Genomic DNA, 230,686 nt, shown 5'->3' on the forward strand with positions numbered 1-230,686 from the left:
TGATCAATAACGTCCATAGGGTCTACACCATTGCCAAGTGATTTACTCATCTTACGTCCTTCACCATCACGTACTAAACCGTGAATTAATACATCTTTGAATGGACGTTGACCTGTAAATTCAAGACCTTGGAAAATCATTCGAGAAACCCAGAAGAAAATAATATCATAACCCGTTACAAGTGTGCTTGTTGGATAGTAACGTTTATATTCTTCATTTGTCTCATCTGGCCAACCCATTGTAGAAAATGGCCATAGTGCTGACGAGAACCATGTATCTAAAACGTCTTCATCTTGTGTCCAATTCTCTGCATCTGCTGGTGCTTCTTTTCCTACGTAAATTTCACCTGTTTCATTGTGATACCAAGCTGGGATTTGGTGACCCCACCATAACTGACGAGAGATACACCAGTCACGAATGTTATCCATCCAACGAGAATATGTGTTTTCGAAACGAGATGGTACGAAGTTCACTTTTCCTTCTTCATCTTTTTGAAGGGCAAGTGAAGCATCAGCGAGTGGTTGCATTTTTACGAACCATTGTGCTGAAAGATATGGCTCTACAACAGCACCAGAACGTTCAGAGTGACCTACTGAATGTTTATGCTCTTCAATACGGATAAGCACACCCGAATCTTGTAAATCAGCTACGATTTGCTTACGGCATTCAAAGCGATCCATACCGTTATACTTGCCAGCAAGCTCGTTCATTGTACCATCTTCATTCATAACAAGAATGCGTTCTAGGTTGTGGCGGTTACCAACCTCAAAGTCATTAGGATCATGTGCTGGTGTCATTTTTACAACCCCAGTACCAAATTCCATATCTACGTAGTCATCTGCTACGATAGGAATTTCACGACCTACGATTGGTAAAATAACTGTTTTACCGATTAAGTGTTGATAGCGCTCATCTTTCGGGTGAACAGCTACCCCAGAGTCACCTAGCATTGTTTCAGGACGTGTAGTCGCAACTTCCACATATCCTGAGCCATCAGCTAATGGGTATTTCATATGATAGAATGCACCTTGAACATCTTGATAAATAACTTCAATATCTGATAATGCTGTTTTTGCAGCAGGGTCCCAGTTAATAATGCGTTCGCCACGATAAATTAAGCCTTTTTCATATAATTGAACGAAAACAGTTTTAACTGCATCGGAAAGACCTTGATCAAGTGTGAAACGCTCACGAGAATAATCTAACCCAAGACCAAGCTTCGCCCATTGATCGCGAATATGCCCAGCATACTCTTCTTTCCATTCCCATGTTTTTTCGAGGAATTTTTCACGTCCTAAATCATAACGTGTAATATTATCTTCTCGTAGTTTGGCTTCTACTTTTGCTTGTGTCGCAATACCTGCATGGTCCATTCCCGGTAACCAAAGTGCATCATAACCTTGCATGCGCTTCATACGAATTAAAATATCTTGTAATGTTGTATCCCAAGCATGGCCAAGATGTAGTCTACCGGTTACATTCGGTGGTGGAATAACGATAGAATAGGGCTCCTTTTCACTTGTAGGCTGTGCCTCAAAAAATTTCCCTTGTAACCACCATTCATAACGACCCGCTTCAATGGACTGCGGATCATATTTTGTAGGCATTGAAATGTTTTCTGTCATTTTGACTCCTCCTGTTGACTTAATAATTTTACATGTGTGAGATTGTACCAATCATTCTGTTTTTATGTCTCAGTTAGAGGCATATGTACCAGAAGATTAATGAAAATAAAAAAAACTCCTAACGTCTAAAAGGACGAAGGAGTTTAAGTTCGCGGTACCACCTTTAATTCCAGCAGAGGCGTGTTAAGCTGTCACACATTTCATTAGAAAAAAATGTACTACTACTTAAGCCTTTTACTACTGGCTCTTAATTCGGTAACGGTGTTTAACCGGCTTTAACTACTGTTAGTTCACTAAAGCTGCTCGAGGGCTACATTCAATTAGGTACATATAGAAACTTTTCAGCTACCGTTTCCTCTCTTAAAATGTACTAATAATTTACTCTTCCCTGTCATAGCATCTATATTCGACTTTTTCACATTGTACCGCAGAATCGTAGAATTTTTCAAGTGATTTAGTCATTTTTTAGGAAGCACTACTAGAAAAGGAAGTGAAAATTCAAATGCGTCGACGTAAGTATAATCCTTGGCATTTACCACCATGGCTACGACAATTTCGTTTTTACTGCAAAACGATAATTGTGCCAATTTGTGTTTTTCAGTTTATACGTGTCATCATCATTCCAACATCTGGAGATTTTGTCATCCTATTGCTCCTGCTTCTTCTATGCTATTTACTTTTGAATGAAGTCATTTGAAACACGAACCTTTAGCGGCGTATAATCTTCCGTTAAATCCCAAATCATCGATGGAACTTCATGCCAGGAGCTGGATTCACGGACTACAATATGACTTGAGGATTCCCTCAACATTGTTTTTTGCACAGCTGGTGCAGCCTTTTCTTTTTTGTCTGAAGCTACTATTGCTTCAGACTTTTCCTTTTTTACTGCAAATGTTACAAACTTTGATTTTTCCTCTTGTTCTGATGTTGTTACAACTGTAGAATTTTCTTCTTGTGCCGAAGCCGCTTCAGCTGCAGGTTTTTCTTCTTGTGCCGAAGCCATTACAGCTATAGTTTTTTCTTCTTGTGCCGAAGCCGCTTCAGCTATAGTTTTTTCTTCTTGTGCCGGAGCCACTACAGCTATAGTTTTTTCTTCTTGTGCCGAAGCCACTACAGCCGCAGGTTTTTCTTCTTGAATCGAAGCTACTACTGCTGCCGTTTCTTTTATAAGAAATCCCTTCTCTATTTGAGCTGAGGCATTGACAGTGACAGGCTGTTTTTCTAAAGCATGCGCTTTTTCGAATGCTGGCTCAAGCTCATTAAAAATACTTGTAACCGTCCATTCGAGCTGACACAACTGATTCGTCAATTTAGGTCGAACATCCTTTACCATTAAATCTTCAATAGCTGCTTCCTTTGGTAAATCCACATTTAAAGGAACTGCATATTCAAAATAACCAGTATCCCCTTGAATATCGAGAGCATCAATTTGTACTAATTCTTCATCATCTAAGAAAGCTTGCATGTCTTGAAAATCAAAACGAACATGTGCTGTGATATGATAGATACCCATTAATCGTAGAGAATCTTCTAACTGCATCGTCTGCCACCGTGGCATAATTTGTACATCTGCTATTTCTGTTGGACTGCCATAGCCAGGAAAACAAAAAGTTTCACTCATATTCCAAGTTTTCTGTTCGATAATAATCCCTCCCCTTGCATCATATGAAGCTCCGAAGGATAGTATGCTATAGGATGATTAATCAATTTCGTCTTGGCTTAATAATGTAGCTGTCACTTTGCTTTCGCGGAGGATAAACATTGCGTTCGAATTTCGAACTGCACCTTGGAAAGTGACACATAGAAAGCCCCAGGAAAGAACTAGAGCGGAACAGTTAAATCACCGTTGATAAGCCTAAAAAAGGCATACTAGAAAACTTCTAGCATGCCTCTTTACTGTTGGTTCAACAGCGAATTATACATTCACCAATTTAATTCTATTCGCTACACGATCTGTTAACATTTGTGTTGCTTTTGGTACAATCGGCTTAAAGATTGGATTTAAAACAGGACCAGCTAATCCTCCTGCTGTTACTTCTAAGAAGCCTGTCATTTTTGTATTTTCTGCATCAATACTTTCTGCTAAGAAATAACCGTTTCCTGAAAAGTTATCAGAAAGTCCTTTTAACTCGAATGTTACTTTTGTAGGCGCTGCCCATTCTAAAATAGTAATCTCTACTTTTACTGTTTTTTTCAGAACACCAACATTGCCTTTAAACGTCCAATTTGAATGTTTTTCATCAATCATTTCATGTGCATTATAACCTGGGACAAGCTTTGCCCATTTTTCCATATCACTGACGAAATCCCATACATTTTCAATTCCTACGGGTACTTCGACCATATGTGTGCCAGTTGCCATATCAATTCACTACTTTCTTTTACGAATAGCTCTATTATATACGATTTCGCCTACAATTTGGCTATGCTGAAAGTTATAATTTTAATAAATTTTTTTCAAGCGGTAACGATCATACATTCATTATCATTTAACGGGTAAAAATGGATCATCACCAAAACGTGTGGTTGATTTCCGTTCCGACTTGGCGCTTTGTTGCTGACGCTTCGCTTTCGCACAGATAAAACAATTGTTGCTGACGCTTCGCTTTCGCACAGATAAAACAATTGTTGCTGACGCTTCGCTTTCGCACAGAGCAAAGCTTCCTGGGGGCGTCCGATGAGCCGCTTCGCTTCGCTGCAGGGTCTCGGGCCAACAGATGTTTTTTGCGCGAAACCCTTTTGCTAACGCAGCGTCAGCAAAAGGGTTTCATTCTGTGCGAAAACGTAGTGCAACGAAGTGACGGCAACAGCACCGATGTTGGTCACGAAGGCGTTATCACAGGACGTGATGGTTTTAGCCTTCGTTCCTCTTAATCGCTAATCCCCAAGGAGTCGCCCAGCCGGAACGAAGATCAACTTATTTACATAGTAGACATTTTACCAAAATTCATCCACAACTTTTTGTGATGAACCGTAAAAATATAACCATTGCAGACAAAAGTAAATTACATTACTAAACAACAAAAAATAGCATGCCAGAAAATACTCCTAGCATGCTATTTTGTAACTACCTATTATCTTGCTAATTGTGCAAATACTTTATGGAAAGCATCAACCGTTTTTGCGATATGCTCTTCCGTATGTGCAGTAGAAATAAATAAACCTTCAAATTGAGATGGCGGTAAGAAAATACCTTCTTCTGCCATTAGACGGAAGTATTCAGCAAATAATTGTAAATCAGACGTTTTTGCTGAATCAAAATCAATAACATCTTCGTTCGTAAAGAAGAAACCTATCATTGAGCCAGCACGATTCACAGTATGTGGAATATTGTATTTCGTTGCTGCTTCACGGAAACCAGCCTCTAATTGATCTCCTAGCTTTTTGAAGTATTCATAAGAACTATTATCAAGGCGAGATAATGTTTCATAGCCTGCTGTCATTGCTAATGGATTCCCTGACAATGTTCCAGCTTGATAGATTGGACCAGCTGGTGCTACTTGCTCCATAATTTCTTTTTTCCCTGCAAATGCACCGACAGGAAGTCCACCACCAATTACTTTTCCTAACGTTGTCATATCTGGTGTTACATCAAAATAACCTTGTGCACAGCCATAGTCAACACGGAAGCCTGTCATAACTTCATCAAAAATTAACAATGTTCCATGTTCCTTTGTTAATTCACGTAAGCCTTGTAGGAAGCCTGGTTGTGGAGGGACAACGCCCATATTCCCTGCGACTGGCTCAACAATTACTGCCGCAAGCTCTGAACCAAACTTTTCGAAAATTAGTTTTGCCCCTTCTAAGTCATTGTACGCTACTGTTAACGTATTACGTGCAATATCCGCTGGGACACCAGGACTGTCAGGTAAGCCTAATGTAGCTACCCCTGAGCCTGCTTTAATAAGTAAGGAATCTCCATGACCATGATAAGAACCCTCAAATTTCAAAATTTTATCGCGTCCTGTAACACCACGAGCTACGCGTAAAGCAGACATCGTAGCCTCTGTCCCAGAAGACACGAAGCGAATCATTTCCATACCAGGAAGACGATCTAATACTAATTTAGCTAATCGATTTTCTGTATAGCTCGGTGCTCCAAACGAAGAGCCTTTCGCTGCTGTTTCTGCAATTGCTTGTACAACTTCAGGATGTGTATGACCTAAAATAAGAGGTCCCCATGATAATACATAATCAATATATTCATTGCCATCAATGTCTTTAATAATAGCACCTTGACCAGATTCCATGAATATTGGATCCATATTTACGGATTTGAATGCACGTACTGGGCTACTAACGCCACCTGGCATTAAGTTAATTGCTTCAGCATAAGCTTGTTTTGATTTTTCGTAAGAACGCGTCATTTATTTCTCCTCCAACCAACGTGCAACATCTTTAGCATGATACGTAATGATTAAATCTGAGCCTGCACGTTTCATGCTAAGTAACGTTTCAAGCACTACTTTTTTCTCTTCAATCCAGCCATTAATAGCCGCTGCTTTAATCATTGCATATTCACCAGAAACGTTGTATGCAACAATCGGTAATGTAAAGTTATTTTTTACATCACGAATAATATCTAAATAACTTAGAGCTGGCTTAACGATTAAGAAATCTGCACCTTCTGCAATATCCGACTCTGCTTCACGGAATGCCTCCATACGATTCGATGGATCCATTTGGTATGATTTACGATCACCAAATTGAGGCGCACCATCAGCCGCTTCTCGGAATGGACCATAGTAGCTAGATGCATATTTTACGGCATATGACATAATCGGAACATTTTCAAAGCCTGCTTCATCTAGTCCTGCACGAATCGCTGCCACAAAACCATCCATCATATTGGAAGGAGCGATGATATCCGCACCGGCTTTTGCTTGTGATACTGCTGTACGTGCTAAAACATCTAATGAAGGATCATTTAAAATTTGATCGCCTTCAATTAAGCCACAATGACCATGATCTGTAAATTCACATAAGCATGTATCTGCAATAACTAAAAGCTCTGGGTAGCGAGCTTTAATAAGTCGTGTTGCTTCTTGCACAATACCATGATCATGGAATGCACCAGTTCCGACTGCATCTTTTTCTGCAGGTAAGCCAAATAAAATAACCGCAGGAATACCTAAAGCAACAACTTCATCAATCTCAGCTTCAAGTTTATCTAATGAAAATTGAAAAACTCCCGGCATAGAAGATACTTCGTTTTTAATATTTTCGCCTTCCATAACGAAGATTGGATAAATTAAGTCTTCTTTGTGTAAGTATGTTTCTTTTACCATTGATCGTATTGCAGCATTTGCACGCAAACGACGATGTCTTTGAAATTGTGATTTTGTCATTTTCTTTCTCCTACTTTCGTTATTTCCTCGATGACTGCGTGCATTGTATATACGCTCGGCATAACATCCACAATAGCACCGTGATTCAAAATAGCTGCTTCTGTAATATGACCGATTACGGCTACACTTACTGCCTCCCAACCAATTACCGAAGCTACATCCTTCGCGTAAACATCAACAGCGGAAGGGCTAGCAAAAATCACTGTGACATCGCTATTCGCACGGATACATTCAATCATTAATTGTTTTTGGTCGTGTCGCTCAATCGTTTCATAAACTGTCCATTCCTTCAATTTAAAGGGTAGCCCTTCTTTTAATGTCTTTTTCGCTTTTTCTCCACGAATAAATAGACATGTAGGATTGCTTTCTGCAACACTAGGAAATTCTTGAACAAAAACATCTGCACTAAATATAGAAGGCATAAAGCTCACGTGGAATCCTAGCTGTTCTAAGGCTGTAGTAGTTTTAGTACCAATAGAAGCAATTTTCCCAGGAAAATGCGCTGCCTTTACATTAAATCGGCGCATCTTACTAGCAAAAGCTTCTACAGCATTTTGACTCGTAAAAATGAGCCATTCAAATTGACGTGCAAACTCTAACTGCACATCGTCGTTACTATCGATCAGCTCACAAGTTTCAATCAATGGGGCAATTACTGCTTGGCCACCTAAAGCTGTAATATCATCTATTATTGTTGTCGTTTTAGATGTACCTGTCAAAATAATAGTTTTACCTTCTAAAGGTAAATTATTTTGCATCTTGCTCTGCCTTTACTCGTTGAATTAATTCAAAAGCACCTTGCTTCGTTAAAATCTCAGCAAGCTCTTTCCCAACTGCTTCCGCATCAGTGCCCACAACAGTTTCCTTATAAACAACTGAAGCATCTGGTGCAGCAACAAGGCCAGTTAATGTAATTTCTTCCCCATTAGACTTTGCGTATCCTGCGATAGGTACTTGACAGCCACCATCCATAGCCGCTAGGAAAGCACGCTCTGCATGTGCTTCTTTCCATGTTAGGCTATCTGTTAACTTGCCTAATTCCGTTAATAGCTCCGTATCGTCTCCACGGCATTCAATGCCTAAAGAACCCTGTGCTACTGCTGGTAGACAATCCTCTACAGATAAAAACTCAGTCACTACATCATCGCTCCAGCCAAGGCGTTTTAGTCCAGCTGCTGCTAAAATAATTGCATCGTATTCATCCGTTTCAAGTTTAGCTAAACGTGTATCTACATTTCCACGAATCCATTTAATTTCTATATCTGGACGGACTGTTAAAAGTTGAGCACTGCGACGAAGAGAACTTGTCCCAACTGCAGCTCCTGCTGGAAGATCGGCAAATTTCACATGTCCTTTTGAAATAAATGCATCACGCGCATCTTCACGTGGTGGAATACAGCCAATTACTAATCCTTCAGGCAGTACTGCAGGCATATCCTTCATAGAATGAACAGCAAAGTCAATTTCTTTGTCGTAAAGTGCTTGTTCTATTTCTTTTACAAAAAGCCCTTTACCACCTACTTTAGATAGCTGTACATCTAAAATTTGATCACCTTTCGTGACAATTTCTTTCACTTCAAATTCAAATGGTACACCAGCTGCTTTTAACTCATTGATAAACCAATTTGTTTGTGTTAAAGCTAGCTTACTTCTCCTAGAACCTACAATAATTTTTCTCAACAGTCTCCAACCTCTCTTCTAATACCATAAATGGAATCGTGATAAACTACTTCCTAAAAAGAAGTTAACTACAACTAATAGGTAAGCGTATATATGTACCCACGCATAAGTTGTCCCTGTCAGTTTACCTTTACGATTCACATACAATATAAAGCAATACAAAATTAAAATAATAAAGGACCCAATAATCTTCGCATCAAAAATCGAAAAACTCTCTAGCGTTAGTAGTGCCCATTCAAACCCTAAAACTAAACTTACAAATAGCACTGGAATAGCAATGAAAAATGAAACATTCATCCAGTTACTCGTCTGCTGTAGTGATGGTAACCTTGTCCATAAATGTGACCATTTTTTCTTTTTTAGCAAACGATATAATACTAAATACAATATCGCAAAAACAAATGTTAACGAAAACACTGCATACGATAATATTGCAAATGATATATGAATAAACAGCAATTCCGAAATTAAAGTATCGCTAACTACTCCTGTTGACCGTTTTGGCATAAAAGTAAAGATACTAGCGAATAAAAATCCTAGTATATTAATAACAAACACCGGTAGATCAACCCGTGCAATACAGTGCAAAATAATTGATAATGTCACGAGCAGCCAGGAATAAAAGAGAATCCCTTCTGACAAAGATAAAATCGGAAAACGCTTCGTTTCCACAAAAGTTAAAATAATAATGGCACTTTGAATTACCCATACGAATGAAACAAGCCAAAAAGCAATTCGCCTTGCTCGTATTTGCTTATAAAAGTAATCAGTAAAGTAAAATACTAGACTGATCCCATACAAGACGATCATTACTTCATAGAGCCTTGTCATTGTCAAATCAGCCAATAGACATCCCTTCTTTATTTTGAAAGTGCTAAAGTAGTGTACTTTAGCCTAGAAAAAAAAACGTTTTCGTATCCTTAGTTTACCATACAGATACGAAAACGCCTCATTTAAAAATCAGTAGAAAATCTCGTTCGCGGGATAAAGCTCGTAGGACAACTTTTCTAAAGTTGCACCGCGAACACATAGACATCTTTAGAAAGAATACTTTGGTTCAGTGGAAGATTGTGACGACTGTAAGCGCTCTTTGCGTTCAAGCTCTTGTTCTGTCATCGCAGTAACTTCAGCTTCCACAGCATCCTCAATACCGAAAATTTGTTGGAATAAACGTAACTGTTCATTTGCTTTTGGTGAATTTGCCATTTCCTTAGCTTGCAAAATTGGTTCTTTTAACAATTGATTAATAATAGACTTTGTATGCTTACTTAAAATTTTACGTTCTCGATCCGTTAAATCCGGCATTTTATTTTCGATACTAATCATTGTCTCTTCTTGAATATGATTCGCTTTTTTACGTAAAGCCGAGATGACAGGGACAACGCCAAGAGTCGCAACCCAATCTTTAAATTGCACAACCTCTTTGCCAATCATTACAGAAATATCAGCCGCAGCACGTTCACGTTCAGCTAAGTTTGCCTCGACGATGCCTTGTAAATCATCTATATCATATAAGAAAACATTTGGTAAATCTCCAACACGTGGATCAATATCACGCGGCACTGCAATATCTACCATAAATAATGGTTTACCTTTACGCAAACGTTCAACAAATTGCATCAATTCATAGTCAATAACATAATCTGTTGCACCTGTAGACGTAATTAAAATATCCGCTTCTAATAACGAACATTGTAGTTCCTTCATAGATTTTGCTTCACCGTCAAATTTAGCTGCCAGACTTTCTGCTTTTTCGAACGTACGGTTAATTACGGTTACTTTTCCTACACCGCTACCGTAAAGGTTCTCAATAGCAAGTTCCCCCATTTTTCCTGCACCTAAAATTGCTACATGTTTACGTTGTAAAGATCCGAATATTTTTTTCGCTAATTCAACTGCTGCATAAGAGACAGATACCGCGTTTTCACCGATAGCCGTTTCATTATGTGCACGCTTCGCAAATGTCACCGCTTGTTTAAATAGTTGATTGTATACCGTACCTGTTGTTCCAATCTCTTGTCCATTTAAGAAGCTTTTTCGTACTTGTCCTAAAATTTGAGTTTCGCCAAGTACCATCGAATCAATTCCAGCCGTCACTTTAAATAAATGTTCGATTGCCGCATCTTCTTCACGAATTGTTAAATACGAAGAAAATGTCTCCACAGGTAGGTCGAACCAATTTGCTAAAAATTGTTTCACAAAATGACGTCCAGTATGCACTTGATCAACTACTGCATATATTTCTGTGCGGTTACATGTCGAAACAATAACATTTTCTAATATACTTTTTTGCTTCTGCAGCGCTTCCATTGCCTGTGGTAGTTCACTCTCTATGAATGATAACTTTTCACGAATCTCAACTGGCGCCGTTTTATAATTCAAGCCTACTACGATGGTATGCATGAATAACACCTCTCACGTTCTAATTAACAAATCTCATTATAGCACAGTTCGACAAGAGTTCATCAATAATTTGTGAACATGTCATGAAGAACTGAAATTCATCTACATTAGAATTATTATAATCTAAGTTTAGCAAATTATACGTTCGGTTTCAAATTTATTGTTTGTCCAGAAATTTTATAAAGAATCAGGATATATTGTTTAACCATCTTCATCTACTTCTATTAATTAGAAGACAATGATTTCCGCTACAGGCTACTCGTTTCCTACGGGCGAGCGTCGAGCTGCTTCCTCCGCTTCGCTCTGTGCGAAAGCGAAGCGGCAGCAACAACAAAGCGCCCAGCCGGAACGGAAATCAACCCCACTTTTTAGTAAATGCTATAGTTTCTTAAATCACAAAAAAAGCTGAACTAATTGTTAGAATTAGTCCAGCTTAAAATAACTTTTATCTATTAATCTGTGATTGTCACGGTTTTTGTAGCTATAATTTTACCGTCTTTATCATATGCTACAAATTCAATCTCATTATTAACTTTGAAGTCCTGCATTGTTTGAACTGTTTTTGTTAGCATGTAGACACTATCACTACGCTTATTCAATTCAAATTGCACATCTCCACTTAAAGAAGGGAATCGTACATTTACCTTTGCAACATTTGAACAATTACCATCAATTCTTGCATTCATTGTAATATTGCCTTTGCGTAGAGTAACTGTCGCTTCTTCAAATAGATTTTCAGGAGTCACACAACTTGACGACGAAGTTTTACATAAAATTGAATCAATAATTTTTTGGAAAACTTGATGTAATTGTAAGTTATCATTTGCGTGGTAATAAGTACCGCCAGTTTCAGTAGCCAGTTGCATTAAAACTGCATCATTGACTTGTGATTTTTTACCCATACTTACAGTGTAAACCTTAACCCCTTTATTTTTCGCTTCGTTCAGCACTTTTGTCATTTTAGATTTACTTGTTTTACCGTCTGATACGACAATTATAGCTTTTGAAGTTTTCGAGTCATTGGAGAATTTAGACAGAGCGAGATCTATACCTGCAAAAATATCTGTAGCACCCTTCTCTTTCGATGCTTTATATAGATCTTTTTTCAAGACATTGTCTGTACTGCCCTCTCCAAGAACAGTAGCTTTTGTATTTGTTTCAATAACAATATTATTTTTAGCCTTAATTTGATTGATTACTTCCATCATCTTCTTACCACGATAATTTGTTTGGTCAGAAGCTTTCATGGAAGCAGAGTAATCAACTACGTAAGCGACTTCTGTTGCTAAAGAACAAGAATTTTTACTAAAGTAAGGATTTGTGAAAATTTCCTTTGTAATTGTTTTATCTTTTAAATCCTTCAATATTGTTGCATAACGAGGATCTATTTTATTAACTAATGTTGCTTCAGCTTTTGATTTTCCATAAATAATTGAGTCAAAGTACGCTACAGCTGTACCTGGGCTACCTGTATTATTTAAATAATCCGAAGTATTTGTCACAAATGAAGCTGTTTTCTCAACACCATCAAATTTAATTTTTACTGTTCCTTGGTAGTCAGTAATAATTTCTCCACCAGGTCTTACTAATGTAACCATTACCTTAGTATAACGATCTTTACCCGATGGTCTTGATGCCGCATCCGCACTTTCCTTTAATGCTTCCACTCGTTTTTTATAAGCTTCTACTTGACCGAGTAATTTACCACCTTGGTATTTTAATAATACTGTTCGATCATAATTACTCAAGTTCGTGAGAATAGCATAAATTTTCATGACACTATCATAATGCTCTAGCGTTAATTTCTTTTCATCAGGCATATGGTTCATAAGTTGAATAATAGAACCGACTGGGTTTATGTTCTCTACCTGTGAGGCAATCGCATCATCAATTCCTTGAATACGATAAATTGGACGCCCATCATCTGAAATCATATACATAATTTCTGTTTTAGCAGGTGTTGTCACAGAGTCCTTCAAACGTCGATTTAATAGTTCCTCAAATAAGAAAACGGAAATATCATAGTTTTCAAACTGTAAAATGGCATGCTCATAGCCTAATGCTGGATATTTTGGATCCGAGCCACCGTATCTTAAATACATATTTTGCACATTGCCAAGAGCATCCGTTACATTTGTTTGTTGCCCAATACTAAATAGCTTTTTATCTGCATCTTTATCTAAAGGGACTGGATCGTAAACATCAATAATGTTTTCAGTAAAGAACTCAGGTAACTTTTCATACGGTACATATGGAGGTGTTACATTGCCATTTTCATCATCAGTATTTGCTGGATCGTACACTTGATAATCAATGCGCATTTCTGGCTGAGGTGAGTAACGTACATGTGCATTCAATTTCTCACCTACAAGACATTTCATACCAGGATCTGTGTTGTTAATAAGTTCAAATGTAATTGTATCGCGTACAGATTTTGTTAATTTTGGTGCTATTACAATCACAGAGACAGTAGAGCCATCTGATTGTACATTTCGAACAGCTTCACCAGATGTGTCAACGATTTTTGCACCATATGACGAAGTTACACGGAATGTATAAGATTTATCATCAGGTATTGGATCGCCATTACAAGCTTTTAAAGATACAGTAATTAGCGTTGAATCTTGATCATTTGCAATTAAATCTGGTTTTTCAACATCAATACTTTGAAGAGCATTATTCACATACTCTGGTCCAGTAAAATCATTAGAATTATCCTTTGGCTCTTCAAATTCTGCGTTGTTTGAGCCCATAAAGCCTGACGGTAATGTGATTTTATCGTTATCACGACCTGCTGCTGCACGTTTTAATCCTAGTACAGCAAAGTTACCGTTTTGTACACTGCGATATAAAAATTCAGCAACATCTCCACGAGTTAGCTTTGTAGAAGGATTGAAATCGGCAAATGTCTTTTTACCAGTGCTTCCTGTTGAAATATCATTTGTGTATAAATATTGAACCGCTTGAGGCTCATCTAAATCTAAACCTTTAAAGGCAGCATATATACGCGCAAATTGTCCACGTGTAACAGCTTTCGAACGATTTGCTGTCGTGTAAGTACCGTTAAATGGTAAATAAAAATCACTATAGAAGTTATAAGCGACACTTTCGTTATATGTTAATGCATAGTTCTTATCGAGCTTCGCAAACATTACAACAAGCTCTCGTTCAGTTATTTGCTCATTAGGTAAAAAGTTGTTAGCGCTATTCAATGAGAGTAGATCATTATCGACTGCCCACGAAATAGCTTTGTATTTACCGTTATTGGTTGGGACATCATTAATTGTCGTAGCGGCTTGAGTCACAGCTGGAGTAGCTGTCATCAAAATTAGTACGAAACAAAGCAGAGATAGAAATGCCTTTTTAGCATATGTCATTTATTTTTCAGCCCTTTCATTAATTAAAGAACAATATATCATCTCGATAGTTTTGTTTTAAATCGCTTTCTAAATAATTCAAGAAACGTTCTAACACTACGGATGCTTGTGCTCGCGTTAATGGCTGATCTGGATTAAATCGACCTGTTGTAGGGTCACCAGTCATTAAGCCTAACTCATTCGCAATGTATATTCCGTCTTTTGAATAGTTTGGAATTTGCGCATCATCCTTAAACTTTGTCACATAGCCTGGATCTGGCGCCTTATTTTCTAGCCCTAATGCACGTACAAAAATCGTAGCGGCTTGAGCTCGAGTAATTTGATTATCAGGTTTGAAGTACTCTGGCGTTACACCTTTAATAATTCCTTTTTTATACGCAGACTCAATATAGGCATAATCTTTCACCGTACGTTTAACATCTTTAAAAACACTAGTAGCTGATGTCGATTTTTTCGTTTTCGGTTCTTCCATAACACGTAAGTCAACTGCCTTACCAATCGCCGTTGTAAAGTCAATACGCTTCATCGGGGTATTTGGTGAGAAGAAGTTACTCGCATCAGAATAAATACCTAAAGAGTATAATTTTTCAATAGCTCCTTTTGCATAATGATTTGATAAATCACGGAACTTAGGAATGATTAAACGTTCAATTGTCGGCATATATTCTTTATCTAAATCAAGAGTACCTTTTTGCCCAGAGGATAAATCATACGTATATTCTGAAATAACATCTTTTTCACTTACTACCGCATATCCACCATCAAAGCTCCCTAAACTTCCTAGGTTTTCTTCATAGTTTAGTACACGTGATTTGCTTGTCGATAAGCGATTTTTCACATGGCTAGTCTTACCGTCGCTATATTTATAAACAGCTTCTGTAATTTGTGTTTCTGTTGCTCCCCAGAAGTTTTCATAGCCAGCATGACGACTATCAGTATCAATCGTTACTGTATTTTGGACTGCATTTTTTCCAGTCCCTGTTTGATAGGCATATGTTTTTCTTGAAATCACATTACCTGAGTAATAATCAGAGGCTGCACGATTGTCCGTTACAGTCCCTTGTGAAAATTGGTAATCTACCAATGTATATGTTATTTTCCCAACAACAATTTTCTCAGTATACTTTTTCACTACACCATTCGATGTTTTTTGACCAATCGTAGCATAATCTACAACATCAGATTCGTAGGTCATATTTCGTGTTAATGTAGCACCATTACTTGCTGTTAGCTTTAGATTATATGTTTCGGTTAACTTTCCTTTAGATTCTTTTTGTGTAATTTTAATGTCTTTACTAGTACCTTTAAATATAATAGGTGTTCCTGTAATGAAAACAGCTTCCTCATATGTATATTCATTTTTTACAGCACCTGTTGTTTCTAATGAAACAGCTAATGCATTTTCTGGGATAGTAACTCCAATAACAAATACAGCAAGAACCACTAACATTATTTTAGATAAATGTTTTCGCATTCTTTTTTTGTCCCTCACTTTCATTCCATACATATCCGCATCTGGAGCTGTCAATAATTTTCTTCAACTTTACAAAATAATCAGGTGAGTTGATTAACCATTATTATCTGCTTTTATCAACACACCTGAAAAATTCAAGGATCAATTATACCTCGGCATAATTCGGTGACATCCGCCGGAGGATTTAGGCCAACACGATATTGGTCACTCAGTCGTTGCCGCAAGACGTGCGTCTATTTCAGCAGATGTTTGGACACTGCTGAAAAGTGACTTAAAACCGCATTCATCTCACCATCTATAGAGGTGTGAACTTCCGTAGCGCTGAAAGAAGTTAACATCTGCTCGTCTTCTACGCAGGGCGACAAAGTTTCCCACCACAAGCGAATATATTTGTCGTAAAAATACTCGCAGAAGACTCACAGACTTCTAAATTGATTAATCAACTAATATTAAATGAGCTTTGACAAAACGATCTGATAATACTACTAAACGATCAGAAGGTTTTAAATCAGATGCTTGAATAACTTTACCAGCTTTAATAATTGTAGCTTGATCAATATTCATATCAATCATTTCACCAGCTTCATACCAGCGACCATTTTGCCATTGACTAACGCTCTTCACATTAATTACAGCTGGGTATTTCGATTTAACTGACTGTAGTTTACCAGTTAACATTAATGGTGCAACAGGCTTCGCTTTATTTAGAATATGAAGGGCTTGTACATGACCATCCTTCACATAGAAGTATCCATATTCTCCTTCATATAGATGAAGCTCAATATCAGGAATAACACTATAAATTTTGTTACCATCATCTACTATGGCCTTTGTTGAATTACTAACAGATAGTACAGTACGCTCTGTTTTCTTGAAGACATTTGACTCGATCTTCATCGCATCATCAATTTCGATTAAATAGCCATCTGCTTGTGATAAACGTCCATAATATAACTCATGACCTGATAAGTTTGGTGACATAAAGCTATCACTTGTTACTTCCACAACTTGGGCATAATGATCACGTGCAGCACCGTCCGAAATAACAAAAGCTGTACCATAAGCTAATAAGCCAGTAGGTTCAATTAAACGACCATTTCTAATTAAAATCGTTCCATCGTGGAAGTATAATGTACCGGCAGATTTAAGTTTTAATAATTGATATTTAGTATCTACAGAAAGCATTGGCTCATAGTAAGTTCGCTCATTGTTTTTCAATACAACAATCTTTTCAATCACTTCTTTGCCAAATTGTTTAACTGTTGCATAATATGCTTGACTGCCAATGTAATTTTTCAACTGACCTTTATCAATTTTTGTATTTCCAACATATATCGGAACCTTCGATGAAAAATTCATCGTTGATAAAGCTGTTGTTGTGTCAGAGCCAAATTGCCAATTTATAAAAGCATGTTGGTTTTTGACAGTTAATTTATTTGTATTGGCATTAACTGTCTGTATCTCACCTTTATACAGGTTTTCAACTAATGTACCCGTCTCACTAATGTCTATTTTTGTGACAATGGATGTGTTTCGATTTTTAAGGCTAAGCTTCACACGATCCCCCACATATAAAGCGCTAATATCGACAGCTGAGGAGTTTTTTTGATATTCTGTATCTTTATTTATATAGTAAGTTGTTTCCTCCCCAATATCTGGCTTCAGCATAATGAATAGTCCATTTGGATCAATACTTGTCACTACTCCAGTAAGTATTTTTGTATTTTGCGCAACTGTTGGAGATTCTGTTTCATTTGTAGAATTAGAAGTACCTCGCAGCTCAACAACACTGCGAAGGGAAATTTCCGCTTCTACTTTCATTCCCATCTTAAAGCCTTCGATTGTTGTCACTGTATTATTAATATATAGGCGGGCACTATCATTGATATTGTATGTAGCTTGATGACCGCTTTCATTTTGCAAAGTAATTTTACTAAGCTTTTTTTCTATTACTCCGTTAGAATTTGCATATTCTGAAAATGTTACATCAACAAAGGTCCCAGTCACCATTTGGGCAGCATGAGCTGTTTTATTTGATGAAAATCCGAGAACCGCTAGTAACACAATCATTAGTATGTATGGAATCTTCTTCAACAAATCCCGCCTCCTAAAAAATTGTTATAATAAATAGTATATCGTACTATTGGTAGTTTTTCCTATTCAAAAAGTTACATTTTAGTGCTTTTACTTACTTTTTAAATCTACCATTAGACACAAAGATAGAGGTAGCTTCCATTTTCAAGCTACCTTTGCTTCATCATACTTGAACGTCAATTGTATGTCCGGCTGTCGGATGTGGAGCATCTAACATTTCAACTAATTGTTCTGTATTTTGCTGTTGCATCTCCATTGCCTGCTTCGTTACAGCTAGAGATACATTTTGCATTAAAGTTGCTTGATTCATTGCCATTGATAAAGCTGCGATATCCATTTAGTCCACCTCCTATTTAATTTATCGGTCAGTTGTCCCATTCATCAAGCGATTCCCCAAATTTTTAATAAAAAAACATCTACTGTCCTAAATAATAGACTCAATAGATGTTTTTTTATTACATTTTATTTTCGATTGTACGCCAAGCTTCTTCAAAGCCAATTCCTTTTTCTGAAGAAAAGACAATAAGGGGATCATTTTTTTCCATGTCTAGCGTTTCTTTCACGATTTTTTTATGCTTATCCCATTTACCTTTTGGAATTTTATCTGCTTTTGTTGCAATAACAATACAAGGAATATTGTAATGCTTTAAAAAATCATACATCATGCGATCATCAGCTGTAGGGGGATGACGTAAGTCAACAATTTGTACGACTGCCTTTAATTCATTGCGCCCTGTGATGTAACGCTCAATCATTTTTCCCCATGCTTCACGCTCAGTTTTTGAAACCTTTGCATAACCATAGCCCGGAACATCTACAAAAAATAATTGTTCTTCAATTTTGTAAAAATTAAGCGTTTGTGTTTTTCCGGGCTTTGAAGAAATACGTGCTAAAGCCTTACGACCGATCATTCGATTAATAAATGAGGATTTCCCCACATTTGAACGACCGGCTAGTGCAAATTCTGGCAGTCCATCTTCTGGATATTGGTCTGGTCTTACAGCACTTATGACCATTTCTACGTTATGGACTTTCATTTTCTTAAAAACCTCCGTCCAGTGCATGGGCTAATACTTCATCAGCCGATGACACTAGTTTAAATGTTAGTTGTTCGCGTACACTTTCAGGAATATCCTCAATATCTCGCTCATTATCTTTCGGACAAATAATTGTCGTTAAGCCCGCTCGATGCGCACTGAGTGTTTTTTCCTTTAAGCCACCAATTGGCAGTACACGTCCACGTAATGTAATTTCACCTGTCATGCCGACTTCACGGCGTATTGGACGATGTAAAATTGCGGAAACAATTGCGGTTGCCATAGTAATACCTGCGGAAGGTCCATCTTTCGGAACAGCTCCTTCAGGAACATGAATATGAATATCATGTGTTTCAAAATATTCTGCATCCACTTTTAGATCTCCCATTTTTGTACGGACATACGATAAAGCTGTTTGAGCAGATTCCTTCATGACATCGCCAAGCTTACCAGTTAACTGCAATTTTCCTTTACCAGGTGTTAATGATACCTCAATTTGTAATGTATCACCACCTACAGTTGTATAAGCAAGCCCAGTAGCTACACCGATTTGATTTTCCTCTTCTGCTTGTCCATATCGGAAACGATGTTTACCGAGTAATTCCTCTAACGTTTTCGAGTTCACTGTTACTCGTTTTTTCTCACCAGAAACGATGATCTTAGCGATTTTACGACATAGGGTTGCGATTTGACGCTCTAGTCCGCGAACACCTGCTTCACGAGTATAATAACGGATAATATCAACTACGGCTTCGTCTTTAATAATAACTTGTGTTTTTTTCAAGCCATGCTCTTTTAACTGTTTCGGTATTAAGTGATTTTTCGTAATTTGCTCTTTTTCAATTTCTGTATAACCAGCAATTGAGATTACTTCCATACGATCTAGTAACGGCCCAGGAATTGTACTTAAATCATTCGCAGTTGCTATAAATAATACATTTGATAAATCATAAGGTTCTTCGATGTAATGATCACTAAATGTATTATTTTGAGCCGGATCTAAAACTTCAAGCATTGCTGCTGCAGGATCTCCCCTAAAGTCATTAGACATTTTATCAATTTCATCTAGAAGGAACACAGGATTAATTGTTCCTGCCTTTTTCATCCCTTGGATAATACGACCTGGCATTGCCCCAACATACGTACGACGATGACCACGAATTTCCGATTCGTCTCGTACCCCACCTAATGAAATTCGGATAAATTTGCGATCCAAGCTTTCTGCAACAGATCGAGCTAATGATGTTTTACCTACACCTGGAGGGCCAGCTAAACATAATATTGGTCCACGTAACGATTTTTTCAACTGACGTACAGCTAAATATTCTAATATACGTTCTTTTACTTTTTCTAAACCGTCATGGTCACGATTTAAAATGTCCTCTGCATGTTCGATATTCATGCGATCTTCAGTCGAATTTGTCCATGGTAATGAAACAATCCAATCAATATAGTTTCGGATGACGCCACTCTCTGCACTAGCTGCTGGTAGCTTCTCATAGCGATCCAACTCTTTAAGCACTACTTCTTTCGTTGATTCAGGCATCCCTGTTTCGTCGATACGTTTACGTAATTCAGCTACTTCACCAGTTTTTCCTTCACGATCTCCTAGCTCTGTTTGAATAGCTTTCATTTGTTCACGTAAATAATACTCCTTTTGCGTACGCTCCATGGATTGCTTAACTTTTGTATTAATTTTCTTTTCAAGATCAAGTACTTCTTGCTCGTCATGTAAACGAATAATTAAATGATCTAATCGCTTCTTTACATTGAGCATCTCTAATACTTCTTGTTTATCTGCAATCTTAAATGGTAAATGCGATGCAATGATGTCTGCTAAACGACCTGGCTCTTCAATGTCTGCCACAGTACTGATGGTTTCAGATGTAATTTTATTGGAGCCTTTCGCGTATCTTTCGAAATACGTTAACAACGTACGCATTAAAGCCTGTGTTTCAACATCCTTACCGATTGTTTCCTCCTTAACATCGATGTCAACAATCGTATATTTTTCTAGCGCCCGATAGTTAGACCATGTTGCACGCGCTACACCTTCCACTAAAATACGCAGTGTTCCATTTGGTAATTTTAACATCTGTTTGACATATGCCATCGTACCAACTGTATATAAATCTTGCTCATCAGGCTGTTCATCATGCACTTCTTTTTGTGTTACCAATAATATCAATTGGTCCTCTAGCATCGCTTGTTCTAGCGCCGCTACAGAACGATTTCTACCCACATCAATATGTAACACCATCGACGGGTATACTAAAAGTCCACGTAAAGGCAATAATGGTACACTTGTTGTTTTTTGTATTGTCACCATGCGGGTATTCACCTCCGTCAAAATTTTCTTATTCACTCCCACGCTACTAGTATGTGTCTAAAAAGCTGATTCACACTAGTTAATCAATTGAGCCAAAAATTTCATCTAATTACAGTTGGCTTTATGTATGAATGAATAAAAAGCTGACTGTCGATATGTGCGAATATTGCACAATCGAAGTCAGCTAAATTACTCTTTATCTCATAACAATAGACATTAGTATCTGTTCGTTATGCTGAAGTTTTTGTGTCGCTACCTTCATCGAGTTCAGTGCCATCTTCAAGAAGCAATTTCGGTTTTTCTTTATCCGTAATTGTTTTTGCCGTAATGATACATTTTTTCACGTCTTCGCGTGAAGGTAGTTCGTACATTACATCAAGCATTGTTGACTCAATAATTGAACGAAGACCACGTGCACCCGTTTTCCGTTCTATTGCTTCTTTTGCAATTTCAGAAAGAGCACCTTCATCAAACTCAAGCTCAACACCATCTAGTTCAAGCATTTTTTGATATTGCTTAGCTAGTGCATTTTTAGGCTCCGTTAAAATTTGTACAAGCGCAGCCTCGTTTAATTGTTCTAGACTTGCAAGTACTGGTAATCGACCGATGAATTCTGGAATTAGACCAAATTTTAATAAATCCTCTGGAATCAACTTTGCCATAATTGAGCCTTCATCCATATCAATTTTGTTTGGATCTGAACCGAAGCCAATTACTTTTTCACCTTGACGACGTTTAATAATGGATTCTATTCCATCAAATGCTCCACCCACAATAAATAAGATGTTTGTAGTATCGATTTGTAAAAACTCTTGGTGTGGATGCTTACGACCACCTTGTGGTGGGACACTTGCAACTGTACCTTCTAAAATTTTTAGAAGGGCTTGTTGTACACCTTCACCAGAAACATCACGTGTAATGGATGGATTTTCGGATTTACGTGCAACTTTATCGATTTCATCAATATAGATGATTCCTTTTTCAGCACGCTCGATATCGTAATCTGCGGATTGAATTAATTTTAATAAAATATTTTCAACGTCCTCACCAACATAGCCAGCTTCTGTTAGAGAAGTAGCATCTGCAATAGCAAAAGGAACGTTTAATATACGTGCCAATGTTTGGGCCAATAAAGTTTTACCGCTACCAGTTGGGCCGATTAACACAATGTTCGATTTCGCTAATTCTACATCATCAATCTTACTATTTGTATTAATGCGCTTGTAGTGATTGTAAACCGCAACTGCTAAAGCTTTTTTAGCACGATCTTGTCCTATTACATACTCATCTAAAATCGTTAAGATTTCTTTCGGTTTTGGAATATCTTGGAATTCAATTTCTTCTTCAACACCCAGTTCCTCTACAACGATTTCTGAACAAAGTTCGATACATTCATCACAAATATAAACACCAGGACCTGCAACTAGTTTACGTACCTGTTCTTGTGGCTTTCCACAGAATGAGCATTTTAAATTGCCTTTTTCATCATTAAATTTGAACAATATGTTTCACCCCTATTCAAGCAACAATCTTACAAGATTATTGAATCTTTATCAAATAAATTGTCTGCATCTATTTACACCACGGCGTTTATGTTTCAAGATTTTAAAAAGATTTCGACATTCATTGCACGAAAAACATTAACATTTATCGCCAATAATGCCCATTCATTAACTTGATGAATTCCAGCTCATCACCATAGCGTGTGGTTGATTTCCGTCCGGCTGGGCGCTTTGTAGCTGACGCTTTGCTTTCGCTACAGAAAACATTTGCCGCTGTCGCTTCGCTTTCGCACAGAGCAAAGCTTTCTGGGGGCGTCCAGCCTTCACTCCAATCAACTTATATAAATGAAGTGGCATACGTTTTAACAAATCTCATCCACAACTTTTGGTGATGAACTTGAATTCCGCTAATTATACCGTTGAATTCCATGTGTTGTTACTGACTGATTCTTCAGAAACCTCTAGCGACGAAAGACCTTTCTTTTCGTCAAGATTTCTGACACTAGACTGATATTTGGCTTGTGACCCTCACTATATACCGGTAATACAAGTTAAAAATACTCAAATGAGTAACTTACATTTCTATTAATTATGCCTCGGCATAATTGCTGCTGTCGCTTTGCTTTCGCGCAGAAAACATTTGTAGCTGTCGCTACAGAAAATAATGGCTGAAAGAAGTTAAAATCTATTACATTCGCCAGAGGCTTAACTTCATTCAGAAGAGGATGTATTTCGTTATTCCTCATTCGGAAGGATTGAGACATCAATATGATCTCAACTGAATAAAGTCAAATTTTAGCATCGTGTGAAAAGTCAAACAATACTATGTATTAGAGAAGTATAAGGCCTTTTGCCTATCCCCTTTTCAAAAAAGTATTTCCTTTTGGAGGATGCTTTTTGCGGTGAAAATAGTCGTAATATTAATAATATAATTAATTGAACTAATTCTAAAGGGGAATCTAGCTAAACCTAAATAAAAAATATGTGATAAAACAAGGCACGGTTTAATGCCGTACCTTGTTTTCATTTTTCTATCCAGTTACAAAAAATCCTATTCAGTAATTTTAGCGTTTTCTACTAAAAATTCAACTGTTTTTTGAATTTTAATGTCGTTTTCAAGAACTGCTGTGCCACCTAAAGCTCCAGTAATTTGCTCTTTAGTCATGTTAAATTGAGCAGCCATTTTTTCTAATTCAGCTGCGATATCAGCTTCAGTTGCTTCAATTTTTTCAGCTTCAGCAATTGCTTCAAGTGTTAAAGATACACGTACGCGGCTTTGTGCTTCTTCTTTCATTTGTCCACGTAAATCTTCTTCTGATTGACCTGAGAATTGATAGTAAAGGTCTAAGTTCATACCTTGCGTTTGTAAACGTTGACCAAATTCTTGTAACATACGATCAGTTTCAGAGTTAATCATACCAGCAGGTACTTCAAATTCTGCACTCTCAGCAGCTTTTTCTACTAATTCATCACGAAGTGCTGCATCTGATTCTGCTTGTTTTTGTTCAGCAGTTTGCTCTTTGATTTTAGCGCGTAAAGCTTCAACACCCTCAACTTCTGGGTCTAATTCTTTAGCGAATTCGTCGTTTAATTCTGGAAGAACTTTTGTTTTAACTTCTTTTACAGTTACTTTGAAAGTAGCTTCTTTACCAGCTAATTCAGCTGCATGGTATTCTTCTGGGAAAGTAACAACTACGTCTTTAGATTCACCATTTTTAATACCTACAAGTTGCTCTTCAAAGCCTGGGATGAATGAGCCTGAACCGATTTCTAGTGGGTAGTCTTCACCTTTACCACCTTCAAATGCTTCTTCACCTACGAAACCTTCAAAGTCGATAGTAGCTGTATCGCCTTCTACGATAGCTTCGTCTTCTTTAATTTCAAGCTCTGCTTTACGAGCTAATTGGTCTTGAATTTGTGTTTCTACTTCTTCATCAGTAACTTCTACTGGAAGTTTCGTAACTTCTAAACCTTTGTACTCACCAAGTTTTGGCTCTGGTTTCACTGTTACTTGAGCAGTAAATGTGAAATCTTTACCATGTGTGAAGTTTTCTGTACCAGAAATTTCTGGGTAATCAACTGGCATAATACCAGCTTCATCGATCGCTTTCGAATAAGATTCAGGAACGATGATTTCTAATGCATCTTGGTATAAAGATTCGATACCAAAGCGTTGTTCAAACATATTACGAGGCATTTTTCCTTTACGGAAACCTGGTACGTTAATTTGTTTTACAACTTTTTTGAACGCTTGGTCCATTGCTGCGTCTACTTCTGCAGCAGGTACTTCGATTGTAAGAGTACCGATATTACCTTCTTGTTTTTCCCATTTTGCTGACATGTATAAATACCTCCAAATAAATAATCAAGTTTATTGTTAGACAATTCATTCGTAACTACGATTTTGACAACCATTTTAGTATAACATAGATGCGTATAGTTTCAACTTATTTCATACTTCATGTAGTTCCGTTAACTTTTCTAACATTTGTAAAAAGTCAATGATTTCATAGTCCATTTCCTGTACTTTTCCGAGCATAGATTGTACAAAGTCTATATAACTATAAGCAATATCATCGGCTTCATACGGGTGCCATTCAAACGGATACGTCACAATGGCATGCTTCGCCATTAAATATTGTACCATTTCTAACGTCGATGGGTCTTGCTCTAATTTATTTTCGATTATATTTTTTACTTCCCTATACTGAGGCAACTGATTTGGTAAGACTAAATTGTTAGGGTTAATAATCTTTGTTCCATTAAATTTTGAAACAGTAATGTCTATTGACACTTCTTGTTCCACTAAAAGGATTAATGCTAAGCTCTGAACAAATGGATGGATTGTTGGATATTCAATAATAGCTTTCAATGCTGTCTTTAATTGTCGTACATTCGTATCCATTAAGCGATGCAGCCGAATTGATTGTTCGTTCGGCGTTAATGCACTAAATTTCGAAAGTTCATATTCTTGCTCTTCTAACAATCGTTTAGCATCCTCTTTTTTTTGAAGATTCTTAGCAACTTCTTGATTCAAGCTTCTTAAGCGTTCAAATTTCTCAAGCTGATCTTCTGGAAGTACGTTTTCTTCAATTAATGTCGTAATTAACGACTCTACTTGATGGTATTCCTTTAACTGCATACATACTGTAACATACAGTTCCATTATTTCTACATACAATGTCGTCCCCATAGCAAATAATTGCTCACAAACATTTTTAACTTTATCGTATTCTTTTAATTCATATAAAGCATACGCGTAGGTACTTAATGCAATTTCGTCTCCAGCTTCATATGAAAATGCTTTTTCAAAGCTTGCCACAGCCTCTTCATATTGATAATTTTCCGCATACATATGTCCTTCACGTATTAATGTCTGAACAGCACCAGGAAAAACAACAATATTGTCATGTTTGATAACATGCCGTTTTCGCTTTGTCATTTTTCTCACCTCTTTAGCTCTATTTTACTCATTAGTTAGTTCTTATTGAATGACCATCATAACATGGAGTTGATTTCCGTATTCGCTGAACGCTTTACCAGTAAGCTACTTTTATTTGGTCACGAAGGTTTATCCATATCTAGGACGCCCACCTTCACTCCAATCAATCTCATTAGTTGATCTACGTTTTAATAAATGTCACTTTCAACTCTTTAGGTAAATGACAACACTTATATACCAATAAATCAATCCACTGCTTATTTGCAACAAAAATCTTCACTTATGCATTTCATATTTTGTAATAAATTGTATTATAATTAATACTATATTTTATTTATTGTTATTACAGGCATCCTACTTTGTAATTTAAAGTTCTTCACAAGGAGTGGAATACATGCAATTAATAGATACAGTTAGTGAATTTGGTAGTAGCATCTCTCCTATGTATGAGGCACTATCAATTAAAGTTGTTTCGTTATCTACAGCGGACGGTCCCCATCTGAAGGATTATCCGATTGAATTTGAAATACTCACAAGAACTAAGATTGATGTATACACACAAGAAGCGATTACACATATTATAGGTATCCAAGGTCACATCCCTGGCTCCATTTCACTTGGACACCCACATGAGTCACTTTATATTATTCCCCAAAATGTACACATTGAATGCAACTATAAACTTCTAAGTATCGACAAAAAAGATATGCAACGAATCTTACTGCACTCTCAACCGAATCTTCATTATAGTGAATGGCTAATTGATGCCATTAAAAATGCAAATATTCTCGTAGAATTAAAAACTAATCAAAACACCTTTACTGAATGGCCGCTCGGTATAAAATCGGCCGTTATATCATAACTGGGATGAGACATACTTTAATAGGTATGTCTTTTATTATTGGAAACTATCGCGTCAATGCAAGATGTCCTTAAAAAACATGACTCTTCTGCAAAGCAAGGGGGGGGTGATTTTCGTTCCGACTGAGCGCTTTCCTGGGGGCGTCCGTTGAGCCGCTTGGGGCAACAGATGTTTTTTTGCGCGAAAGCGTAGTGCTAACGTAGCGGCAGCAGCAGGATGTTGGTCACGAAGGCGTTATCACAAGACGTGATGGTTTTAGCCTTCGTTCCTCTATTGCTGATCCCAAGGAGTCGCTCAGTCTCCACTCCAATCAACCAATTCACATAGCAAATACCTTCTGGCATGTCACTCTAATTAATAGTAAAAAAAGATATTAAACAAGAGTGGGAGGCTACAGCAACAATTACGCCAAGGCGAAAAACGCTCTTTAATAAATCTTTCCCTTTTTGTTGCTTGTCTATCATAACAACTTTCTCTTGATTCTGGAATTCCCATTGTGAATATACTCCTAGACAACTTCACAAATCAACAAATTTATCGTTGAAACGCTATAATAAAAATGCATAGCTCTAAAAGCATTTTTACTATATCTGCGCATTGTTATATAAGTAACTACAAAGACTAGTGATTATAAAGGAATACATTTAACAAAATGCTCTTATAGAGAATTAACTTAACTTCGGGGGAATTACATATGGATATCAAAAATACGTTACAATCATTTTCCACTATGACACACTCAGCACAACAAGAATTTATGTTGCAGAAAGGTGACTGGTTGTTACAAGAAATGTTAACGCACATTGGTTCACCAGATGCAGAATTACGAGACAAATTAATATATCGTACTTTTATTGAAATACTTAGCGATAATTTACTGAGCACCGAACAGTTACAATATTTATTTGATACTGTTATAGGCGACGATTTTTTATATTTAAAGTTAGGCGAAGAATTGACAGATAGTGTTTTTACACGTTCGTTTTCTGCTTTACTTGCAGCAAGTATTCTTGCAAAAGATGCTGAACAACTGGTTTTAAATGATGATCGTCTACAAATTTTCTTTCAAAAGATTGGCCGCTATTTATTATTGGAAAAAGATACACGAGGTCATGTTCATGATAAAGGCTGGGCGCATAGCATTGCACATGGCGCAGATTTAGCAGCAATGACGATTAAACACCCTAAATTCGATTTACAGCATGCGCCTTTCATCTTGCATGCATTGAAACTTGTTACATGGAAAGATACTGTCTTTGTCAACGATGAGGAAGAACGCTTAATTAATATAATTGAAGCGTTACTAGCTCGTAACTATTCCGAGGAAGCTTTAATAGAATTTGTCGAACAGGTATTTGATAAATTTGAAATGCATTTAGTGACGCAGGGCTATAACGAAGCCTTTTTTAGCGGACGTACATGCACATTAAATTTAATGAAAACATTGTACTTCGCCTTAAAGATGAATAACCTAGCCCCAAAACTTCAAAATACTATCTATGGACAAGTAGCAAAATGGCTAAAGCTTGGAGCTTAAAATTTATCTTCATTCACCTCGGCGTAATTGTGCTGAATAAAGATAAATCACTTTCTTTCTACTTAGAACATTTATTTTCGTCTTCATAACCAAAAATAGCAAACCAAGGATATCCTTAGTTTGCTATTTTTACTTTTTGGATAAAATATTCAAAATACACTATATGGAAGTCCATAATTATATTAACATAATTAATATTATACCCCTTTCCATTCATCCCTTACATTTAAAGTTTATCCTGATATATCCATAATCCCTCTTTTCATGTACTCATCTTTTTTAAAAACGCAACAAAAAAGCATTCAAAACCTTAACGTAACGGCGACTTTATTACAAAATGAAGTCTAAAATGTGAACTGATATTTTCACAAAAAAAACTATTTACATGGTTAAACACTAGAAACTCAGTGTTTTCAACGTTTCAACAGTGTTTATTTAATTAAATGCAAAAATACTAATATTGAAATAACGATTTTTGTTCAAAAAATGTTCATATTCATCCCCAGTTTACTATTAAAAATATAAAAAAATAATTTTTTTCTTTAAAACAGGGCGTATAATCCTATATGCAAACAATGACATTTGTGTCGATCGATTATGACACATTGTTTAAAAATCGATTACACAGATTAGTAACTTTGCGAACGCTTGCACTAGACCAGTCAAATACTAGATTCAATGTTTCATAATGAACCATGTCATTGTAAGTATTTCTGATAATTTGATTGGTACAACAATTAAAAGAGGTGACCGTATTACCCACTATTTATAATTTCGAATCTATATAAAACAAATGAAATTTATGAATAGCCGTTTTATAGAAAGGAGTCAAACATGAAGAAAAAGTTAAGTTTAATGTTTATTGCATTTGGTGCGCTTGCAGTTCTTTCTGGCTGTGAACCCCTAACAATCTTTGATCCAAAAGGGCCGAATGCCAAAACATTATCAGACACAATTATTTTATCCATTATCACAATGGCCTTTATATTACTAGTCGTGTACGTGCTTTTAGCATTTATGTTAACAAAATACCGTGCTTCAAAAACACCTGCCGATTATGAGCCTCCTCACGAAGAGGGTAGTCATCTACTTGAAATTACATGGACAGTTATCCCTATTATCATAGTGGCATTCTTAGCAATTGTTACTGTAAGAACAACAAGTACAGTAGAGGCAACACCAGAAGGTTATGACAATAAAGAGCCACTTGTTATTTACGCATCATCTTCTAACTGGAAATGGCATTTTAGCTATCCAGAGCAAGGTATTGAAACTGTAAACTATGTAAATATTCCAACTGATCGTCCAATTGAGTTCAAACTTTACTCATTCGGACCAATCACAAGTTTCTGGATTCCGCAATTAGCTGGTCAAAAATATGCGATGAGTGACATGTTAACAACTATTCACCTTGCCGCAGATGAGGTTGGTTCATTCATGGGCCGTAACTCTAACTTTAGCGGTCGCGGATTTGCTGAAATGGAATTTGAAGCGCAATCTATGACACAAGAAGACTTCGACAAATGGGCTTCTGATGTAAAAGCAAACGAAAAACCATTAACAAAAGAAAAATTTGATGAACTATTAAAAGCAGAACACGTTGGTCGTTCAAGCTATTCATCTACACACTTAGAATTTAGTCCAGCTCCAATGGAACACAGTGAACACATGAAAATGGGAGACATGGATCATAGTGATATGGACCATGGGGATCATTCTGATTCACAAGAAAATTCTGAAGCAACACATTCACATTAATTTTTAAACCCGAAAGGAGCGCATCCAATGAGTATGGAAGAAGTATTCCATCCTATGCAAGAACCGATGATTTTAGCGGCAGCTATTAGTATCGTAGTTGGAGCAGTGGTAATTGTAGCAGGCCTTACGTATTTCAAAAAATGGGGCTATTTCTACAAAAACTGGCTATCAACTGTTGACCATAAAAAAATCGGTATTATGTATATCGCTACAGCACTTTTGATGCTATTCCGCGGCGGTATCGATGCATTGTTAATGCGTGCACAAACGGCAGTTCCTGATAACGGACTTCTTGATGCACAACACTATAATGAGATTTTCACAACACACGGTTTATTAATGATTTTATTCATGGCTATGCCATTCGTAATTGGTTTAATGAACATTGTTATCCCACTGCAAATTGGTGCACGTGACGTTGCCTTCCCACGTCTAAATGCAGTCAGCTTCTGGTTATTTGCAGCTGGTTGTGGTTTATTAAACCTATCATTTATCATCGGTGGTTCACCTGATGCTGGTTGGACAGCTTACTTCCCACTATCTGGGACAGAATTTAGTCCAACTGTTGGGAACAACTACTATTCTTTAGCTTTACAATTATCAGGGATTGGTACGTTAATGACTGGTGTTAACTTCATCGCAACAATCATTAAAATGCGTGCACCTGGTATGACATTAATGAAAATGCCCATGTTCACTTGGTCAATTTTAATTACAAACGTTATTATCGTATTTGCATTCCCAGTATTAACTGTAGCACTTGCATTAATGATGTTAGACCGTCAATTCGGTACACAATTCTTTGCAATGCAAAATGGCGGTATGGATATGCTTTGGGCCAACCTATTCTGGGTTTGGGGACATCCTGAGGTTTATATCGTTATCCTACCTGCTTTCGGTATTTTCTCTGAAATCATTGCGACATTTGCACGTAAAAACTTATACGGCTATAAATCAATGGTTATGAGTATGGTCGTTATTTCGTTACTATCATTCTTAGTATGGGCCCACCACTTCTATACAATGGGTCACGGTGTAATGGTAAACAGCGTATTCTCTATTACAACAATGGCAATCGCTGTTCCGACAGGGGTTAAAATATTTAACTGGTTGCTCACAATGAGACACGGTAAAATTCAATTTACAACTCCTATGCTTTATGCTCTTGGCTTTATTCCTATCTTCACAATTGGTGGGGTTACAGGGGTAATGCTTGCAATGGCAAGTGCTGACTATCAATATCATAATACGATGTTCTTAGTTGCCCACTTCCACTATGTATTAATTCCAGGTACAGTATTTGGTGTACTTGCAGGTTACCACTACTGGTGGCCAAAAATGTTCGGTTTCCGTTTAAATGAAAAACTAGGTAAAACTGCTTTCTGGTTTATCGCAATTTGCTTTAACGTAACATTCTTCCCTCTATTCATTTTAGGTTTAGATGGTTACGCTCGTCGTATGTACACTTACTCTGAGTCTACTGGCTACGGTCCATTGAACATGCTATCGTTCATCGGTGGTCTTGGTCTTGCTGTCGGCTTTGCGTTAATCGTATATAACATTTATTACAGCTGGAAACATATGCCTCGTAATGAAAAAGCAGATGTTTGGGATGGCCGTACATTAGAATGGGCTACTCATTCTCCAGTACCAGAATATAACTTTGCAGTAGTTCCAACTGTTACACGTTTAGATGAATTCTGGTTCGCGAAAAAAGAAGGTCGCGATATTACAGCAGGTAAAATTGAAAAAATTCACATGCCTAACAACACTGGCACACCATTCTGGATGAGTGGATTCTTCTTCCTTGCAGCATTCTTCGCTGTATTTAATCTATGGATTCCTGCCATCATTAGTATGATTGGTGTATTCGGCTTTATGATTCACCGTTCATTTGAAAAAGATCATGGTCGATACATTTCAGTTGAAGAAGTTATGGCAACTGAGAAAAGCTTGAGAGGTGATAAATAATATGAAAATCGATTCTTCACTTCCATTAGAATATAGTACAGAAGAAAATCGCCTGAAAATTTTCGGTTTCTGGATTTTCCTTGGCGCCGAAATCGTATTATTCGCCACACTATTTACAGTGTATTTCACACTTCAAACACGTACTGGTAGTGGCCCAAATGGCGCTGAGATTTTCGAATTAACACCAGTATTATGGGAAACATTCTTATTATTAACAAGTAGTTTCACAATTGGTCTTGGTGTTCATGCAATGCGTATTGGCAATAAAAAAGCGATGATGGCATTTTTCATCATCACACTTCTATTAGGTCTTGGCTTCTTAGGCATTGAGATTGATGAATTTATCACATATGTTGATGAAGGTGCAACAATTACAACAAGTGCATTCTTATCGGCATTAATGACTTTACTTGGTACGCACGGTGCCCACGTAACATTCGGTTTCTTCTGGGGCGTTGCAATTTTAATCCAAGTAGCTAGCCGTGGTTTAAACCCACAAACGGCTAACAAAGCGTTTATCTTCTCACTGTACTGGCACTTCCTAGACGTTGTTTGGATTTTCATCTTCAGCTTCGTCTACTTGAAAGGACTGATTAGCTGATGAAGGAATTATTCCCAAAACAACATGTGATGGGCTTCGGCTTCTCACTATTACTAACAGTTGTAGCTTTATCTGTCGTAAAATTTGATATGTCATTTAACATGGCATTTGGTGTTTTACTAGTGACTGCTCTTGCACAAGCAACTGTACAATTAGTATTATTCATGCACATCGGTGAATCTGAAGATAAGAAAACGTTATATACAACGATTTTATATTCAGTATTCGTAGGTGTTGTTACAATCCTAGGTACATTATTCGCAATGATCTGGGGCTATAATTGATAAACAGAGCCGAGAAAATGAAATCATTTTCTCGGCTTTTTCTTTTTGTAAATATATTTATTTCAATATCGAAAGTAGACTCAACCCGAAATCGAAATCGTACAACACTCCCCCTACTCTTCTTATGTACAAACATAGCAATAACTGATCTTTTTAAAATTTATATAGACAATCAACAGTACGCTTTTCGAGCCTCCTATAAATAGCTACTAACTGTAATACCCCCAAGCTACAATGCAAATTCATTAGAATACGCTACAAAAAAATAATCTCCTAGTGATAGTCCTTGTCTTAACACCATTGGCTCATTACCAAAATTTATGGATGACATTTGTTAATGCCATTTATCTTCATTCAGTAGAAGAATCCTACCTCTGAAGGTGGGGAGACGAATGCGGATGTGGTTCCTTTTCAGTGGGTGTCCAAACACCTACTGAAAAAGAGGAACTCAGTCTAAGAACGCCACGTCCTGTGGCAATTTATCTGTGCGAAAGCGAAGCGACATCTACAAATGTTTTATGTAGCGAAAGCAAAGCGACAGCTACAATTACGCCAAGTCAAAATTGATATTAGTTGATTGGAGTGGAGACTGGGCGACTCCTTGGGGATTAGCGATAGAAGAACGAAGGCTAAGAGCATCACGTCCTGTGATAACGCCTTCGTGACCAACATCCTGTTGGCCCGAGACCCCTGCAGTGAAGCGAAGCGGCTCATCAGACGCCCCCAGTCGGAACGGAAATCAACCACACGTTATGGTGATGAGCCACACCATTGCGATATTTTACAATAACTAACAACAGATTTATTGATCATCGATTAATATTCATGAACCAATTTTCTTGCGACTCCCCATGAGTAAGAAGGCTTATAAATTTTGACATACATTGAGTATTTAGTATTATTTTAAAATCGAATTGGTACTGTTTTTTTAAATAATGAAACTTTTACTTTTATACTAATGTATACTAATAGTTGATGTTTTTACCAAGAATAGGAGATGAAAGTAATGAACAAATTTTTTAAAGTTTTAAGTGTTGGAGCACTAGCACTGACACTAGCAGCTTGTAACAGTAGCGCTACCCCAACTAAAGACACAACTAATAAAAGTAAACTCACTTTAGAGCAAGTGTATGAAAAAGCAGTAGAGCGCCAAGCTGACATTAAAAGCTCGAGTGCAAAAATGGAGATTACTCAAGAATCCAAAGTTGGATCAGGTGAACAATCTATGGAGTTTACCATCGATTCAAAAATGGATATGGATGTAGTTATCGATCCAATTGCTATGCACTTATCAGGTTCAATGACAATGCCAGATATGGCTGATGAAGGCCAAAAAAATACGGAAATGCCAATTGATATGTACATGAAGAAAGACCAAGGCTTTTTCATGAAGAATGAAGATACAAACTCTTGGTACAAATTGCCGGATGAGCAATTTGATTCAATGATGGAACAAACTGCATCATCTGCGGATGCTAAGGCACAATTAGAACAGCTTAAAAACTATATCAAAGATTTCAAATTCGAACAAACAGATGATGCATATGTCTTAACTTTAGACGCTAAGGGCGATAAATTTAAAGAACTTATCGATTCTGAAATTAACAAATCAATGAAAGATATGGGTCTTGAAGAAAATCCACTTGATAAATTAACAATCGATAAAATACACTACATTCTACAAATCGATAAAAAGACTTTCGATACAACTAAAATGGATATGAATTTCGATTTAAAAATGAAAGTTGAAGATCAAGAACTAGCAATGAAAACTAAATCAGTTGTGACGTACACTGATTTCAATCACTTAAAAACAATCGACATCCCACAAGAAATTATCGATAAGGCACAAACTATTGCACAATAATCAATATAAAAAGGAATCTGCGTACATTAAAGTATGCAGATTCCTTTTACTTTTAGTACCACCTCAAGCGGACTTTTATAGTATATCAATTATGCCTCGGCGTAATTGCGTCCGGAATCTGCTTTGTGCTTAGGCCTGCAGATTTTTTTTGCGCGTCAGCGGCCCCGACGCAGGTCAGTTAGCCTTTATCGCATGGATGCGATGATTTTAAGGCTAACATCCTTTAAGAACCCCTCCCCGATTCCGTGACATCCGCTAGAGGCTTTAGGCAAACTCGATGTTGGTCACTCAGGCGTTTTCACAGGATGTGACGTTCTTATCCTGGTTTCCTCTCCTCTATTTCAGCGGATGTTTGGACACCCATTGAAAAGTGTTTGAAACCTCATTCATCTCACCCCCTATAGAGGTGAGAGAATTCAGCTGAAAGAAGTTAAAATTAAAAAGATTGCCCAGTCTTTCATGTACATATACTAGTCCCAATAATTTTTCATTAAATCATTTGCCCAACGTGGCTGTTTTATTTCACCTTTTGGTAAAAATTCTTTCATTACAGGTTTTATATCGATGATTGGTGTTCCATCAATAACATCTAAGCCTTTAACGATTAATGATCTATCCTTTAATTCTAGTAATTCTACAACCGTTACACCTAGTTTATTAGGTCTATTTTTACCTCTCTGAGCAAAAATACCGACTTCCGGATAGTCCTTATTATTTCTTGGGTGTCTCGCTTCATATTGGATCTTTTCATCTGCAACTTTGTCAAAATAAAAAATTATTTCTAAATGGGAAAAATCATCAATCCCCTTTAAAGACGATTCATGCATATCTTTCGTTAACTCAATAATAGAAATGACGTCACCCCAATTGTCATCTTCAATCATTTTTCGACTATTGCTCACTACAGCTATAGGTTTAATGTTATAGAGCATATCAAGACCTCTTCTCTTCGTTGATTTCTTCATGGTATTTCCGTTTAACTCCAATATACTTCAGCTACTACCGATGTCAATTTAAGGTAATGAATTTACAATTTCACAGGAGTTTCACCATTAATAGAGAACCGATAGTCTCTCTTATAGCAAATGTGGCAATAAATCTCTTTAATGCATGTATTCACTGTTCTTTTTTATTTTATTATTCGTAAAAATAAAATACATGAAAATGTAGCGAGGGTTATGATATGGTATATTATCTACAATGAAATTTTAGAAGGTGGAAAACATGCTTGAAGTAAGTGAAAGTAAGTTATCACAATATATATTACACTTTATTGATGATACACTCGTGTTAGGTGAGGAATCATTATCACAACCAGAGGTCATGCTAGAGGCAGCTTTTACACAGCTAGCGTTTAGCAAAATCGATTTAGAGCAACAATTCGAATTTTTTCATGAAACAGACATTGCGTTAAACGAGGTTTACACATATGTGAGGGCTATATTTGATCAGGAGACTAGTTTCTTAGAACAATCAATCAACATTGCTAAACACTTACATAGTGTATCTCAACATCCTAACATTAAAAGTGGCGAATTGTTTATTGGATTATTTGACAATTGTTTTCTAGCTACAGAAGCTAAAAAAATAATCGCCATCGTTAAAATTGATGAAAAGGAAATGTTTTTAGATGTAAAAAACGACCACAACAAAATGGTCGTCAATGGCATTGATGGAATTAATGTAAAGAAAATTAATAACATGGCCATTATCGTAGATATGGGAACAGATGAGACACCTGCTGTCTTTATGAAAACGAAAAGGAAAGAAGATATTGTCTACTGGCAAGAACGATTTTTAAAGATTAAAGCAGCTGATGAACATTATTACAAAACGAATTTAGCGTTAACAGAATGCAAAAAATATATTTTAAAAGAAGAGAGCTTTACAAATACTGAGAAACTGGGGCTTTTAAATAAAACACTTGATTACTTTAGAAATGAAGATGAATTTCAAGTAAATAATTATATTGAAAGAGTGTTTGATAATGCTGAACCAACACAGAAAGATATTATTATTAATTCAGTAAAACCATATGAAACCGTAATTTCTGAGAGTGCGCTTGAAAAGGCTGAAAAAAAATATAAACGTAAAATTAAACTCGATTCCAATATTGAAATCCAGGTGAATGTACAGGATATCGAGCAAGTGGATGAACTAATTGAAGTGGGCTACGATGAATCTACAAATCGAAAATTCTATAAGATTTATTTCCAGGAAGAACTATAATTAAATTTTAAGAGACTTTCCAAGTTTACCAGGGAAGTCTCTTTTTTTGCTCCTCACCCTAGCGTATGGTTGATTTTCGTACAGAAAACATCCGCTTCGCTGCAGGGTCTCGGGCCAACAGGATGTTGGTCACGAAGGCGTTATCGCAGGACGTGATGCTCTTAGCCTTCGTTCCTCTATCGCTAATCCCCAAAGAGTAGCCCCGTCTCCACTCCAATCAACTTATATCAATTGCCTTGGCATAATTGCCGCTGTCGCTTCATAGGTAATTATAATGATTACAAATTATTTTATATAATAGGAGGTCTTTTTAATATGTCCTATATAAACGAATTACTGAATTATATTGATAGTGCTTCAATCGAGATTTTACTCGAACTCTTTTTGGTAACGACCTGTATTTCAACCATAATTTATTTAGCAACTAAAAACCAGTACATTTCGTACTTATCGTCTGCGCCAATATTTTATTTTCTTTCAATAAGTTTCAGCAACAATTCACACTTCATTCTGCTTGTCTTAGCAATGACAGTTCAAGCCTCTGTTATTTTATTTATCCAGAAGAAGAATCTACTAAAGGTAATAACAATGAAAGACAAAGCTCACGACAGTATTTAACATGATAAAATAAAGGACTTGTTTTTACGATTTATCAACAAGTCCTTTTACTCTTTTATACTATCAATTTAATATCCTCTAACACTGCTTTTAATGCATCTTTATTTCCATGAATATCTGATAGTACTGCTATTTTCACCTTAATTAGTTCTACATTTCTGGAGCTTCCATACCGAAATTTGTCCATTCTTCTTTAGCTGGACCATAAATGCCTGGGACAGTTAATCCCGCCTGTCGCATAAGAACCGTCATTTGTCCACGATGGTGATTCTGATGTTGAATCAAAAACATTAACAGTGTACCAATTCGCATTTCTTGACCGAAAAAATTGATGTGCTCGTGAAGGGTTTGATCAGTCCAATTGGTTTTTACAGCTTGCACAAACGCATTATTGACTTGAGAATAGCTATCTGCAATAAATTGTGCTGAAGTAGGAACAGGATAATCTTTGGTTGGACCTTCAAATGCTAAATTTGAATTTGAATTAATGATGCGAATTGCAGCAACAGTATGCCAAGCAATACGTCCTAAAGTCCAATTTTCAGACGTTATTTCCTGTTTAAGTGATTCATCAGTTAGATTATTCAATAACCTCTGTGTACAATTTGCCTCGAACTCCCAAGACTTAAAAAAATCATTTAAACTCTGATACATAATAATCCCCTCTCTTTTCTTAAAAGTGACGACAACAGAAAAGTGCTCTCATCGTAAAGGAAATGTTTATAGATTAGTAGAGGTTTTCAATATATTTATTTAATTCTTTTTGATTAATCGATCCTTTTATCGTGGACATTAATTTACCTTTAGAATCAAATATAAAAGTTGTTGGATAAGCAAATATTTCAAATGATTTTTGAAGTGTACCATCTAAATCAAGAAATATAGGAAAATTCAAATTGTATGACTCTTGAAATTTCATGGCATTTTCAATACTATCTTTAGAAGTTGCATTGATCGCTAACAGCTCAACATTTTCAGGTTTATTTTTATAAAAACCCCTTAATTCAGAAGCTTCTTCTTGGCATGGTCCACACCAAGATGCCCAGAAGTTAACGATTAGGACCTTTCCATTGTATTCTTTAAATGTTGTTGATGATTCGTCTAATCGTGTTAACTTTGCATCAAAAACAAGCTGTTTTGTCCCATCTTCATTTTCTGCTATCGGATTGACTGTTGCTTCTTTTATGAATACATTTTTGAAAACAATCCCTACAAGTAATACGACTATCAAAGCTGAGAAATATAAACCTAAACGCTTTTTAATTTGCATAAATAATCACCTAAATTGCCCCTTTTAAATATCGTTTTTTTTAATGTACCTAGATTGAATTTTGATAAGCTAATATTAAATTTTCTTTGGCTTTCTGACCTGCTAATCCAGTTTTTAATAATTCATCTGATGTTTGATGATCTAAAGTTTTTGTGAATTGGTTTAATAGGTTATCTTTCAGCACATCGGGCATCTCCCCTGTGCTTTGATCTGTATCATGCCCCTTTGGTAATTTAGTTTCTTTAATCATTACTCTTTCCCCATCTAATTTAGTTACATAATGACGAATATAACCACCTTCTCTTTTAATTTCATATTTTGCTTTTGCCAGCTTATTTTTATCTAAAAATAAATCTGGAGATAGTCTATTAATCTCACTTTTTCTAATCGTATGTATGTAATTATTATTTGTAGATTGGATCCTCATTTTAGTGTCCTCTTTCATTCGTTTTTTCGATATTCAAAGTATAATACTTAATTAATTGCCCATTATGTAAATCAATTACCATTTTAACCAATTTAATTAATTCGGTCTACTCTCTATAAATCGTAATAGCTATCCCCTGCAAAAAATTCTTTCGAACAAATCAGTAGTAATTCTCATATTAATATTGCGAAGATTATCTTGATGTTCCCTTTATAACTGGTTTAATCACGAAATCCATTAGATGAAAAATTTTCCACATAAAGATTGACCTCCGAATTTGTCCAATGTTATATTTACTAATGCAGTAATTTACTAAATTACTAAAAATTAAATTAACAAAGGGAGATGTAATTGTTGAAAATACCTACACATTTAAAGCATAAACCTGTTATTGTTGCTGAAAATTACGCCAATATAGATGGGCGCACTGCTTATCATACAGATGCACAGGGGCTCTCACTTGGTTTAGCTCAATGGAATGACAGAGGCAAGGTTGATATTTCTGCTAAAGTGTGGCGTCATACAGGTGGTAAATGGTCACGTCAATCGGAGGAATTACCACTTCATCGCGTGCTTGACCTCGCTATATTAGTATGTGAATCTCAGCTTCATTTTAAGGAAGCTTATCGCTACGATCATTTATATGATGAAGAAAATCCTGTTATTAAACGTGTTGGCTTACAAGGGGATGCAATGACAGTAGAAGTATGTACAGAAAATGAACAAATTAAAGAAGATATTAAGCTCTTTAGTCAAGCTTTAAGTGCGGATGGTGAACTAATTGGCGAACGCCTGCGCACGCTATCACATATTTTAAAGGAAATGGGTTATTAAAACCCAAGAGGGGATAAAAATGAACCAACAAATTTTACATGATGATAAGAAACTGCAAAAAGCTTTTTTTAACTTTTTAATCCCGATTATGCTAGCGAATGTGCTGCAGTCACTAGGGCAAGTCTTTGGCATGTTTATCGTTGGGCGCAATTTAGGTGTTGATGCGCTAGCGGCAATTTCAGCATTCTTTCCATTCTTCTTCTTTTTAATGGCATTTGCTATTGGGATTGGCTCAGGTAGCTCGATTTTAGTAGGGCAAACTTATGGGGCTGGCAATCATGAGAAGATGAAGGAGGTTGTAGGGGTAACTTTAGCCTTTACAACGATTTTATCGATTGTCGTCGCGATTTTTGGTGGCTTTTTCATTGAGTGGATTTTACGCTTTATGCAAACACCTGCAAATATTTTAGATATGAGTATTAGCTATGCTCAAATCTTATTTTTCACACTACCGATTATGTTCTGGTATATGGTGTACACAACTTTTATGCGTGGTGTAGGTGATTCTAAAACACCCTTTTTATTTTTAGTCATAAGTGTTATTTTAAATATCGCATTCCTACCACCATTAGTTTTCGGCTGGCTTGGTCTGCCTAAGTTTGGCTTAAACGGTGCTGCTTATGCTTCTGTTTTATCGAATTTGGTGACGATGATATTGTTATTTGCCTACTTGCATAAAACAAAGCATATTTTACGCTTAGACAAATCGATTTTACAGCATTTTAAATTAAAGAAGGATATTTTAGCTTCATTATTAAAATTAGCCATTCCAGCAAGCATTAGTATGGTTGCGATCTCTGTAGCAGAAATTGCTGTAATAGGCTTCGTTAATGTTTACGGCTCCGATGCTACTGCCGCTTACGGTGTTGTCAATCAGGTCGCTAGCTATGCACAGGTGCCCGCGATGAGTATTGCTATTGCGACATCTGTATTTGTGGCGCAGGCTTTAGGGGCAAACTCTACGGATATGATTAAAAAAATTCGTCAATTTGGTGTGCTCGTTAACTATATTTTAGGTGGCGCGATTATTTTAATAATGTATTTATTTGCGGAGCCTATTTTATCTTTCTTTATTGATAAACAGGATACGGTACTTATCGCCAAGGATTATTTATATATCGCGTTTTGGAGTTATTTAATTTTTGGCCATACACAAACCGTTTCAGCTACAATGCGAGCTACAGGTGTTGTCTTGTGGCCTACAATTTTCCTAGTCATCGCAATTTGGGTAGTCGAGGTACCATTGGCTTTTATTTTATCGCACTACACGTCATTCGAACTAAATGGCGTTTGGATCGCTTACCCTACTACCTTCTGTGTGCATTTTGTATTACAATACGCATACTTCAAGCTAGGATGGCAAAAACGAACATTAAAAGCAATGCTCAGCGATTGATTTTTATGTTCGAGTCCGTAGACAAAGTTATATGTAACTTTGTCTACAGCAATTTTATATAGGTATTTGGGGTAAATAGAATTTGTTGATTTCCCATTATTTAAGCTTGATTAGGTGGAATTATTCCCCAAACAAGTAGGAGAAAGAATACTAACCCAATTAAAAAGAATATTAGTGAAGTAATAAATATCGGACCTATTTGATAAGTGAACTGTTCTCTTTTCTGAATTATGCCTGTTTGCCCACTAACTTGAGATGCAAATAATCTAGACATAGCTCCCCACTACTTGAAAAGTAAAAAGTACCCCCAGCAAAAACTATACCAGTGAAAAACATTACCTCGATAAATCTTACGGAGAAAAATGAAGCAATAAAATACGTAATTAAAACTTCCACAATAAATGCTACTATCATAATTATCAAATTTTTCCTACTCATATAAATCCCCCTACTCTTCAAAGTTTATGCTTCTTACTCTGTATACGATTTAAATTGTATTAAGTTCTAATTTTACACTTATTAACCAATCCGTTTTTTCTTTACAACACTTCTTTTTTCGCATAAAAAAAAGGCATCCTAATGAAAGGATGCCTTTTCTATGGTTACATCATTAAAATTAAAGTTTTACGATGTTTGTAGCTTGAGGTCCACGTTGGCCTTCTTCTACTGAGAACTCAACTTTTTGACCTTCTTCAAGTGTTTTGAAACCGTCACCTTGGATAGCTGAGAAGTGAGCGAAAACGTCATTTCCACCTTCTACTTCGATGAATCCAAAACCTTTTTCTGAGTTAAACCATTTTACTGTACCTTGTGCCATTTTGCATGACCTCCATTAATAATATTTAAGTAAAATCATTTTAATTCAAAAGAAAAAATCCACATATTACAAAAAGCATCAAACAAAACACGATTACTCTTTGTAATATGTGAATTTATTGTTCTCTTGAAAACGATTTTATTATACTTAATATATAAGAAAAAATCACATTTGTCTAGTGTAAAAGAAGATTTTCTAAAATTTAGTTTCTTATTTGCCCGCTTTGTTACAAAAATAAGTTCAACTATGAGGTATATTTAATCCTTTTTAGATCAATGTAATCCTTTAGCGGCGGATGTTTTTTGTGCGAAAGCGTAGCGGCAGCAACGTGTTCTGTCTGTGAGAAAGCGTAGCGTTCAGTAACAGCACGAGGTTGGTCACGAAGGTTTATCACAGGACGTGATGGTTTTAGCCTTCGTACCTCTATTGCTAATCCCCAAGGAGTCGCTCAGACTTCACTCCAATCAACCACTTCACGTTGCATTTATCGTATCTTCTGAAATGCCACCCTTATTTATAGTGCTAAAAGAAGTTTAAAGTGTTTCATATATAACTTGTCCCATTTGAGTGACGTCATAATCTCCTAGTGCGACTACTTCTGATTGGAAATCTGGTGAATTTAAAATCTCTTTTACCGATTCAACTAGCAGTTGGTTTTCGGGTGTTTTTAATAGGACAATATCATAACGTTCTCTAATAAGTGGTATAAAGTCAACCTCTATGAGTTTTGATATTTTTTCAATACCTATTCCAATGTCTGCATGCCCTTTTGCGACAGCAGAAGCTACATCTATATGGCTCATTTCTTCTTCGTTATACCCTTCAATTGAGGATGGAGATATGTGATGAATACGTAACTGTTCATCTAGGAAAGTACGAGCACCTGAGCCTTTTTCACGATTCATCAATTTTAGTGATTTAGTCTTAAAATCATCCATTGATTGAATTTGCAATGGGTTTCCTTTTTGAACATAAAAACCTGCACGGCGTGAAATTAGATTGAGAAGAATATAAGAGTGACTTACAAAAATCTTTTTCAAATAAGGTGTATTATATTCCTCTGTATCACCATCGTACAAATGTAAACTCGCAATATCACAATCTCCGTTATACAACGCCATAACACCATTAAAGCTACCTTCATGCGAGCGCAACACTTTATTAGATTGTTTTTTCTCTATATATTTCCCTAATAAGTCTAAGGCTAAATCTTGGCCGCTAATAATAATCTTTTTATTTTTTGTCGAAGGAGAAGTCGAGGCAGTAGATGCAGCAGGAGTTGCTCCTGTCTTGTTCTTTTGTATATATAATTGTAAATCGGTTTTATCCACACGCATTTGTCGACCTACACGAAAAATGGGTAAATCACCCTTTTTCACTAAATCGTAGATCGTTAATTTTGATACCTTTAATAATTGAGCCACCTCTTCAATCGTATAGGAATGTTCATGTGACATGTAAAAAATCTCCCCTTCTGCTTCTATTGATTCTATAGTAACGTAATTATAATATTTTTAGACCATCACCATAACGTGTGGTTGATTTCCGTTCCGACTGGGCGCTTTGTTGCTGTCGCACAGAGCAAAGCTTCCTGGGGGCGTCCGATGAGCCGCTTGGGCCAACACGATGTTGGTCACGAAGGCGTTATCACAGGATGTGATGCTCTTAGCCTTCGTTCCTCTATTTGCTCGCTCCAGGGTCTCGGGCCAACACGAGGTTGGTCACGAAGGCGTTATCACAGGACGTGATGGTTTTAGCCTTCGTTCCTCTATTGCTAATCCCCAAGGAGTCGCCCAGCCTCCACTCCAATCAACTTATTTACATAGTATACGTTTAACAAAACTCATCTACAACTTTTGGTGATGAACCATATTTTTTACATCTTGAAAGTTTCTAGCGATTTGGTATTTCTTTTTTAGACATAACTAATTATAATTAGTTATGTCTTGTTATAACGAGTTATAAAAGGAGTATAATCAAAGTGAAAAAGTATTATAGTTTAATAGCTTCATTGGTACTACTGATTGGTATTTTAGCAGGTTGTGGTAGCCAAGGGAGCAACAACAAAACAAACGAGTCTGTTGAATTAACAATTTCCGCAGCAGCTAGTTTACAAGATTCATTAGAAGAACTTCAAAAAGCCTATCAAAATGAACACGATAATATTAAAATCACATTTAACTTTGGTGGCTCTGGTGCTTTACAACAACAAATTGTAGAAGGTGCTCCTGTTGATCTTTTCTTTTCAGCAGCAGAAGATAAGTTTGATGAGTTAGTACAAAAAGGTTTAATCGACAAAAAACAAGGAACGGATCTTTTAGCGAACGAATTAGTATTAATCGTTCCTAAGAAAAATGAAAAACAGATTCAATCATTTGAAGACTTATCGAAAGTTGATAAGATTGCCATTGGTACACCTGAAACGGTCCCTGCTGGCAAGTACGGTATAGAAACACTGAGAAACATGAACCTTTGGGAAAATGTAGAATCGAAAGTAGTCTATACAAAAGACGTACGACAAGTTCTTACTTATACAGAAACTGAAAATGTTGATGCAGGTTTGGTTTATAAAACAGATGCCCTTGTGTCAGAAAAAGTCAATGTCGTTGCTACAGCCAAAGAAGATACACATACGCCTATTATTTATCCTGTAGGTGTTATCAAAGATAGTAAACATGCGAAAGAAGCGGAAGATTTTTATCACTATTTACAAAGTGATCAAGCGATGAAAGTATTTAAAAAATACGGCTTTCAAGGAACTCATTAATAGATGAGTACTGATTTCTGGTCACCTCTTAAGCTTTCTATTGAGATAGCGCTTGTGTCAGGAATAATTGTGATAGTAGCAGGTATTCTTTTTGGTAAATGGATGGCAAAACGCAATTTCAAAGGAAAATTATTTCTAGAAACAGTGTTACTTTTACCATTAGTATTACCTCCTACTGTAATAGGATTTCTTCTCATTATTATTTTTGGCAAAAACAGTGTACTAGGTAACTTGATTACATGGCTTTTTAACCAACCCGTTATGTTCACTTGGTGGGCTGCAGTCATTGCCTCTACTGTTGTTGCATTTCCTTTAATGTATCAATCAGCTAAAACTGGCTTTGAATCTGTTGATGTGGACATTGAGAACGCTGCACGTGTTGATGGTGCTAACGAATGGCATGTCTTTTTCTTTATTTCTATCCCTCTTGCATTAAAATCAATTGTCTCAGGTGGAATTTTAAGTTTCACACGAGCTTTAGGTGAATTTGGTGCAACCTTAATGTTTGCCGGAAACCTTCCAGGCAAAACGCAAACTACGCCACTTGCTATTTATATGGCGATTGGTTCAGGTAACATGTCGCTCGCTTGGTCATGGGTGATTTGTATGATAGGTATTTCCTTTCTTATGCTTCTGAGCGTTCATCTCATTAAGGCATAAGGTGAAACGGTCTTCCCCCTGCTTTTACAGGGTAAATATAGTAAAAGATGTAGTCGGTGCAAAGTAAACTGTACCAACTACATCTTTTCTTTTTATCCTCCACTAATGGGTGGAATAAAGGCGATTGTATCCCCTTCTTTTACAACCGTTGTATCTGTTGCAAATTCCTCATTTACTGCTGTCATAACATGTTGTAAATTAACTTGTGGATATTGTATTTCCATCCATTCTTTAATTTGTCCAATTGTTCGGTCTGACAGGTCAACACATAATTTTGACTCTCCGATTACTTCTTGTAAGTGAGCAAATAGTAATATGTTAATCACAAGATTCCTCCTCACTGATTGATGGATTTCCTTTTGGATAGGGGACATTTTCTAATTGATCACCAATCCATTCAGTGCCATCTTCCCAATACTCTTTTTTCCAAATAGGCACAATTTGTTTAATACGGTCAATCGCAAATTCATTGGCTTCATAGGCTATTTTACGATGTGGTGATGAAACCGCAATGACAACGGCAATATCCGAAATTCCCAAATGACCAACACGATGTGTAATGGCTACTTTCGCTTCCGGCCATCGCTCTTGAATTTCTTTAGATATTTGTTCGAACATTTTAATAGCCATAGATGGATAGGCCTGATATTCCAAATGTAGTGTTTTCTTGCCTTTCGTCATTTCACGTACTGTTCCGATGAAAACAGTGATTGCACCAGCATTTCGATCTGTTACTTTTTGTCTAACTTCTTCAACATCAATTGGTTTATCAATGATTTCAAACAACGATGTAGTCATGATTTTCTCCTCATTTCCTGCATAAGAACTTCCATATATTGCGCTTTTTCTTGAATTGAATAAGTTGGATAATCTAACGGTTTATTTAGTGGATATGTCGGCCAATAAAGAACACAGACGATATTACCTACCTTTTCTAGCAAGGATTCATCTTCCTCCTGTCGCAAAAGAACAACCTTCGGATAGTCTTCATTTTTATAGCCTTCAATGAAAATAAGATCCATATTAAATGTTTCATAAATAGCTAGTATATCAGCAAGTTGAAAGTTACTTTGGTGAATGCTCATGCGCAAAGTACCTTCTCCCTCAACTGCTGTCACACTTGCGCCAGCCTTCTCATGACGAACACTATCTTTTGAACTTTCTATCATAGGGATACCACCATGTCCATGATGCTTGATTGTTCCTACACGAAAGCCTTCTGTAGTGGCTTGTGTAATGAGTTGTTCCATTAACGTTGTCTTCCCACTATTTTGATAGCCTACGATTTGTAAGATTTTTCGATGTTGCCCCATGGCCACTCACTTCCCTGCAAATCTTCTAACAATAAAACAACTACTTGCATTCCTTTTTCGTATCCACGTGATCCACCTGGTAATACGATAAAAGAATTGGCTTCTGCTAAGGAAGAAACGGCACTAGATTTATCGAACCCAGAAGGAACTGCAACTAATTGACCGTTTTCGTAAGAAGCATTCGCACGTACAAAACGGGTAAACGGATTCGGTTTTTTAAAGTCCGCATTTAAAACAGCCTGCTCTCTACGTAGATGTGGTTGCTTATTACCAAAAGCCGTACGAATAATAGGTCGTGTAAATAATTCAAAACCAACATAGCAAGCTGATGGATTACCTGAAAGTCCAAATAATAATTGACCATTTCGAGCCGCAACAGTTGTTACACTACCTGGTCGCATTGCTACTTTATTAAAAAGTACTTGTGCGTCAATGGCTTCATAAATGGCAGGTAAGTAATCGTAATCACCTACTGATACTCCTCCAGTTGTAATCAATATGTCTACTTCCTGAAGAGCTTTTTCAACAGCTTGAATACATAAATTTAGATCATCGCTAAACTTACCAAAATATTTGACGGTTGCCCCAGCACGTTCAATTTGAGCCATTATCATATATGCATTGCTATTACGAATTTTCCCTGGCTGCAAAGCATCACTCGGTTCAAGTAATTCACTTCCTGTTGCAATTACGCCAACGATTGGTTTTCGAAAAACAGGTACTTGATCATAACCAAAAGTAGCAAGTAATGCGACAACACCTGGATTGATGTATTGTCCTTTTTCCATAAGAATTGCGCCTTTTTGAACGTCCTCTCCCTTATAGGAAATATTCGTTCCTGTTTCATAAGAGCGTTTAATCGACATATAAGATTGATTGTCTTCTTCAAATGTGTGCGTTAATTCTAGCATAACGACTGCATCACATCCGTTAGGGATAGGAGCTCCTGTCATAATGCGCACCGCTTCTCGATCACCGACTTCTCCCTCAAATACATAGCCCGCGCCAATTTCCCCTACTACTTTAAAGGTTACTGGATTGTCTGAACTTGCCTCTTGACTATCAACCGAGCGAATAGCATAACCATCATAAGGTGAACGATTAAAGGCTGGTACATCTTGATCTGCAGCAACATCTTCTGCTAAAAATCGTCCATGTGCTTGCTGTAGTGAAATGACCTCTATTTTTCCTTGGAAGGCAAACTCCATGACACGTTGAACAGCTTCTCCAACAGCAATTGGTTTTCTTTTTTCTAACATTTTAGAACACTCCTTTATCCGAATAAACGATAATAAATGCTTTTAGCTTTTTGTATATCTTGTACACCGTGAATGACAACTCGTCCATCTTGGAAAATCACTAGACGATAATCTTCTGCTTGGCAAGATAGTAAATAGGGATTTTGTTGAATATCACCATAGGGACTAAGTTTGATAGCGAGCTGATCAAAATTATAGTGAATCGGTTTTGCTGGACGTATTTGAATAGCATCGCGACCACATAGTACATTTAACTTTGTTTGATTTTCATATGATAAATACGGATAGGTCGGATTTTTGCCACAGGATGGACAGTCATGATTGCGAATTTTTTCTACGTTTATTTCATAGTGTTGGTTTTGCCAAACATCAAAAGTTAAATAACTTTTTCGTAATGCTTCTTCATCGCCTACTAAAAACTTTAATACCTCAGCTACTTGATAAGCTGCGACGATTTGAACAGTCGGACTTATAATTCCTACTGTATCGCATGTCATCCCTGTATTAGGCATCGCTGCTAGCAAACAATGTAAGCAAGGTGTTTTACCTGGCACAATCGTATAAGTAGCGCCATAACTACCAACACAAGAACCATAAACCCAAGGAATTTGATATTTTTGTGCAAGATCGTTCATCATAAAGCGAATATCGAAGTTGTCCGTTGCATCCAGCATAATATCTACATCTGCAAGTAGTGGGATTATTTGCTCTGTACACGCATCAAAAATATATTCGTTAATTTCTACCTCTGCGTTAATGCTTTGTAGTCGTTTTTTTGCAGCGATTACTTTAGGAACTTTTTCTTGCGCATCTCGTTCGGTATATAGTTGTTGTCTTTGTAAATTACTCCACTCTACATAATCACGATCAATAATCGTCAATTTTCCGACGCCTGCCCTTACAAGAGCCTCTGCGCTAGCACTACCTAAAGCACCAACTCCTATCATCAGGACATGCTTTTCTTTTAGTAGTAGCTGCCCGTTTTCTCCGATTGGGCTGAATAATTGTTGTCTAGAATATCTATTATGCATAAACGTTTTTGCCTTTCTTTCTATGAATTTTAGTTTGACCTTTTAATATATAGCTTTATAATAAAAGCAATGTTTTTCAGCAAAAACAAAAATCAACTCTTTAAAAGGAGGTCTTTTACCTTGCATCCCACACATAGTGAACTTCCTATACGAGCTACCATTTTAACAGTAAGCGACACACGCACGAAGGCGGATGATCGTGGTGGTCAGCGTATTCAATCATTACTTCAAGAAGCTTCATTTGAATTAGTAGACTACCAAATGTCAAAAGATGAACCTCTTGAAATCTCAAACCATGTACAAAAATGGTGCGATGATCAAACCATTAATACCATTATCGTAACAGGAGGAACAGGATTTACACCGAGAGACCAAACTTACGACACGATTCTCCCTCTTTTCGAAAAAGAAATGATGGGATTTGGTGAATTGTTTCGAACACTCAGCTATGAAGAAATAGGCCCAAAAGCCATGTTTAGTCGTGCAACAGCGGGTAGTCGCGATAAAACAGCTATTTATGTACTACCAGGTTCTACAAATGCCGTGACACTTGCCATGACAAAACTGATTCTTCCTACTGTGCAACATTTTGTCGGTGAGTTGAATCGCATATGAAAACGGCTGGTGTTGTCTTAGCTGGCGGCCAATCTTCACGGTATGGTCAACCGAAAATGTTCGAATTATTTGCTGGTCTACCTTTATATAAGCACAGTCTCATAGCCTTACAAAAAAATCAACTACAGCCTTTAATTATTGCTACAAATGCTAGCTTGCAATCAACGTTTGTAGAAAAAAATGTCCAATGGATCATTGAAAAACAGCCTCATCAAGGACCTCTGTTTGCCTTGCATAATATAATGACAAATTTTCCGGAAGTAGAGTGGTTTTTCGTAATAGCAAGTGATATGCCTTTTATTAATGCAGAATTTGTCCAAACTATGCTCACATTTATCGATGATCGTTATGATGCGATTGTTCCTAAACAAGCTTCAAGATTACAACCTCTTGCTGCTTTATATCGACGCAGTGCTTTGCCAATAGCACAGCAATTAGTCCAACAAAACAAGCGAAGTATGAAAGTCTTGTTAGAGCAACTTCAAGTATGTTATGTCCCATTTGAAGAAGAAAGCTCAACATTTATCAATATCAATTCTCAACAAGATTGGCAACAAACATTTGAAAGGAAGTCTAATAATGAGTAATTTTACACACTGGAATGAAGAAGGTCGTCCCAAAATGGTCGACATTTCAGATAAAACAATCACAAACCGTACAGCGATCGCGCGTAGTACAATCACGTTATCCGATGAAGTCTATCAAGCTATCCAACAGGGAGGCATTAAAAAAGGCGACCCTACGCAAGTGGCACAAATTGCTGGAATTATGGGTGCTAAAAAAACTGCTGATATTATCCCAATGTGCCATCCGATTATGTTACAAGGAACAGATCTGCAATTTGAATATACAAAAGCAGAGGATGGTTACGAACTACACATTCAAGCTACAGTAAAATGTAATGGTAAAACAGGCGTCGAAATGGAAGCACTAACTGCTGTATCCATTGCTGCACTAACTTTTTATGATATGTGTAAAGCTGTCGACAAATCTATGGTCATTAAAGAAACATACCTCGTTCAAAAAACGGGTGGAAAAAGTGGCGACTTTGTGCATAAATAAACAGAAAAAATCCGGCATTATTTTGCCGATTTTTTTCTGCCTTTTAACAAAAGTCACCAGCAACTAATACCACTCTATTTCGTCTACCCACCGATATGTGACATTTCAATTTTTGAGTTTTTCCTTTTTTCCATTGTCTCTTCATTTCGTTCATCGGAATAGCGATCTTTTCTATTTTCCCAAACATTCGAAATGCATTGGGTGATGGTTTCATCATCTTCCCCAGACCTTAACAAATCTCGTAGATTCGTTCCCTCTGTTGCAAATAAACACGTATATAATGTGCCTTCTGCCGAAATACGAGCACGCGAACAAGTGGAGCAGAAAGAATCTGTTACAGATGATATCACGCCAATTTCACCCTGAGCATCCTCATATTGATAACGCGTAGCCACTTCCCCTTTATAATTAGGGTCAACAGGATGCAAAGGGGAAAATTGGTTGACCTGGTCTATGATTTGTTTCTTCGACACAACCTCCTCCAGTCGCCAACCATTCGAATTACCGACATCCATATATTCAATAAAGCGCAGAATATGCTGTTTCTCTTTAAAATACTCTGCCATTGAAATGATATCTTGCTCATTTTTTCCTTTTTGAACGACCATATTGATCTTCACTTGTAAACCCGCTTCTGCCGCTTTTTCTATACCTTCTAATACCGTTTTCACTTTTCCTCGATGGCCATTCATCTCGAAAAAACGTTCTTCATTTAGAGAATCTAGGCTAACAGCTACTCGTGATAAACCTGCTCTCGCCAATTCATTGGCATATTTTTTCAACAATGTGCCATTGGTCGTTAAGGCAATATCTTCTACGCCATCTATGCGATGTATACGTTCAATTAATGTCGGCAGATCACGACGTAGTAAAGGCTCACCACCAGTAATGCGTACTTTTTTCACACCTAATGAAACGAAAATCTTTACTAATCGCTCGATTTCTTCAAAACTCAATATTTTATCGGACGGTAAAAAAGCATAATCTGGACCAAATACTTCTGCAGGCATGCAATATTGACAACGAAAATTACAACGATCTGTCACGGATATCCTTAAATCTCTTAATGGTCTGTATAGTCGGTCTTGTAGACTAGTAATTTTAATCTCTTCCTTTCATTTTGATCAATTTCTAGGTAAGTGAATACGTTCTTTGTGTGTATAAATATTAAGTGCATTTTGACGAATAAAGCCTACCGTCGTAATACCAAGTTGCTCTGCCAATTGCAATGCTAATTCTGTTGGAGCCGATTTGGACAGCACAATTTCACAGCCAATTTTCGATACTTTAAGTAAAATTTCAGATGAAATCCTTCCGCTAAATACGATAATTTTGTCCTGAATGCTAATTTTGTTTTTTAGGCAATAACCATAGATTTTATCTAAGGCATTATGGCGTCCAATATCCATTCTACTTAATAAAACACCATTCGCATCACATAACGCTGCATTATGAACACCACCAGTTTGCTTGAATGTTTCGGCCAAATCTTGCATATCGCGCATTAAACGAAAACAATCATCTGTTGTAATACGCACATGAATGCCTTCCATTTTTTTAGCTACTAATGCATCATTAGCAAAAACAAAACCTTGGCGGCTCATGCCACAACAAGAAGTAATGTAACGTTTATTTTGAATTTGTTGAAAGTAAGGATTCACACGCTTTGTTTTAACATGCACAAAACCTTCTTTTTCTTGGTGCCAAATCGCTTCAATATCTTCGTAATCGCGGATAATTCGTTCAGAAGCCAAGTATCCAATAACCATATCTTCTACATACTCTGGTGTGCAAACCATCGTCACGAATTCTTGCTCATTAATCTTTACTGTGACTGCATATTCTGTGACAACGGTATCTTCTATTTCTTTGATTTGATTACCTTCAACACGTATTATTTCTCTAGTTACTGCGCGTTCCATATGGCATCCCCTCTATTCACTAATATTATCTTCAAAAACAAAGACAGAAATAGCAAAATCTTCTTCAATTTTGATATCTGAAAATAAATGGAGTAACTTAGTACCCATCAATTCTTCCATGCCTTCTGGAGGTGATTTAGTATACAAATCTTGAATCATTCTTGTACGTGCAGCATGAACCATTTTTAACCCTTCAGGCGTACTCGCAATAAATTTTTCTGTCGGTGTGATATTACCATATAAAGTTGAGACAGCCATGTTCTCTACGAAAACTGTATGAATACGCTCTGGTCCTTTTCCAAATATATCTTTGCGTAGTTTTCGAATAATGTCGTTGAACTCATGCACTTTTTTTGACATTTTAACGATCTCCCAACGTAATTAATCTTTTTTTCCTATGTTCATGGGGGTTACCCTTACAGTTTGTTAATAATATAGCAACTTAAATAAAAATTAAAGAGAAAATATCCAATGATAATTATTATCAGTTAATAAATTTTATTATAATTATTGTCCATTTTGGCTGAAAAGGCTATAATAATTGGTATTACATATGGAATGAAAGTATTTTGATTCCTATGTCATGGTTCCATACAAATAAGTTTGAACTATAGGCATGGTGGTTTTAATATTTATATTCTATAGTTATATTGAATAAAAAATAAAAGTTGATTGAATTTTTAGCAAGGCCTGTTAAGAATTTTATCCACCATGAATAAATAGCATGTTAGTACATGCCTTTTCATGGTGGATTTTTTTATTTTTGAGCAATATCAACATCGACAACTAATAATTAATGTTTCTTCATCTATGTTGGTGTAGAAATTGGACAAATTGGGAAATGACATTATAACAAGACAATTTTTTAAAAGTAACAAGACAATCAAAATAAAACTCGTAACTCTATTCCCGATTTATCCTAAGTATTAACCTGTTGTCAAATAAGTCTCAAAGAGCAAAAGGAGGAAAATACTTTGACTACAATTAAAATTAATGGCCAACCGTATAATGTAGCTGAGGGAGCTACAATACTTGATACCATTAATCAAAATGGCATCGCCCATCCACAAATTTGTCATGTACCATCTGTTGATCCTATCGAAACTTGTGATACATGTATCGTCGAAGTGAATGGACAATTAGTTCGCTCTTGTTCAACAAAAGCAGTAAACGGCATGGATATCCAACTTACTTCTGATAAAGCGAAAGCTGCACAAACAGAGGCGATGGATCGTCTACTAGAAAATCATTTACTGTACTGTACTGTTTGTGATAATAACAACGGAAATTGTACATTACACAACACAGCAGAATTAATGGAAATCGAACATCAAAAATATCCGTATCAACCAAAAGTCGAACCACACGAAGTAGACATGTCGCACCCGTTTTATCGATATGATCCAAACCAATGTATCGCATGTGGACAATGTGTAGAGGTTTGCCAAAACCTACAAGTTAATGAAACATTATCTCTTGACTGGGAAGCTGAAAGACCAAAAGTAGTTTGGGATGAAGGCGTTGCCATTAACGATTCTTCATGTGTAGGCTGTGGGCAATGTGTTACCGTTTGTCCATGTAACGCATTAATGGAAAAATCAATGCTTGGTGAAGCTGGCTTTATGACTGGGCTTAAACAAGAAACATTAGATCCGATGATTAGTTTAATTAAGGAAGTCGAGCCTGGCTATAGCGGTATCTTTGCTGTTTCTGAAGTCGAGGCTGCTATGCGTAGTAAACGTACGAAGAAAACAAAAACAGTTTGTACTTTCTGTGGTGTAGGTTGTTCGTTTGAAGTTTGGACAAAAGATCGCAAAATTTTAAAAGTACAACCTTCTGAAGGTCCTGTAAATGCTATTTCTACTTGTGTAAAAGGAAAATTCGGCTGGGACTTCATCAACTCTGAAGAACGAATTACAAAACCATTAATTCGTAAAAATGATGCATTTGTTGAATCTTCATGGGATGAAGCTCTTGACTTAATTGCTACTAAACTAGGTGGCATTCAAAAAGAACACGGTTCTGGTTCTGTCGGCTTTATTTCTTCTTCAAAAATTACAAACGAAGAAAACTACTTAATTCAAAAAATGGCACGTCAATTATTCGAAACAAACGATGTTGATAACTGCTCACGCTATTGTCAATCTCCAGCTACAGATGGCCTACTACGCACAGTTGGTATAGGTGGCGACGCTGGAACGATCAAAGATATCGCAAAAGCTGGCCTTGTTATTATTGTTGGGGCAAACCCTGCAGAAGGTCACCCTGTTTTAGCTACTCGTGTAAAACGTGCCCATAAGTTACACGGTCAAAAATTAATTGTTTCCGACATTCGTAAACATGAAATGGCTGAGCGTTCTGATATTTTCATGCGTCCAAAGCAAGGTACAGACCAAGTATGGTTAATGGCTGTTACAAAATACATGATCGATCAAGGTTGGCATGATGAAGCCTTCATTAAAGAGAACGTGCACTTCTTTGATGATTTTAAAGATGTACTTGAAACATACACACTAGAATATGCAGAAAAAGAAACGGGCATTTCAAAAGAAACTTTGATAAATGTTGCTGAAATGATTCGTGATGCTGACGGTACATGTGTACTTTGGGGTATGGGTGTTACACAAAATACAGGTGGCTCATATACATCAGCTGCAATTTCTAACCTACTTCTAGCTACTGGTAACTATCGTCGTCCAGGTGCAGGTGCCTACCCTCTTCGTGGTCACAACAATGTTCAAGGTGCTTGTGATATGGGTACACTACCAAATCTATTACCAGGAAATCAAAAAGTAATAGACGACGAAGCACGTAAGAAATTTGAAGAAGCATATGGTGTGAAAATCAAACCTGAACCAGGTCGTACGAATATGGCAATGTTAGATGCGATCATGGAAGGTAAAATGAAAGCAATGTATTTAGTTGGGGAAGATATGGCACTTGTAGATTGCGATGCTAACCATGTAGATAAAGTACTTTCACAATTAGACTTCTTTGTTGTACAAGATTGCTTCCTTTCACGTACAGCACAATATGCAGATGTTATTTTACCAGCAGCACCTTCTCTTGAAAAAGAAGGTACTTTCACGAATACAGAGCGTCGTGTACAACGACTATATCAAGTATTACCAACACTTGGTGAATCAAAAGCCGATTGGGAAATCCTTCAATTAGTAGCACGTCGCCTAGGTGCTGACTGGAATTACAGTCACCCAAGTGAAATCTTTGCTGAAATGGCAAGTCTTGCTCCATTCTTCTCGCAAGCGAACTATGATGTATTAGAAAATTGGGGTAGCTTCTGTTGGGGTAGCCACGATGGTAAAGACACACCTTTACTATATGAGGATGGCTTTAACTTCCCTGACAAAAAAGCTCGTTTTGCTTTAAATGATTGGATCAGACCGGTTGAATATGAAGCGCAATATGATTGCCATATTAACAACGGTCGTATGCTTGAACACTTCCATGAAGGTAATATGACAAATAAATCAAAAGGTATTCAATCCAAAGTACCTGAAATTTTTGTTGAAGTATCACCAGAACTAGCAAAAGAACGTGGCATTGAAGATGGAGCTCTTCTTCGTTTAGTGTCTCCTCAGGGCGCATTAAAATTAAATGCCCTAGTGACAGACCGCGTACAAGGAAATGAACTTTTCTTACCAATGAACTCTGTTAGCAAAGATTCAGCGATTAATTTCTTAACGGGGCCAGCTGGAGACATCAATACATCGACACCGGCGTACAAACAAACAAAAGTACGCGTAGAAGTATTGAAACAAAAAGGAAAATCTCCACTTCCTAGAACAAACCCGCGTTATAAAAAACGTCATCCACAAAATGGTGTTGAGGTACAACGTAAATGGAATCGTCCTGGTTACGTTCACTTAACAACTAACGAAAGGGAGTGATTTCATGGCTGCACCAATTACGACAATTCAAAAAACACAAGTAACAGAAGAGCAACTAAAGGAAGAAAAGTTAGAGAATTTAAAGCAACTTCTTTCTGAGAATGAAGAAATGGTGAATCAGGTCTTTACGATCATGGCAGAATTAAATGATATTGGAGCGCTAGAGGCAGCTACGAAACTACTTGAAGCAAAAGAGGATGTTGCACATATCGCTCTTGGTCAATTAACGCGTAAGCCTGTTACGAATATCATCAACAACTTAATGGGTGTTGCAGGAGCATTAACCGAATTGAATCCAGAAACAACAACAAAGCTTGTTGAAGGCTTAAATACCGGCTTAGATGAAGCGAACAAAGCCGTTGAATCGGATGAAAAAGTTAGCGCCTTTAAGTTATTCAAAATGTTAAACGATCCTGATGTCAATCGTGCTGTAAACTTTGGCGTTCACTTCTTAAAAGGGCTTGGCAAAGGCCTAAAATAGGAAGGTGGTTTCTAATATGCTAACGAACGAACACATTTTAAAAACTTTGCAAAAAATCGATGACCCAGAGCTTCATAAAAGCATCGTTGACTTGAATATGGTACGCAATATTCAAGTCAACGGTACGGATATCTCACTTGATATTATCTTGACTATTCAAGGATGTCCTCTGAAAGCCAAAATCCAACAAGATGTTGAAGAAGCGTTGAAAGCAATCGGCGCATCAAATGTCTCCATTACATTTGGTTCTATGACAGATGACGAACGTCGTAGTTTAACAGCTTCTTTAAAATCAGAAAAAGTTACGGATAAAGGTATGCCTAAAATGCTTCTACCCGATTCTGGTGTCAAATTTATAGCAGTTACTAGTGGTAAAGGTGGCGTCGGTAAATCTACCGTGACGATTAACTTAGCAGTAGCTCTTGCCCGTCTTGGAAAACGTGTAGGTATTTTAGATGCCGACATATATGGATTCAGTATTCCTGCCATGATGAAGATTCAACAAAAGCCAACAATGATAGACCAAACAGCTATTCCAGTAATAAGTCATGGTGTAAAAATCATGTCGATGGGCTTTTTCACAAACGAAAACCAACCTGTCATGTGGCGTGGCCCAATGCTCAACAAATGGATTCGTAATTTCCTTGTTAATACACATTGGGATGAATTAGATTATCTCCTTATAGATTTACCACCTGGTACAGGAGATGTAGCCATTGATATGGCAGCAATGATTCCACAAGCACAAGAAATTATTGTAACAACACCACACCTTGCAGCTTCTCATGTTGCTTCTCGTGCGGGTCTGATGGCTCAACATACGAACCACACGATTCTTGGTGTTGTTGAAAACATGGCTTACTTTGAAAATTCAAATGGTGAAAAGAACTATCTATTCGGTCAAGGTGGCGCAGAAAAATTAGCAGATGAGCTTCAGACAAGTATCATCGCTCAAATTCCATTTGCGCAACCTGAGGAAAATACAGGTTCTTCCGTTTATGACGAAGACTCCATTATCGGTGAGGTATTTACCCACCTTGCAGAAGATATGATGTATCAATAAAGTGAAACTTTCATCAGTGGGCGGGTTTCTTCATCCCCCTACTTACCCATCAGGCTTTTGCAGGCAGTTAATCTCTCGCCTAAGAGCATGATAAAACACAAAAATCCTTGTCTCGTTTAACACGAGACAAGGATTTTTTAATGGAGCCATGTTCAAATTTGAAACACTCCCCTATATGTAATTCAATAACCAGCCTTTTTTAAAACCTGCATAAAATAAAAACGGTACGTATTTGTAACAAAAGAATCCAAAGGCAGCCCAACATTTAATTGATACTTTGTAAAAATAAAATAAAAACGCTTATCCCATTTTAACCGTAATAATTCCCCAGCATCTTCACCGTATTTCTCCGTAAATTCCTCAATTAAAGGTTCAATCATATAGTAGCAATAGTCTTTTAAGTTTGCGAGGGCCTCTATATCTTTCTCCTTTTGAAAACGTGTAATCCAATCTTCTAGTTGTTCATTCATGTTAAAATCCATCTCTCTTTTTTGAGTTTCTTCCTATTATATTATAACTCTTTTTATAGGTTTTCGCTTCTTTCGTTTCTTAGATATTTTGTTTTGGGTTGATAAAATAATGAGCTTTAAATCTATTCAACATTTGAGATGCTCACCTAATGAATAATAACTTGTTGATTAGATTGTATCCCCTTTTTCTGTAAAAAAACTTTTCATCATTGGGTTGGGAGTCCGAAAACTCATGAATGTTTTATTGTTATGTCAAAAAGTCAAATAGATTTTTGAATATCAAAATAGCTAATAATATGAAGTGTTAATAAGGATTTTTTTACTACGAAAGTTGAGTTATAATAAAAAGGTTATAGGTCTTTTAATAAAAGGAGTAATTACATGGCTGGAAAACAAATTAACCCAATATTAATTCAAGCATTAACAAATCAAGAAATCACTGAAATCCCATCATCCCCTACGTTCAAGTATTTAGGCGGGACATATGTAAAGTCAGTCGTCGATAATTTTAAAAAAGTAATGACTCAGCATGAAAAAAATGAAATCATGATGACTTGCAAAAGCTGTAACAAATCAGGCAAATATAATATTGGAACCATGTTCATCAAAGTTCCTACAAATAACCAAAATATACAGAAACCAGAACAACAGTACACTGGGTATTTCCGTTGTAAGCATTGCAATACTGCTGGACAGTGGGAAGAGTCGTCAGAGCTATATATGTTTAGCATTGCAGCTCTATTGGCACCCGATAACGAAAATAACTCTGTTCAATTTGGTGAAATGCAACTTTTTGATGGCACTTCACCAAAATATGCTACAGATGGAGAAGAACATCTCTTACATTTAATTTCCTCTTCACCAAGCAACGCTTTATTATGGAATAAACTAGGTAATTTATACATTACTGGTGCGAGACCTGAACTTGCAATAGCAGCTTTTGAAAAATCTATTGCTATCGATCCAAATCAAATAGAGTCACACCTGTCTATTGCCAATATTCTTAAAGACATTAAGGATTATCAACATACTATTCATCATTTGCATCAGATGATGTTATCCGCAGAGCATTATGAGCATCTTAATGCAAATCGTTTAAGAGAATTATTAGCGTACGGAATTTGCACAAGTTTCATCACTTCGGTTGAATCAAAACAGAAATATTCACCGCTTCCTACAAAAGAGCAAGTAATGTCAGCTGATAGAGAAATTAATCTAGCTACTGAAGAACTCCTTCAAGGTATTGAATTATATTCTGATGACGTAACTTCATTTTATCCGCTCGCCGAAGCATTTATGGGAAAACGAGCTCAAGAGTTAAATTAGAAGATACTATTAATTATACTAAAAGTTCCAGCTGGGGCTTTGCCGCTGACGCGCAGAGCAAAGCTTCCCGGAGACGTTCGATGAGCCGCTTGTCTTTCCATTTTCTATCCTTGTCAAACGTATTCTTAAAAAAGGTAAAGCGCCTCATTCCCTTCCTGTTTCCATTCGTTGTAGGAAAAATAAAAGTAACTCATTTTATCTCCCTGCCATACCGATAACGCAATAACAGAACTTAGTATGGCTGCAGGTGGGAATCAAAAATGTACATGGTTAAACGAGCGTTTTTGTACATACTAATAAGCGCATTTATACTCAATCAATCCTGTTGCTCCAGAAGTGGTTAACTTGCTAGTTTTGTTCCAGGTAACTTTTCAATAATGCTTAATTCAACCAATTTTGAAACTAAAGGGATTAAATTTATGAAACAGCTCAATCATTAATGTAATAAATTCTTTTAACTAGTGGATGTTAAAAATAGACATTCAGTTAATTTATGAGCCTTTGGTTATATTCAATCCACTTTTCCATTTCTCTCTCTACAGCTCGATTTTGCCATTCAAACCAAATACCTGAACACTCACTACAGTGACTATCTACTCCACTTTTTTTATGCATATCTTTACGTGTAAATACAGTTTTTTTACGACAGCTGTAGCAGTAAATTTCTAACTCTTTATCAAATTCCATAACGATCAACTCCAACATTTTTACACATATTTCTTTCCCTTTTTTATATAAATTATTCTAATTTACAAAAGAAACATCACGGATGGGTCAGAACTTCAAAATTTATTAACCCAATAGAGGTTAAGTGCTATAAAATACATTTTTCCGGAAGTTGATCTAATCACATTAAGAATGAACAAGATGAAAAAAAGTGCTTTAAATCCTTGAAACAAAGGATTTAAAGCACTTTTCAGTGATTCTAACTTGGTTCTTTTTGATCCTCACGAATAGGTCTTCTTATGATTTATTAAAGCTAATCATTAACTTAATCCTGCTTACAGCAGTATTCAATCGCGACCTGCCTCGTAAAACTTCTGTGCCACCATAGCCGGCCTTGTACGTGTGTCGGTAAAGTGGTCACCGTCACCTACAATCAGGCGGAACTGCCCGAGTCGTCTGGACATATTCGGATGCCAGCCGTAATTCTCTCCTCGTGGCAATGCGTTGTCTTGGTAGAAATAGACATAGCTTTTGGGCGTAGGTAGCAAGTAGAACGTTTTAAGATCCAGTTTCTCAAAAAGCGGCTTAGCCGGTTCTGGCGTAACGCTTTCATACATCCGTTTAGCTTCCTCTAAAGAGGCCGTATTAAAGAACGAATCCCGAAACAGGGAAAACGGCATAAAAATCGTATCGTCGTTCGAGCTGGCTCTGAGCTGTTCAAAACCTTGTATCATTTGGGGCGAGAATTCGTCAGCAACTGATTCCCCGTCTTTCAGTACGAACGCGTCCCAGAAGACAAGTCGCTTTATGCGATCCGGAACCTGTTCTGCAACCGTTTGAATGACTGATCCTCCGAAACTGTGCCCGACAAGAACAAAGTTACGTAGATTCCATTTCGTTATAAAATCAACGACGGACTTCGTAATCATCGCATGCGTGACATTTTTATACGGATCTTCGCCATGACCTGCGTATTCAGGTGTATAGACGTCATGCCCCCGACTGCGCAACTCTGCAGCTACTCCATCCCAGAAGTGAGCATCAGCCCAAGCACCATGCACTAGCACGAAAGTAAGCCGTTGCTGTGAGGGTAAATGGTGCCTTTCATCAAATTCAATGGCACTATTGCTCCAGGGCGACCATCCATCAGAATAAGGTGAGTAATAAAAACTACTGGGCATAGACCTATAATCGGGATAGTGAAATTGAGGATAAGGAAACATGAACAAGCACCCTTTCATTTCGACATATATTATCAGCTTATGCCCAGTGTATTTGAGAGGTTCCCACAGTCAAATCTTCTAAATGTTGTACAGCTACGTTCATGGCAGCAATCCTTTCCTCGAGATTGCTTTAGGTTCCACTCTGGATGCTTTATAATGTTTTCACTCGAGTTTTCTAAACAATCTATAAAAGAGCTTCCCCATAATTTATGGGAAAGCCTTTAGATTACTCCATGCTGGCGCACTAAAATAAGAGAACAAATCTTTTCACTATTTTTTTATAGAGTAGATTATTTAATTTGATAATATGAAATTTAATTAGCGCGTTAAGGTATATTCTCGTGTTCCATCAAACGATGTAAGACCCTCACCGTTAACAGTACGCGTTAGCATAATTTTATTATCTTTTAATTGTATCGTTCCGCTACCAGGGGCATCTGCATAACCGTCATGAAATGAAAATTCTGCATATCCCTGATTGTTCAATGATACAGTTACGGAATAGTCATCAATTTGACGGCTTTTCTGAGTGTATTCAAAAACATTAACAATATACTGATTATCTTTTATACTAAAATTTAAAGACATACCACCATTTTCTACAACATTACTATTACTCTTCCATTCTCCTACGTACTTATCAAAGTTGGTTGTAACTATTGGTGCTTGCTTGGTAGATGTTCGCTCTTCATTTTTTGACAAATAAAGCTTCACAAACTCATAGGAACGAGCTCTCGTGTATTCTACAAGCTTACTTGCTTTATCTATACTTTCCATCGCCCCACCTTCATTTTCTAGACCTGCCTCTTCTACTGCTAAATCTCTCTCTTTAATCCATTTCCGTTGAACCAAGCGGAGTTCATTAAATTCTTCAGTCGGGATGCTCATTTTAATATCCCCATAAAGCTCATTTAACAAATTATCCCACGCAATATATTTTTGATTTAACTCTTCTAAAATATCCGATGTGACTCCTGAATTACCCTTTGTATATGTTGCTACTAGGTTCTCAACATTAATTAATTTTTGCTTGTATGGATTAGTGGTTTCAATAGCTTGTACTTCTTCTGGGACTGTCTTTTCTTCTACTGATTTTTCTACTATCTTATTTCCACGTATATAATCATGTAACTTCCATGCACCATCTTCGTACATTAATTCGCTAATGTCTTCTCGTACGAAGTCGGATATAACATCATCAATATCTGCTATTACCTGTATATGATTGATCCCTTTTGTTTTTACTTCAATTTTAGTATATAGTGGTGCGCCCGGTAGGAATGTATTTTCACATCCGTAACATAGTCCGTATATAGTCGTTTTTAATTTACCTTCAACAAACTGTTTTGTAACATATTGACGTAGAGTTGGGGTCATCTCCTTATAAATTTCTTCGTTCATACCAATCCTAGCGACATCATACTTTGCATCCATTTCCCCAGATATTTCAAAAATAGATTTTGTAATCACAGCTAGTAAAGTTTTTATTTCTTCTACAGTTGGTTCCACAATTGCTTCTTTTTCTATTGTGGTTTTCTCCTTAGTTGGTGCTTCTTCTTTTATATTTTCTTTTGAATCACTGGAAAATACAAATGCAATTCCTATACAAGTAATCACAAATATAACACTACCAGCAAAAATCCAATATTTATTAATGTTCATCATTTTATCTCTCCTATTTAACACGATAAAACAACATTCTATTAAAGAATTACGGTAAAGGGCCACTTTTAATAAGGTGAATATTTCAGTTAAATAGAAGGAGAACTATCTAGTTTGCGCTGAAAGAAACTCCTATTGGGTAAACTGCATGATCAAAAATCCACCCTAAATCTTCTGAAATAATGCTCATTTCCCTCGAGAATATTAGTTATAATCTTCTAATCTCGTCTTTTATAGATTCCATTTCTCTTCTAGTTGATTTTAAATTATATATCATTTCTTTATTTTGATTTAGAAACTCTTCGTTTTGTAATAATATAGTACATTCATTTAAATTTAGGGCTGAGCCCTTTCTTAAATACTTAATATTTTTTGTATGATATGTAGTATTTATCCAAATCCCTTTTTTCATAGCTCTGTAAGTAACCCATTACTAGGTTTTTTTCAAACTTTTAAAATACTCCCAACTTAATCGTTTAAAAAAAACTTCAATTTACCGATTACGATAACTACTCCAATTACCAAAAATAAAAACTTTGTAAAGTTACTTATATATCCGTTTATCGTTTCAATTTTTATAGGTGCAGCATATTCCGCGTAAAATTCGCTTCTTTTTTCTACCAGGTTACAATTTAAGTAGGATAAAACCACCATTCTTTCCCAACCAAATACTTAAAATAATACTATAAATAACACAAAAATACTATATTAAAACACAAACATAATAAATTTTGAAATAGCTCGGTAAACTGTCTTTGTGTTGATCTCCATTGATGCAGCGATGGTATTCGCTTTTAAGTGACAAACTCCTGGATACTCTAATGAATGAGAAGTTAACTTGAAAACGATAGCTCATTCTGATTCTGTTGGGTCATAGTAATGTAAAGTCATGTGGTCCTCCACACTCTTATCCATATCTGCTATTGTGTCGAATGTTGCGTATTGTGCTAGATATTCAAATGCCACCGTTTTCACCTCACTCTCTTGGTCCTTGTACCAATTATTTAAACTTTCTTCTACAGCTGCTAATCCTTCGTTTACGATACCCAATAGTTTAGTTGCAAACTCGACAACTTCACTGGATTCGCCGTACTTGATAGTTCCTTTCAAGTAACCTTTTACGGTAGATAATACGAGTGTTTGCTCTAATAAATAGTTAGAACGTTCTTGCTCGAGTTTGAAATAATTGTTCAAATCCCCTTCATAATTAATTAGTTATATTTTTTCCTTATTGAATTAAATATATATCCAATAGGTTATAATAGCGAGTATTTTTCATAACTTTTTGGATATATTTATTTCAAATATGGATTGATTCATATATAATTAGAGGCATGAGTATAACTGATAGGAGGGAAAGCAATGAATGAAATGGGTGAAAAAATTCGTATTGCACTTATTAAAAGAGGCATGACATTGACGCAACTTGCTGAAAAGCTTGAAGTATCTCAACCCAACTTATCGAAGAAGTTAAAACGAAATAATTTTAATGAAGAAGAACTACGAAAGATCGCTGAATTGTTGGATATGAAGTTTGAGGCGCATTTTGTAATGGAAGACGGTACGAAGATTTAAAACAGATAACTAAATAAGGTTGTCTGTTTTTTATATGTACTTTTTACTCAAAATTACCTAGAATGGTAATATAGAGGGAGGAATTACAAATGAAAAAATTATTCTACATAGGAGCCATGTCTGTATTATTACTTTCTGCTTGTGGCGTAGATAAAGCTGAAGATACTGATAGTGCTCAGGAAGAATCAGCTAAAGCGAAAGAGAAAGAGGCTGAACAAGCTAAAAAAGAAGATAAAGCTAAATCAAAAGAAGAAAAGAAAAATGCTAATAACAATGACGATCTTGCCGATAAAGCAAAAAAAATCATAACAGATAAACTTGGTAAAAAGAATAATCAAAAGAAGGATACTGTCAAGAGCTATGCTGTTACTAATGAAGATAACGGCAAAGGATTTATTATTGAATTAAATGCCAACGAAAACTTTTCAGTAAATATGACTAAAAAAGGCATGTGGATGGATTCGAAAAAAATTCTTGAGCCACTTAGTAAAATGAATAATTTCGAAAAAATTATCGTGCATTGGTATTACCCACTTGTTGATACTTACGGAAATGAAAAAGATGTATTAGTAATGTCATTCGACATCGACAAAACTACTTTAAATAAAATTAAATGGGATAATTTCTTAACTGATAATGTTCCGAATGTAGTTAATAATTACTTTGAGCATCAAGCTTTGAAAAATTAGTCACTCAAATGAGTGGCTTTTTTCTTTCGATATAGAAATCATTTGATTTATATTTCACATGATTTAAAAGTAATTCTACAACCTGTGTTTCATCAAATATAGTTTCATGTTTTCCAACTTAAATACTACCATTTAATAGAACAGTGAAATGTTAAATTTATTAATTAATACAAATTAAGGAAATTTATTAACATATTTACATTTGAACCGATAATATCCTTGTAACACAAAAAAATCAAAAAGGAGATGTACATATGAAAAAATATTTACTAGCTGTTGGAATTTTAACAAGTGGGTTGTTGGGACTAAATACAGCTGAAGCTTCAGAAATAGAAAAAGATACGATTGAAGCAGATCCATTAATTGAAAAGCTAAAAACAGAACACCCTGATTGGACTATTACACAGGTAACTTCAGATGAGGCTGCTAAAGTTAAAGAAGAATTAAAAAATAGTCCAGTTCTAAGAGGTCCAGCAGCACCATTAACAGCTCTTTATATTGACAAAGTAGTATCTCAAGTTGGAACAATCAATGAACGTACTGAGAATATTGGCTTGCAGCAAACTTCTCATGCAGTTTCAGGCACTGTTTCTGTAGCAGTTATGGAAGTTGGTTATGGAAATGACAATCAATGGTTAGATGATGAGCGTATTACTTATCAAAATCGTGATTATAAAATTAATGTAGCTAATATAGATACAAATAATGACAGAATTATAGATGCGTTTTATCATACAGTAACTTTTAATTCAGACTTAAAAATCTCAAGTGGAACTTCTGCATTATATAAGTTTAATTCTACTTCACAAAATTACCCTTGGAACACCATTGAAAGAACTATAAATATTCCACATTTATAATTCAAGAATCCATTGAAGAGAGGTGTATTTTAAAAATGGTTTCTATGGAAGATTTGAGTATAAGGTTAACTATCCTTCAAGGAGCTTACGGATATAAAGGTTTTACTGAACAAGTTGGCGAGAATATGTATAAAACTGATTTGAAAGCTTTTCAAGAAACAATAGAAAATGCAAAAGAACCTATTGATGCTAGTAAAGTTTCAAAGTTATCATCTGATCAAATTAAAGTGTTACAAGGTGCCCCAAGTGGTAGTTGGTTAGTTCCTTTATTGAATAGAATGGGACAATTAGGGATGATTGATTTGCGAGAGGGTCTAGTAAACCCTAAATTATTCCAATATACTTCGACAATAAATGCTTATAAACGATCGATTTAAGACATTTTAACGGAAACACAAAAACCCAGGACTCAAAATTAATTGAGTACCTGGGCATTTTGTTCAAAATACGATTTTTTTAGAACTTATGTAGCTCTATAAAGAAGATTGTTTGCATTTTCTGTAGCAAAAACAGATTACAGTGTTGTGTCACAGTTAATAAACAACAACTTCAAAAGATATATACATACCATTTGTGTAATGTTCATGAACGACAGCTGTTCCACTTTTATATCGTTATAAGTGTTTATCAACAGATATCATTTTTGCGATTAGCAAAAATAGAAGTATGAGCGTTAGCGAATGCTTCGTAAAGAACTCTACGGCTCATTTCATTCGCCTATCGCTGCCAGCAAACTGTCATCGATGATAAGCACTTTTTATATACCTCTCTTTAAGGACGACACCTCATAAACGTTGATATGGTGCGGTTTATGACGGTCAATAAGCACTTTTTATTTCGGATAAGTGTTGCGGTTGAGGTCGTCGTGAACTTCGGGCGAGAATTTCATCGATAAGATGTGATCTTTCAAATATAAAGACGAGTTTGCCCTGCCTATGTCGACTTGGCTCCATTTTGATTAAGGCTTGTCCAGCATCGATGATTTTCTGTGCTACTTGGCGAGAATGGATTACGATAAATTTTTCGTTTTTCGCTTGCATTGTTGTTCAACCTCCTGTATAATGACATTATAAAATGAAATATGATAATATAGGTTTAGTCTACACAAAAACAGACGCACCAACTTTTATCATATCGTCAGCACTTGCGGAATGTAAAGTGCTTTTTTGCATTTTTTTAAACTTTTTTCCTTCTATTACATATACCCGCACTCGATTAACATTTCGGACATGATTTCGCAAACTTTCATCTACTATATATTGCACACTAAAACGTCCTATTTCGGGACAACTTTTAGGAAAAATTTATTCCTCCTAATTAAATTGCGTTCATCATTAATTCCATTTCGGACACTGCATAAATAACGTTCTGCACCGTTAAGGCGTCTCCCATGAATACGTAAAGAGCGCCTTGACCTTCGCTGTAATATGCGTCAGTTTTACGTCCAGTCTGCTCGAGTATCTTCCGTTGAATATTTACAATGTCCGCTGCGATATTCATTCCGTTCAATCCTCCTTATAATTCCATTTGATTTAGCGTCGAAGCGCTTTTGATGATAATTACACCAACTTATGATTTAAAACCGTTTTTAGCCACGGCTATAAAGGCGAAATGAAGGCGCTAAACTCCTCTACTATCTGTACCCGAACAACACCCCGTTTTCGGACCTCTTTAATAATATTTAATGGAATAATAATCCTGTTTACCTTGATAAGAATAAAACGATAAAATATGTTGTGCAAACTTTAAATTTGCTACAAGGAAATATTCAAACAGTTATACATAGGAAGTGAAGAATTTGTATTATACAGTACTCTTAGTAGGATTGTTACTTACTCTCTTGCACGGTATATTATTAATTATTTTGTATCAAGACAAAGAATTGATATCTTTTGAAGGATTTAAGGCTCTTTTTGTTTTTTTAATAGGTGTTTTATTTTTAGTGGTGACCACACCAAGTCTAAAATCTATTATTCAAAAAGATTATGACGTTATTAGTGGAGATTGTACGATCGAGGTTAATTCAGCCGGACGCCGTGCATCAGCAACTTTTAATATGATAGATACTGATGAACAATATTACTTTAACGAAATCCCTGAACTGGATGCTTACGGTAAGTCAATTCCTTACTATTGTAAGATTGCCGTTACAAAAGACCATAAGCTTGAAATTGGTTATGAAATTTATGATGTAAAATCACGAAAATTAATATTAAAAAATGACTAGAGACGAATGCAAACGTCTCTAGTTTTTTTGGTCAATGTTGGCGCTACGATTATGTTACTAGATACTTGTTGGCGCAAGCTCTAGCGAATATTTGCCGGTCCTGTTGGCGCAGGATCAGCGTTATATATGACTCTACTAGTTGGCGCTAGTTGAGCGTTTAACTTTTCATATATTAATCGTTACACATATAAACAAAGCTATTGCGATAGAAAACGCTGTTGTACCGTAATACCATACTCTAAGTTCACCGTCTTCGCCTTCTTCACCGAAAAAGTATGCGTCTACCTGCTTCGCTGTATCTACGGCTGCTTTCGTTAGCAACTTAATGTACGCCTTCTTATATTCACGCTCAAACGACTGTGACGACGGTTTACGCGCAACTCCTTGTTTCATGCTGGAATACCCCCAATCACCAACTCCTGACCATCAACTATCAAGGCACGATAAAAGTCTGAACAAACTACATGCATATGATCGAAAATTGGAATTGTTTTAAGTGCTGTATTTGATAAACGCATTACAATCGTTCTCCATGCGCCGTTCTCTGTAGATACAGCCTCGTAATTATTTAAGTAATCACTACTATCTGCGATAACAACCTCCGTAGCTTGATCAGCTACTTTTTTCGTATACTTTGCTATTAAACGCTTGCACTTACGAATAGTGTCGTCGATCATTTCTTGTACGTATAACGGAACCGGTGTCGTAGGGACTGTATAATCCCACCGACAGTTACGTCGCTTCACAAACACTTGATAAGACGTTGAGAGTACACCTTCTTTTTCAAACGCCACAATTTGATACTCCACTGACCAAACTTCGTTGTCTGTTAACCATTTGCCTTCGTTTAACGTCGTAAACACTTTACATTCCGCCTTCCGTAGTGTCATTTTTGCACACTGTAGCGTGCTTTGTAGTTAATATAATATACACTACAGTGTGCATTATCAACATTAAATTGAAGTTATATACACTACAGTGTAATATGAAATTAAAAAGGATTGTGACTACATATGATTAAAGTACATTTATCTCGTTTATTAGGTGAGAAAAGAATGAAGATTTCTGAATTAGCGAAAGAAACTGGTTTACATAGAAATGGTCTTTCACGTTTGTATAACGAGGAAACTGATGGAATAAAGTTCGATACATTAGAGAAGGTTTGTAAAGCTTTAAATTGTGAAATTAGCGATCTCATTGAAATAGTAGACGAAGAAAAAGCGCTCTAGCATCATAGCTAGGCGCTTTCTTTATTATAGTGAGCTTTCTATTAATTGAATCATTTCCGCGTGATGCTTATCTAGTTTCTCATTAAATTCTTCCAAGAATATATCAAATGGTTTGTTAAATTCAGACGTAAAATACTCAACTACACAATCTTTTGTACAAAATTCCATTGCATGGTACTCCATAAATTCCATTGCATCCATATGAGGATCAACAATATAGAACCAAGCTTTATTACCTTCTGAATCAAATTTTACTAACGTACTGCAATTTTTACAACGCCTTGCTTTTTTGTTTACTTGTTTTAGTTCAACTATTTCATCGATTGTTACTTTTTCTACATGTTCTTTTTTATATTCTTCTACTGATTTATATCCCAAAAACATATTAATCACCCCCCTTACATTTATTATACAAATTTATATATTATTTCAAATGAATATTTTGTAATTCACACTTGACATATTTTCGTAGATTCTCAATCATGAAGCCGAGATAAGGAAAACGGCTTGGCGCAGATTTCGGTTGCCTACGTTAGAGACTCAAAAAAGAATCAACTAACATAGACAGCCGATTCCATGAATCCTCAATTAAGGTATCCGTATTGTATGCCCTTGTTTAATCGTGATCCTTTCGAATCGATACATCTACTAATCTACTTCTGCCCCCGATAGTTACACTGGATTATGATTTGTCATAAAATGCGTTATGTGATGTATCCTGCGTGACCGTAGCCACTCAGACCTTCCACTCCTAGCCGTTTAATTGGTCGCTAACACCATTCACACTCAAAGCGAAACAAGGAACACCCTATAATGAGTGCTAGTCGCTTTTGTGCAACGGTACGACGAACCTTTCCAGTATCTTTAACGTCTGTTAGTGGGCTACCAAGACGGAACGAACCTATTTTTGACAATAGGAAAGCAGACCTTTGCATTTTACGTTTTTTCCGAGTAAAATGAAGGCATATAATCGCTCATATTCAGTTATGGGTGAAACACTTATGCTGGCCGGCATATTAGTGTTAATCGTATTAAGTTAAGGTCTAGCGTTGGAGCGCTAGGCTTTTTCTTTTATCTAAATTCACGTAGCTTGTCCGCTACTTCTTCCGGATCAAGATGTAAATAACGCGCAGTTACAGCAAAGTCACTATGACCTAACGCCTTAGAAACTAACGCTAAATCTCCGTTACTACGTTTATAAATATCTTTCGCAAACCCTCTGCGTAATGCGTGCGGATTAATATTTTCGATACCATATTTTCGCTTATAGTAATTCAATCGTTTAGCAATCGCATTAGACTTAGGCGACTCGTCATTAACGATGCCTTTACCTTGATGCGTTAGAAATACGAACTTATTCTCTAATCCCTTTTCTTCACGTATAATCATGTTCTGATCGAACAAAACTTCGAATATTTTCTGCAACCGCATATCAAACGGCAATAGTATAACTTTCCGATTCTTTAAGAGTGCGCCATCAATATGGAGTAAACGATTCTCTAAATCCACATGGCGTTCTTCCAATGCTGATAATGTCGCAAGTGGGATTCCTGTTTGATACATCGTTAATATCGCAGCTGCATCCCTCAACTCGATAAAATTAGATAGGTCAAGTTGACGTAGAACGTTAAATACATCATCTTCCGTTGCACCAACTTTAATAGGCTCGTCTACGCGAATGTTGATATTTCGCCAAAACATATCGTTAAGCCAACCATTGTTAAAACACTTTCCGAGAAAAGCGCAGAAACACTTCAAACGAACGCGCTTTGTCGTATCCTTTTCTTTCATTTGCCCTAACCATTCGTATATGGCATCGGCATCTATAGCAAGCAAGTATTCAACGTCTGTCTTACGAACAAAATCATTTACGTACGTTTCATAATCGTGAATTGTACGCTCACGCAATCCGCTCGCTCGCATCTGTTTTACGATAATCTCTAACGCTTTTTCGATAGATAGCGCTGACTTCGGATTAACAACGATCGGGTTCTTGCTATCCTCCACGCTGAATATTCCGTTTAAATCCGTACCTACATTTAAGCCGTTTCTTTTTTTAGACAACGCAAAAAACCTCCTAACGTTTAGTTAGAAGGCGTTTCAATTTCCGCAGTTAGACCGCTTCATTGACCGCTATAAAACTACGCTAGAAGGTTGATTTGACGCGGTTTATACCGCAATAATGACGTCCCAGGAGGGATTCGAACCCCCGACCGACGGCTTAGAAGGCCGTTGCTCTATCCTGCTGAGCTACTGAGACATGATGTTATTTTTTTATGTAGTCCATATCAAGGACAATATTTATTATATGTGCTTTATATCATAATGTCAACATTAATTTTACTATGAAGGCAAGGTTTGCCTCATATTAATATTATATGATTTCTTGTACCCCATTATGCCCTCCTCATCTCTACTTTTCCTAAAATAATAAAAAGCAAAAAAACTGGAGGAAGCTATTATGTTTAAAGATTTGGTAGTCGTCGTAACTGGCGGTGCACAAGGGATTGGCAAAGGCATTGCGCTTGCGTATGCACGAAATGGTGCCAATGTTGTAATTGCTGATGTAAATAAAGTGTTAGGTCAGCAATTAGAAAAAGATTTACTTGAGCAAGGTTATTCTGTTCTTTTTGCTCAAACTGATGTTACGAAAGAACAGGACATCGTTTCTTTAATGCAAAAAGCGGTTGATCATTTTAGTACTATTCATATTTTAATTAATAATGCGGGGAAATTTCAACATAAATCTTTTTATGACGTAACATTAAATGAATGGAATGTTATGATTCAAACTAATCTGACGAGTGTCTTTTTGTGTTCGAGAGAGGCTGCAAAAGTTATGCGAGCTAATAACAATGGTGGCTCAATCGTTTCTATAGCCTCTACACGTGCTGAGATGTCTGAGCCCCACACCGAAGCCTATGCAGCAACAAAAGGCGGTATCGTTGCATTTACACATGCTTTAGCGCGTTCTTTAGGTCCAGATCATATTACGGTTAATTGTATTTCACCTGGTTGGATTGAAACAGGTGATTATAAACAGCTCCGTATGATTGATCACGAGCAGCATTTATCGGGGCGTGTAGGCGTACCTGAAGACATTGCACAGGCTTGCTTATATTTAACTAGCCCCACAAATAATTTCGTCACAGGCATTAATCTAACTGTTGATGGTGGGATGACAAAGAAAATGATGTATGAAGAATAAGTCAAACTACTACTAATCAACAAACAAAAGCAAACCAGATTCACTAAGCATTTTTGAATCCGGTTTCTATTTTTGGTGAATAAATTCTAGCTTGCTTACTCTTCGAATAATGAGCAATCGGTTGAATGCCTTGGACAGATTCCCTCACAAATGGAGCTAGTGTGTTGCTCTCAATGTTGATATGGACTCGTTGTAGCTGCCATGGCATATGATCTATATCTATGCGAAATAGGGAATTCTTCCACTTTGACCAAGAATGATAACGTTCTACTAACCATTTATCAAAGGTAGAACTACTTGTTTCACTGGCAATCGGTTGATATGAAATTTCCAACCTTTCATCGAGTGCACCTTGATATAAACTTGTAAAAGAGAAATTGTTCCCTATTTGTTTTAAAGCTATTTTTGAATGGCGATATGATAAACTGCCCTTTGTAGCTATTTGTACAATAAAACGATTCGTAACATCTAAGTTAAAGAAATAGATACCCTTCATGCCGTTATATGTAACATATGTCCGCACATTAAGCTGCAAATGAGTACCTACTCCTGGGAATGGTGGTAGAAATCTCAGTCGTTGTCCTTTTACTTTAAAAAGGACAGCACTAAGCCAAGCGTTATTTTCATAGAGATCCAGCTGCAACTCTTGCGGAATGTACTGTTCTAAATCCTTAGGTGATACTGGCCAATGTAGAAACAACACATCTTGCCATATTTGCGTTAAAATCCACGGTTTACTCCACATAAAATAACTCCTTTCTGTAGTTAGATTCTTTCCTACAAAGGAGTTATTCAAACGAAAATGATTATTTTTGTTCTGAATCTAATGTTTCTGTTTCAACATATCGGTAATATAAGTTGCGCAGTTCGGATTCTTTATAACTGCCTAAATGACTTTTATATTGTGGATGCACCAAAATACCATGATCTCGAAGTTGCTTCACAAACCAACCTTTTGAATACTTATGCACTTTACACATTCCCTTCACTACTATTCATAACATAGCGTATGCTCAGGAATTTATGTAGTGACATTTTTTCAAAATAAAAAAACAAAATGGGTCAAGGTAATTTTGGTGAATGTTGTTGCTATTTAAATAAGGATGATTCCGTTCCAGGCCACTCGCTTTCATACATAAGATACATACTATGTGAGTTGGTTGATTGGAGTGGAGACTGGGCGACTCCTTGGGGATTAGCAAATTGAGGAACGAAGGCTAAAACCATCACGTCCTGTAATAACGCCTTCGTGACCAACATCATGTTGGCCCGAGACCCTGGAGCCAGCAAATAGAGGAACGAAGGCTAAGAGCATCACATCCTGTGATAACGCCTTCGTGACCAACATCGTGTTGGCCCAAGCGGCTCATCGGACGCCCCCAGGAAGCTTTGCTCTGTGCGAAAGTGAAGCGTCAGCAACAAATGTTTTCTGTAGCGAAAGCAAAGCGGCAGCTACAAAGCGCTCAGTCGGAACGGAAATCAACCCCTCTTTTTTGCCAAGAGCCATACTTTATTTAATATGGCTCTATTCCCTCGTTTTTCAACTTATGTGCCACAAAACGTTCGATATGGTTGGTTAGATGGCGTTGGTAATGTCGCATATTCCTGCTGCTCCACACAATGTGCAAAAGGTTGAGCAAGCGCATCCAATAATCGCTCCATAACGCTATAGTCACCCTGCTCAACAGCAGCCTCTAATGCTTCTTCTACACGGTGATTTCGTGGAATAACTGCTGGATTATGATCGCGCATTAATTGTTGAGACATGTCTTTTGTTTCTTGCTGTCTTTCTATCCTTGCGAGCCAATTTTTATGCCATTCTTTAAATTCATTTGTATTAAATAACGGTGAGTCATCAAATTTATCGAAGGTTAATGCGATAAATGTATTCGTATAGTCAGCATGATGTTGCTGCATTAACTTTAGAAGCTCTTCAATGAGTCCCCCGTCCTGATCTTCTTCGTTAAATATCCCAAGCTTTGCCCGCATACCTGTTAGCCAGTTTGCATAATACAGCTGAGGATATTGCTTTAAAGTCTCTTGAGCTAAGTGCATAGCCTCTTCCTGATTTTCATGGATTAACGGTATTAATGATTCTGCCAGTCGTGTTAAATTCCATCCACCGATATTAGGCTGGTTCCCGTAAGCATAACGTCCCTGTCGATCAATAGAGCTAAATACTGTCGCTGGATCATACGTATCCATGAAAGCACAAGGACCATAATCAATCGTCTCTCCACTAATGGTCATATTATCTGTGTTCATGACGCCATGAATAAAACCAACTAGCTGCCATTTTGCAATGAGAGATGCTTGTTTCTTGATAACTTCCTGTAGTAGTGTTAAATAACGATTTTTAGTTTCATCAGCATTAGGAAAGTGACGTTCCAAAGCATAATCCGCCAAAGCTTTTAGCTCATCCTCAGTTCCAAAGTTCGCTGCATATTGGAAAGTTCCTACTCGCAAATGACTGCTTGCAATACGGGTTAAAACTGCACCTGGAAGTTCTGTTTCACGGATGATCGATTCTCCAGTAGTCACGACAGCTAAACTTCGAGTAGTTGGAATACCAAGTGCATGCATGGCTTCACTAATAATATATTCACGTAGCATTGGACCAAGTGCTGCTCTACCATCTCCGCCACGGGAATAAGGAGTTCTTCCTGAGCCTTTTAATGCGATATCAAAGCGTTCATGAGCTGGTGTTAGTTGTTCCCCTAATAACAGTGCTCTTCCGTCTCCGAGCATATTAAAGTGACCAAATTGATGACCTGCATAAGCTTGTGCAATGGGCATGCCACCAGTTGGATTGTTGTTACCTACAAAAACCGCTACTGCTTCCTCGCTTTGCAAAGCATCGACGTTTAATCCAAGTGAATTGGCAACTGATTCATTTACCATTATTAACTTTGGTGAACGAACTGGATTTAAATTAATTAATGAATAAAAAATGCTTGGTAGGCGAGTATAGCTATTATCAAAATTCCATCCTATTGTATTTTCCATGTTTTCTCCTTCGTTACGTTTATCTTTATTTTTTCTACTTCGTCATAAACAATTCATAGCCATTTTTACCATTTTGTCTTACCAATCGGGCCGAGATAAAACAAAAAACGCTTAGAGTTTCTAAAACTTAAGCGTTTTTGTTACATCATTTTCGCATAAACTTGTGGCTGGAAATACAGCTATTATCATCCGTAAAGAACTTTACTTCAAAATACGTAGCTTCAACCTCTACAAGAGCAAAGCTTTTTTCTTTACGACCACGTGGTTTTAATAAGCTCCCAGGATTTAAAAATAACACATCATCAATCATTTCCGCCCCAAGAATATGAGAGTGACCAAAGCACGCAATTTGTGCATCTACCTCTTTGGCACGATATGATAACGATAAGATTGAAGTTTTAACATTGAATAAATGTCCATGTGCTACAAAGACTGTGACGTCCTCTAAACCGAATACTTCCTCATTAGGGAAGGCTTGATCGATGTCACAATTTCCGCGTACTTTCTTCATGCCATCCAATGCTTTATGAGAGAAAGGAAGCTCACTATCTCCACAATGAATGAAAGCATCAGCATTTGGGTAAAAGCTACGCACTTTTTCAATCACATTACTATCACCATGTGTATCACTCATGACCAGTATTTGCATGGATATCACCTCTTATTTTATAAGATTAGGTAATTGTTCCTTCAACTTACGAATAGCATTCCCACGGTGGGAAATTGCTCCTTTTTCATCGGCTGTTAGCTCTGCCATCATACGGTTTAAGCTTGGGACAAAGAAGACTGGATCGTAACCAAATCCGTTTGTACCACGTTTTTCGTGTGCAATGATACCTTCACAAGTACCAAAAACTGTTGTCGTTTCAAAATCAGGTCCTGCAATAGCGATGCAACAGCAGAAGCGTGCTGTACGCTTTTCATCTTCGACATTTTTTAGGTTTTCTAACAACTTAACCATGTTTGCTTCATCATCATGATCACCCGCATAGCGTGCAGAATAAACACCAGGTTCACCATTTAATGCATCCACAGCTAAGCCACTATCATCAGCAATAACAATTGTGTTTAGCTCTTTTGCCAATGCTTCTGCCTTTAAGATTGCATTTTCCTCAAAAGTAATGCCTGTTTCTTCTATTTCCATCTCTGGGGCAACATCAAACATCGTTACTACTTCATAGCCAAGTGGACCAAATAACGCTTCGAAATCTTTTGCTTTTCCTTTATTTTTAGTTGCAATGACTACTTGTTTCATGTTATTCATTTCCTCCCACTTTGTTAGCCAATTCACCTAGTGTCTCTTTTTGAAGTGCAATCAATTGTTGAATGCCTGCTTCACCTAACGCCAGCAGTTCATTTAACTCTTCACGTGAAAAGGTTGCTTCTTCACCTGTCCCTTGAAGCTCAACAAAGCGTCCTGCACCTGTCATGACGATATTCATATCTACAGCAGCAGCAACATCTTCAACGTAGTTTAAGTCTAAAATTGCTCCGTGATCCTCTACAATACCAACACTTGTTGCAGCTAAATAGTCTGTGATTGGGAATTTTGCTAATTGTTTTTCTTCTACAAACTTAGCAATTGCTTGTGTCATCGCTACAAATGCTCCTGTAATTGAAGCTGTACGCGTCCCTCCATCTGCTTGAATCACGTCACAGTCAATCCACACCGTACGCTCACCAAGTGCTTCTAAATCAACGACCGCACGTAATGAACGACCGATTAATCGTTGAATCTCCATTGTGCGGCCATTGACTTTGCCGCGAGATGATTCACGTGCTGTACGCTGTGCTGTTGCACGAGGTAGCATCGAGTATTCTGCAGTAATCCACCCTTTGCCTTGTCCACGTAAAAATCCAGGAACCTTATCCTCAATCGTTGCTGTGCAAATTACTTTTGTATTGCCTACTTGAATTAACACTGAGCCTTCTGGGTGCAATAAATACTCACTATCTATTTTCACAGGACGCAGCGCATCTACATTTCTTCCATCAAATCTTGTCATAATTTTCGTTCCTCCTAAAATCTTTCGCGCACTCATCTTAACATAATTTTCACCTTCAAAAAAGTGCTCGGTCCCCTTATGTACAATGCTAAAAACGGCAAAAATCAGCCTAGCCCCTAGCTAAGCTGATTTTTTATTTTAATGTCATACGTTTTATACGGAGAGTACCTTGCTCAAGCCAGCTTTCAGCAATTGAACGGAAAATCGGTACTGAACCAGTTGCATAAAATTTATGGGCAGGCACAGCGTCTGGATCAGCCAAAGTGCCATTATATTCAAGCATTTCTTGAACATCCTTTGCTGTTTCCTCAGCAGAAGAAAGCACAAAAACTTCTTCTCCTACAACAGCTTCAATTTGTTTTTGCAGAATTGGATAGTGCGTGCATCCTAGTATGACCGTATCAAATTGTTCATTTTTCAACGGCTTTAAGCCTTCCGCAATTAAATTATTTGCAAATTCGCCTTTATATTCGCCACTTTCTACAAGTGGTACGAATGTTGGACAAGCAAGCGGAATAATATGAGTCGACGTATTCAGTGATAATAAGGCTTCCTCATACGCCCCGCTTTTAATTGTTCCTTCTGTTGCAAGCACAACGACTTCATGTCGCTTCGTTTTCTTTACAGCTGCACGTGCGCCAGCATTAATAACGCCTAGTACCGGAAAAGGCATATTTCTTTGTAAACTTTCGAGTGCTACTGCAGTCGCTGTATTACAAGCAATGACGAGCATTTTGATATTCATTTTTTCTAGTGCTTTTGCCATTTGCCAAGTGAAGTTTCGTACTTCCTGACGACTTCTTGGACCATACGGACATCTTGCTGTATCACCAATATAATAGATCGTTTCGTTTGGTAACAGCTTCATTATTTCTTTTGCTACGGTTAAACCGCCTACTCCTGAGTCAATAACGCCTATCGGGGCATTCATACTTTCCGCCTCAATCCTGTTTCATGTGTACATGTAGTTTTTCTAAATAGCTTGATAATTGCGCGACTTCTTGTTCATTAAAACCAACAAGTTTCTCTTGCAAATATTGCTGTCTTTTTTCAATAACCTCTTGAATAATACGTTCGCCCTTCTCGAGAAGATGAACAACAACGACACGACGATCATTTTCGTCACGCATTCGCTTGACTAATTCATTTTTCTCCATTCGGTCCACTAGATCTGTTGTTGTACTAAAAGCTAAGTATAATCGATTTGACAGGTCGCCAATTGTTATATCTCCAAGCTCTTCTAACCACTGTAATGCAACAAATTGTGGCGGCGTAATCGCATATTGTGAAACAATCTCTCTTCCTTTTTGCTTCACAATCGCCGCTATATAGCGTAATTCCTTTTCAACCGTTGCAACGGTTTCAGGTGAGTGCTTTGTTACTTCATCCGACATATAACTATTTCACTCCTAAAAATACGTTGAATAGTTCTATTTTGTCGTTTTTTTTCTGAAATAGCAAGTGTCCAATTAGTCTAATTTAAATTCTTCTAAGCGTAACAGCTCAATTAACGCCTGAGATCGATTCGTTACACCTAACTTTTGAATTGTATTGGAAATGTGATTTCGCACTGTTTTTTCACTAATACCAAGTTGCTCTGCAATATCCCTCGTTGTTTTTTCAGCTAATAAAAGCGCAAATATTTCACGTTCTCGGTTCGTTAAAAGAGAACGATGATGAGAGCCATTCATTTTCAGTTACACCCTCCTCCCCCGCACGTATTGTAACTTATGTTAAGGAATGAGGAGCGGTGACGGCTATTTTCATTAATATCTCGTGTTTCCTAAAAAAAATCGGAAATTACTTCCACCGATTTATGATTTTATGTAAAAATGGATCATCACCATAACAAGTGGTTGTTTTCCGTTCCGACTGGGCGCTTTCACGGGGCGTCTAATGAGCCGCTGATCCTCAAGGAGTCGCCCAGTCTTTACTTCAATCAACTTATATATATGGTGTCATCCACAACTTTTTGTAATGAGTCGTAAAAGTGCAATTTCAATCGTCGAAATCATTGTTTATACTTATTTCCTCGAGAAAACTTTTTGCAATGTTGAAAAATATAACTCTCACTATTTTTGTCTATGGACAATTAACTTTCGTAATCCGTTTCCAATACTATAGGAACACCAAGCTTGCTAAGTGAGTTTTTTCTTCCTCAGATAGTGGTACACTCTTACCAGTTCGAGGGTTCATTTGCACTACCGTACCACGACCCGTAAAGCAAACTTCATCATGCTGGTTTTTCGCTAAGTAATGAATATCCAATGATGAGTTCCCTACTGTCGCTACCTTCGTATAAATTCTTAGCACATCATCAAAGAAAACTTGCTTCACGTAATCACACTGTAAGTCGGCTACAATCGGAATACCCTCTACATGTTCATCAATTGCTGATGGCATTAGAACACCTAAATGACGGAAATAATCGATTCGTGCTTGTTCAAAATATGTAAAGCTAACTGTATTGTTCATATGACCGTACATATCCGTTTCTGAAAAACGTACACGAACCTCAATAAAAAATGCAAAATCCTTTGTCCATTCCTGAAAATCTCCGATATAATTTGCTTTCATCTTAGCCATCCCCCTAATTTTTATTCGCTTCTTCCAAAACAACAAATGGAATTCGCAAGTCATAAATGAATATACATTCATTATAAAGGAAAACACTATATTATCATAGAAAATTCATATTTTTACTCGGTAAAACTCATTTTCTGTACACCCCAATGATACCTATCCTATTTTTGCGTAATTCGATCTTTTTATGCTGTAATGAAGACATCATATTTAGTTTATTACTCTTTCTTGAAAATGCCCCTATCTGAACTCCCTATAGTACGAAACTTTAATGGTGAGTAGGATCAATCAAGCATTTACGAGTTTTATTCTACAAAATTATTTAATATTTTTCATAGAAAAAAACTCCCTTACACATTTAGTGTAAGGGAGTTTGGGAGTAAAGCTTGTACTATTAGTCAACGTAGTGGTCAGAACCGAAGAAGTTACGGAACATTTGCACTGTAGTTGCACGGTTTAATGATGCGATAGATGTTGTTAAAGGAATACCTTTTGGACAAGCAGCTACACAGTTTTGTGAGTTACCGCAGTTTGCAAGGCCTCCATCACCCATGATTGCATTTAAACGTTCGTCTTTAATCATTGCACCAGTTGGGTGAGTGTTGAATAGACGTACTTGTGATAATGGTGCTGGTCCGATGAATGAAGCTTTTTCAGACACGTTTGGACACGCTTCCATACATACACCACAAGTCATACATTTAGATAATTCATAAGCCCATTGACGTTTACCTTCTGGCATACGTGGACCTTCACCTAAATCATAAGTACCATCAATTGGAACCCATGCTTTAACTTTTTTAAGTGCATTGAACATGCGTTCACGGTCAACTTGTAAGTCACGAATAACTGGGAAAGTTTTCATAGGCTCAAGTTTAATTGGCTCAGTCAATTGGTCAACAAGAGTTGAACAAGATTGACGTGGGCGGCCATTGATAACCATTGAACATGCACCACAAACTTCTTCAAGACAGTTCATATCCCATGCAACTGGTGTTGTTTTTTCACCATTTGACAAAACTGGATTCTTTTGAATTTCCATTAATACAGAAATGACGTTCATACCATGGCGATAAGGAACTTCGAATTTCTGCCAGTAGCCATTGCCACCTTTTGTATCTTGACGTAAAATTTCAACTTTTACCATTCTTCCAGTATTAGCTGCGATATTCATAATTCTTAGTCTCCTTTCGCAGAGTAATCACGTTTACGTGGTGGAATTAATGAAACGTCGACTTCTTGGTAAGTAATGATTGGGTTACCAGTAGTTGGATCAAACTTCGCCATTGTTGTTTTTAAGAAGTTCTCATCATCACGGTTCGGGAAGTCTGGCTTATAATGTGCACCACGAGATTCATTACGTAATAATGCACCTTTTGTCATTACTTTCGCAAGGTAAATCATATTTTTTAACTGACGCGTAAAGTGAGCACCTTGGTTACTCCACTTTTGTGTATCGTTGATGTTAATGTTTTCCCAACGTTTTTGGAATTCATCAAGTTTATTCAATGTATCTTGAAGTTGGTCATTGTAACGTACTACTGTCATAGTAGCTGTCATCATTTCACCAAGCTCTTTATGAAGCAAGTAAGCGTTTTCTGTGCCGTCCATTTTCATGACAGCATCCCACTTAGCTTGTTCTTCTTTAACGCGAGCATCGAATACTTCTTGTGGAATATCTTCAGCATGCTTTTTAAGATGTTTAACATAATCTACTGCGTTTGGTCCAGCAACCATACCGCCATAGATAGCAGATAATAATGAGTTCGCACCAAGACGGTTTGCACCATGTTGAGAATAATCACATTCACCTGCTGCAAATAGACCAGGAATTTCAGTCATTTGGTTGTAGTCAACCCATAATCCACCCATTGAGTAGTGAACTGCTGGGAAAATTTTCATTGGTAATTTACGTGGATCATCACCTACGAATTTTTCGTAGATTTCAATAATACCACCTAGTTTTACATCTAATTCATGTGGATCTTTATGAGAAAGATCTAGGTATACCATGTTTTCGCCGTTGATACCAAGTTTTTGGTTTACACAAACGTCGAAAATTTCACGTGTTGCAATATCACGTGGTACTAAGTTACCATATGCAGGATATTTTTCTTCCAGGAAGTACCAAGGTTTACCGTCTTTATAAGTCCAAATACGGCCACCTTCACCACGAGCTGACTCTGACATTAGACGGTTTTTGTCATCTCCAGGAATCGCTGTTGGGTGAATTTGGATGAACTCACCATTCGCGTATGAAGCACCTTGTTGGTAAACGATAGAAGCAGCAGAACCTGTATTAATAACAGAGTTTGTTGTTTTACCGAAGATAATACCAGGGCCACCAGTCGCCATAATAACAGCGTCTGCACGGAATGATTTGATTTCTTCTGTACGCATATCTTGCGCTACGATACCACGACAAACGCCGTCAGGATCGACTACTGCACCAAGGAATTCCCAGTGCTCATATTTGTTCACTAAACCAGCTACTTCGTGAGAGCGAACTTGCTCGTCTAGTGCGTATAGTAATTGCTGACCAGTTGTTGCACCAGAGAAGGCTGTACGGTGCATTAAAGTACCACCGAAACGACGGAAGTCAAGAAGACCTTCTGGTGTACGGTTGAACATTACACCCATACGGTCCATTAAGTGAATAATACCAGGGGCTGCATCACACATACCCTTAACAGGTGGTTGGTTCGCTAAGAAGTCCCCACCATAAACTGTATCATCAAAGTGGATCCAAGGAGAATCCCCTTCACCTTTTGTATTTACCGCACCATTAATTCCGCCCTGCGCACATACAGAGTGTGAGCGTTTTACAGGAACTAATGAGAATAAATCAACTTCAGTACCAACTTCAGCTGCTTTAATCGTTGCCATCAGACCAGCTAGACCGCCGCCAACAACAATTATTTTGCTTTTCGCCATGATTATTTCTCACTCCTCTTAAAAAATTGCAATGATTGCATGTACTCTATAGTAGCTTCTATTAAATTAAACAAAAGCTAAAATAGCAGCCACACCAACTACACTTAGAATTACGAAAATAATGTTTGTTACATAAGTAGCAATCTTTTGAGACTGAGGAGATTGTACAATACCCCAGCTAACTAGGAATGCCCATAAACCGTTAGATAAGTGGAAAGTTGCTGATATAATACCAACGATGTAGAATCCAAGCATGAATGGATTAGAAACGATATCCGCCATCATGTCGTAATCAACTTCTGTACCAAGTGCTTTTTGAATACGAGTTTGGAAAATATGCCATGCAATGAAGATCACTAAGAATACACCAGTGAAACGTTGTAATGAGTACATCCAGTTACGGTATGTGCTGAAACGTCCTGTATTTGGTGTAGCAGTGAATGCAATGTAGACACCATAGAATGCGTGGAACATTAATGGAATATAAATGACAATCCATTCAACTAGGATAAGGAATGGAATCTTTTCCATTACTGCGGTAGCATCGTTGTAACTTTCTGCTCCGCCTGTTGCTGTAAAGTTAATGAACAGGTGCATCGTTAAAAACAGACCTACTGGAATGATACCAAGTAGAGAATGTAAGCGACGCCATAAAAACTCTCGATCTTTCGACAAGACTGTTACCCCCCTTAGTACTTAAAATAGCACAACTAAAGAAGTCATCATTTTGTAACTGATACTTCATTGACTGTGTATTTCATCATGGTACAATATTATGACATGTTTATTGTACTCTCAAGAGCTACGAGCGTCAAGGCAACTTAAAGTTTTTCATATTCCTTATTAAATAAGTAATCTAGTACATGATGCATCGTTTTTTCTCGAAAAATCTATCTTTACTTTATCAGTGTCGAATTTTAAGAAAATTCTAAGAAAGAAGGCTTTCAATGTTAAACACTTCATCTCCTACAATCTCAGCATTTGGCTATGAGATAATTCGCGATTATATTTTATCTTCCATTCTTGGTAAACACGAAGATGATGTCCTTTACTGGGCAGGAAAAGATCTAGCTCGGAAGTTCCCATGTACAAGTCAAGATGAACTTATCGCATTTTTCGCAGATGCCTGTTGGGGTAATTTAGAGCTTGTCAAAGAATCGAAAGATGGACGTATATTCCAGTTGACAAATGATCCAGAACTGTTACAAATCGGTCTTCGAAGCTTTAGACTTGAAGCAGGATTTATAGCTGAGCAAATCCAGCAAGTAAAAGGTTATTTAACAGAATGCTATGATGAAAAACGTGAAAAGCAACAAAATGTAACGTTCACAGTAAAATGGGACGTTAAAGAAAGAATCATGAATACCGTTCCTACAGAATAAAACGAAAAGGATTGCCATCCCACATTTATGGATGACAATCCTTTTTATGTATACAATAGAATTTAATTGTAGCGAAGATTGGGCAACTCCTTGGAGTAGCGTCATAAATGGACAAGCGAAGTAGCTCCATTGGACGCCCCCAGTAAAGCGTCGTGATGGAACAGAAATCACCCCCTCGTTATGATGATGAGTTTAGGGATGACATGTTGCTAAAGCGTATGTCATGTGAATTGGCTGATTGGAGTGGAGGCTGGGCGACTCCTTGGGGATCAGCAATAGAGGAACGAAGGCTAAGAACATCACGTCCTGTGATAACGCCTTCGTAACCAACATCGTGTTGGCCCGAGACCCTGGAGCGAGCATAGCGAGTGAAGCGGCTCATCGGACGCCCCCAGGAAGCTCTGCTCTGCGCGAAAGCGAAGCGTCAGCAACAAATGTTTTCTGTAGCGAAAAGCAAAGCGACAGCTACAAAGCGCCTAGCCAGAACGGAAATCACCCCCTCGTTTATGTTTACGAATCATTTTTCTAATTTATAGTTGTGCACGTCTTTCTTTTAAAAGTACATCTATTAACCCAATAAATGCCTCCAAAATATTAAGTGAGTGTTGAATCATTTCTTCTATGTTATTAATTGACAGTTCATTCACTAATTTTTGTGCGGCCATATGTACTAATTCATGTGGTTGTTCAATATGACGATATTCTGGTAAGTTCTGATATTCCTCAAAATGTCCGTAATACCATTTTCCAAACATACATTGATGATACGTTTTTATCGTTTCTTTCTGACCAGCCTTTTGAATAGCATTTCGTAAAAAGCTAGCATGATCCATTAACCTTGCTGCCAATTGGCTAACTACCGTTTGCTCTGATGGTTTTCTGATTGTCGGTGCAATAGCTTTTAACATTTCAGATACTTGATTTTGTATTATATTCGAGAAGTCACTAGAATGTGATAATTCCGTCGTCGTTTCCGCTAAACGACCTACAGCTATTACATTTTCTTCTGATGCAACTGTTATTTGATGAATACCATGTGCTGCTTCTTCAATATTTCTACTTGTTACAGTCAGATTAGCAATATTGTCCTTCATGACACTTATAAAGTCAGTTAAATAATGTTCGACTTCTTTAATATTTGTTATTGTATTATGTAATTTCTTATCAATGACTGAGCGAATCTTTGTCATTTCTTGCAATGAACCTTTCGAGCTGTTGGCTAAATTCCCTACCTCCATCGCGACAACATTAAAGCCTTTTCCATGCTCACCAGCACGTGCGGCTTCAATAGAGGCATTTAAAGATAGTAGTTGCGTTTGATCGGCAATCCCGGTTACACCTTTACTGATATCATCCATTTTAGTCATTTCATCATTCAGTTGCTCTGTTGAATTTGCTCCTTTGGTCAACAGCTCCTGAACCATTTCACCTTTTGAAATGGATGATTCCATTTCTTCTACAAGTAGTAATGAATGCTGTTTTATTTCTTGAATGTTTGCATTAACATTTTGCTCAACCGCAAGCACCTCCTCTGTATTTGACGACATTTCTTCACTCATTGCTGAAATATCCCCTACACTCGTAGAGACATTTTGAACCTTTAAAGCCGTTTGAAAATTAATTAACTCCATATGCGCTAGTACAAAGTCTAAAATCGCATTTTTCACATCAATACTTTCCTGCTCAAGTTCCAATTCCAAAATTCGCTTTTTTAATATTTGTATTTCTAAATCGTTGTGCTTCTCAACGCTTTCATCCATTGACTTTTGAAATAAACCAAATAACCCCATACAAACTTCCACCTTCCCTTTGGTAAAACATGTCATATTTTATTATATAACAATAGAATTAGATAAAGTATTAAATTGATGTGAACAAAAAAGGATGTGCCTTTTACTGACACATCCTCTTCAACATTATATGAAAAGCGCTTGTTCTAAAATCAATTATGCCCTTCTTTCCGTCGCTTTGGCTGTTCTATCCACGATTTTGGTGGCTCTATCCATGAATTTGAGTGCTCTATCCACGACTTTGGTGGTTCTATCTACGATTTTGGGTGCTCTATCCACGATTTTGGTGGCTCTATCCACGAATTTGACTTTGGGTGCTCTATCCATCTTTGACTCTTTTAAATTGCGTCCGAAGGCATTAGGCCAACAAATGTTTTTTGCGCGAAAGCGTAGCGTCAGCGGCACGAAGTTGATCACTCAGTTGTCGCTACACTTTCTGTACAAAAGACATTTCCTGAAATAAATTAAATTCATCATGTAATGCATTTGCTGCACGAATCATTTCGTCCTGAGGTACAACGACAGACACTTTTATTTCAGAAGTACTTACCATTTTTACAGGGATATCTTCACGGCGTAGACGATCAAACATTCGGGCAGCCACCCCTGGATTAGATGCCATACCAGATCCAATAATGGAAACTTTCGCTAAACCAATTTCAAAATCAGCAAAACTAAATCCTAGTGATACTTTACTATCTTCTAGTACACGTAATGCTTCAGCGAACTCCTCTTTTAAAATGGTAAATGATACAGTCGGCTTTAAGCCATCAATTATTGCTTGTACGATTATATCGACGTTTATACGATTTTCCGCAAGTATTGTGAACATATCTGCTAACGAAGCATTAGAATAAGCATCATAACCAATCGTTAAGCGAATAACGTCTGACTCATAGGCAACACCTCGTACAATTAAATTTTTTTCCATTTCAACTTCCTCCTTCAATAAAGTACCTACTGTATCTATTTCGCTCGACCTAATGATAACCGGGATTTGAAACTTCTTTGCTAACTCTACAGCTCGCGGGTGTAAAATTTGTGACCCTAAGTTTGATAGCTCTAGCATCTCATCATAGGAAATTTCTTTTAGCTTTTGTGCCCCAGCAACATGACTTGGATCAGCTGTATAGACTCCATCCACATTCGTGTAAATATCTACCCGCTTCGCCTTCAATTTTGCTGCAATGGCTATAGCTGTCGTTTCCGCCCCACCTTTACCTAACGTCGTAATATTCCGTAAATTATCGATACCCTGTTCCCCAGCAACGACTACGATTTTCCCCTGTACAAAATGCTCTTCTATTCGTCTAGCATCCATCCCATCAATACGGGCATTGCTATACATAGCATCAGTTTCAATGCCTGCCTGCCAGCCCGTTAATGACACAGCATCATATCCTTCCTCCTGTAAAGCAATTGCCACTAATGTACTAGTAAGTTGTGAGCTTGTTGAAAGTAATGCGTCTAGTTCACGCTTAGATGCATTGTCTGATAAATCACGAACCATCTTTGTTAATCCTTTAGATATACTCCTCATAGCTGTAGTGACAACGACAACATCAAAACCTCTTTCCTTTTCTGCAATCGCCTTTTGCGCAACATTTTGAATGTGCTCTGTTGATGCTAATGCAGCACCACCAAATTTCATCACAACTCTCGCCATCTTTATCATTCTCCTTCGTATTCAATCATTTTACTGATTATAAAGTAGCTATGCTTTTGCAGCTTTTCACAAAATAACACCACAAAAGCAAATAGCACCCCTTCACCTCTTAGGTAAAAGTAACAGACTTGAAAAAATGTTGTTTCGGAAAACTAAAAAGGCAGCTCCTCACATAACGTGAAAGCTGCCTATAACATGTACAATAAAGTAACTTGCGCATGTGTGATAGCTCTCCGAAACGTTTAGAATCGACAGTCTTACATCTCTTAAATGTAAAACCAGCACAGCATCGGAAACAACGATGCTCCACTTCGGCAAGTTCCCCTTTCATACATTTTCACTGGACTTGTTCGTCCTCGCATGTACTACTCTTGAACCTTGCACCTCTATCATCACTAAATAGTGATCGTATTTAATTGAACCTTAGTGAAGAAATTTCCAATTCAATAAGTAGAAACTACTAAAAAAACTAAGGCGCCGTATATAACATCGCTTTATTGAAGAGCAATGTTATATACAACCTTAGCATACGTCTAATCCTTTGACAATGTGTCTTGTCGAAAATCAATTTCGCCTTGGCGTAATTGCCGCTGACGCTTCGCTTTCGCGCAGAAGACATTTGCCGCTGACGCTTCGCTTTCGCACAGATAAACAATGCGTCCGAAGGCTTTATTTTCATTCAGTAGGTGTTTGTACACCCACTGAAAAGGAATTCCATCTGCATTCATCTCACTACCTTTAGAGGTGAGAGTCTTCTGCTGAATGAAAATAAGCATGAATATTGCTAGCAAGATTAGCAGGCATCCCTGCTTCTTGTAATGCCTGCATACTTGCCTCACGAATTTTTTTGACAGAACCAAAATGCTTGAGTAATTGTTGTTTTCGCTTTGGACCAATTCCCTCTATATTATCGAGGACAGATTGTATAGCGTGTTTCTCATGCTGCTGTCGTAAGAAGGTTATAGCAAAGCGGTGTACTTCATCCTGAATTCGTTGTAATAAGTAGAATCCATCACTTGTACGTTTTAACGCAATAACTTCTGGTGGATCACCAAATAGAAGCTGTGAAGTATTATGCTTTTCATCTTTTGCTAATCCGGCAATTGGAATGACAAGGCCGAGCTCATCCTCTAATACTTCACGCGCGACTTCCATTTGTCCCTTCCCACCATCTATTAGTACTAAATCCGGTAAAGGTAGACCATCTTTTAATACACGTGTGTATCGACGACGTATTACTTCCTGCATTGCCCCGTAATCATCGTGCTTGGCGGCGGTACGTGTTTTGTATTTTCGATACTCCTTCTTCGCAGGTTTTCCATCGATAAATACAACCATTGCAGATACAGCATCTGTCCCATGCATATGACTATTATCGAAGGCTTCAATCCGTAACGGCGTAGAAATGCCCATCGCTTCACCGAGCGCCTCACATGCTCCTATTGTGCGCTCTTCCTGACGTTCAATAAGCTGGAACTTCGCTGCTACAGCAATTTCAGCATTTTTCGTCGCTAATTCAACTAGCTCTTTTTTTTGCCCACGTTTTGGTGTCAGTACCTTAACTTCTAGTAATTCCGTTAAAATATCTGCATCAATAGATCGTGGGATAAAAATCTCCTTAGGTTTAATGTGCTCTAGCTTCTCGTAAAATCGTCCAACAAACGTTAAAAATTCCTCTTCTGCCTCTTGATAAACCGGGAAAATCGAGACATCTCGCTCTATAAGCTTTCCTTGACGAACAAAGAAAACTTGAACACACATCCAACCCTTCTCGACGGCATAGCCAAATACATCACGATTCGTTGTATCACTTGATACGATTTTTTGCTTTTGCATGACTGTATCGATATGTGCAATTTGATCGCGAAATTCCTTTGCACGCTCAAACTCTAAATTTTCTGCGGCCGCTAGCATTTTTACTTCTAGCTCCTTTTTGACTTCCTCAACCCCACCATTTAAAAATTTTGTCATATCCTCAATCATATCGTGGTAAGTTTCAGCTTCAATATCCTTCACGCAAGGGGCTAGACATTGCCCCATGTGATAATACAAGCAAACCTTGGTAGGGAGTTGTACACATTTTCGCAGAGGATACAAACGATCTAGCAGCTTTTTTGTCTCACTTGCTGCATACGCATTCGGATATGGCCCAAAATATTTCGCCTTATCCTTTTTCACTTTTCGTGTTGTAATAAGACGTGGATGTTTCTCATTTGTAATTTTTAAATACGGATACGTTTTATCATCCGTTAGCATAATATTGTACTTCGGATCATGTAGTTTTATAAGATTAAGCTCTAAAATTAAAGCTTCAATATTGGAGGATGTCACAATGTACTCGAAGTCTTCTATTTCGCTTACAAGTCTCTGTGTTTTCCCTTCATGCGTACCAGTAAAATACGAGCGTACTCGATTTTTCAGCACTTTTGCTTTCCCGACATAAATAATGGTTCCTTGTCGATCTTTCATCAAATAGCAGCCAGGCTGATCTGGTAAAATTTCAAGCTTTCGTTTAATTAAATCATTCATCGCCTACCTGCCCCCTTTTTCTAAAAAAGCAAATAAAGATTTGTCTATTCTCAAATATAACGTTCGCTTTTTCTCTATATTATATAACGAAAAAAAGCCAAGCACATCATATTGATGGCTTGACTCATTTTTTCTTACAAATTAAGCATGTTTTGCGATAAATGCTTCTAACGCTTCTTTTGGTTGGAAACCAACAGTTTTGTCTACTAATTCACCGTCTTTGAATAATAGTAATGATGGGATAGACATAATTTGGTATTGCGCTGCAGTACCTTGGTTGTTATCTACATCTACTTTTACAATTTTAGCCGCACTACCTGCAGCATCCATTTCTTCAAGAACTGGTCCAATCATTTTACATGGTCCGCACCAAGCAGCCCAAAAGTCTACTAGTACTAAACCTTCTTTAATATCGTCTTGGAAAGTTGCATCTGTTGCATGTACAATTGCCATTTGAAATCCTCCTTAAACTTACTATGTTTGTAGTATAGCATGGATAAATTCTCTTGAGCGAACAATCTGCCTAGTATGCAAAAATTATGAAAAATAAGGTCGAAAAAGGCATTAAGTTGATTTGTTATTTAGCCTCATTTTCTTGAAAACGACCTTTAAAGACATAAGTTAGCGTAATAAAGAGATAAATAGCTAATGTAATACCTGTTACGATAATAGATGTTGTGAAAATAATACCAATCAGAATTGCACTTAACGCAATAATAGCGATCCAAGTTGTATAAGGGAACAATTTTACTGCATAGGTACTTGTTTTTTCCGGCTGTTTTTTACGCGATTTCAGATGTGCAATCGCAATAATTAACCAAATAAATAACACGGTATATCCAAGCGAACCCATTAGGAAATCAAAAGTTTTGCTTCCCGCAAATAAAGAAAATATTACAGCCATATATAAAGCTAACGTACACGCTAATATGGCATATACCGGAACTTTTCTTTTTGATAAATGGGCAAAGATTTTAGGTACACGCCCGTCCACAGCTTGTGTATACAGAACACGTGATGAACCATAAAGTCCCGAGTTCATTGATGAAATAATAGCAAGTAGAACAACAGCGTTCATAATATGGTCAGCACCAGGGATCCCAATCATTTTAAAAACCATTACAAACGGACTTTCTGGCACCCCGTTTACTTCATTCCAAGGAATCAAACTAACGATAATAAAGAAAGGAATTAAATAAAAAGTCACGATACGTACTAATGTACTGCGAACAGCTTTTGGCACTACTTTCTCTGGATTTTTCGTTTCCGCTAATGTAATACCAATAATTTCAGTACCACCATAAGAATAAATAACTACAAGCATTGCAGCAATCAACCCCATTGATCCGTTCGGGAAGAAACCACCATGCTCCGTTAAATTTGAAAAACCAACAGCTGTATGATTACCAAAAGTAACAAGCAATAAAATTAATCCCGCTATGATGAACACCACAATAACGGTAATTTTAATTAACGCCAGCCAATATTCAGTTTCAGCAAAAACTTTCACCGATAACAAGTTAATGGCTGTAACTAACACCGAAACAGATAATGCAAGTATCCAAATTGGATAATCTGGCAACCAATACTGAATAAAAATGGCCGCAACTATAGATTCCGCCGCAATATTTAACACCCACATTTTCCAATAAATCCAATCTAGGAAATAAGCTGGATACTTTCCTAAAACGGCTTGCACTAAATCTCTAAATGTTCTCGCTTCGCTATTGCGGACTGCCATTTCTGCTAAACCTTGCATAACAAATAGCAGAATAATCCCACCAATTAAGTACGCAATTAGTACTGATGGTCCTGCCATATCAATGGCTGTACTACTTCCCTTAAACAACCCTGCACCAATGGCACCACCTAAAGCCATCATCGTAATATGCCGTGAGGTCATCGTTCTCTGTAATTTCTGATTATCATTTTCCATTTCCTTACCTCCTAAAATCAACAAATGCGCTAAAGTGCTCGTTTACATCCGACAAGCGCTGGAGAGCCAGAAGCAAAAGTAAGTGCTCCTCCATTTTTGCCCGGGGATCGAAGCGACCTCGAGGATGTAGCGCTTTAGCCTAGACGCAAAAAAGGCATATCGTCTGATCCTTCATTATCAAATGAAAGAAGAGACGATATGCCATAAGCAAACCGCGGTACCACTCTAATTGGTTCTATTAGAACCCAGCTTTAAAACCTAATAACGAAGGTTAACCGTCCAGCAAATAGAATATTCTGCAAATTCCATTTATCTTACCGCTCCTAGGCAAGTTCAAAGTCTTATTGGACTGCGTCGCACCAACCCGCAGCTCTCTTCACCAAATAATGAGCTTTTACTACTCCTAATCTTTGCGTTTCTTTATAAAAATCAATTATGCCTCGGCATAATTGCGTCTGGAATCGGCTTTGTGCTTGCACAAAGAACTCCTTCCCGATTCCATGACATCCGCCGGAGGCTTTAACTTCTTTCAGCGGATGTTTTTTGTACCGAAAGCGTAGCGACAGGTACAGATGTTTGATCCGCTGAAAGAAGTTAAATTAATATTCATCACTATACGTTCTAAAATTAATTATGTCAACATTTTATTTTGCAATAACTTTAAAAAATCAAAAAATTCGAACGCAAAAAAGCGGGGAAGACACATCCTCCCCGCTACAAAACAAATATTAATTTCGCCTTGGCGTAATTGTGTCCGGATTTCGAATTGTGCCTGCACAATTCAAAATCCGTGACATCCGCCGGAGGCTTTATCTTCATTCAGTAAATTTGCTGAATGAAGATAATTTAATTAGGCATTCACTTTTAACGCTTTAAATTCTTCGATTAAAAGAGGCACTACCTCAAATAAATCACCTACGATACCGTAGTCCGCAACTTTGAAAATATTTGCTTCTGGATCTTTATTAATCGCAACGATTACTTTTGAGTTTGACATACCAGCTAAGTGTTGAATCGCTCCAGAAATACCCGCTGCAATGTAAAGGTCTGGTGTTACTACCTTACCTGTTTGACCGATTTGAAGTGAGTAGTCACAATATTCAGCATCACATGCACCACGTGAAGCACCAACTGCACCACCAAGTAAATCTGCTAGCGCTTTTAATGGTTCAAAGCCTTCCTCAGATTTTACGCCACGACCACCTGCTACAACTACTTTTGCCTCAGAAAGATCAACACCCTCTGAAGATTTACGTACTACCTCTTTAATGATTGTACGAAGGTTTGTAATATCTACAGTAATAGAAGTGATGTCACCTGATTTACCGCTTACTTTTTCTAATGGTGCAATATTATTTGGACGAACTGAAGCTAAAACCAAACCGTCTTTTACTTTAACTTTTTCAAAAGCCTTACCAGAGTAAATTGGACGGATGAATGCAACATCATCGCCAGCACCCTCAATTGACGTTACATCAGATACAAGACCTGCTTGTAATTTACTTGCAATTTTCGGTGATAAATCTTTACCGTTTGCAGTATGACCAAATACGATACCAGTTGGCTTTTCTTCCTCAATTACTGCTAATAAAGCTTGACCATAGCCATCAGATGTATATTGTTTTAAATGTGGATGCTCCACTGTTACAACACGGTCTGCACCATATTCAAATAATGGACCAGTTAAGTTTGCTACGGCATCCCCTAAAAGAACACCAACAACCTCACCACCGTCTGCGATTTGCTTTGCAGCTGCGATTGCTTCGAAAGAAACATTACGTAAGCTTCCTTCACGAACTTCACCTAATACTAATACTTTTTTTGTCATAGTATATTCCCTCCGTTACCCTTTAAGATTCGATTTGTGTCATCAGATGACTTAAACTACTTTCGCCTCTGTATGAAGTAGGTTTACTAGCTCTTTTACTTGTGCAGAAAGTTCGCCTTCTAGAATACGGCCTGCTGCCTTTTGAGCCGGTAAGAAAATATCAACTGTTTCTACCTTAACCTCTACATCATCTTCATCAATATCTAAATCATCTAACTCAAGTTCTGCAAGCGGTTTCTTCTTCGCTTTCATGATCCCTGGTAAAGATGGGTAACGTGGCTCGTTTAAACCTTGTTGAGCTGTTATTAAAAGTGGTAAAGATGTCTCGATAACTTCTGAGTCACCTTCAATATCGCGTACAATTTTCGCAGATGTTCCGTCAATCTCAAGCTTTGTAATTGTTGTTACATAGTTAATACCTAGTAAATCTGCAACACGAGGTCCTACTTGGCCAGAGCCTCCGTCAATTGCAACGTTTCCTGTTAAAATTAAATCAGCATCTTTATCTTTTAAATATTCAGCTAAAATATATGCTGCTGCATTTTGATCCAGTTCATCTAGATCGTCTTCTGTATTAATAAGAACTGCTTCATCTGCTCCCATCGCAAGAGCTGTACGCAATTGCTTCTCTGTATCTTCGCCACCAATTGATACAACTGTTACTTTACCGCCAGCAGCGTCACGTACTTGGATTGCCTCTTCAATGGCATATTCATCGTAAGGATTGATGATGAACTCTGCGCCATCCTCTTGGATTTTACCACCCGACACAACAATTTTTTCTTCTGTATCAAACGTACGTTTAATTAATGCAAAAATATTCATATATCCATACCTCCTGCAACGTTTTTTATTTCTAAGTAAACTTATAAATATTATATATTTTCAGTGTCGATAACGTCGATATCACTCTTTCAAGTCGCTATCGACACTGATGGAATATTATTTACCAGTAAACACAGGCTCGCGTTTTTCAATAAATGCTTGAATTCCCTCTTTTGCATCTTCCGAAACGAATACTGTGCCAAAGGATTTTGCTTCTGCCTCAATACCTTCATAAAACGAAGCATGCTTAGCATATTGCAATGTTTGAATAGCTGCTTTTAAAGCAACTGGGCTCTTCTTCGCAATTTTCTTCGCTACCTTTAGCGTTTCTTCCAATAATGCTTCATCTGTAAATGCACGATTCGCTAAACCCCATTGTACAGCTTCTGTACCAGAAATCGGCTCACTTGTAAACATCATTTCTGCAGCTTTTGCAACCCCTACATATCGAGGTAGTCGTTGTGTACCCCCAAAACCTGGAATAAGACCTAATTGTAATTCAGGTAGTCCTAATTTCGCAGATTCTGTCACAAAGCGCAGATGACAGCTCATCGCTAGTTCAAGGCCCCCACCTAGTGCAGCACCATGAATTGCAGCAATAATAGGTTTAGAGAACGATTCAACTCGCTCAAAAACTTGTTGCCCATTGTTCGCTAGTTTTGAAAATTCATCACCAGATCCAACCTCTGTAAATTCTTTAATGTCTGCACCAGCTGAGAAGAAACGACCTTCGCCATGAAGTACAAGGACACGTACAGTGTCATCATTTTCTACTTCATCTAGCACAGCATTTACTTCGGTAATGATCCCACGAGATAATGCATTTGCTGGTGGGCGTGCAATTGTAATAATCGCTACTCCATCCTCTGCTTTCCAACTTAGAAATTCCATTTCTCCACATCCTTTTAAGCTTTAATGCCGTTCAAGATTAATGCCTGAACTTTTGGAACCTGTTCTATCAAATCATATCGATATTCATTCATAACCCACGATGTAATGGTTTCGTCAATTGTTCCAAATACCATTTGACGTGCCAAGCGTACATCCATCGTTTGATTGAACTCACCTGACAGCATACCTTCGATTAAAATTTGATCAAGTAATTGTAAATACTCTCTTAACACCGAATTGATCTTCAGTCGTAAATCTTTATTCGATTGTCGTAGTTCCAATTGTGTGACGGTTGCTAGGTATCGATCTGTCGCTAGAACATTAAAATGATTTTCAATCATTCGTGAAAGTTTGTCCTTAGACGTACTTCCATTTTCTATTATATCTTGTAATGACTCTACAAAAACAGCCATTTTTTCATTAAAGACAGAAATTAATATATCTTCTTTATTTTTAAAATATAAATAGATTGTTCCGTCGGCCACCCCTGCCTGTTTAGCAATCTTCGATACCTGTGCTTGGTGATACCCATTTTCTGCAATAACGATGACAGCTGCATCAATAATTTGCTTATATTTTGGCTTATCACGTTTCACTTTTATATCACCACCTAAAAAAACTTGCACACGTCTAAATTCATGCTCAATACATGATGTCATCCTTCAATGACCAGCCATCTCAAACTGATAGATTGTTAAGGATATGACGTGGCAACCTAAAAAAATATGAAAATATGAATGGTCATTCATTCATATTTTCATATTATAATTTACATCTTTGCTTGTCAATACTTTATCACGTATTTATTTTGCTTCTTTATTCACCAATTTCGTTTTTTCTTCATCAACTAATGCGCGCCGCAAAATTTTTCCAACTGCTGTTTTCGGTAGCTCATCTCTAAACTCATAATAGCGAGGAACTTTGAAAGCAGCTAAGTTTTGACGGCAATATTTATTTAATTCGTCTTCCGTAATCGAATATCCTTCTTTTAAAACAATATAAGCTTTTACGGTTTCTCCACGATACGGGTCAGGTATACCAGCAACAACACATTCTTGAATTTCTTCGCGCTCATATAGTACTTCCTCTACCTCACGAGGGTAAATATTAAAACCACCTGCAATAATTATATCTTTTTTACGATCAACTACATAGAAATAGCCTTCCTCGTCCATATAGCCAAGATCGCCTGTTAAAAACCAGCCATCTACGAACGCCGCTGCAGTATCCTCAGGGCGATTCCAATAGCCTTTCATAACCTGAGGGCCCTTTACAGCTATTTCACCAACCTCACCGACTGGAAGCACCTCAGCATCCCCTGCACGTAAAATTATTGAATCCGTATTTGGCCAAGGTAAACCAATCGAGCCCATGACACGCTTACCCCAAATAGGTGTTGAATGTGTGACAGGAGAAGTTTCTGTTAATCCATATCCTTCGACAAGTTTTCCCCCTGTTGCCGCTTCAAATTTCTCCTGCACCTCTACAGGCAATGAAGCGGATCCACTTATGCATGCTTTGATAGACGACAAGTCGTACTTTGCAATATCCGGATGATTTAATAAACCAATATATAAAGTCGGTGCACCTGGGAATAGTGTTGGCTTTTGCTTATCAATTGTTTTTAACGCTGTCTCTGCATCAAACTTTGGTAATAACACCATCTTATTTTGCGTGAATACGGATAATAAAATAACAGCCGTCATACCATAAACATGGAAGAATGGCAGTATGCCCATAATGGTTTCCTCGCCATGTACACATTTATACATCCACGCATCACACATTGTTGTATTAGCAATTAAGTTTTTATGGGTCAACATTACACCTTTAGGGAAGCCAGTCGTTCCACCTGTATATTGAAGCAGTGCTACGTCCTCTTCAAAATCAAATGGAATATCAATCATTTTGATGGGCGCTGAGCGCATAATTTCTGTAAATAAATGATTTTGACCACTATGTTCAACCTTTACACTAAAACCGTACTGTTTTTTTTGAATATAGGGATAAACCAAATTTTTTGGAAATGGTAAATAATCTTTAATAGCCGTGACAATTACATTTTCAAGTGCAGTTTCTTTTATGATTTTCATAACACGTGGATACAAAATATCCATCAATAAAATAACTTTCGCACCTGAATCAGCCATTTGATATTGAAGTTCACGCTCAGTATAAAGTGGATTTGTTTGTACGACAATCGCTCCAGCATACATTGCCCCGTAGTAAGCGATTACACTTTGCGGTGAGTTTGGCAGCATAATAGCTACTCGATCTCCCTTCTCTACTCCAAGGGCTTGTAAATAGTTTGCGAACCTTAGCGCTGAATCATATAGCTCAGTGTACGTCAAATCCTTTCCCATAAAATGAATCGCAACTTTGGATGGATTCTTTTTATAGGCACGTGTCAAAAACTCTTGCACAGGAATTTCCTCAAACGTTAAAGACGATGGTATTTCTTCAGGATAATTTTTTAGCCATGGTTTTGTTGTCATACGTCCTCTCCCCTTTGCCCCAAATTTGTAAACTCTTATTTTAATTATAATGAAAAAGAAATACTCTTTCAAACACAAAATAGAAAATAAGTGCATTTTCGATTAATTATTATGCGTTTAACAACATTTATATAACTGTATTTCTTAGGATTTTTGATCGACAGAGCGTATGAATACTCATTCATTCTTTCTTTTTTCATGCACAAAGCTGAGTTAATATTTCTATATTCCAAAAATATTTTTTTAATGATAACTTTTTAGATAGATGAAGGAATATTAATAGGTTTTAGTATTATTTTTAGATAGGGTTGATATGAGGATGATGTAACTTATGATTTTTTTTGAGGGTATAGTAGTTTTTTATTTATCGGGGCGGTTACACACTCAACCTGAAGGGGCTCTCTTCGGGCCTGAGTAGTTCTTTACACTTTTCCGTCGCTTTGACCTTTCGTTCCGTCGCTCTGATTATTCTTTCCGTCGCTTTGGCTCTTCTTTCCGTCGCTTTGACTCTTCTTTCCGTCGCCCTGCCTTCTTTCCGTCGCTTTGACCTTTCGTTCCGTCGCTCTGGCTCTTCTTTCCGTCGCCCTGACTCTTCTTTCCGTCGCCCTGCCTTCTTTCCGTCGCTTTGACCTTTCGTTCCGTCGCTCTGGCTATTCTTTCCGTCGCTTTGACTCTTCTTTCCGTCGCTCTGGCTATTCTTTCCGTCGCCCTGCCTTCTTTCCGTCGCTTTGACCTTTCGTTCCGTCACTCTGGCTCTTCTTTCCGTCGCCCTGACTCTTCTTTCCGTCGCTTTGACTTCTTTCCGTCGCTAGACACTCGAGCAATTCTTCTCTTTACCCATAAAAAAACGCATCCTCATAAAAGGATGCGTTTTTTTGCTTAAAGGGTCATCATATAATAGACACCGACTGCCAAAAATGCGATGCAGACAACGATTAGTACTTTTGCTAATTTTTCCATGTCATTACACTCCTATGCAATACTTGCCCCAATAACAAACGATAGACCGAGTGAAATGGTAAAGGAAATGAAACCGACTGAGCGATTATCGTTTGCGATTTCTTGATCAACATTAAAACGTGGGGTCATAAATTCAAATAAGAAATACGCCACAATCAGTAATGTAAAACCAAAGAGGCCCCAGCCAATCATTTCACTTAAAGTGCTATGGCGCGCAATGGAAAAGCGAAAAATATTACAGATCCCCAGTATTTTCCCGCCGGTTGCAAGTGCCACAGCGATATTACCATTTTTAATTTCTTCCCAGTTTTTATATTTCGTAACGACTTCGAACAATGCCATCGAGACGACTAAACATAATACAACAACACTAAAATATCCCGCCGTTTCGATAATTGGATATCGCCAAAAGCTAGAATTCAGCATTTTTCTCCGTCCCCTTTACTGCTTATTTCAATTCCACAACCGTGACACCTAATCCTCCCTCGCCCGCTTCACCAAAACGGAAGGATTTTACACGCTTATGCTTTTTCAAATAGCTTTGAATTCCCTGACGTAATGCACCTGTACCGACACCATGAATAATTGATACACGCCCATAGTTAGCAAGCAAGGCATCATCAATATATTTTTCCGTACGTATGATGGCATCTTCATACCGTTCGCCGCGTAAATCTAATTCTAATTTCACTTGGCTATTGCGATTTTTCACACCAGCCATACGTTGAACAGGTTCTTTTTCGGGTTTAATGTACTCTAGATCACTATCCGAGATTTTCATTTTCAAAATACCCATTTGGACAACCCATTCGATATCTGATACTTTTTCGAGCAATGTACCCCGTTGTCCATAGCTTAACACCTTTACCTCGTCTCCGACAACTAAGTTTTGTGCACGAGCCTTTACTTGTGCCGCTTTTTTTAGCACTTTATTGTTTTCAAGTGGTGTAGCTTCTTCCAATCGTTTACGTGCTTCGATGAGTTCATGCTCTTTGACAACTTGGTCTGCATTTTTGCGCATTTCTCGAAGCTCAGTAATAATTGATTCTGCTTCTCTTTTTGCTTCATCAACAATTTTACGAGCCTTCTCTTTCGCTTTTTTATCGAGTGCTTCTTTGCGGTCATCGTAAGCTTGTAGTTTTTCTTGTAGCTCTTTTCGTAGGGCTTCAGACTCTATCATTAATTCATGAGAGCGTTCTGCATCATCTTCGGATTGGCGACGAGTCTCTTCAAGTGAAGCAATCATTGACTCTACTTCATGGCGATCTGTACCTGTAAAGCTTTTCGCACGGTCAATAATCGATTCTGGTAAGCCCAGGCGACTTGAAATTTCAAATGCATTAGAGCGGCCTGGTACACCAATAAGTAGACGGTATGTTGGACTCAATGTCTCAATATCAAACTCTACACTTGCATTGGCAACTCCTGGACGATTATAGCCATATGCTTTTAGCTCAGGATAGTGCGTTGTTGCCATAACGCGGGCGCCACGACCATGTACTTCATCTAAAATGGAGATGGCCAGAGCTGCCCCTTCCTGAGGGTCTGTCCCGGCACCTAATTCATCAAATAGAACGAGTGATTCGTCATCAAACTTTTGTAAGATATCTACTATGTTGACCATATGAGAGGAGAATGTTGACAATGATTGCTCAATTGACTGTTCATCTCCAATATCTGCAAAAAGCTGCTTGAAAACAGCAAGCTCTGAACCATCAAGTGCAGGCACTGGTAACCCAGCCTGTGCCAATAATGTACATAGTCCAACTGTTTTTAAAGTGACGGTTTTACCACCCGTGTTTGGTCCTGTAATCACAATTGCCGTAATGTCTTTCCCAAATTCAATATCGTTAGCAACCGCCGTTTCAAATGGTAAAAGTGGATGACGTGCACGAACAAGTCGAATATAGCCGTCGTTATTCATTTTAGGCATTGTACATTTGTTCGCTTGACCGTATTTGCCTTTAGCTAAAATGACGTCAATCTCACCTAGTACTTTTACTAAGTTAAATAAATCTGGAGCTACTTCCTCTACCATTGCACTTAAGGCAAGTAAGATACGTTCAATTTCAGCTTGCTCTTTCATTTTTAATCGATGAATTTCATTATTCGCTTGTACAATCGAATCTGGCTCGATAAATAATGTTTGGCCAGAAGATGATTGGTCATGCACAATTCCACCATAATGATGACGATACTCTTGCTTAACGGGAATAACAAAGCGATCATTACGAATCGTTACAAGTGTATCTGAGAGCATTTTTGAAGCATTACTTCCACGTATAAGGCTTTCTAACTTAGAACGTACTTTAGCCTCCTCTGCGCGCAATGACTGGCGAATTGAACGCAAAGTTTGGCTAGCAGAGTCTAGCACTGAGCCATTGTCATCAATACAGTTATTAATTTCATGTTGCAAGCCTGTCAAAACAGGCATTGCTTCCTTTTTAGCGATGAAATGAGGGATCTCAATCACTTCTTCTGATTCTATATCTTCGATAAAATTACGGAGAATTCTACTAGCTCGAATTGTACTTGAAACTTCCATTAGTTCCATCGCTGACAGCATGCCACCGATTTGTGCACGCCTTGCAGCTGGTCGCACATCAAAAATTCCACCCATCGGCACATTGCCTTTAACACGTAAAATGGATAGTCCTTCATCCATTTCTTCTAATAATTGTACAACTTTTTCATAGTCTGTCTGTGGTACAAGTTCATCAACCGCTGATTTACCGATTGAAGAAGTACAGTATGTAGCCACTTGCTGACGTACTTTATCATATTCTAGTGTTTTCAATGCGCGTTCTGCGATCACCGAGAACACCTCCTCAACCTATTTATTTCGTCGAATAAACGCTTCAAACTGTTCTCGCGTCCATGTATTCACAATCATATCCTTTTTCAACCATGCTCTGTTTGCGTAGCGCACCCCAATATCCATAAAGCGTAAATGAGCAATATCATGGGCATCCGTATTGATTGCTACGGGCACACCAGCTGCCAAAGCCATTTCTAAATGATCAACACATAAATCAAGACGATATGGATTCGCATTTAACTCTAAAATTTTACCATATTCCTTTGCCCACGAAATTAATTGCCCCATATCAGGATTATAGCCATTACGATCCTCAATAATGCGACCAGTTGGATGTGCAATCATATGAACGTACGGATTTTGCATCGCCGTCAGTAAACGTGCCATAATTTTGTCCTGCGATTGTGTAAAGCTAGAGTGAATAGAGGCAATTACGAAATCTAATTCTCTTAGCACCTCATCTTCAAAATCTAGGGAACCATCCGGCAAAATATCCATTTCTGTCCCCGCATATAAATGGAAATCTGGATGTGCTTCATTAAATGTCTCAATTTCAGCACGTTGCTTTGTTAAGCGCTCCGGCGTTAGACCATTCGCTACTTTTAAAAATTGTGAATGGTCAGTAATAACACTATATTGATAGCCACGCGCTATTAATGCCTTGCCCATTTCAGCTACAGAGTATGCACCATCAGACCAAGTCGTATGCATATGCAAATCTGCTTTCATATCTTCTATTTTCACTAGACTTTTAATGTCATCTGTTTTGTCAAATTCCGTTGTTCCTGTACGCAAACTCGGCGGGATAAATGGTAAATCAAAATGCGCAAAAAATTCTTCTTCATCCTTAAACGTTAATACGGTGCCATCAGCCTGCTCTACACCATATTCACTAATTTTTTCACCACGGGCTTTAGCAATTTGACGCATGCGTACATTGTGATCTTTTGAGCCTGTGAAATGATGCAAGGCCGTTGCATATTCAACATCTCTTACTAATCGGAAATCTACACTTACAGGCTCATCTAAATCTAAAATAACTGAAATTTTTGTATCACCAGCTGCTACGACTTCTTGTACAGAAAGCTCATTCAGTAGCTTTTCACGTACAGTTTCAACTGCTTCGGTTACAACAATAAAATCAATATCTTTACTTGTTTCAGTTGCACGACGGAAGCTTCCAGCAACAGAAAAACGTTCCACTTCTTCCATACTACCTAGAAGAGCTTCAATTTGTAAAACAACTGGATCCAGCTGCCAAATCGGTAAACGTTCTGATCGATTTGCTAAATTTGCAAGTTCCTTTAAAATTTTTTCTTCGGTCTTAGCCGCAAAGCCTACCAGCTCACGAACTTTACCTTCCTCACAAGCAGTCTTTAAACTTTCCGCACAATCGACCCCTAACTCTTGATGAAGCTTAGCAATTTTTTTACCACCTAAGCCTGGAAGTTTTAATAGCGGGAGCAATCCTTTTGGTACAATTTCTTCTAATTCCTTTAATAAGCTTGATTCACCATTTGTCATTAAATCCTCAATAACAGCCGCTGTACCTTTACCTATACCTTTAAGCTTTGTTACATCCTCCATCTCACTTAATGAGCGCTCGTCCCCCTCAAGTGCGGCAGCAGCTTTTCGAAAGGCAGACACTTTGAATGGATTTTCCCCTTGTAATTCCATATACAATGCAATTTTTTCAAATGTGCGAATAATTGTTTTTTTGTTCATTGGGAATTCCTCCTATCGTAAAAACACTTCCCTCAAAACCGAGAGAAGTGCACAGTTTGCTATTGCATATAAATATACCACCAATTTTGGAACATACTTGTAATAATTGGGGTGTGTTCCAAAATGAGACCACTTAACAACGACTTCGACATTAAACTTTGAATAGAAGCAACTGGCAATAAAGCAAGAATGTACAGCAAAATAAACATAATTAAATAGTTTTCAATCATGCCAAACAATGCTCCAAGCCAGCGATTTACTGTACCTAACACAGGTAAATACGCTATAAAATCAAAAATCGATGCCACAATTTGCATTGTAATTTTCACCGCAAAGAAAATAACTGCAAATGCAATGACACGGTAAAAAGTGCGGTCTAAATCCAGGCTATCAATAACTACTCCAAGACTACCTGAATCCGTTACACCTGGATACGGAACCCAAAACACAAATTTTTGTGCTAATGGTTTATAATAGATATACGCAACTATTAGGGCAACTATAAAGCTAACGATATGCATCATCTGAACAATGAAACCACGTTTTGCACCAACAATGAGCCCGGCTAATAGCACCGCTAATATGATTAAATCTAACATTCACTTCAACCCTTTAATTTTTTCAATTCTTCTTCTAATTGTTCCATTTGTTCTTTTAATAGTAAATAATCGTGAACGGTATTTACTGCTGTAAGAACGGCAAGCTTTGTGCTATCAAGAGAGGGATTATGTACATTCATTTCGCGCATACGGTCATCAACAATCGAAGCGACAAGTCGCATATGTCCCATGGATTCAGAGCCGACCATTTTATATGTATGACCGTAGATTTCCACAGAAATTTTATTCTTTTCTTGATTTTCCATAGTCGCACCCTCCTTTAAAATTTTTGTGCTCACGAATTTTTTTATTGTGAGCAGCTTACACAAAAAAGCTATTTATTATCATAACATGAAAGGTATAAAATTGTGAACAACGAGGACAGAAAGGAACGAGTAAATGTCAAATATTGTACTTTCCATATCAACAAATATACAAAAAGAGGTGATGTCTTACTATGCAAACCATTTTGTAGAGCGTAAAGCTCCAGGTGTAATCTTTGCCGCAAAGCTCCCAGATACAGCAATTACGATGTACAAATCAGGTAAATTAATGTTCCAAGGGGGAGGAGCTGAACGAGAAGCTGCACGCTGGGGAAACATAGAAGTAAAAAACACACAAAAATCATCGTCGATAGGAGCAAAGGGCGATGTTCTTCCAGAAGGTTTTGCTACGATGTCGGTGCTAGGCTCAGACGAAACTGGTACTGGTGATTATTTCGGCCCAATAACAGTTGCAGCCGTATATGTCCCATCATCAAAAATTGCGCTTATAAACGAACTTGGTGTCAAAGACTCAAAAATGCTAACGGATGATTACATGCGTAAAATAGCACCTGATCTACGTGCAGCTTGCGTCCATAGTGTACTTGTACTACGCAATGAAAAATATAACGAATTACAAGCACGAGGTTACTCTCAAGGTAAGATGAAAGCTATGATGCACAATCGGGCACTTAAAAATGCACTGGCAAAAATGGCGCCAGAAAAACCAGAGCATATTTTGATAGATCAGTTTGCGGAACGCGGCGTTTATTACAATTACTTAAAAAATGAACGCGATATTGTTCGAGAGGATGTGCTATTTTCTACGAAGGCCGAGCAATTACATCTTTCCGTAGCAACTGCATCGATATTAGCTCGTGCTGCATTTTTAAAAGAAATGGACCGACTGAGCGAGATTGCTGGAATAGAGTTGTTGAAGGGAGCTTCAGCGAAAGTAGATGCGTTAGCAGCACGCATTTGGCGGAAACAAGGTGAGGAATTTTTACGCTCCATTACGAAATGGCATTTTGCGAATACTGAGAAAGCTAAAAAGATGAAATAAAATTGGTCTATTAGACAAAAAAAAATTTCGCTATACTCCAGCAGATTACAAGTTATATACAACTTGTTCTCTATTGTAGTTAGCGAAATTCTTTATATCAAAAACTTATTATGACCAGATTTTTGTTTAGCTTAATATTTAAACTGTCTAATTGTTTGTTGTAGATTTTCAGACATTTTAGCAAGGGCTTCAGCCGATGCAGCGATTTCTTCCATAGAAGCAAGCTGTTCCTCTGTTGCGGCGGAAATATTTTGTGCACTTGCTGTATTTTCATTTGTTCGCTGAAGTACACTTTCAATACCCATTGCCACTTGATTGGAGTGTTCAGAAATAACTTTTGCTGTCTCTGAAATTTGTCCTATTTCATAGGTTACGCTTTGTACATTATCACTAATTTCTTTGAATGACTTTCCTGCCACATTTGTTACATCAATTCCCTTTAATACCTCAGCTGAACCAGCAGACATTGATTCAACCGCTAGTTTTGTATCGGCTTGAATATAATCAATGATATCTTTTATTTGCATTGTTGATTGTGCGGATTGCTCAGCAAGCTTTCGCACCTCATCAGCAACAACTGCAAAACCTTTTCCATGCTCACCTGCACGAGCAGCTTCAATTGCAGCATTTAAAGCTAAAAGATTTGTTTGATCAGCAATTTGCGTAATGGCCTCTACAATACGTCCGATTTCATTAGAACGTTCACTTAGTGTTTGTACTGTGTTTTCAAGTGCTTGGACAGTACTTTGAATCATTTTCATTTGGCCAATTGCTGTTTGAATAGTTTTGTCTCCTATCACAACAGCCTCCATTGCTTTATTCGACATCTCATTAACGGTATCGGACTTTACTGCAATTTGCTGAATGGATGAAGACATTTCAAGTACAGCGTTAGTGCTATCATTAATTGTTTCGGCTTGCAAATCAACCGTTTCAGCAAATGTTTGAATGGAATCAACAATTTGCGATGTAGCTCGTTTATTTTCTGATGTACTGGCTGTAAGTTCCTCCGATGATGCAGCTAACTGATTTGATTCCTCACCAATGTTACCAACTACACCACGTAAAGATAGAATCATTTTATTGAATATATCCGCCAATTTACCTATCTCATCATGTCTTTTAATTTCAATTAAATTACGTAAATCACCGTCTCCTACCTGCTCAGCTACTGTTGACAACTTTTGTAATGGGTGAATGATTGATCTTATAATGAAGGCACCAATGATTCCAAATATGATAAGAGCAATAACAATGACTGTCATAGTGTTTGTTAAAATTGGTTTTGTGACAGTTGCTACATCTGCTAAATCCATAGTACCAACAATTTTCCAACCTGTTAGTTTATTGGTAGTAAAAAACACTTGATACTCTTTTCCATCTTCCTTAATGGTAAAACTACCATCTTCTTTTCCTTGCATCTTTTCTATATATGACTTTTTAAGCTCCGATCCTGCCTCTAACTCCGGATCAGCAATAATAAGATTATTGGCATTTACTAATGTAGCATAGCCATTATCACCTATTTCCACTGAATTCACTAGCTCGGAAATTCCGTCTAAATTTAGACCAATAGAAATAACTCCTGAACGATCCTGTAAACCAGCTGATACTGCTAATATTAATTCACCTGTAATCGTTGATTTATATGGATCAATCATAACGTTTTTGCCAGGTGATTCAATAGCCGTTAAGTACCATGGTCGCGTAAATGGATCATAATCAGTTGAGGATTCAGCTTGTGGTTCACGCATAAATTTGTGCCCCTCAATTGCCAAATTGACAACAGAGACATTGCTATGTAAAGCATTATATTTTTCTAATTCCTTTAAAGCATCTGCATCTTGCACATTCTTATTAAAAGAAGCAGCTAAATACTCCACATCACTTTGAATAGGTGATATCTCATTTGAAATTAGTGTATTTAATAAATCGACATTTTCGCGTGAGCTTTTACTTAATTCCTTATAATATTGATCAGAAGCCTTCAAATATGAAAACGTACCAATAGCAATGCTGGGGATTAAAAGTGTCAAAGTAAACGCCCATATTAATCGGGCTCGTACGGAAAAGCCTCTTCTTTTTCGATGATTTTTCATAATAACTACCACCCCATAGTAAATTTTTCTATCCAAAACTTACTATACACATAATATAGATAAAAATTTTATTTTTTGTTATTTCTAAATATTGATGAAAAACTTAAATTGAGAATTAGCTTAGAGTATCTTCTCTCCCGTGCCTTACTTTTCTCACACTTTCTGCAAAAACTACTTGTAGCAGTTGTATGAGGTTAACAAAACAAAAAGCTGCCTCACTACGAGACAGCTTACAAAATTATTATTAAATTAGCGTACTTCTGTACCTTCAATTGTTGCAATAGCTTTTAACACTTTGTTATGTGCTGCAACAACTTCTTCATCTGTTAAAGTACGTTCTGGATCGAAGTATGTTAGAGAGAATGCAACTGATTTTTTACCAGCCTCCATTTTTTCACCTTCATATACGTCGAATACACGAACGTCTTTCAATAATTTCACGTTTGCTGAGCGAATCGCAGCAATAACTTCTCCAGCTGTTGTTGTACGGTCCATGATAAGTGCAATATCACGAGACATTGCTGGGAAGCGAGGCACAGGTGTATAACCAAGAGGTGCTTCTTTTGCATTAGCATTTAATAATGTTACTAGATTCATTTCCATTACATATGTGTCTTTTACACCCCATGTTTTTTGCTCTGCTGGATGTAATCCACCGATAATGCCCACTTGTTCACCGTCTAAAAGAATGCTAGCAGTACGTCCTGGGTGTAATCCATCTACTTCAGCTTTCACAAATGAAATACGATCCTCTAAACCAAGCTTACCGATAACACCTTCTACAATACCTTTTAAGACGAAGAAATCTACTGCTTTTTTCTCCCCTTGCCAAGCATGGTCAAGCCATTTTCCTGTTACTACTGCCGCCACATGCTCTTCCTCATATGGTAGCCCCTCTTCTGATTGCCCAAGGAAAACTGAACCGATTTCATACAATGCCACATTGTCAGCTTTACGCGCAACATTATACGCAGCAGCTTCAATTAAATGTGGGATAAGACTTTGACGTAGTGTTGAACGGTCCTCACTCATCGGCATTAGTAAACGTGTTACTGGCTCAGCTTTCAATGCAAAGCGTTGTGACAATGCATCTGAAGTTAATGAGTAAGTGACAGCTTGGTAAAGGCCTGCTCCTTCCATGTAGTTACGAACTACACGACGATTTGCTTGATATGGAGTTAGACGCCCTACTTGGTTTGCTCCCTCTGGTAAAGTCATTGGGATTTCATCATAGCCGTATAAACGAGCAATTTCTTCTACAATATCTTCTTCAATTTTAATATCTTGACGACGTGTTGGTGCATCAACGATTAGCAAACCATTTGCTGCTTCTACGCCAAATTTAAGTCGCTCCAAAATAGTCAACATTTCTTCTAATGAAATTTTCATGCCTAAACGTTCATTAATAAAATCTGGAGAAACGACAACACGTGCTGGTGATTTATCTAGTTCATCCACGATGCATGTTCCCTCTAACACTTCACCGCCAGCTAATTCAGCTAGTAGTGCTGCAGCACGTTCTGCAGCAGGTAACACACGGTTAGGGTCAACACCCTTTTCAAAACGAGCAGAAGCATCTGAACGAAGTCCAAGATGACGTGATGTTTGACGCACAGTTAAACCGTCGAAGTAAGCAGATTCGATGACAACCGTTGTTGTAGAATCATTTACCTCAGAGTTTGCACCACCCATTACACCTGCGATAGCTACTGGCTCTTTACCATTTGTAATGACTAAATCTGTTGCTTTTAATGTACGCTCTTGGTCATCTAAAGTAGTAATTTTTTCGCCTTCTGTTGCTTTACGCACTACGATTTCACCTGTTGCAAGACTATCGTAGTCAAAGGCATGAAGCGGTTGACCGTATTCCATTAAAATGTAGTTCGTTACATCGACAACATTATTGTGTGGGCGTACGCCTGCTGCCATCAAACGATTTTGTAGCCACATTGGTGATTCCGCTATTTTTACGTTTTTCACAACTTTTGCTACATACATTGGGTTTGCTTGTAAATCTTCTACGCGAAGCTTAAACAAATCTTCAGCTTTTTCAGAAGATGTGCTGTAGGCGATTTCTGGATACTTCACTTCTTCTGAAAGAATTGCGCCAACTTCATACGCCACACCTAGCATTGACAGTGCGTCTGAGCGGTTTGGTGTTAAACCAAGCTCTAACACTGTGTCACGTAAACCTAAAATAGCAAGGGCATCCGAACCTACCTCAGCATCCTCTGGAAGCACATAAATACCTTCAGAATATGCTTTAGGAACAAGTTTCCCTTCGATTCCTAACTCTTGTAATGAACAAATCATACCGTTTGATTCATGTCCACGAAGTTTTGCTTTTTTTATTTTAATGCCGCCTGGTAAATGTGCACCTGGACGAGCGACAATAACTTTTTGACCAGCATCAACGTTTGGAGCACCACAAATAATTTGTTGTGGTTCAGCTTCACCAACATCCACTTGGCAAATATTTAATTTATCTGCTTCAGGATGTTTCTCTTTTGATACGATATAGCCGACAACAACTTTATCCATGCCGTTAGCACGGTCAATTACTGCATCTACTTCAATTCCAGAACGCGTAATTTTTTCAGCTAACTCTTCAGTCGCTAAATCTTGTGTATTTACATAATCTTTTAACCATTCTAATGATACTAACATCTTTTATCCCCCTTACGCCTCTGTTCGCTCGAATTGTGATAAGAAACGTGAGTCATTTGTATAGAAATGACGAATATCGTCGACACCATATTTCAACATTGCGATACGCTCAGCACCAATACCGAATGCAAAGCCTGACACTTTCTTCGGATCATAGCCAGACATTTCTAGTACTCTTGGATGTACCATACCAGCGCCTAAAATTTCAATCCAGCCTGTTCCTTTACAAATGTTACAGCCTGAACCACCACATTTGAAACATGAAATATCCATTTCAACAGATGGCTCTGTGAATGGGAAGAAGCTTGGACGAAGTCGAATTTCGCGGTCTGCACCGAACATTTTTTTCGCTAATGTATCAAGCGTACCTTTAAGGTCACTCATGCGAATATTTTCACCAATTACTAACCCTTCAATTTGCATGAATTGGTGCGAGTGTGTAGCATCATCGTTGTCTCGACGGAATACTTTCCCTGGGCAAATAATGCGAATTGATTCACCTTTTTTTGCCTCCATCGTGCGAGCTTGAACAGGTGATGTTTGTGTACGTAGTAATATTTCCTCGGAAATATAGAACGAATCTTGCATATCACGAGCAGGATGTCCCTTCGGTAAGTTCAGTGCCTCGAAGTTATAATAATCCTTTTCCACTTCTGGACCTTCTGCAATTTCATAGCCCATACCGATAAATAAATCTTCAATTTCTTCAATAACGCGTGTTAATGGATGACGATTGCCAACTTTAATTTCACGACCAGGTAAAGTGACATCAATCGACTCACTTGCTAATTTTTCAGCAATTGCCGCTTCCTCTAGCACAGCTACCTTTTCCTCTAATACAGCCGTTACATTTTCACGAACTGTATTGACTAAGGCACCCATTTTTGGGCGTTCCTCAGCTGATAATTTCCCCATCCCTTTTAATAAATCCGTGATAGGTCCTTTTTTCCCTAGATATGCTACTCGCACATCATTTAATTCCTTTAAATTTGCTGCCGCTTCAATTTTAGCAAGTGCTTCTTGCTCTAATTGCTTTAATTGCTCTTCCATGTAATAAACCCTCCTTGTTCAAATCCATGCCAGTTTTGTTGATGGCATAAAAAAACTCGCCCCTAAAAAAGGGACGAGGACATATTCGCGGTACCACCCTAGTTATTGCAAGGCAAATTCCTAGCAATCACTTCATTGACATAACGACTAGATTAAAGCCGGCGTACCTTTACAGCATTTCGCTGGTCCCGGTAGCTGCTCGCGGGATGAATTCAAAACTGCATTGGTACGGCGCTAGCTCTCAATCTCCGGCCTGCGCTCCCTGTCGTCCATTCACAATCTTTACTACTTCCCGGTCAATGCATTTAAGTTTACATTTTAACTGTGATTATACAATACTATACCAATTCAAATCAAGAGCTAAGTGCCTATTACCTTCGATATTGATGGTTCTATTGGCAATTTTAGGCTCATCACCATAACGTGTGGTTGATTTCCGTTCCGGCTGGGCGCTTTCCCGGGGGAGTCCGATGAGCCGCTTCGCTTCGCTGCAGGGTCTCGGGCCAACATGATATTGGTCACGAAGGCGTTATCACAGGATGTGATGGTTTTAGCCTTTGTTCCTCTATCGCTGATCCCCAAGGAGTCGCCCAGCCTCCACTCCAATCAACTAATATACAGTGCAAATATTTAAATATATTATCTATAACTTTTTAGTGATGAGCTCAATTTTAATATATCCTTATTATTCCATATTTAATTACTTTTATTCCCTACTTAACAAATCCATATAAAACGATTCCTGTTGCTACTGCTACATTTAGAGACTCCGCTTGTCCCAAAATTGGAATGATAATATTTTGATCTGTCATCGAAAGTAGTTGTGGATGAATACCACTACCTTCATTCCCCATCATTATCGCGAATGCACCAGTATGCTCAATATCACTATAGACAACTGCATCCTCATCTAAAGCTGTTCCAAATACTGGTACATCATTATCCTGTAGCTGCTCAATCCATTCCTCTAAATCGCCACGCAGGACGGGAATATGGAAATGAGAGCCTTGTGCAGAGCGAAGCGTTTTAGGATTATATAAATCCGCACAGCCCTTACCGAGTATGACTGCATCCAAACTAGCTGCATCCGCAGTACGAATCATCGTTCCAATATTTCCTGGATCTTGCACAGCATCAATTAGTAGCACCTTGCGCCATGAAGCCATTCCATCTTCTTCTAACAAAGGTTGCTTACAAACTGCAAATACACCTTGAGATGTTTCCGTTTCAGCAAACTCTTTGGCAACAGCTGCTGTTACTTCAACTACGGCTACATTATCAATCGGCCAAAGCATTGGTAAATCTACACCTTCACGTACAATTAGCTGTAGCACCTGCTCGTTATTTTTTAATGCTTCCTCTACCAAGTGGAATCCCTCTACTAGGAATTCTCCAGATCTTTCACGCTCTTTACGTGTTGTCGCAAGCTTCTTCCAATATTTCACTAACGCATTTTGCGTAGATTCAATTCTTTTCATCGTACCTCGTACCGCCTTTTTCCTATATATTGTTCATTATTATACAGTAGAAAACGATAAATTACATAGTCATGCAAAAAACAGTTTAATTGTTATTTCTCCATTTACCAATCATTGGAAAATAATGCCCTCTGACGGAACGGAAATCAACTCCACGCTATTACGATGAGCCATACACGCTAAGATATTTTGCCATCATCTGTATTTTGGGATGACATTTTGTTAAAACGTATACCATGTGAAAAAGTTGATTGGAGTGGAGGCTGGGCGACTCCTTGGGGATTAGCGTCACAGATGAGACCCTGGAGCGCAGCGAAGCGGCTCATCGGACGCCCCCAGGAAAGCGCCCAGCCGGAACGGAAATCAACCCCACGCTATGGAAATGAGCAAAATTATTCCCTACTAGATAATAGGGGAATTCAGTGATATATGTTATAATTTTCAATATTTTAAGAATGCACAACGGGGATGAAAATAAATGAAAAAAAATGTACATGTAGTAGGTGCAATTATCGAAAATGATAAGCACGAAATTTTTTGTGCGTTAAGAAATCCTAATATGGTACTAGCAAATTATTGGGAATTCCCTGGTGGTAAAATCGAAGAGGGCGAATCGCCGGAACAAGCTTTAACTCGTGAAATATTAGAGGAGTTTAATTGCTCTATACAAGTTGAGGAAAAGGTTGAGGATACCATTTATGAATATGAAAAATTTATCGTACGCTTAGAAACATTTAAAGCGTCGATTATAAAGGGAGAGCCGGTCATGTTAGAACATGCTGAAATTAGATGGGTTTCTCGAAATGAACTTCTCAATCTTAATTTTGCTCCTGCTGATATTCCAGCGATCAATAAAATACTTGCAGAAAAATAGTCTATGGGCAGTTAATGTAGAAAAAAAGAGCAGATTCCCATCTTCAGTCTGCTCTTTCATTTTTCATTGACTCTCACTTAAAGCCATTTTCTATTTGGCGGAATACTTTGAGGAAAATGAAATACATTAAACGGATCGTATTTTCCCTTTACCGCTCTAAGCATTCTAAGGTTACGACCATAATAGGCAGTTGGCCAATCTTTTATAAAACGATCTGGGAAATTCACATAATCACCAGCAGTGTAAGGTGACAAAGTTCTTCTTAAATTCTCCACCCACTGAATATTTTTTTCTTCTTCTTTAGCTTTTTTCCATGAAGTATTATACTCCTGAGCAAGCAAAGCATTCCTATAATAATAAGCTGTTCGGTTTGACGCAATTTGGCTTACCGCACCTCTAAGAGACTGCTGCCAAATGGTCGTATCTCTATTTGGAGCGTTCGATAAAAATTCTTTCATTTGTACAATGGCAGCATGAGGGAATGGCCTTTCAATAAAGGATCCTGACCTTTTACGAAGGGCTGGTTTGTTGCCGCTCGGTAAGTCGAAAAATTCTACAGCTTTAATATACGGTACTTCCTTTATCCATATATTCGTTGGTGAACCTGTTTTCCTTAAAGGACGGAGTAGTTTCTTTAACTCAGATGCCGTACCTATAAACTCACCTTGAGCAACAATTTCGCCCACTTCCTTAGATTTCAGCTCAATCTGTGAGGTCAAGCGTTCATCTGTATACGGTGCCCATTTTTGCCATGCGTCAAAGGCTCGTTCAAAATCTTCCCATTCCCATGTAATGGAGAAAATCGATACGTTAGAAATAGGATGCAGTTTAAATGTAAGAGCTGTAACGATGCCAAAATTCCCACCGCCCCCGCCACAACTTGCCCAAAATAAATCACTATTTCTCTGCTTATCAGCTTGGATTACTTCAGCCCCTTCATGACCACTCGCAACAACTATTTCCAGTTCTAGTAGATTGTCACATGTTAGCCCAAATGGACGCGATAGCATGCCAATTCCGCCACCAAGTGTTAAACCAACAACCCCTACACTACCTTCAGTTCCTGCCGGGATTGTAAAACCATTTTCCCATAATACCCGATACACTTTTCTTATATTAGCGCCCGCTTCAATTGTCGCTGTCATATCTTGCCGATTAATTGTTATGTCATTCATATCACTAACATCTATAACAAGACCTTCATTTAATAATGAATAATTTTCATAGTTATGTCTTCCACTTCTGATTCGAAACGATTCATTATTTTCTCTCGCCCATCTTAATGCGTTGATAACATCTTTCGTACGTCGACAAAATACAATGATACCGGGAAATTTGGGATCATTTAAGTTATTATTTGTTCTTGCTTGCTCATAGTCCGGATCTTTAGGGGTAACAATTCTTCCTGTGAGCTTTACTTTCTTCAAAATACAGCTCCTCTCTCAAATGATGCAATACATATGTTTTATCCTATGCTTATCACTTGGAAAGAATATGAAAATCGGAATTTTTATCGCTTAAAAATGAAAGATAAATGCTCATTCTCTTTATTCATACATATGATGCTATATTGAAACCACTAAGGAGGTGTCCTAATGATTATTCATGTTGTGAGCGCTGGTGAAACACTTTGGCAAATTGCAAACAGCTATTCTGTACCTATAAATTCCATTATCCAATTAAACGCTTTATCTAATCCAGATCAATTAGTAATCGGGCAAGCACTTGTTATCCCTTCTCCCTACACAACTCATATAGTAAAAAGGGGTGACACCTTATGGTCGATTTCCCAACATTATGGGGTGGCTATGCAATCGATTATCACAGAAAATCATTTAACAAATCCAGATGTTTTAACACCTGGAACTAGACTAATTATTCCACCCACTACACATATTGTGCTGCCAGGGGAAACTCTATCGCAAATTGCTACACAATACGGAACGACTGTTCAAGCAATTGTTTTAGAAAATGGAATTTCAGATCCAAACATGATTTATGCTGGTGCGCATTTGATTATTCCGAGAGCAAAGCCTTCCATTGAAGTAAATGCTTATACGTATGAAGAGCCTAAAGAAGCCGTACAGTCGATTAACGCAATCGGTCATTTACTAACTTATTTTAGTCCCTTTGCTTATATGGTGAAGGAGGATGGAACATTACAGCCTATAAAGGATAAAGAAATGATCGATGCAGCTATTGCCAAAAACATTACACCTATGTTGACCCTTACGAATTTCTCTTCCACAGAGGCCGGTTCCAACTTATCACATGTTATTTTATCTAATGCAGATTTACGGGAAAAGGTTATTAACAATACTTTGCAAGTGATGCAGGAAAAGGGCTATAAAGTTCTAAACGTTGATTTTGAAAACGTTCTTCCAGCAGATCGAGAGAATTACAACACTTTCCTTCAATTAGCTGTTGATCGTCTTCACCCAAAAGGATTCCTAGTATCAACGGCACTTGCGCCAAAAACGAGCGCAACGCAGGCAGGAACATTATATGAAGCACATGATTATGAAGCACACGGAAGAATTGCAGACTTTGTCATTTTGATGACATATGAGTGGGGATACCGACTTGGTCCACCACAAGCCATTTCACCCATTAACGAAATGAGAAAAGTTGTGGAATATGCTTTATCAGTTATGCCTGCTAACAAAATATTTTTAGGCTTTGAAATTTATGCTCGCGATTGGCTTCTACCTCATGTTAAAGGTCAGGAGGCAGAAACATTCAGCTCTCAAGAAGCCCTTAACAGAGCAATAAAACATGGCGCAACCATTCAATACGATAGGACCGCACAGTCGCCGTTTTTCCGTTATGTTGATGAACAAGGTAAAAATCATGAGGTATGGTTTGAAGATGCTAGAAGTGCACAAGCTAAGTTTGACATGACGAAGGAATATAATCTTCGAGGTATTAGCTATTGGGCATTAGGTTTCCCTTTCCCACAAAACTGGGCGTTATTAAATAATGATTTTTCTATCAAAAAGGTTTCCTTATAAATTAAGACTCATCGTGAGGGTGATTTCGGTTCCAAAGGATGTCCAATGAGCCACTTTGGCCAAAAGGATGTTGATCATGGGGGCGTTAAAAAACCTTGGAATTCAGGCCTTTTTAAGCTTATTATGCTCATTTAAGGCTGATCTATTAACACAAAAAGTACTACAATAAATTCTTACCTTTCCCTAGTTTTTCCCATGATAAAATAATCAATTCAAAGCCATATTAAGAAATATCAAATCGAAAGGAGAAACTGAACATGGGAAGAGACAATAAGCAAGGTAAAAGCGCCAACAAAGGGTCATTGCCTCAAACGCCAAAAAACCAAAAAATAGCGCCAGACAAAGTGAGTGAAAAAGCTAGTGAAGAATTTTCTCAAGAGTTTATGAACATGATTAATTCAGTCACTAAAGAAGGCAAAACAAAAAAATAAGGGGGCCTTCAAGTGGATTATACACGTGCACAAGAAATTGTCGCCTCACCAAAAGAATATGAAGTAAGCTATAATGGTGTATCTATTTGGATTGACAAACTTCATGATGATGGTAAAACTGCAACTGTCCATTTACGTCGTTCTTTAGAGGAACGATCTGAAGTGGACATAGGAGAATTAAAAGAAGAGTACCTCGTACATTAAATTTTATCATCAAATAAAAAACTGCTTACTTCCTGTGGTGAAGTAGGCAGTTTTCATGTTGTTGAAAACTATTACAGCAATGACATTAATGGGGTCATATTAAATAAAGTTTAGCTCTCGGCAAATCGAGGGGGTGGTTTCCGTTCTAGGCTACTCGCTTTGTCGCTGTCGCTTCGCTTTCGCGCAGAGCAGAGCTTCCTGTGGGCGAGCGCCGAGCCGCTTCCTCCGCTTACGTTGCTGTCGCTTCGCTTTCCCATGGGAGTCGAGTAGCCTCCCACTCCAATCAACAACAACATAGAACTTTTATAAAATTAATGCATCCCAAAAGTGAAAAGTACTTTAATAACCCCAGAATATTGCCAATGCGAAGATCCATGAAATAACAGTAGACCATAAAAACAATTGTTTAGAATCACTAGCAAATTTTCTTAATAATAAACCTAACATCACTGAAATGGCTATTATTAACAGTAAACTTAGAAAAAATGGAGCATTCGGAAAAGACTCACTCATCGTAGAAAAAATCAATGTTTTTAATGATAAAAACAAAAAGGTTGTTAAAAATATACTATACCCTGCTACCATTATTATTTTTTTCAATTTTTTCACCTCTGATATTTAAATGACGTAATCCTCTTCATATTTAAACTCTGTTAAAATATCCCTTGCTCGATTGTTTAACTCTGTGAAGGTGTTGGAAATCTGTTCAGCAGAAATCGGTTTACTAAATAAATAGCCCTGAATATAATCACAACCACCGTTAATAAGGAAAGCAAGCTGCTCCACTTCTTCAATTCCTTCAGCAACAACCTTTAATCTCAAATGCTTCGCCATTGATAAAATCATGGAAACGAGCGCCTCATCATTTGGGTTATGCTGAATATTTCGAACGAACGCCCGATCAATTTTTAAACAATCGATTGGAAAATCTTTTAAATATGAAAGTGACGAATACCCTGTCCCAAAGTCATCAACAGCAATTTGGATACCAATTGCCTTTAACTCATGAAGTAGCTGAGTTATTTGATCAATGTTCATCGTCATACTTTCTGTAATTTCTAATTGTAAATATTTCGGTTCTAAATTTGTACGTTGTAAGATTTCTTGTACCATTTGCACTAAATCTTGCTGGAATAACTGTCCAATGGATAAATTCACAGCAACCTTCATCGGAGGCAAACCTTGCTCCTTCCATGTCTTCGCTTGACTGCACGCCATTTCTAAAATCCATTTTCCTAAAGGAATAATTAGACCAGATTCTTCTGCAATTGGGATAAACAACTCAGGTGAAACAAATCCACGGGTTGGATGACGCCAACGTACTAGCGCTTCTACCGATTCAATTTTACCCGTTTTTAAATTTACTTGAGGCTGAAAATCCAAGTAGAATTCTTCATTAGCTAATGCTTTATGGAGCTCTTGCTCAATCAATATACGATCAGCAATGCCATTTGACATATATGGCTTATAAAAAAGAACTCTTTGAGGTATTTGACCAGCTTCCCTCATCGCTAACTGGGCGTGCATTAAAAGCTCTTCCCCTGAGCAATCTTCTTCATGCAAGGCAATGCCAATATTAAGATTTCCGTTGAGCGGAAATAGTTGTACTTGTAATGGTTTTTTCATAGCACTCTTCAAGTTCAAGCAAAATTGTAGCAACTCTTCTCTTGTCTTCACCTGATTAATATAAATAATAAACTGTCCCTCACGAAGCTTTGTAGCAAAATAATGAGGCGGTAATATAGCTTGAATTCTCTCACCTACGAGCTTCATCATTGTATTAGAATAGCTTATACCTATAGATGAGCGAATAGCAGCAAGGCGGTCAATCTCAATAGCAATGATTGCTTTTTGATGACTATTATCGTGTAAATCCTCTTTTAATGTTTTCAATAATAAATGTTCATTTGGAAGCTTAGTAATATCATCATGATAAGCTTGAAAATGAAGCTCCTGTTGCGAATGCTCAAGATCTCGCTTTATTTTTAAAAGTTGCGTATATGGTTTTTCAACAGTTGTATAATAAATGGCTTTTAGGAAAAAGTAGAATGCGAAAAATTGATAAATTAATGCTGAAAAGCCCCAAATTGATTTCAAATCTTTGATGAACGCAAAGAAAATATCACTAATAATCAAATAAATTGCTGCGGTAATAAGCCACATAACTCGTTTAGGCAACTTTTTTTTATACTTACTTAAAATCACTATCGTTACACCTTGTAAGACAGCAGACATTAAATGAACAATAGCGCTTGCTTTCAGCAACAATTGTTCTTCAAGTAAAAAATATTTTGAAGAGAGATACACTAGAAAAAGGCTCAGTAGTACAAATAATAAGGAACTGCTATATGTATAATTACGATCATTCATCGTTAAGCGTTTTTTTGGCTTTAAAATAATAAAAAGAAAACCGATTGATAAGCATAAACGCATTATTAAATCCAACCATATTTCCAAATATAGTGTATCAGCCATTGGATATTGAGCGGTAACCAAGCTCACTAATTCAAACAAGGCGATGATAAAAAATAAATTACCTATGTATAATGTTTGGCTCGATAATAAGTGTGAAAAAACGAGCCAAGATTGAATAGCGATTGCCATTGTAAAAACAATAATTAGTATTTGTATAATCAAATTCAAACAAATGTAACTTTCTTCCTTAAAAGAACCAAATACCTGATTACTTAAACCTAATAGTGGCAACACTAGCAATAGTGGCAATACTACATACCAAATCTCTTTCTTTTCTATCTCTAATTGTTTCAACCAATTCTCCAACAGAAACCCTCCATACCAATATATATAAAATTAGATAGGTAATATGATCTACCTAAAGGAAATATAAAATTAAAAATTGTATTTTTCTTTGACTTCTTACAAATCATAGCATTTTTATTGGAATTTGTATGCAACTAAAAGTATGCCAATATTCAGTTTTGATATTAGCATACCTTTGATACTTATCGCACTATTCGTCTTTTGAATATAATAACTCGCGAAGCTTAATCATTATTCTTGTGCGTCTTTTTTTTACTGCGTCCACAGATAAACCTAGTTCTTTAGCTATTTCCAAGTAACTAAAACCTTCTACATAAAAAAGTAGTAGTATTTTTCTTTCTTCAAATTTTAAATGAGACATAATGCATTCTATAAGAACTGGACTGCTTTCACTCATTTTATGATCTCGAATATAATTTATCGTGTCATTATCCATAGGTGTATGAATATTTCCAAAACTCTTTTCCTTTGAAAGCTCTTTTAAAATTTCTCCTTTAACGGTTGTATAAATATAAGCAGAAAACAACCCTTTTGATTGATCCGCTTTACGCCAAGCCTCCCACACGGCTATGGATGCTATATGACGATAATACTCAAAATCTTTATAAATGCGGCACCTTAACAAAATCGACGTTATCATCGGTTGGACTAATTCTAATACTTCCTCAAACGGTTGCTCAGGCGATAACTGTTTATTATGCTGTGTTGTCATCCTATTGTCCTGTCGACTGTGCACAGTCCATTATTCCTAGGTGCCTTCATCTTAATTACTATATAAGGAGGTGTCGAACCGCTCTTTTGTCAATATGATCAGAAAGTTTTTATAAGTCCTTTTTAATATTTATACATAAAAACAGTATGATTTTTAAAAAATCATATCTTTTAACTGTCATACTATACATATTTCTTAAAAGGTTGGACAAAATTACTACTAAGGAGGCGAAATAGATGAATTTTCAAATAAGAGATGCGATTACGACAAACGTACATGGTCAATCAGCGGCTGAATTTAAGGATATTGTCGAAGATGCAATTAACCGTGGTGAAGAGCATTTACTTCCAGGGCTTGGTGTGTTTTTTGAAAAATGGTGGCAGCAATCTAGTCCTACTGAGCAGGATGCATTTGTTCAAAAACTTGAAAAAGCCTTTGCTCACTAATTTTTTATAGACAGTTCATTCCATTTCCAATAAATGCATGATAAAGTTTAACTTATCAGAAAATTAGGAGGGATTGGAATGACTGTTGCTGTAGAATTAATAGTAAATCAACTAAAAAAAGTTTTATCTGAAGAACAGGTGTCAACAAACGAAACGGTGCGACAGCTACATGGAAGGGACGAATCTCATCATACAATGAGCTTACCAGATATCGTTGTCTTTCCTCGTTCCACGGCCGATGTCAGTGCCATCTTAAAAATTGCGCATGCGGAACGTGTACCAGTCGTACCTTTTGGTGTTGGCTCAAGCTTGGAAGGAAATGCAATTCCCATTGCAAATGGCATTTCTATCGATTTCTCTGAAATGAATGCTATTTTAGAAATTCGACCAGATGACCTGCTTGTGAAAGTACAACCGGGTGTAACACGTGCTCAATTGAATAAAGAATTAAAAAAACATGGACTTCAATTCACAGTTGACCCTGGTGCTGATGCTACACTTGGTGGAATGGCAGCAACTAATGCCAGCGGGACAACAGCAGTGCGGTATGGTGTTATGCGCGATCAAGTACGAAATTTAGAGGTTGTACTCGCAGACGGTTCAGTCATTCATACCGGGAGCTTAGCAGCAAAATCCTCTTCTGGGTATCACTTGAATGGCCTTTTCATTGGCTCTGAAGGTACGCTAGGTTGCTTTACAGAATTAACTTTACAAGTCTATGGTATACCCGAATTTGTAACGGCGGGACGTGTAGTTTTTACGACAGTTGGCGATGCTGTCAGTGCAGTAACCGCATTGTTGCAAGCGGGTATTTCAATTGGCCGTGTTGAACTGGTCGATGAAGCCTCTATCAAACAAGCAAATATTTATAATGAAACATCCTATGATGAAAAACCAACACTGTTTTTAGAATTTCACGGAAATGAAGCAGGTATGCATGCCGATATAGAATTTGCTAAAGAAATTTTCGAGGACTTCGGCTGTCTTTCTGTTGAATTTGAACAAGACAATGCGGCACGTAATAAGCTCTGGGAGGCGCGCCATTCATTGGCCTATGCATATATCCATGCCTATCCAGGAAAAAAGCTTATGTCGACTGATGTTTGTGTACCAATATCTATGCTTGCTGAATCCGTTTTATATGCTCGTGAACAACTTGAGGATGTTGGTCTTGCAGGAGGAATTGTAGGTCATGTTGGAGACGGTAACTTCCATGCCTTGTTAATGTTAGATCCAAATGATGCTGAGGAGCAGGCAAAAGCAGACTGCTTCAATGAACATATTGTGCACTTTGCTTTACTGCGTGGTGGCACTTGTACGGGTGAACACGGTGTTGGTATTGGGAAAATGAAATATCAGAGTACAGAGCACGGTACATCACTATTAGTGATGAAGAGCATAAAGGTAGCGCTTGATCCACATAACATTATGAATCCAGGGAAAATTTTCAACATGTAATGTAGATACTTAAAAATAAACACGATCTCACCCATGAACGGAGAGACCGTGTTTATTATTGTAGATTATCATAACGACTGTTACGCTCCGTACCAAGAGCACTTGGTATCATCGTTTCAACCAGATAATCGCCTTCTTCAAAGATAATTTTTTTCAATTCAAGATTAAAAAATTCCTTCATCTTTGCTTCTGTCATCACTTCCTGTACGTTACCGTAAATGACCCCTTTTTCTTTTGCTGTCATTAAGACTCGATCTGCTAGATAAAATGCATGATTGGGATAATGGGTATTTATGATGCACGATATACCCCGTTCCTTTGATAAACGCTTAATAGTTTGTAAAATAACTATTTGTTTTTGAATATCCAAATGCGACTCTGGTTCATCTAAAATCAAAACTTCTGGCTCAGAAACAAGAGTTCTTGCAATTAAAGCTAACTGCAACTCACCACCGCTAATTTCATTGCATGATTTTTTAGCAAGATGTAAAATATCAATCGTCTTCAGTGCTTGATGAGCGGCTTCCAAATCCTTCGCAGATGGCTGAGCTAGCGTGCTAATATACGGAGCCCTTCCCATTACGACAAGCTCTTCTACTGAAAATCCAAATACCATTTTATGCGCTTGTGGTACATAACCAACACGTTTCCATAGTTCTTTACGATTTAATGTTGCAAGAGGTTTGTCGTCGATTAAAGTCTTTCCTTTTTTCCATTCAAGCAACCCTGTTATACATTTTAACATCGTCGTTTTCCCTGCTCCGTTCGGACCTAGAATCGCCATTATTTCACCAGGCTCCAATGAGAAATTGATGTCTTGTGCATATAAATCAGGTAATTTTTTTCTTCTTCTTTCATAATGATAATTACCGTTTACAACTTCAATTTTCATGCCCAGCCACCTCCTGAACGGCGTAATAAATAAGCAAAGAAAGGCGCTCCAATAATTGCTGTTAAAATAGATAAAGGTATTTCCGTTGCTGTTAATGAACGAGCTAAATCATCAATTATTAATAGATAAACACTACCAATAGCCACAGATACCGGTAATACTAATTGATTATTATTTCCGACAAGCATACGTACAACATGTGGAATAATTAAACCAACCCAGCCAACAATACCAGCAACAGCTACGGATGCAGCTGTAATTAAAGTTGCACCGAAAATGACTAACCATTTTAAACGTGCAACTGGAATTCCCATTGACTTTGCTTCATCCTCAGGCAATGTTAAAATATTTAATCTCCAACGTAGTAAATACAGTAATATGATTCCAATTAAAATTAGCGGACCACCAATAAATAAATCCTTGTAGGTTGCCGTGCTAAGACTCCCCATTAACCAGTAAGTAATTGCCGGTAATTTTTCCTCCGGATCGGCCACAAATTTTGTTAACGAAATTAATGCATTAAAAAGTGCGGATGTCACAACACCAGCTAACACAAACATAAAAATAGGGGCATTCTTTTTTGCACCAGCAATTAAATACGTAAAACCAATCGCTCCTAATCCAAAGATAAGTGCCAATATTTGCGCATACATATTTTGACCAAATAATAATATCCCTAGTGAAGCTCCGAATCCCGCACCTGCAGAAACCCCTAAAATATCAGGGGATACTAATGGGTTTCCAAACATCCCTTGGAATCCCGCACCTGCAATAGATAACCCCCCACCAATTAGTAAAGCTAGTAAAATTCTTGGCAAACGAATATTCAGAACTACAGTTTCTTCCATCTGCGTCCATGTCTGCTCGACAGTAATTACTTTAGAAGCCAGTATTTTAATGATCTGCTCTAAACCTACTTCAAATCGACCAATCCCAAGAGAAACGATTGCTACCAAAATCGGTAGCAACCATAAAAGCGCAATTTTCCATTTCTTCATAATTACAATCACCCTTAATATTTTGCTGCATCTGAAGAAGGATTTAAGATAGAATGGATTTCATCATCCGAAATATCAAATTCGTAGAAGTCCTTGTAATACGCTTTAATCTCATCTTCTATTTTATAATCAAATAATGTTGGATGATTTTTTTGTGCCATCCATTTTAGCATTAATGGCGCATCGCCACTTGGTGGGAACCAGCGATAAATACCTAATGGAATTTTATAAACTTTACCCTCTTGAACAGCCTTCACCTGACTCCAATCCTGCCCACTCACCTTATTTTCAAGTAAGTCCTCTGGCTGCGTTTCAGTAAAATTGGTGATATAAATGATATCTGGATTCCAAGCATAGATTTGCTCCATATTTACTTCTTTTCTTCCGTCCACATCATTTTCAGCTACATCTATAGCTCCAGTTGCATTAAGCCATTGGTTACCAAAGAAATTTCTACCACCGACAGTAATTGATTTATCATTATGCATATGTAAAATCATTGCTCGTGGCTTGTCCTGTGTGGCAACATCTTTCAATTTAGCATTTAGTTCTGACTGTACTTTTTCCCCTTCATCTAAGAAGCGGTCAGCACGATCAGTTGTTCCTGTTATTTGACTCGTTAAAGTCAACCAACTATTGAAAGTTGCTAGAGGTTCAGCAGCTGCTGCATCAATAGCTTTTACAGCAACAACAGGAATTCCTGCTTCAGAGATTTTGTTAATTGAATTCTCATCTGTTGCAATTTCTACGTAGAGCTGAGGATTTATTTTCATTAATTCTTCTACATTTACTTCTCCGTTTTGTACAAAGGATGTTTCTGCTTTTAAAACATCTGGTGAGATTTTTGCTAAAATTGAATTTTTCGCGGCATTATACGAATTCGGGTGCATGCCAACAATTTCTTTCGTTGAGTTTGTCGCGACATACCATGTGGAGAAATAAGGTAAAATCCCCCCTGTCACGACACGCTCAATTGTGCTTGGTACTGTTACTTCACGCCCAAGCTGATCCGTCACAATTTTTCCCTCTGCTGTAGTCTGAACCTCCGATTTTGAAGTTTCAGCAGATTGATTAGATGCTGATCCTCCATCTTGATTGCCACAAGCTGCAAGCATTGCGGTTAATGCTAGCGTTGCTAAATAACCATATTTTTTCATTTATTTTCTTCCTCTCTTAACCATTTTGCTATTCCATGTAAAAAGGGCTTCGACTGATCGATAAAACCAAGCCCAATATGAAACATTGGATCAAACGTTATGACAACTAATTCTCCGTTCCTTTCTATTCCGATTCAATTGATAATGATTATCATTTGCATCTAAATACATATTACAGTATAATGATAATGATTATCATTGTCAAACTAGTTTTATGTACTCCCTTTTGTTTCCAAGATATTAGTGGAATAATATCGCCGTTGAACATTACTCAAAGAGCATAAAATATTTTTTCGATATAATTTAGTACTTTACTTTTATTTTTGGAGGAATCAATATGAGTGTCCCAATTTCGATACTAAAACTAGACCCTGGACATGCTTTCGGTGTGAATGGTCGTATGCAAAAAGATACAGGTAATGAAGCAAAATTAATTGATCAATATGATTTTGCATACGCAAATCTAGAAGAAGTGGATGTTATTCTAATACCAAATTTTATTGATCAAGAATTTTTGTACAGTCAACGTGAGAAGATTGCTGCCTTTTTGGAAGAAAAGAAAATCGTAGTGTATTGTGGCCATCTATTTCGCGAATGGCTACCAGGTTGCGGTCCATTCATGCCACAGCTTATTCGTAATTATAAAGACTATGAGGTTTTTCCAACTGCAGATTCAGCTATTTTTCAGGATGTAACTACTGAAGATATGACATTTAAAAAAGGTGTTGCTGGCTTTTTTGCACGTGGTTTTCATCACGCACCAGACGATGCAGAATTATTACTTACTTTTTCAAACGGTAGAGCCGTTACATATGTAGACCGCACTACAACAAAAGGTACTATTTTAGTCCATGCAGGACGGGATTTACTAGGCTATGCTAATGAAAATAAATCAACTGACCGTATTCGCCCACAATTTTTAACATGGCTCGAAGCAGAGGTACAATCATTAAAGGAGGGCACAGAACAATGAGAAGAATCGGTGTTATATATAGTGGTAATGAGTCACATTATCGTACATTTCATGAACCAAAATTCAATCAATATATTAAAAAATTAATTTATCACCCTGATTTCCTAGAAACGGACATCGACGACTTAGATGTGCTTATTGTTCCCTCTCAATTAAACAACAAACTTTTACTCGCTAGCGTTTCAAAAATACATTCGTTTGCTGAAAAAGGTGGAATTGTAGTTGCATTTGGACCACAGCCATGGAATTGGCTACCTGCACAACAGTGGGAAGAGCGACTAACAAATTTTTGGTGGTGGCTTGAAAAAGATGCTTCAAGTGGTCTAGTATTACAAAAATCAGAACACCCTCTGTTTAACGGATATTTAACACTTGCTGACTGCACATGGCATCAACATGGAGTTTTTTGGCCTCCTGAGAATGCAGATATTTTAGTAACAACGGAAGATGGTGGTGCAGTTTTGTATATTGATACTGACTCTACCGCCGGAACTTGGATCATTACGACATTAGATCCTGATTTCCATTTCGGCTCTTACTTTATGCCAGCAACTGAGCGATTCCTTGAAGGTTTTTTCCCATACTTAGCCTTCGGAAAAATTTCATAAGCTCTGATTTAAAGACAAATGCCATAGAAAAAGGGGCGGAAAAACCCTTTTCCTATGGCATTAAAAATTTAACGGGAAATTATGCTTAATAGACCCCATACTATTCTTTATTTAAAAATCATAGCGGAAGCTTTTTACTAGCTTATCTCCTTTATAAAATTCCTTTGATTCATCTCTTACAAAGCCTAGAGATAAGTAAAGATTAATAGCAGCCTGCATAATATCACCTGAGTGCAAATATAATGCTTGATCCTGACGATTGCGTGCAAAGGCGAAGCTTTCGTGCAATAATTTTTTAGCAACACCTAGCCCTCTTCCTTTAGGATGCACGCCAAGCAAGCGCACAATGGTAGACTGTATGTTAAGCTCTGGCAAACCGTATGCTTTTTCAGCATCAGTAAATAATTGCAGTCCTCCTAAAATTTCATCGCCACGCTTTGCCACTAAAATTGTTTCTGCATTAGGATTACCAACAGATGCCCGAATATCACTTAAGTATGAAGCCCAGTTCTCTGGGTTTTCATATTCTTTTTCATATTGTGCATAACTTTCTACTAGGACTTCTAAATACCTTGCATAGTCTTCCTCTTTCAAATGTTCAATCACTATTTCAGCTACTGTCATCGTTCTATCCCCTTTCTATATAAACAACTCTATTTAAATGCCGCCCCTACTATAGGCAGTTACTCTTTTTTCGATACGATGTGCCAGCCATTCAACGATAGCTGAAACACCCCAATAAATTAGCCCGACAGCGATAAATGCCTCCAAAAACTTTAAATTAATAGAAGCAACGATATTCGCAACTCCTGTTAACTCTTTAACGGATAGGAAAAAAGCTAGTGACGTAGCATGTAAGAAACCGATAAAGACATTTGTGAAGTTAGGAATGGATTTACTAAATGCTTGCGGTAAAATATAGCGTCGCATCGCCTGTGAAAATGTTAAACCGACTGCATAAGCTGCCTCTAGCTGTCCCTTAGGCACACTTAAAATACCGGACCGAATTATTTCGGAGGCATATGCTCCTGCACTTAGCGTCAAAGCCAAAATAACAAAAAATAAAATAGGGATAGAGCTTGATTGATACTCTATCTTGAAAGCTTTTGCAATGACATCAACAACAATTGGTATGCCAAAATAAATAAGCATAATATGCATAATGATTGGTGTTCCTCTAAAAAAAGATACGTAAAAATTCAGCAATGGTGCGAGAATTTTTGTTTGTTGTATCCGCACAAAAGCAACAATTATGCCGATTAATATGCCCAATAAGACAGGCGTAACTGCCATGAACAAAGTTAACGGCAATACTTTACTAATTTCTATTAAAGCTTCAAAAATAAAAGCAAAATCTATCGTCATAGCATATCCCCCTAGCTAGATGTAGCTTCCTTTGGCATATATCGATTAAGATATCGTTCATTGCGTTTTAAACCCTTTTCTACCAGCATAACAATGACATAATAAACGATGGACAACGCCAAATAAATCTCCAGCGCCCTTGTCGTTGAAGCGATAAGAGTTTCTCCACGTCCCACCATATCCATGACACCAATTGAAAATGCTAAAGAGGTATCCTTTAATGAACTAATCATCGTATTTGTCATATTTGGAAAGGCGACACGAATCGCCTGAGGGAGAACAATACGTAGAAAGGACTGTATTCCATTTAATCCAACTGAATAAGCTGCCTCCATTTGTCCACGATCAACCGTTAAAATAGCTGCTCTAAAAATCTCAGCAAACGATGCAGCATTGCTCAACGTATAAGTAATAATTACAAAATACATAGCATCCATTCTTGTTACATCAATATGCACAAGCTTTAATAACGCTGGTATACCATAAAACACTAAAAACAATTGCACTAAAATCGGCGTACCTCGAATAAACGAAATATAAATCGTTATGATTTGCTTCAAAACTGGTATGTGTAGCAGCTTTGGTATAGCAATCACTATACCAAGCAGCATACCAAAAAAGATTGCGAACACTAAAATTTCGAGTGTTACTGGTAAATACTGAAGCAATATTGGAAGTACTTTTGCGATTAGCGTGAAGTCAAAGTCATTAGCCATACTTCCTTCTCCCTCTCCTATTTCGTTTAGAAATCTACCGTATAATCGCCACCAAGCCATTTCTTACTTAGCTTACTAATGACGCCTTCTGCCCTTAATTCTCGAATAGCATCATCAAGTCGCTCCTGTAAGACAACCTCGTCTTTATTTAATAAGAAGTAAACTTTTGAATTTAATAAAGCATCTCCTACAACCTTCTCCTGTGCTTTATTGCTTTCGTTATAGTACTTCACTGCAAATGGTGTTGTAATGATTGCCTCGATTCGCCCTGTCGCAAGTTGATTGTGAACATCAACTGAGCCGGACGAATAGATAATATTAGCGCCTAAATTGTGTTCCTTATTGTATTTCTCAAGAAAGACAGCAGAGTTACTAGTTGGTGAAACACTAACGTTTTTCCCTTTCAAATCATCAATGGATTGAATAGAATTGTTTTTTGCATTGACCGTTACTTTTAATGGAAATACATTATAAGGCTCCTTATTAAAGAGGAATTTCTCCTCTCGTTCACTATTGACTTCCATTTGATGGGCAACAAAATCAATCTTCCTTGTCTCTAAACTTAGTAATAAATTTGAAAATTCCATTGTTTTAAATTCAAACTCATATTCTGGTAGCTTCTCATCGATAGCGCGAACAAGCTCCACATCATAACCGGTTAAATTCCCCTTGTCATCAATGAAGCAGATATTTGGAAATTGAGTACCGGTACCGACAACAATTTTTTGAACTCCCTTTCCACCTAGTGCTGCATTATTCTCACTAGCATCCCCTTCGGACTTTTCAGAACTACAAGCTGTTAAAAGTATAGCTAACAGCAATAGTAAATAACATGATAATTTTTTCATAGAAATTCCCTCTCTTCTTATGCGTGCGACGGTATATCAACGGCAAGTGCTGTTTTTAAATGCTCCAGTCCAATTTCTGTTACTGCTTTAAAGATGCCATTTGATCCAATTTCGACAACCGGAACATAACGGACACCATATTTTGTTTCAAGGATGTCACGGAATGCGTCATTATGTGTCACATCCACTGTTTTGTAAGAAATGCCTTGTTGTTGCAAGTATGTTTTCACTTCATCACAATAACTACAGCCTTGCTTTGACCAAACTATTACATCTATATTTTTTGCCATGTTTATTTCCTCCTTAGCTAACCGCTTCTTTTTGCTGGAAGTGTAAATTTAAATTTATTGGACTTAATAGCTCAAATGATCGTTCTCGTTCAAATTCCTTTAACACAGGCGTATGCAAAATAAATTCATCAATTTGATAGCGCATATGGTAGTCATCTAATATCGTTTTAATATCATCCGGAGTCCCATATAAAATATCTGCATCATATTGCTTCACCACATATGACTCTCCAGATTCCTGACCAAATTTCTCTGCTAGCTCTACCGATTGTAATGTTAGGCTTCTGCCACTCGCTAAATGCACCTTCGTAATTTTTTGATCACCAATAAGCTCTTTTGCCTCCTCTTTTGTAGGGGCTGCAAGGGCTGCGATGGAGACGGCAAAATGACCGTTTGGATGATGCTTGCGATAAGCTGTAGCTGCTTGTGCTAATACATCATTATCACTATTAATAAATCGCGCAAAGACGAACGCAATGCCTAGTGTGCCTGCAAGAGCGGCACTTTGTGGACTTGCCCCAAGTAAAAATAACGCTGGCTTTATCTTTGGAATCGGCGTTGCCTGTACTCCATATAACTCGTGCTCTGCTGGTATTGTTTGCTTAATTAATTGCTGTAAAAATGTTAATCTTTCCTCAAAATCTTCGCCTTGATTGAGCGTGCCATATTGCAACGCCTTCGTAGAAAGAGGTAAACCGCCCGGTGCTTTTCCTATGCCTAAATCAACTCGTCCTGGTTCCAACGATGCGAGAACGTGGAAATTTTCTGCTACCTTGTAAGGGCTGTAATGTTGTAGCATCACTCCACCCGATCCAATATTGATAGATTTAGTTTTAGCAAGTAGATAAGATACTAATACTTCTGGAGATGACCCCGCTAATGTATCTGTATTATGGTGCTCTGACACCCAAAAACGTGAGTAGCCCAATTGCTCTGCTTTTTGTGCTAGAGCCACTGTTTTTTGTAAGGTCTTCTCATTCGTTGCGTCCTCAATAATAGGACTTTGATCTAATATACCTAATGAATAGCTCATACATTGCCTCCTTAAATACATTTATTCATATACATTTACTAGGTTTTCAGACAGACTGTTTGACATAACGGCTTTCTTTAAATGGTAAACCTAAGTTACCACGTAATGTGTCAGCCTCATATTCTTCACGGTATAACCCTCTTGCTTGTAAAATCGGCACAACCTTGTCTACAAAATCATCCAGTGCTCCAGGTACAGTAACGCCTATAATAAAGCCATCAGCCGCCTCTTGCTCAAACCATTCCTGCACGAGGTCAGCAACATGCTCTGCTGTACCAAAGAATGCTGTTTTTGGGGTTGCCTCACGTAACGCTACTTGTCGCAATGTTAGCCCTTCTTGTTTGGCATATTTTTTAATATAATCAGTCGTACTTCTAAAGCTGTTTGCTCCAATATCACCAAGCTCTGGGAACGGTGCATCTACATCATATTGTGAAAAATCATGATGATCGAAATATCGACCAAGATAAGCAAGTGCGCGCTCTATCGAAACAAGCTCAACGATTTCCTGATACTTCGCTTCCGCTTCCTCGAGCGTATCGCCAATAATCGGAGAGATTCCTGGAAAAATTTTAACTTCATCTGGATTGCGTCCAAATGTCGCAACCTCAGTCTTCACCCTTTTATAAAATTTCTGTGACTCTTCTAACGATGCACCATGTGTAAAAATTGCATCTGCATCCTTTGCCGCTAATCGAATACCTGGATCTGAAGAACCTGCTTGGAAAATAACAGGCTGCCCCTGCTTAGAACGTGCAATATTTAGCGGACCTTGTACTGAAAAATAATTGCCCTTATGATTTAGTGTGTGCAGCTTATCAGGATCGAAAAATACATCATTTTCTACATCGGCAATGAAAGCATCATCTTCCCATGAATCCCACAAGCCCTTTGCCACTTCTAAATATTCTTCAGCAATTTGATAGCGCTCTGCGTGGCTAGGATGCTGTTCAATTGTTTTATTATAGTTCAAGGCAGTGCTTTCTAATGGTGTCGTGACGACATTCCATCCTGCACGGCCCCCGCTAATATGATCTAAAGAGGCAAATTGGCGTGCAACTGTAAATGGTTCGCTATAAGAGGTTGATACAGTACCTACTAACCCGATGTTTTTAGTTGCTACTGCTAGCGCCGAAAGAATTGTAATTGGCTCAAAACGATTTAAAAAATGAGGAATAGATTTTTCATTGATGAATAAACCATCTGCAATAAAAGCAACATCAAATTTCCCCTGCTCAGCCTTTTGTGCTTGCTGAATATAAAAAGGCAAACTTACACTTTGATTGCTAGCCACCTTAGGATGACGCCAACCTGAAATATTGCCACCTACACCATGAATAATAGCCCCGAATCGAATTTTGTCCTGTCTCACCATATTTGTTCCTCCTCAAATCTTATTTTTACTAAACATAGTGGTTAAGTATGTTTTATGATTAAAAAAATATTTTATTTATGGTTGCGCATAGATAAAATAGGATTGAGGAAGATAATACAGTTCATTTATACAATTTGCAATAGGCTACATAATAGAAAAAAATTTACTGTCTTATAAAATATTTTATCAATTCGAATTTTCTTGAATACTTTCATATTGTATAGCAGTTTCTTGTAATGTTTTCCAAAAGGCTGGCGCCAGCGTCGCTTTATTTTTATACGTTAAAAAAATGTGTTGATTCATATCAAGTAAATGCTTCACATCAATCTCAACAAATTCCCCACTTTCAAGCTCCTTTTTTACACAGAGATGTGGTAAGAAGCTCATATATTCTCTCGTACGAATAAATTCTTTTGCTACCTCTAAATGATCCGTTCGCACTTCAATATTTGCAGATACGCCCTCTACCTCAAACATTTTATGCACATAATTCCAATCAAAAGCCCCACATTCAAAAAACACCATCTTCTGCTGTGCCAGATCCTTTGCTTTCATTAGATTTTGTTGTATAAATGGGTGCTCACGATGCATCACAAGTTTAACAGCATTACTTAATAATAGCTCGTTGCAAATTCCTTCCTTATGCACGTATTGAACAAGACCAAGATGGATTTGATGACTTTGCAATTTCTCTAAAATCACTGCTGTTGAACCTGTGATAATCTGAAAGCGCAAATGAGGAAACTCCTTCTTCCATTTAGGCAATGCGTAAGCTAAAAAATATTGTGCTGTGACTCCATTTGTACCAATGCACACCTCATCAGACTCCTTCGTTTCCTCTAATTGTTTCTTTCCTTGTTCGAAGGTTTGCACAATCTGTGTCGCAAACGGTACAAAATCCTTGCCTTTATCCGATAATATTACACTTCGTCCATCACGATGAAATAACTCTACATTCAACTCTCGCTCCAATGATTTAATACGTGCCGTCACAGTTGGTTGAGATAAAAACAATGCATTTGCTGCCTTATGAATACTTTTATAATGCACTACATATAAAAACGCTTCGATATGGTCAATGTTCATCTGAAGCCCTCCACAAATTACTTATTTATCCTATTATATAGATAATTGTTTTAATTCTCTATATAAGATTGGAAAACTAGGTATTATATTTTCAAAAAAAAAGCAACCTAGCGCCTCCCAGGTTACTTTATTATGTAGCGATGTGGTCATCCATCTTGATAACATACATCACGTCGTGCTTACATCCCTCTGTCTGCAACCACTGTTATATTATTCATATTGGCACCCTCTGTTGCCAATTTGAACTCTCTCTATATAGTATTTCTCAACTGAGAAGCACAATACTTCAAAACATTTGTAGCTGACGCTTTGCTTTCGCTACAGAAAACACTTTTGCTGAAAGAAGTTAAGCTAGAATTGAGGCTAGCACCGCTTTTTGTGCATGAAGTCTATTTTCTGCTTGCTCAAAGATGTAGGAATTTGGACCATCAATAACAGATGATGCTACTTCTTCTTCACGATGAGCTGGTAAACAATGCAGGAACATATAATTCGGTTTTGCATATGCGACAAGTTCATCATTAATTTGATAACCTGCAAAATCTTCTAGGCGTTTTGCAGTTTCTTCTTCTTGCCCCATCGACGTCCATACATCTGCATACACTACATCCGCGTTTATAACCGCATCTATAGGATCGTTTGTAATAATAATTGTACTACCATTTGCTGCTGCGATAGCCTGTGCTTTTGCGATCACCTCTGCATCACATTCATAGCCAACTGGTGTTGCCACCGCCACATTCATTCCTACATGAGCAGAAGCGACTACTAATGAGTTCGCCACGTTGTTGCCATCTCCAACATATGCAATTTTTAATCCTTTTAGATGACCTTTATTTTCAGCGATTGTTTCTAAATCCGCTAAAGCTTGACATGGGTGATAAATATCCGTTAGTCCATTGATAACCGGTATAGATGCATGCTCTGCAAGCTCCTTCACCATTGCATGAGAGTTCGCGCGAATCATAATACCATCTAAATAACCTGATAACACATGTGCTGTATCATAAATCGATTCACCACGACCAATCTGTAAATCACGCGCATGCATAAACATACCTTTTCCACCTAATTGGTTCATACCTACTTCAAACGAAATACGAGTACGAGTTGAATGTTTCTCAAAAATCATGCCGAGTGTCTTACCTTCTAGTAGCTTCGGACATTTCCCTTCTTTAGTAATCATTTTCAACTGTGTTGCTAATTCAACTAACTGTTGAACCTCTTCACTTGTGTAGTCTAGCAAGGTTAATAAGTCCTTACCTTTTAAACTAGACACTAACTTTAACTGTACTTCCTCGAGTAATTTCATAGCCTTCGCTCCTTGTTTAGTTGCTGTTGGGCTTAGTATAACAAATGCATAAATATAAAATCAACTGAATTTTTATGTTTATTTTAAAAAGTTAGAATTTTATCTTTAAATATGACGAAAATACGAATTATCTAATATTTATGCATATTTTCAATAATTCAACTCAAATCGCACATTTAAGAGAATTGCATTATTGGTAATAATTAATATATATTAGTTATTTAGATGACCAAATACACAGATAAGAACTTGTTGCATCTTGTGAAAGCAATGAATCAAGTTGGATCGAAACGAATTTAACTTCTAAACAAGCAATATTTTCAAATCTTCTCAGACGAACAGCCGAATTAGCAAAGTTAATTGGGACATCCACGGGCGCTGTTGGCCAATTAGTAAATTAGAACAATGCATAAAAAGGATCGTAAAGAGGTTATTATAGAGCTAGATGAACGAGGACATCTTATTTAAGCAGGAGGAAATTGAGCTTGTCATTATACAAAGCTCAATAGAGAGGACTTGTTACAATTAAAATACATACTTTTGAAATTACATTCTATTATTTCAGAGGAGCAGGAAAAAAATAAGCGTTCTTAATGGAGGTATTATTGTGGATTTACACGATTTAAAAAAGGACATATTTAAAATTGCTTTTCCCTATATAAAAACCCGTCCAAATGTTGCTTTATCCATCGGTATCATTTCTCAAGACGAAGAAGCTACTTTTACTTTCGGTGGATCGAATTTTATGCTGGAAGAAAAGCCTTATATATATGAAGTTGGGTCGATTTCTAAAGTTTTTACTACATCCATATTAGGGGAAATGATTCAGGAGGGAAAAGTACATGTAGAAGATTCTATTGGCAAATACTTTTCTGAAATTCCCGACAATCACCCTGTCACACTCAAACGTTTAGCAAACCATACTTCTGGACTACCGGGATTAGGTGTGCTGAAGAACATTTCCAATCTTTTTGACACGCAAACGCCTCGTGATCCTTTTTGCCAATACTCACTAAACGAGACTATACATTATTTTAAAACGCATACAAACGAGCCTAAAGTTAAATTTAGATATTCTAATGTAGGGATGGGGCTTTTAGGATATATTTTAGCCAATACACTCCACACTGATTATGAAACAGCTATCAAACAAAGATTAACAGACCCTTTAAATATGCGAAATACATTTATCTCTATCCCTTCTGATCAAGCTGAGACAGTATTGCAAGGATACACGATTCTTGGACATAAAAAGCCTCCGCTCCAAATGAATGACTTTATGGCGGCAGGGGCAGTCCGTTCAACTGTCAATGATCTTTTGAAATTTATGAAAGTACATTTAAGTGATGAAAATTTAGGTTATTCATTATCACATCAAGCTACTGAAACCTTTTCGGAACATATGGGTATTGGTCTAGGATGGCTTCTTGAGGACAATATCATTTGGCATAACGGTTCGACGAAAGCTTTCTCTTGTTATCTAGGATTTGATAAAACACAACAAACAGGCGTCGTTGTTTTATCTAATTACCGCTCTCCTATATTGGCGACAAACCCTGGGCAAATCGGTAAAGAGATATTACAGCTTTTACAAAATAAATAGATTTTATTTTTATCGAGGGATAATGTGAATTTACCGCTAAAAGTTTTGGACTTATCACCCAACTTTTTAAATTTATCACCCAACTTTTTAAATTTATCGACATAAAGCCCTCAAACATTTAGTTTGAGGGCTATTTTTATAATCATTGTATAGAAATTTTTCTGCATAGAGCTGTGTTTTTTTGTTGGATAGACTTCTAAGGCATTTTAGGGGTTTCTCTGTAGCAATCATTCTTTCTAGTTATCCATACACATTTCAATATTTGCAAATATGTTACACTTTATCAAACACTGATATTCAGTTATTTAACTAACAAAACAAGTTATTTTTTAAAATTATTTTATTATTGAAGAGGCGAGATGAAGCTTGTTTTTTGTTCAAATGTCAGGTTTTCCTGGTTCCGGCAAGTCTACTCTTTCACGTGAAATTGCTAAAAGAACAGGGAGTATTATCATTGACCACGATATTGTAAAATCGGCTCTATTAAATTCTATTGATGAAGGTTCAATCGATGGAAAGCTCGCAGGTAAGAATTCATATAATGTTGATTGGTGCTTAGTTGACTTTCATTTATCACAAGGACAAAATGTAATACTTGATAGTCCATGTCTATATGAGGAATTGGTTGATAAAGGAACAAAACTGTCAGTTAAATATAATATTAAGTATAAGTATATTGAGTGTTATCTTGATGACTTCGAGAAGATAAATTATAGATTGAAAAATCGTGAAAGAATGGTTAGTCAAATAGGAGAAATAAAATCAGAAGCCGTTTTTATACATACGCTTCAAAGTAGCAAAAAGCCCTCAAACTATAAGTGTATTACTGTGAATACAGGGCAACCATTGGAAAACTATTTACAAGAAGTAATGGATTATATAAATAACTGATTACTCTTATGCACATCTTTGAGACTCCCACCCCTAAAGGGACAAGCTGACTAATGTCAGTGGGATTCCTGAGTAACTATGCGTTCGCAGTCCATTTCTGTTTTGAACAGTTCTCAAGATTGGGGTATCCCATTACCCCTCCCTATCCAGTGCATATAGCAGATAGGGCTACACCCTGCATAGGCTTTCTCGTTCGGAAAATCTGTAATTTATACGGCCTATGTATTGAATCTAATGATTATCCTTACTTCCTTCGCCAATTCATGATTTTCTATGTTACAATTTACCATAACTAGAATTTTCAATTAGTTGAAGGAAGGCGGATGAAAAGGCATTGAAAAAATTATTATTTTTAATGTTTTTGACAGTATTTATTTTAACAGCATGTAACTCATCAACGCTAAGTATTAGTGAAATTGAGAGTGTTCCAGAAAAAGTGCAAAAGGTAATCGATGAAAAAAATACACTTCAATTAATCAACCAAGTAGATAAGAATATTTCTTATCTCGTCTTTCAGTCAAAAGGAACAGTTACAACAGGCCTTGAAACACAAGGTGATACATTAATAATAAAGTTAGATGTTACGAATCAACAAGATAATGCAATAAAACAACATGTCTATAAATTAACATTAGACTCTAACCAGGATACGATTGATATTCACATCAATGGAAAATCTACAACTATTGATAATGTAACAGGTATATGAGGAGCAATTATCCTCTTTTCTACAATCGAAATATTGACCTACCACACATCAATTTAGGGACTTATGCGTAAAACAAGTCCCTTTTGTTATGCTTTCTCAATCGCTCCTATTTGAATCGCTAATTGATATATTTCTTTAGTCTAACCAACGCAAAAAGCCTCCTAACATTTTTGTTAGAAGGCAAAACTATTCAGCAATATTAGTCAAAAATAATTTTATTGACTGCATCACGGTCTAATTTTTTAATTACTTCCACCATTAATTTTACAGCATGATCATAATCATCACGATGTAAAATACCTGCATGTGAGTGGATGTAGCGTGTAGCAATACCGATAGATAGGGCAGGTATACCATTTGCAGTTACGTGGATAGAACCAGCGTCTGTACCGCCACCAGCCATCGCCTCGAATTGATATGGAATATTGTGCTCATCAGCTACATCTAATACGAATTCACGTAAACCGCGGTGTGATACCATTGATGCATCGTAAACAACAATTTGTGGACCAGCGCCCATTTTACTAGTTGATTCTTTTGCAGTTACCCCTGGTGTGTCTCCTGCTACACCTACATCGACAGCAAAGCCGATATCTGGTTGGATTTTATGCGTAGCAGTTTTCGCACCACGAAGCCCTACTTCCTCTTGGACATTCCCTACAGAATAAAGGATGTTAGGATGCTTTTCATTTTGCAATGCTTTCATCACATCAATTGCAATTGCACAACCAATGCGGTTATCCCATGCTTTTGCTAATAAGTATTTTTCATTTTTCATCACATTAAATTCGAAATATGGTGTTACCATATCGCCAGGACGTACGCCCCATTCAAGTACTTCATCTTTTGAAGCCGCACCAACATCGATAAACATATCTTTAATGTCTACCACTTTGTTACGCACATCTGCAGGTAAAATATGAGGTGGCTTTGAACCAATAACCCCAATAATTTCTTCGCCTTTACGTGTTGTAATTGTTACACGCTGTGCAAGCATAACTTGGCTCCACCAGCCGCCTACAGTTTGGAATTTGATGAACCCTTTGTCATCGATTTGAGTAACCATGAAGCCTACTTCATCTAAGTGACCTGCAACCATAATTTTCGGGCCATTTTCATCCCCAACTTTTTTAGCAATGACGCTACCTAAATTATCTGTTTCAACTAAGTCTGCATATGGTCCAATGTATTTTTTCATGACCTCGCGTGGTGCACGTTCATTACCTGCAATACCATTCGCATCTGTTAAATCTTTAAACATTTGTAATGTTGAATCTAGCTGTGTCATCTTTTTGCCTCCTGACTCTTATATCTTCTCTATTATACTTCGTTTACCGAAATATTCCTAGCTTAATCGTCAGAAAATTGGTGTATTTCTTACACTTTAATATCCTGTGCGCTGACGATTATAATTTTCTTCATTTTTCTCAATATATGCCACAACAACATCCTCAAATGAAAAGCCCAGATTAAATGCAAGCAATCCATAGCATTGCCAGATCGCTAAGTATCTATCCTCTGTTGGTTGACTAATAAAACTTAAAATATAGTCTTGTGTCATTAAAAATGTCTCTGTTAAATCTCTCTTCTCTTCAATCACCGGCCATTTTTCAATCGCTGTATAACCTTTTAATAAGCCAAGTGATAATATAAAATGAATCGAATCCACATATTCCTCTAAAATCACATCACGTTCTGAAGCTCCCTTTGTGCTCCAAAACTTAAAGCAACGTGTCTCATTTGCTAGTTCAGCTAGCTCTACCATTAAGGCTAAACCTTTTTCTTTAAATACATCACGTTCTATATTTTGTGTTTTCTCGATGAAATCATCAAGCCCTTTTTGCATTTTAAACAATTGTTGTAAATTCATTTTTTTCTCCTAAATTTCTTAAAAATATTTATAAAAAGTGAAACTAATTGTCCTTCACAATCGTATAGGAAGGAATAACCTTTCTTCAAGGGGGAAATTAAAAATGTTGCCGTTACTTATTCGTCTTGCTGTTATTGCGCTTATTATCTATGTATTTTATAAAGCGATTCGTTATATAACCGATCCTAAGCGAAAACTTGATGAAGCCTATGAAAAAGGCCAATATTATTTTTATGATGACGTCAAAAATGTCCGAAAAAATTTCTTTATCTCTTATAAGGGTGCTCTTTTCGAAGGTGAAAAATATCTCGGCACGACTGAAAATGCCTTCGAGGTTGTGACGATTTTTGTTGGCGCCCGTGATGCCGCTACACTGCAAGGTTTTACAAAAAGAGACTTTGAATACCTACAGCAAGAAATTCTCTTGAACTATCCGAGCGCAAAAATAAATTGGAAGCAGCCCATTGAAAAGCTTATGCGTAACACATCCTCATAATGAGGATGTGTTTTATTTATCGGAATATTTTCATGATTTATCGGAACATTACCGTGTTTTATCGGAATGTTTTCGAGATTTATCACCATATTTGTACTATGATAAAAATTTGAATAGCTGCTAGCAGCGGGAAGCCAAATGCAAAGCTGTTATGGCGTGTTTTATGACGGAATAAATACATTCCTAGCACCCCACCTACTGCACCACCAGCGATTGCTAATGTAAATAATGTGCGTTCTGCAATACGCCATTCATGCTTTTTTGCTTTCGATTTATCCATGCCGATACGAAAAACATATACATTTCTTAAAAAATGTAGACATCTCCACTGTGACACAACTTATATCTTCCGACTTTCGTATTTGTCTTCCTTATTCTCCGAGTCTGGTTTCGCCAAAGCTACTACCATTTAGTATGACTCTCCAAAGGCTTAAATTCCGCAGTATCGTTGCGTACACATCTAAGGTTTAGTGTCAGTTAAATTCCTTAGATTGAGTAATTTGCTAAGTTAATGCTTGCGTTCAAATCTCTATCCAGCTTTAATCCGCAAGAGCAGATAAATAATCTGTCTTTCAGTTTCATATCGGTTTTGATTTGTCCACAATTAGAACAAGTTTTTGATGATGGAAACCATCTGTCAGCTTCAACAAATTCAATTCCGTATTTTTGACATTTGTAGTGAATTTGCCGTTTGAATTCATATATCTTTTCCTCGGCTACCGCCTTCGCCAGATGTTTATTTTTCATCAACCCTTTTACATTTAAATGTTCCATTACAATATGAGATGGCTTGGTTTTCACAATCTCATTAGAACATTGATGTAAATGATTTGTTCGAATCGCCTTTCGCTTCCATTCTTCTTAGCGTTTCAACATTTACACCAACACGTTTAGCAAATTTCCCAATGGACATTCATTCCATGCGTACCACCTCTCTTTCAATATGATAAAATCACTTTACCCTATTTAGAGAGGTTGCTAACATTTTTATAGTTGTATATATTTTTCTTGTTCACACGAAGGCGCAACCCTTCATGCAGTCTTTCTCTCACGAGTAGACCTCTTATGCTTTCACATAAGTGCAGACTATATCTTCATCTTATCTTCTAATAAGAGCCACATTTTTCTTCCGCCATTCGCTTGCGGTTTTACTCTCCCTCAAGGAGATAGTCGTTGAACGTCTTCCTTATCTCATTAGAGATTTAGGAGTTTCGCTGCTAAACATCCATTGCCAAAGCACTTAGCGCTACCGTTTTCCGTTGTCACGATGATCCTTTACGGACACTGAGTAATTTTTTTCAGCTTATGCCATCCTTGTTGTTTTTTCTGCTTTCGCACCGTTACGTCTGCCGTTTCCAGCTCCGCTTTGGTCACAAGGCTTTAGGAGTTAAAAGCAATTAACGTGGAGTTCGCACCAATCGCTTGATACGAAGGGTATTCTGTTATAAATCTATGTTTCTATACAGGTTTGTATAGTTTGGTTTAAATTTGTTGTAACAGTTTAGTTACCCATCATCACGAGCAGAACTATAGAAACAACTGCCATATAGGCCAATAATACTTGCCCCATTGTTAAGTACTCCTTTATTTTTACTATTTACTACTACTCTAACACAAAAAAGACTGACGAATAAATCCATCAGTCTTGTGAAAGCATTATATCACTAATTATTTAGCAACAGCTTTTTTAGCAGATTCAGCTAATAGAGTGAATGCTGCTGCATCAGTTACAGCTAGGTCAGCTAACATTTTACGGTTAACTTCGATACCAGCAACTTTTAAACCGTGCATTAAGCGGCTGTATGAAAGACCGTTCATGCGAGCAGCTGCGTTAATACGAGTGATCCATAATTTACGGAAATCACGTTTTTTCTGACGACGGTCACGGTATGCATATTGACCTGACTTCATCACTGCTTGGTTAGCAACTTTGTATAATGTATGTTTTGAACCATAGTAACCTTTAGCTAATTTCAATACTTTTTTACGACGTTTGCGCGTCACTGTTCCGCCTTTTACGCGTGGCATATGAATTACCTCCTGCTTTTCATTTAAAAATGAATGTTAGTATTTTTTAGTCAATTATTTCATGTAAACAAGTAAAGATTTGATGCGTTTGAAGTCACCAGATGAAACGATGTTTGCTTTACGTAGGTGACGTTTTTGTTTTGTAGATTTGTTTGCGAATAAGTGGCTTCCATAAGCACGGTCATATTTTAATTTACCTGAACCCGTTTTTTTGAAACGTTTCGCAGCTCCACGGTGAGTTTTCATTTTTGGCATGTCGAATTCCTCCTAAACTGTTCGTCTAATATTATTTCTCGTTCTTTGGTTGAAGAACTAAGAACATGCTTCGGCCTTCCATCTTCGGTTTTTGTTCAACCGTCGATACTTCAGCACAAGCTTCAGCAAAACGATCTAATACACGTTGACCAATGTCTTTGTGTGTAATCGCACGACCTTTGAAACGTAGGCTACATTTTACTTTATCGCCTTTTTCAAGGAATTTAATCGCATTACGTAGCTTCGTTTGGAAATCATGCTCATCGATTGATGGGCTCAGACGAACCTCTTTCATTACGATGACCTTTTGATTTTTACGAATTTCACGGTCTTTCTTTTGCTGTTCAAACTTAAATTTACCATAGTCCATGATACGAGCGACTGGCGGCTTGGCTTGAGGGGCCACAAGGACAAGATCCAAGTTTACACGAGTGGCGATTTCTAGCGCTTCATTACGTGTCTTTACACCAAGCTGGTCACCATTGTGATCGATTAATCGAAGTTCACGTGCGCGAATGCCTTCGTTTACATACATGTCTTTGCTAATAGTAATCCACCTCCAAGTAGTTGTCGCGAATACATGGTTTGGGCAAAGCCTTGCCCGGTTGAACGGTACATCCTCTTGTCATGTCCATAAAAAAAGGACGGACACTAAGATGTCCGCCCGCTATATGTGCATGCGCAAGTCTGCGCAAAACAATTCAACGTGTAATACCTGTTCACAGCCTAAGAGCGTTGTATCAGGTGAGAAGCGGGCAGCCTCTACTTCAACCACAAACTTTGTATTCATTAACCTTAACTATAATAGCATGTACTTTATAAGCTGTCAAATATTTTTTAGCTTATTATTAATAAAGTAACCTAAAAATTTATAATCTAAACTATTATAATGATTCATCTTCATAACGTGAGGTTAATTTCCGTTCCGGCTGGGCGCTTTGTTGCTGCCGCTTCGCTTTCGCGCAGAGCAGAGCTTCCTGGGGGCGTCCGATGAGCCGCTTCACTCGCTTCAGAGTCTCGGGCCAACACGATGTTGGTCACGAAGGCGTTATCACAGGACGTGATGGTTTTAGCCTTCGTTCCTCTTAATCGCTGATCCCCGAGGAGTCGCCAGCCTCCACTCCAATCAACTTATATAAATGGCATTTGTTTTAACAAGTGTCACCCCAACATTTGGTAATAAAATCAATAATATTGTTTTGATAAAATTAAGATTACCCTTCAAAAATTGCCGGCGAATTCTAATTAATCGCATCAACGGCAAAATCATTAAAATTATTTTGTAATTTCTGCTTTAATGTTAGCTAAGAAGTCTTGGAAGCTAATTGTTTCTGAGTCTTTTGAGCCGTAACGACGTACATTTACGCCACCAGCCTCTACTTCTTTGTCTCCGATAACAAGCATATACGGGATTTTTTTCATTTGTGCTTCACGGATTTTGTAGCCTAGTTTTTCTTCACGGTCATCCATTTCAACACGTAAGCCCGCTGCAGTTAATTGCTCTTCAATTTGTTTTGCATAATCAAAGTGTGCTTCGTTTGAAACTGGAATAACTTCAACTTGTACTGGTGCTAACCATGTTGGGAATGCACCTTTATATTCTTCGATTAAGAAGGCAACGAAGCGTTCCATTGTTGATACAACACCACGGTGAATAACAACTGGACGATGTGGTTTACCATCTTCCCCAACGTAAGTTAAGTCAAAGCGCTCTGGTAATAAGAAGTCAAGCTGAACTGTTGATAAAGTTTCTTCTTTACCAATGGCAGTTTTCACTTGTACGTCAAGTTTAGGACCGTAGAATGCAGCTTCACCTTCAGCTTCGAAGTAATCTAAGCCAAGCTCATCCATTGCCTCTTTTAACATACTTTGTGCTTTTTCCCACATTGCATCGTCGTCGAAGTATTTCTCAGTATCTGCTGGATCACGATAAGATAAACGGAATGAGTAATCTTTTAAATCGAAGTCTTTGTATACTTCTAAAATTAACTGTACTACTTTTTGGAACTCCGCTTTAATTTGGTCTGGACGAACGAAGATATGCGCATCGTTTAAAGTCATCCCACGTACACGTTGTAAGCCTGAAACAGCGCCTGACATTTCGTAACGGTGCATTGTACCAAGCTCCGCAATACGTAATGGTAGGTTACGATAAGAATGCATGCTGTTTTTGTACACCATCATATGGTGAGGACAGTTCATCGGACGCATAATTAATGTTTCATTGTCCATTTCCATTGGTGGGAAAATAGAATCTTGGTAGTGATCCCAGTGACCAGAAGTTTGGTACAGCTCTTTAGAACCAAGTACTGGCGTATAAACATGTTTATAACCAAGAGATAATTCTTTATCCACGATATAGCGCTCAATAACACGACGGATTGTTGCACCGTTTGGTAGCCATAGCGGTAAGCCTTGACCAACTTTTTGAGAAGTTGTAAATAACTCTAATTCTTTACCGATTTTACGGTGATCACGCTCTTTGGCTTCTTCAAGCATTTGCAGGTGATGTTTTAATTCTTCTTTTTTAAAGAATGCTGTACCATAAATACGTTGTAGCATTTTGTTATCTGAGTTACCTCTCCAGTAAGCACCTGCTAATGAAAGAAGTTTGAACTCACGAAGTTTGCCAGTCGATGGTGCGTGAATACCACGGCAAAGGTCGAAAAATTCACCTTGATAATAAATAGAAACTTGTTCATCTTCTGGAATTGCTTCAAGTAATTCTAATTTGTACTCATCGCCAATTTCTTCATAAATCGCTTGTGCATCTGCACGGCTAACATTTTTACGCTCGATTTCTAGGTTTTCAGCGATAATTTTTTTCATTTCTTTTTCGATTGCTGGTAGGTCTTCAGCAGTGATTGGCGTTGGTGCATCGATATCGTAGTAGAAGCCACCTTCAATAACCGGACCAATACCAAGTTTAACTTCTGGGAATAAACGTTTAATCGCTTGTGCTGTTAAGTGTGCAGTAGAATGACGTAGGATTTCCAGTGATTCCTCATCATCCTGTGTAATAATTGAGATTGTTGCATCCTCTTCAATTGGTGTTTTTAAATCGACTAAGACACCATTTACTTTACCAGCATATGCTTTTTTACGAAGTCCTGGACTAATTGATAATGCTACGTCATCAGTAGATGTACCTTTTGCAAATTCCTTTACAGCGCCATCTGGGAAAGTTAATTTAATTATATCTGACATTTTTTTGCACTCCTTCTAGTTTTGTTGTGATGCATGATTGAAGTCCAAGAATCCCCGGAATTTATCCTTATTCTGCAGGTGTTTGGACACCCACTGAAAAGGAACTACATCCGCATTCATCTCACCACTATTTTCCATTGAATGGAAATAAAAAAAGCTCCGTCCCTACGAAAGGGACGAAGCGTATGCTCGTGGTTCCACCCTTCTTCCTTCCGACTTTTTATAGTCAGACGAAGCTCAAGGCTAGCTAACGGGCTAGGGACCGGCGAAAGATTATCCCTTTCGCTGCTCAGTTGGTAGTAAATAGTGTGCTCGAACTAGGAAGCTTACAGCCAATGACTTCCCTCTCTAAAAGCCGCTACACAAAATTCATGTCCTCATCAATGCATTTTGTAATTTATTATATGTGACAGTATACGCTCGATTGTCGCAAAATGCAACAGTCAATGTTACATACGGCGATTTTTGCCACGCATTTCAATTGGCTCTGTCAAGGCTTTAACACGTTCCATAATACGTCCAGCCTTCACGACTTCAATGTCACCCTTTTGCGACTGTGCTAAATGATGCTCCAACTCATCATAATTAAAATTAGATGTAATGAATGTTGGCAGTTGCTCCGCCATGCGGTAATGGAAAATAGTCCCTAGAATTTCGTCTCGCGTCCAAGCAGTCAGTGTCTCGGCTCCTAAATCATCGAGCATTAGCACTGGTGCCTTTTTTACATAATCTATTTTTTCATTCAACGTATTATCGCCAATTGCATTTTTCATTTCTCGTAAAAATTCAGGCACGAAAACGACTACAGAACGAATTTTGATAGAGGCTAATTCATTCGCAAGTGCGCCCAGTACAAAGGACTTCCCTACACCAAATTTACCGTATAAATAATAACCCTTTGCAGGAAGCTTTCCTGTTTCCAATGTTGCCTTTACAAATTGTGCCGCTTTTTGAGCAATCATGACACGAGATTCATCGTCAATGAGTAAATCTTGAATGGTTGCTTGTAGCACATCCTTCGGCATATGCATACTCGCAATCATATTGGCTACATCACGACGTTCCTCCTCACGCATCTTTTGTTCACATCGTACATAATCAATTTCAACGGTACCCCGGACTACTCGTAAAGATGGTAAAAAACCTTTTAAGTAGTTTGTACAACTTTCCGTATTATCGCAGCCACAGCATACTGTAGATTGACTAATAAACTCGTGGAGCTTCGGTAAATTACGTTCAATTGATTCATAGCTTAACTCATCTGCATGCTCTGCTAAAAATTCTTGCACACGAGGGTTTTCTAAAATTTCTCGACGCATCGCTTCGTAACGTTCTTGAAATGATGGTACATTAATTGCTCTTTTTAATGGTCCATTAATTGGTTCGATTGTCGTTCACCCTCCTTACTTATCACTTTTCCCAAGCATCTCTAATATCTTTTGACGCTCTCGCTCAAAATCTATCGTGCTTGAAGTGTTTTCTTCTTGTTGCTCGTTACGTTTGTAAAACCATTCAGGTACCTTCTCTTCACGTTGATTTCCTGAACGCCCTCTAGCACTTTGATTACTTTTCCTCGGTGTCTGCGGCTTATTTTTCCACGTAGTGTATTTATCATGCTCTTGGCGTGCTAGTTCCATTGCTTCTTTTGCTGTTTGGATATTTTTACGTACCCAATGATCCGCAATCGTTTCCACATATTTTTTAGGTAACTTCATATCAGTTGTTAGCATGACATATTCCAAAAGAGCATTAACAACACCTACTGGCATTCCATGCTGGACAATTAAACTCTCAGCAAGCTGCACGGAGGTCTGCAAAGGTTCTTTGCCATTATTGATATCTCGCAGTACTTGCACTGGAGGAGTCGTTTCTAAATATTGCTGAAGCTCCTGATCCTTTGTTTTTTGGCTTGATTCCTCTATGGATGACGGCTGTTTACTCACTCTAGCAAGTTTTGGTGGTTCTTTTGATACCGTTAGCTTATAAAAATCCGCAGCGGCCTTACGTAAACGTTCCAATGAAATCCCTAAATCATCATCTAATGCAAGAATCACTACTTTTTGCATATCAAGTGCCGTTAAGTGATATAAAAACGCTAATTTTGCGATTGATTCACGTACCTCAAATGTTAGTAGGCTTGCCGGCACTAGTTGCTCCGATAAGCCCGTTTGCAGTAGTTCAAAGTCAAACTGATCAAAATAAAACGGATATACCTTTTGCTGTTTATCCTTATGACTAGTATCAACTTGTAAATCATCTGGAATATTTGTACTTACAGGCTTAAAAACATCTATGAAGGCACGCGATACATCTTTAAATTCTGCATCTCTTGTAGATGGAATAAAACGCTGACGTAACTTCCGATAAGCTTGCTCCCCTATTTTACTAAATAAAAACATCGAGAGCAGTGGGTCTTTCATAAAGCTATCTGCATCAAGTGGACGTATCAACTCATATAAAAAGCTTCGCTGGCCAGCATCTTCTTTTTTCCATGTGCGTAACAGACCAATTGCTTCGAGCGCAATACGTGCCTCAAATACTTTACCAATAGGAAGCCCTAGCACATTCATTAAATAATAATGTGTCATTTGCTGCTTAGACATTTGTTCAGCTTCTGCCCATAGTGTTAAATAAAGGCTGATTGGCTCCGCTCCAATTAAAGGCTGATAAAAAAGCGTTACTAATTGACGTTCCTGCGTAGAAAGTGCATGAGGTAGACGAATGTCAAAAGAATCAGCTGGCTGCAATTCCTTATACAAATGGTTCAACGTCATTCACCCTCTCTGTTTACCTTATAATTTCTGTTCTGTCTGACGTTGGATAATTTCTTTAATTTCTTCAATAAAGACATTGATATCTTTAAATTGACGATAAACCGATGCAAAGCGCACATATGCAACCTCATCGATTTTCGCTAAGCGATCCATTACCATTTCTCCAACATCCTCAGATTGGACTTCGGAATTCCCAATGCGGCGAAGATCTTTTTCAATGGACATTACTAGGCCCTCAAGTACTTCAAGAGAAACAGGACGTTTTTCGCAAGCACGAATAAGTCCACGAAGTACCTTTTCACGGCTAAATTCTTCTCGCGAACCTTCTTTTTTCACGACAACTAAAGGTGTCTCTTCAATTTTTTCAAACGTTGTAAAGCGGAAGCCACATGACTCACATTCACGACGTCTACGAATTTCTTTATTATCATCAACTGGCCTCGAATCTACAACACGCGTTCCGTTAAATTGGCAAGATGGACATCTCATATAATTACTCTCCTGATTTCACAACAATTTAATATCTTTATTATAACAAATTTCCTATGTATAAGAAAAGCGCATTGACGCTAGTGTGCTCATGATAAACCTTGAAAGGAGAAAGTACAAGCATAGATTCTGTTGTCTAACAAAAAAAGCACATTGAAATCACTTGGATTTCAATGTGCTTCAGCCTAACTTCTTTCAGCTGGTGTCCAAACATCCGCTGAAAGAAGTTAGAGCCTCTGATGAATGTCACTGAATCGGAAAAAAGGAGTTCTTTGTGCAAGCACAAAGCCGATTTCGAACGCAATTATGCCGAGGCATAATTGATTTATTATGCATTAACTGTTTCTAAAGCTTTTGCCACTTTTTTAACAAGATCAACTACACGTGCAGAATAGCCCCACTCATTGTCGTACCAAGCAAGCACTTTCACTTTGCGGTTACCCATTACCATTGTAGAAAGTCCATCTACTGTAGAAGAGTAAGTTGTTGTATTGTAATCAGAAGATACTAGAGGCTCAACTGAGAAGTTTAAGATACCTTTCATTGGACCTTCAGTAGCAGCCTTCACAAATGCAGCATTGATAGAATCTACTGTTACGTCAGTATTTAAATCAACTACTAGGTCAACTAATGATACGTTTGGTGTTGGAACACGAAGTGCCATACCATGAATTTTGCCTTCTAATTCTGGTAACACTAATTTTAATGCTTTTGCAGCACCTGTAGATGTTGGAATGATTGATTGTGCGCAACCACGTGCACGACGTAAATCTTTATGTGGATTATCTAAATTCTTTTGGTCATTTGTATAAGCGTGAACTGTTGTCATTAATCCGCTTTCAATTCCAAATGTGTCATTTAATACTTTGGCAACTGGTGCTAAGCAGTTTGTTGTACAAGAAGCATTTGAAATAACATCATGTTTTGCGATATCAAGTTTCTCATCATTTACACCTAAAACAATTGTTACGTCCTCGTTTTTACCAGGTGCTGTTAAGATAACTTTCTTTGCTCCTGCTTCTAAGTGCATTGCTGCTTTTTCACGATCATTAAATTTACCAGTTGCTTCAATAACGATATCCACACCCATTGTTGCCCATGGTAATTTTAATGGGTCACGTTCGCTAATAATTTGAACACGTTTACCATTTACAATTAAAGCATCGCCTGCTGGCTCAATTGTACCCTCGAATGTTCCGTGATTTGTGTCATACTTAATCAAATGTGCTAAAGTTTCAGCTGGATAGCTAGCGTTAATCGCAACGATATTTAAACTTTCTTGCACGATCGCTTGGCGGAAAACCATACGTCCGATACGTCCGAAACCATTAATAGCAACTGATACTGTCATTTATAAAATCCTCCTGTGAGTCATACTCAAATTAATTATATACTTTATGCGAATAGTATAACACAATTTCAAAAAAGATGAACATTATATATTCATAATATTAAAGTTCTTATTTTCTGAAAAATAAAATCGCTTAAATTAATCCTTATTATGGTATAAATCCACAAAAAAATGCATAGCAAAGTGTTCTTGCTACGCATTCGTGTTGTTAAAAAAACAAAATTGGCAAGGAAATCTCGGTGAATGGCATGCCTCTTTAATGTGATTTCCGTTCCAGGCTACTCGCTTTGTCGCTGACGCTTCGCTTTCGCGCAGAGCAGAGCTTCCTGTAGGCGAGCGTCGAGCCGCTTCCTCCGCTAGCGTTGCTACTGCCGCTTCATTAACACTCCGCTTTCACACAGACAAAACCTTTTTGCTATAAAACGACGTGTCAGAGGATACATGCTATGTGAATTAGGTGATTTCCGTTCCGACTGCCGACATAATAAAGTAAAAGGATTCACACACAGTTTTGTGTATGAATCCTTTTTTTGCTCTTTGGCGGGTGGATGTCGATAAAATTCAGAAGTTTGGTGATAAAACGTGAAAGTTAGTCGATAAAGTTTAAAAGTTGGGCGATAAAACGTAAATGTTAGTCGATAAAACTCAAAAGTTTGGTGATAAAACGTAAAAGTGTTCCGATAAAACTCAAAAGTTGGATGACATTTTGTTAAAACGTATGTCATGTGGAATGGAAATCAACTACTCGTTTTGCCGAAGAGCCATACTATTTTTAATGTGACACCTTAATTTCATTAACACAATAGTTTTTCAAAAAATATGAAATGCGTAGCAATATGTCATTGCTACGCATCAAATGATTTTACAAATTTTTAATTAATTACGTTCCAATATGTCAGGATTTTTGTTAATTGGTGCTCTGTTTGTTCTAGATTTTCATTATTATATATAACCGCATGGGCACCTTTTTCTTTGACTGACATAGGTAACTGAGAACGCATTCGAGCTAGTGCATCTTCTTTCGATAAGTTGTTACGCTCCATTAATCGACGAAGCTGTACCTCTTCACTGACCGATACCACGATAATACGCTCGACAAAATGCTGTAACTGACTTTCAAATAAAAGCGGAATATCCATCACAACATGCTTTTCGCCAGCCTCTAAATAAGCATCGCGTTGGCGTAGCATTTCCTGACGAATAGCAGGATGCATAATATCATTTAACATTTTACGCTTGGCAGGTTCGTGAAAAATGATATCGCCAAGCTTGGCACGATTTAAACTACCGTCTTCTAGCAATATATCTTGTCCAAAATTTTCAGCTATTAACTTTAAAGTCTCCGTTCCTGGTTCTACAACATCACGTGCAACAATATCTGCATCGACAATCGGTAAACCAAGTGCTGTCATCATTTTTACTACTGTACTTTTTCCGCTTGCAATACTTCCTGTTAATCCGATAATCATAGTTAAATCCCCTTTAATGTTGACAATTTGGGCAAAAGACTGATGTGCGCCCACCTATCGTCATTTGGCTTGTTGCAGTACCACACGTAGAACATATCTTCTTTCCGTACATTTGCAGTCGATTCTGCATACTTCCAGCCTCACCATTAATATTACGATAATCTGAAATTGTTGAACCCCCAGCTTCAATGCTTTGACGTAAAATCGCGACAATTGCCTCGAATAATGCACGCTTACCCTTTTCACTGATGCGGTTCATCGTGCGTGCCGGATGAATTTTTTGAGCAAATAATGCTTCGGTAGCATAAATATTGCCACAGCCCGAAATAACCTGCCCATCCATAATGACATCCTTAACGGCCTTTTTCTCATATTTCGGTAACTTTGATTTCGCAATAAAATAATCACACGCTATTTCATCGAATGGCTCTGGCGCCATTTTGGTTAATGGTACATGATCTTCAATTTTTGTTAAAAAACGTAGTTCACCAAAGCGGCGTATATCCGAATAAATTAAATAGCCACCATCTGCCATTTGAAATGTAGCATGAATATGCTTTTTAAATTTTGCCTCAAGGATTTCCTCAGGCGAGTTCACCACAAACCATGCACCTGTCATCCCTAAATGACTAACAAGCACATAAGGGACATCCGCTTTTAGCAAATGAAAAAAGATGTATTTCGCACGTCGTTCGACTTTTGTAATCGTCATTTGAGACAAGGATATTTCAAATGCATCAGGCTCAGCTTGCTTCACGATACATTGCTTTCCCTCTCCAAAGGAAAAACGAATAATTTCAGATAGTTGAACCTGTTGAATTGTACGCCCTTCAATTTTAGGTTTTAATGCCTGGACGACACCTTCAACCTCTGGTAATTCAGGCATTTTAACCCCTCCTTATTTTGCTTCGTACCAAGTCGCACCGTAGTTAAAATCTACTTTTAATGGTACTGAAAGCTCGATTGCGTTCTCCATAACCTCTGGTACTATTTTTTCAAGCAATGCAATCTCCTCTTTAGGTGCTTCAAAAATTAATTCATCATGCACTTGTAAGAGGATTTTTGCCTGCATATTTTCTTTTTTCAAACGAGCATCCATATCAATCATTGCTTTTTTAATAATATCTGCTGCACTTCCCTGAATTGGCGTATTCATCGCAGTACGCTCTGCAAAGCTTCGCAGATTGAAATTCGAGCTCGTAATGTCAGGTAAATATCGACGTCTATTTAAAATCGTTGTCACATAACCATTAAACTTCGCATCTTGGACGATATCATCCATATATTGTTTTACACCCGGGAAACTCGCAAAATATTTCTCGATAAATGTAGAAGCTTCCTTACGGGTAATATCCAAGTTTTGCGATAAGCCGTAATCACTAATACCATAGACAATACCAAAGTTTACTGCTTTTGCAGCACGGCGCATATTACTGTCGACCTCATCTTCTGAGACATGGAATACATCCATAGCAGTACGTGTATGAACATCCATACCTTCACGGAAAGCGTCGACTAAGTTTTCATCCTTTGACATATGGGCCAATACACGCAATTCGATTTGCGAATAATCGGCAGAAAATAATATCCAATCTTCGTTCGATGGCACAAATGCTTGACGAATTTTTCGACCTTCTTCTAAACGAATCGGGATGTTTTGCAAATTCGGATCCGTCGAGCTTAAACGTCCTGTAGCAGTTAGTGCTTGTTGGAAACGAGTATGCACCTTTCCATCCTCTTCATGGATTTCCTTTAACAGGCCTTCGATGTAAGTTGACTGTAATTTCCCAAGCTGACGATATAAAAGAATATGCTCAATAATGGCATGCTCTGGTTTTAATTTTTCCAATACATCTGCTGCAGTGGAATAACCAGTCTTTGTCTTTTTAATAACAGGAAGACCAAGTTTATCAAAGAGGATGACACCTAATTGCTTTGGTGAATTAATATTGAAGGCTTCTCCTGCTTCAGCATAAATTGCTTGTTCGATAACAATTAGCTTGTCATTTAATTCCTGACCCATCTTCTCTAATGTGGCACGATTGACCGTGATTCCCTCACTTTCCATTTCCCCTAAAATAGAAGCAAGCGGAAGCTCTAAATTTTTATAGAGTTCAAACTGTTCGTTTTCCTTTAACAATGCCTCAAGCTTCGGCTGTAAAGACCACACAGCAAAGGCTTTGCGGCTGGCATGCTCAGAAAGTGCGTCAATGGCAGGTATAGCTCGTTTCGCGCCTTTACCATAAACAGTCTCATTTGCCTGCACGTTACGATAACCTAGTTCTTTCGCAAGTGTTGCCACATCATCTCCACTTAGCGCAGGATTATTAATATAAGAAGCAAGTAATAAGTCAAATTCCACACCAGCCAAACGAATTCCCGCACGTTTTAACGCAGCCTGAGATGCTTTTGAATCAGACATATACTTTATTTTAGTAGCATCTTCTAACCAAAGACGAAGGACATCTGATTTAGCCGCAATATCAAACGGCACATACATTGTTTTCGCTCCATCTGTTAGTGCAATGCCTAGTTGCTGACATGTATGATAATGCTCATCCTCTAGCTCCAAATGCACTGCCATTACATCTTTTAAATGCTCTTGTTTTACTTCTTGTACAATTTTATAGTCAAAAGGTGCTTGTTCCTCTTCTTGGACAGTAAAATCACTTTTCTCTAGCAATGATTTAAAGCCAAGCTCTTGCCACACGCTAATTAATTCTTCTTCATTCGGACCATTATAAATAAGATCCGAAAGCGTTATTTCAATCGGTGCCTCTGTAAAAATGGTAGCTAGCTTTTTACTCATTAGTGCCTGTTCTTCATTGGCAACTAATTTTTCTTTCATTTTAGAAGCCTTCACTGTATCCATTGCCGCATAAAGGGACTCCACTGAACCATGCTCTTTAAGTAATTTAACAGCCGTTTTTTCACCGACACCTGGTACACCAGGGATATTATCTGAAGAATCCCCCATTAAACCTTTCATATCAATAATTTGTTGGGGAGTTAATCCGTATTTTTCTGCAATAAATTCTGGTGTATTTCTTTCAATTTCAGTAATGCCTTTTTTAGTAATATATACTGTTACTTGCTCAGTCGCGAGCTGTGTTAAGTCACGATCTCCTGATACGACGATGACGTCCATATCATGTGATGAAGCTTCTTTGGCAAGTGTCCCTATAATATCGTCCGCTTCGTACAGTTCAAGCTCATATCGCTTAATACCATAAGCATCGATAAGCTTACGTATATAAGGGAACTGCTCAGATAATTCTGGTGGAGTCTTTTGTCGACCACCCTTATATTCCGTAAATGTTTCATGTCGGAAGGTTGTTTTACCCGCATCAAAGGCAACCAAAATTTTCGTTGGCTGCTCTTCCTCTAATATTCTTTGTAGCATTGTTGTAAAGCCGTACACTGCATTCGTATGAATTCCACTATCATTCGTCAATAATGGCAACGCAAAAAACGCGCGATATGCTAAACTATTGCCGTCCAATAATAGCAATTTTTCCTTTGTCATGATTTTATCCTCCTGCGTTTTCGTCTTCTTAATTGTAAAACGAAAACGTATGTTTGAAAATGCCTCTTCCTTTTACTTTATCGAGAAAACGGGTATTTTACCAATCATAACGTTGAAAATCGCCAAATTTTCTACATCAATAGCTTAGGATTGACTGCACAAAAAAAGCCAATCACGCGTTGTAATTGACTTCATCTATGTTATTCACTGGCTTTATTAGTTTTTTCTTTACGATAAAAAATCTCTTCATATAGGACTGTCAAAATAAAGGCATTCATAAAGGCAAATACTAAAAATAATGGCATACCACCAAGCTGTGGATGTGTAAGCTCTGTATTAAACACCATGACAGTGCCGATTTGCGCTAAGAAGAAAATAAAGCCAATCCCTACTTGCCATATAGGACGTTTAACCTTGCGTTTCTCGTACAAAAATATTCTTTTAAATATCTTGCGTACATCCTCAGCAATAACTAAACCTAATAAAAACAAAATGACAAAAAATACTGGTATATGATAAACACTTTTTGTGATCCATGCAAAATCTGATAGACGGAAGAAAAGTGTAAATAACGATGCAATACTACAGGCTATTCCCAAATTTTGGAGCCACTTGCTAATTTGCAACTTCACAACTATTACCCCCTTTTTTTATTTCTCGAACAATATCATTCTATCAGATAATAGTCATAAACGAAACACAAAATTATATATTTCTATCATTTTCATAACATAACATCTATAATTGAAAGATATTTATAAAAACATGATTAAAAATCCCTAAAACCAGACTAGAAAAATTAAATAGTATATAAGATTGCAATTATAACTAGATCACTCTTAAAAAGCAGCTTCACTTTTCTTATTTTGAAGAATTTTTTATCAACGAAAGTACCGATACCTTCTAAATATCATGAAAACTGAGATATATTATCGGATTCATTAAACATTTCTTCTATAAACTGCTCATTAGAGATTATATTTATTGTAAACGTATGCCATGCATAAGTTGATTGGAGTGGAGACTGGGCGACTCCTTGGGGATCAGCAATAGAGGAACGAAGGCTAAAACCATCACATCCTGTGATAACGCCTTCGTGACCAACATCGGTGCTGTTGCTGTCACTTTGTTGCACTACGTTTTCGCACAGAATGAAACCCTTTTGCTGCCGCTACGTTAGCACTACGCTTTCGCGCAAAAAACATCTGTTGGCCCGAGACCCTGGAGCGAGCAAAGCGAGTGAAGCGGCTCATCAGACGCCCCCCAGGAAGCTCTGCTCTGCGCGAAAGCGAAGCGTCAGCGGCAAATGTTTTATCTGTGCGAAAGCGAAGCGTCAGCGGCAAATGTTTTATCTGTGCGAAAGCGAAGCGTCAGCAACAAAGCGCCCAGTCGGAACGGAAATCAACCCCACGTTATGGTGAATGAGTCTTAAACCAGTAACTAATATGTAGAAATATATCGCCAGTTTCATAAATGTAAAAAAGCCGTCTCAAAAAGTTTGAGACGACTTCATATATTTATCCCTGCAAGAATAATAGTATTACTTAATATAGCCTGATAATATTTTTGCATATGGTGAAGTGGATGGTAAAATAATGACCGTATCTTCACCTACAGTTTTCTTATATGATTCTAATGTACGGTACAATGAGTAGAATTCAGGGTCTTGAGAGAATGATTTATTGTAAATCTTAGCCGCTTCTGCTTCACCTTCCGCTTGAATCAATGCCGCTTTCTTTTTCGCTGTTGCGAGCATTTCTTGAACTTCTTTATCTGTTTGAGCTTCGATACGGCGTTTCTGCGCATCACCTTCTGATAGGTATTTTTGCGACATTGATTCACGATCCGAAATCATATTTGTAAACACGGATTGCTCATTTACAGTTGGCAAGTCGATACGACGAATACGAACATCTATTACTTCGATTCCATACTTATCATTTGAAAGCAACTCATTGACACGTGCAGTTACCTGATCGTTGATACTCCCACGTGAAGAATCTTCATCATTAATAATTGCCTTATATTCTATTCGACCAAGCTCTGAACGAATAACTGAATAAATAAACTCTTCCATACGTGATTCAACTTTTTCTATTGTTCCTGCGTTAGAAATTAATTGCTTTGGATCTGTTATATGCCAAACTGCATAATTATCAATAATAATTCGTTTTTTATCCTTTGTATTAATTTCTTCTTCAGAAACTTCATACGTCATTTGGTTTTTTGGTAGCTTCGTTACGCTTTGAATAAATGGAACCTTTATCTTCAAGCCAGGCTCACTTTGAAATTTCACTACTTCTCCAAACTGTCTAACAACTGCGTATTCGGATTCTTTAACTATATAAACATTAGTAAATAATATTAAAGCAATAGCAAAAACGGCTGTTAATGTTACGGCAAGAGAAATATATTTTTTCGGATTCAACGGGCCTTTTTTCGACATTTTGACCACATTATCCACTGTATCCCCTTCTTTTGGAGCAGTATTTTTGGATTTACCTGATAAAAAATTGAGGAATTTTTCAAGATCCTTATTTTTTTGGTCCATTAGTTACCGCCCCCTTCTTTTTTCTCCTCTTTTGGTGTTTCCTGTGCAGCAGGTGTCTCCTGTTTCGCAGGTTGTAATGCTTGAAGAGGCAAGTATTTCATTGTACTGCCATCATCATTCATAATATAAATTTGTGCTTTAGGTAAAACATTTTCAAGCGTTTCTAAAATTAAACGCTCACGTGTAATTTGTTGATTACCCTTATATTGCTCATACATTTTATTAAAGACAGCTACATCCCCTTGAGCTTGCTCAATGCGGGCTGTTTTTTCACCTTCAGCCTTCGAGATAATAGCATCTTTTTCACCTTCAGCCTCATTTGTACGTTGATTCTTATATTTTTCTGCTTGATTTATTTTTGTATTTTTCATTTCACGTGCGTCTGTAACAGCTGTAAAGGCTGCTCGCACATCTGCATTCGGTAACTCAACATCCTGTAGTTTTACCCCTAAAACACTAATACCAATATCGTATTTTTCAATAAGAGAAACGAGTAACTCTCGTGATTTTGCTTCTATGTCCGCTTTTCCCTCTGTTAACGCAGCGTCGATTTTTGAACTCCCAATAATTGATCGAATCGCACTCGACGTAGCGCTATGTAATATTTTTTCTGGATCTTGTGAGCTGAATAAATACTTTTTCGGTTCTGTAATCTTCCATTGAACGACAAGGTCTGTTAAAACAATATGCTCATCCCCTGTAATCATTTTCGTTTCAGCATCATAAGCTTCCAATTCCCCATTTTTATCTTGCTTATAGCCAAACTTTAAACTAAATGTTTCCTTCGACAATACCTCAACCGATTGTACAGGCCAAGGTAATTTAAAATGTAAACCTGGTTCTGTTACTGTATTATCGGCACGACCGAACGTAATGACAACTGCTTGTTCTGATTCATCTACCGTGTACCATGATGTAAATACCGCAATAAGTGCAACAATGCCGAAAATGCCAAGTCCCACCATCATTAGTGACCTTTTCACACTCATGTCTAATCCTCCCTTAAGCTTAGTACTAATGTATACGGGGCACCTCTTAAAAAGTTTCAAAATATTTTAATAAACCAATTTTTATTTTAGGCAGTTTGACATAAGGAGGATTGTGAAGCTCACCAAACGTTCCTGCACTGGCCATCCAAATAAAATAGAACTGAAAAAAAATCCTGCTACCATTTAAGGCAACAGGATATTGACAACTAGATGTTCAAATGCTGGGAAAAATGTTGTTGATAACACAATGCTAATTAATGCAGCTACAATCATAGCAAGACTTGCAAAAGTACCTTCTAGCTCACCAAATTCAAATGCTTTAGAGGTACCCGTACCATGTGCTCCCATTCCTAACAGTAGACCTCTAGAGGATGGTCGATGGAAACGACATACTTTAATAACTAATGGTGCTATTAGACTCCCTAAAATACCAGTTACCATAACGAAAACTGCAGTAAGAGTAGGTGAGCCACCAATCATATTGGAAATGTCCATCGCTATTGGTGTAGTAACTGAGCGTGGAACTATGCTATGCACAAGCTCATTATTTAATCCAACTAATACAGCAAAGATAAATGATGATGTAATAGCAACAGCTGAGCCAACTGCAATACTTAGAACAATTTCAAAAGCATGTTTCTTTAATAGGTCAAAATTTTTATAAATTGGTACCGCAAATGCAACTGTTGCTGGCCCTAGTAAATTTGATAAAATACCGGCCCCTGCAGTATAGGATTTATAGGATGTACCCGTTAGTAGCAAGATGATAATTGCCACTAATGGTGTGATTAGTATAGGTGTTAACCATTCCTTCTGATACTTTTTATAAAACATTTTACTAGTATAAAAAACTGCAATAGTACCTAGTAAACTTACTATAGCTATTAACAAGCTCATGCAGTATCACCTTTCTTTCGTTGCCCTAGCAATTGTGCTGTGAAACCTGTTGCAAACATTACAACTATGGCACTCAATACAATAACAAGCACAGCTTTCACACCTTGCACACCGAATAATGCAGTATAATCGATTACTCCGATAGCAGATGGAATGAAAAATAGTAATAATTCACTAAGTAATAAACCTGCACCTAGCTCAATCCATTCAAGCTTAATAATATGAAACTGCAAAAGTAAAAACAATAAGACTAGTCCAATTATGCTCCCTGGAATCGGCAAGTGAAGTAGACGTGCAATACTATTCCCTATAAATAAAATTACATAAAGATAGCCGATTTGCACGATACTATTGACGATTTTCATGGTCATCCTTCTTTCAATTTTTTATCCCGCTTAACGGTCAGAATATAGATCACTTCTGATAAGTGCAGACCGTAAAAGCCCGATTGGTTCAACTAACAAGTACATTGTTTATTAGTTAAATATTATGTTACTATACTTTACACCTATTTACGTTACGTGTAAAACAGAAAAAGAATCTACCACCAAAAAGTTTGGTAATAGATTCTTCCTATTGGCGATAACTAAGCAACACAAATCAATTATGCCTCGGCATAATTGCGTCTGGAAGGTTTGACTTCTTTCAGCGGATGTTTAGCCACTGAAAGAAGTTAAAAATTCCTCATATATAAAGATTTTTTTGGCTATTTTAAAGTCTTAACAATTATATAGGGGGTTTCTACTGACAAGTATAAGGCCCCATTGTGAATCTAAAATTGTGCTATTGTAAAGAATTCGTTAATTTTTCGGAATCATGACAATCATTTTTGTCCCGACGCCAATTTCACTTTCTACCTGAATGCGACCGTGATGCGCCTCTACTAAGTGCTTCACAATAGCAAGCCCTAAACCTGTACCCCCAGAATTCCTGCTTCGTGCACGATCCACACGGTAAAACCGTTCAAAGACACGGGCAATTTCATTCTTTTCAATTCCTATACCTTGGTCCTCTATTTCAAGAATACCGTACGTTTCATTTTCCTTTAATCGAATCGTAACGAGTGTATTTTCCGGAGAGTACGTAATAGCATTAGTAATTAAATTAGTGACAATTTGAATGATACGATTCGCATCACCCATTACCTGAACATCACGTTCTATATCAACATGAAAGCTCATATTTTTCTCATCCAGACGAGGTCCAGTCAGCTCTGCTCCACGTATAAGTACATCTTGCAAGCCCATCGGCATAATATTAACGGTAAAACCATGCTGTTCAATTTTCGATAACTCCAGTAAATCCTGGATAAGCATCTGCAAACGGTTACTTTCCTTATAAATGATCTCTAAAAAAGATAGCAGCATTTTTTCATCCTTGTATGCACCATCCAGTAAAGTTTCAGAAAAGCCTTTAATAGATGTAATAGGTGTACGCAATTCATGGGATACATTTGCTACAAAATCCTTACGAATCTGCTCTAAACGAACAAGCTCTGTAATATCGTGCATAACGATAACAACACCAAGCCATCGACCATGATCCCCTATAACAGGTGCTCCATACACTTCCTTATTGTATAGCTCCTGTTGGACCTCCATTTTAATTTGTTGTCGATAAGGCATTTCAGTTAGAAACACATGGTCGATAAATTGCTCCAGGGATTTAGGTAAGCCAATTGTACGAAAAACTTTCCCTTGTACATCGTCAATTTGCATACCGAAACGCTCTAAAAATACACGGTTCACGATAGATATATTCCCCTCACGCCCAATCATCATGAGGGAGCTTCCCATGTTTTCAATTAACGTTTTAAGCCTTTCCTCTTCTACCTCGCGAATCGCCGTAATATCCTGTAAGTTACGCGCTAAAATATTGATGGAGTGACTAAGTGGTATCATGCGTTCATGCTCATTTTCATGGGCACGAGCACGGTAATTTCCCTTCGCCAGTTCAAGTGCTGTATCTGTCACGTTATCGATAGGAGCAGTGAAATTTCGAATCATATAGCGACTTACAATAGCCATTAAAATAAGCGCTATTAAAAAAAGAATCGCTAGCACAACATAAAGTCGGGCATGAACAGTCGATATTAGAGAATCTGTTGCCTCAATGTTTTGAGCAGTATACAGTGCCTCTCTATCTTCTTTTGATAGTTCAATCTTTCGTTCATCTAATACTTGGTTAATGGATTCTTGCACCTGTGAACTAGCTTGCTCATTGTACTGTTCTATATAAACAGGAAAAAGCTGACCTATAACAATCATTAGGACAGCTAATATCGATCCAAGCAATAGCATGAATGTCAAGAATAAGCGGTTGCTCATTGATTTCATGTCGTCTTCGGCTCCTCGAATTTATAGCCAAGGCCACGAATTGTCTTGATGAACATCGGCTTACGGCTATTTTCTTCGATTTTATCGCGAAGGTGGCTAATGTGTACATCTACAATTCGAGTATCACCAGCAAAGTCATACTTCCATACAGCACTTAATAGCTGATCACGTGTTAAAACCCGGTTTTTATTTTCAAGTAAATAAATGAGTAGCTCAAATTCCTTTGGTGTAAATTCCAGTGCCTCATCCTGTAAAAATACTTCAAAACGCTCTGGAAAAACACGCAATTGTCCAAATTCAAACATTTTCTCTTGTGGCCCATTCTTCTCTTCAGGCACTACATTTTGTGTAAAACGTCTTAAAACCGCCTTTACCCGTGCTAACACTTCGCGCGGACTAAAGGGCTTTGTCATATAATCATCTGCTCCTAGCTCTAGACCAAGTACTTTATCGAACTCATCATCCTTTGCTGTTAGCATAATAATAGGTGTATTCATACGTTGTTGACGGATCTGTTTACAAACCTCCATACCATCAAGCCTTGGAAGCATCAAATCTAATAAAATTAAATCTGGTTGTAAGTCGATTGCCTTATCCAGACCCTCTTGACCGTCTGCGGCTGTTTCTACAAGATATCCAGCCTGTTCTAAATTATATTTCAATAATGTCGCAATCGAAAATTCATCTTCTACAACTAAAATCGTTTTTGTCATGTTTAAAGCCTCCGTTAGTGATTTGAAACCCCCATTTCAAATCTCAAGACGTCTATAAAGCAAGCGGTGGTGTCACCAGCAAAGTACCCTCAATCATAAGCTGCTTCTGCTCATTATAAGAGTGTACCGATACAGTAATTGTATTTTGCAATTTATTTACTTCTGTTACCTCTAAAAGAGTATCAAATAATTCATAATGATAGAGCGGTTCTAAATATTTTATATGTTGCTCAATAATTCGTGCACCTGGTCCAGGGATATACTTTGACACAGCTGAAGTAATAATGCCATTTAACATGATTGTTGGTACGATTGGCTTTTGAAAAGGTGTCATCGCTGCATAATCATGTTGAATATAAAGCGGATTATTATCATTCGTAAGTCCTAAATAAAGCAGTAAATCCTTATCTTCTATCTTTTCGGTAATATGAATCTTCTCGCCAACTGAAATTTCATCAATAGTGAGACCAAGCTTACTGTTTTTTTGAAGCAAAAATACGCCAACCCCTTTTCTATCATATACCTTCATAGTATCAATTTTATTCCAAAAGTACAACGAAAAGCAGATGAACCATTTTATCTTCATTTAGCATTTTTTATTTGTAACAAATAGAACGCGACAGCTACCATTACACCAAAGCGAAATTGATAAAAGTTTACTACCAAAACGTGGGGTTGATTTCCGTTCCAGGCTACTCGCTTTCCTGTGGGCGAGCGCCGAGCCGCTTCCTACGCTTCGCTCCGTGCAGGGTCTCGCCTGTCTCGCTTTCCCACGGGAGTCGAGTAGCCTTCCACTACAATCAGCGATAGCGTAGAATTTCTTATAAATTTATATATTTCAACGCTATAAATGTTCGCATCGAGATGTACATTTTTGTTTGTCTTAGTATGTACACTTTCTCTCAAATATTCATGTGTATGAATATTTACAACTTGACATTGAAACCTCTACTCTCATAAATATCAGCCAAAACCAGCGACTACATAGCCGAACAAGGCTATTATGCTAGCCAATCCAAATAAAGTTGTAATATACATTGGTGAGCAAAAATGTACATCGTAATACGAGCATACTTACAAGCGCATTTATAATCGCCATGGCTACTCACCAAAATCGAACAAACATATAACAGTGACGCAATTGTAAATCTATTGCTATAGCTTCGTTAGCATTTTACTTTTACACAAAACATTGCTAAGGTTTCGTTTTATCGCTTAATAGATATGCCCGAAAATACATGCTATATGAGGTGGTTGATTGGAGTGGAGACTGGGCGACTCCTCGGGGATTAGCAATAGAGGAACGCGAGTGAAGCGGCTCATCGGACGCCCCCAGGAAGCTTTGCTCTGTGCGAAAGCGAAGCGGCAGCAATTGTTTTATCTGTGCGTAAGCGTAGCGACAGCAACAACAAAGCGCCCAGTCGGAACGGAAATCAACCACTCGCTTTGCAAAAGAGTCATACTTTAATTAATATGACTTTAATTTCATTGAAATAATAGTTTTTCAACAACATAAAATCGAGTAGGAATGAATCCCACTCGATTTCATAAACTCTTATTAAGCTAAAACTTTCATAACGTCGCGGACAGCCTCTGCCGATTTATCTAAAGCTGCTTTTTCATTGTCTGTTAAATCAAGCTCAAAGATTTTTTCTATACCATTTGCACCTAATAATGTCGGAACACCTAGATATAAATCATTGTAGCCATATTCGCCTTCTAAGTATGCAATAGATGGAAGTATACGTTTTTGGTCTTTAATGATAGCTTCCGCCATTTCAATAAGCGCCGCTGAAGGAGCATAATATGCAGAACCATTACCAAGGAGGTTAACGATTTCAGCGCCACCTTTACGTGTACGGTCTACAATCTCTTCAAGACGATCTGCTGGAATTAATGATTCTAATGGAATACCACCAGCGAACGAGTAGCGAGTAAGTGGCACCATTGTATCACCATGACCACCTAACACAAAACCTGTGATGTCTTTTACTGAGATATTCAGTTCTTCAGCTACAAACGCACAGAAACGAGCTGTATCAAGTACACCTGATTGACCTATTACACGATTTTTAGGGAAACCAGTTTCTTTGAATACTGTGTAAGTCATTGCATCAACTGGGTTTGTAAGAACGAGGATTGTTGCATTTGGTGAGTACTTAGCAATTTCCTTAGAAACAGCTTTCATTACATCTTGGTTAATTTGAACAAGATCGTCACGGCTCATACCTGGTTTACGAGCAACGCCAGCAGTGATAATTACTACATCAGAATCTGCAGTATCTGCATAATTAGAAGTACCTTTAACATAAGAATCATAGCCTTGCACTGGTGCAGCTTCCCACATATCTAGAGCTTTACCTTTAGTTGGATTTTCAGCTTGAGGAATATCCACTAACACTACATCACCAAGTTCTTTTTGAGCCGCTAAAAATGCTGCAGTAGCGCCAGTAAAACCGCTACCGATTACTGAGATTTTTTTTCGTTTCAGAGACATTCGAATACGCTCCTTTAAATTAGGTTATTTAATCAATTATGCCTCGGCATAATTGCGTCAGGAATCGGCTTTGTGCAAGCACAAAGAACTCCTTTCCGATTCCATGACATCCGCCGGAGGCTTCTTTCAGCGGGTGTTTAAACACCCGCTAAAAGAAATTAAAAGAGGGAGGAGAATAAATTCTCCTCCCTCGATCAAACAAGTTCATCGTAAATATTTTATTAAGCTAAGGTCAATAGAAATTTACATTTCACCCTAATTATATCGGCAGAATATACTTCCGCTTTAACTATAATTTCTATTTTAGAATAGAAAATTATAGGTTTTTGATTAATTCAGTAGCGAATTCTGAACATTTTACTTCTTTAGCGCCGTCCATTAAACGAGCGAAGTCGTAAGTTACAACTTTAGAAGAGATTGTTTTCTCTACAGATTTAGTAACCATGTCAGCTGCTTCTTGCCATCCTAAGTGTTCAAGCATTAATACACCTGAAAGTAATACTGAAGATGGGTTTACTTTATCTTGACCAGCATATTTTGGAGCTGTACCGTGAGTAGCTTCGAAGATCGCGTGTCCAGTTACATAGTTAATGTTTGCGCCTGGAGCGATACCGATACCACCAACTTGTGCAGCTAATGCGTCAGAGATATAGTCACCGTTTAAGTTCATTGTAGCAACTACGTCGAACTCAGTTGGACGAGTTAAGATTTGTTGTAAGAAGATATCAGCGATAGAATCTTTAACTAAGATTTTACCAGCTGCTAAAGCGTCAGTTTGTGCTTTGTTTGCTGCTTCTTCACCTTGTTCAGCTTTAATAGCATCATATTGGTTCCAAGTGAATGTTTGATCAGCAAATTCTTTTTCAGCTAATTCATAACCCCATTTTTTGAATCCACCTTCAGTGAATTTCATGATGTTACCTTTGTGTACTAAAGTAACAGATGGGCGTTTATGTTTAATAGCGTATTCGATAGCAGAACGTACTAAACGCTCAGTACCTTCTTTAGATACAGGTTTTACACCGATACCAGAAGTTTCTGGGAAGCGGATTTGGTTAACACCAAATTCAGTTTGTAGGAAGTTGATGATTTTTTGTGCTTGTTCAGAGCCAGATTCGAATTCAATACCAGCATAGATGTCTTCTGTGTTTTCGCGGAAGATAACCATTTCAACGTCTTCTGGGCGTTTAACTGGAGAAGGTACTCCATCAAAGTGACGTACTGGACGTAAGCATACATATAGGTCAAGCTGTTGACGTAATGCTACGTTTAGAGAGCGGATACCACCACCGATTGGAGTAGTAAGAGGACCTTTGATTGCGATTAGGTATTCGTTAATTTTGTCTAAAGTTTCTTGTGGTAACCATTCACCAGTTTGGTTGAATGCTTTTTCACCAGCTAGAACTTCTAACCATTCAATTTTCTTTTCACCATTGTAAGCTTTTTCTACTGCTGCGTCGATTACGCGTGATGCTGCAGCCCAAATATCTGGACCAATTCCGTCACCTTCGATGAAAGGAATTACTGGATTGTTTGGTACATTAAGTACGCCATTTTCAACTACAATTTTGTTTGACATTGATGTTGCCTCCTAAATTCATAATCATAGGACTGTGTTTTCAGTAACACAGTCCCAAATATTCTAGCATATTTTCCGAATTAGCGCTCGCTGACTGGAACATATTTTTGCATGCCTGGTCCAACATACTCTGCACGTGGACGGATTAGGCGGTTGTTAGCATATTGCTCTAAAATATGAGCTACCCAACCAGAAGTACGTGATACTGCGAAAATTGGTGTGAATAGGTCATGATCAATACCTAAAGAATCATACACTGACGCAGAGAAGAAGTCTACGTTTGCAGGTAATTTCTTTTGTTCTACGATCATGTCATGGATTTTAACTGACATTTCATAAAGCTCTGGTTTACCAGTTAGCTCAGTTAATTTTTGTGACATTACACGTAAGTGTGGTGCACGTGGGTCGCCTTTGCGGTATACGCGGTGACCGAAGCCCATGATTTTTTCTTTGTTATCTAATTTATTTTGAATATAAGATTCAACGTTTTCAAGTGAGCCGATTTCAGTTAACATTTTCATAACTTGCTCATTTGCACCACCATGAAGTGGTCCTTTTAATGCACCGATAGCTGCAGTTACACCAGAATAAACATCTGATAATGTAGCTACACATACACGTGCTGTGAATGTAGATGCATTTAATTCGTGGTCAGCATGTAATACTAATGCTTTGTCGAATGCTTCAACTTCGATTGCTGCTGGTTCTTCACCTTTAAGCATGTATAAGAAGTTTGCTGCATATCCTAATTCTGGTTTTGGTGCAACTGGCTCTAAACCTTTACGAACACGCGCAAATGCAGTAACTACTGTTGCAATTTTAGCTTGTAAACGGATTGCTTTACGGTAGTTAGCTTCTGTATCCATAACATCCGCTTCTTCATCGAATACACCAAGTAAAGATACTGCAGTACGTAGTGCAGCCATTGGATGTACAGTTGAAAGTGGGTATGTTTTGAATTGATCTACGATTGCTTGTGGAATAGACATGTTGTCTGCCAATTGTTGTTTTAATTCAGCTAGCTCGTCCGCTTTTGGTAAACGAGTATGCCATAATAAATAAATTACCTCTTCGAATGACGCATTCTCTGCTAAATCATCAATGTTGTAACCAACATATGTAAGTGTGTCATCGATAATTGAACTGATTTTAGATTCCGCTGCTACGATACCTTCTAAACCTTTAGTTGCTGACATAAATTATCGCTCCCTCATAATATATTTTTTTGTGGTAAATGCAATTATTAGCTCGCATTTACGTTTTTTGCTCATATGAACCATTAAGTTAATCGCTTACATTGCTATTATAATCATTTTTGACAGCTTTGTGAATGAAAAACCTCCGAATAAAGAAAAAGGTGCACGAGCGATTATAAATGGGCTTCAAAGAGATTCTTTTGCATATTTCAATATTGATTTATCAATTGAAACGGGGTGAATTTGTAAAAATGAGGAATATTAAATTTTTTTCATACGAAAGAACTACAAGTGCTTTGTTTTTTATATTCTATTTAGTGATATTGTGGTTCGTATTACCTGTATCACTTGCGATATTTTTGTCTTTTTCTACTTATCCTATCATAAAATTCCTTCACTCTTATTGTAAAATCACCTATTGGCTTGCAGCAATTATTGTGGAAGCACTTATACTAGCTTGCGTTTTTCTTCTCGTTATCATATCGATAAACAGTATTATTCTTGTCTTCCCTGAAATCAGAGATACATTGCAAAATTTCCCACTTTTCAATGAATATGAATCAATGTTCATTCAAGTTTTAAAGGAAAAATCGCTTTCCATTTTCGATTCAATCTTTTTATATACAGCTAATATTTTCCAACTATTCATGAAGCATGTAATTGAAGTATTTATATTCCTTGTTGCTTACTATTTCGCCCTATTGGAAACTCGCAAATCCCGATATTGGTTTTTTCAATATGTGCCAAAAAAATTCCGCAATGAATGGCAGAAGCATTTTTCTAAAATAATGCAGCTATTTCATTACTTTTTGTACGTGGAGTTTCAGCTATTCACGATTACACTGCTCATCCTTTGTGCGGGATTTATGATTCTCCAATTTGAACAAGCCATCATTAAAGCTTTTATAGTTGCATTTGCAGATGTACTTCCGTTCTTTGGGATTGGGGTATTTCTTGTACCTATGAGCATTTATTTTTACTTAAAAGGCAATACCTTTTTATGTGTAGCTATTTTACTTTTGTATCTCTTCGTTCAATTAACAAGGCAGCTAGCTGAATCCATGCTTTGGTCAAATACATTACAATTACGTACATTCCATACTTTTTTCATCAGTGCTGCCTCTATTTTATTATTTGGTTTTTACGGCATCTTACTGAGCCCTATATTTTTATTTTTGGCGGTTAAACTAAAGGATAATGCTATTTTTGAACGATGATAAATTGACCTTTTTTCATTTTTTTCCGCATCCAATAATAAAAGATTGGCTGGAACATTTTGCGAGAAAAAGGCGTGAGCAGTAATAAACCAACAAGATCTGTTATAAAACCTGGTAATGCTAGAAGTACACCACCACTGAAATTTAATACTGTGTCAACTAATACTGGTCCCGGAGCTTCTCCGCGTGCTATCGTATTTTTTACCTTTTGTACAGAATTCATACCTTTATTTTTCACTATATAAATACCTATAATACTCGTAGCGACTATAAGCAATAATGTATTTAGAACACCAATATTTTGACCAATTACTATTAATAACGCCAACTCGGCTAATGCATAGACAATGAAACCAAGAAAAACTTTTCTCATATTTTTCTCCTTTCTAGCTAAAAAAAGCTATACCTTATATACGTTATTATAGCCCAATAAGTTTCATTAAAAAAACAATGGGTCCTATTTAAGAGATGACGACGCTATTCTTTTTATAGTAAATCTCGTTCCATGAGAGAAAGGGAATAATTTTTATTTAGTAAAGTAAGTTTAAACTAGGCAAAATTAGCTCATCACCATAACGCGGGGTTGATTTCCGTTCCGGCTGGGCGCTTTCCTGAGGGCGTCCAGCCTCCACTCAAATCAACTTATACACACGACATACTTTTTAACAAAATGTCATCCCTAGATTTCGTTGAAAGACCGCAATTACTTCTTTACTATAAGAAAAGCTCTAGTGCAAATAAGTTGCACTAGAGCTTTTTATTATAGATTAAAGAACACTTGCATGCCCTTTGTAAATAACTCCTGTTTCAGCATCCATTGTAATTTCTTGACCGTGGCGAATCAATGTAGTGGCTTCTTTTACCCCGACGATAACAGGGATACCAAGGCTTAGTCCTACAACCGCTGCATGACTTGTTAGCCCGCCCTCTTCTGTAATCAAACCAATACAATTTTCAAGTGCTGGCATCATATCACGATCGGAACCAACCGTTACTATAATGCATCCGTCTGTGTCATAAGCTAGTGCCTCTGCTGCATTTTTAGCAACAACTGTTTTACCTACTACAGAAGCTTTACCGATTCCTTGACCACGAGCTAATAAATCGCCGATGATGTGTACCTTCATTAAGTTAGTAGTACCTGCTTCACCTACTGGTACACCTGCTGTAATGACAACTGCATCACCATGCGTTACAAATCCATGTTTCAAGCTTTCATCAACAGCTAGCTCTAAAATTTCATCTGTTGTCGTAACTCGTTGACAAACAACTGGGTTCACACCCCAAACTAGTGTTAATGCGTGAGCTGTATTAGCTGAACCTGTTACAGCGACAATCGGTACACCAGGACGATATTTTGCAATCATTCTAGCTGTGTTACCACTTTCTGTTGGTGCAAGTACTGCCTTTACGCCTAAGTTAATCGAAGTGTATGCTACTGCCTGAGAAATCGCCTCCGTCATATTTGCCTCTTTTTCACGACTACGTGTAGAGACGATTGCCTTATAGTCTAATGAATTTTCTGTACGCAGTGCGATTTTATTCATTGTTTGTACGGACTCTACTGGATAAAGCCCTGCTGCAGTTTCACCAGAAAGCATAATTGCATCTGTACCATCAATAATTGCGTTTGCTACGTCACTAGCCTCTGCTCGTGTCGGACGTGGATTACGCTGCATCGAATCTAGCATTTGTGTAGCTGTAATAACTGGTTTACCTACTTGATTACATTTTAAAATTAATTTCTTTTGTACAAGTGGTACTTCTTCTGCTGGGATTTCTACACCGAGGTCACCACGTGCTACCATTAATCCATCTGAAACTAAGATGATTTCATCGATATTATCGACACCCTCTTGGTTTTCGATTTTCGGGATAATTTGAATGTGGCTACCGCCATTTTGTTCAAGTAATTCTCGAATTTCTAGTACATCCTTTGCTCGACGAACGAACGAGGCTGCAATAAAGTCAACACCTTGCTTACTACCGAATAGAATGTCCTGTGCATCTTTTTCTGTAATTCCAGGAAGTTGTACAGAAACACCTGGAACGTTAACACCCTTTTTATTTTTTAAGACACCTGAATTTTCTACAATCGTATGAATAAGACCTTTTTCCATATCTTTTGCTAATACGCGTAGTTGAATTAGTCCATCATCTAATAAAATAATGGAGTTTTGTTCAACGTCTTCGATTAAACGATCATACGTTACAGAGAAGCTTGACTCCGTTCCTTCCACTTCAGTCATTGAAATATCAATGACTTGCCCTGCTGCTAAATGCAATTCTCCGTTTTTCATATTGTGTGTACGAATTTCAGGGCCTTTTGTGTCGAGTAAAATCCCAACTGGTTTCCCTAATTTTTGTGCTACTTCGCGAATTAAATTAATACGTACTTCATGCTCCTCATGGGAACCATGCGAAAAGTTTAAGCGGGCAACATTCATACCTGCTTCAATTAGTTTCTCTAAAATTTCTGGTGACTCACTTGCTGGACCAATTGTACATACGATTTTTGTTTTTCTCATTTTCTGCCCACTCCGTTTTTATAACAAATTATATTGATAGTTCTTTCATTAAAGTATATAAGCTTACATCTGCCTCATGATTTTTTTCGAAAGCCTCAGGCATATCATAGTCAATCACTTGATGATTACGGATACCTACCGCCCTGCCAGACTTTCCTTCCATTAGCAATTCAACTGCATGTGCACCAAATTGACTCGCTAGAACACGATCACGCGCAGTAGGTGAACCACCACGTTGGATATGTCCAAGAACAGAAACACGCGTTTCTTTTCCTGTTTTTTCATATAATAGCTTTGCCAATTCGTTACCAGACATGACACCCTCAGCGACGATAATAATGCTATGCTTTTTCCCGCGAGCTGCACCACGGTCTAAGCGTGCCACAATATCATCCAAATTATAATCTTCTTCTGGAATTAAAACTGTTTCAGCTCCAGCTGCAAGACCTGCCCATAAAGCAATGTCCCCTGCATCTCGCCCCATCACCTCAACGATAAAGGAATTTTCATGGGAAGTTGCTGTATCGCGGATTTTATCAATAGATTCCACAACCGTATTTAGTGCAGTATCGAATCCTATCGTATACTCGGTTCCTGGTACGTCGTTATCAATTGTTCCTGGTACGCCAACAACAGGAAAGCCTTTTTTCACTAAATCCATAGCTCCACGGTAAGAACCATCACCGCCAATAACGACTAGTCCTTCAATGCCAGCTTCACGCATATTGTCAATGCCTCGCTGCTGAACAGCGTCTTCTTTAAATTCGGGACATCTTGCAGAATTTAAATGTGTACCACCACGTTGAATAATGCCACCTACCGAACCTAAATCAAGATTTTCCATACTTCCTTTTATTAAGCCATCATAGCCGTGCTTAATTCCGACAACATCAATTCCATGATATGCTGCCTTACGAACGACTGCACGAATAGCTGCATTCATTCCTGGCGCATCTCCACCACTTGTTAATACCGCAATTTTTTTCATTGTCGAACCTCCTGCAGATACTATTATTATTCACATTAACATGAAAAAACAAACTATGTAAGGGTTCTGAGGCTAGAAAAACATAACTTTTACATAAAAAATAAAAAGAATGCGCTTTCACACACTCTTTCTAGTCAAAAACATCCTAAATTTAACATTTATTCCTTATTTCTCGTGCTATTCACTCTATTTTTTTTTATTAATACGAATCACAATTTTTAACTATTTTCGAGCAAATTTACATATCCAAAAACCTAAAACTGTAATTTAAGCTTCTGTATATTGTCCAATCTTTCTGAATTTCTCATAACGGTCCTCAATTAATTGTTCGCCATTTAAAGAGCTCAATACTTTTAGTGTGTCACTTATACATTCTTTTATATAAAGTGCTTGCTTCGCTACATTGCGATGAGCTCCACCTGTTATCTCAGGGATAATTCCATCGATAACGCCAAGCTCTTTTAAGTCAGGTGCTGTTATACGCATTGCTTCTGCTGCTTGCTTTCCTAGGCTACCATCACGCCATAAAATCGATGCAGCCCCTTCCGGCGAGATAACCGAATACGTTGAGTTTTCTAACATAAAGACACGATTCGCTACACCTAATGCAATCGCACCTCCACTACCGCCTTCTCCAATAACAATACTAATAACTGGCACTGTTAAGCCCGCCATTTCAACTAGATTTCTGGCAATCGCTTCACTTTGACCTCGTTCCTCAGCAGCCTTACCGGGATAAGCACCTTTCGTATCAATAAAACAAATAATTGGGCGCTTAAATTTTTCGGCCTGTTTCATTAAACGTAATGCCTTACGATATCCTTCTGGATGTGGCATACCAAAATTCCGACGAATGTTTTCTTTCGTTGATTTTCCGCGTTGATGTCCAACAATTGTTACTGGCTGACCTTCAAAAAGAGCAATTCCTCCAAGAATAGCCGCATCATCACCAAACGTACGATCACCATGTAACTCAATAAAGTTTTCACACATAGCCTCTATATATTGTAATGTCGTTGGTCGTTCTGGATGTCTAGCAACCTGTACACGATCCCACGGCTTCATATTGGCATAAATGGATTGTTCTAACTGTGTTAGACGTGTTTCTAAAGTTTCGATTTCGCCTGTCATATCTACATCTGCATCGGCAGCAATCGTTTTTAACTCATCAATTTTTTCACGTAATTGTACTACTGGTTCTTCAAAAGCTAAATTTTTAGACATGTTGCACGCCGCCTTTCGTATGCATTTTCACAAGCACTGCTACTTGGTTTCGTAAATCTTTTCGATGGAAGATGGCATCAAGCTGACCATGAGCTAATAAAAATTCTGCCGTTTGGAAATCACTTGGCAGTTTTTCTCTTACTGTTTCTTCAATGACACGGCGACCAGCAAAGCCAATCAATGCTTGTGGTTCAGCAATATTAATATCTCCAACAGAGGCAAAGCTTGCAGAAACGCCACCTGTTGTAGGATGCGTTAAGATAGAAATAAACAATAGCCCTTCATCGCTATGGCGTTTTAATGCCACACTCGTTTTTGCCATTTGCATTAATGATAGAATACCTTCTTGCATGCGCGCTCCACCACTAGCAGTAAAGATAATAAATGGTAGACGTAATTCAGTAGCTTTTTCAACTGCGAGTGTGATTTTTTCTCCGACAACTGAGCCCATTGAGCCCATACGGAAATGAGAATCCATAATTGCTACAACAATTTCTTCTCCGTCCAGGGTACCTAAACCAGTCATCACAGCTTCGCTTAATCCCGTTTTTTGTTGATCTGCTGAAATTTTTTCTACATAAGCAGGGAAATTAAGAGGGTTACTTGTTTGTAAATGATCGTCAATTGAAACAAATGAACCTTCATCTAAAAAATCCGCTACGCGCTCCTGCGCTGTCATTTTGAAGTGATGGTCACATTTTGAACATACTTTATGATTTTTTTCTAATTCCTTCGTTAATTGAATATGACGGCATTCTGGACATTTTGTCATAAGTCCTTCTGGAAATCCCTTTTCTTGTCCATCCTCTTTCTTTTTAGTAAATAGGCTGCGAATTGCCATGTTTGACTCCCCCTTTGTTGTCTAATTACTTCGTACAGTTTTCATCCACTGCTCGTAAGCTTGTAATGCTTCTTTTTCATAGCCAAGCTGCATCGATTTCAACATAGTTTGAATGATTAATTTTTCTTCTTCTGTTGAGTTTCGATTTAAACGGTCACCGTCATAAACTGCTAACTGAAACCATACTTTTAGTGAAAGACGATTTCCTGACGTGATTATTATTTCCCGTAAAACGTCTCGACAATTAATCGCGCTTTCTATCTCAAGCTTTACAAAAAAACTTTCCCACACAGGTAGTGTTCTCAGAGTCTCTGTACAACTTATTACGCGAATGGCTTCCTTTTCATGAATTTCTCGCGTTAATTCGACATCCTTTTTTGATTTTTCATCTTCTAATATAAACATCGACAATATTTCTACGAGCTGATGCTTTTGTGTGGAAGCTAGGAATGTACCTCCCCCATGTCTCGTTTCAATAAGACCTAACAACTCTAAGCTTCGCAATGCCTCTCTCACGGAGGATCGCCCGACACCTAGACGTTCTGAAAGGACTCGTTCGGAAGGTAGCTTTTCACCAGCCTGTATTTTTTCCATTTTAATAAGTTGTCGTAATTGTTGGACGATATCTAAAAAAACTTTCTTTTGTTCGGTTTTTTTATCCATACGATCAACTCCTCGTTCTATCAATTTCGCCTTGGCCTAATTGTTGCTGTCGCTTCGCTTTCGCACAGAAAACATTTGTTGCTGTCGCTTATCCTTCGCTCAGATAATCAATACGTCCAAAGGCTTGGGCCAACATGATGTTGGTCACTCGGTCGTTGCCACAGGACGTGGCGTTCTTAGACTGAGTTCCTCTATTTCAGTAAGTGTTTGGATACCTAACTAAACCCACCACCTTCAGAAGATGGCATCTCCTACCGAATGAAGATAAAAGTGGTCTGACCACTTTTTAACATTGACTCTAGCTTACAAAATAATTATTAAAAAGTAAAGAAAAAACTGCATAAAAATTTATGCAGTTTCTATAATTTTCTTCAATTTCATATTCTTTTCGTCGTCTGTGCATGTTTTACTTTCACTTGAGGTTTACCAAAGCGTCTTTCAAGCGTTCCTTCAATGTAAAGCAATTCATCTTCGAGTAACAGCTCTTGAACAAGATGAAAGACTTGCGGGAATAAGGTTACAGATACCGTTCCAAACTCATCCTGAAGCTGAACAAAAGCCATTTGCTCGCCTTTTTTTGTGCGTATTTTTTTTATTTCTTCTATTATGCCAATCATTTTTACATACGTTCCCTCACGAGCATGCTTCAACTCTCGGCATGTACTATTTACTTCATTCCAAAAAGCTCTTTCCTCTGAGACCGGATGTGCAGAAATATAAAAACCAAGACTTTCCTTTTCATGAAGTAATTTTTCCTTTTGTGGCATCGCTTCCGCTTCCATATACTTCGGCTTACCGAAGCTAAAGGCAGTAGCCGATTCTATATCAATATCCTCAGTTGGTCTTAGCAGCTCAGCTTGCTTTAAGGCTGCCTCCAATGTTGCTATTAGTACAGCACGATCTTTCCCTATATAATCGAGAGCTCCGGCGAAAATTAAAGCTTCCATTACTTTTGGTTTAAATTGCTGTGCACTTAAGGCAACTGCCATGTCAAATAAATTATCAAATGCTTCTACATTCGTTTGGCGTAAGGCATTCACTGTCTCTATAAATGTATGAGGTACACCCTTTATTCCGGATAAACTATAGCGAATTCCATCCTTTTCAACAGTAAAAAATTTTGTACTCTGTTTCAATGACGGTGGATAAAATGGAATCCCCTTCTCTTTCGCCTCACTCACAACCTGTAGGATTTTCTCCACATTTCCTGTTGCGTTTGATAAAAGTGCTGTATAAAAGCTTTGTGGGAAATGTACTTTTAAATAAGCCATTTGGTAGGAAATAACGCTATATGCGACAGCATGGCTTTTAGGGAAACCATAGTCTGCAAAGCGCACAATTAATGCATACACTTCTTCTGCCACATGAACGTCAAAGCCTTGCTTCATTGCTCCCTTTACAAATGCGGCACGTTGCTCCTCTAATACTTGACGATTTTTCTTACTTACCGCCCGACGCAGTAAGTCCGCTTGTCCCATCGTAAAACCAGCCATCACCGAAGCAATTTGCATGATCTGTTCTTGATAAACTATGACACCAAACGTCTCTCGTAAAATGGGCTCTAAAGCTGGATGTGGCATAGTAACAGATTCCCTTCCTGCTTTTCGTCTTGCATATACAGGAATAAAATCCATCGGACCAGGGCGATATAACGCGTTGACTGCCACTATATCTAAAAAATGATTTGGATGAATATCACGTAAAGCTTGCTTCATACCTTCCGATTCTAATTGAAAAATCCCTAGTGTATCTCCCTTTTGAAGAAGTTCAAATGTCTTTTCATCTTGCATTGGAATAAGCTCAAACTCTATCCAAGGACCACCAGCTTTATAAATCGACCAACGTATCTGCTCTAAAATTGTCAGGTTGCGCAATCCTAAAAAATCCATTTTGACAAGTCCACTAGCTTCTACATCTCCCATCGGCCATTGCGTACAATATATTCCATCATGTCCTTCTTCAATCGGTATCGTATTGACTAATGGTGCAGGTGACAGCACAATCCCAGCCGCATGAGTAGAAGAATTTCTTGGCAACCCTTCTAGTTTTAACGCCACTTCAAACCAGCGACGATGTTTTTCATCCTCGGCTAGCCAGCCTTGTAAACCTTGTGATTCGGCCAGTGCTTTTTGCAATGTTATCCCAGGTTTATTCGGAATCATTTTTGAGATTTTCTCCAATGTTTCAGTGTCAAAACCAAAAACACGGGCAACATCTCTAGCAACTGCCTTAGCAGATAAAGTACCAAACGTAATAATTTGCGCTACATTTGCCTTCCCATATTTTTGAGTGACATAATGGATAACTTTTTGTCTTTTACTGTCGACAAAATCGATATCTATATCTGGCAGTGTAACACGTTCAGGGTTTAAAAATCGTTCAAATAATAAGCCGTAAACTAATGGATCTACTTGCGTAATAGATAAGCTATAAGCAACAAGAGAACTCGCCGATGAACCACGACCAGGACCTGTTAAAATACGATTTTCTTTAGCAAAACGCATGAAATCTGCAACAATTAAAAAATAATCTGCAAAGCCCATTGAACAAATAGTTTCAAGCTCATATTGAAGTCGCTCCCGATAAACTTGAGGAATTTCAGTTTGCTTTAAACGTTCTGCCAATCCTGCAAAAACCTCTTTGACAAGCAAGCTTTCCGCCGTTTCCTCTGTTGGAACAGGAAATTTAGGCATTTGAACGTGCATTTCAGGAATTTCCGCCGTACAGCTAGCAAGCATCATCGCACTAGACTCAAGCCATTCTGGATGATCAGCAAACCAACTTCGCCATTCCTCTTTCGTTGGAGCGAAATAACCTTGTAAATGAGCTGATAACATTGTGTCGGTAATCTTGTCACCTGAATCTATCGCTCTTGCAACCTCAAAGGCAAAATGATCTTCTGGGCGTAAAAAATAGCAGCTCTGAGAGGCAACCAGTGTTATGTTCATAGTTTCACACCATGCTACATACGTTTCCTCTTTTTCAGTTATCATCCCTGCAGGTCTTGCTATCCCCATAAACAAATGCTTACCAAACACCTTGTTTAGAGCACTTGCTACTTCTGTCCAATCCTCAATTTCTATTAAGTCATCCGAAGAAAGTAATGCCACACAGCCCGCTGCATATCCTTCAAGCCATTTCCACGGAAGTGTCTCATCCTCTCTAATCGAAACTGCACTACTAATCTTCAAAAGATGCTGATAGCCTTCTAGCGTCTGAGCATAGAGCACAAGTGGAACCTTTCTTGCTTGCCACTGTACATTTATCGTGAGCCCTAATACAGCATGAATGTTCGCTTGCTGCAATGCTTTACAAAAAGGCAAAAGCCCGTACAATTTTGAATTGACGATTGCACAGGCCTGAGTATTTTGCTCTTGTAAAAAAGGGATCAATTGTTCAAGCCGAATCGTACTTTTCAATAAATCCGCACTCGTATGCATTTTCGTGTATACATGTGTCAAATGAATCCCTTCCTTTCTAGGTATTAAAAAATGTTAATTTCAAAGCTTTATTATTATGGTAGAAGCACGTTCTTATTCTATTGAGTTTACAAATCATCGCCAAATATTGGATAATCACCATAATGAGAGGTTGATTTCCGTTCCGGCTGGGCGCTTTGTAGCTGACGCTTCGCTTTCGCACAGAGCAGAGCTTCCTGGGGGCGTCCGATGAGCCGCTTCGCTTCGCTGCAGGGTCTCATCTGTGACGCTAATCCCCAAGGAGTCGCCCAGCCTCCACTCCAATCAACTTATATATGGCATACGTTTAACAAATGTCATCCATAAATTTTAGTGATGAGCCCAAATAATCATGTTTATTGATATGCCTTACAAATTTCCTGTAATCTCGTTATAACATGCTCTGCTTCTTCCCATGTGTAAGCTGTAGCCCCAGATGCAAGCGGATGTCCTCCACCGTTAAATTCCTTCGCCAAAGTGTTAATGATAGGACCTTTTGAACGTAAACGCACACGAATTTGATCGGCCTCTTCAATGAAGACCACCCATGCACAAATACCTTTCACACTTCCAAGACAGCCAACTAACAGTGACGCCTCTGACGGTACAACATTGAATTCTGCCAGCAATTCCTTTGTCAGCTTGATATGTGCTGCTCCATACTCATCCATTTTGAAATTTTGATAAATATAGCCCTGTAAATTTAATAGCTTTTGCTCCATTTCATACATTCCATCGAAAATTTGATTTCGATCAAAATTATATGTAATAAGCTCTCCTGCAATTTTAAACGTTTTTACGGTCGTGCTAGGGAATTGGAAACGTCCTGTATCCCCTACAATACCGGCAAATAATAATCTAGCGGAGGCATCAGGTAGAATCCAGTTTGCTACTTGTTTTCCTTCCTCAAAAAGCTCATAAATCATTTCGCTACATGAGCTCGCATTCGTATCCACCCAAAGTAAATCGCCATACGGATCATCATTTGGATGGTGATCTATTTTAATGATCATTTTACCTTTTGTATAGCGTTGATCGTCTACACGTTCAGTATTAGCCGTATCTGTCACAATAACTAAAGCATCGTCGTATTTATCATCCGTAATATGATCTGGATTTGCTAAAAATGATAAAGATTCATCATGCTCACCTACAGCAAAAACCTTCTTTTCTGGATAATTTGCTAAAATAAGCTCTTTTAACCCTTGCTGAGATCCATATGCGTCTGGATCTGGACGCACATGGCGATGAATAATGATTGTTTCATATGAAGCAATTGTGTCGATGATTTGTCTTTTCAAATTAATTTCCCCCAAAATGATAGTAATAACCGTTAGCATTTTTCTTTAATTATCGTTACAATAATGACTAGTTATGCTAGGAGGTTTACTATGCTCAATTTAATATTTGTGTTTACAATAATCATATCATTTGTTTTTTATTTTTATTTTAAAACAAAACAGTTTCGTTCTTCACTACCAATCGCTAAAAATTGGTACAAAAGTAAAGCTAATGTAAGTTTCGGTGCATTTATTCTTTTATTTGGTTTAAACCAAGCCTATTTATTCCCTGGGTTATATACATTTATTATTGTAGCAATTCTTGTCGTTTTAGGCATCTTTGTTGTTATGGAAAATATTAAAAGGGTTCGTCACTACGGTCAATTTGTTGACGAAGAGTACCGAATTAACCAATAAATAATCAAATATGCCTCCGACGGGTGTTTGGACACCCGCTGAAAGAAGTGAAAGGGATGGTCTAGCATTTACCCTAGACCATCCCTTTTTGTGTTTTCTTAACGTTCCAGTAGTTGGAACATCATCATAGCCTTCCCAACAAGCATTTGTTGATTAAACACTTCGAAGTCCATTTTCACAAACTTACGACTCATGTCTAATATTCGAGGCTTTACAGTAAGTGTACTTTCCATTTGCACAGGCTTGATGAAATAAATCGTCATGTTTTCGGCAACTGCATCCCCACGTTTACGGCGTTTTAATGCGAATGAGCCAACTTCCGCTAACAAAGTTGTAAATGCTCCATAAGAAATTGCCCCATATTGATTTGTCATTTGTGGTGTTACTTTAAATTCTACGATTAATTCTTCATCGCCAAGTACCTTCATCTCGTTTTTCACTAAATCATCAATCGTTTCACCATGCTGCGGTTGTCTTTGAGCAAGCTGAAGCGCTTTTAGTACATCTTGTCGACTAATCACACCTTGCAAAACATTGTCATCATCAACAATTGGTAATAGGTCAATCCCTTCCCAAATCATACGATGTCCTGCAGAGGCAACGCTCATTTTCATCGATCCAGCAATCGGATTTTTAGTCATAACCTTATCAATAAGCTCGTTTTCTTCTCGACCAATAACGTCTTTTACGGTAATCATCCCAACAAGCTTATTGTTTGCTGTCACAACAGGAAATGCACCATGAGTTGTTCGTTCATTTAACTTATGGAAATGTTGAATTGTTTCATCATTTCGAAGAACAGAAGTATCCGTCATTGGCACAAAAATATCTTCAATAAATAAAATATCTTTTTTGATTAATTGGTCATAAATTGCACGGTTAATCATTGTTGCCACAGTAAAGGTATCATAGCTTGTTGAAATGATCGGTAAGTCCAAAGAATCTGCGAGTAACTTGTTTTCCTCGGTTGTATCAAAGCCCCCTGTAATTAAAACAGCTGCACCAGCTCGCAGTGCATTTTCATGTGCTTTAATACGGTTACCAACGATGAGCAAGCTTCCTGCATCTGTATAACGCATCATATCTTCTAATTGCATGGCACCAATAACAAATTTCGTTAACGTTTTATGTAGACCTGTTTTTCCGCCTAAAACTTGGCCGTCTATAATGTTAACTATTTCAGCGAAGGTTAATCGCTCAATATTTTCTTTCTTTTTCTTCTCAATACGAATTGTTCCAACACGTTCAATAGAGCTTACTAAACGGCGATTTTCCGCTTCTTTAATGGCACGGTATGCCGTTCCTTCACTCACTTGCATTTCCTTTGCAATTTGACGTACTGAAATTTTATCACCCACGGGTAATGATTCGATGTATTGCAAAATTCTCTCATGTTTTGTAGACAAAATATCACCTATTTCTCAAGCATCAAATTCTGCTCTTAGTGTACCATATTTTTTATAAAAATATTTAATATAAAGTGATGAATTTGTTTTACTTTTCCCATCGTTTCAACTACGCACGTGGTGCCAACTCATATAGTACAGCAGTGTCACTAATTAGGAACAGTTTACTTTTTCACCCGCTTTTAATATTTGAACCTCTGCATTTTGCACTAAATCCGCAAAAATTTGTGGATCCTGCTCGATTGGAGGAAATGTATTGTAATGAACTGGTACGACAATTTTCGGCTTCAAAAATGAAACTGCACAAGCTGCATCTTCTGGTCCCATCGTAAAATTGTCACCAATTGGTAAAAACGCAATATCAATAGGATGGCGTTCTCCAATTAATTTCATATCACTAAACAAAGCTGTATCCCCTGCATGATAAATTGTTAATCCTTCGATAAATAATAAAATTCCAGCAGGCATTCCCATATAAATAATTTCATTATTTTCTGTTACATATGACGAACCGTGGAACGCTTGAGTAAACTTCACTTTACCAAAATCAAATTCCTTAGCTCCCCCTATATGCATTGGATGCGCTTTCACTCCTTGCCAAGAAATCCAATTGGCTAGCTCATTTGGTGCAATGACCAGCGCATCTTTTTTCTTCGCAAGCTCCACTGTATCACCGACATGATCATTATGGCCGTGTGTCAGTAAAATGATATCTGGTGCTTCATCAGCTACCTTTAAATCTGTTAGCCCATTCCCATTAATGAATGGATCTATTAATATTGTTTTCCCATTTGATTGAATTTTAACAACTGAATGTCCATGATAACTAATTTCCATCTAAATTTCCTCCTAGCAGTACATATTGTGCTACATCATTTTTATTCGCTATCCATGCGATTTTTCCCTTTTTTTGATATGCTAGTACAGAGAATAATAGATTCTTTCCCAACAGAGGTATACCTTGTAGGAAACAATTATTCATTCCGTTGAAGCCCCATACCGGGGAGGCTATAAATTTAGCCAAGCACTTGAAATTTTTTTCAATGCAAAAAGAGGAGGAACTGTGTATGTCAAAGGTTGAAGAAATTCAAAACTATTTACAACAAAACCAAATTGATGCCGCTTTCGTAACGACACCTGACAATGTTTTTTACGTTTCAGGCTTTAAAAGTAATCCGCATGAGAGATTACTTGGCGTGATGATTTTTAAAGAGGCAGAACCTTTTTTAATTTGCCCCAAAATGGAAATCCCAGATGCGAAGGATGCAGGTTGGCCTTATGAGGTCATCGGTCACCAAGATACTGAAAATTCAATGGAAGTTCTTGCCCAAGCTATTAAAGCTCGTAATGTTAACCCACAAACGTTTGCTATTGAAAAAGCTCAGCTCATCGTAGAGCGTTTAGAAGCCCTACAACAATCATTCCCACAGGCAAGTTTTGTTCGTCTCGACGAAAAAATCAATGCTATGCGAGTAATTAAAGATGAAACTGAATTAGAAAAATTACGTAAAGCTGCAGAACTAGCTGACTATGCTATTGAAATCGGTTGTAAAGAAATCGCTGAAGGCAAAACAGAAATGGAAATCTTAACTGCGATCGAAAACGCTATTCAGGATAAAGGCTGCAAGATGTCCTTTGAAACAATGGTATTGAGCGGTCCCAAAACAGCTTCTCCACACGGTAAACCAGGTGCTCGAAAAATAGAAAAAGGCGATATGATATTATTCGACCTTGGCGTAATTTACGACGGTTATTGTTCTGACATTACACGTACGGTTGCCTTTGGTGAACCTAGTGAGGCACAAAAGGAAATCTACAACACAGTACTATCAGCTAACACAAATGCAATTGCAGCTGTAAAACCAGGTGTTCGCGCAATGGATTTAGATAAAATCGCTCGTGATACTATCGCAGACGCAGGCTATGGCGAATATTTCACACACCGACTTGGTCATGGACTCGGCATTTCTGTACATGAATTCCCTTCTGTTACAGGCGCAAACGAAATGACTATGGAAGAAGGCATGGTCTTCACAATTGAACCAGGTGTCTATAAATCCGATGTGACAGGTGTCCGTATTGAAGATGATGTAGTCGTAACAAAAGACGGAGTAGAAGTACTAACAAAATTCCCTAAAGATTTGATTGTACTGTAATTGAAAATATTTACTCAGGTAAAATGAAACTTTAATCAGTGGGGATTTTCTTCATCCTCACTGATTATTAGTCTTCACCAATCGGGCTTTTACGGGCAGTTAATCTCCACCTTACTTTACATACATAAAACATTTGTAGCTGACGCTTCGCTTTCGCTACATAAAATATTTGCTGAAAGAAGTTAAATTAATGCTCCTTAATGCGAAATAAAAAGGAAGCAACCATTATAGCAGTGGTGCTTCCTTTCGTTATGTTCATTTATTATTTTTCCAAATAATCAAGAGTTGCCTGTCCTAAAACATTTGCTGCAATGCGGAGCGAGCGTTCATCAATATCAAATTTAGGATGGTGATGAGGATATACCTCCGTCCAAGAAGGGTTTTGTGCACCTACAAAGAAGAATGCACCTGGTTTTTCTTCTAAATAGTAAGCAAAATCTTCTCCCCCCATCGTAGGATCGACAATTTCAACAGCTTCGACAATAGATATCTTTTCGGCTGCCTTGATAACATGCTCAGTTTCTGCTAGATGATTCACAACAGGTGGATAGCCTCTACGGTATTCATATTCATACTCAGCCTTTGTTAAATAGCAAGTAGCTATTAGTACTTCTTCAATTTCTTGTTCAAGGAGATCACGCTCTTCGTTATGAAATGTACGGACCGTTCCTTTCATATACACTTTATCTGCTATAACGTTAAATGGGTTGAGTGCCTCAATATGTCCAATTGACACTACAGCTGGGCGCAGCGGATTTACTCGGCGTGCTACAAGCTGTTGTAAATTCGTAATAAATTGTGCAGCTAGTACAATCGAATCTTTCGTTTCATTTGGAGTAGAGCCATGCCCACCCTTCCCTTTGATTGTTATATCAATAGAATCTGCCGCAGCCATAAATGGTCCAGATGCAATTTGCACTTTACCAAGTTCTGCAGGAGCCCATAAATGCGTCCCGAAAATAACATCAACACCTTCTAGACAGCCATCCTCAATCATAGACTTTGCTCCACCTGGCGCTAATTCTTCAGCGTGTTGATGGATGAAAACAATCGTTCCTGCTAAATCTGCTTTCATTTTGTTTAATGCCTTCGCTAATACAAGAAGTGTTGCTGTATGACCATCATGCCCACAAGCGTGCATTCGACCCTTGATTTTAGATTGGAATGGTAGCCCTGTCTCTTCCGTAATTGCTAATGCATCGAAATCTGCCCGAAGTGCCACTGTTTTACCTGGTTTGTCCCCAATAAGCTTTGCGACAACGCCGTTACCCCCTACGCCTTCTCGCACCTCATGTCCTAATGCACGATGAAACGCGGCAATTGTTTTAGGGGTTTCTACCTCTTCAAAAGAAAGCTCTGGATTTTCATGAAAATGACGACGCAGTGTAATCATTTCCTCCTCAAATTGTTCAAGTAATGTTGAAAGCTGTACGTGTTGTGCAATCATTCAAACCCCTCCTATTATTATCAATTATGCCTTGTCCTAATTGCATCACTCAGTCGTTCCCACAGGACGTGGCGTTCTTAGAGTGAGTTCCTCTATTTCAGCAAATGTCTTTTGTACCGAAAGCGTAGCGACAGGTACAGGTGTTTGGACACCAGCTGAAAAGTAACTTAAATCCGCATTCATCTCACCACCTATAGAGGTGGGATTCTGTTACTTAATGAATATTAATGTAATCTCCTGGTCCAAGTGGTAATCCCAATAAGAACCAAATGGCAAATAATATAATCCAACCAATCGCAAAGAATATAGTATATGGGAATAACGCCGAAATTAGCGTTCCGATTCCGATATTTTTATCGTAACGTCTTGCAAATGCTAATAAAATAGCAAAATATGCAAGCATCGGTGTAATAGGATTTGTAATCGAATCTCCTACCCTATACGCTACTTGTGTAACTGCTGGTGAATAATCAAGATACATAAACATAGGTACAAAAATCGGCGCTAATAATGCCCATTTTGCAGAGGCACTCGCAATCAGTAAATTAACGAGTGCACAGATCACAACAAATCCAATAATCATTGGTAAACCTGTGAAATTCAATGCCTGTAAAAATTCTGCTCCTTTAATTGCAACAATTGAGCCAATATTACTCCAGTTGAAGTAAGCAATCATTTGAGAAGCAACAAATGCAAGTACGATAAACGATGACATATCTGCAATTGATTTAAATATTTTTTCTGCTACATCCTTGTCACTCTTAACCTCTTTTGCTGCAATACCATATGCCAACGCTGGTAATAGGAAAAAGAACAGCATAATTGGTACAATACCCGTCATAAATGGTGAATTTAAAAAGCCGCCTGTTTCAGGATCTCGTAGTAGACCGTTTGATGGTATAACTGTATATGCAATAATTGCAGAATATATAATAGCAACAATCCCTGCCCACCTTAAACCACGCATCTCTAGCGGTGTTAATGGTTCGAGTACGCTAATTTCTCCTTTATAATCGCCAAAGCGGGGTTCTGTAAACTTTTTTGTCACCCATGTACCGATAAATATTAAAACAAATGTTGAAGCAATTAAGAAATAGTAGTTCATTGTAGCGCGACCTGTATAATCTGGATCTACAATACGAGCAGCGGATTCTGTAATACCTAATAATAATACATCGAGTGAACTAATTAATAAATTTGCACTAAAGCCACCAGCAACAGCCGCATACGTCACAATTAAACCTACTAAAGGGTTACGTCCTATACTCATAAAAATAAGTGCCGCCACTGGAGGTAAAATAATGAAAGCCGCATCTGCAGCCAAATTGCCCACTAAACCTGTTAAAATAATCACTGGTACAATCAATTTCTGAGGTGCGCTCATAACAGTCTTTTTCATAATCGCAGAAATCAGACCTGTCTGTTCCGCCAAACCAATTCCAATCATTGACACAATAACTAAGCCAAGTGGCGGAAATCCTGTGAAATTACTTTGCATTTGTGTAACGATTAAAATTAAGCCCTCTCGACTCAATAAATTAACGACCTCTATCGTTTCATTCGTTCCTGGTTTTACAGCCGAAATACCCATAGCATCTAAAACCCAAGATAAGATGAGTACTAATAATGCCATAATAACAAATAATGTAATCGGATCCGGCAATTTATTACCAGTACGTTCAATTGTGTCGAGCATCTTATCGACAAACGATTTTTTTTGAGTTATTTCATGTTGCATACATATTTCATCCTCTTTAACTTTCAATAATTTATCTAAAACATCAATTAATTTAAATATTCTGTTTTTTGTATGTACTAAACGATTCACTATACGCTCTTTTAAAGGGAGGAAATCTATTAGTATTGGAATATTATATTGAAATGCTAGAATAATAAGGGAGCGTATCAAATTGAACCGCTCCCTTATTTGCATTTATTGAATTAATTCATCAACATTTATATATGGTAGACCTTGAGAATCTGCAACAGCCTTGTAAACAAGATGTCCATCTATAGTATTAACACCTTTTTTCAGTGCTGCGTTTTCAACACATGCTTGTTTGTAACCCTTATTCGCAATTTGAAGTGCATAAGGAATTGTATTATTTGTTAAAGCAATTGTTGATGTACGTGGTACAGCTCCTGGCATATTTGCTACTGCATAATGCACAACTCCGTGTTTTACATAAGTTGGATCATCATGTGTCGTTACTCGATCAGATGACTCAAAAATACCGCCTTGGTCAATAGCAATATCGACTACTACTGAACCTGGTTGCATTGACTTAATCATTTCCTCAGAAACAAGCTTTGGTGCTTTAGCTCCAGGAATTAAAACTGCCCCAACTACTAAATCTGAGTTTTTCACTGATTCTGCAATATTATAAGGATTGGACATTAATGTTTGAACATCACGGCCAAATAAATCTTCTAATTGACGTAAACGCTCTGGGCTTAAATCAATAACCATTACATCAGCACCCATTCCGACAGCTATTTTCGCCGCATTAGTTCCAGCTATACCGCCACCGATCACTGTAACTTTACCGCGTGGTACACCGGATACGCCTCCTAGTAAAATACCTTTACCTTCATGGTTTTTCTCTAAAAATTGTGCACCAATTTGCGTTGCCATTTTACCGGCAACTTCACTCATTGGTGTTAAAAGTGGTAAGGAACCATTTGCTAATTGCACTGTTTCATATGCAATCCCTACAACTTTTTTATTTAAAAGTGCCTGCGTTAATTCAAGCTCTGGCGCTAAATGTAAATAAGTAAATAAGATTTGACCTTCATAGAAGTAATCGTATTCTGATGCTACGGGCTCCTTTACTTTCATAATCATTTCTTGTGCCCATGCTTCTTTTGCTGTCTCAACAATATGAGCACCTGCAGCAACGTAGTCTGCATCTGTAAAGCTTGAGCCTAAACCTGCTCCAGATTCAATGTACACTTCATGGCCTGCATTTGTTAATGTAACAACCCCTGCTGGTGTCATGGCTACACGATTTTCATTGTTTTTAATCTCTTTTGGAATACCAATCTTCATCTTCCCTATCCCCTTCCATTACCTAAAAAATAAGCACATTTTGTTACATACTCTTCGATGTATTGATGCACCCCTTGCATTTCCATATTACCAAACATAAACAAAAAATGCTTTAATTAAAATAATAATAGATAAAATTCCTAATATTCTAACAATGGTAAATATTCCAATTAACAAGTTGGTAATTTTCCAACATACAAAAATATAAGTTTATTATCGATTGATAAGAGATTTCCTGAAGAATGCCTTGTAAGAAACAAAAAAATGCTTTTTGATAGTAATATTTATTGTTGGGGTGAATGTAAATGCCTTCACTTCTTCACATTTTTTCTTCCGGAAAGTATTTCCTTTAGAAAATCATTTGGTATAATCAACATATACAAATCTGGGAGGTAATTCAAATGGCTAATAAATATAAAAGCATTGTAGTTGCAGTAGATGGTTCTAAGGAAGCTGAATACGCTTTCCGTAAATCGATTGATGTAGCAAAACGTAACGAAGGTGCTGTATTAAATTTAGTAAATGTTATTGACACACGTTCATTCGCTGCAATCGAAGCATACGATCGTTCAATTGCTGAGCGTGCTCAAGCATTCTCTGAAGAGCTATTAAATGGTTACAAAAAACAAGCTGAAGAAGAAGGCTTAACAAATGTTAACCTTGTAATTGAATACGGCTCACCAAAAAATATCATTACAAAAGAGCTTTCTAAAATTGTAGACGCAGACTTAATCATCTGTGGTGCAACTGGTCTAAATGCAGTAGAACGCTTCTTAATCGGTTCAGTATCTGAAGCAATTGTACGCTCAGCTAAATGTGACGTACTTGTAATCCGTACACCTGAAATTTAATTTTGTCTTACATAAAAGGTATCCAATTTCGGATACCTTTTTCTTATTGTTGAAAAACTATTATGTAATGATATTAAAGTTCCTATTAAATAAAGTATGGCTCTTCTGCAAAACGAGGGGTTGATTTCCGTTCCGACTGGGCGCTTTGTAGCTGACGCTTCGCTTTCGCTACAGAAAACATTTGTTGCTGACGCTTCGCTTTCGCACAGAGCAAAGCTTCCTGGGGGCGTCCGATGAGCCACTTGGGCCAACACGAGGTTGGTCACAAAGGCGTTATCACAGGACGTGATGGTTTTAGCCTTCGTTCCTCTATCGCTGATCCTCAAGAAGTCGCCCAGTCGTAACGAAGATCAACCAATGCACTTATTCTTTTATCAACAAACTAAAGAAGTATATTTTAAAGCAAAATTAAAAAATTTCACATTAGAAAAGCGCGAGAAATCATATTTCAAAATTGATTTCTCACGCTTTTTAAGGTTTTTGACCGGTTTTGCCCCAGCCTGTTTTATGCTTATTTCCCTTCTTGCCACATCTTCACTTTTTCAAAGAACATAGCAAGAGCTTGTTTATTTTGCATGTTTGGTACTTTTGCTAACAGTACTTCTTTTGGAGCATTGAATTCCTTACCTTGCTTTTGCAAAATGACAATGCTCTTTTCAAGTGCTTTATTGGCGAACATTGTATCTGGTAATTGAATAATCGCTTGAATCCAAGCATGCTTTTGAATGTATTTATGCAGTTGTTTCGACTGCTCAGACTCGAAGAGATGGGTTGGTGCTAAGAAAAATAAATAGCCTCCATCCTTCGTGTAATTAATGGACTGCTCAATAAATAAGTGATGTGCATAACTCATTCCTTCTGAAGCGCATAGTTCATAATCTAATGCGATATCTTCATTCGGATAATACCCGACCGGTAAATCACAAACAACAGCATCTGCAGGATTTACTAATAAATCTTGTAAAGCATCTTGACGGAATAAGGAAACTGGCTGCTCTGTCAAATCAGCTGTAGCTGCAGCTATACGAATAAGTAGCTCATCAACTTCTACACCTGTTGCTTCTGTTTTTCCGTCTAATAAATTCATAACTGTTAATAGTAAATTTCCTGTACCTACTGCTGGATCTAAAATAGATATTTTTTCTGTTTCTAGACGCTCCGCAAATAGTTGCTCCACAAAATAACCAACTAATAACCCAAGAGTATCAGGTGTCATTTGGTGATTCGGCTGAGAACCTTTTCTCATCCCCTTTAAAACAGCAATTTGAATCGCTTTGCGCACATCTTCCTTTGTAGCACCTTCTTGTGAAAAATTAACTTCCCCATCTAGCCATGCCTCTAAGCCATCTAAAATACCTTCTAGCAATGTAACATTATGTTCTTTTTCTATTTTTTCAGCATGTTCATTTAGCATACCAAATAACTTTTCGATATTTTCCATACACAACTTCCTTTCACGCAGAAAAGAGCCGTGACAAAAACTTGTCACAGCCCCTTTGTCTAGTAATATCTTAGCCTAAAATCAATAAATTATGCTAGTGCTTTGACAGCTGCAATTGCCGCTTCATAGTTTGGATGGTCTGTTGCTTCAGGAACATATTCCACATATGTCACTTTGTCATTTGCATCCACAACAAACACCGCACGTGTTAGAAGGCGTAATTCTTGGATGTAGACACCATATGCTTCACCAAATGAAAGGTCACGGTGATCTGATACTGTTTGAACAGCATCAATGCCTGCTGCACCACACCAACGTTTTTGAGCAAATGGAAGGTCAACAGATACAGTATAGATAACTACATTGTCACCTAAGTTTGCTGCTTCTTCATTAAAACGACGTGTTTGTGCATCGCAAACACCAGTATCTAATGATGGTACAACGCTAAACAAACGAATTTTCCCCTCTGAATCTTTTAATGTAACAGGTGATAGATCATTCGCTAATACAGTAAAGTCTGGTGCTTTGTCTCCAACTTTTACTTCGTTACCTACAAGTGTTACTGGGCCATTTTTAAATGTTACTTGTGCCATATAAACGCCTCCTAATCTTCATATGTACATAATATTACTAAATAGAGGGAATTAATTGCAACTCAGACAACTTATCAAAAATAGTTTTGAAAAAATCATTTCGAACCTATTCATCCATATTTGATTTAGGTTGCATCATTTTCCAAGCTTATCTCTATAATGTAGGGTTGATTTCCGTTCCGGCTTGGCGCTTTCCTGGGGGCGTCCGATGAGCCGCTTCACTCGCGTTGCTCGCTCCAGGGTCTCGGGCCAACAAGAGGTTGGTCACGAAAGCGTTATCACAGGACGTGATGGTTTTAGCCTTCGTTCCTCTATTGCTAATCCCCAAGGAGTCGCCAAGCCTCCACTACAATCAACTTTATCCATGGTATACGTTATTATAAATGCATCCTAATTATTGGATCTTTTTCCCAACGAACTAACTATTAATCACCTCTATCATCACTAAAATAAAGAGCTGTCTCACCGTAATGAGACAGCTCTAGTCATTATTCTTCGTTATGTTTCTCTAGCTTTTCAGGTTCTGATTTTTCCTCTAGAGGTACAGATTCAACCTTTTCCTCTTTGATTGGCAAAGATGGTTGCACAATATCTTTTTCAATATATATTTTTTCATGAACGACTGTTGTATCCGCAAAAAAATCATGTATACCTTGATTGTTCGGTAGAATGCCTACAAGAATATAAAGTGGCATAAAAATGCTGTTGATGATACGCCCAATCCAATCACGGAATAACACGTCTGACCATGTCAGCTTCTCATGTTTTAATGAAATAACACGTAATCCTAATATCATTTTCCCTAATGTTTGCCCAAAAAATTTCGTCATTAATACGAAATAACTGTAATAAAGAATAGCGGATATAATCGAAATCGGTGCATACCACACTGTGTCAGATAATGACCAATCCATTAAATAAAATATTGGGTTAACGAGAATTCCACCTACTGCTGCAATAATAATTCCGTCTATGAAAAATGCCCAAAAACGCATCCAAAAGCCTGCCGTTTTCAACGCATAATTTTTATTCGTAATTGGCTTATCTATTAGGAACGTATTCTCCATAGAGGGTGAACCTTGCATAACAATATCATTGTTTGTCATTGTACTCCCTCCTTAGTTTTCGCCATATAAGTACATCATTTTTGGTGCTTTATATTCTGCCATAATTTTCATCAGCATTTTTTCCTCTGCTGAGGGACCAAACATGGATCCAATTTTCATCCCAACATATGATGGCCAACCACCCGTATCATATGAATACTCAAATAATTCTGCGTCCTCTAAACCAAAGTCTTTACGCATTGCAGTAATTGCTGCTTCCTCATCGCCAAGCTCATCTACTAAGCCCGATTCAAGAGCCTTCTTACCACTAAGAATTCGACCATCGGCGACTTTTTTCACATCTGCTTCAGACATATTACGGCCTTTTGCCACAATATGAACGAATTCCTGATAAGTTTCATTAATCATGTCTTGCATCATAGCACGCTCTTCCGCTGTCACTTCACGCATTGGGCTAAGCATATCTTTATGTTCACCAGATTTAAACGTTTCATATTTAATACCAACTTTTTCTGCTAACGCCTGATAATTAATAGATTGCATAATGACACCAATCGAACCTGTAATTGTATCACGTTGCGCAAATATTTTATCTGCTGGCGCTGAAATATAATAACCACCTGAAGCTGCCATCGAATCCATAGTTACATAGATTGGAATTTGTCGCTCTTCTTTAATTTTCATGAGTTTTTTATAGATTTCAGCTGATTCCTTTACACCGCCACCTGGTGAATTAACACTTAAGACGATACCTTCCACAGTCTCGTCATTTAAAATATTATCTAATTGATCTAAGAAAAATTGGTGATCATAAGAAACCGATTGCCAAAATGTACTTGAGCCAACATTTTGAATCGTTCCATCAACCTTTAAGTATGCAATACGTTTATCCATATCGCCACCTTCTTTAACCTTTTCCATTACAATTAAATCGTTTCCATCCATTAAGCTATCAAAATTACTAAAGAAATTCGATTTAAATATTGCAAAGATAGTGTTGATCCCTAATGAAAACACTAATAGTACACCTGCAATTATTAAAGCTGTCCACCTTTTACCATTCATATCTTTCCATCTCCTCATAACGTTATACGATTGATATCCTAATTTGTTTCATACTTATTGCAATAATATGGCTTATCACCATAACATAGGGGTTGATCTCTGTTCCGTTTTAACAAATATCACTCCTTAATTTAAGTAAATAACCAATACTATGCAAAAGCTTTAACCAATTTAACCAACTCAACCTATTCAACTTATACTACATTATCTAATATTAAAAAAAAATCAAAGTTCATAAAAAAAGCAGGAACTTTGATTTTCGACATTATTTCCTAGGAAATTAACGATGATTAATATAATGGATTTTTTCTTGCTCACGTAATTCGACACGGCGAATTTTGCCTGATGTAGTCTTTGGTAGCTCAGTAACAAACTCAATAGCACGAGGATATTTATAAGGGGCTGTTAAAGTTTTCACATGGCTTTGTAGTTTTTTAATAAGCGTTTCATCACCAACTACACCATCAGAGAGCACAACAAATGCCTTCACGAGATTTCCACGAATTTCATCTGGACTCGCGACTACGGCAGTTTCTTTTACCGCTGGATGCTTCAATAACGCATCTTCTACCTCAAATGGGCCTATCGTATATCCAGACGAAATAATAACATCATCCCCACGTCCTTCAAACCAAAAATAGCCATCTTCATCTTTATATGCACGATCTCCTGTAATATACCAATCGCCTCTAAATTGTAAATTTGTACGTTCGGGATCGTTTAAATATTTCTTAAATAACGCGGGTGATTCACAGTGTACAGCAATATCTCCAACTTCTCCAATTACAGTGGGATTTCCAATATCATTAATAATTTCAACAGTATTACCCGGAGTAGGCTTACCCATTGAGCCCATTCTAGCCTCCATCCCTACCATTGTTCCAACAAGTAATGTATTCTCTGTTTGTCCATAACCATCACGTACTTGTAAATTAAAGACTTCGGAAAATACTTTTATCACTTCACTATTTAAAGGTTCACCCGCTGACACAGCCTGACGTATCGTACTTAAATTAAAGTCTTGCAAATTTTCAAGACTTGCCATAAATCTGTATTCGGTCGGTGTGCAACACAGAATATTTATATTAAATTTTTCAAGCAATGCAAGGTATGTTGCCGCATCAAAGTGACCTTTGAAAACAAATGCTGTTGCACCACTTCCTAAAGTAGCAAGGAACGGAGTCCAAATCCATTTTTGCCATCCTGGTGCTGCTGTAGCCCAAACAATGTCACCTTCTTGTACACCTAACCAATTTGGAGCAGTAGTTCGCAAGTGCGCATAACCCCAGCTATGTGTATGAACCGCTGCCTTTGGATTGCCTGTTGTACCACTCGTATAAGCTAAAAATGCAATGTCTGTACTCTTAGTCGGCGTAGAACTTATGTAAGTCGTCGGTTGATTTTGCATTTTTTCAAGCAGCGGCTGCCAAGGTTCCTGTGCATGACCAATGACAAATTGCTGTATTTCTTGTAATTTCCCCACATTATCGAATTGTTCAATATAAGGCTCAAATGCTACAACGCCTTTTGCATCGGCATGATTGATTCGATATTCAATATCCTTAGTTCTCAGCATTTCTGAGCTAGGTATAATGGTTAAGCCTGCCTTTAAGGCAGCAATATAGACGATATATGCTTCAACTGATCTGGGCACCATGACCAAAATAACATCACCTTTTTTTAAACCTTGAGATGTAAATACATGTGCTGCCTGGTTCGCCTTTTCAAGTAAAGCTCGATATGTTAAGTACTGGATTTCCTCATCTTCGTTATAAACTAATAATGCATTTTTAGTAGAATCCTGTGCATATTTTTCAATTTCCTCTGAAATGTTATACCATTCTGGTGCGATTAAATCTTCTCTTTTCATGGCAAATGCCCCCTTTTGTACGCTCATTATAAAACTCAATTTTTATCATTTTCAATGGAATTCACTCCAATTCATTAAAGTCGTGACAACTATCATGTTCTGCTATATGGCATCAGTCACGTATTAGTACTATCAATTTCGACTTAGCTTTAGTGCCGTTTTCGCAATGAAGAAAAAAACTCCCTATTGAACACAAGTGAATAATATGGTACATTTTGGTCAACTAAAAGCAAGATTGCAGGGGGACTCATTTAGAGTTGAGAAGGTAAAACCTGACCCTTTGAACCTGTTAGTTAATACTGACGTAGGGAGCAACTCACATCTATTTACTGATGAAAGGCTCTTTTGCGTGTTTTTTTCTACACGAAAAAGAGCCTTTTTTGCACGCTTACGTCCATCCAACAAGGAGGACTTAAAATGGTATTTCATACTATCCGTAAACAAAATCCACTTATTCATTGCATTACTAATTATGTTGTGGCTAATTTTCAAGCAAATGGCTTATTAGCAATAGGCGCTTCACCAGTTATGGCAGATGACAGTCATGAGGTTGAAGAAATGGTCGCAATTTCCTCAGGCTTATTGATAAATATCGGTACCCTTAACGAGCGAATGAAAGAATCAATGTTACTTGCTGGAAAAAAAGCAAATGCCCTTGGTATTCCCGTCATTTTAGATCCTGTTGCTGCAGGTGCAACAACTTACCGGAAACAAACGGTACAACAATTACTTGAGGAAATAAATTTTGCGGCTATTCGTTGTAATATCGGAGAGCTTGCAGCTATAGCCGATGTAGAATGGCAACAAAAAGGCGTAGATAGTGGGAGTGGTTCAATTTCTTTAGAAGTTGAGGCACAAAAAGTAGCTCAACTCTACGATTGTATTGTTATTGTGACCGGCGAAAAGGATTTTATTACTGATGGCGAACATCAGCAATGGGTTACAGGTGGAAATTTTCAAATGACAGAAGTTACTGGAACAGGTTGCTTATTGAGCGCCATTTGTTGTGCATCCTACGTCGCAGGAAATAAACCATTCGACCAATTGGTAGAAACATTATCGCTTTATAAAAAAGTGGCTGAACAAGCCGCTTCTTCTACTTCATACATTGGCGATTTTCAAATTGCAGTATTGAACGAACTACATCGCCTTTCCAAGGGTGGTGAACAATAATGCATATTGTAACAACAATTGCTGGTTCTGATAGTGGTGGCGGTGCAGGCATACAGGCTGATTTAAAAACATTTCAGGAATTAAAGGCGTTTGGAACGTCTGTTATTACAGCTTTAACCGCTCAGAATACACTTGGTGTATCGGATGTCTTACCAATTGAAGTTAGTTTTGTTGAGAAACAACTCCAAGCGCTAGTCGAGGATTTTTCAATAAGTGCCGTTAAAACCGGAATGCTGTTTTCCTCTGAAATAATTCAATCAATTGCACAGATTTTAGCTGAAAGAAATATTCCGCTTATAGTAGATCCTGTCATGATTGCAAAAGGCGGTGAAAGTTTATTACAGCAAGAAGCAATTGAGGTATTACGCAGTTGTTTGCTTCCTTTAGCAACAGTCGTAACACCGAACATTCCTGAGGCAGAAACCCTTTCTGGAAGGACAATCAATTCTTTAACAGATATTAAAGAAGCAGCTAAGGTCTTATTACTAATGGGCGTTCAATGCGTCATTATTAAAGGCGGTCATTTAGAGGATAAATGTTATGCTACTGATTATGTATTTTTCCAAGATGGTCGATCATTTTCCATGCAGTCCACTCGTATTGCAACAAAAAATACGCATGGTACAGGCTGTACGTTTTCCGCTGCATTAACTGCTTTTATTGGTCAGGGACTACCTTTAGAAGAAGCGATTGAGGAAGCTAAAAAATTTATTCAATTAGCAATAACTCATGATTTATCTATTGGTAATGGACATGGTCCTACAAATCATTTTGCTTATCAAAACTTGAAGGATTCCTGCGAGGTGATTATTCATGAAACGTGACGATCTACAGCTATATTTTATAATGGGTACAGGTAATGTTTTCAAACAAGAGCCATTAAACGTTTTAGAGAAAGCTCTGCAATCTGGAATTACTATGTTTCAATATCGTGAAAAAGGACCAAATACATTAACTGGGCAAGCATATGAAGATTTTGCTCGCAAATGTCAAAAGCTCTGTCAACAGTATGATGTTCCGTTTATCGTCAACGATGATGTCGAGCTAGCTATAAAACTTAGAGCGGACGGTATTCATATTGGGCAAGAGGATTTTCCTGTGTCGACGGTGCGTAATAAAATTGGCAATATGATTTTAGGTGTTTCTGTTCATTCACATGCTGAATTACAAACTGCTCTACAATATGGTGCTGATTATGTAGGAATTGGTCCGATTTTTTCAACCACTTCTAAAAGTGACGCCAATCCTCCTAGTGGGACTGATTTTTTACAGCAAGTTAGGCTACAATATCCTGAACTCCCTATCGTTGCAATTGGAGGCATAAACTGCTCGAATGCTCCTACGGTATTTAAAGCAGGTGCGGATGGAATAGCAGTTATTTCTGCCATTTGCCAAAGTGAGGATATTTCAAATACAGTCTCTACATTTAAATCATTTGTAGGATAAAGTGAACGTTTTTACCCCACTGATTATTAGTCTTCACCAATCGGATTTTTACGGGCAGTTAGCCTCACCTATTTCTTTGCTCTCATTGAATTGAAATGGGAGGACCTAACGTTTCTCTTTTGATATAGATAAATTACTGCCCGTTAATACGGGATAAAAATTAAAAAATTTAAACAAACTAAAACCAGTGCCTTTTACGGTCACTGGTTTTAATTTTTTGCTGATTAAGCAATTATTGGTTGTTTGGCATACCTTTTAATTGTGATTCAGCCATTTGTACAAGACGTTTAGTGATTTCACCGCCAACGGAACCGTTAGCACGAGCTGAAGCGTCAGCTCCTAATTGAACACCAAATTCTTGTGCAATTTCGTATTTCATTTGATCTAGAGCGTACTCTACACCAGGTACTGCAAGTTTGTTTGAACTGCGATTTGTTGAAGTCATGTGTCTCTCACCTCCTTGTGAATATAGAATGTGCGATATTAGATTTTTAATACAAAAATTTTAAAGGTAAATTGTACCTCCGAAGGAAATGAACAAAAAAAAGCCAACTCAAGACTTTGAGTCGGCTCATTAGCTTACGAAATCGCAAGTTTCTTCTATAGAAGATCTGCAAATTTATCGGCTTCTTGCTCTTTTTTCGGGAAAATATAAACTTCACGGTTTTTCACTGCTCGTTCGATTAGTTCATCAAAATCCGAGAAGCTTTCATAATGCTCAACCTTTTCAAGCTTTGGCTTTGTTTTTGGACTTGCTGGAGTAAAAATTGTACAACAGTCTTCAAATGGCTGGATAGACGTTTCGTATGTGCCTATTTTCTCTGCAATATCGATAATTTCTAATTTATCTGATGAGATTAATGGACGTAAAATTGGTGTATTAGTTACGGCATTAATAGCTGTTAGACTTTCAAGGGTTTGACTCGCTACTTGTCCAAGACTTTCACCTGTAACAATTGCTAGCGCACCAATTTCTTCACGTACTTTGTCAGCAACTTTTAGCATCATTCGACGAGTTGTTGTCATCGATACATTAGAAGGTACTTTTTCTTTAATAAGAACTTGGATTTCAGTGAAAGGAATAACATGTAAACGAATACTAGCGCCAAATTTCGTTAATTCATTAGCAAGCACCTTTACTTTTTCCAATGAATTTTGGCTTGTATAAGGTGGACTAAAGAAGTGAATCGCTTCTAAGCGCACTCCTCGTTTCATCATTAAATAACCAGCAACAGGACTATCTATTCCACCAGAAAGCATTAATAAAGATTTACCATTCGAACCTACAGGCATTCCACCTGCACCTGGAATAACTTGTGCCATCATATATGTTGCGTCATGACGCACTTCTACACGAAGTTCGATATCAGGCTTTTTCACCTTTACTGATAAATTTTGATATTGTGGTAATACATAACCACCGATTTCGCGTTGAATGGCATGTGATTCTAATGGAAATGTTTTATCAGTACGCTTTACTTCTACTTTAAAAGTAAGCTGCTCATTTTTAAATGTATCCATAATTGTTATAGCAAGTTTTTTCATGGCCTCCATGTCTTTTTCACATGCTGCCACTGGACTAAATGATTGGATACCAAAAATTTTAGGTAATCCTTTTAATAGAACGTCCATTTGTGTTTCATCTTGAATGGCGATAAACATACGGTCGCGCTCTGTACGAATGTGTAAATGCCCTAAATCTGCAAATGCATGACGAATGTTCTCACGTAAACGACGAATAAAATCCATCTTGTTGCGACCTTTTGTAGAAAGCTCTCCATATCGAATTAAAATTTCTTTCCAAATCATTTTTAAAATTCTCCTTTAAGTTCCATCAATACTTCATCTAACACTTGTTTAAACTTTACTATATCTTCATTTGTTACATGTGCGCCAAAACTTATACGAATAACACCCTTTTTAAAGTGCTCATCAATATTTAAAGCTTCAACAACATGGCTTGTTTTTGTCTGTTTCGATGAGCACGCACTCGATGTCGATACAATTACATTGCGTTTTTGCAATGCATTAATAATGACTTCACCTTTTAAGTCGCGAATACTAAAAGATAAAATATGTGCCGCACCTTGTGGGGTTGATAAAATATGCGCTGCATCTCCATAGCCACGTAGTTGCGTGCATATTTCTTCATTCCATTGACGATATTTTTTTGCACGATCATTCATCGTCTCTACTGCTATTCGGGCTGCTTTAGATAAGGCTACTGCTTGCGGTACAGCTACTGTTCCACTACGCAAACCAAACTCCTGCCCTCCGCCAAGTGCATATGGTTGCCATTTCATTTTTTTACGAAATGCTAGTACACCTGAACCTTTAAAGCCATGAATTTTATGGCCAGAAATTGAAATACAGTCTGGTCCATCATCATCGTTAAATGATATCGGTAACTTTCCAAAGCTTTGTACAGCATCCACGTGAAAAGCTGCGCGACTTGATTCATGAATAATTTTTGCAGCTTCAAAAATTGGTTGGATAGCACCCATTTCATTATTTACATGCATCATACTTACTAAAATGGTATCCTTGCGCACTTTTGTACGAAGCTCCTCTAAAGAAATAACTCCATTTTTATCGGCTTGTAAGTATTCAACATCAAAACCCTCTTGCTCAAGTTGCTTAACAGCTTCTAGAACAGATGGATGTTCAACTTCAGTTGTTAAAATATGATTTCCTTTATGTGTATTGCTACGTGCTAAACCAAATATAGCCGTGTTATTGGATTCAGTACCACCTGATGTAAATAGCACATTTTTTGCTTCTGTCTGCAAAATATCTGCTACTTGCTCACGTGCACGCATTAACAATTCGTTTGATTCAACACCCATTGCATGAATGGAAGCAGGATTGGCATAATACTGCTCATTCACTGCCATAAATGCTTGCATAACCTCTTTTAAAGGTTTTGTTGTTGCACTGTTGTCTAAATAGATTGTATTAACTTCCATTAATATTCACACACTTTCAAAACGTTGATTTAACGGTATTTATCATAACGCAATCTTCAGCAATTGACTACTAACTTTAACAATTATCCTAATTTAATCACTTATTTGTTTGCTTTTAATGTGAAAAACCACCCATTAAGAGTGGCATATTAAAATTTACTATGAACGTTTCCTGAGTATAAAAATTTGGGTTTTGCATTGTTAGGCTTATTACTATAACGTGAAGTTGATTTCCGTTCCGGCTGGGCGCTTTGTAGCTGTCGCTTCGCTTTCGCTACAGAAAACATTTGTTGCTGTCGCTTCGCTTTCGCTACAGAAAACATTTGTTACTGACGCTTCGCTTTCGCTCAGAGCAGAGCTTCCTGGGGGCGTCCGATGAGCCGCTTGGGGCAACAGGATGTTTTTTGCGCGAAAGCGTAGTGCTAACGTAGCGTCAGCAGCAGGATGTTGGTCACGAAGGCGTTATCACAGGACGTGATGCTTTTAGCCTTCGTTCCTCTATTGCTGATCCCCAAGGAGTCGCCCAACCTCCACTCCAATCAACTTATATACATGACATATGCTTTAAATAAATGCCATCCTCAACTTTCAGCAGCCATATTTATACTATATTTTACCACCATATTGAAGGCGGACTTCACCACAATATACCTTAGTCAACACGCTTATTTTTAACCTTTTTTCATTGTTATAAATTCTGTTGAAGCTGTAAATTCCATGACTTTTGTAAAACCTAATTTTTCATAAAGATGAATGGCTCTTGTATTAAATGTAGCTACTGTTAAACGAATAGGACTATGATTTTCTTGTTGTAGCTGATTTAAAATAAATGAAAAAAATTCTGAACCGCAACCTTTTCCTGTTAGCTCAGGCTTCATCCCTATCCCCACATCAATGCACTCGTCTAAATACGCACCATAATCACGTCCTTTAGGTACTTGTGCTGATGTTCCTGTACAGAAAAAACCAACTAGCTCTTCTTGATCATTGACAATTGAATAATACGGACTTTCAAGAATTTCTTTTAGAGATTCATCGCATAGATCATTGTTATAAAAATCATATGGTTCTTCATATTTCCAATTCAAAATATCAGTCGCAAAAATTTCATTCATTTCCCGAATATAAAATTGCATTATGACCACCTCTATTAGTTTTTAATCAAAATCGTAGTGAGACATCATGTGAAGCTTCCCGCTCCATTTCCCTTTTATCACGAATGCGTAGCTTCCTCAAACATTTCAAGGCGCTAAAATCGTAGGTTTAGAGAAATTTTGCATCTTAATAACAAAACTGTCTAAAAAGTAATAACTATACCTTTTAGACAGCTGATGTATTTTTTTATTATACTTGACTATTTAGTTATTGTTTCTCTGCTACAAGTTCTTGAATTCGCTTTAAAGCACCTGGCTCCATTTCTTCAACTGCCGTTCCAGCCTCTTCTAATGCCTTGGAATAGCGGAATTGATTAAAGGATTTTTCTGCTTCTCTTAAACGAGTATGCAATTTTGGATTTGTTGCACGATGACGATTACCATACTGAATAATACGTTCAATCAGCATTACATTTTCAATCAATTCATTCGCCTTCGCTTTTACATCCTCTACGCAAAGTGTTGCAGCATTTAAATTGTTATGGACTGTTCCCATATTGAGTGGTACCTCTTGAAGGCTTTGCATAACTACATAAATATGCTCTGCTGCCTCATCTAGACGGGCATCCATCTCTTCAGGAATACCTGGAATATTAGCCTTATTCAATAGCCGATCTGTTTCTTGTAACGTTTTCTTTAAGCTTTCTACTTGTGCACGAGCCTTGTTTTCATCAATTCGGAGCTTCTTCATCGTATTTGATAAATGGCCTTGCTCCTCATGAATATGTTCAAGTTCCTCGTTAATTTCAATCAATTCTTCCTGCAAACTTGAGTATGCGGATTTTTCCTCTCTAACACGCATCGCTAATAAATCATAGCGACGTTGTAAAGCCTCTAATTGCTTTAACGCAGCTTTTGGAATTTCTGCATCTTTTTCATTTAAACGGTAGCTTTGCTGCACAAAAGTTGCTTCATCACTTACTAATCTTGTTGAACTAATAACATTAGTAATTGAGCTTAATAAACGATCACAATTTTGGTCAACATAATTTTTAGCAATAACTTCTTTTTCAAGTAGATCGTAAAAGTGATCAATCTCTTCATTTATTTCAGCTACACGTGGTTTAACAACGGTTAAATTAAGCTCTGCTAATTCATTTTTTAATGTCGCAAATTCTTCATCAAATTTATCGAACCCCTTAGTTAGCTCTAAATGCTGTAAATAGTAGGATTGCTCCTCCATTTCACGCTGGCCACTACGTAATTCCTGTACCGCGCCTGGTAGTTTTACTTGCAATTCAGTCAAAATTGCTGGGACATCATTAATATATTCAAATGTCTGTTGTGATTCTTGATTCAAGCCAATAACAATTTCTCGAGCCTGCAAATAATTCCCTTCGCTAGTAAGCACATCGAATTCCTCAAACTTTTGAACAAACATCTCCAGCTTTTTCTCCAGAGCCGGTAATGCTACACCAAATGAATGTTGGTGAGCTAACAATGTTTTACGTGCAGAGCGATAGTATTCTTTTAATTGTTCAATTTCAATACGATTTTTTTCTTCGCTGCCAATTAATTCATTTAGTTCTTCTAAGATTTTATCTTTATCTTGTTCACATTTTTGAATGTAATCTTCTATCTCACGTTCAATTAACGTTGCTTTCTTAAAACGAAGTCTATTGATTTGATCCTCTGCATCAAATAAAAGTGAATCAATTTTTGTCATATGTACATCGATGACTTCATCCCAGCTATTTCGCCATCGTTCAAACATCTCTTCCGTTTCACCGTTCATGTTCAAAGATTTAACTTTTGAAATTTCCTCATTTATGGGATTGTTTTGTATTTGTGATTTTTCATTTTCAAGTTTAGCAATGATTGTTGTATGTTTTCGTCGCATCATAAATCCTACTATCGCTAAAATTAATAGTAGGATAACCGGAATGATGATATACTCCATCGTAAGCCTCCTATTCTACAATAAACGAATTGGCTAGTTGTATTTATTATATACTATGTTATCGCCTTTTGTACTAAAATTTGAGTGTTTTTTATGTATTTACGCCTTTCAAGAATAACACCTACTTAAATTCTGAACAATTTGCGCAAATAAAAGTGTTTGATCCAAAAGCTAAAGGAGTGGTAATTTTATGAAATGTGACGGCCATGTTCATAGTCCGTATTGTCCACATGGTACTTCTGATTCATTTAAGCAATATATTGAAAAAGCAATTTCTCACAACTTTACAGATATTACCTTCACAGAACACGCACCATTACCTTTGAATTTTACTGACCCTACACCTCAGCAAGATAGTGGTATGAATCCAGAATTTTTAATGCCTTATTTTGAAGATTTACAGTGCCTTCAAAAGGAGTACGCACAAGACATTCGCATTCATATCGGTCTTGAGGTTGACTATATTCAAGGCTTTGAACAAGAAACTCGTCAATTTCTTGATACATATGGACACTTTTTAGATGACTCTATTTTATCAGTCCATTTTTTACAATGGCAAAATATCTTTGAATGCATAGACTTTTCTCCAGAAAGCTTTATGGCTTTTTCAAAAAAAGTGGGCTCTATTGAACAAGTGTATAATTTATATTACGATACCGTCCTACAATCCATTAAAGCAGATTTAGGGCAATACAAGCCTAAACGCATTGGGCATCCTTCACTTATTCACAAATTTCAATTAGCACATAAAATGAAAATTGATGATTCTACGCGGATTCGAGAAGTATTAGATTTAATGAAAGCAGAAGGCTATGAGCTAGATTTAAATAGCGCTGGTTTAAGTAAAACATATTGTCAGGAACCTTATCCACCATTTACCTTTATCGATTATAGTAAATCTATTGGGCTACCAATTGTTTTTGGTTCAGATGCTCATAGTGTTGATGATTTACATCAACACTATAATGTTATATATCCAAAATAAATATCTTTCAAACGAGGTGCTATTATGTTTACACAAATTAATTATGAAGGGCCAATTGTCGAGCAATATAATACATTAGCAAAACAGTTAGATGCCCTACTTACTGGAGAAAGCGATCGCATTGCTAATTTAAGCAACGCCTCTGCTTTACTAAATCAATTCCTACCGAACATTAACTGGGTTGGTTTTTATGTATTACAGGGGGATGAACTTGTATTAGGGCCATTCCAAGGCTTACCTGCCTGCGTCAGAATACCAATTGGACGCGGAGTTTGTGGAACAGCTGTAGGCAAAGCAGAAACTATAGTGGTAAAAGACGTACATGACTTCCCAGAGCATATTGCTTGTGATGCCGCATCCCAATCCGAAATTGTTATTCCCTTAATAAAAGAAAGACAGGTCATCGGTGTACTTGATATCGACAGTCCAATCACAAACCGCTTTTCAAAGGAAGATCAAGAGGGGTTAGAGGTATTCGTAAAAACCTTACTTCTCCATTTATAAAAAATACCCTGAAATGATTTATTGTCATTTCAGGGTATTTCAGCGCATAAGGCTGATGTTTTATTTTCAAAACCAACTTTTTTTATTACATTATAAATTGTTTTGATAAGATCGATCATGAATACAAAATCGATTTTTACCACTGTTTTTCGCTTCATAAAGCGCTGTATCTGCATGTAGGAAAACAGATTGAAACGCTGGATGGTACTGTTCGTCCCATGTTATGAGACCTGCTGAAATAGTCACCTGAGGATCTGTTGTATTTGGAATTATTGCAACGATTGTTGCTGCTAATTCGATTGCTTCTTTCTCATCAATATTTGGGATATACACAGACATTTCTTCTCCACCCCAGCGTGCACAAATACCACGAACTCCAATCATTTCTTTTAACTGTACCGCAATTTGCTTAAGAATCTTATCACCAATTTGGTGACCATACGTATCATTAATGCGTTTAAAATTATCAATATCAATGAGTAAGAACATCCCTGATTGATCATTTTTAAGAGACTTTTCTACATATTGGTCTAAATAACTTCTTGCATATAATTTCGTTAAATGGTCCAAATCTACCATTTCTTGAAGTTGATTACGTAGTATTGAGTTTGCAATTGCTAAAGAAGAGTGATGGATTAATGATTGCATTAATTTAAAGCTATCAAATGAAAAGAAATATGGCTCCTTGTGTAACACAATACTAAAGCCATTAATTTTTTCTTCCATTAAAATCGGGATTGCCATAATTGAACGATATTCAATTTGATTAGGGGTTAATCGACTGAAATCGGCAATAAATAGTGGATCGTTGGAATGTTCAAAATGATGTTCAACATGTTTTATATATGTTTGACCCTTCTCTGCATTGAAAAAGGCTGTACTCGCATCCGTCACTTTAAAGGTGTCATTATGTTTAAAAGCGAAACAAACTTCCATTGGTTGAAAAGATTTCATTAACTGTTTTTGGAGGAAAAGTAACATTTCATTTATGTCAATCCTCATATTTAAACGATGCGATGTTTCATTGATGAGTTGTAAATCACTTACAAGGCGATGTGCTTGATGATATAATTTTGCATTTTCTAGTGCATTTCCAGATGCTTGTGCTAGCATTCGTACAAAATCTTTTTCAGTCGTTGAAAAAAGATATGTTGTAGGTGCACTTACTTGTAAAATACCATAAATAGCTTGTCTCCCTTTTATAGGGGCGTTTAATAATCGACAATTCAAATCGCTTGCAAGCTCCGTCGTCAGCTCTCCTGAGACAAAAGCCTCAATTGTCGCAGGTCTTTCAGATAAGTAATCAAATAGCTTAATATCGATAGTCGTATGGCGGTCTTGATCATTCGATAGTATAAGCTCCACATTAAACTCCGGGAAATTATCCTTAATATTTTTCAAGACATTTTCTAAAATTAAATCAATATCCATAGTGGAATGAAATAAATCTGTCATATTGTACAATTTTCTATATTGGTCTTCATTCACTTTTACTTCGAAATTTTCTCTAATGATCTGAAAAGCCTTCGTGAGCGTTTCGACAAAATTTTCTCCGTAATCCGAAGTCATAAAGTCTGTCCAAGCATCGGTTGCCTCAACGAGTAGCACACCAATTGGATTTTTGCCTTCTGCTTGTAAAAGCACCATATCTGTCATCATCGTATATGCTTCTTTTTCTTTTAATATATAAGGGACTTTTACCAACTTCTGTTGATAAAAGCTAGCTTCAATCATTAACCATGACACAGCATTTAGTTTTGTTTCAATTGTTACAGTAGCCATTTCTTCAACAGGTATTAAAGAATTACCTTCTAAACCGAGAAACGCCACATTTACAATTCCAAAGTGCTTCTTTAGACACCGTTCTAATGGGTGAAAATACCCATTAAAACCGGCTTGTTCCTTAGAACTCACCCAAATGCTCAAAACATCTGATTTTATATATTTTAGCGTTTGTAAATGGTCTGTCATGAAATCACCTTTTCTATATAACGTCCAAATCAATACTATTAACTTATAGTATAGTATACATAATTTGTGTCATTTTGACTATGTTATTCTATTTTACTTTTACATTTTACATTCCACACTGTACCATTAACTACTCTTATATATCGAAATATGTATAAAGAGGAAATTTATACTATTACACTTTTACGAAAATAGTTAGTCTAATAATTGACGTCTATGTAATAAGCCGTTACAATGGAGTTTGTGTAAAATAAACGCAGCAGTGGTATGAGCTTATTACTGTATTTTATTCCTCTATTTTATTTAGAATAACTAAACAGATTCTAAACAAATAGACGGTGTATTGCGTAACCTAACGGCTGCATAGGCGAAAATACATGAAAATAAAATACGTATAAGAATGGGTACTACTGGTTTTTGTTTTACAACAAAAAAACCAAATTTAAAGGAGGAGACAACAATATGTCTCGTTATACAGGTCCATCTTGGAAATTATCACGTCGTCTTGGTATCTCACTAAGCGGTACAGGTAAAGAAATCGAAAAACGCCCTTACGCACCAGGTCAACACGGTCCAAACCAACGTAAAAAATTATCAGAATACGGTTTACAACTTCAAGAAAAACAAAAACTTCGTCACATGTACGGCATGAACGAACGTCAATTCCGTACTCTATTCGACCGCGCTGGTAAAATGAAAGGTGTTCACGGTGAAAACTTCATGGTTCTTCTTGAAACTCGCCTTGACAACCTAGTTTACCGTTTAGGTTTATCTCGTACTCGTCGTGGATCTCGTCAATTAGTAAACCACGGCCACATCTTAGTAGATGGCAAACGCGTTGATATTCCTTCATACAGCGTAAAACCAGGTCAAACGATTTCTCTTCGTGAAAAATCTCAAAACCTTGCTGTAGTAGCAGAAGCAATCGAAGTAAACAACTTCGTACCTGACTACTTAACATTTGACGCTGACAAAAAAGAAGGTACATTCACTCGCCTTCCAGAGCGTTCTGAATTATCAGCTGAAATCAACGAAGCATTCATCGTAGAGTACTACTCTCGTTAATTAAATTGCTCTGCAAAGAGTAGTTTAGAAAACCCTAGAAAACCTTTTATATCAAGGTTTTCTAGGGTTTTTGCTTTTTTATCGACAATGCACAATCATGCATTAAATATTGTTATTTTTGGGCTGACATTGGGGGAAGATTGGTGCTAATAAATTACGGTGAATGTGTGTATAGGAATGCGTGAGTAGGATTGAGGCTAATTGCTTCAATCTTTTTTTCGGGTTAACTAGTGATCCGAAGAATAAAAGAAACTATCTGTTTAGTCGATAGCCTCTTCGATAAAAAATCGGATTAAACTTTTGTTTTCCCTGTACTTTTTCTTCCAAAATTTCACCTCCTACTATTTCTCTTATTTAATACGTTTATCAATGGAAAAAGTTTTAATTTCCTATTCATTTAATTAAATATTTATTCTCAAACAAACGTCAAGAAATCATTTTATGCGATTGATACTATATCCATTAATATGCTAGCAGAAACGATTAAACGACCTGAGCCTTTAAAATCCCGGGCTCAAGCCGCTTCATACATGTTTATTATTCTCCTTGACCTAGCACAGTTCAGCATTCTAAATTTTTCTTATTTCATTTGTTGTTGCAATAGAACTCAAAATACCTATTGTCCCGAGAACTAACAACGATTTCGATGGACCAATAATTCCCAATGTTAATCCTCCTACTCCTACGACAGTTGTGAAATACCTACTATATTTCAGTTTTGATTTTGTTACTTTTGGCGTTTTCACATTTACCCTAACCATCTTATTTACCTTACTCAGAGCAGTATCTAATTGTTTAATCATTTTAGTTTACCTCCGTTAGAATTAATTGAATAAAAAATCAATAGCGGGATTTACTAATAGCAAGAAACTGGAAATCAATACATATACGCCATATTTTTTCTTTTTTAAAATACAAAGCAATCCAATAATAAACACCACAAGTGCAAGCCCAATTGATATGTAGCTGAATATTCCTATAGAACTATTTTGTTGCAAGATATCTAATATTAAATTTCTCAAAGCAAATCCCCCAATCTTAATGTTTGTTTCAGTTAGTTTACACAATGGTCATTAGTAAGATTTTTGTTTGCTAAAGAAAATGAATTTGTAAAAATTTGATATATTGAACTATCGAGTAGAAAATTGAATATTTCGCATTTGTTACAAACTAAATCTTTTTTCATCGCTGCGGTATATAAAAGTGTGCTAAAGATCCCATATGCTTTTTCTCTTGAAATTTTCACATCTAGATTTGAACGCTCTAAAACTTCATCAAAAAAATTCTTATCATTTTCTCTTAGACTTTCAATTTTTTCTTTAGGTAGCTTTTTTAAAAACAAATGATAATCTGGATTGTTGAAATTATATAATGTAGGATGCTTTACATACTCTTCAAAAAGCCAGTTCATAGCTTTTTTAAACCCTTCTATACCTGAGTTAGTCTCTATCATAGAGTGCCATTGTTCTTTCAATTGATTTTGAATCATCGACAGTACTTCTAGAAAGAGCTCTTCTTTTGTTTTATATAGCCTGTAAAAAAATTCAGTTGATATGCCAACTTCATTAGTAAGTGTATCGATGCTAGTTAATTTGTATCCTTTCGTTTTCCAACTCTGAGCACAACTTTCACGTAACTTTTGTTTAACTAATGGAATATCTTCCTCAGTAAAATTTTTAATCATTAGATCAGTTCCTCTAATTAGTATCATTTAGATCAGCCCCTTTCATTTCATACTTTAATTGTACGAATCGATTGTCTCTTTTTTCTTACTCATTCCTTACAAGTTTATTAATTTTATGAAACTTAAGATGAAACAAATGCAAAAGTAGAAATGGCTTAATCATGCTGAAAAAAGCCCTCCACGGTGCCGCACCCTAGAAGTTAGAATTGAAATTCTAACTTCTAGGGTGTTTTTTTCTGACAAAATATAGGGATGAATTTAAATTAAAAGTTGTTAAAGAATATTTAGAAAGTACTTTAGGCTATAAATTATTAGCTATGAAATATGGTATTCCTGCTGAATCTCAACTAAAAAATGGGTACGTGAATTTCCCTCTCCAACTTTTTTCGTTTAGTTCGCAATAAAAGCCCTACCATTAGGTAAAGAATTGTAGTAATAATGCCTGCCGTTGGAGAAACAAGAAATTCTTTTCCCTGAGAAATTTTAATATATCCATCAAGAATAAGTGGATTCACAAGCGCATCTTCTGTCATATGCATAAGGACAAGTGGCCAAATACTTTTCGTCATTAAATAAATTTCTGTATACATTACTGTCCAGCAAATCATCGTCACAATACCTATCAACGCAAATAGCCACCTATTTACAGGAAGTACACTAAAGATGTCACTTTCTGATAAGAACACTAAAAAATACGGGATATGCCAAGCTCCCCAAACACCACCAGCAATAAGATACAACCAAAAATCATTTACCTTTAACGTTAAAAGTTTACTTGTCAAATAACCTCTCCAAACGGATTCCTCAAAAAAGTTTTTAACAAATTGGATCAGTAAACCACCAACAAAAACTGAAATTAATGCATCCAAATTAAAATCCGAAAAATCCATCCAGCCAAATATATAGCTTACTAACAAAACTATAGTAGTGATGACAGGATAGACTAGGAGCGAGACAATATACCATTTTATGTTGCCTTTCAAATTAGGTAATAAGCCTATATCTCGCCACCCATCTCCTGCAAAGACACGTAACAGTATAGTTGTCAGCAGCGGAAATACTAGCCAAATTCCCATCCCAAGCGTGTCACCTTTAGGCTGTTCAGGGATGGAGCGATCTACAAAAACACCAAGCCAACCACATAGCAAAACAACAACTATAAAGATTATTAAGTTCCGTGTAGTTTTCACTTTTAATTCGCCTCCCTGTTTTCAAGGATTGAAATAACCCACATTGAATTGGGACAAGGAGTTTCGGGATGCAGCGCAATGTATTGGGCGATTCCTTGTATAGAACACCAAAATGCTACCGCAAGTGCCTCAGCATTTCCCTGTTTAATTTCTCCTAGTAATTGCCCCTTCTCTATTAATGAAATACTCTTTTTTATTAATTTATCTGCTTCCGTAAGCATTTCTTTTAAATCTTCCGACAAGGAATCAAGATGCTGTGCATTTTCCATTAGCACAAACATTTTTGCTGCAGATGGGTTTGTACGGATCGTGTCAAACAAATCCTCAGCAGCCGTTGTAAAAATTGCCAATGGCGATTCATTCATAAAATTAAAATCCAACTTGAGTCTTTCACACCCTATGCGAATTAACTCTTCATAAAGCTTTTCCTTAGAGTCAAAATAATGAAAAAGTAGCCCCATGCTCATATCAGCAGCTTTAGCAATATCAGCAACTTTCGTTTCACCGTACCCCTTCCGAATAAACAAATCTAATGCAGATTGTAAAATTAAAGCCCTTCGTTGTTCTTTTTGCTCATGTCTAATTGACATTTTTACCCATCCTTTTATTGAAAATATTTTCATTGAAATTGTATTCAATAAAATTGCAAATATCCCTGAAAAGTGCCCTAAAAATGAAAACTTTAATAAGTTTTCATTCCCTTTTGTAAATATCAATAAAAAAGGAACCTTTTATCTTTATGAAAGTCTAAATGGAAAATATCGGAATAAAAGAGGAAATAATGGGGGTTTCTGAACTTACTGTGATGGTAAAAACATCAAAGCAAGGGAATTAAGCGTCCAATTACTTTTAAAGAAAGTCTACTGCATATCACTTCTCATAAAAAGGCTTCACTAGCTCTCCTATTATTAGGCTTTTTGCTAGTAGCTATTTGGTTCGGATATGAGCAGGAGGTATATCATTTTAATGCTCACAGTGGTTATCCTCCTATAAGTTTAGGTTCAAAAGCAATTGTCTATATGTGCGCATTACTTGGATATACGGTCATTCTTTATTTACTGCTTGCATTATGGCTCTCCTTAAACATTTCAAAAAGAAAAAGAATTTAATTTAAATATTCTGTAAATTATGACTATTTTATGTACTTTAAAATAGTAATTACTCAATAAAAAAACGACTTAACCACTACTATTATAGTAAAAACAAAATATCAGTTATTTACTATTCAATACTTCTTTAAAATAGAACACATTTCCCAAAAATATATTTTACTTTCATAGGAAAACAATTCTTAAACCATTTTAAAATCAATATCCCTAGACAATTCAACCTTCCTCCAATCAAAAAACAAGGCTAACTTTTTTGTAAAATAATAACACGATTAAAATTAACAATTTTAATAAAAATACGAGTTGAACTTTTACAAAAAATAGAATACTATGAATTTCGAAAGGTGGTTCGCCATCATTCAAGCAATAACAATTTTTTTAAAGGGGTTGGAAATATGTCAGACGTTCTAAAGCAATTTGTTATGCCGAAAACAAACTTATTTGGACCTGGAGCAATTCAAGAAGTTGGTAAACGCTTAAATGATTTAGAAGTGAAAAAGACATTAATCGTAACAGATGAGGGCTTACACAAACTAGGTCTCTCTGAACAAATTGCTAACATCATTATAGCTGCTGGAATTGATGTAGCAATTTTCCCGAAAGCAGAACCAAATCCAACAGATCAAAACATTGAAGATGGGATTACAGTGTATCATGCTGAAAACTGTGATTCGATCATTTCTCTTGGAGGAGGTAGCGCACACGATGCAGCGAAAGGTATCGGACTTATTGCTTCGAATGGTGGACGCATTCATGATTACGAGGGCGTTGACAAATCACAAAACCCATTGGTGCCATTAATCGCTATTAACACAACTGCTGGTACAGCAAGTGAAATGACTCGCTTCACGATTATCACGGATACAGCTCGTAAAGTGAAGATGGCCATTGTAGACAAACATGTTACTCCACTACTATCAATTAATGACCCAGAGCTAATGATTGGCTTACCTCCTGCTCTAACAGCGGCAACTGGTTTAGATGCATTAACACATGCAATTGAATCATTTGTATCGACAAACGCAACACCAATTACTGACGCTTGCGCTGAAAAGGTACTTCAGCTAGTTCCTGAATATTTACCACGTGCCTATGCAAACGGTGCTGATTTAGAAGCACGTGAACAAATGGTTTACGCACAATTTTTAGCAGGCATGGCGTTTAATAACGCTTCACTTGGCTATGTACATGCAATTGCTCATCAATTAGGTGGCTTCTATAATCTACCACATGGTGTATGTAATGCTATTTTATTGCCTCATGTTTGCCGCTTTAACTTAACAGCACGTACTGAGCGTTTTGCAAAAATCGCTGAATTGTTAGGTGAAAACGTTGAAGGATTAAGTAAACGTGATGCTGCCGAGAAAGCAATTACAGCAATTGAAAATCTTTCTAGCGATTTGAACATTCCAAGTGGCTTCCGCGAATTAGGTGCGAAGGATGAGGATATTGAAATCTTAGCGAAAAATGCAATGTTAGATGTATGTGCTTCAACAAACCCACGTAAAGCAACGTTAGAAGACATTAAACAAATTATTACAAATGCGATGGGTCCTGTAGCAAAAAAAGAAGAATCACTCGAAGCTATCGCACTTTCTTAATAAGTAATCAGAAGGCATGTCTCTTGGCATGCCTTTTTTATTGAGGAAAACATTCTGTCATTGTATGTGACTCCAACACTCGCTATACTTTTCTTAAAAAGAATTGGAGATAAGAAGATGCGTTTAATATCAATATGTCCTAGTAATACCGAGCTTGTTGCTTATTTAGGTCTGACTGATCAACTTGTTGGTGTCGATGATTTTTCGGATTGGCCATTAGCAGTAAAAAACTTACCTCAGCTTGGCCCAGATTTATCAATTGATATGGATGCATTAGAGGCATTGCAGCCTGATCTTGTACTCGCATCCTTAAGTGTCCCTGGCATGGAAAAAAATATTGAAGCGTTACAAGCTAGAAATATTCCCCATATTGTTTTTAATGCTAATTCATTAGAGGAAATCGCACAGGATCTCCATACTTTAGGTAAAGCCTGTGGAGTTGAAGGGCGTGCAAAAGAAATCTCTGAGGAATATTTACAATGTATAGATCGTCTTCGCACAATTGCTGAAACAATTCCTAAAAAACCTACTCTCTATTGGGAGTGGTGGCCAAATCCTATCTTTACGCCAGGTAAAATAAATTGGCTAACTGAAATTAGTGCCATTGCTGGTGGGCAAAATCTGTTTCAAGATGTAGAACTAGCAAGCGTGCAAACTGATTGGGCAGATGTAGTAAGGCGCGACCCAGACTATATTATGATGGCTTGGGTAGGAGTTGCCTTTGAGCGTATTCAACCGGCTAATTTATTAAAGCGTGCACATGCTCAGGAGCTTCAAGCCGTTAAAATGAAACAGCTTCACGTAATGGAGGAATGGCTTTATTGTCGCCCATCACCACGTCTTATAGAGGGTGCATTAAAGCTAGCGAATATGCTTCACCCCGAAGAATATAAGCACATAATAGGGGAACGAAGGCTAAAACCATCACGTCCTGTGATAACGCCTTCGTGACCAGCATCCTGTTGGCCCGAGACCCTGCAGCGAAGTGAAGCGGCTCATCGAACGCCCCAGGAAGCTTTATTGCGAGAAAGCGAAGCGTCAGCAACAAATGTTTTATCTGTGCGAAAGCGAAGCGTCAGCAACAAATGTTTTATCTGTGCGAAAGCGACGCGTCAGCGGCAAAGCGCCCAACCGGAACGGAAATCACCCCCTCGTTTTGCCGAGGAGCCATACTTTATTTTCAACAAAACAAAACATCCCCTCAAATTTCGAAGGGATGTTTCTTTGTTTGAAGCTGAATTAAACAAACTTCACCATATGGTATTTTTTCTTGCCGCGACGAACAATGCTGAATGCATCTTCTAAACGATCTTTGCCGTCGATTACATATTCTAATTCAGTGACTTTTTCACCGTTCACGCTAATCGCACCATTTGTTACGTCTTCACGAGCTTGACGTTTTGAAGGTGAAATACCCGCTTCCACTAATAAGTCCACAATGTTTTTATCTTCTTTCGCCAATTCAATAGAAGGAACATCTTTAAACGCATCCTTCATTTCATCAGCAGAAAGTGCTTTTAAGTCTCCAGAGAATAAAGCAGCTGTAATGCGGATTGCTTGGTCTAATGCTTCTTGACCATGAATTAAGCGAGTCATTTCTTCAGCTAATGCTTTTTGCGCCTTACGTAAATGTGGTTCCTCTTCTACAGATACTGCTAAAGCTTCAATTTCTTCACGAGAAAGGAATGTGAAGATTTTTAAGTATTTTACAACATCAGCATCCGCAGCATTAATCCAGAATTGGTAGAACTCGTATGGAGATGTTTTCTTACTATCTAACCATACAGCACCACCCGCTGTTTTACCAAATTTCGTACCGTCTGCTTTCGTTACTAACGGAATTGTGATACCGAAGGCTTTTGTCTCTTCCTCATGTGTTTTACGAATAACTTCTAAACCTGTTGTAATATTCCCCCACTGGTCAGAGCCACCTACTTGAATACGGCAGTTGTAATGGTTGTATAAATGATTGTAATCAATACCTTGAATTAAAGTATACGCAAACTCAGTAAATGAAATCCCTGTATCAAGGCGTGATGCAATCGTATCCTTTGCTAACATGTAATTCACGTTAATTAATTTCCCGTAATCACGTAAAAACTCAATCGTATTTATATTGCCAATCCAGTCACGGTTATTCACTAATTGTGCACCATTACCATCTTCTGCAAAATCAAAAATACGCTCTAATTGACTACGGATACCTTGAACATTTTTATCAATTTGCTCAACTGTTTGTAATTGGCGTTCTTCAGAGCGACCAGATGGATCTCCAATCATACCAGTCGCACCACCAACTAATAAAATTGGACGGTGACCTGCTTTTTGGAATCGACGTAGCGTTAAAAGAGGCACAATATGCCCAATATGCATAGAATCCGCAGTTGGATCAACACCACAGTACAAAGATACAGATTGTTCATCTAATAATTTCGTCATACCTTCAGCATCAGTTTGTTGGTACAACAATCCGCGCCATTCTAAGTCTTGTAATAATTCGTTCGTCATTTTTATTCCTCCTAAGTGTTTAATAATTCCGTGTAGGGAGAAACAAAAAAGTCCCTACACGCAAAACATTGCATGCAGGGACGTTATAAACTAACGCGGTACCACCCGGCTTGAAGATGTCATCCATCTTCCTCTTCATTCAACCGCCTTTATCGCAGGCGCGCACGTCTAAGCTCCAAGCACGTAATTCGTCTCTACATTATGACCAGCTTTCACCAACCGCCGGCTCTCTAAACAGGGAATATAGACACTACTGCAAGCTCTTCTTCGCTAGAAAACTATAAGCATTATTCTAAACGATTCTTTTTCATTGTCAATAATTATGTTCGACCTAAATCAATATGTGCTATAATAGACAAGATTTTAGGAGGTCGATACATTGAAAGATTGGATTGAGAAAATCAATGCAAAGATCGATGAATTAATTCAACAAAAATGGATGAAGAAATTACGTATTTCAGGAAGTGTTACCTGGAACTTATTTTTACTATTTTTAGTCTTTGCATTGGTAGGTACTGTATTTGCCGGTTCAGTTGGCGCTGGCTATTTTGCGTCACTTGTAAAAGAAGAGCCACTACGCTCAAAGCAAGAATTACGAAATGAAATTTTCAACTACGATTCAACAAGTGAGATTTATTTTGCTAACGATATTTATATCGGAAAATTACGTACAGATTTAGACCGTCGAACAACAACATTAAACAATATCGCACCTGATGTTATTAATGCGGTATTAGCGACAGAGGACGAGTATTTCCGTGAACATAGCGGAATAGTTCCAAAAGCTGTCATCCGAGGGCTACTTCAAGACGTCACAAACTCTTCCACTCAAACTGGTGGTTCTACACTAACACAGCAACTTATAAAAAACCAAGTATTAACAAACGAAGTATCTTATGAGCGAAAAGCAAAAGAACTTTTACTTGCGATGCGTTTAGAGCACTTTATGAAAAAGGAAGAAATTTTAGAGGCCTATTTAAACATAATTCCTTATGGGCGTAACTCTTCTGGTCGAAACATCGCAGGAGTTGAAACAGCTGCTGAAGGTATTTTCAATGTAAAAGCAAAGGATTTAACGCTTCCTCAAGCAGCGTATATAGCTGGTATTCCTCAAGCACCTTTTACTTACACACCTTTTACAAATACGGGTGCACTTAAAAGTAAAGAAGCTCTTCAACAGGGTATTGATCGTATGAAAACTGTACTTTTTCGCATGAAAGACGCAGGTTACATTAACGAGGCTCAATATAAAGAAGCACTCGCTTATGATATTACTGCTGACTTCCGTTCACCAGAGATGCGAGCGGAAGATCGCTACCCATGGCTAACATATGAGCTTGAAAGTCGTGCGACAGAAATTATTGCTGAAAAACTAGCAGTAGAAGATGGTATTGATCCAGAACGCTTAAAAAATGAAAAAAAATTAAAAGATAAGTATACGATCCTAGCAGATCGTGATGTCCGCTCAAAAGGTTATCGCATCTATTCAACTATTAATAAAGATATGTACGATGCGATGCAAAAAGCAGCGGAAAACTTTCAAAATTACGGTCATACTTACACCGTCAAAGACAAAGACCCTGTAACAGGTGAAGAAATTGATGTTCAAATGCCTGTACAGGTTGGAAGTATTTTAATTGAAAATACTACCGGACGTATTTTAAGCTTTGTCGGTGGTCGTGACTTTGAATTGAAAAAATATAACTATGCTACACAGGCAAAACGTTCAAATGGTTCAACAATGAAGCCACTACTCGTATATGCACCTGCCATAGAATACGGTGTAATCGGTGCAGGTAGCCCATTAGTCGACGTAAAATTCTCTATTCCCGGATGGAGCCCAACAAACTATAATACTAATGATGAACGAGGACTAATCCCTGCACGTGAGGCATTAGCAGATTCACAAAACTTATCAGCTATACGTCTATATTATAGTATTCTTAACAGACGTCCTGCCGATTATTTAGTAAAGATGGGAATCACAACCTTAAAGCCTAAGGACTTCACAAACCCTGCAGCTAGTATTGGGGCCATAGAAGAAGGTATTACTGTTGAAGAGAACACCAATGCCTTTGCAACTTTTGCAAACAGCGGACAATTCATTGACTCTTATATGATTGATAGAATTGAAGACCAAAATGGAAATATTATATATAAACACGAAGTTAAACCTGAACAAGTGTTTAGTCCTGAAACTTCTTATATCGTTACAGATATGTTACGAGATGTGTTAACAAAAGGTACTGGTACAGTTGCAAGAAATACACTTAAATTCTCTTCTGACTTTGCTGCTAAAACAGGTACTTCACAAAATTATAAAGACGTTTGGTTTGTTGGTTATAACCCGAATGTTTCTCTTGGTGTATGGATGGGTTATGATAAAAATGAAACACTAGATGCATTTAATAATACGTATCAACGGCCTAGCGTGCGAATTAACAAGCTATGGGGAACATTAATGAATTCTGTGTATGATGTCGATCCACAATTAATTGCCCCTAAAACTAGATTTACGCAACCGAAAAACGTTGTTACAGCATCATTCTGTGGTATTTCTGGTTTAGCGCCTTCAGCAGCATGTGCTAATGCTGGCCTCGTGCGCTCTGACTTGTTTAACGCAAAAGTATTTTTACCTTCACAGCCTGATGATAGCTTAGCTTCCGCAAGCGTTGTTACGATTAAAGGTAAAACCTATAATGCACTTCCTAACACACCATCAGAATTTGTAAAACCAGGTGGTGCAGGTATTAATCAAGCATTCATTAAACGAATGTTAGGCAGACTTGGTGGTAACCCAGCCAGCCTATTACCAAAAAATTCAACATTATCGAATTCATCGGTATCAGCCGTTGATTTCCCGGCAGATAACAATGCGCCAGCAGCAGTAACTGCTTCAATTAATGGTAATACATTATCTTGGACAGGCTCTTCAAATGATGTAGTCGGTTACCGAGTTTATAAAGTAACAAACGGCGGTAGAACGCTTGTCGGATCAGTGCTTGAATCATCACAAAGCATGACTGTAGCAAGTGGGCAAGCCTATGTTGTTGTCGCTGTAGATATTACAGGTTTAACTTCAGCGCAATCCAATGTCGTTTCTACTGGTGGTAGTGCGAATGAAAAACAACCTGAAAAAGACAAGGAAGAAAATGTTCCACCAACTACCCCACCTACTAACGGCGAAGACTCAAACCAAAACGGAAACGGTTCGGAAAATGGCAATGGGTCAGATGGTAGTAACGGGAATAGCTCAAACAATGGAAACGGCTCGAATAACGGTAGTGGTTCTGGAAATACCGGAAACGGCTCGAATAACGGCAGTGGTTCCGGAAATACCGGAAACGGCTCGAATAACGGCAGTGGTTCCGGAAATACCGGAAATGGCTCAAATAACGGTAATAGTTCAAATAACGGTAATGGTTCCGGAAACACCGGAAATGGCTCTAACGGAGGAGACAACGGAAATACAACTCCACCGACTAATCCACCACCTACCCAATAATAAACAGGCATGGCATACTACAAAGTAATTGTAGTATGCCTGTTTTTTTGTCATTATAAAGGGGACTACTAATTTGAAGGGGTGGAAATAATTGAACATTTTAGTTTTAGGAGGCACTCGTTTTTTTGGTAAAAAGCTTGTTGAACTCTATCTTCAAAATGGGCATAGCGTAACTATTTTAACACGTGGACAAAGTGGAAATCCTTTTGGCACAAAGGTGAAGCAGCTAATTGTTAATCGAGATGATGCCGATTCGTTGTCACAGGCACTATCAGGTACAACATGGGATATTGTCTATGATAATATTTGCTATTCTCCTAACGAAGCTCATAAAATATGTGAAATTTTAGAAGGTAAAACGAAAAAGCTCGTTTTCACATCTACTCTATCCACCTACGAAATAGACAGCATTGTCAAAACTGAAGAAGATTTTAATCCATATGATTATGAAGTTCGGATGGGGAATCGTGAAGATTTTTCGTATGGTGAGGGTAAGCGTCAAGCAGAGGCAGTACTTTTCAAAGAGGCCACGTTCCCTGTTGTCGCTGTACGTTTCCCGATTGTTATGGGGGAGAACGACTATACACGCCGTTTACATTTTCACATTGAACGAATTTTACAGGACCAGCCTATTTCATTACCAAATATTGAAGCAAAGATGAGCTTTATTACGGATGACGAAGCAGCAGCATTTTTATATTTTGCTGGCATTACACCAATTGAAGGACCTTATAATGCAACAGCTACGGGTGCAATTTCATTAAAGGATTTGCTGGGGCTTATTGAAGAAACAACCGGAAAGCATGCGAAAATTTCACTAGTAGGTGGCGATGAAATGTCGCAGTCACCGTATGGAGTTCCTGCAGATTGGTATATGACAACTACAAAGGCAGAGGCTGCAGGCTTTGCATTTAGTCAACTTCATGATTGGCTCCCTACTCTAGTGAAAAAATTAGTAAAAGAGTTACAATAGGATTTCACTAAATAAAAAACTTATCACCATAATGTGAGGTTGATTTCTGTTTCGGCTGGGCGCTTTGCCGCTGTCGCTTCGCTTTCGCACAGATAAAACATTTGCCGCTGTCGCTTCGCTTTCGCGCAGAGCAGAGCTTCCTGGGGGCGTCCGATGAGCCGCTTCGCTTCGCTGCAGGGTCTCGGGCCAACACGATGTTGGTCACGAAGGCGTTATCACAGGACGTGATGGTTTTAGCCTTCGTTCCTCTATCCGCTGATCCCCGAGGAGTCGCCCAGCCTCCACTCCAATCAACTTATTCACATGGCATATATTTTAACAAAATGTCATCCCAAACTTCCGATGATAAGCCATTAAAAATCTGCTAGACTTCTCCAAAGAAAGTCTAGCAGATTCATTTTCATCGTAGTTAATTGGCCTAATACTATAACAGTATCGTTTTTAATATTGCAACTGCTTCATCGATCTCTGCTTTTGAAACGGTTAATGGTGGTAGTAGACGAATAACATTTGGTCCTGCTCCTACTAATAATAAGCCGTTTTCCTCTGCTGCAGCTATATACGAGGCTACCTCAGTATCGCCACAACCAATGCCAAGAAGTAAGCCCTGACCCTGTACCGTATACGTAGTCGGTAGATTCTCTTTCAACTGCTTAACAAAATACGAAGATTGCTGCTGCACATTTTGTAAAAAAGCAGGTTCAAAAACATGATTAAGCACGGTTTCAGCAACACTCATCGCAAGTGGGTTCCCACCGAATGTTGTCCCATGTGTGCCAGGACCAAATGAATCATATAGCTCGGCTGTTCCAAGCATCCCACCAACTGGGAATCCACCACCTAGCCCTTTTGCCAATGTCACGATATTTGGCTTTAAAATCGTTTGCTCATAGGCATATCTTGTTCCTGTTCGTCCAATACCTGTTTGAACTTCATCGATGATTAGTAATATTCCTTTGTCGTCACAGACTTTAGCGATTGCTGCTGCGAATTCTGGTGATACCCTGTTAACACCGCCCTCACCTTGAATCATTTCTAGCATAATTGCCGCAACAGAATCGTCAATCGTTGCTTCAAGTGCTGACACATCATTAAAAGGAAGAATCGTAAATTTTTCAATAAGCGGTCCGAAGCCATTATGTATATTGCTCTGACCTGTTGCGGACATCGCTCCAAAAGTTCGCCCATGAAAAGATTTTTCAAAAGTAATAATATGATTTTTCCCTGTATGCTTACGAGCAAGCTTAATGGCCGCTTCATTTGCTTCCGCACCACTATTACAGAAAAATGCATAAGAAAAATGTGTATCTGCTATTAATTTTTGCGCAACCTTCTCCTGACCGGGAATATCAAATAAATTAGAAATATGCAAAAGCTTTTTACTTTGATCATGAACAGCCTCCACGATTGCAGGATGTGCATGACCAAGACTCACTACAGCAATTCCACTTGTAAAATCTAAATATTTTTTCCCAGCCGAATCTTCTACAACAGTTCCTTGCCCTTTGACAACTTGGGCGCGGCGTTTGCCATAGTTTCCAAATAAAGCACTCATTTTATCAACTCCTACTAATTTTGGCTATAACAATCTTCTTCTCTAAATAACTATATTGCTACCTCTATGCCATTGAAAGGTCACTCTTAAACTATAAAGAAGAATGACTTTTACTAATTTGCTTTCTTCATCCCCCAGATAAAATCGTCGTACCTACTAAGGATTCTCCAACAATTTGCACTGATGGAATGCCTGCACTTAAGCATTCGAGAGCTCCATTAACTTTAGGTATCATCCCTCCATAAATATGCCCCTCCTCAATCCATTGATTGATGAAAGAAGGTGTTGCTTTCGATTGATATTCATCGTTAATGCGAATACCACTTACATCCGTTACAAGTAATAAGCTATCTGCATCTATTGCTAGCGCTATTTCACTTGCTACCGTATCTCCATTAATATTTAATGCCTGACCATGTTCATCTGATCCCACGCAAGCAATAACCGGTACAACCCCAGCACTAATTATTGCTTCTAGCAAAAATGTGTTGACGGTTTTCACTTCACCAACAAAACCGTATACGTCTTTATCTAGATAATCCGCTACAATTAACTGACCATCGAAGCCGTTTAATCCAATCGCAGCAATGCCAGAAGTCGTTAATTCATGAACAAGCGCAGGATTGACCTTTCCTATTAACGTTGACTGTACAATATCCATTGCAGCTTCACTCGTGACACGAATACCATTTAAAGCATGTGATTCTATTCCGCGCACCGCTAGTTCACGGTTAATAGCTGGACCACCACCATGGGTAATAATAAGCTCTATGCCGCTTTCTTGGAGTTTTTTAAAATTCTCAAAAAACGACTCATTTAAGCCCTCTAACGTACTTCCACCAAGCTTAATGACCATTCGTTTACGAGCGGTATGAGGCATTGATTTGAACGTAGTCATAAGTTAGATCACATCCCCAAGCATGCCCCTTGCCTTCCCCAATACCAAGCGACACATAGATTTTCACTTCATGCATTTTTAAAATTTGAATTAACCCATCCTCCGAAAATGGAATCGGCTCACCGTTTTCAACCATCGTAACACCGCCAATTTGGATCGTAATTTTTTCTGGATCAACTGTTGCGCCACTATAGCCTACAGCGGCAATAATACGTCCCCAGTTTGCATCACAGCCAAATACTGCCGTTTTCACAAGTGGTGAACCAACTACCGTTTTAGCAATTTTACGTCCTTCTTCATCCGAAAACGCCCCTTCAACTTCAACCTCAATTAGCTTCGTTGCCCCCTCACCATCTTTGGCAATCATTTTCGCTAAGTCTTCAGCTACTGTTTTCAATGTATAATAGAAGTTTTGCCAATCTGGATGGTCAGGAGTTAAAGCTACATTTCCTGCTAAGCCGTTTGCCATTACAACTACTGTGTCATTTGTAGATGTATCCCCATCCACTGTAATTGCATTGAAAGTCATATTTGTTATATCAGATAAGGTAGCCTGTAGCACATCTGATTCAATATTTGCATCTGTCGTAATAAAACCTAGCATCGTTGCCATATTTGGTTCAATCATACCTGACCCTTTTGCAACACCAGCGATAATAATCTCTTTGCCATCAACAATAGTACTGTAACTTGTGTTTTTCATAACCGTATCTGTTGTCATAATCGCTTGTGCAAAATCAATAGCACTTTCTAAATTATCCTTTGGCTCTAACTGATAAATCCCATTTGCCAGTGGCTCCATATTCATAATTTCACCGATGACACCCGTTGAGCAAACACCTACTAAATTTGCCCCGATACCTAGCTTTTCTGCCATGAGGGCCTGCATTGTTTGTGCATCCTTCGCTCCTTGCTTTCCTGTACAAGCATTTGCATTTCCGGAGTTGACAATCATCGCCTGCATTTTCTTCGTTGTATACACAACCTCTTTCGTTACTTTTAATGGTGCTGCCTGTACAGCGTTCGTTGTAAAGACACCTGCTACACTTGCGGGTACTTCACTAACTAACACAGCTAAATCTTTTTTCTTATGCTTTAAACCACAATGTAAACCCGCAGCTTTAAAGCCCTTTGGTGAAACAATATTTTTACTTGATAATTTTTTCATAATACTCGTGGATGCTATTAATGTCATAAAATTTTTCCTCCTTAGTTAATCAATTTTCCTTGGCATATAAAGAGTAGCTGACGCTCTGCTTTCGCTACATAAAAGATTCGCTGAAATAAGTTACAGAAAGAACGGAACAACATCTAATCCTGTCGTTTGTGGTAAATCAAATTGAACATTCATATTTTGAATGGCTTGCCCTGCAGCCCCTTTAACTAAATTATCGATGACGCCAACAATCGTGGCACGATTCGTACGGCTATCAACTTTCACCAAAATGTCGCAATAGTTCGAACCTTTAACGCGGTTTGTTCCTAGACTATTTACATCTGTAACAATCCGCACAAACGGATGCTTTTCATAGGCACTCTGTAAACAAGCAACTAGCTGCTTCTCTGTAACACCAGACATAACAGGTGCATATGAGGTAGATAAAATCCCTCTAGTCATTGGCACTAAATGAGTATTAAAAGATATGGTTGTATCAACCCCCGCGAACATTGAAATGGCCTGCTCGATTTCCGGTATATGCTGATGTGTATTCGTTTTATAGATTGAAAAGCTTTCGTTGGTCTCACTAAAATGCGTTGTTTGCGATGGTTTATTCCCAGCCCCAGAAATCCCACTTTTCGCATCAATCACTAAAAAGCTCGAATCAATCAATCGTTCTTTTAGCAATGGTAACAACGAAAGTAAAACGGCTGTTGGATAACACCCTGGATTTGCGATAAGAGGAGCATGTTGAACATTTTCTGCATTCCATTCAGTTAAGCCATATACACTTTGTTGAATAAATTCTAATGGCGCAGCTTTTTTACCGTACCATGCTTTATAACTCGCTGGATCTTGTAAACGGAAGTCACCAGACAAGTCTATTAATTTAGGACCTTTCCCTACCAATGGAGGTAATAACTCACTTGTCACCCCTGAAGGTGTACTTGTAAAAACAACATCAAATTTCTCCAAAGCCCCATAATCAATTTTTTGTAAAGGTGTATCGGCAATATTAACAAGATGACCAAACTTAGAAGAAAAATTTACGCCTTCTTCTGAAGATGTGAATAAATCGATCCGTTCCACCGCTTTATGATTATGTAAAAATCGAATAAGTTCTAAGCCACCATATCCGGTTGCACCAACAATTCCTACTTTCAATGCACTCACCTCTGAAATAAGTTAAAATTAGTATACGTCTGCATATTTATTAAGTCAACTGAATTTTTATTTATATCTGAATTTTTCGCAATATTTATTGAGTAATTGATTTTAAGACAAAATTTGAAGAACTAGACGAGTATTTGGCATGGTCTAATTTCTTGGATTCATTTGCGTTTGATTCTGATGAACATTCTTTTCGTGCATTTGCGGTGGAAAATTGCTTATACCCAATAAAGATACCATTAAGAAAAAAATGATAATAACAAAGTTTTTGGGAATATTTGTAGAATGATAATATATAATGAAAGAAACATAAGTAACCTTGGTTAATAAAAGGACGGGATTATGAAAAAGGGGAATATAAATTTGAAAAAAATTTTTTTAATATTGAGTTTGTTATTATTAGTTGCGTGTTCAAATGATGAAGTTAAATATGATGGAGCACCTTTAAAAATTGCTGTAGTTGGTGATATTCCTGAATTAAATAACGAAAAAATTCATTTCGAACCAATTTCATTAGATGATTTTAGTGAAGATACATTGCATATTTCAACAAATTTTGATGCTGTTATGATAACACCAGTGATGTTTGAAGAAGCATCAGATGATAGATTTGTTAAAGTTTATAATAATTCTAAAATGCCAATTATTTTTTTTGATTCAACAAAACGTCATTTTCCATTTACAAGAGAAGGGGTTACCTATGAAACAGCTCATTGGGAATCATTAAATAATAGATCTCATACAACAATTTATTTATCTGATAACGATGCAAATAGAGAAGATGCTTGGTATTTCTATTTAAAAGGTGAAAAAGAGTTAGATATCCTTTACAAAGATATTTTCCAAAAGATCGAAACATTATAAAGGTATATTTTCATGTATTTTCCATCAGAAAACCAGCGTATTCGAAAATTCTCGAATACGCTTTTCATTTGAGAAAAAAATACTCAAGTTAAACAGCGCTTTTTAAAAAAGAAAGCAGGAATTTTTCGTCGACCGAATAAATTCCTGCTTCATATAATTAATCTTCCATCGTAGATAAATCACCAGTTGGTAAATTTAACTCCCACGCCTTTAACACACGACGCATAATCTTACCACTGCGTGTTTTTGGTAGCTTATCCTTAAATTCGATTTCACGTGGTGCTGCGTGTGCAGATAAGCCCTTCTTAACAAAATTACGAATATCCTCTATCAATGCATCTGAAGGTTCAACTCCCTCACGTAATGATACAAAGGCTTTAATAATTTCACCTCGGACAGGATCTGGCTTTCCAATCACCCCTGCCTCTACTATATCGGGGTGCTCTAGTAGCTTACTTTCTACCTCGAAAGGACCTACCCGCTCACCAGCTGTCATAATAACATCATCTACACGCCCCTGGAACCAGAAGTAGCCATCATCATCCATATAGGCAGAGTCCCCAGACACATACCATTCACCTTTTAAGAAATAGGATTCATAACGCTCTGGATTTCCCCAAATTTGACGCATCATTGCAGGCCAACCACGTCGAACCGCTAAATTCCCCATTGTAAAAGGTGGTACTTCATTACCCGCATCATCAACAATCGTCGCATGAATACCTGGTAATGGTTTACCCATTGAGCCTGGCTTAATATCCATAGAAGGATAGTTACAAATCATATGCGCACCAGTTTCTGTCATCCACCACGTATCATGAATGCGTTGACCTAACTCATCAGTCCCCCAACGAATTACCTCTGGATTTAACGGCTCACCAACAGATAAAATGTGACGTACCGAAGATAGATCATAGTTCTCAAGCATACCACTACCAGCACCCATTAACATTCTGAAAGCAGTTGGTGCACTATACCAAACTGTTACACTATAATCCTCAATAGCTTGGTACCAAGCTTGTGGTGAAAATCTCCCACCAACAATTAGCATTGTGACACCATTTAACCATGGACCAAAAATGCCATACGCTGTGCCTGTCACCCATCCTGGATCAGCTGTACACCAGTAAATATCGTCTTCACGCAAATCTAATACCC

At 37.5% G+C, this 230,686-nt stretch carries 211 protein-coding genes, 1 tRNA gene, 2 pseudogenes, 2 riboswitches and 3 other annotated features (2 of these 219 only partly in view); of the genes and pseudogenes, 57 read left to right on the forward strand and 157 right to left on the reverse strand.

The annotated features are described in order from the left end of the window. The 18 genes from ABH966_RS02460 to ABH966_RS02545 form a co-directional block, all read right to left on the reverse strand. Positions 1 to 1,625: the 5' portion of a valine--tRNA ligase gene (locus tag ABH966_RS02460; protein ID WP_370075439.1), read on the reverse strand. 1,021 nt of this gene lie to the left of the window's left edge; the window shows 1,625 of its 2,646 coding nt (coding positions 1-1,625); its start codon is at positions 1,623 to 1,625; its stop codon lies off the left edge, out of view. Positions 1,626 to 1,751: 126 nt separating this feature from the next. After that, positions 1,752 to 2,029 (reverse strand) — a binding site (T-box leader). 269 nt (positions 2,030 to 2,298) lie between these two features. After that, on the reverse strand, positions 2,299 to 3,246 hold the full coding sequence (locus ABH966_RS02465) for a valyl-tRNA synthetase (protein ID WP_370075440.1): 948 nt from the start codon (positions 3,244 to 3,246) through the stop codon (positions 2,299 to 2,301). Positions 3,247 to 3,540: 294 nt separating this feature from the next. After that, entirely contained in the window at positions 3,541 to 3,987 is a 447-nt protein-coding gene (locus ABH966_RS02470) for an SRPBCC family protein (protein WP_370075441.1), read from the reverse strand. A gap of 712 nt (positions 3,988 to 4,699) precedes the next feature. Next, on the reverse strand, positions 4,700 to 5,992 hold the full coding sequence (hemL, locus tag ABH966_RS02475) for a glutamate-1-semialdehyde 2,1-aminomutase (RefSeq protein ID WP_370075442.1): 1,293 nt from the start codon (positions 5,990 to 5,992) through the stop codon (positions 4,700 to 4,702). Continuing rightward, on the reverse strand, positions 5,993 to 6,973 hold the full coding sequence (gene hemB, locus ABH966_RS02480; protein WP_370075443.1) for a porphobilinogen synthase: 981 nt from the start codon (positions 6,971 to 6,973) through the stop codon (positions 5,993 to 5,995). It lies immediately after the preceding gene. Beyond that, positions 6,970 to 7,731, reverse strand: coding sequence for a uroporphyrinogen-III synthase (locus ABH966_RS02485; RefSeq protein ID WP_370075444.1), 762 nt, complete (start codon positions 7,729 to 7,731; stop codon positions 6,970 to 6,972). Before ABH966_RS02485 ends, hemB begins: the two co-directional genes overlap by 4 nt. Then, positions 7,721 to 8,653, reverse strand: coding sequence for a hydroxymethylbilane synthase (hemC, locus tag ABH966_RS02490; protein WP_370075445.1), 933 nt, complete (start codon positions 8,651 to 8,653; stop codon positions 7,721 to 7,723). The genes ABH966_RS02485 and hemC overlap by 11 nt, the downstream gene beginning before the upstream one ends. Before the next feature lie 18 nt (positions 8,654 to 8,671). Further along, positions 8,672 to 9,499: a cytochrome c biogenesis protein CcsA gene (ccsA, locus tag ABH966_RS02495; protein WP_370075446.1), complete on the reverse strand. Its 828-nt coding sequence runs from the start codon at positions 9,497 to 9,499 to the stop codon at positions 8,672 to 8,674. Positions 9,500 to 9,691: 192 nt separating this feature from the next. Further along, a complete protein-coding gene (gene hemA / locus ABH966_RS02500; protein ID WP_370075447.1) occupies positions 9,692 to 11,056 on the reverse strand; it encodes a glutamyl-tRNA reductase in 1,365 nt (454 codons plus the stop codon). A 452-nt stretch (positions 11,057 to 11,508) separates the two neighbouring features. Then, complete coding sequence (locus ABH966_RS02505; protein WP_370075448.1) at positions 11,509 to 14,433, reverse strand: vWA domain-containing protein; 2,925 nt, start codon at positions 14,431 to 14,433, stop codon at positions 11,509 to 11,511. A gap of 19 nt (positions 14,434 to 14,452) precedes the next feature. Then, on the reverse strand, positions 14,453 to 15,907 hold the full coding sequence (locus tag ABH966_RS02510) for an S-layer homology domain-containing protein (RefSeq protein WP_370075449.1): 1,455 nt from the start codon (positions 15,905 to 15,907) through the stop codon (positions 14,453 to 14,455). A gap of 435 nt (positions 15,908 to 16,342) precedes the next feature. After that, the gene (locus ABH966_RS02515; RefSeq protein ID WP_370075450.1) at positions 16,343 to 18,001 is read right to left on the reverse strand and encodes a hypothetical protein; all 1,659 of its coding nucleotides are present in this window, start codon (positions 17,999 to 18,001) and stop codon (positions 16,343 to 16,345) included. A 163-nt stretch (positions 18,002 to 18,164) separates the two neighbouring features. Beyond that, positions 18,165 to 18,338: a YjfB family protein gene (locus tag ABH966_RS02520; protein WP_012295488.1), complete on the reverse strand. Its 174-nt coding sequence runs from the start codon at positions 18,336 to 18,338 to the stop codon at positions 18,165 to 18,167. Between the two features lie 118 nt (positions 18,339 to 18,456). Further along, a complete protein-coding gene (yihA, locus tag ABH966_RS02525; RefSeq protein WP_132357011.1) occupies positions 18,457 to 19,038 on the reverse strand; it encodes a ribosome biogenesis GTP-binding protein YihA/YsxC in 582 nt (193 codons plus the stop codon). Between the two features lie 4 nt (positions 19,039 to 19,042). After that, entirely contained in the window at positions 19,043 to 21,367 is a 2,325-nt protein-coding gene (gene lon / locus ABH966_RS02530) for an endopeptidase La (RefSeq protein ID WP_370075451.1), read from the reverse strand. 230 nt (positions 21,368 to 21,597) lie between these two features. Further along, positions 21,598 to 22,869, reverse strand: coding sequence for an ATP-dependent protease ATP-binding subunit ClpX (gene clpX, locus ABH966_RS02535; protein WP_323647644.1), 1,272 nt, complete (start codon positions 22,867 to 22,869; stop codon positions 21,598 to 21,600). Positions 22,870 to 23,920: 1,051 nt separating this feature from the next. After that, positions 23,921 to 25,210 carry a trigger factor gene (gene tig, locus ABH966_RS02540; RefSeq protein WP_370075452.1) on the reverse strand — a complete coding sequence of 430 codons (1,290 nt, stop codon included), beginning with the start codon at positions 25,208 to 25,210 and terminating at the stop codon, positions 23,921 to 23,923. Between the two features lie 111 nt (positions 25,211 to 25,321). Beyond that, the gene (locus ABH966_RS02545) at positions 25,322 to 26,311 is read right to left on the reverse strand and encodes a tetratricopeptide repeat protein (protein ID WP_370075453.1); all 990 of its coding nucleotides are present in this window, start codon (positions 26,309 to 26,311) and stop codon (positions 25,322 to 25,324) included. Positions 26,312 to 26,705: 394 nt separating this feature from the next. Between ABH966_RS02545 and ABH966_RS02550 the strand changes: the two genes are divergently transcribed. The 7 genes from ABH966_RS02550 (at position 26,706) to ABH966_RS02580 (ending at position 35,191) form a co-directional block, all read left to right on the forward strand. After that, positions 26,706 to 27,173, forward strand: coding sequence for a hypothetical protein (locus ABH966_RS02550; protein ID WP_370075454.1), 468 nt, complete (start codon positions 26,706 to 26,708; stop codon positions 27,171 to 27,173). Positions 27,174 to 27,867: 694 nt separating this feature from the next. Further along, the gene (locus tag ABH966_RS02555; protein ID WP_370075456.1) at positions 27,868 to 28,710 is read left to right on the forward strand and encodes a DUF2785 domain-containing protein; all 843 of its coding nucleotides are present in this window, start codon (positions 27,868 to 27,870) and stop codon (positions 28,708 to 28,710) included. Between the two features lie 834 nt (positions 28,711 to 29,544). Continuing rightward, positions 29,545 to 30,468, forward strand: coding sequence for a cytochrome aa3 quinol oxidase subunit II (gene qoxA, locus ABH966_RS02560; RefSeq protein ID WP_370075458.1), 924 nt, complete (start codon positions 29,545 to 29,547; stop codon positions 30,466 to 30,468). 27 nt (positions 30,469 to 30,495) lie between these two features. Next, positions 30,496 to 32,439: a cytochrome aa3 quinol oxidase subunit I gene (gene qoxB / locus ABH966_RS02565; protein WP_370075460.1), complete on the forward strand. Its 1,944-nt coding sequence runs from the start codon at positions 30,496 to 30,498 to the stop codon at positions 32,437 to 32,439. Position 32,440: 1 nt separating this feature from the next. Continuing rightward, positions 32,441 to 33,040: a cytochrome aa3 quinol oxidase subunit III gene (qoxC, locus tag ABH966_RS02570; RefSeq protein WP_370075462.1), complete on the forward strand. Its 600-nt coding sequence runs from the start codon at positions 32,441 to 32,443 to the stop codon at positions 33,038 to 33,040. Then, positions 33,040 to 33,324, forward strand: coding sequence for a cytochrome aa3 quinol oxidase subunit IV (gene qoxD / locus ABH966_RS02575; RefSeq protein ID WP_370041694.1), 285 nt, complete (start codon positions 33,040 to 33,042; stop codon positions 33,322 to 33,324). Before qoxC ends, qoxD begins: the two co-directional genes overlap by 1 nt. 1,006 nt (positions 33,325 to 34,330) lie before the next feature. Next, positions 34,331 to 35,191 carry a DUF6612 family protein gene (locus tag ABH966_RS02580; protein ID WP_370075464.1) on the forward strand — a complete coding sequence of 287 codons (861 nt, stop codon included), beginning with the start codon at positions 34,331 to 34,333 and terminating at the stop codon, positions 35,189 to 35,191. 470 nt (positions 35,192 to 35,661) lie between these two features. Here ABH966_RS02580 and tsaA read toward each other — a convergent pair whose 3' ends face one another. Then, a complete protein-coding gene (gene tsaA / locus ABH966_RS02585) occupies positions 35,662 to 36,123 on the reverse strand; it encodes a tRNA (N6-threonylcarbamoyladenosine(37)-N6)-methyltransferase TrmO (protein WP_370075825.1) in 462 nt (153 codons plus the stop codon). A 292-nt stretch (positions 36,124 to 36,415) separates the two neighbouring features. On the opposite strand from tsaA, the gene ABH966_RS02590 reads away from it, so the two are divergent. Continuing rightward, on the forward strand, positions 36,416 to 37,420 hold the full coding sequence (locus ABH966_RS02590; protein ID WP_370075466.1) for a nucleoid-associated protein: 1,005 nt from the start codon (positions 36,416 to 36,418) through the stop codon (positions 37,418 to 37,420). A gap of 768 nt (positions 37,421 to 38,188) precedes the next feature. Here ABH966_RS02590 and ABH966_RS02595 read toward each other — a convergent pair. The 3 genes from ABH966_RS02595 to ABH966_RS02605 form a co-directional block, all read right to left on the reverse strand. Further along, positions 38,189 to 38,692 carry a DinB family protein gene (locus tag ABH966_RS02595; protein ID WP_370075468.1) on the reverse strand — a complete coding sequence of 168 codons (504 nt, stop codon included), beginning with the start codon at positions 38,690 to 38,692 and terminating at the stop codon, positions 38,189 to 38,191. Positions 38,693 to 38,765: 73 nt separating this feature from the next. After that, complete coding sequence (locus ABH966_RS02600; protein ID WP_370075470.1) at positions 38,766 to 39,308, reverse strand: TlpA family protein disulfide reductase; 543 nt, start codon at positions 39,306 to 39,308, stop codon at positions 38,766 to 38,768. 49 nt (positions 39,309 to 39,357) lie between these two features. Further along, positions 39,358 to 39,735, reverse strand: coding sequence for a hypothetical protein (locus ABH966_RS02605; protein WP_370075472.1), 378 nt, complete (start codon positions 39,733 to 39,735; stop codon positions 39,358 to 39,360). 354 nt (positions 39,736 to 40,089) lie between these two features. On the opposite strand from ABH966_RS02605, the gene ABH966_RS02610 reads away from it, so the two are divergent. Both ABH966_RS02610 and ABH966_RS02615 read left to right on the forward strand, forming a co-directional pair. Next, positions 40,090 to 40,569: a DUF6530 family protein gene (locus ABH966_RS02610; protein ID WP_370075473.1), complete on the forward strand. Its 480-nt coding sequence runs from the start codon at positions 40,090 to 40,092 to the stop codon at positions 40,567 to 40,569. A 19-nt stretch (positions 40,570 to 40,588) separates the two neighbouring features. Next, positions 40,589 to 41,965: an MATE family efflux transporter gene (locus ABH966_RS02615; RefSeq protein ID WP_370075475.1), complete on the forward strand. Its 1,377-nt coding sequence runs from the start codon at positions 40,589 to 40,591 to the stop codon at positions 41,963 to 41,965. A gap of 228 nt (positions 41,966 to 42,193) precedes the next feature. On the opposite strand, the gene ABH966_RS02620 is transcribed toward ABH966_RS02615, so the two are convergent. The 3 genes from ABH966_RS02620 to ABH966_RS02630 form a co-directional block, all read right to left on the reverse strand. Then, entirely contained in the window at positions 42,194 to 42,403 is a 210-nt protein-coding gene (locus ABH966_RS02620; RefSeq protein WP_370075477.1) for a hypothetical protein, read from the reverse strand. Between the two features lie 178 nt (positions 42,404 to 42,581). After that, positions 42,582 to 42,782, reverse strand: coding sequence for a cold-shock protein (locus ABH966_RS02625; RefSeq protein ID WP_049667605.1), 201 nt, complete (start codon positions 42,780 to 42,782; stop codon positions 42,582 to 42,584). A gap of 533 nt (positions 42,783 to 43,315) precedes the next feature. Beyond that, positions 43,316 to 44,239, reverse strand: coding sequence for a substrate-binding domain-containing protein (locus ABH966_RS02630; RefSeq protein WP_370075479.1), 924 nt, complete (start codon positions 44,237 to 44,239; stop codon positions 43,316 to 43,318). A gap of 524 nt (positions 44,240 to 44,763) precedes the next feature. On the opposite strand from ABH966_RS02630, the gene modA reads away from it, so the two are divergent. Both modA and modB read left to right on the forward strand, forming a co-directional pair. Next, on the forward strand, positions 44,764 to 45,549 hold the full coding sequence (gene modA / locus ABH966_RS02635; protein WP_370075481.1) for a molybdate ABC transporter substrate-binding protein: 786 nt from the start codon (positions 44,764 to 44,766) through the stop codon (positions 45,547 to 45,549). A gap of 3 nt (positions 45,550 to 45,552) precedes the next feature. Then, a complete protein-coding gene (modB, locus tag ABH966_RS02640) occupies positions 45,553 to 46,209 on the forward strand; it encodes a molybdate ABC transporter permease subunit (RefSeq protein WP_370075483.1) in 657 nt (218 codons plus the stop codon). 92 nt (positions 46,210 to 46,301) lie between these two features. Here the strand turns inward: modB and moaD are convergent, their stop codons facing one another. Genes moaD through ABH966_RS02665 form a run of 5 tightly spaced genes read right to left on the reverse strand, consistent with a single transcriptional unit; the run spans position 46,302 to position 49,812 of the window. Next, positions 46,302 to 46,535: a molybdopterin converting factor subunit 1 gene (moaD, locus tag ABH966_RS02645; protein ID WP_370075485.1), complete on the reverse strand. Its 234-nt coding sequence runs from the start codon at positions 46,533 to 46,535 to the stop codon at positions 46,302 to 46,304. Further along, complete coding sequence (locus ABH966_RS02650) at positions 46,528 to 47,007, reverse strand: molybdenum cofactor biosynthesis protein MoaE (protein ID WP_370075487.1); 480 nt, start codon at positions 47,005 to 47,007, stop codon at positions 46,528 to 46,530. Before ABH966_RS02650 ends, moaD begins: the two co-directional genes overlap by 8 nt. Then, positions 47,004 to 47,522 (reverse strand): molybdopterin-guanine dinucleotide biosynthesis protein B, encoded by a 519-nt coding sequence (gene mobB, locus ABH966_RS02655; protein WP_370075489.1) that lies wholly within the window; start codon positions 47,520 to 47,522, stop codon positions 47,004 to 47,006. The genes ABH966_RS02650 and mobB overlap by 4 nt, the downstream gene beginning before the upstream one ends. After that, on the reverse strand, positions 47,489 to 48,781 hold the full coding sequence (locus ABH966_RS02660; RefSeq protein WP_370075491.1) for a molybdopterin molybdotransferase MoeA: 1,293 nt from the start codon (positions 48,779 to 48,781) through the stop codon (positions 47,489 to 47,491). Before ABH966_RS02660 ends, mobB begins: the two co-directional genes overlap by 34 nt. Positions 48,782 to 48,795: 14 nt before the next feature. Beyond that, positions 48,796 to 49,812, reverse strand: a complete 1,017-nt coding sequence (locus ABH966_RS02665) for a thiazole biosynthesis adenylyltransferase ThiF (RefSeq protein WP_370075493.1) — start codon at positions 49,810 to 49,812, stop codon at positions 48,796 to 48,798. 120 nt (positions 49,813 to 49,932) lie between these two features. Between ABH966_RS02665 and ABH966_RS02670 the strand changes: the two genes are divergently transcribed. The 3 genes from ABH966_RS02670 to moaC are packed head-to-tail and all read left to right on the forward strand — an operon-like array spanning position 49,933 to position 51,489. Next, complete coding sequence (locus ABH966_RS02670; RefSeq protein WP_370075494.1) at positions 49,933 to 50,427, forward strand: MogA/MoaB family molybdenum cofactor biosynthesis protein; 495 nt, start codon at positions 49,933 to 49,935, stop codon at positions 50,425 to 50,427. Continuing rightward, a complete protein-coding gene (locus tag ABH966_RS02675) occupies positions 50,424 to 51,014 on the forward strand; it encodes a molybdenum cofactor guanylyltransferase (protein ID WP_370075496.1) in 591 nt (196 codons plus the stop codon). Before ABH966_RS02670 ends, ABH966_RS02675 begins: the two co-directional genes overlap by 4 nt. Beyond that, positions 51,007 to 51,489: a cyclic pyranopterin monophosphate synthase MoaC gene (gene moaC / locus ABH966_RS02680; protein ID WP_370075498.1), complete on the forward strand. Its 483-nt coding sequence runs from the start codon at positions 51,007 to 51,009 to the stop codon at positions 51,487 to 51,489. Before ABH966_RS02675 ends, moaC begins: the two co-directional genes overlap by 8 nt. Positions 51,490 to 51,572: 83 nt before the next feature. On the opposite strand, the gene moaA is transcribed toward moaC, so the two are convergent. From moaA to ABH966_RS02695, 3 genes are read right to left on the reverse strand one after another with little or no spacing between them, the layout of a single operon-like run. Beyond that, positions 51,573 to 52,595, reverse strand: coding sequence for a GTP 3',8-cyclase MoaA (moaA, locus tag ABH966_RS02685; RefSeq protein ID WP_370075828.1), 1,023 nt, complete (start codon positions 52,593 to 52,595; stop codon positions 51,573 to 51,575). A gap of 18 nt (positions 52,596 to 52,613) precedes the next feature. Beyond that, complete coding sequence (gene fdhD, locus ABH966_RS02690) at positions 52,614 to 53,411, reverse strand: formate dehydrogenase accessory sulfurtransferase FdhD (RefSeq protein ID WP_370075500.1); 798 nt, start codon at positions 53,409 to 53,411, stop codon at positions 52,614 to 52,616. Positions 53,412 to 53,423: 12 nt separating this feature from the next. Continuing rightward, positions 53,424 to 53,771 (reverse strand): Na-translocating system protein MpsC family protein, encoded by a 348-nt coding sequence (locus ABH966_RS02695; protein ID WP_049667590.1) that lies wholly within the window; start codon positions 53,769 to 53,771, stop codon positions 53,424 to 53,426. A 614-nt stretch (positions 53,772 to 54,385) separates the two neighbouring features. Here ABH966_RS02695 and fdhF point away from each other — a divergent pair. The 3 genes from fdhF to ABH966_RS02710 are packed head-to-tail and all read left to right on the forward strand — an operon-like array spanning position 54,386 to position 58,863. After that, positions 54,386 to 57,319, forward strand: coding sequence for a formate dehydrogenase subunit alpha (gene fdhF, locus ABH966_RS02700; RefSeq protein WP_370075502.1), 2,934 nt, complete (start codon positions 54,386 to 54,388; stop codon positions 57,317 to 57,319). Positions 57,320 to 57,323: 4 nt separating this feature from the next. Beyond that, positions 57,324 to 57,800: a helical membrane plugin domain-containing protein gene (locus ABH966_RS02705; RefSeq protein WP_370075503.1), complete on the forward strand. Its 477-nt coding sequence runs from the start codon at positions 57,324 to 57,326 to the stop codon at positions 57,798 to 57,800. 16 nt (positions 57,801 to 57,816) lie between these two features. After that, complete coding sequence (locus tag ABH966_RS02710; RefSeq protein ID WP_370075505.1) at positions 57,817 to 58,863, forward strand: Mrp/NBP35 family ATP-binding protein; 1,047 nt, start codon at positions 57,817 to 57,819, stop codon at positions 58,861 to 58,863. A gap of 182 nt (positions 58,864 to 59,045) precedes the next feature. On the opposite strand, the gene ABH966_RS02715 is transcribed toward ABH966_RS02710, so the two are convergent. Continuing rightward, entirely contained in the window at positions 59,046 to 59,333 is a 288-nt protein-coding gene (locus tag ABH966_RS02715) for a hypothetical protein (RefSeq protein WP_370075507.1), read from the reverse strand. 381 nt (positions 59,334 to 59,714) lie between these two features. Between ABH966_RS02715 and ABH966_RS02720 the strand changes: the two genes are divergently transcribed. Then, a complete protein-coding gene (locus ABH966_RS02720) occupies positions 59,715 to 60,659 on the forward strand; it encodes a tetratricopeptide repeat protein (protein WP_370075509.1) in 945 nt (314 codons plus the stop codon). 486 nt (positions 60,660 to 61,145) lie between these two features. Here ABH966_RS02720 and ABH966_RS02725 read toward each other — a convergent pair whose 3' ends face one another. The 4 genes from ABH966_RS02725 to ABH966_RS02740 all read right to left on the reverse strand — a co-directional run bounded on the left by ABH966_RS02725 (position 61,146) and on the right by ABH966_RS02740 (position 65,404). Beyond that, positions 61,146 to 61,346 carry a hypothetical protein gene (locus ABH966_RS02725; RefSeq protein WP_370075511.1) on the reverse strand — a complete coding sequence of 67 codons (201 nt, stop codon included), beginning with the start codon at positions 61,344 to 61,346 and terminating at the stop codon, positions 61,146 to 61,148. A 326-nt stretch (positions 61,347 to 61,672) separates the two neighbouring features. After that, on the reverse strand, positions 61,673 to 62,548 hold the full coding sequence (locus tag ABH966_RS02730; RefSeq protein ID WP_370075513.1) for an alpha/beta hydrolase: 876 nt from the start codon (positions 62,546 to 62,548) through the stop codon (positions 61,673 to 61,675). Positions 62,549 to 62,866: 318 nt separating this feature from the next. After that, positions 62,867 to 64,210 carry a lysozyme inhibitor LprI family protein gene (locus tag ABH966_RS02735; RefSeq protein WP_370075515.1) on the reverse strand — a complete coding sequence of 448 codons (1,344 nt, stop codon included), beginning with the start codon at positions 64,208 to 64,210 and terminating at the stop codon, positions 62,867 to 62,869. 852 nt (positions 64,211 to 65,062) lie between these two features. Next, on the reverse strand, positions 65,063 to 65,404 hold the full coding sequence (locus ABH966_RS02740) for a hypothetical protein (RefSeq protein ID WP_370075517.1): 342 nt from the start codon (positions 65,402 to 65,404) through the stop codon (positions 65,063 to 65,065). A 168-nt stretch (positions 65,405 to 65,572) separates the two neighbouring features. Here ABH966_RS02740 and ABH966_RS02745 point away from each other — a divergent pair, with 168 nt between their 5' ends. The 4 genes from ABH966_RS02745 (at position 65,573) to ABH966_RS02760 (ending at position 67,711) form a co-directional block, all read left to right on the forward strand. Beyond that, on the forward strand, positions 65,573 to 65,785 hold the full coding sequence (locus ABH966_RS02745; RefSeq protein ID WP_024364944.1) for a helix-turn-helix transcriptional regulator: 213 nt from the start codon (positions 65,573 to 65,575) through the stop codon (positions 65,783 to 65,785). A gap of 89 nt (positions 65,786 to 65,874) precedes the next feature. After that, complete coding sequence (locus tag ABH966_RS02750) at positions 65,875 to 66,474, forward strand: hypothetical protein (protein ID WP_370075519.1); 600 nt, start codon at positions 65,875 to 65,877, stop codon at positions 66,472 to 66,474. A gap of 254 nt (positions 66,475 to 66,728) precedes the next feature. Continuing rightward, on the forward strand, positions 66,729 to 67,334 hold the full coding sequence (locus ABH966_RS02755) for a DUF4879 domain-containing protein (protein ID WP_370075521.1): 606 nt from the start codon (positions 66,729 to 66,731) through the stop codon (positions 67,332 to 67,334). 35 nt (positions 67,335 to 67,369) lie between these two features. Beyond that, complete coding sequence (locus tag ABH966_RS02760; protein ID WP_053592712.1) at positions 67,370 to 67,711, forward strand: hypothetical protein; 342 nt, start codon at positions 67,370 to 67,372, stop codon at positions 67,709 to 67,711. A 441-nt stretch (positions 67,712 to 68,152) separates the two neighbouring features. Here ABH966_RS02760 and ABH966_RS02765 read toward each other — a convergent pair whose 3' ends face one another. Beyond that, positions 68,153 to 68,374, reverse strand: a complete 222-nt coding sequence (locus tag ABH966_RS02765; RefSeq protein WP_370075523.1) for a hypothetical protein — start codon at positions 68,372 to 68,374, stop codon at positions 68,153 to 68,155. A gap of 277 nt (positions 68,375 to 68,651) precedes the next feature. Continuing rightward, the gene (locus ABH966_RS02770) at positions 68,652 to 68,834 is read right to left on the reverse strand and encodes a hypothetical protein (RefSeq protein WP_370075525.1); all 183 of its coding nucleotides are present in this window, start codon (positions 68,832 to 68,834) and stop codon (positions 68,652 to 68,654) included. A 298-nt stretch (positions 68,835 to 69,132) separates the two neighbouring features. Here ABH966_RS02770 and ABH966_RS02775 point away from each other — a divergent pair, with 298 nt between their 5' ends. Further along, positions 69,133 to 69,561: a hypothetical protein gene (locus ABH966_RS02775; RefSeq protein ID WP_370075527.1), complete on the forward strand. Its 429-nt coding sequence runs from the start codon at positions 69,133 to 69,135 to the stop codon at positions 69,559 to 69,561. Positions 69,562 to 69,726: 165 nt separating this feature from the next. On the opposite strand, the gene ABH966_RS02780 is transcribed toward ABH966_RS02775, so the two are convergent. Both ABH966_RS02780 and ABH966_RS02785 read right to left on the reverse strand, forming a co-directional pair. Next, positions 69,727 to 69,954 carry a hypothetical protein gene (locus ABH966_RS02780; protein ID WP_370075529.1) on the reverse strand — a complete coding sequence of 76 codons (228 nt, stop codon included), beginning with the start codon at positions 69,952 to 69,954 and terminating at the stop codon, positions 69,727 to 69,729. After that, positions 69,951 to 70,424 (reverse strand): hypothetical protein, encoded by a 474-nt coding sequence (locus tag ABH966_RS02785; RefSeq protein WP_370075530.1) that lies wholly within the window; start codon positions 70,422 to 70,424, stop codon positions 69,951 to 69,953. Before ABH966_RS02785 ends, ABH966_RS02780 begins: the two co-directional genes overlap by 4 nt. A gap of 150 nt (positions 70,425 to 70,574) precedes the next feature. On the opposite strand from ABH966_RS02785, the gene ABH966_RS02790 reads away from it, so the two are divergent. After that, positions 70,575 to 70,790 (forward strand): helix-turn-helix domain-containing protein, encoded by a 216-nt coding sequence (locus ABH966_RS02790; RefSeq protein WP_370075532.1) that lies wholly within the window; start codon positions 70,575 to 70,577, stop codon positions 70,788 to 70,790. 24 nt (positions 70,791 to 70,814) lie between these two features. On the opposite strand, the gene ABH966_RS02795 is transcribed toward ABH966_RS02790, so the two are convergent. The 3 genes from ABH966_RS02795 to ABH966_RS02805 all read right to left on the reverse strand — a co-directional run bounded on the left by ABH966_RS02795 (position 70,815) and on the right by ABH966_RS02805 (position 73,050). After that, positions 70,815 to 71,174 carry a hypothetical protein gene (locus tag ABH966_RS02795; protein ID WP_370075534.1) on the reverse strand — a complete coding sequence of 120 codons (360 nt, stop codon included), beginning with the start codon at positions 71,172 to 71,174 and terminating at the stop codon, positions 70,815 to 70,817. A gap of 687 nt (positions 71,175 to 71,861) precedes the next feature. Further along, the gene (locus ABH966_RS02800) at positions 71,862 to 72,854 is read right to left on the reverse strand and encodes a tyrosine-type recombinase/integrase (RefSeq protein ID WP_370075536.1); all 993 of its coding nucleotides are present in this window, start codon (positions 72,852 to 72,854) and stop codon (positions 71,862 to 71,864) included. Between the two features lie 122 nt (positions 72,855 to 72,976). Next, a tRNA-Arg gene (locus tag ABH966_RS02805) sits at positions 72,977 to 73,050 on the reverse strand. A 201-nt stretch (positions 73,051 to 73,251) separates the two neighbouring features. On the opposite strand from ABH966_RS02805, the gene ABH966_RS02810 reads away from it, so the two are divergent. Further along, positions 73,252 to 73,998 (forward strand): glucose 1-dehydrogenase, encoded by a 747-nt coding sequence (locus ABH966_RS02810; RefSeq protein WP_370075538.1) that lies wholly within the window; start codon positions 73,252 to 73,254, stop codon positions 73,996 to 73,998. A 43-nt stretch (positions 73,999 to 74,041) separates the two neighbouring features. Here ABH966_RS02810 and ABH966_RS02815 read toward each other — a convergent pair whose 3' ends face one another. The 13 genes from ABH966_RS02815 to ABH966_RS02875 all read right to left on the reverse strand — a co-directional run bounded on the left by ABH966_RS02815 (position 74,042) and on the right by ABH966_RS02875 (position 85,202). After that, positions 74,042 to 74,743 (reverse strand): YqjF family protein, encoded by a 702-nt coding sequence (locus ABH966_RS02815; protein WP_370075540.1) that lies wholly within the window; start codon positions 74,741 to 74,743, stop codon positions 74,042 to 74,044. A gap of 61 nt (positions 74,744 to 74,804) precedes the next feature. Next, the gene (locus ABH966_RS02820; RefSeq protein ID WP_370075542.1) at positions 74,805 to 74,978 is read right to left on the reverse strand and encodes a DUF2639 domain-containing protein; all 174 of its coding nucleotides are present in this window, start codon (positions 74,976 to 74,978) and stop codon (positions 74,805 to 74,807) included. Positions 74,979 to 75,543: 565 nt separating this feature from the next. Beyond that, entirely contained in the window at positions 75,544 to 77,004 is a 1,461-nt protein-coding gene (locus ABH966_RS02825) for a protein adenylyltransferase SelO (RefSeq protein WP_370075544.1), read from the reverse strand. A 145-nt stretch (positions 77,005 to 77,149) separates the two neighbouring features. Continuing rightward, positions 77,150 to 77,653: a metallophosphoesterase gene (locus tag ABH966_RS02830; RefSeq protein ID WP_370075546.1), complete on the reverse strand. Its 504-nt coding sequence runs from the start codon at positions 77,651 to 77,653 to the stop codon at positions 77,150 to 77,152. A gap of 12 nt (positions 77,654 to 77,665) precedes the next feature. Then, positions 77,666 to 78,259: an XTP/dITP diphosphatase gene (locus ABH966_RS02835; RefSeq protein WP_370075548.1), complete on the reverse strand. Its 594-nt coding sequence runs from the start codon at positions 78,257 to 78,259 to the stop codon at positions 77,666 to 77,668. A 1-nt stretch (position 78,260) separates the two neighbouring features. Next, positions 78,261 to 79,010, reverse strand: coding sequence for a ribonuclease PH (gene rph / locus ABH966_RS02840; protein ID WP_370075550.1), 750 nt, complete (start codon positions 79,008 to 79,010; stop codon positions 78,261 to 78,263). Positions 79,011 to 79,143: 133 nt separating this feature from the next. Further along, positions 79,144 to 79,941, reverse strand: coding sequence for a glutamate racemase (racE, locus tag ABH966_RS02845; protein WP_370075552.1), 798 nt, complete (start codon positions 79,939 to 79,941; stop codon positions 79,144 to 79,146). A 10-nt stretch (positions 79,942 to 79,951) separates the two neighbouring features. Beyond that, positions 79,952 to 80,404, reverse strand: coding sequence for a MarR family winged helix-turn-helix transcriptional regulator (locus ABH966_RS02850; RefSeq protein WP_323653188.1), 453 nt, complete (start codon positions 80,402 to 80,404; stop codon positions 79,952 to 79,954). A 75-nt stretch (positions 80,405 to 80,479) separates the two neighbouring features. Then, positions 80,480 to 80,701: a helix-turn-helix domain-containing protein gene (locus ABH966_RS02855; RefSeq protein ID WP_004226437.1), complete on the reverse strand. Its 222-nt coding sequence runs from the start codon at positions 80,699 to 80,701 to the stop codon at positions 80,480 to 80,482. A 427-nt stretch (positions 80,702 to 81,128) separates the two neighbouring features. Then, positions 81,129 to 81,587, reverse strand: a complete 459-nt coding sequence (locus ABH966_RS02860) for an acyl-CoA thioesterase (RefSeq protein ID WP_370075554.1) — start codon at positions 81,585 to 81,587, stop codon at positions 81,129 to 81,131. Positions 81,588 to 81,987: 400 nt separating this feature from the next. Then, on the reverse strand, positions 81,988 to 82,767 hold the full coding sequence (gene sdhB, locus ABH966_RS02865) for a succinate dehydrogenase iron-sulfur subunit (RefSeq protein ID WP_370075556.1): 780 nt from the start codon (positions 82,765 to 82,767) through the stop codon (positions 81,988 to 81,990). A 5-nt stretch (positions 82,768 to 82,772) separates the two neighbouring features. Continuing rightward, on the reverse strand, positions 82,773 to 84,527 hold the full coding sequence (sdhA, locus tag ABH966_RS02870; RefSeq protein ID WP_370075558.1) for a succinate dehydrogenase flavoprotein subunit: 1,755 nt from the start codon (positions 84,525 to 84,527) through the stop codon (positions 82,773 to 82,775). A gap of 66 nt (positions 84,528 to 84,593) precedes the next feature. After that, entirely contained in the window at positions 84,594 to 85,202 is a 609-nt protein-coding gene (locus ABH966_RS02875) for a succinate dehydrogenase cytochrome b558 subunit (RefSeq protein WP_370075560.1), read from the reverse strand. A gap of 272 nt (positions 85,203 to 85,474) precedes the next feature. On the opposite strand from ABH966_RS02875, the gene ABH966_RS02880 reads away from it, so the two are divergent. Continuing rightward, positions 85,475 to 85,909: a YslB family protein gene (locus ABH966_RS02880; protein ID WP_370075562.1), complete on the forward strand. Its 435-nt coding sequence runs from the start codon at positions 85,475 to 85,477 to the stop codon at positions 85,907 to 85,909. A 530-nt stretch (positions 85,910 to 86,439) separates the two neighbouring features. On the opposite strand, the gene ABH966_RS02885 is transcribed toward ABH966_RS02880, so the two are convergent. The 11 genes from ABH966_RS02885 to ABH966_RS02935 all read right to left on the reverse strand — a co-directional run bounded on the left by ABH966_RS02885 (position 86,440) and on the right by ABH966_RS02935 (position 99,869). Beyond that, positions 86,440 to 87,699, reverse strand: a complete 1,260-nt coding sequence (locus tag ABH966_RS02885; RefSeq protein WP_370075564.1) for a methyl-accepting chemotaxis protein — start codon at positions 87,697 to 87,699, stop codon at positions 86,440 to 86,442. A 427-nt stretch (positions 87,700 to 88,126) separates the two neighbouring features. Next, positions 88,127 to 89,365 (reverse strand): aspartate kinase, encoded by a 1,239-nt coding sequence (locus ABH966_RS02890; protein WP_370075566.1) that lies wholly within the window; start codon positions 89,363 to 89,365, stop codon positions 88,127 to 88,129. Between the two features lie 218 nt (positions 89,366 to 89,583). Then, positions 89,584 to 89,762: riboswitch (Lysine riboswitch) on the reverse strand. Between the two features lie 136 nt (positions 89,763 to 89,898). Further along, the gene (locus ABH966_RS02895) at positions 89,899 to 90,093 is read right to left on the reverse strand and encodes a hypothetical protein (RefSeq protein WP_370075568.1); all 195 of its coding nucleotides are present in this window, start codon (positions 90,091 to 90,093) and stop codon (positions 89,899 to 89,901) included. 10 nt (positions 90,094 to 90,103) lie between these two features. Then, positions 90,104 to 91,894, reverse strand: coding sequence for an excinuclease ABC subunit UvrC (gene uvrC, locus ABH966_RS02900; protein ID WP_370075569.1), 1,791 nt, complete (start codon positions 91,892 to 91,894; stop codon positions 90,104 to 90,106). 141 nt (positions 91,895 to 92,035) lie between these two features. Next, positions 92,036 to 92,347, reverse strand: coding sequence for a thioredoxin (gene trxA, locus ABH966_RS02905; RefSeq protein ID WP_004226420.1), 312 nt, complete (start codon positions 92,345 to 92,347; stop codon positions 92,036 to 92,038). A gap of 124 nt (positions 92,348 to 92,471) precedes the next feature. Next, complete coding sequence (locus ABH966_RS02910; protein ID WP_370075570.1) at positions 92,472 to 93,830, reverse strand: amino acid permease; 1,359 nt, start codon at positions 93,828 to 93,830, stop codon at positions 92,472 to 92,474. A 186-nt stretch (positions 93,831 to 94,016) separates the two neighbouring features. Beyond that, positions 94,017 to 94,250, reverse strand: a binding site (T-box leader). Between the two features lie 430 nt (positions 94,251 to 94,680). Continuing rightward, positions 94,681 to 95,658: an electron transfer flavoprotein subunit alpha/FixB family protein gene (locus ABH966_RS02915; RefSeq protein WP_370075571.1), complete on the reverse strand. Its 978-nt coding sequence runs from the start codon at positions 95,656 to 95,658 to the stop codon at positions 94,681 to 94,683. 51 nt (positions 95,659 to 95,709) lie between these two features. Further along, the gene (locus ABH966_RS02920) at positions 95,710 to 96,483 is read right to left on the reverse strand and encodes an electron transfer flavoprotein subunit beta/FixA family protein (protein ID WP_049667561.1); all 774 of its coding nucleotides are present in this window, start codon (positions 96,481 to 96,483) and stop codon (positions 95,710 to 95,712) included. Positions 96,484 to 96,600: 117 nt separating this feature from the next. Then, positions 96,601 to 97,374 (reverse strand): enoyl-CoA hydratase, encoded by a 774-nt coding sequence (locus ABH966_RS02925; RefSeq protein ID WP_370075572.1) that lies wholly within the window; start codon positions 97,372 to 97,374, stop codon positions 96,601 to 96,603. 14 nt (positions 97,375 to 97,388) lie between these two features. Next, a complete protein-coding gene (locus ABH966_RS02930) occupies positions 97,389 to 97,970 on the reverse strand; it encodes a fatty acid metabolism transcriptional regulator FadR (RefSeq protein ID WP_049667778.1) in 582 nt (193 codons plus the stop codon). A gap of 207 nt (positions 97,971 to 98,177) precedes the next feature. Continuing rightward, positions 98,178 to 99,869 carry an AMP-binding protein gene (locus ABH966_RS02935; protein ID WP_370075573.1) on the reverse strand — a complete coding sequence of 564 codons (1,692 nt, stop codon included), beginning with the start codon at positions 99,867 to 99,869 and terminating at the stop codon, positions 98,178 to 98,180. A 440-nt stretch (positions 99,870 to 100,309) separates the two neighbouring features. On the opposite strand from ABH966_RS02935, the gene ABH966_RS02940 reads away from it, so the two are divergent. Together ABH966_RS02940 and ABH966_RS02945 are read left to right on the forward strand one after the other, a co-directional pair. Further along, positions 100,310 to 100,498: a hypothetical protein gene (locus tag ABH966_RS02940; protein ID WP_370075574.1), complete on the forward strand. Its 189-nt coding sequence runs from the start codon at positions 100,310 to 100,312 to the stop codon at positions 100,496 to 100,498. Next, entirely contained in the window at positions 100,495 to 100,752 is a 258-nt protein-coding gene (locus ABH966_RS02945) for a hypothetical protein (RefSeq protein ID WP_370075575.1), read from the forward strand. Before ABH966_RS02940 ends, ABH966_RS02945 begins: the two co-directional genes overlap by 4 nt. An 89-nt stretch (positions 100,753 to 100,841) precedes the next feature. Here the strand turns inward: ABH966_RS02945 and ABH966_RS02950 are convergent, their stop codons facing one another. The 5 genes from ABH966_RS02950 to zapA are packed head-to-tail and all read right to left on the reverse strand — an operon-like array spanning position 100,842 to position 106,237. Beyond that, complete coding sequence (locus ABH966_RS02950; RefSeq protein WP_132357141.1) at positions 100,842 to 101,255, reverse strand: DUF350 domain-containing protein; 414 nt, start codon at positions 101,253 to 101,255, stop codon at positions 100,842 to 100,844. Between the two features lie 22 nt (positions 101,256 to 101,277). Further along, the gene (locus ABH966_RS02955; RefSeq protein WP_370075576.1) at positions 101,278 to 103,644 is read right to left on the reverse strand and encodes an endonuclease MutS2; all 2,367 of its coding nucleotides are present in this window, start codon (positions 103,642 to 103,644) and stop codon (positions 101,278 to 101,280) included. Positions 103,645 to 103,662: 18 nt separating this feature from the next. After that, positions 103,663 to 105,372, reverse strand: coding sequence for a DNA polymerase/3'-5' exonuclease PolX (gene polX / locus ABH966_RS02960; RefSeq protein ID WP_370075577.1), 1,710 nt, complete (start codon positions 105,370 to 105,372; stop codon positions 103,663 to 103,665). A gap of 59 nt (positions 105,373 to 105,431) precedes the next feature. Then, the gene (locus ABH966_RS02965; protein ID WP_370075579.1) at positions 105,432 to 105,971 is read right to left on the reverse strand and encodes a CvpA family protein; all 540 of its coding nucleotides are present in this window, start codon (positions 105,969 to 105,971) and stop codon (positions 105,432 to 105,434) included. 5 nt (positions 105,972 to 105,976) lie between these two features. Next, positions 105,977 to 106,237, reverse strand: a complete 261-nt coding sequence (zapA, locus tag ABH966_RS02970) for a cell division protein ZapA (protein WP_370075581.1) — start codon at positions 106,235 to 106,237, stop codon at positions 105,977 to 105,979. 133 nt (positions 106,238 to 106,370) lie between these two features. On the opposite strand from zapA, the gene rnhC reads away from it, so the two are divergent. Continuing rightward, positions 106,371 to 107,297, forward strand: a complete 927-nt coding sequence (rnhC, locus tag ABH966_RS02975) for a ribonuclease HIII (protein ID WP_370075583.1) — start codon at positions 106,371 to 106,373, stop codon at positions 107,295 to 107,297. 131 nt (positions 107,298 to 107,428) lie between these two features. Here the strand turns inward: rnhC and ABH966_RS02980 are convergent, their stop codons facing one another. From ABH966_RS02980 to ABH966_RS02995, 4 genes are all read right to left on the reverse strand, one after another. Next, positions 107,429 to 109,396: a methyl-accepting chemotaxis protein gene (locus ABH966_RS02980; RefSeq protein ID WP_370075585.1), complete on the reverse strand. Its 1,968-nt coding sequence runs from the start codon at positions 109,394 to 109,396 to the stop codon at positions 107,429 to 107,431. 249 nt (positions 109,397 to 109,645) lie between these two features. Then, the gene (gene pheT, locus ABH966_RS02985) at positions 109,646 to 112,063 is read right to left on the reverse strand and encodes a phenylalanine--tRNA ligase subunit beta (protein WP_370075587.1); all 2,418 of its coding nucleotides are present in this window, start codon (positions 112,061 to 112,063) and stop codon (positions 109,646 to 109,648) included. Between the two features lie 12 nt (positions 112,064 to 112,075). After that, complete coding sequence (gene pheS / locus ABH966_RS02990; protein ID WP_370075589.1) at positions 112,076 to 113,113, reverse strand: phenylalanine--tRNA ligase subunit alpha; 1,038 nt, start codon at positions 113,111 to 113,113, stop codon at positions 112,076 to 112,078. Positions 113,114 to 113,826: 713 nt separating this feature from the next. After that, positions 113,827 to 114,591: a TrmH family RNA methyltransferase gene (locus ABH966_RS02995; protein ID WP_370075591.1), complete on the reverse strand. Its 765-nt coding sequence runs from the start codon at positions 114,589 to 114,591 to the stop codon at positions 113,827 to 113,829. 478 nt (positions 114,592 to 115,069) lie between these two features. Between ABH966_RS02995 and ABH966_RS03000 the strand changes: the two genes are divergently transcribed. Then, the gene (locus ABH966_RS03000) at positions 115,070 to 115,465 is read left to right on the forward strand and encodes a (deoxy)nucleoside triphosphate pyrophosphohydrolase (RefSeq protein WP_370075593.1); all 396 of its coding nucleotides are present in this window, start codon (positions 115,070 to 115,072) and stop codon (positions 115,463 to 115,465) included. Positions 115,466 to 115,542: 77 nt separating this feature from the next. Here the strand turns inward: ABH966_RS03000 and ABH966_RS03005 are convergent, their stop codons facing one another. After that, complete coding sequence (locus tag ABH966_RS03005) at positions 115,543 to 116,892, reverse strand: FAD-binding oxidoreductase (RefSeq protein ID WP_370075595.1); 1,350 nt, start codon at positions 116,890 to 116,892, stop codon at positions 115,543 to 115,545. Between the two features lie 168 nt (positions 116,893 to 117,060). On the opposite strand from ABH966_RS03005, the gene ABH966_RS03010 reads away from it, so the two are divergent. The 3 genes from ABH966_RS03010 to ABH966_RS03020 all read left to right on the forward strand — a co-directional run bounded on the left by ABH966_RS03010 (position 117,061) and on the right by ABH966_RS03020 (position 119,111). Next, positions 117,061 to 118,476 (forward strand): LysM peptidoglycan-binding domain-containing protein, encoded by a 1,416-nt coding sequence (locus ABH966_RS03010; protein WP_370075597.1) that lies wholly within the window; start codon positions 117,061 to 117,063, stop codon positions 118,474 to 118,476. Positions 118,477 to 118,733: 257 nt separating this feature from the next. Beyond that, complete coding sequence (locus ABH966_RS03015; protein ID WP_370075599.1) at positions 118,734 to 118,907, forward strand: hypothetical protein; 174 nt, start codon at positions 118,734 to 118,736, stop codon at positions 118,905 to 118,907. A gap of 12 nt (positions 118,908 to 118,919) precedes the next feature. Further along, the gene (locus tag ABH966_RS03020; protein WP_100544861.1) at positions 118,920 to 119,111 is read left to right on the forward strand and encodes an H-type small acid-soluble spore protein; all 192 of its coding nucleotides are present in this window, start codon (positions 118,920 to 118,922) and stop codon (positions 119,109 to 119,111) included. 339 nt (positions 119,112 to 119,450) lie between these two features. Here ABH966_RS03020 and ABH966_RS03025 read toward each other — a convergent pair whose 3' ends face one another. The 3 genes from ABH966_RS03025 to ABH966_RS03035 all read right to left on the reverse strand — a co-directional run bounded on the left by ABH966_RS03025 (position 119,451) and on the right by ABH966_RS03035 (position 122,604). Beyond that, positions 119,451 to 119,711: a hypothetical protein gene (locus tag ABH966_RS03025; protein ID WP_370075601.1), complete on the reverse strand. Its 261-nt coding sequence runs from the start codon at positions 119,709 to 119,711 to the stop codon at positions 119,451 to 119,453. An 18-nt stretch (positions 119,712 to 119,729) separates the two neighbouring features. Further along, positions 119,730 to 121,892: a bifunctional diguanylate cyclase/phosphodiesterase gene (locus ABH966_RS03030; protein WP_370075603.1), complete on the reverse strand. Its 2,163-nt coding sequence runs from the start codon at positions 121,890 to 121,892 to the stop codon at positions 119,730 to 119,732. 190 nt (positions 121,893 to 122,082) lie between these two features. After that, positions 122,083 to 122,604 carry a sigma-70 family RNA polymerase sigma factor gene (locus ABH966_RS03035; protein WP_370075605.1) on the reverse strand — a complete coding sequence of 174 codons (522 nt, stop codon included), beginning with the start codon at positions 122,602 to 122,604 and terminating at the stop codon, positions 122,083 to 122,085. Between the two features lie 236 nt (positions 122,605 to 122,840). On the opposite strand from ABH966_RS03035, the gene sspI reads away from it, so the two are divergent. Together sspI and ABH966_RS03045 are read left to right on the forward strand one after the other, a co-directional pair. Beyond that, positions 122,841 to 123,050: a small acid-soluble spore protein SspI gene (sspI, locus tag ABH966_RS03040; protein WP_370075607.1), complete on the forward strand. Its 210-nt coding sequence runs from the start codon at positions 122,841 to 122,843 to the stop codon at positions 123,048 to 123,050. A gap of 78 nt (positions 123,051 to 123,128) precedes the next feature. Further along, a complete protein-coding gene (locus ABH966_RS03045; RefSeq protein WP_370075609.1) occupies positions 123,129 to 124,508 on the forward strand; it encodes an FAD-binding oxidoreductase in 1,380 nt (459 codons plus the stop codon). Positions 124,509 to 124,563: 55 nt separating this feature from the next. Here ABH966_RS03045 and ABH966_RS03050 read toward each other — a convergent pair whose 3' ends face one another. From ABH966_RS03050 to ABH966_RS03060, 3 genes are read right to left on the reverse strand one after another with little or no spacing between them, the layout of a single operon-like run. After that, positions 124,564 to 125,400: an ABC transporter ATP-binding protein gene (locus ABH966_RS03050; protein WP_370075611.1), complete on the reverse strand. Its 837-nt coding sequence runs from the start codon at positions 125,398 to 125,400 to the stop codon at positions 124,564 to 124,566. Next, positions 125,397 to 126,398: a FecCD family ABC transporter permease gene (locus ABH966_RS03055; RefSeq protein WP_370075613.1), complete on the reverse strand. Its 1,002-nt coding sequence runs from the start codon at positions 126,396 to 126,398 to the stop codon at positions 125,397 to 125,399. Before ABH966_RS03055 ends, ABH966_RS03050 begins: the two co-directional genes overlap by 4 nt. Positions 126,399 to 126,412: 14 nt before the next feature. Further along, a complete protein-coding gene (locus ABH966_RS03060) occupies positions 126,413 to 127,555 on the reverse strand; it encodes an ABC transporter substrate-binding protein (RefSeq protein ID WP_370075615.1) in 1,143 nt (380 codons plus the stop codon). Positions 127,556 to 127,892: 337 nt separating this feature from the next. Here ABH966_RS03060 and ABH966_RS03065 point away from each other — a divergent pair, with 337 nt between their 5' ends. After that, positions 127,893 to 128,528, forward strand: a complete 636-nt coding sequence (locus ABH966_RS03065; RefSeq protein WP_370075617.1) for a hypothetical protein — start codon at positions 127,893 to 127,895, stop codon at positions 128,526 to 128,528. Further along, positions 128,525 to 129,136 carry a hypothetical protein gene (locus ABH966_RS03070; RefSeq protein WP_370075619.1) on the forward strand — a complete coding sequence of 204 codons (612 nt, stop codon included), beginning with the start codon at positions 128,525 to 128,527 and terminating at the stop codon, positions 129,134 to 129,136. The genes ABH966_RS03065 and ABH966_RS03070 overlap by 4 nt, the downstream gene beginning before the upstream one ends. Before the next feature lie 111 nt (positions 129,137 to 129,247). Here ABH966_RS03070 and ABH966_RS03075 read toward each other — a convergent pair whose 3' ends face one another. From ABH966_RS03075 to argF, 9 genes are all read right to left on the reverse strand, one after another. Next, positions 129,248 to 129,760: a GNAT family N-acetyltransferase gene (locus ABH966_RS03075; protein WP_370075621.1), complete on the reverse strand. Its 513-nt coding sequence runs from the start codon at positions 129,758 to 129,760 to the stop codon at positions 129,248 to 129,250. 33 nt (positions 129,761 to 129,793) lie between these two features. Then, entirely contained in the window at positions 129,794 to 130,501 is a 708-nt protein-coding gene (locus ABH966_RS03080; protein WP_370075622.1) for an amino acid ABC transporter permease, read from the reverse strand. An 11-nt stretch (positions 130,502 to 130,512) separates the two neighbouring features. Next, positions 130,513 to 131,217, reverse strand: coding sequence for an amino acid ABC transporter permease (locus ABH966_RS03085; protein WP_370075623.1), 705 nt, complete (start codon positions 131,215 to 131,217; stop codon positions 130,513 to 130,515). A 26-nt stretch (positions 131,218 to 131,243) separates the two neighbouring features. Continuing rightward, positions 131,244 to 132,065, reverse strand: a complete 822-nt coding sequence (locus ABH966_RS03090) for a transporter substrate-binding domain-containing protein (RefSeq protein WP_370075624.1) — start codon at positions 132,063 to 132,065, stop codon at positions 131,244 to 131,246. Positions 132,066 to 132,082: 17 nt separating this feature from the next. After that, positions 132,083 to 132,355 carry a glutaredoxin family protein gene (locus ABH966_RS03095; protein ID WP_370075625.1) on the reverse strand — a complete coding sequence of 91 codons (273 nt, stop codon included), beginning with the start codon at positions 132,353 to 132,355 and terminating at the stop codon, positions 132,083 to 132,085. 13 nt (positions 132,356 to 132,368) lie between these two features. After that, positions 132,369 to 133,388 carry an LLM class flavin-dependent oxidoreductase gene (locus ABH966_RS03100; RefSeq protein ID WP_370075626.1) on the reverse strand — a complete coding sequence of 340 codons (1,020 nt, stop codon included), beginning with the start codon at positions 133,386 to 133,388 and terminating at the stop codon, positions 132,369 to 132,371. A 46-nt stretch (positions 133,389 to 133,434) separates the two neighbouring features. Next, positions 133,435 to 134,763: an LLM class flavin-dependent oxidoreductase gene (locus ABH966_RS03105; protein WP_370075627.1), complete on the reverse strand. Its 1,329-nt coding sequence runs from the start codon at positions 134,761 to 134,763 to the stop codon at positions 133,435 to 133,437. Between the two features lie 186 nt (positions 134,764 to 134,949). Then, the gene (locus tag ABH966_RS03110) at positions 134,950 to 135,849 is read right to left on the reverse strand and encodes a LysR family transcriptional regulator (protein ID WP_370075628.1); all 900 of its coding nucleotides are present in this window, start codon (positions 135,847 to 135,849) and stop codon (positions 134,950 to 134,952) included. A 346-nt stretch (positions 135,850 to 136,195) separates the two neighbouring features. Further along, positions 136,196 to 137,161 carry an ornithine carbamoyltransferase gene (argF, locus tag ABH966_RS03115; RefSeq protein WP_370075629.1) on the reverse strand — a complete coding sequence of 322 codons (966 nt, stop codon included), beginning with the start codon at positions 137,159 to 137,161 and terminating at the stop codon, positions 136,196 to 136,198. Between the two features lie 607 nt (positions 137,162 to 137,768). Here argF and ABH966_RS03120 point away from each other — a divergent pair. From ABH966_RS03120 to ABH966_RS03130, 3 genes are all read left to right on the forward strand, one after another. Next, positions 137,769 to 138,764 carry a serine hydrolase domain-containing protein gene (locus ABH966_RS03120; protein WP_370075630.1) on the forward strand — a complete coding sequence of 332 codons (996 nt, stop codon included), beginning with the start codon at positions 137,769 to 137,771 and terminating at the stop codon, positions 138,762 to 138,764. A gap of 366 nt (positions 138,765 to 139,130) precedes the next feature. Further along, positions 139,131 to 139,655 carry a P-loop nucleotide/nucleoside kinase family protein gene (locus tag ABH966_RS03125; protein WP_370075631.1) on the forward strand — a complete coding sequence of 175 codons (525 nt, stop codon included), beginning with the start codon at positions 139,131 to 139,133 and terminating at the stop codon, positions 139,653 to 139,655. A gap of 334 nt (positions 139,656 to 139,989) precedes the next feature. Beyond that, the gene (locus ABH966_RS03130; RefSeq protein WP_370075633.1) at positions 139,990 to 140,364 is read left to right on the forward strand and encodes a peptidylprolyl isomerase; all 375 of its coding nucleotides are present in this window, start codon (positions 139,990 to 139,992) and stop codon (positions 140,362 to 140,364) included. A gap of 199 nt (positions 140,365 to 140,563) precedes the next feature. On the opposite strand, the gene ABH966_RS03135 is transcribed toward ABH966_RS03130, so the two are convergent. Then, positions 140,564 to 141,652: a M42 family metallopeptidase gene (locus ABH966_RS03135; protein ID WP_370075635.1), complete on the reverse strand. Its 1,089-nt coding sequence runs from the start codon at positions 141,650 to 141,652 to the stop codon at positions 140,564 to 140,566. Between the two features lie 96 nt (positions 141,653 to 141,748). Next, positions 141,749 to 142,234 (reverse strand): dUTP diphosphatase, encoded by a 486-nt coding sequence (locus ABH966_RS03140; protein WP_370075637.1) that lies wholly within the window; start codon positions 142,232 to 142,234, stop codon positions 141,749 to 141,751. Between the two features lie 103 nt (positions 142,235 to 142,337). Here ABH966_RS03140 and ABH966_RS03145 point away from each other — a divergent pair, with 103 nt between their 5' ends. Further along, entirely contained in the window at positions 142,338 to 142,730 is a 393-nt protein-coding gene (locus ABH966_RS03145; RefSeq protein ID WP_370075639.1) for a sigma-w pathway protein ysdB, read from the forward strand. A gap of 82 nt (positions 142,731 to 142,812) precedes the next feature. Here the strand turns inward: ABH966_RS03145 and ABH966_RS03150 are convergent, their stop codons facing one another. The 25 genes and pseudogenes from ABH966_RS03150 to citZ all read right to left on the reverse strand — a co-directional run bounded on the left by ABH966_RS03150 (position 142,813) and on the right by citZ (position 170,587). Further along, the gene (locus ABH966_RS03150) at positions 142,813 to 143,067 is read right to left on the reverse strand and encodes a DUF1294 domain-containing protein (RefSeq protein WP_370075641.1); all 255 of its coding nucleotides are present in this window, start codon (positions 143,065 to 143,067) and stop codon (positions 142,813 to 142,815) included. A gap of 149 nt (positions 143,068 to 143,216) precedes the next feature. After that, a pseudogene (locus ABH966_RS03155) lies at positions 143,217 to 143,570 on the reverse strand (RNA-guided endonuclease InsQ/TnpB family protein); the annotation flags it as partial. Then, positions 143,569 to 143,643: pseudogene (locus tag ABH966_RS03160) on the reverse strand (IS607 family transposase); the annotation flags it as partial. The pseudogenes ABH966_RS03160 and ABH966_RS03155, both read right to left, overlap by 2 nt. A gap of 755 nt (positions 143,644 to 144,398) precedes the next feature. Continuing rightward, on the reverse strand, positions 144,399 to 144,758 hold the full coding sequence (gene rplT / locus ABH966_RS03165) for a 50S ribosomal protein L20 (RefSeq protein WP_370041477.1): 360 nt from the start codon (positions 144,756 to 144,758) through the stop codon (positions 144,399 to 144,401). 54 nt (positions 144,759 to 144,812) lie between these two features. Then, on the reverse strand, positions 144,813 to 145,013 hold the full coding sequence (gene rpmI / locus ABH966_RS03170) for a 50S ribosomal protein L35 (protein ID WP_004226312.1): 201 nt from the start codon (positions 145,011 to 145,013) through the stop codon (positions 144,813 to 144,815). A gap of 31 nt (positions 145,014 to 145,044) precedes the next feature. Beyond that, positions 145,045 to 145,548, reverse strand: a complete 504-nt coding sequence (gene infC, locus ABH966_RS03175) for a translation initiation factor IF-3 (RefSeq protein ID WP_025114499.1) — start codon at positions 145,546 to 145,548, stop codon at positions 145,045 to 145,047. 740 nt (positions 145,549 to 146,288) lie between these two features. After that, complete coding sequence (thrS, locus tag ABH966_RS03180) at positions 146,289 to 148,220, reverse strand: threonine--tRNA ligase (RefSeq protein WP_370075643.1); 1,932 nt, start codon at positions 148,218 to 148,220, stop codon at positions 146,289 to 146,291. A 449-nt stretch (positions 148,221 to 148,669) separates the two neighbouring features. Beyond that, positions 148,670 to 149,599, reverse strand: coding sequence for a primosomal protein DnaI (dnaI, locus tag ABH966_RS03185; protein WP_370075829.1), 930 nt, complete (start codon positions 149,597 to 149,599; stop codon positions 148,670 to 148,672). 24 nt (positions 149,600 to 149,623) lie between these two features. Then, positions 149,624 to 150,994, reverse strand: coding sequence for a replication initiation and membrane attachment family protein (locus tag ABH966_RS03190; RefSeq protein WP_370075645.1), 1,371 nt, complete (start codon positions 150,992 to 150,994; stop codon positions 149,624 to 149,626). An 18-nt stretch (positions 150,995 to 151,012) separates the two neighbouring features. Further along, positions 151,013 to 151,483 (reverse strand): transcriptional regulator NrdR, encoded by a 471-nt coding sequence (nrdR, locus tag ABH966_RS03195; RefSeq protein ID WP_370075647.1) that lies wholly within the window; start codon positions 151,481 to 151,483, stop codon positions 151,013 to 151,015. 328 nt (positions 151,484 to 151,811) lie between these two features. After that, entirely contained in the window at positions 151,812 to 152,834 is a 1,023-nt protein-coding gene (locus tag ABH966_RS03200) for a glyceraldehyde-3-phosphate dehydrogenase (RefSeq protein ID WP_370075649.1), read from the reverse strand. An 872-nt stretch (positions 152,835 to 153,706) separates the two neighbouring features. Next, a complete protein-coding gene (coaE, locus tag ABH966_RS03205; protein WP_370075651.1) occupies positions 153,707 to 154,303 on the reverse strand; it encodes a dephospho-CoA kinase in 597 nt (198 codons plus the stop codon). A gap of 13 nt (positions 154,304 to 154,316) precedes the next feature. Beyond that, positions 154,317 to 155,189, reverse strand: coding sequence for a DNA-formamidopyrimidine glycosylase (gene mutM, locus ABH966_RS03210; protein WP_370075653.1), 873 nt, complete (start codon positions 155,187 to 155,189; stop codon positions 154,317 to 154,319). 12 nt (positions 155,190 to 155,201) lie between these two features. After that, a complete protein-coding gene (gene polA, locus ABH966_RS03215) occupies positions 155,202 to 157,829 on the reverse strand; it encodes a DNA polymerase I (RefSeq protein ID WP_370075655.1) in 2,628 nt (875 codons plus the stop codon). Positions 157,830 to 158,029: 200 nt separating this feature from the next. Next, positions 158,030 to 158,461: a DNA polymerase I gene (locus ABH966_RS03220; RefSeq protein WP_370075657.1), complete on the reverse strand. Its 432-nt coding sequence runs from the start codon at positions 158,459 to 158,461 to the stop codon at positions 158,030 to 158,032. 908 nt (positions 158,462 to 159,369) lie between these two features. Continuing rightward, on the reverse strand, positions 159,370 to 160,380 hold the full coding sequence (gene hflC, locus ABH966_RS03225) for a protease modulator HflC (protein ID WP_370075659.1): 1,011 nt from the start codon (positions 160,378 to 160,380) through the stop codon (positions 159,370 to 159,372). Then, positions 160,380 to 161,369: an FtsH protease activity modulator HflK gene (gene hflK / locus ABH966_RS03230; RefSeq protein WP_370075661.1), complete on the reverse strand. Its 990-nt coding sequence runs from the start codon at positions 161,367 to 161,369 to the stop codon at positions 160,380 to 160,382. The genes hflC and hflK overlap by 1 nt, the downstream gene beginning before the upstream one ends. A gap of 183 nt (positions 161,370 to 161,552) precedes the next feature. Beyond that, the gene (locus tag ABH966_RS03235) at positions 161,553 to 162,266 is read right to left on the reverse strand and encodes an LrgB family protein (RefSeq protein WP_370075663.1); all 714 of its coding nucleotides are present in this window, start codon (positions 162,264 to 162,266) and stop codon (positions 161,553 to 161,555) included. Beyond that, positions 162,263 to 162,631, reverse strand: a complete 369-nt coding sequence (locus ABH966_RS03240) for a CidA/LrgA family holin-like protein (RefSeq protein ID WP_370075665.1) — start codon at positions 162,629 to 162,631, stop codon at positions 162,263 to 162,265. The genes ABH966_RS03235 and ABH966_RS03240 overlap by 4 nt, the downstream gene beginning before the upstream one ends. 435 nt (positions 162,632 to 163,066) lie before the next feature. Further along, positions 163,067 to 164,602, reverse strand: a complete 1,536-nt coding sequence (gene pnpS, locus ABH966_RS03245; protein WP_370075667.1) for a two-component system histidine kinase PnpS — start codon at positions 164,600 to 164,602, stop codon at positions 163,067 to 163,069. After that, the gene (locus ABH966_RS03250) at positions 164,599 to 165,315 is read right to left on the reverse strand and encodes a response regulator transcription factor (RefSeq protein WP_370075669.1); all 717 of its coding nucleotides are present in this window, start codon (positions 165,313 to 165,315) and stop codon (positions 164,599 to 164,601) included. Before ABH966_RS03250 ends, pnpS begins: the two co-directional genes overlap by 4 nt. Before the next feature lie 52 nt (positions 165,316 to 165,367). Further along, positions 165,368 to 165,808 (reverse strand): MaoC/PaaZ C-terminal domain-containing protein, encoded by a 441-nt coding sequence (locus ABH966_RS03255; RefSeq protein WP_370075671.1) that lies wholly within the window; start codon positions 165,806 to 165,808, stop codon positions 165,368 to 165,370. Between the two features lie 1,065 nt (positions 165,809 to 166,873). Then, the gene (gene mdh / locus ABH966_RS03260) at positions 166,874 to 167,812 is read right to left on the reverse strand and encodes a malate dehydrogenase (RefSeq protein WP_370075673.1); all 939 of its coding nucleotides are present in this window, start codon (positions 167,810 to 167,812) and stop codon (positions 166,874 to 166,876) included. 316 nt (positions 167,813 to 168,128) lie between these two features. Then, positions 168,129 to 169,391 carry an NADP-dependent isocitrate dehydrogenase gene (icd, locus tag ABH966_RS03265; protein ID WP_370075675.1) on the reverse strand — a complete coding sequence of 421 codons (1,263 nt, stop codon included), beginning with the start codon at positions 169,389 to 169,391 and terminating at the stop codon, positions 168,129 to 168,131. A gap of 80 nt (positions 169,392 to 169,471) precedes the next feature. Beyond that, on the reverse strand, positions 169,472 to 170,587 hold the full coding sequence (gene citZ, locus ABH966_RS03270; protein WP_370075677.1) for a citrate synthase: 1,116 nt from the start codon (positions 170,585 to 170,587) through the stop codon (positions 169,472 to 169,474). Between the two features lie 251 nt (positions 170,588 to 170,838). Between citZ and ABH966_RS03275 the strand changes: the two genes are divergently transcribed. Then, positions 170,839 to 171,804 (forward strand): AI-2E family transporter, encoded by a 966-nt coding sequence (locus ABH966_RS03275; RefSeq protein WP_370075679.1) that lies wholly within the window; start codon positions 170,839 to 170,841, stop codon positions 171,802 to 171,804. Here ABH966_RS03275 and ABH966_RS03280 read toward each other — a convergent pair. The 8 genes from ABH966_RS03280 to ABH966_RS03315 form a co-directional block, all read right to left on the reverse strand. Then, entirely contained in the window at positions 171,788 to 172,177 is a 390-nt protein-coding gene (locus tag ABH966_RS03280) for an FxsA family protein (protein ID WP_370075681.1), read from the reverse strand. The two genes, ABH966_RS03275 and ABH966_RS03280, sit on opposite strands and share 17 nt — an antisense overlap. A 394-nt stretch (positions 172,178 to 172,571) precedes the next feature. Further along, positions 172,572 to 174,332, reverse strand: coding sequence for a pyruvate kinase (gene pyk / locus ABH966_RS03285; RefSeq protein ID WP_370075683.1), 1,761 nt, complete (start codon positions 174,330 to 174,332; stop codon positions 172,572 to 172,574). Between the two features lie 28 nt (positions 174,333 to 174,360). Further along, positions 174,361 to 175,320, reverse strand: coding sequence for a 6-phosphofructokinase (gene pfkA / locus ABH966_RS03290; RefSeq protein WP_370075685.1), 960 nt, complete (start codon positions 175,318 to 175,320; stop codon positions 174,361 to 174,363). Between the two features lie 267 nt (positions 175,321 to 175,587). Then, on the reverse strand, positions 175,588 to 176,544 hold the full coding sequence (locus ABH966_RS03295; RefSeq protein WP_370075687.1) for an acetyl-CoA carboxylase carboxyltransferase subunit alpha: 957 nt from the start codon (positions 176,542 to 176,544) through the stop codon (positions 175,588 to 175,590). Then, positions 176,537 to 177,385, reverse strand: a complete 849-nt coding sequence (gene accD, locus ABH966_RS03300) for an acetyl-CoA carboxylase, carboxyltransferase subunit beta (RefSeq protein ID WP_370075689.1) — start codon at positions 177,383 to 177,385, stop codon at positions 176,537 to 176,539. The genes ABH966_RS03295 and accD overlap by 8 nt, the downstream gene beginning before the upstream one ends. A gap of 21 nt (positions 177,386 to 177,406) precedes the next feature. Then, a complete protein-coding gene (locus ABH966_RS03305; RefSeq protein WP_370075691.1) occupies positions 177,407 to 178,048 on the reverse strand; it encodes a FadR/GntR family transcriptional regulator in 642 nt (213 codons plus the stop codon). A gap of 377 nt (positions 178,049 to 178,425) precedes the next feature. After that, positions 178,426 to 181,509, reverse strand: coding sequence for a DNA polymerase III subunit alpha (gene dnaE, locus ABH966_RS03310; RefSeq protein WP_370075693.1), 3,084 nt, complete (start codon positions 181,507 to 181,509; stop codon positions 178,426 to 178,428). Between the two features lie 353 nt (positions 181,510 to 181,862). Continuing rightward, complete coding sequence (locus tag ABH966_RS03315; RefSeq protein WP_370075695.1) at positions 181,863 to 182,807, reverse strand: DHH family phosphoesterase; 945 nt, start codon at positions 182,805 to 182,807, stop codon at positions 181,863 to 181,865. A 90-nt stretch (positions 182,808 to 182,897) separates the two neighbouring features. On the opposite strand from ABH966_RS03315, the gene ABH966_RS03320 reads away from it, so the two are divergent. Further along, positions 182,898 to 183,203 (forward strand): YtpI family protein, encoded by a 306-nt coding sequence (locus ABH966_RS03320; protein ID WP_370075697.1) that lies wholly within the window; start codon positions 182,898 to 182,900, stop codon positions 183,201 to 183,203. A 98-nt stretch (positions 183,204 to 183,301) separates the two neighbouring features. Here ABH966_RS03320 and ABH966_RS03325 read toward each other — a convergent pair whose 3' ends face one another. Continuing rightward, the gene (locus ABH966_RS03325; protein WP_370075699.1) at positions 183,302 to 184,609 is read right to left on the reverse strand and encodes a DRTGG domain-containing protein; all 1,308 of its coding nucleotides are present in this window, start codon (positions 184,607 to 184,609) and stop codon (positions 183,302 to 183,304) included. 153 nt (positions 184,610 to 184,762) lie between these two features. Continuing rightward, on the reverse strand, positions 184,763 to 185,446 hold the full coding sequence (locus ABH966_RS03330; RefSeq protein ID WP_370075701.1) for a metal-dependent hydrolase: 684 nt from the start codon (positions 185,444 to 185,446) through the stop codon (positions 184,763 to 184,765). A gap of 230 nt (positions 185,447 to 185,676) precedes the next feature. Here ABH966_RS03330 and ABH966_RS03335 point away from each other — a divergent pair, with 230 nt between their 5' ends. Continuing rightward, a complete protein-coding gene (locus ABH966_RS03335; RefSeq protein WP_370075703.1) occupies positions 185,677 to 186,765 on the forward strand; it encodes a M24 family metallopeptidase in 1,089 nt (362 codons plus the stop codon). 262 nt (positions 186,766 to 187,027) lie between these two features. Here ABH966_RS03335 and ABH966_RS03340 read toward each other — a convergent pair whose 3' ends face one another. The 4 genes from ABH966_RS03340 to ald form a co-directional block, all read right to left on the reverse strand. After that, positions 187,028 to 188,212: an amidohydrolase gene (locus tag ABH966_RS03340; protein ID WP_370075705.1), complete on the reverse strand. Its 1,185-nt coding sequence runs from the start codon at positions 188,210 to 188,212 to the stop codon at positions 187,028 to 187,030. A gap of 45 nt (positions 188,213 to 188,257) precedes the next feature. Continuing rightward, positions 188,258 to 188,395, reverse strand: coding sequence for a hypothetical protein (locus ABH966_RS03345; protein ID WP_370075707.1), 138 nt, complete (start codon positions 188,393 to 188,395; stop codon positions 188,258 to 188,260). A 31-nt stretch (positions 188,396 to 188,426) separates the two neighbouring features. After that, positions 188,427 to 189,950 (reverse strand): AbgT family transporter, encoded by a 1,524-nt coding sequence (locus ABH966_RS03350; RefSeq protein WP_370075831.1) that lies wholly within the window; start codon positions 189,948 to 189,950, stop codon positions 188,427 to 188,429. Positions 189,951 to 190,145: 195 nt separating this feature from the next. Then, positions 190,146 to 191,261, reverse strand: coding sequence for an alanine dehydrogenase (gene ald / locus ABH966_RS03355; RefSeq protein ID WP_370075709.1), 1,116 nt, complete (start codon positions 191,259 to 191,261; stop codon positions 190,146 to 190,148). Positions 191,262 to 191,662: 401 nt separating this feature from the next. Between ald and ABH966_RS03360 the strand changes: the two genes are divergently transcribed. Beyond that, positions 191,663 to 192,112 carry a universal stress protein gene (locus ABH966_RS03360; protein ID WP_100544912.1) on the forward strand — a complete coding sequence of 150 codons (450 nt, stop codon included), beginning with the start codon at positions 191,663 to 191,665 and terminating at the stop codon, positions 192,110 to 192,112. A 511-nt stretch (positions 192,113 to 192,623) separates the two neighbouring features. Here the strand turns inward: ABH966_RS03360 and ABH966_RS03365 are convergent. The 5 genes from ABH966_RS03365 to mbcS all read right to left on the reverse strand — a co-directional run bounded on the left by ABH966_RS03365 (position 192,624) and on the right by mbcS (position 198,148). Continuing rightward, positions 192,624 to 193,553 carry a class I SAM-dependent methyltransferase gene (locus ABH966_RS03365; RefSeq protein WP_370075711.1) on the reverse strand — a complete coding sequence of 310 codons (930 nt, stop codon included), beginning with the start codon at positions 193,551 to 193,553 and terminating at the stop codon, positions 192,624 to 192,626. Between the two features lie 89 nt (positions 193,554 to 193,642). After that, positions 193,643 to 194,146, reverse strand: a complete 504-nt coding sequence (gene tpx, locus ABH966_RS03370) for a thiol peroxidase (RefSeq protein WP_337989065.1) — start codon at positions 194,144 to 194,146, stop codon at positions 193,643 to 193,645. Positions 194,147 to 194,634: 488 nt separating this feature from the next. Beyond that, positions 194,635 to 195,252 carry an RDD family protein gene (locus ABH966_RS03375; protein WP_370075713.1) on the reverse strand — a complete coding sequence of 206 codons (618 nt, stop codon included), beginning with the start codon at positions 195,250 to 195,252 and terminating at the stop codon, positions 194,635 to 194,637. Positions 195,253 to 195,264: 12 nt separating this feature from the next. Further along, positions 195,265 to 196,278, reverse strand: coding sequence for a signal peptide peptidase SppA (gene sppA / locus ABH966_RS03380; protein ID WP_370075715.1), 1,014 nt, complete (start codon positions 196,276 to 196,278; stop codon positions 195,265 to 195,267). A gap of 280 nt (positions 196,279 to 196,558) precedes the next feature. Continuing rightward, a complete protein-coding gene (gene mbcS / locus ABH966_RS03385) occupies positions 196,559 to 198,148 on the reverse strand; it encodes an acyl-CoA synthetase MbcS (RefSeq protein WP_370075717.1) in 1,590 nt (529 codons plus the stop codon). 229 nt (positions 198,149 to 198,377) lie between these two features. After that, positions 198,378 to 198,476, forward strand: a riboswitch (TPP riboswitch). 89 nt (positions 198,477 to 198,565) lie between these two features. On the opposite strand from mbcS, the gene thiM reads away from it, so the two are divergent. Genes thiM through thiE form a run of 3 tightly spaced genes read left to right on the forward strand, consistent with a single transcriptional unit; the run spans position 198,566 to position 200,767 of the window. Beyond that, on the forward strand, positions 198,566 to 199,321 hold the full coding sequence (gene thiM, locus ABH966_RS03390) for a hydroxyethylthiazole kinase (RefSeq protein WP_370075719.1): 756 nt from the start codon (positions 198,566 to 198,568) through the stop codon (positions 199,319 to 199,321). Next, positions 199,321 to 200,145: a bifunctional hydroxymethylpyrimidine kinase/phosphomethylpyrimidine kinase gene (thiD, locus tag ABH966_RS03395; RefSeq protein WP_370075721.1), complete on the forward strand. Its 825-nt coding sequence runs from the start codon at positions 199,321 to 199,323 to the stop codon at positions 200,143 to 200,145. The genes thiM and thiD overlap by 1 nt, the downstream gene beginning before the upstream one ends. Further along, positions 200,135 to 200,767 (forward strand): thiamine phosphate synthase, encoded by a 633-nt coding sequence (gene thiE, locus ABH966_RS03400; RefSeq protein ID WP_370075723.1) that lies wholly within the window; start codon positions 200,135 to 200,137, stop codon positions 200,765 to 200,767. The genes thiD and thiE overlap by 11 nt, the downstream gene beginning before the upstream one ends. 232 nt (positions 200,768 to 200,999) lie before the next feature. On the opposite strand, the gene ABH966_RS03405 is transcribed toward thiE, so the two are convergent. The 5 genes from ABH966_RS03405 to ezrA form a co-directional block, all read right to left on the reverse strand. Beyond that, positions 201,000 to 201,212, reverse strand: coding sequence for an alpha/beta-type small acid-soluble spore protein (locus ABH966_RS03405; RefSeq protein WP_049667479.1), 213 nt, complete (start codon positions 201,210 to 201,212; stop codon positions 201,000 to 201,002). 155 nt (positions 201,213 to 201,367) lie between these two features. Beyond that, positions 201,368 to 202,576, reverse strand: coding sequence for a tRNA uracil 4-sulfurtransferase ThiI (gene thiI / locus ABH966_RS03410; protein WP_370075725.1), 1,209 nt, complete (start codon positions 202,574 to 202,576; stop codon positions 201,368 to 201,370). Between the two features lie 2 nt (positions 202,577 to 202,578). Then, complete coding sequence (locus ABH966_RS03415; protein ID WP_370075727.1) at positions 202,579 to 203,733, reverse strand: cysteine desulfurase family protein; 1,155 nt, start codon at positions 203,731 to 203,733, stop codon at positions 202,579 to 202,581. A 671-nt stretch (positions 203,734 to 204,404) separates the two neighbouring features. Beyond that, positions 204,405 to 204,869 (reverse strand): GNAT family N-acetyltransferase, encoded by a 465-nt coding sequence (locus ABH966_RS03420; protein WP_370075729.1) that lies wholly within the window; start codon positions 204,867 to 204,869, stop codon positions 204,405 to 204,407. Between the two features lie 226 nt (positions 204,870 to 205,095). Beyond that, positions 205,096 to 206,787, reverse strand: coding sequence for a septation ring formation regulator EzrA (gene ezrA, locus ABH966_RS03425; protein WP_370075731.1), 1,692 nt, complete (start codon positions 206,785 to 206,787; stop codon positions 205,096 to 205,098). Between the two features lie 190 nt (positions 206,788 to 206,977). Between ezrA and hisJ the strand changes: the two genes are divergently transcribed. Then, complete coding sequence (gene hisJ, locus ABH966_RS03430; protein WP_370075733.1) at positions 206,978 to 207,772, forward strand: histidinol-phosphatase HisJ; 795 nt, start codon at positions 206,978 to 206,980, stop codon at positions 207,770 to 207,772. Between the two features lie 24 nt (positions 207,773 to 207,796). Beyond that, complete coding sequence (locus ABH966_RS03435) at positions 207,797 to 208,276, forward strand: GAF domain-containing protein (protein WP_370075735.1); 480 nt, start codon at positions 207,797 to 207,799, stop codon at positions 208,274 to 208,276. A 90-nt stretch (positions 208,277 to 208,366) separates the two neighbouring features. Here the strand turns inward: ABH966_RS03435 and ABH966_RS03440 are convergent, their stop codons facing one another. After that, on the reverse strand, positions 208,367 to 210,247 hold the full coding sequence (locus tag ABH966_RS03440) for a sensor domain-containing diguanylate cyclase (RefSeq protein ID WP_370075737.1): 1,881 nt from the start codon (positions 210,245 to 210,247) through the stop codon (positions 208,367 to 208,369). 462 nt (positions 210,248 to 210,709) lie between these two features. Here ABH966_RS03440 and rpsD point away from each other — a divergent pair, with 462 nt between their 5' ends. Continuing rightward, positions 210,710 to 211,312, forward strand: coding sequence for a 30S ribosomal protein S4 (gene rpsD, locus ABH966_RS03445; RefSeq protein ID WP_370075739.1), 603 nt, complete (start codon positions 210,710 to 210,712; stop codon positions 211,310 to 211,312). Between the two features lie 569 nt (positions 211,313 to 211,881). Here the strand turns inward: rpsD and ABH966_RS03450 are convergent. The 5 genes from ABH966_RS03450 to ABH966_RS03470 all read right to left on the reverse strand — a co-directional run bounded on the left by ABH966_RS03450 (position 211,882) and on the right by ABH966_RS03470 (position 214,776). Further along, complete coding sequence (locus tag ABH966_RS03450) at positions 211,882 to 212,115, reverse strand: hypothetical protein (RefSeq protein ID WP_370075741.1); 234 nt, start codon at positions 212,113 to 212,115, stop codon at positions 211,882 to 211,884. A 21-nt stretch (positions 212,116 to 212,136) separates the two neighbouring features. After that, positions 212,137 to 212,334, reverse strand: coding sequence for a hypothetical protein (locus ABH966_RS03455; RefSeq protein ID WP_370075743.1), 198 nt, complete (start codon positions 212,332 to 212,334; stop codon positions 212,137 to 212,139). Between the two features lie 32 nt (positions 212,335 to 212,366). Next, the gene (locus ABH966_RS03460; RefSeq protein ID WP_370075745.1) at positions 212,367 to 213,023 is read right to left on the reverse strand and encodes a TetR/AcrR family transcriptional regulator; all 657 of its coding nucleotides are present in this window, start codon (positions 213,021 to 213,023) and stop codon (positions 212,367 to 212,369) included. Between the two features lie 320 nt (positions 213,024 to 213,343). After that, positions 213,344 to 214,186, reverse strand: a complete 843-nt coding sequence (locus ABH966_RS03465) for a CPBP family glutamic-type intramembrane protease (RefSeq protein ID WP_370075747.1) — start codon at positions 214,184 to 214,186, stop codon at positions 213,344 to 213,346. A 2-nt stretch (positions 214,187 to 214,188) separates the two neighbouring features. Continuing rightward, positions 214,189 to 214,776 (reverse strand): TetR/AcrR family transcriptional regulator, encoded by a 588-nt coding sequence (locus ABH966_RS03470; protein WP_370075749.1) that lies wholly within the window; start codon positions 214,774 to 214,776, stop codon positions 214,189 to 214,191. 914 nt (positions 214,777 to 215,690) lie between these two features. Between ABH966_RS03470 and ABH966_RS03475 the strand changes: the two genes are divergently transcribed. Next, positions 215,691 to 216,896 (forward strand): iron-containing alcohol dehydrogenase, encoded by a 1,206-nt coding sequence (locus ABH966_RS03475; RefSeq protein ID WP_370075751.1) that lies wholly within the window; start codon positions 215,691 to 215,693, stop codon positions 216,894 to 216,896. Positions 216,897 to 217,013: 117 nt separating this feature from the next. Further along, positions 217,014 to 217,847: a cobalamin-binding protein gene (locus ABH966_RS03480; protein WP_370075753.1), complete on the forward strand. Its 834-nt coding sequence runs from the start codon at positions 217,014 to 217,016 to the stop codon at positions 217,845 to 217,847. A 288-nt stretch (positions 217,848 to 218,135) separates the two neighbouring features. On the opposite strand, the gene tyrS is transcribed toward ABH966_RS03480, so the two are convergent. Further along, positions 218,136 to 219,404 carry a tyrosine--tRNA ligase gene (gene tyrS / locus ABH966_RS03485; RefSeq protein ID WP_370075755.1) on the reverse strand — a complete coding sequence of 423 codons (1,269 nt, stop codon included), beginning with the start codon at positions 219,402 to 219,404 and terminating at the stop codon, positions 218,136 to 218,138. Between the two features lie 73 nt (positions 219,405 to 219,477). Further along, positions 219,478 to 219,681, reverse strand: a binding site (T-box leader). Positions 219,682 to 219,783: 102 nt separating this feature from the next. Here tyrS and ABH966_RS03490 point away from each other — a divergent pair. Together ABH966_RS03490 and ABH966_RS03495 are read left to right on the forward strand one after the other, a co-directional pair. Next, entirely contained in the window at positions 219,784 to 222,909 is a 3,126-nt protein-coding gene (locus ABH966_RS03490; protein ID WP_370075757.1) for a transglycosylase domain-containing protein, read from the forward strand. A gap of 91 nt (positions 222,910 to 223,000) precedes the next feature. Then, a complete protein-coding gene (locus ABH966_RS03495; protein WP_370075759.1) occupies positions 223,001 to 223,882 on the forward strand; it encodes an NAD-dependent epimerase/dehydratase family protein in 882 nt (293 codons plus the stop codon). A 424-nt stretch (positions 223,883 to 224,306) separates the two neighbouring features. Here ABH966_RS03495 and ABH966_RS03500 read toward each other — a convergent pair whose 3' ends face one another. The 4 genes from ABH966_RS03500 to argC form a co-directional block, all read right to left on the reverse strand. Then, a complete protein-coding gene (locus ABH966_RS03500; RefSeq protein ID WP_370075761.1) occupies positions 224,307 to 225,437 on the reverse strand; it encodes an acetylornithine transaminase in 1,131 nt (376 codons plus the stop codon). A gap of 127 nt (positions 225,438 to 225,564) precedes the next feature. Next, entirely contained in the window at positions 225,565 to 226,335 is a 771-nt protein-coding gene (argB, locus tag ABH966_RS03505) for an acetylglutamate kinase (RefSeq protein WP_370075763.1), read from the reverse strand. Then, positions 226,298 to 227,530, reverse strand: a complete 1,233-nt coding sequence (argJ, locus tag ABH966_RS03510; protein ID WP_370075765.1) for a bifunctional glutamate N-acetyltransferase/amino-acid acetyltransferase ArgJ — start codon at positions 227,528 to 227,530, stop codon at positions 226,298 to 226,300. The genes argB and argJ overlap by 38 nt, the downstream gene beginning before the upstream one ends. Positions 227,531 to 227,623: 93 nt before the next feature. Further along, the gene (argC, locus tag ABH966_RS03515; protein WP_370075767.1) at positions 227,624 to 228,658 is read right to left on the reverse strand and encodes an N-acetyl-gamma-glutamyl-phosphate reductase; all 1,035 of its coding nucleotides are present in this window, start codon (positions 228,656 to 228,658) and stop codon (positions 227,624 to 227,626) included. Positions 228,659 to 229,027: 369 nt separating this feature from the next. On the opposite strand from argC, the gene ABH966_RS03520 reads away from it, so the two are divergent. Continuing rightward, positions 229,028 to 229,528, forward strand: coding sequence for an amino acid oxidase (locus ABH966_RS03520; protein ID WP_370075769.1), 501 nt, complete (start codon positions 229,028 to 229,030; stop codon positions 229,526 to 229,528). A 157-nt stretch (positions 229,529 to 229,685) separates the two neighbouring features. On the opposite strand, the gene acsA is transcribed toward ABH966_RS03520, so the two are convergent. Continuing rightward, on the reverse strand, positions 229,686 to 230,686 hold the 3' portion of the coding sequence (gene acsA / locus ABH966_RS03525; RefSeq protein ID WP_370075771.1) for an acetate--CoA ligase. Its footprint extends 727 nt past the window's final position; 1,001 of the gene's 1,728 nt are visible here — the last part of the coding sequence; its start codon lies beyond the right edge, outside the window; it ends in the stop codon at positions 229,686 to 229,688.

Source organism: Lysinibacillus sp. RC46, assembly GCF_041262385.1.
Taxonomy (GTDB): domain Bacteria; phylum Bacillota; class Bacilli; order Bacillales_A; family Planococcaceae; genus Lysinibacillus.

Excerpts from the sequence above, each read along its gene's own strand:
- ABH966_RS03435 (WP_370075735.1), top strand. The coding sequence starts at position 207,797 with ATGTTTACACAAATTAATTATGAAGGGCCAATTGTCGAGCAATATAAT.
- ABH966_RS02765 (WP_370075523.1), bottom strand. The coding sequence starts at position 68,374 with ATGCAAGCGAAAAACGAAAAATTTATCGTAATCCATTCTCGCCAAGTA.
- tig (WP_370075452.1), bottom strand. The coding sequence starts at position 25,210 with ATGTCAGCAAAATGGGAAAAACAAGAAGGTAATATCGGTACTCTTACA.
- ABH966_RS02675 (WP_370075496.1), top strand. The coding sequence starts at position 50,424 with ATGAAAACGGCTGGTGTTGTCTTAGCTGGCGGCCAATCTTCACGGTAT.
- thiM (WP_370075719.1), top strand. The coding sequence starts at position 198,566 with ATGGTATTTCATACTATCCGTAAACAAAATCCACTTATTCATTGCATT.
- ABH966_RS03080 (WP_370075622.1), bottom strand. The coding sequence starts at position 130,501 with ATGACGATAGATTTTGCTTTTATTTTTGAAGCTTTAATAGAAATTAGT.
- mobB (WP_370075489.1), bottom strand. The coding sequence starts at position 47,522 with ATGGGGCAACATCGAAAAATCTTACAAATCGTAGGCTATCAAAATAGT.
- ABH966_RS03360 (WP_100544912.1), top strand. The coding sequence starts at position 191,663 with ATGGCTAATAAATATAAAAGCATTGTAGTTGCAGTAGATGGTTCTAAG.
- tsaA (WP_370075825.1), bottom strand. The coding sequence starts at position 36,123 with ATGCTCTATAACATTAAACCTATAGCTGTAGTGAGCAATAGTCGAAAA.
- yihA (WP_132357011.1), bottom strand. The coding sequence starts at position 19,038 with ATGAAAGTCCATAACGTAGAAATGGTCATAAGTGCTGTAAGACCAGAC.
- ABH966_RS02520 (WP_012295488.1), bottom strand. The coding sequence starts at position 18,338 with ATGGATATCGCAGCTTTATCAATGGCAATGAATCAAGCAACTTTAATG.
- argJ (WP_370075765.1), bottom strand. The coding sequence starts at position 227,530 with ATGACATTAATAGCATCCACGAGTATTATGAAAAAATTATCAAGTAAA.
- hisJ (WP_370075733.1), top strand. The coding sequence starts at position 206,978 with ATGAAATGTGACGGCCATGTTCATAGTCCGTATTGTCCACATGGTACT.
- ABH966_RS03295 (WP_370075687.1), bottom strand. The coding sequence starts at position 176,544 with ATGTCTAAAAATTTAGCTTTTGAAGAACCAGTAGTACAATTACGTGAA.
- ABH966_RS02720 (WP_370075509.1), top strand. The coding sequence starts at position 59,715 with ATGGCTGGAAAACAAATTAACCCAATATTAATTCAAGCATTAACAAAT.
- sdhB (WP_370075556.1), bottom strand. The coding sequence starts at position 82,767 with ATGAATATCGCAGCTAATACTGGAAGAATGGTAAAAGTTGAAATTTTA.
- ABH966_RS03405 (WP_049667479.1), bottom strand. The coding sequence starts at position 201,212 with ATGACTTCAACAAATCGCAGTTCAAACAAACTTGCAGTACCTGGTGTA.
- qoxC (WP_370075462.1), top strand. The coding sequence starts at position 32,441 with ATGAAAATCGATTCTTCACTTCCATTAGAATATAGTACAGAAGAAAAT.
- pyk (WP_370075683.1), bottom strand. The coding sequence starts at position 174,332 with ATGAGAAAAACAAAAATCGTATGTACAATTGGTCCAGCAAGTGAGTCA.
- lon (WP_370075451.1), bottom strand. The coding sequence starts at position 21,367 with ATGGTGACAATACAAAAAACAACAAGTGTACCATTATTGCCTTTACGT.
- ABH966_RS03470 (WP_370075749.1), bottom strand. The coding sequence starts at position 214,776 with ATGTCAATTAGACATGAGCAAAAAGAACAACGAAGGGCTTTAATTTTA.
- ABH966_RS02935 (WP_370075573.1), bottom strand. The coding sequence starts at position 99,869 with ATGACAACAAAACCATGGCTAAAAAATTATCCTGAAGAAATACCATCG.
- ABH966_RS02545 (WP_370075453.1), bottom strand. The coding sequence starts at position 26,311 with ATGACAAAGCGAAAACGGCATGTTATCAAACATGACAATATTGTTGTT.
- hemL (WP_370075442.1), bottom strand. The coding sequence starts at position 5,992 with ATGACGCGTTCTTACGAAAAATCAAAACAAGCTTATGCTGAAGCAATT.
- ABH966_RS03280 (WP_370075681.1), bottom strand. The coding sequence starts at position 172,177 with ATGAGAAAAGTTTTTCTTGGTTTCATTGTCTATGCATTAGCCGAGTTG.
- ABH966_RS02825 (WP_370075544.1), bottom strand. The coding sequence starts at position 77,004 with ATGGAAAATACAATAGGATGGAATTTTGATAATAGCTATACTCGCCTA.
- ABH966_RS02820 (WP_370075542.1), bottom strand. The coding sequence starts at position 74,978 with ATGTGTAAAGTGCATAAGTATTCAAAAGGTTGGTTTGTGAAGCAACTT.
- racE (WP_370075552.1), bottom strand. The coding sequence starts at position 79,941 with ATGAATGCCCCGATAGGCGTTATTGACTCAGGAGTAGGCGGTTTAACC.
- ABH966_RS03440 (WP_370075737.1), bottom strand. The coding sequence starts at position 210,247 with ATGACAGACCATTTACAAACGCTAAAATATATAAAATCAGATGTTTTG.
- ABH966_RS03105 (WP_370075627.1), bottom strand. The coding sequence starts at position 134,763 with ATGGTGAGACAGGACAAAATTCGATTCGGGGCTATTATTCATGGTGTA.
- ABH966_RS02705 (WP_370075503.1), top strand. The coding sequence starts at position 57,324 with ATGGCTGCACCAATTACGACAATTCAAAAAACACAAGTAACAGAAGAG.
- ABH966_RS02625 (WP_049667605.1), bottom strand. The coding sequence starts at position 42,782 with ATGGCACAAGGTACAGTAAAATGGTTTAACTCAGAAAAAGGTTTTGGA.
- sdhA (WP_370075558.1), bottom strand. The coding sequence starts at position 84,527 with ATGGCGAAAAGCAAAATAATTGTTGTTGGCGGCGGTCTAGCTGGTCTG.
- ABH966_RS02605 (WP_370075472.1), bottom strand. The coding sequence starts at position 39,735 with ATGAGGATCCAATCTACAAATAATAATTACATACATACGATTAGAAAA.
- ABH966_RS03340 (WP_370075705.1), bottom strand. The coding sequence starts at position 188,212 with ATGATTGCACAACACGTACAGCTTTCAACATTACTTGAACAATTTGAG.
- ABH966_RS03500 (WP_370075761.1), bottom strand. The coding sequence starts at position 225,437 with ATGAGTGCTTTATTTGGAAACTATGGCAAACGCCGCGCCCAAGTTGTC.
- argF (WP_370075629.1), bottom strand. The coding sequence starts at position 137,161 with ATGAAATTACTCGAGGAAGTACAGTTAAAGTTAGTGTCTAGTTTAAAA.
- ABH966_RS02660 (WP_370075491.1), bottom strand. The coding sequence starts at position 48,781 with ATGTTAGAAAAAAGAAAACCAATTGCTGTTGGAGAAGCTGTTCAACGT.
- ABH966_RS02755 (WP_370075521.1), top strand. The coding sequence starts at position 66,729 with ATGAAAAAATATTTACTAGCTGTTGGAATTTTAACAAGTGGGTTGTTG.
- ABH966_RS03050 (WP_370075611.1), bottom strand. The coding sequence starts at position 125,400 with ATGAAAATTGAAGTTGTAAACGGTAATTATCATTATGAAAGAAGAAGA.
- citZ (WP_370075677.1), bottom strand. The coding sequence starts at position 170,587 with ATGTCAGCAACTAAAGGTTTAGAAGGTATCGTAGCAGCGGAATCTAAA.
- ABH966_RS03480 (WP_370075753.1), top strand. The coding sequence starts at position 217,014 with ATGCGTTTAATATCAATATGTCCTAGTAATACCGAGCTTGTTGCTTAT.
- moaC (WP_370075498.1), top strand. The coding sequence starts at position 51,007 with ATGAGTAATTTTACACACTGGAATGAAGAAGGTCGTCCCAAAATGGTC.
- ABH966_RS02860 (WP_370075554.1), bottom strand. The coding sequence starts at position 81,587 with ATGAAAGCAAATTATATCGGAGATTTTCAGGAATGGACAAAGGATTTT.
- ABH966_RS03095 (WP_370075625.1), bottom strand. The coding sequence starts at position 132,355 with ATGGCAAAAAATATAGATGTAATAGTTTGGTCAAAGCAAGGCTGTAGT.
- polA (WP_370075655.1), bottom strand. The coding sequence starts at position 157,829 with ATGACAAAGGAAAAATTGCTATTATTGGACGGCAATAGTTTAGCATAT.
- qoxD (WP_370041694.1), top strand. The coding sequence starts at position 33,040 with ATGAAGGAATTATTCCCAAAACAACATGTGATGGGCTTCGGCTTCTCA.
- hemB (WP_370075443.1), bottom strand. The coding sequence starts at position 6,973 with ATGACAAAATCACAATTTCAAAGACATCGTCGTTTGCGTGCAAATGCT.
- ABH966_RS03145 (WP_370075639.1), top strand. The coding sequence starts at position 142,338 with ATGTTGCCGTTACTTATTCGTCTTGCTGTTATTGCGCTTATTATCTAT.
- ABH966_RS02980 (WP_370075585.1), bottom strand. The coding sequence starts at position 109,396 with ATGAAAAATCATCGAAAAAGAAGAGGCTTTTCCGTACGAGCCCGATTA.
- ABH966_RS03010 (WP_370075597.1), top strand. The coding sequence starts at position 117,061 with ATGATTATTCATGTTGTGAGCGCTGGTGAAACACTTTGGCAAATTGCA.
- ABH966_RS02855 (WP_004226437.1), bottom strand. The coding sequence starts at position 80,701 with ATGAATGGCTCTCATCATCGTTCTCTTTTAACGAACCGAGAACGTGAA.
- ABH966_RS02730 (WP_370075513.1), bottom strand. The coding sequence starts at position 62,548 with ATGTTTCCTTATCCTCAATTTCACTATCCCGATTATAGGTCTATGCCC.
- ABH966_RS02580 (WP_370075464.1), top strand. The coding sequence starts at position 34,331 with ATGAACAAATTTTTTAAAGTTTTAAGTGTTGGAGCACTAGCACTGACA.
- ABH966_RS03110 (WP_370075628.1), bottom strand. The coding sequence starts at position 135,849 with ATGAACATTGACCATATCGAAGCGTTTTTATATGTAGTGCATTATAAA.
- polX (WP_370075577.1), bottom strand. The coding sequence starts at position 105,372 with ATGAACAAAAAAACAATTATTCGCACATTTGAAAAAATTGCATTGTAT.
- thrS (WP_370075643.1), bottom strand. The coding sequence starts at position 148,220 with ATGTCAGATATAATTAAATTAACTTTCCCAGATGGCGCTGTAAAGGAA.
- ABH966_RS02505 (WP_370075448.1), bottom strand. The coding sequence starts at position 14,433 with ATGACATATGCTAAAAAGGCATTTCTATCTCTGCTTTGTTTCGTACTA.
- ABH966_RS02850 (WP_323653188.1), bottom strand. The coding sequence starts at position 80,404 with ATGTCGGATGAAGTAACAAAGCACTCACCTGAAACCGTTGCAACGGTT.
- thiE (WP_370075723.1), top strand. The coding sequence starts at position 200,135 with ATGAAACGTGACGATCTACAGCTATATTTTATAATGGGTACAGGTAAT.
- ABH966_RS02735 (WP_370075515.1), bottom strand. The coding sequence starts at position 64,210 with ATGAACATTAATAAATATTGGATTTTTGCTGGTAGTGTTATATTTGTG.
- ABH966_RS03000 (WP_370075593.1), top strand. The coding sequence starts at position 115,070 with ATGAAAAAAAATGTACATGTAGTAGGTGCAATTATCGAAAATGATAAG.
- ABH966_RS02745 (WP_024364944.1), top strand. The coding sequence starts at position 65,573 with ATGAATGAAATGGGTGAAAAAATTCGTATTGCACTTATTAAAAGAGGC.
- ABH966_RS02885 (WP_370075564.1), bottom strand. The coding sequence starts at position 87,699 with ATGGGGTTATTTGGTTTATTTCAAAAGTCAATGGATGAAAGCGTTGAG.
- ABH966_RS03250 (WP_370075669.1), bottom strand. The coding sequence starts at position 165,315 with ATGACAAAAACGATTTTAGTTGTAGAAGATGAATTTTCGATTGCGACA.
- ABH966_RS02550 (WP_370075454.1), top strand. The coding sequence starts at position 26,706 with ATGCAATTAATAGATACAGTTAGTGAATTTGGTAGTAGCATCTCTCCT.
- ABH966_RS02600 (WP_370075470.1), bottom strand. The coding sequence starts at position 39,308 with ATGCAAATTAAAAAGCGTTTAGGTTTATATTTCTCAGCTTTGATAGTC.
- ABH966_RS03450 (WP_370075741.1), bottom strand. The coding sequence starts at position 212,115 with ATGATTAAACAATTAGATACTGCTCTGAGTAAGGTAAATAAGATGGTT.
- ABH966_RS03200 (WP_370075649.1), bottom strand. The coding sequence starts at position 152,834 with ATGACAGTATCAGTTGCTATTAATGGTTTCGGACGTATCGGACGTATG.
- tyrS (WP_370075755.1), bottom strand. The coding sequence starts at position 219,404 with ATGACGAACGAATTATTACAAGACTTAGAATGGCGCGGATTGTTGTAC.
- hflC (WP_370075659.1), bottom strand. The coding sequence starts at position 160,380 with ATGGACCAAAAAAATAAGGATCTTGAAAAATTCCTCAATTTTTTATCA.
- ABH966_RS03240 (WP_370075665.1), bottom strand. The coding sequence starts at position 162,631 with ATGAAAATCGTCAATAGTATCGTGCAAATCGGCTATCTTTATGTAATT.
- sppA (WP_370075715.1), bottom strand. The coding sequence starts at position 196,278 with ATGAATGGTAAAAGGTGGACAGCTTTAATAATTGCAGGTGTACTATTA.
- nrdR (WP_370075647.1), bottom strand. The coding sequence starts at position 151,483 with ATGAGATGTCCATCTTGCCAATTTAACGGAACGCGTGTTGTAGATTCG.
- ABH966_RS02780 (WP_370075529.1), bottom strand. The coding sequence starts at position 69,954 with ATGAAACAAGGAGTTGCGCGTAAACCGTCGTCACAGTCGTTTGAGCGT.
- qoxA (WP_370075458.1), top strand. The coding sequence starts at position 29,545 with ATGAAGAAAAAGTTAAGTTTAATGTTTATTGCATTTGGTGCGCTTGCA.
- ABH966_RS02710 (WP_370075505.1), top strand. The coding sequence starts at position 57,817 with ATGCTAACGAACGAACACATTTTAAAAACTTTGCAAAAAATCGATGAC.
- rpmI (WP_004226312.1), bottom strand. The coding sequence starts at position 145,013 with ATGCCAAAAATGAAAACTCACCGTGGAGCTGCGAAACGTTTCAAAAAA.
- rnhC (WP_370075583.1), top strand. The coding sequence starts at position 106,371 with ATGTCAAATATTGTACTTTCCATATCAACAAATATACAAAAAGAGGTG.
- ABH966_RS02920 (WP_049667561.1), bottom strand. The coding sequence starts at position 96,483 with ATGAATATTTTTGCATTAATTAAACGTACGTTTGATACAGAAGAAAAA.
- ABH966_RS03420 (WP_370075729.1), bottom strand. The coding sequence starts at position 204,869 with ATGCAATTTTATATTCGGGAAATGAATGAAATTTTTGCGACTGATATT.
- hemA (WP_370075447.1), bottom strand. The coding sequence starts at position 11,056 with ATGCATACCATCGTAGTAGGCTTGAATTATAAAACGGCGCCAGTTGAG.
- ABH966_RS02950 (WP_132357141.1), bottom strand. The coding sequence starts at position 101,255 with ATGCTGAATTCTAGCTTTTGGCGATATCCAATTATCGAAACGGCGGGA.
- ABH966_RS03075 (WP_370075621.1), bottom strand. The coding sequence starts at position 129,760 with ATGACAGTAGCTGAAATAGTGATTGAACATTTGAAAGAGGAAGACTAT.
- rph (WP_370075550.1), bottom strand. The coding sequence starts at position 79,010 with ATGACAAGATTTGATGGAAGAAATGTAGATGCGCTGCGTCCTGTGAAA.
- sspI (WP_370075607.1), top strand. The coding sequence starts at position 122,841 with ATGAATTTTCAAATAAGAGATGCGATTACGACAAACGTACATGGTCAA.
- pheT (WP_370075587.1), bottom strand. The coding sequence starts at position 112,063 with ATGTTAGTATCATTAGAATGGTTAAAAGATTATGTAAATACACAAGAT.
- ABH966_RS02510 (WP_370075449.1), bottom strand. The coding sequence starts at position 15,907 with ATGCGAAAACATTTATCTAAAATAATGTTAGTGGTTCTTGCTGTATTT.
- ABH966_RS03320 (WP_370075697.1), top strand. The coding sequence starts at position 182,898 with ATGCTCAATTTAATATTTGTGTTTACAATAATCATATCATTTGTTTTT.
- thiD (WP_370075721.1), top strand. The coding sequence starts at position 199,321 with ATGCATATTGTAACAACAATTGCTGGTTCTGATAGTGGTGGCGGTGCA.
- ABH966_RS03365 (WP_370075711.1), bottom strand. The coding sequence starts at position 193,553 with ATGGAAAATATCGAAAAGTTATTTGGTATGCTAAATGAACATGCTGAA.
- ABH966_RS02770 (WP_370075525.1), bottom strand. The coding sequence starts at position 68,834 with ATGAATATCGCAGCGGACATTGTAAATATTCAACGGAAGATACTCGAG.
- pfkA (WP_370075685.1), bottom strand. The coding sequence starts at position 175,320 with ATGAAAAAAATTGCGGTATTAACAAGTGGTGGAGATGCGCCAGGAATG.
- pnpS (WP_370075667.1), bottom strand. The coding sequence starts at position 164,602 with ATGAAATCAATGAGCAACCGCTTATTCTTGACATTCATGCTATTGCTT.
- ezrA (WP_370075731.1), bottom strand. The coding sequence starts at position 206,787 with ATGGAGTATATCATCATTCCGGTTATCCTACTATTAATTTTAGCGATA.
- ABH966_RS03085 (WP_370075623.1), bottom strand. The coding sequence starts at position 131,217 with ATGGCTAATGACTTTGACTTCACGCTAATCGCAAAAGTACTTCCAATA.
- ABH966_RS02595 (WP_370075468.1), bottom strand. The coding sequence starts at position 38,692 with ATGTATCAGAGTTTAAATGATTTTTTTAAGTCTTGGGAGTTCGAGGCA.
- ABH966_RS03345 (WP_370075707.1), bottom strand. The coding sequence starts at position 188,395 with ATGAATGCGGATTTAAGTTACTTTTCAGCTGGTGTCCAAACACCTGTA.
- qoxB (WP_370075460.1), top strand. The coding sequence starts at position 30,496 with ATGAGTATGGAAGAAGTATTCCATCCTATGCAAGAACCGATGATTTTA.
- ABH966_RS02830 (WP_370075546.1), bottom strand. The coding sequence starts at position 77,653 with ATGCAAATACTGGTCATGAGTGATACACATGGTGATAGTAATGTGATT.
- ABH966_RS03415 (WP_370075727.1), bottom strand. The coding sequence starts at position 203,733 with ATGGAAGTTAATACAATCTATTTAGACAACAGTGCAACAACAAAACCT.
- accD (WP_370075689.1), bottom strand. The coding sequence starts at position 177,385 with ATGGCAATTCGCAGCCTATTTACTAAAAAGAAAGAGGATGGACAAGAA.
- ABH966_RS02790 (WP_370075532.1), top strand. The coding sequence starts at position 70,575 with ATGATTAAAGTACATTTATCTCGTTTATTAGGTGAGAAAAGAATGAAG.
- ABH966_RS02470 (WP_370075441.1), bottom strand. The coding sequence starts at position 3,987 with ATGGCAACTGGCACACATATGGTCGAAGTACCCGTAGGAATTGAAAAT.
- coaE (WP_370075651.1), bottom strand. The coding sequence starts at position 154,303 with ATGATTATCGGATTAACAGGAAGTATTGCAAGCGGAAAAAGTACAGTA.
- ABH966_RS02630 (WP_370075479.1), bottom strand. The coding sequence starts at position 44,239 with ATGTCACATGAACATTCCTATACGATTGAAGAGGTGGCTCAATTATTA.
- uvrC (WP_370075569.1), bottom strand. The coding sequence starts at position 91,894 with ATGAATGATTTAATTAAACGAAAGCTTGAAATTTTACCAGATCAGCCT.
- mutM (WP_370075653.1), bottom strand. The coding sequence starts at position 155,189 with ATGCCTGAATTACCAGAGGTTGAAGGTGTCGTCCAGGCATTAAAACCT.
- ABH966_RS03065 (WP_370075617.1), top strand. The coding sequence starts at position 127,893 with ATGAGTGTCCCAATTTCGATACTAAAACTAGACCCTGGACATGCTTTC.
- ABH966_RS02915 (WP_370075571.1), bottom strand. The coding sequence starts at position 95,658 with ATGACAAAAAAAGTATTAGTATTAGGTGAAGTTCGTGAAGGAAGCTTA.
- ABH966_RS03375 (WP_370075713.1), bottom strand. The coding sequence starts at position 195,252 with ATGACAAACAATGATATTGTTATGCAAGGTTCACCCTCTATGGAGAAT.
- fdhD (WP_370075500.1), bottom strand. The coding sequence starts at position 53,411 with ATGGAACGCGCAGTAACTAGAGAAATAATACGTGTTGAAGGTAATCAA.
- ABH966_RS02895 (WP_370075568.1), bottom strand. The coding sequence starts at position 90,093 with ATGAATGCAGATGGAATTCCTTTTCAGTGGGTGTACAAACACCTACTG.
- ABH966_RS03275 (WP_370075679.1), top strand. The coding sequence starts at position 170,839 with ATGAGGAATATTAAATTTTTTTCATACGAAAGAACTACAAGTGCTTTG.
- ABH966_RS02810 (WP_370075538.1), top strand. The coding sequence starts at position 73,252 with ATGTTTAAAGATTTGGTAGTCGTCGTAACTGGCGGTGCACAAGGGATT.
- ABH966_RS03015 (WP_370075599.1), top strand. The coding sequence starts at position 118,734 with ATGGGAAGAGACAATAAGCAAGGTAAAAGCGCCAACAAAGGGTCATTG.
- ABH966_RS03055 (WP_370075613.1), bottom strand. The coding sequence starts at position 126,398 with ATGAAGAAATGGAAAATTGCGCTTTTATGGTTGCTACCGATTTTGGTA.
- ABH966_RS03045 (WP_370075609.1), top strand. The coding sequence starts at position 123,129 with ATGACTGTTGCTGTAGAATTAATAGTAAATCAACTAAAAAAAGTTTTA.
- ABH966_RS02910 (WP_370075570.1), bottom strand. The coding sequence starts at position 93,830 with ATGGAAAATGATAATCAGAAATTACAGAGAACGATGACCTCACGGCAT.
- ABH966_RS02750 (WP_370075519.1), top strand. The coding sequence starts at position 65,875 with ATGAAAAAATTATTCTACATAGGAGCCATGTCTGTATTATTACTTTCT.
- ABH966_RS02590 (WP_370075466.1), top strand. The coding sequence starts at position 36,416 with ATGCTTGAAGTAAGTGAAAGTAAGTTATCACAATATATATTACACTTT.
- ABH966_RS02835 (WP_370075548.1), bottom strand. The coding sequence starts at position 78,259 with ATGAAACAAGTAGTCATTGCAACTAAAAATAAAGGAAAAGCAAAAGAT.
- mdh (WP_370075673.1), bottom strand. The coding sequence starts at position 167,812 with ATGTCTCTGAAACGAAAAAAAATCTCAGTAATCGGTAGCGGTTTTACT.
- argB (WP_370075763.1), bottom strand. The coding sequence starts at position 226,335 with ATGACTACGTTCAAATCAATGCCTCATACCGCTCGTAAACGAATGGTC.
- ABH966_RS02880 (WP_370075562.1), top strand. The coding sequence starts at position 85,475 with ATGTTAAACACTTCATCTCCTACAATCTCAGCATTTGGCTATGAGATA.
- ABH966_RS03330 (WP_370075701.1), bottom strand. The coding sequence starts at position 185,446 with ATGGAAATTAGTTATCATGGACATTCAGTTGTTAAAATTCAATCAAAT.
- ABH966_RS03090 (WP_370075624.1), bottom strand. The coding sequence starts at position 132,065 with ATGAAAAAATTATCATGTTATTTACTATTGCTGTTAGCTATACTTTTA.
- ABH966_RS02485 (WP_370075444.1), bottom strand. The coding sequence starts at position 7,731 with ATGCAAAATAATTTACCTTTAGAAGGTAAAACTATTATTTTGACAGGT.
- ABH966_RS02555 (WP_370075456.1), top strand. The coding sequence starts at position 27,868 with ATGGATATCAAAAATACGTTACAATCATTTTCCACTATGACACACTCA.
- ABH966_RS03100 (WP_370075626.1), bottom strand. The coding sequence starts at position 133,388 with ATGAGCTATTCATTAGGTATATTAGATCAAAGTCCTATTATTGAGGAC.
- ABH966_RS02995 (WP_370075591.1), bottom strand. The coding sequence starts at position 114,591 with ATGAAAAGAATTGAATCTACGCAAAATGCGTTAGTGAAATATTGGAAG.
- ABH966_RS03460 (WP_370075745.1), bottom strand. The coding sequence starts at position 213,023 with ATGATACTAATTAGAGGAACTGATCTAATGATTAAAAATTTTACTGAG.
- trxA (WP_004226420.1), bottom strand. The coding sequence starts at position 92,347 with ATGGCAATTGTACATGCAACAGATGCAACTTTCCAAGACGATATTAAA.
- ABH966_RS02725 (WP_370075511.1), bottom strand. The coding sequence starts at position 61,346 with ATGGAATTTGATAAAGAGTTAGAAATTTACTGCTACAGCTGTCGTAAA.
- thiI (WP_370075725.1), bottom strand. The coding sequence starts at position 202,576 with ATGATTTGGAAAGAAATTTTAATTCGATATGGAGAGCTTTCTACAAAA.
- ABH966_RS03235 (WP_370075663.1), bottom strand. The coding sequence starts at position 162,266 with ATGAGCTTGTTAATAGCTATAGTAAGTTTACTAGGTACTATTGCAGTT.
- ABH966_RS02890 (WP_370075566.1), bottom strand. The coding sequence starts at position 89,365 with ATGGCGAGAGTTGTGATGAAATTTGGTGGTGCTGCATTAGCATCAACA.
- ABH966_RS03070 (WP_370075619.1), top strand. The coding sequence starts at position 128,525 with ATGAGAAGAATCGGTGTTATATATAGTGGTAATGAGTCACATTATCGT.
- modB (WP_370075483.1), top strand. The coding sequence starts at position 45,553 with ATGAGTACTGATTTCTGGTCACCTCTTAAGCTTTCTATTGAGATAGCG.
- ABH966_RS02815 (WP_370075540.1), bottom strand. The coding sequence starts at position 74,743 with ATGTGGAGTAAACCGTGGATTTTAACGCAAATATGGCAAGATGTGTTG.
- ABH966_RS02465 (WP_370075440.1), bottom strand. The coding sequence starts at position 3,246 with ATGAGTGAAACTTTTTGTTTTCCTGGCTATGGCAGTCCAACAGAAATA.
- ABH966_RS02615 (WP_370075475.1), top strand. The coding sequence starts at position 40,589 with ATGAACCAACAAATTTTACATGATGATAAGAAACTGCAAAAAGCTTTT.
- zapA (WP_370075581.1), bottom strand. The coding sequence starts at position 106,237 with ATGGAAAATCAAGAAAAGAATAAAATTTCTGTGGAAATCTACGGTCAT.
- pheS (WP_370075589.1), bottom strand. The coding sequence starts at position 113,113 with ATGGAAGAGCAATTAAAGCAATTAGAGCAAGAAGCACTTGCTAAAATT.
- ABH966_RS03035 (WP_370075605.1), bottom strand. The coding sequence starts at position 122,604 with ATGACAACACAGCATAATAAACAGTTATCGCCTGAGCAACCGTTTGAG.
- ABH966_RS03335 (WP_370075703.1), top strand. The coding sequence starts at position 185,677 with ATGTCAAAGGTTGAAGAAATTCAAAACTATTTACAACAAAACCAAATT.
- ABH966_RS03060 (WP_370075615.1), bottom strand. The coding sequence starts at position 127,555 with ATGAAAAAATATGGTTATTTAGCAACGCTAGCATTAACCGCAATGCTT.
- ABH966_RS02760 (WP_053592712.1), top strand. The coding sequence starts at position 67,370 with ATGGTTTCTATGGAAGATTTGAGTATAAGGTTAACTATCCTTCAAGGA.
- rplT (WP_370041477.1), bottom strand. The coding sequence starts at position 144,758 with ATGCCACGCGTAAAAGGCGGAACAGTGACGCGCAAACGTCGTAAAAAA.
- ABH966_RS03135 (WP_370075635.1), bottom strand. The coding sequence starts at position 141,652 with ATGACACAGCTAGATTCAACATTACAAATGTTTAAAGATTTAACAGAT.
- rpsD (WP_370075739.1), top strand. The coding sequence starts at position 210,710 with ATGTCTCGTTATACAGGTCCATCTTGGAAATTATCACGTCGTCTTGGT.
- ABH966_RS03305 (WP_370075691.1), bottom strand. The coding sequence starts at position 178,048 with ATGGATAAAAAAACCGAACAAAAGAAAGTTTTTTTAGATATCGTCCAA.
- ABH966_RS02715 (WP_370075507.1), bottom strand. The coding sequence starts at position 59,333 with ATGAATGAACAACTAGAAGATTGGATTACACGTTTTCAAAAGGAGAAA.
- icd (WP_370075675.1), bottom strand. The coding sequence starts at position 169,391 with ATGTCAAACAAAATTGTAGTTGAAAATGGCGTACTTAATGTACCAAAC.
- ABH966_RS02695 (WP_049667590.1), bottom strand. The coding sequence starts at position 53,771 with ATGTCAAAAAAAGTGCATGAGTTCAACGACATTATTCGAAAACTACGC.
- ABH966_RS02965 (WP_370075579.1), bottom strand. The coding sequence starts at position 105,971 with ATGTTAGATTTAATCATATTAGCGGTGCTATTAGCCGGGCTCATTGTT.
- infC (WP_025114499.1), bottom strand. The coding sequence starts at position 145,548 with ATGTATGTAAACGAAGGCATTCGCGCACGTGAACTTCGATTAATCGAT.
- ABH966_RS03350 (WP_370075831.1), bottom strand. The coding sequence starts at position 189,950 with ATGCAACATGAAATAACTCAAAAAAAATCGTTTGTCGATAAGATGCTC.
- ald (WP_370075709.1), bottom strand. The coding sequence starts at position 191,261 with ATGAAGATTGGTATTCCAAAAGAGATTAAAAACAATGAAAATCGTGTA.
- ABH966_RS03475 (WP_370075751.1), top strand. The coding sequence starts at position 215,691 with ATGTCAGACGTTCTAAAGCAATTTGTTATGCCGAAAACAAACTTATTT.
- ABH966_RS02925 (WP_370075572.1), bottom strand. The coding sequence starts at position 97,374 with ATGGAATTTCTAAGTTGGAAAGCAGAGGATGGAGTAGCGATTATTACA.
- ABH966_RS03140 (WP_370075637.1), bottom strand. The coding sequence starts at position 142,234 with ATGAATTTACAACAATTGTTTAAAATGCAAAAAGGGCTTGATGATTTC.
- ABH966_RS02795 (WP_370075534.1), bottom strand. The coding sequence starts at position 71,174 with ATGTTTTTGGGATATAAATCAGTAGAAGAATATAAAAAAGAACATGTA.
- tpx (WP_337989065.1), bottom strand. The coding sequence starts at position 194,146 with ATGGCACAAGTAACATTTAAAAATGGCCCAGTAACACTTGTAGGTAAC.
- ABH966_RS02650 (WP_370075487.1), bottom strand. The coding sequence starts at position 47,007 with ATGACTACATCGTTGTTTGAAATCATTGATAAACCAATTGATGTTGAA.
- hflK (WP_370075661.1), bottom strand. The coding sequence starts at position 161,369 with ATGAGTGTGAAAAGGTCACTAATGATGGTGGGACTTGGCATTTTCGGC.
- ABH966_RS02620 (WP_370075477.1), bottom strand. The coding sequence starts at position 42,403 with ATGAGTAGGAAAAATTTGATAATTATGATAGTAGCATTTATTGTGGAA.
- ABH966_RS02665 (WP_370075493.1), bottom strand. The coding sequence starts at position 49,812 with ATGCATAATAGATATTCTAGACAACAATTATTCAGCCCAATCGGAGAA.
- mbcS (WP_370075717.1), bottom strand. The coding sequence starts at position 198,148 with ATGAAAAGAGAAGATTTAATCGCACCAGAATGGTATAACATTTCAGAG.
- ABH966_RS03190 (WP_370075645.1), bottom strand. The coding sequence starts at position 150,994 with ATGACGTTGAACCATTTGTATAAGGAATTGCAGCCAGCTGATTCTTTT.